The sequence below is a fragment of the Pseudomonas sp. LBUM1670 genome (genome assembly GCF_059695695.1).
In genome coordinates, this window is the sequence record NZ_CP166783.1 from 5202312 (window position 1) to 5432997 (window position 230686).

203 protein-coding genes, 1 tRNA gene, 1 pseudogene and 1 riboswitch (1 of these 206 running past the window's edge) are annotated in these 230686 nt (G+C 60.0%); of the genes and pseudogenes, 105 read left to right on the plus strand and 100 right to left on the minus strand.

Annotated elements, in window-relative coordinates; genetic code table 11:
* Nucleotides 1–353: 353 nt before the first annotated feature.
* Both ACA073_RS23855 and ACA073_RS23860 read right to left on the minus strand, forming a co-directional pair.
* Complete coding sequence (locus ACA073_RS23855; RefSeq protein ID WP_497399921.1) at nt 354–1007, minus strand: response regulator; 654 nt, start codon at nt 1005–1007, stop codon at nt 354–356.
* A 114-nt stretch (nt 1008–1121) separates the two neighbouring features.
* Nucleotides 1122–3518 (minus strand): PAS domain-containing sensor histidine kinase, encoded by a 2397-nt coding sequence (locus tag ACA073_RS23860; RefSeq protein ID WP_497399923.1) that lies wholly within the window; start codon nt 3516–3518, stop codon nt 1122–1124.
* Nucleotides 3519–3591: 73 nt separating this feature from the next.
* Between ACA073_RS23860 and ACA073_RS23865 the strand changes: the two genes are divergently transcribed.
* The gene (locus ACA073_RS23865; RefSeq protein ID WP_497399925.1) at nt 3592–4584 is read left to right on the plus strand and encodes an alpha/beta hydrolase family protein; all 993 of its coding nucleotides are present in this window, start codon (nt 3592–3594) and stop codon (nt 4582–4584) included.
* Between the two features lie 141 nt (nt 4585–4725).
* Here the strand turns inward: ACA073_RS23865 and ACA073_RS23870 are convergent, their stop codons facing one another.
* From ACA073_RS23870 to ACA073_RS23880, 3 genes are read right to left on the minus strand one after another with little or no spacing between them, the layout of a single operon-like run.
* The gene (locus tag ACA073_RS23870; RefSeq protein ID WP_497399927.1) at nt 4726–5493 is read right to left on the minus strand and encodes a DnaJ domain-containing protein; all 768 of its coding nucleotides are present in this window, start codon (nt 5491–5493) and stop codon (nt 4726–4728) included.
* A 1-nt stretch (nt 5494) separates the two neighbouring features.
* Nucleotides 5495–6166 (minus strand): N-acetylmuramate alpha-1-phosphate uridylyltransferase MurU, encoded by a 672-nt coding sequence (gene murU / locus ACA073_RS23875; RefSeq protein ID WP_497399929.1) that lies wholly within the window; start codon nt 6164–6166, stop codon nt 5495–5497.
* Complete coding sequence (locus ACA073_RS23880) at nt 6163–7182, minus strand: aminoglycoside phosphotransferase family protein (protein ID WP_497399931.1); 1020 nt, start codon at nt 7180–7182, stop codon at nt 6163–6165. Before ACA073_RS23880 ends, murU begins: the two co-directional genes overlap by 4 nt.
* A gap of 130 nt (nt 7183–7312) precedes the next feature.
* Between ACA073_RS23880 and ACA073_RS23885 the strand changes: the two genes are divergently transcribed.
* The 11 genes from ACA073_RS23885 to ACA073_RS23935 all read left to right on the plus strand — a co-directional run bounded on the left by ACA073_RS23885 (nt 7313) and on the right by ACA073_RS23935 (nt 21504).
* The gene (locus tag ACA073_RS23885) at nt 7313–10111 is read left to right on the plus strand and encodes an LPS-assembly protein LptD (protein WP_497399933.1); all 2799 of its coding nucleotides are present in this window, start codon (nt 7313–7315) and stop codon (nt 10109–10111) included.
* Nucleotides 10092–11408, plus strand: coding sequence for a peptidylprolyl isomerase SurA (gene surA, locus ACA073_RS23890; protein ID WP_497399935.1), 1317 nt, complete (start codon nt 10092–10094; stop codon nt 11406–11408). The genes ACA073_RS23885 and surA overlap by 20 nt, the downstream gene beginning before the upstream one ends.
* Nucleotides 11405–12394, plus strand: a complete 990-nt coding sequence (pdxA, locus tag ACA073_RS23895) for a 4-hydroxythreonine-4-phosphate dehydrogenase PdxA (protein ID WP_497399937.1) — start codon at nt 11405–11407, stop codon at nt 12392–12394. The genes surA and pdxA overlap by 4 nt, the downstream gene beginning before the upstream one ends.
* The gene (gene rsmA, locus ACA073_RS23900; RefSeq protein WP_008027060.1) at nt 12391–13209 is read left to right on the plus strand and encodes a 16S rRNA (adenine(1518)-N(6)/adenine(1519)-N(6))-dimethyltransferase RsmA; all 819 of its coding nucleotides are present in this window, start codon (nt 12391–12393) and stop codon (nt 13207–13209) included. The genes pdxA and rsmA overlap by 4 nt, the downstream gene beginning before the upstream one ends.
* Before the next feature lie 123 nt (nt 13210–13332).
* The gene (gene apaG, locus ACA073_RS23905) at nt 13333–13713 is read left to right on the plus strand and encodes a Co2+/Mg2+ efflux facilitator ApaG/CorD (protein WP_461952962.1); all 381 of its coding nucleotides are present in this window, start codon (nt 13333–13335) and stop codon (nt 13711–13713) included.
* The gene (locus ACA073_RS23910) at nt 13713–14594 is read left to right on the plus strand and encodes a symmetrical bis(5'-nucleosyl)-tetraphosphatase (RefSeq protein WP_497399939.1); all 882 of its coding nucleotides are present in this window, start codon (nt 13713–13715) and stop codon (nt 14592–14594) included. Before apaG ends, ACA073_RS23910 begins: the two co-directional genes overlap by 1 nt.
* A gap of 33 nt (nt 14595–14627) precedes the next feature.
* A complete protein-coding gene (gene glpE / locus ACA073_RS23915) occupies nt 14628–14957 on the plus strand; it encodes a thiosulfate sulfurtransferase GlpE (protein WP_008027054.1) in 330 nt (109 codons plus the stop codon).
* Nucleotides 14958–15253: 296 nt separating this feature from the next.
* Nucleotides 15254–17176, plus strand: coding sequence for a PrkA family serine protein kinase (locus ACA073_RS23920; RefSeq protein ID WP_214379233.1), 1923 nt, complete (start codon nt 15254–15256; stop codon nt 17174–17176).
* A gap of 204 nt (nt 17177–17380) precedes the next feature.
* Entirely contained in the window at nt 17381–18652 is a 1272-nt protein-coding gene (locus tag ACA073_RS23925) for a YeaH/YhbH family protein (RefSeq protein WP_084318393.1), read from the plus strand.
* Entirely contained in the window at nt 18649–20211 is a 1563-nt protein-coding gene (locus ACA073_RS23930) for a SpoVR family protein (RefSeq protein ID WP_497399942.1), read from the plus strand. The genes ACA073_RS23925 and ACA073_RS23930 overlap by 4 nt, the downstream gene beginning before the upstream one ends.
* A gap of 63 nt (nt 20212–20274) precedes the next feature.
* Nucleotides 20275–21504, plus strand: coding sequence for a multifunctional CCA addition/repair protein (locus tag ACA073_RS23935; RefSeq protein ID WP_497399944.1), 1230 nt, complete (start codon nt 20275–20277; stop codon nt 21502–21504).
* 94 nt (nt 21505–21598) lie between these two features.
* Here the strand turns inward: ACA073_RS23935 and folK are convergent, their stop codons facing one another.
* Both folK and folB read right to left on the minus strand, forming a co-directional pair.
* On the minus strand, nt 21599–22117 hold the full coding sequence (gene folK, locus ACA073_RS23940) for a 2-amino-4-hydroxy-6-hydroxymethyldihydropteridine diphosphokinase (protein ID WP_497399946.1): 519 nt from the start codon (nt 22115–22117) through the stop codon (nt 21599–21601).
* Entirely contained in the window at nt 22108–22464 is a 357-nt protein-coding gene (folB, locus tag ACA073_RS23945; RefSeq protein ID WP_008027044.1) for a dihydroneopterin aldolase, read from the minus strand. Before folB ends, folK begins: the two co-directional genes overlap by 10 nt.
* Before the next feature lie 74 nt (nt 22465–22538).
* On the opposite strand from folB, the gene plsY reads away from it, so the two are divergent.
* Complete coding sequence (plsY, locus tag ACA073_RS23950) at nt 22539–23108, plus strand: glycerol-3-phosphate 1-O-acyltransferase PlsY (protein ID WP_497399948.1); 570 nt, start codon at nt 22539–22541, stop codon at nt 23106–23108.
* Between the two features lie 23 nt (nt 23109–23131).
* Here the strand turns inward: plsY and tsaD are convergent, their stop codons facing one another.
* Nucleotides 23132–24157, minus strand: a complete 1026-nt coding sequence (gene tsaD / locus ACA073_RS23955; protein WP_497399950.1) for a tRNA (adenosine(37)-N6)-threonylcarbamoyltransferase complex transferase subunit TsaD — start codon at nt 24155–24157, stop codon at nt 23132–23134.
* A gap of 199 nt (nt 24158–24356) precedes the next feature.
* On the opposite strand from tsaD, the gene rpsU reads away from it, so the two are divergent.
* From rpsU to ACA073_RS23980, 5 genes are all read left to right on the plus strand, one after another.
* Nucleotides 24357–24572 (plus strand): 30S ribosomal protein S21, encoded by a 216-nt coding sequence (gene rpsU / locus ACA073_RS23960; RefSeq protein WP_002551877.1) that lies wholly within the window; start codon nt 24357–24359, stop codon nt 24570–24572.
* Between the two features lie 481 nt (nt 24573–25053).
* Entirely contained in the window at nt 25054–27033 is a 1980-nt protein-coding gene (gene dnaG / locus ACA073_RS23965) for a DNA primase (RefSeq protein WP_497399952.1), read from the plus strand.
* Nucleotides 27034–27100: 67 nt separating this feature from the next.
* Nucleotides 27101–28948, plus strand: a complete 1848-nt coding sequence (gene rpoD, locus ACA073_RS23970) for an RNA polymerase sigma factor RpoD (RefSeq protein WP_497399954.1) — start codon at nt 27101–27103, stop codon at nt 28946–28948.
* A gap of 121 nt (nt 28949–29069) precedes the next feature.
* Nucleotides 29070–32816, plus strand: coding sequence for a bifunctional diguanylate cyclase/phosphodiesterase (locus ACA073_RS23975; protein ID WP_497399956.1), 3747 nt, complete (start codon nt 29070–29072; stop codon nt 32814–32816).
* A gap of 15 nt (nt 32817–32831) precedes the next feature.
* Nucleotides 32832–32908: transfer RNA gene (locus ACA073_RS23980), tRNA-Ile, on the plus strand.
* Nucleotides 32909–32986: 78 nt separating this feature from the next.
* Here the strand turns inward: ACA073_RS23980 and ACA073_RS23985 are convergent.
* The gene (locus tag ACA073_RS23985; RefSeq protein ID WP_497399958.1) at nt 32987–33292 is read right to left on the minus strand and encodes a helix-turn-helix domain-containing protein; all 306 of its coding nucleotides are present in this window, start codon (nt 33290–33292) and stop codon (nt 32987–32989) included.
* Complete coding sequence (locus ACA073_RS23990; RefSeq protein WP_497399960.1) at nt 33285–33650, minus strand: type II toxin-antitoxin system RelE/ParE family toxin; 366 nt, start codon at nt 33648–33650, stop codon at nt 33285–33287. The genes ACA073_RS23985 and ACA073_RS23990 overlap by 8 nt, the downstream gene beginning before the upstream one ends.
* A gap of 491 nt (nt 33651–34141) precedes the next feature.
* Between ACA073_RS23990 and ACA073_RS23995 the strand changes: the two genes are divergently transcribed.
* Entirely contained in the window at nt 34142–34450 is a 309-nt protein-coding gene (locus ACA073_RS23995) for a DUF3077 domain-containing protein (protein WP_497399962.1), read from the plus strand.
* A 75-nt stretch (nt 34451–34525) separates the two neighbouring features.
* Here ACA073_RS23995 and ACA073_RS24000 read toward each other — a convergent pair whose 3' ends face one another.
* Complete coding sequence (locus ACA073_RS24000) at nt 34526–35167, minus strand: peptidase M41 (protein WP_497399964.1); 642 nt, start codon at nt 35165–35167, stop codon at nt 34526–34528.
* Between the two features lie 141 nt (nt 35168–35308).
* Here ACA073_RS24000 and ACA073_RS24005 point away from each other — a divergent pair, with 141 nt between their 5' ends.
* The 10 genes from ACA073_RS24005 (at nt 35309) to ACA073_RS24050 (ending at nt 46313) form a co-directional block, all read left to right on the plus strand.
* Entirely contained in the window at nt 35309–35770 is a 462-nt protein-coding gene (locus tag ACA073_RS24005) for an Lrp/AsnC family transcriptional regulator (protein WP_109635345.1), read from the plus strand.
* A gap of 260 nt (nt 35771–36030) precedes the next feature.
* A complete protein-coding gene (locus ACA073_RS24010) occupies nt 36031–37713 on the plus strand; it encodes a flavin monoamine oxidase family protein (protein WP_461988861.1) in 1683 nt (560 codons plus the stop codon).
* A gap of 12 nt (nt 37714–37725) precedes the next feature.
* Nucleotides 37726–38520 (plus strand): carbon-nitrogen hydrolase family protein, encoded by a 795-nt coding sequence (locus ACA073_RS24015; protein WP_497399966.1) that lies wholly within the window; start codon nt 37726–37728, stop codon nt 38518–38520.
* A 48-nt stretch (nt 38521–38568) separates the two neighbouring features.
* Complete coding sequence (pqqF, locus tag ACA073_RS24020; RefSeq protein WP_497399968.1) at nt 38569–40995, plus strand: pyrroloquinoline quinone biosynthesis protein PqqF; 2427 nt, start codon at nt 38569–38571, stop codon at nt 40993–40995.
* A 155-nt stretch (nt 40996–41150) separates the two neighbouring features.
* Complete coding sequence (gene pqqA, locus ACA073_RS24025; RefSeq protein WP_009045898.1) at nt 41151–41225, plus strand: pyrroloquinoline quinone precursor peptide PqqA; 75 nt, start codon at nt 41151–41153, stop codon at nt 41223–41225.
* A 72-nt stretch (nt 41226–41297) separates the two neighbouring features.
* Nucleotides 41298–42209, plus strand: a complete 912-nt coding sequence (gene pqqB, locus ACA073_RS24030) for a pyrroloquinoline quinone biosynthesis protein PqqB (RefSeq protein ID WP_497399970.1) — start codon at nt 41298–41300, stop codon at nt 42207–42209.
* Nucleotides 42210–42361: 152 nt separating this feature from the next.
* Nucleotides 42362–43114, plus strand: a complete 753-nt coding sequence (gene pqqC / locus ACA073_RS24035; protein WP_497399972.1) for a pyrroloquinoline-quinone synthase PqqC — start codon at nt 42362–42364, stop codon at nt 43112–43114.
* Nucleotides 43111–43386: a pyrroloquinoline quinone biosynthesis peptide chaperone PqqD gene (gene pqqD / locus ACA073_RS24040; RefSeq protein WP_497399974.1), complete on the plus strand. Its 276-nt coding sequence runs from the start codon at nt 43111–43113 to the stop codon at nt 43384–43386. Before pqqC ends, pqqD begins: the two co-directional genes overlap by 4 nt.
* Nucleotides 43358–44533: a pyrroloquinoline quinone biosynthesis protein PqqE gene (gene pqqE / locus ACA073_RS24045; RefSeq protein ID WP_497399976.1), complete on the plus strand. Its 1176-nt coding sequence runs from the start codon at nt 43358–43360 to the stop codon at nt 44531–44533. The genes pqqD and pqqE overlap by 29 nt, the downstream gene beginning before the upstream one ends.
* Entirely contained in the window at nt 44499–46313 is a 1815-nt protein-coding gene (locus ACA073_RS24050) for a S9 family peptidase (RefSeq protein ID WP_497399978.1), read from the plus strand. The genes pqqE and ACA073_RS24050 overlap by 35 nt, the downstream gene beginning before the upstream one ends.
* A gap of 115 nt (nt 46314–46428) precedes the next feature.
* On the opposite strand, the gene ACA073_RS24055 is transcribed toward ACA073_RS24050, so the two are convergent.
* The 4 genes and pseudogenes from ACA073_RS24055 to ACA073_RS24070 form a co-directional block, all read right to left on the minus strand.
* Nucleotides 46429–46587, minus strand: coding sequence for a YqaE/Pmp3 family membrane protein (locus tag ACA073_RS24055; protein WP_007904205.1), 159 nt, complete (start codon nt 46585–46587; stop codon nt 46429–46431).
* 84 nt (nt 46588–46671) lie between these two features.
* Nucleotides 46672–46992, minus strand: coding sequence for a helix-turn-helix domain-containing protein (locus ACA073_RS24060; RefSeq protein ID WP_461952941.1), 321 nt, complete (start codon nt 46990–46992; stop codon nt 46672–46674).
* Nucleotides 46976–47340, minus strand: a pseudogene (locus ACA073_RS24065) (type II toxin-antitoxin system RelE/ParE family toxin). The gene ACA073_RS24060 and the pseudogene ACA073_RS24065 overlap by 17 nt, the downstream one beginning before the upstream one ends.
* 254 nt (nt 47341–47594) lie before the next feature.
* The gene (locus ACA073_RS24070) at nt 47595–48878 is read right to left on the minus strand and encodes an aspartate aminotransferase family protein (RefSeq protein ID WP_497399980.1); all 1284 of its coding nucleotides are present in this window, start codon (nt 48876–48878) and stop codon (nt 47595–47597) included.
* 169 nt (nt 48879–49047) lie between these two features.
* On the opposite strand from ACA073_RS24070, the gene ACA073_RS24075 reads away from it, so the two are divergent.
* Nucleotides 49048–49968: a LysR family transcriptional regulator gene (locus ACA073_RS24075; protein WP_497399982.1), complete on the plus strand. Its 921-nt coding sequence runs from the start codon at nt 49048–49050 to the stop codon at nt 49966–49968.
* A 226-nt stretch (nt 49969–50194) separates the two neighbouring features.
* On the opposite strand, the gene ACA073_RS24080 is transcribed toward ACA073_RS24075, so the two are convergent.
* From ACA073_RS24080 to bioB, 10 genes are all read right to left on the minus strand, one after another.
* Nucleotides 50195–51973: an acyl-CoA dehydrogenase C-terminal domain-containing protein gene (locus ACA073_RS24080; protein WP_461952938.1), complete on the minus strand. Its 1779-nt coding sequence runs from the start codon at nt 51971–51973 to the stop codon at nt 50195–50197.
* A gap of 256 nt (nt 51974–52229) precedes the next feature.
* Nucleotides 52230–54026, minus strand: a complete 1797-nt coding sequence (locus ACA073_RS24085; RefSeq protein WP_497399984.1) for an acyl-CoA dehydrogenase C-terminal domain-containing protein — start codon at nt 54024–54026, stop codon at nt 52230–52232.
* Between the two features lie 90 nt (nt 54027–54116).
* Nucleotides 54117–55406: a GGDEF domain-containing protein gene (locus ACA073_RS24090; RefSeq protein WP_497399986.1), complete on the minus strand. Its 1290-nt coding sequence runs from the start codon at nt 55404–55406 to the stop codon at nt 54117–54119.
* A 199-nt stretch (nt 55407–55605) separates the two neighbouring features.
* On the minus strand, nt 55606–57411 hold the full coding sequence (locus ACA073_RS24095) for a phenylacyl-CoA dehydrogenase (protein WP_497399988.1): 1806 nt from the start codon (nt 57409–57411) through the stop codon (nt 55606–55608).
* A 277-nt stretch (nt 57412–57688) separates the two neighbouring features.
* A complete protein-coding gene (locus tag ACA073_RS24100) occupies nt 57689–57985 on the minus strand; it encodes a pyrroloquinoline quinone biosynthesis protein PqqE (protein WP_497399990.1) in 297 nt (98 codons plus the stop codon).
* Between the two features lie 121 nt (nt 57986–58106).
* Complete coding sequence (gene bioD, locus ACA073_RS24105) at nt 58107–58787, minus strand: dethiobiotin synthase (protein WP_497399992.1); 681 nt, start codon at nt 58785–58787, stop codon at nt 58107–58109.
* Nucleotides 58784–59608 (minus strand): malonyl-ACP O-methyltransferase BioC, encoded by an 825-nt coding sequence (gene bioC / locus ACA073_RS24110; RefSeq protein ID WP_497399994.1) that lies wholly within the window; start codon nt 59606–59608, stop codon nt 58784–58786. The genes bioD and bioC overlap by 4 nt, the downstream gene beginning before the upstream one ends.
* Nucleotides 59601–60332: an alpha/beta fold hydrolase gene (locus ACA073_RS24115; RefSeq protein WP_497399996.1), complete on the minus strand. Its 732-nt coding sequence runs from the start codon at nt 60330–60332 to the stop codon at nt 59601–59603. Before ACA073_RS24115 ends, bioC begins: the two co-directional genes overlap by 8 nt.
* Nucleotides 60325–61503 carry an 8-amino-7-oxononanoate synthase gene (gene bioF / locus ACA073_RS24120; RefSeq protein WP_497399998.1) on the minus strand — a complete coding sequence of 393 codons (1179 nt, stop codon included), beginning with the start codon at nt 61501–61503 and terminating at the stop codon, nt 60325–60327. Before bioF ends, ACA073_RS24115 begins: the two co-directional genes overlap by 8 nt.
* A 152-nt stretch (nt 61504–61655) precedes the next feature.
* The gene (gene bioB / locus ACA073_RS24125) at nt 61656–62711 is read right to left on the minus strand and encodes a biotin synthase BioB (protein ID WP_497400000.1); all 1056 of its coding nucleotides are present in this window, start codon (nt 62709–62711) and stop codon (nt 61656–61658) included.
* A gap of 90 nt (nt 62712–62801) precedes the next feature.
* On the opposite strand from bioB, the gene ACA073_RS24130 reads away from it, so the two are divergent.
* From ACA073_RS24130 to rarD, 5 genes are all read left to right on the plus strand, one after another.
* A complete protein-coding gene (locus tag ACA073_RS24130) occupies nt 62802–63542 on the plus strand; it encodes a ComF family protein (RefSeq protein ID WP_497400002.1) in 741 nt (246 codons plus the stop codon).
* A gap of 187 nt (nt 63543–63729) precedes the next feature.
* A complete protein-coding gene (locus ACA073_RS24135; protein WP_497400004.1) occupies nt 63730–64494 on the plus strand; it encodes a TOBE domain-containing protein in 765 nt (254 codons plus the stop codon).
* Nucleotides 64495–64551: 57 nt separating this feature from the next.
* Entirely contained in the window at nt 64552–66453 is a 1902-nt protein-coding gene (locus ACA073_RS24140; RefSeq protein ID WP_497400006.1) for a PhoX family protein, read from the plus strand.
* Between the two features lie 180 nt (nt 66454–66633).
* Nucleotides 66634–67608, plus strand: a complete 975-nt coding sequence (locus ACA073_RS24145; RefSeq protein ID WP_497400008.1) for a serine/threonine protein kinase — start codon at nt 66634–66636, stop codon at nt 67606–67608.
* Between the two features lie 176 nt (nt 67609–67784).
* Entirely contained in the window at nt 67785–68672 is an 888-nt protein-coding gene (gene rarD / locus ACA073_RS24150) for an EamA family transporter RarD (protein ID WP_497400010.1), read from the plus strand.
* A 215-nt stretch (nt 68673–68887) separates the two neighbouring features.
* On the opposite strand, the gene ACA073_RS24155 is transcribed toward rarD, so the two are convergent.
* Nucleotides 68888–69406 carry a glycine cleavage system transcriptional repressor gene (locus ACA073_RS24155; RefSeq protein ID WP_064680143.1) on the minus strand — a complete coding sequence of 173 codons (519 nt, stop codon included), beginning with the start codon at nt 69404–69406 and terminating at the stop codon, nt 68888–68890.
* A gap of 570 nt (nt 69407–69976) precedes the next feature.
* Here ACA073_RS24155 and ACA073_RS24160 point away from each other — a divergent pair.
* Nucleotides 69977–72154, plus strand: coding sequence for a malate synthase G (locus tag ACA073_RS24160; protein WP_497400012.1), 2178 nt, complete (start codon nt 69977–69979; stop codon nt 72152–72154).
* A 229-nt stretch (nt 72155–72383) separates the two neighbouring features.
* Here ACA073_RS24160 and ACA073_RS24165 read toward each other — a convergent pair whose 3' ends face one another.
* Entirely contained in the window at nt 72384–72830 is a 447-nt protein-coding gene (locus ACA073_RS24165) for a response regulator (RefSeq protein ID WP_497400014.1), read from the minus strand.
* A 253-nt stretch (nt 72831–73083) separates the two neighbouring features.
* Here ACA073_RS24165 and ACA073_RS24170 point away from each other — a divergent pair, with 253 nt between their 5' ends.
* The 8 genes from ACA073_RS24170 (at nt 73084) to ACA073_RS24205 (ending at nt 82297) form a co-directional block, all read left to right on the plus strand.
* A complete protein-coding gene (locus ACA073_RS24170; RefSeq protein ID WP_497400016.1) occupies nt 73084–75024 on the plus strand; it encodes a putative nucleotidyltransferase substrate binding domain-containing protein in 1941 nt (646 codons plus the stop codon).
* Nucleotides 75021–75728 carry a 3'-5' exonuclease gene (locus ACA073_RS24175; protein WP_497400018.1) on the plus strand — a complete coding sequence of 236 codons (708 nt, stop codon included), beginning with the start codon at nt 75021–75023 and terminating at the stop codon, nt 75726–75728. Before ACA073_RS24170 ends, ACA073_RS24175 begins: the two co-directional genes overlap by 4 nt.
* A 247-nt stretch (nt 75729–75975) precedes the next feature.
* Nucleotides 75976–76494: an RNA polymerase sigma factor gene (locus ACA073_RS24180; protein ID WP_032829214.1), complete on the plus strand. Its 519-nt coding sequence runs from the start codon at nt 75976–75978 to the stop codon at nt 76492–76494.
* Nucleotides 76491–77462, plus strand: coding sequence for a FecR domain-containing protein (locus ACA073_RS24185; RefSeq protein WP_497400020.1), 972 nt, complete (start codon nt 76491–76493; stop codon nt 77460–77462). Before ACA073_RS24180 ends, ACA073_RS24185 begins: the two co-directional genes overlap by 4 nt.
* A 216-nt stretch (nt 77463–77678) precedes the next feature.
* A complete protein-coding gene (locus ACA073_RS24190; RefSeq protein WP_497400022.1) occupies nt 77679–80123 on the plus strand; it encodes a TonB-dependent siderophore receptor in 2445 nt (814 codons plus the stop codon).
* 72 nt (nt 80124–80195) lie between these two features.
* Nucleotides 80196–81326 (plus strand): PepSY-associated TM helix domain-containing protein, encoded by a 1131-nt coding sequence (locus ACA073_RS24195; protein WP_497400024.1) that lies wholly within the window; start codon nt 80196–80198, stop codon nt 81324–81326.
* Nucleotides 81323–81502 carry a hypothetical protein gene (locus tag ACA073_RS24200; protein WP_497400026.1) on the plus strand — a complete coding sequence of 60 codons (180 nt, stop codon included), beginning with the start codon at nt 81323–81325 and terminating at the stop codon, nt 81500–81502. Before ACA073_RS24195 ends, ACA073_RS24200 begins: the two co-directional genes overlap by 4 nt.
* A gap of 165 nt (nt 81503–81667) precedes the next feature.
* A complete protein-coding gene (locus tag ACA073_RS24205; protein WP_497400028.1) occupies nt 81668–82297 on the plus strand; it encodes a glutathione S-transferase in 630 nt (209 codons plus the stop codon).
* 225 nt (nt 82298–82522) lie between these two features.
* Here the strand turns inward: ACA073_RS24205 and creD are convergent, their stop codons facing one another.
* Nucleotides 82523–83893: a cell envelope integrity protein CreD gene (creD, locus tag ACA073_RS24210; RefSeq protein ID WP_497400030.1), complete on the minus strand. Its 1371-nt coding sequence runs from the start codon at nt 83891–83893 to the stop codon at nt 82523–82525.
* Between the two features lie 179 nt (nt 83894–84072).
* Here creD and ACA073_RS24215 point away from each other — a divergent pair, with 179 nt between their 5' ends.
* The gene (locus ACA073_RS24215) at nt 84073–84375 is read left to right on the plus strand and encodes a transposase (protein ID WP_497397533.1); all 303 of its coding nucleotides are present in this window, start codon (nt 84073–84075) and stop codon (nt 84373–84375) included.
* The gene (locus ACA073_RS24220) at nt 84372–85208 is read left to right on the plus strand and encodes an IS3 family transposase (protein ID WP_497397024.1); all 837 of its coding nucleotides are present in this window, start codon (nt 84372–84374) and stop codon (nt 85206–85208) included. The genes ACA073_RS24215 and ACA073_RS24220 overlap by 4 nt, the downstream gene beginning before the upstream one ends.
* Before the next feature lie 107 nt (nt 85209–85315).
* Here ACA073_RS24220 and creC read toward each other — a convergent pair whose 3' ends face one another.
* From creC to rloA2, 3 genes are all read right to left on the minus strand, one after another.
* On the minus strand, nt 85316–86734 hold the full coding sequence (gene creC, locus ACA073_RS24225) for a two-component system sensor histidine kinase CreC (RefSeq protein ID WP_497400032.1): 1419 nt from the start codon (nt 86732–86734) through the stop codon (nt 85316–85318).
* Entirely contained in the window at nt 86734–87414 is a 681-nt protein-coding gene (gene creB, locus ACA073_RS24230) for a two-component system response regulator CreB (protein WP_497400034.1), read from the minus strand. The genes creC and creB overlap by 1 nt, the downstream gene beginning before the upstream one ends.
* A gap of 74 nt (nt 87415–87488) precedes the next feature.
* Nucleotides 87489–87995 carry a retropepsin-like aspartic peptidase RloA2 gene (gene rloA2, locus ACA073_RS24235; protein WP_497400036.1) on the minus strand — a complete coding sequence of 169 codons (507 nt, stop codon included), beginning with the start codon at nt 87993–87995 and terminating at the stop codon, nt 87489–87491.
* Between the two features lie 302 nt (nt 87996–88297).
* Here rloA2 and yihG point away from each other — a divergent pair, with 302 nt between their 5' ends.
* Complete coding sequence (yihG, locus tag ACA073_RS24240) at nt 88298–89185, plus strand: 1-acylglycerol-3-phosphate O-acyltransferase, YihG family (protein WP_497400038.1); 888 nt, start codon at nt 88298–88300, stop codon at nt 89183–89185.
* On the opposite strand, the gene ACA073_RS24245 is transcribed toward yihG, so the two are convergent.
* The 9 genes from ACA073_RS24245 to ACA073_RS24285 all read right to left on the minus strand — a co-directional run bounded on the left by ACA073_RS24245 (nt 89186) and on the right by ACA073_RS24285 (nt 100069).
* Nucleotides 89186–89734: a DUF2780 domain-containing protein gene (locus tag ACA073_RS24245; RefSeq protein ID WP_497400040.1), complete on the minus strand. Its 549-nt coding sequence runs from the start codon at nt 89732–89734 to the stop codon at nt 89186–89188.
* A 184-nt stretch (nt 89735–89918) separates the two neighbouring features.
* A complete protein-coding gene (gene fdhA, locus ACA073_RS24250; RefSeq protein WP_007947729.1) occupies nt 89919–91118 on the minus strand; it encodes a formaldehyde dehydrogenase, glutathione-independent in 1200 nt (399 codons plus the stop codon).
* Between the two features lie 205 nt (nt 91119–91323).
* The gene (purU, locus tag ACA073_RS24255) at nt 91324–92181 is read right to left on the minus strand and encodes a formyltetrahydrofolate deformylase (RefSeq protein ID WP_497400042.1); all 858 of its coding nucleotides are present in this window, start codon (nt 92179–92181) and stop codon (nt 91324–91326) included.
* Between the two features lie 209 nt (nt 92182–92390).
* Nucleotides 92391–93023, minus strand: coding sequence for a sarcosine oxidase subunit gamma (locus tag ACA073_RS24260; protein WP_497400044.1), 633 nt, complete (start codon nt 93021–93023; stop codon nt 92391–92393).
* A 165-nt stretch (nt 93024–93188) separates the two neighbouring features.
* Entirely contained in the window at nt 93189–96206 is a 3018-nt protein-coding gene (locus ACA073_RS24265) for a sarcosine oxidase subunit alpha (RefSeq protein ID WP_497400046.1), read from the minus strand.
* A complete protein-coding gene (locus ACA073_RS24270) occupies nt 96203–96532 on the minus strand; it encodes a sarcosine oxidase subunit delta (protein ID WP_017341182.1) in 330 nt (109 codons plus the stop codon). The genes ACA073_RS24265 and ACA073_RS24270 overlap by 4 nt, the downstream gene beginning before the upstream one ends.
* A gap of 14 nt (nt 96533–96546) precedes the next feature.
* Nucleotides 96547–97797, minus strand: a complete 1251-nt coding sequence (locus ACA073_RS24275) for a sarcosine oxidase subunit beta (protein WP_007947735.1) — start codon at nt 97795–97797, stop codon at nt 96547–96549.
* A 23-nt stretch (nt 97798–97820) separates the two neighbouring features.
* Nucleotides 97821–99074: a serine hydroxymethyltransferase gene (glyA, locus tag ACA073_RS24280; protein WP_497400048.1), complete on the minus strand. Its 1254-nt coding sequence runs from the start codon at nt 99072–99074 to the stop codon at nt 97821–97823.
* Between the two features lie 284 nt (nt 99075–99358).
* Nucleotides 99359–100069, minus strand: coding sequence for a TraX family protein (locus ACA073_RS24285; RefSeq protein ID WP_497400050.1), 711 nt, complete (start codon nt 100067–100069; stop codon nt 99359–99361).
* Between the two features lie 133 nt (nt 100070–100202).
* Here ACA073_RS24285 and ACA073_RS24290 point away from each other — a divergent pair, with 133 nt between their 5' ends.
* Complete coding sequence (locus tag ACA073_RS24290; RefSeq protein ID WP_497400052.1) at nt 100203–101243, plus strand: threonine aldolase family protein; 1041 nt, start codon at nt 100203–100205, stop codon at nt 101241–101243.
* Nucleotides 101244–101566: 323 nt separating this feature from the next.
* Entirely contained in the window at nt 101567–102391 is an 825-nt protein-coding gene (locus ACA073_RS24295; protein ID WP_497400054.1) for an SDR family oxidoreductase, read from the plus strand.
* Between the two features lie 118 nt (nt 102392–102509).
* Here the strand turns inward: ACA073_RS24295 and gbcB are convergent, their stop codons facing one another.
* Nucleotides 102510–103610, minus strand: a complete 1101-nt coding sequence (gene gbcB / locus ACA073_RS24300; protein ID WP_497400056.1) for a glycine betaine monooxygenase reductase subunit — start codon at nt 103608–103610, stop codon at nt 102510–102512.
* Between the two features lie 281 nt (nt 103611–103891).
* On the opposite strand from gbcB, the gene gbca reads away from it, so the two are divergent.
* Nucleotides 103892–105187, plus strand: a complete 1296-nt coding sequence (gene gbca / locus ACA073_RS24305; RefSeq protein ID WP_497404212.1) for a glycine betaine monooxygenase oxygenase subunit — start codon at nt 103892–103894, stop codon at nt 105185–105187.
* Nucleotides 105188–105998: 811 nt separating this feature from the next.
* Here the strand turns inward: gbca and ACA073_RS24310 are convergent.
* The 8 genes from ACA073_RS24310 to ACA073_RS24345 all read right to left on the minus strand — a co-directional run bounded on the left by ACA073_RS24310 (nt 105999) and on the right by ACA073_RS24345 (nt 115722).
* Entirely contained in the window at nt 105999–107162 is a 1164-nt protein-coding gene (locus ACA073_RS24310; protein ID WP_497400058.1) for a retropepsin-like aspartic protease, read from the minus strand.
* A gap of 79 nt (nt 107163–107241) precedes the next feature.
* Complete coding sequence (locus ACA073_RS24315) at nt 107242–107808, minus strand: GNAT family N-acetyltransferase (RefSeq protein ID WP_497400060.1); 567 nt, start codon at nt 107806–107808, stop codon at nt 107242–107244.
* Between the two features lie 124 nt (nt 107809–107932).
* Nucleotides 107933–108703: an electron transfer flavoprotein subunit beta gene (gene etfB / locus ACA073_RS24320; RefSeq protein WP_497400062.1), complete on the minus strand. Its 771-nt coding sequence runs from the start codon at nt 108701–108703 to the stop codon at nt 107933–107935.
* Nucleotides 108704–108718: 15 nt separating this feature from the next.
* The gene (etfA, locus tag ACA073_RS24325) at nt 108719–109939 is read right to left on the minus strand and encodes an electron transfer flavoprotein subunit alpha (protein WP_497400064.1); all 1221 of its coding nucleotides are present in this window, start codon (nt 109937–109939) and stop codon (nt 108719–108721) included.
* Nucleotides 109939–111888, minus strand: coding sequence for a dimethylglycine demethylation protein DgcB (gene dgcB / locus ACA073_RS24330; protein WP_497400066.1), 1950 nt, complete (start codon nt 111886–111888; stop codon nt 109939–109941). Before dgcB ends, etfA begins: the two co-directional genes overlap by 1 nt.
* 170 nt (nt 111889–112058) lie before the next feature.
* Nucleotides 112059–114119, minus strand: a complete 2061-nt coding sequence (gene dgcA / locus ACA073_RS24335) for a dimethylglycine demethylation protein DgcA (RefSeq protein ID WP_008151900.1) — start codon at nt 114117–114119, stop codon at nt 112059–112061.
* A gap of 15 nt (nt 114120–114134) precedes the next feature.
* Complete coding sequence (locus tag ACA073_RS24340; protein WP_010565965.1) at nt 114135–114665, minus strand: DUF5943 domain-containing protein; 531 nt, start codon at nt 114663–114665, stop codon at nt 114135–114137.
* 79 nt (nt 114666–114744) lie between these two features.
* Nucleotides 114745–115722 (minus strand): dipeptidase, encoded by a 978-nt coding sequence (locus ACA073_RS24345; RefSeq protein ID WP_008033250.1) that lies wholly within the window; start codon nt 115720–115722, stop codon nt 114745–114747.
* Between the two features lie 220 nt (nt 115723–115942).
* On the opposite strand from ACA073_RS24345, the gene ACA073_RS24350 reads away from it, so the two are divergent.
* The gene (locus tag ACA073_RS24350) at nt 115943–116344 is read left to right on the plus strand and encodes a lysozyme inhibitor LprI family protein (RefSeq protein ID WP_497404214.1); all 402 of its coding nucleotides are present in this window, start codon (nt 115943–115945) and stop codon (nt 116342–116344) included.
* Nucleotides 116345–116405: 61 nt separating this feature from the next.
* Entirely contained in the window at nt 116406–116822 is a 417-nt protein-coding gene (locus ACA073_RS24355; RefSeq protein ID WP_497400069.1) for a DUF3010 family protein, read from the plus strand.
* A 60-nt stretch (nt 116823–116882) separates the two neighbouring features.
* On the opposite strand, the gene ACA073_RS24360 is transcribed toward ACA073_RS24355, so the two are convergent.
* A complete protein-coding gene (locus ACA073_RS24360) occupies nt 116883–117842 on the minus strand; it encodes a GlxA family transcriptional regulator (RefSeq protein WP_497400071.1) in 960 nt (319 codons plus the stop codon).
* A 192-nt stretch (nt 117843–118034) separates the two neighbouring features.
* Between ACA073_RS24360 and choX the strand changes: the two genes are divergently transcribed.
* From choX to ACA073_RS24390, 6 genes are all read left to right on the plus strand, one after another.
* On the plus strand, nt 118035–118979 hold the full coding sequence (gene choX, locus ACA073_RS24365) for a choline ABC transporter substrate-binding protein (RefSeq protein WP_497400073.1): 945 nt from the start codon (nt 118035–118037) through the stop codon (nt 118977–118979).
* 89 nt (nt 118980–119068) lie between these two features.
* Entirely contained in the window at nt 119069–119956 is an 888-nt protein-coding gene (gene cdhC / locus ACA073_RS24370) for a 3-dehydrocarnitine:acetyl-CoA trimethylamine transferase CdhC (protein ID WP_497400075.1), read from the plus strand.
* Nucleotides 119957–120097: 141 nt separating this feature from the next.
* Entirely contained in the window at nt 120098–121063 is a 966-nt protein-coding gene (locus ACA073_RS24375) for an L-carnitine dehydrogenase (RefSeq protein WP_497400077.1), read from the plus strand.
* A 134-nt stretch (nt 121064–121197) separates the two neighbouring features.
* Nucleotides 121198–121674 (plus strand): thioesterase family protein, encoded by a 477-nt coding sequence (locus tag ACA073_RS24380; protein WP_497400079.1) that lies wholly within the window; start codon nt 121198–121200, stop codon nt 121672–121674.
* Nucleotides 121675–121687: 13 nt separating this feature from the next.
* Complete coding sequence (locus tag ACA073_RS24385; protein WP_497400081.1) at nt 121688–122851, plus strand: gamma-butyrobetaine dioxygenase; 1164 nt, start codon at nt 121688–121690, stop codon at nt 122849–122851.
* 370 nt (nt 122852–123221) lie between these two features.
* Nucleotides 123222–123485 carry a hypothetical protein gene (locus tag ACA073_RS24390; RefSeq protein ID WP_007937979.1) on the plus strand — a complete coding sequence of 88 codons (264 nt, stop codon included), beginning with the start codon at nt 123222–123224 and terminating at the stop codon, nt 123483–123485.
* A 99-nt stretch (nt 123486–123584) separates the two neighbouring features.
* On the opposite strand, the gene gbdR is transcribed toward ACA073_RS24390, so the two are convergent.
* On the minus strand, nt 123585–124688 hold the full coding sequence (gene gbdR / locus ACA073_RS24395; RefSeq protein WP_008033265.1) for a choline metabolism transcriptional regulator GbdR: 1104 nt from the start codon (nt 124686–124688) through the stop codon (nt 123585–123587).
* A 570-nt stretch (nt 124689–125258) separates the two neighbouring features.
* Nucleotides 125259–126635, minus strand: coding sequence for an L-serine ammonia-lyase (locus ACA073_RS24400; RefSeq protein ID WP_497400084.1), 1377 nt, complete (start codon nt 126633–126635; stop codon nt 125259–125261).
* Nucleotides 126636–127070: 435 nt separating this feature from the next.
* Here ACA073_RS24400 and ACA073_RS24405 point away from each other — a divergent pair, with 435 nt between their 5' ends.
* The 3 genes from ACA073_RS24405 to choV all read left to right on the plus strand — a co-directional run bounded on the left by ACA073_RS24405 (nt 127071) and on the right by choV (nt 130119).
* Nucleotides 127071–128021 carry a choline ABC transporter substrate-binding protein gene (locus ACA073_RS24405; protein ID WP_461952877.1) on the plus strand — a complete coding sequence of 317 codons (951 nt, stop codon included), beginning with the start codon at nt 127071–127073 and terminating at the stop codon, nt 128019–128021.
* A 77-nt stretch (nt 128022–128098) separates the two neighbouring features.
* Entirely contained in the window at nt 128099–128944 is an 846-nt protein-coding gene (gene choW / locus ACA073_RS24410) for a choline ABC transporter permease subunit (RefSeq protein WP_133835662.1), read from the plus strand.
* A complete protein-coding gene (choV, locus tag ACA073_RS24415) occupies nt 128941–130119 on the plus strand; it encodes a choline ABC transporter ATP-binding protein (RefSeq protein WP_497400086.1) in 1179 nt (392 codons plus the stop codon). Before choW ends, choV begins: the two co-directional genes overlap by 4 nt.
* A 198-nt stretch (nt 130120–130317) precedes the next feature.
* Here choV and ACA073_RS24420 read toward each other — a convergent pair whose 3' ends face one another.
* Nucleotides 130318–132267 carry a BCCT family transporter gene (locus tag ACA073_RS24420; protein ID WP_497404216.1) on the minus strand — a complete coding sequence of 650 codons (1950 nt, stop codon included), beginning with the start codon at nt 132265–132267 and terminating at the stop codon, nt 130318–130320.
* A 378-nt stretch (nt 132268–132645) separates the two neighbouring features.
* Here ACA073_RS24420 and betI point away from each other — a divergent pair, with 378 nt between their 5' ends.
* From betI to yccS, 9 genes are all read left to right on the plus strand, one after another.
* Nucleotides 132646–133239, plus strand: a complete 594-nt coding sequence (gene betI, locus ACA073_RS24425) for a transcriptional regulator BetI (RefSeq protein ID WP_497400087.1) — start codon at nt 132646–132648, stop codon at nt 133237–133239.
* A gap of 107 nt (nt 133240–133346) precedes the next feature.
* Entirely contained in the window at nt 133347–134819 is a 1473-nt protein-coding gene (betB, locus tag ACA073_RS24430) for a betaine-aldehyde dehydrogenase (RefSeq protein WP_497400089.1), read from the plus strand.
* A gap of 153 nt (nt 134820–134972) precedes the next feature.
* Entirely contained in the window at nt 134973–136676 is a 1704-nt protein-coding gene (betA, locus tag ACA073_RS24435) for a choline dehydrogenase (RefSeq protein WP_497400090.1), read from the plus strand.
* 263 nt (nt 136677–136939) lie between these two features.
* Nucleotides 136940–138382: a TldD/PmbA family protein gene (locus ACA073_RS24440; protein ID WP_497400091.1), complete on the plus strand. Its 1443-nt coding sequence runs from the start codon at nt 136940–136942 to the stop codon at nt 138380–138382.
* Nucleotides 138382–139719: a TldD/PmbA family protein gene (locus tag ACA073_RS24445; RefSeq protein ID WP_497400093.1), complete on the plus strand. Its 1338-nt coding sequence runs from the start codon at nt 138382–138384 to the stop codon at nt 139717–139719. Before ACA073_RS24440 ends, ACA073_RS24445 begins: the two co-directional genes overlap by 1 nt.
* A 171-nt stretch (nt 139720–139890) precedes the next feature.
* Complete coding sequence (gene mdtD / locus ACA073_RS24450) at nt 139891–141318, plus strand: multidrug transporter subunit MdtD (RefSeq protein WP_497400094.1); 1428 nt, start codon at nt 139891–139893, stop codon at nt 141316–141318.
* Between the two features lie 149 nt (nt 141319–141467).
* Complete coding sequence (gene dbpA, locus ACA073_RS24455; RefSeq protein WP_497404218.1) at nt 141468–142805, plus strand: ATP-dependent RNA helicase DbpA; 1338 nt, start codon at nt 141468–141470, stop codon at nt 142803–142805.
* A gap of 159 nt (nt 142806–142964) precedes the next feature.
* The gene (locus tag ACA073_RS24460) at nt 142965–144143 is read left to right on the plus strand and encodes a BaiN/RdsA family NAD(P)/FAD-dependent oxidoreductase (RefSeq protein ID WP_497400095.1); all 1179 of its coding nucleotides are present in this window, start codon (nt 142965–142967) and stop codon (nt 144141–144143) included.
* A gap of 231 nt (nt 144144–144374) precedes the next feature.
* A complete protein-coding gene (gene yccS, locus ACA073_RS24465) occupies nt 144375–146558 on the plus strand; it encodes a YccS family putative transporter (RefSeq protein ID WP_497400097.1) in 2184 nt (727 codons plus the stop codon).
* A gap of 143 nt (nt 146559–146701) precedes the next feature.
* Here the strand turns inward: yccS and ACA073_RS24470 are convergent, their stop codons facing one another.
* Nucleotides 146702–147439, minus strand: a complete 738-nt coding sequence (locus tag ACA073_RS24470; protein WP_497400099.1) for a substrate-binding periplasmic protein — start codon at nt 147437–147439, stop codon at nt 146702–146704.
* A 254-nt stretch (nt 147440–147693) separates the two neighbouring features.
* Between ACA073_RS24470 and ACA073_RS24475 the strand changes: the two genes are divergently transcribed.
* Nucleotides 147694–148146, plus strand: a complete 453-nt coding sequence (locus ACA073_RS24475) for a GNAT family N-acetyltransferase (protein ID WP_497400101.1) — start codon at nt 147694–147696, stop codon at nt 148144–148146.
* A 34-nt stretch (nt 148147–148180) separates the two neighbouring features.
* Here the strand turns inward: ACA073_RS24475 and ACA073_RS24480 are convergent, their stop codons facing one another.
* From ACA073_RS24480 to ACA073_RS24490, 3 genes are all read right to left on the minus strand, one after another.
* The gene (locus ACA073_RS24480; protein WP_497400103.1) at nt 148181–148477 is read right to left on the minus strand and encodes a winged helix-turn-helix domain-containing protein; all 297 of its coding nucleotides are present in this window, start codon (nt 148475–148477) and stop codon (nt 148181–148183) included.
* An 80-nt stretch (nt 148478–148557) separates the two neighbouring features.
* Nucleotides 148558–149049 carry a M48 metallopeptidase family protein gene (locus tag ACA073_RS24485; RefSeq protein WP_461952861.1) on the minus strand — a complete coding sequence of 164 codons (492 nt, stop codon included), beginning with the start codon at nt 149047–149049 and terminating at the stop codon, nt 148558–148560.
* Nucleotides 149050–149094: 45 nt separating this feature from the next.
* Nucleotides 149095–151218: a putative bifunctional diguanylate cyclase/phosphodiesterase gene (locus ACA073_RS24490; RefSeq protein ID WP_497400105.1), complete on the minus strand. Its 2124-nt coding sequence runs from the start codon at nt 151216–151218 to the stop codon at nt 149095–149097.
* Nucleotides 151219–151540: 322 nt separating this feature from the next.
* On the opposite strand from ACA073_RS24490, the gene ACA073_RS24495 reads away from it, so the two are divergent.
* Complete coding sequence (locus tag ACA073_RS24495) at nt 151541–152209, plus strand: polysaccharide lyase family 7 protein (protein ID WP_497400107.1); 669 nt, start codon at nt 151541–151543, stop codon at nt 152207–152209.
* 103 nt (nt 152210–152312) lie between these two features.
* Here ACA073_RS24495 and ACA073_RS24500 read toward each other — a convergent pair whose 3' ends face one another.
* The 7 genes from ACA073_RS24500 to tkt form a co-directional block, all read right to left on the minus strand.
* On the minus strand, nt 152313–152678 hold the full coding sequence (locus tag ACA073_RS24500) for a hypothetical protein (protein WP_497400109.1): 366 nt from the start codon (nt 152676–152678) through the stop codon (nt 152313–152315).
* Nucleotides 152679–152962: 284 nt separating this feature from the next.
* On the minus strand, nt 152963–154027 hold the full coding sequence (gene fba / locus ACA073_RS24505) for a class II fructose-bisphosphate aldolase (RefSeq protein ID WP_053163154.1): 1065 nt from the start codon (nt 154025–154027) through the stop codon (nt 152963–152965).
* A gap of 282 nt (nt 154028–154309) precedes the next feature.
* Complete coding sequence (locus tag ACA073_RS24510) at nt 154310–154642, minus strand: MliC family protein (protein WP_497400111.1); 333 nt, start codon at nt 154640–154642, stop codon at nt 154310–154312.
* 56 nt (nt 154643–154698) lie between these two features.
* A complete protein-coding gene (locus ACA073_RS24515; protein ID WP_497400113.1) occupies nt 154699–154920 on the minus strand; it encodes a hypothetical protein in 222 nt (73 codons plus the stop codon).
* A gap of 34 nt (nt 154921–154954) precedes the next feature.
* On the minus strand, nt 154955–156118 hold the full coding sequence (locus ACA073_RS24520) for a phosphoglycerate kinase (protein WP_497400115.1): 1164 nt from the start codon (nt 156116–156118) through the stop codon (nt 154955–154957).
* A gap of 26 nt (nt 156119–156144) precedes the next feature.
* Entirely contained in the window at nt 156145–157203 is a 1059-nt protein-coding gene (gene epd, locus ACA073_RS24525; RefSeq protein ID WP_497400117.1) for an erythrose-4-phosphate dehydrogenase, read from the minus strand.
* Nucleotides 157204–157354: 151 nt separating this feature from the next.
* A complete protein-coding gene (tkt, locus tag ACA073_RS24530) occupies nt 157355–159352 on the minus strand; it encodes a transketolase (protein WP_497400119.1) in 1998 nt (665 codons plus the stop codon).
* A 273-nt stretch (nt 159353–159625) separates the two neighbouring features.
* On the opposite strand from tkt, the gene ACA073_RS24535 reads away from it, so the two are divergent.
* The 4 genes from ACA073_RS24535 (at nt 159626) to ACA073_RS24550 (ending at nt 164245) form a co-directional block, all read left to right on the plus strand.
* Nucleotides 159626–160621: an ArsR/SmtB family transcription factor gene (locus tag ACA073_RS24535; RefSeq protein WP_497400121.1), complete on the plus strand. Its 996-nt coding sequence runs from the start codon at nt 159626–159628 to the stop codon at nt 160619–160621.
* A gap of 18 nt (nt 160622–160639) precedes the next feature.
* Nucleotides 160640–161830, plus strand: a complete 1191-nt coding sequence (gene metK, locus ACA073_RS24540) for a methionine adenosyltransferase (RefSeq protein WP_461952852.1) — start codon at nt 160640–160642, stop codon at nt 161828–161830.
* 270 nt (nt 161831–162100) lie between these two features.
* Nucleotides 162101–163774 (plus strand): NAD-dependent DNA ligase LigB, encoded by a 1674-nt coding sequence (gene ligB, locus ACA073_RS24545; protein ID WP_497400123.1) that lies wholly within the window; start codon nt 162101–162103, stop codon nt 163772–163774.
* A gap of 90 nt (nt 163775–163864) precedes the next feature.
* Complete coding sequence (locus tag ACA073_RS24550; protein WP_497400125.1) at nt 163865–164245, plus strand: DUF1090 domain-containing protein; 381 nt, start codon at nt 163865–163867, stop codon at nt 164243–164245.
* Nucleotides 164246–164362: 117 nt separating this feature from the next.
* Here ACA073_RS24550 and ACA073_RS24555 read toward each other — a convergent pair whose 3' ends face one another.
* Nucleotides 164363–164812 carry a c-type cytochrome gene (locus tag ACA073_RS24555; RefSeq protein WP_497400127.1) on the minus strand — a complete coding sequence of 150 codons (450 nt, stop codon included), beginning with the start codon at nt 164810–164812 and terminating at the stop codon, nt 164363–164365.
* A gap of 128 nt (nt 164813–164940) precedes the next feature.
* On the opposite strand from ACA073_RS24555, the gene mltA reads away from it, so the two are divergent.
* Nucleotides 164941–166125 (plus strand): murein transglycosylase A, encoded by a 1185-nt coding sequence (gene mltA / locus ACA073_RS24560; protein ID WP_497400129.1) that lies wholly within the window; start codon nt 164941–164943, stop codon nt 166123–166125.
* Between the two features lie 127 nt (nt 166126–166252).
* Here mltA and ACA073_RS24565 read toward each other — a convergent pair whose 3' ends face one another.
* Both ACA073_RS24565 and ACA073_RS24570 read right to left on the minus strand, forming a co-directional pair.
* Nucleotides 166253–166636, minus strand: coding sequence for an MAPEG family protein (locus ACA073_RS24565; RefSeq protein WP_461952847.1), 384 nt, complete (start codon nt 166634–166636; stop codon nt 166253–166255).
* Between the two features lie 55 nt (nt 166637–166691).
* Nucleotides 166692–167525: an EamA family transporter gene (locus ACA073_RS24570; RefSeq protein ID WP_497400131.1), complete on the minus strand. Its 834-nt coding sequence runs from the start codon at nt 167523–167525 to the stop codon at nt 166692–166694.
* 317 nt (nt 167526–167842) lie between these two features.
* Between ACA073_RS24570 and ACA073_RS24575 the strand changes: the two genes are divergently transcribed.
* A complete protein-coding gene (locus ACA073_RS24575; protein WP_497400133.1) occupies nt 167843–169012 on the plus strand; it encodes an MFS transporter in 1170 nt (389 codons plus the stop codon).
* 286 nt (nt 169013–169298) lie between these two features.
* Nucleotides 169299–171344 carry a patatin-like phospholipase family protein gene (locus ACA073_RS24580; protein WP_497400135.1) on the plus strand — a complete coding sequence of 682 codons (2046 nt, stop codon included), beginning with the start codon at nt 169299–169301 and terminating at the stop codon, nt 171342–171344.
* A 48-nt stretch (nt 171345–171392) separates the two neighbouring features.
* Here ACA073_RS24580 and ACA073_RS24585 read toward each other — a convergent pair whose 3' ends face one another.
* Nucleotides 171393–172277 (minus strand): formate/nitrite transporter family protein, encoded by an 885-nt coding sequence (locus ACA073_RS24585; RefSeq protein ID WP_497400137.1) that lies wholly within the window; start codon nt 172275–172277, stop codon nt 171393–171395.
* Nucleotides 172278–172483: 206 nt separating this feature from the next.
* The gene (locus ACA073_RS24590; protein ID WP_497400139.1) at nt 172484–172888 is read right to left on the minus strand and encodes an acyl-CoA thioesterase; all 405 of its coding nucleotides are present in this window, start codon (nt 172886–172888) and stop codon (nt 172484–172486) included.
* A gap of 198 nt (nt 172889–173086) precedes the next feature.
* Nucleotides 173087–173185, plus strand: a riboswitch (S-adenosyl-L-homocysteine riboswitch).
* A 23-nt stretch (nt 173186–173208) separates the two neighbouring features.
* Between ACA073_RS24590 and ahcY the strand changes: the two genes are divergently transcribed.
* The 4 genes from ahcY to rhlE2 all read left to right on the plus strand — a co-directional run bounded on the left by ahcY (nt 173209) and on the right by rhlE2 (nt 178737).
* The gene (ahcY, locus tag ACA073_RS24595; protein ID WP_462007842.1) at nt 173209–174618 is read left to right on the plus strand and encodes an adenosylhomocysteinase; all 1410 of its coding nucleotides are present in this window, start codon (nt 173209–173211) and stop codon (nt 174616–174618) included.
* A gap of 159 nt (nt 174619–174777) precedes the next feature.
* Nucleotides 174778–175623 carry a methylenetetrahydrofolate reductase [NAD(P)H] gene (metF, locus tag ACA073_RS24600; protein WP_497400141.1) on the plus strand — a complete coding sequence of 282 codons (846 nt, stop codon included), beginning with the start codon at nt 174778–174780 and terminating at the stop codon, nt 175621–175623.
* 194 nt (nt 175624–175817) lie between these two features.
* Nucleotides 175818–176633: a substrate-binding periplasmic protein gene (locus ACA073_RS24605; RefSeq protein ID WP_497400143.1), complete on the plus strand. Its 816-nt coding sequence runs from the start codon at nt 175818–175820 to the stop codon at nt 176631–176633.
* A gap of 223 nt (nt 176634–176856) precedes the next feature.
* Nucleotides 176857–178737: an RNA helicase RhlE2 gene (gene rhlE2 / locus ACA073_RS24610; RefSeq protein ID WP_497400145.1), complete on the plus strand. Its 1881-nt coding sequence runs from the start codon at nt 176857–176859 to the stop codon at nt 178735–178737.
* Nucleotides 178738–178972: 235 nt separating this feature from the next.
* Here the strand turns inward: rhlE2 and ACA073_RS24615 are convergent, their stop codons facing one another.
* The 3 genes from ACA073_RS24615 to ACA073_RS24625 form a co-directional block, all read right to left on the minus strand.
* Nucleotides 178973–179569: a YceI family protein gene (locus tag ACA073_RS24615; protein ID WP_497400147.1), complete on the minus strand. Its 597-nt coding sequence runs from the start codon at nt 179567–179569 to the stop codon at nt 178973–178975.
* A 32-nt stretch (nt 179570–179601) separates the two neighbouring features.
* Nucleotides 179602–180153, minus strand: coding sequence for a cytochrome b (locus ACA073_RS24620; protein WP_497400149.1), 552 nt, complete (start codon nt 180151–180153; stop codon nt 179602–179604).
* 345 nt (nt 180154–180498) lie between these two features.
* Nucleotides 180499–182271: a flavin monoamine oxidase family protein gene (locus tag ACA073_RS24625; protein ID WP_497400151.1), complete on the minus strand. Its 1773-nt coding sequence runs from the start codon at nt 182269–182271 to the stop codon at nt 180499–180501.
* A gap of 222 nt (nt 182272–182493) precedes the next feature.
* On the opposite strand from ACA073_RS24625, the gene ACA073_RS24630 reads away from it, so the two are divergent.
* Both ACA073_RS24630 and ACA073_RS24635 read left to right on the plus strand, forming a co-directional pair.
* Nucleotides 182494–183900 (plus strand): adenosylmethionine--8-amino-7-oxononanoate transaminase, encoded by a 1407-nt coding sequence (locus ACA073_RS24630; protein WP_497400153.1) that lies wholly within the window; start codon nt 182494–182496, stop codon nt 183898–183900.
* Between the two features lie 151 nt (nt 183901–184051).
* Complete coding sequence (locus ACA073_RS24635) at nt 184052–184771, plus strand: 16S rRNA (uracil(1498)-N(3))-methyltransferase (protein ID WP_497400155.1); 720 nt, start codon at nt 184052–184054, stop codon at nt 184769–184771.
* A gap of 114 nt (nt 184772–184885) precedes the next feature.
* Here ACA073_RS24635 and trhA read toward each other — a convergent pair whose 3' ends face one another.
* Entirely contained in the window at nt 184886–185503 is a 618-nt protein-coding gene (gene trhA / locus ACA073_RS24640; RefSeq protein ID WP_497400157.1) for a PAQR family membrane homeostasis protein TrhA, read from the minus strand.
* A 259-nt stretch (nt 185504–185762) separates the two neighbouring features.
* On the opposite strand from trhA, the gene ACA073_RS24645 reads away from it, so the two are divergent.
* A complete protein-coding gene (locus ACA073_RS24645) occupies nt 185763–186677 on the plus strand; it encodes a LysR family transcriptional regulator (RefSeq protein WP_497400159.1) in 915 nt (304 codons plus the stop codon).
* Nucleotides 186678–186789: 112 nt separating this feature from the next.
* On the opposite strand, the gene madM is transcribed toward ACA073_RS24645, so the two are convergent.
* The 17 genes from madM to pilG form a co-directional block, all read right to left on the minus strand.
* On the minus strand, nt 186790–187554 hold the full coding sequence (madM, locus tag ACA073_RS24650) for a malonate transporter subunit MadM (RefSeq protein ID WP_497400161.1): 765 nt from the start codon (nt 187552–187554) through the stop codon (nt 186790–186792).
* A 1-nt stretch (nt 187555) separates the two neighbouring features.
* Nucleotides 187556–187972, minus strand: a complete 417-nt coding sequence (madL, locus tag ACA073_RS24655; RefSeq protein WP_497400163.1) for a malonate transporter subunit MadL — start codon at nt 187970–187972, stop codon at nt 187556–187558.
* A 65-nt stretch (nt 187973–188037) separates the two neighbouring features.
* Nucleotides 188038–188949, minus strand: coding sequence for a malonate decarboxylase subunit epsilon (gene mdcH / locus ACA073_RS24660; protein WP_497400165.1), 912 nt, complete (start codon nt 188947–188949; stop codon nt 188038–188040).
* On the minus strand, nt 188946–189566 hold the full coding sequence (locus ACA073_RS24665; RefSeq protein ID WP_497400167.1) for a malonate decarboxylase holo-ACP synthase: 621 nt from the start codon (nt 189564–189566) through the stop codon (nt 188946–188948). Before ACA073_RS24665 ends, mdcH begins: the two co-directional genes overlap by 4 nt.
* Nucleotides 189560–190363 carry a biotin-independent malonate decarboxylase subunit gamma gene (gene mdcE / locus ACA073_RS24670; protein WP_497400169.1) on the minus strand — a complete coding sequence of 268 codons (804 nt, stop codon included), beginning with the start codon at nt 190361–190363 and terminating at the stop codon, nt 189560–189562. The genes ACA073_RS24665 and mdcE overlap by 7 nt, the downstream gene beginning before the upstream one ends.
* Entirely contained in the window at nt 190360–191211 is an 852-nt protein-coding gene (locus tag ACA073_RS24675; protein WP_497400171.1) for a biotin-independent malonate decarboxylase subunit beta, read from the minus strand. The genes mdcE and ACA073_RS24675 overlap by 4 nt, the downstream gene beginning before the upstream one ends.
* On the minus strand, nt 191204–191503 hold the full coding sequence (locus ACA073_RS24680) for a malonate decarboxylase subunit delta (RefSeq protein ID WP_497400173.1): 300 nt from the start codon (nt 191501–191503) through the stop codon (nt 191204–191206). The genes ACA073_RS24675 and ACA073_RS24680 overlap by 8 nt, the downstream gene beginning before the upstream one ends.
* Nucleotides 191503–192378, minus strand: coding sequence for a triphosphoribosyl-dephospho-CoA synthase (locus ACA073_RS24685; protein ID WP_497400175.1), 876 nt, complete (start codon nt 192376–192378; stop codon nt 191503–191505). Before ACA073_RS24685 ends, ACA073_RS24680 begins: the two co-directional genes overlap by 1 nt.
* A complete protein-coding gene (gene mdcA, locus ACA073_RS24690) occupies nt 192378–194048 on the minus strand; it encodes a malonate decarboxylase subunit alpha (protein WP_497400177.1) in 1671 nt (556 codons plus the stop codon). The genes ACA073_RS24685 and mdcA overlap by 1 nt, the downstream gene beginning before the upstream one ends.
* A gap of 262 nt (nt 194049–194310) precedes the next feature.
* Entirely contained in the window at nt 194311–194736 is a 426-nt protein-coding gene (locus ACA073_RS24695) for a hypothetical protein (RefSeq protein ID WP_497400179.1), read from the minus strand.
* Nucleotides 194699–195328: a transcriptional regulator gene (locus tag ACA073_RS24700; RefSeq protein ID WP_497400181.1), complete on the minus strand. Its 630-nt coding sequence runs from the start codon at nt 195326–195328 to the stop codon at nt 194699–194701. Before ACA073_RS24700 ends, ACA073_RS24695 begins: the two co-directional genes overlap by 38 nt.
* 71 nt (nt 195329–195399) lie before the next feature.
* Nucleotides 195400–195855: a chemotaxis protein CheW gene (locus ACA073_RS24705; protein WP_497400183.1), complete on the minus strand. Its 456-nt coding sequence runs from the start codon at nt 195853–195855 to the stop codon at nt 195400–195402.
* Nucleotides 195848–201868: an Hpt domain-containing protein gene (locus tag ACA073_RS24710; RefSeq protein WP_497400185.1), complete on the minus strand. Its 6021-nt coding sequence runs from the start codon at nt 201866–201868 to the stop codon at nt 195848–195850. Before ACA073_RS24710 ends, ACA073_RS24705 begins: the two co-directional genes overlap by 8 nt.
* 37 nt (nt 201869–201905) lie before the next feature.
* On the minus strand, nt 201906–203963 hold the full coding sequence (locus ACA073_RS24715) for a methyl-accepting chemotaxis protein (protein WP_497400187.1): 2058 nt from the start codon (nt 203961–203963) through the stop codon (nt 201906–201908).
* Between the two features lie 155 nt (nt 203964–204118).
* A complete protein-coding gene (locus ACA073_RS24720; RefSeq protein ID WP_497400189.1) occupies nt 204119–204667 on the minus strand; it encodes a chemotaxis protein CheW in 549 nt (182 codons plus the stop codon).
* A 10-nt stretch (nt 204668–204677) separates the two neighbouring features.
* Nucleotides 204678–205043 carry a twitching motility response regulator PilH gene (gene pilH / locus ACA073_RS24725; protein ID WP_007897961.1) on the minus strand — a complete coding sequence of 122 codons (366 nt, stop codon included), beginning with the start codon at nt 205041–205043 and terminating at the stop codon, nt 204678–204680.
* A 60-nt stretch (nt 205044–205103) separates the two neighbouring features.
* Entirely contained in the window at nt 205104–205508 is a 405-nt protein-coding gene (gene pilG / locus ACA073_RS24730; RefSeq protein WP_027926573.1) for a twitching motility response regulator PilG, read from the minus strand.
* A 343-nt stretch (nt 205509–205851) separates the two neighbouring features.
* On the opposite strand from pilG, the gene gshB reads away from it, so the two are divergent.
* From gshB to ACA073_RS24765, 7 genes are all read left to right on the plus strand, one after another.
* Nucleotides 205852–206805, plus strand: a complete 954-nt coding sequence (gshB, locus tag ACA073_RS24735) for a glutathione synthase (RefSeq protein WP_017341266.1) — start codon at nt 205852–205854, stop codon at nt 206803–206805.
* A 77-nt stretch (nt 206806–206882) separates the two neighbouring features.
* A complete protein-coding gene (locus tag ACA073_RS24740; protein ID WP_497400192.1) occupies nt 206883–207782 on the plus strand; it encodes an energy transducer TonB in 900 nt (299 codons plus the stop codon).
* Nucleotides 207783–207974: 192 nt separating this feature from the next.
* A complete protein-coding gene (locus ACA073_RS24745) occupies nt 207975–208547 on the plus strand; it encodes a YqgE/AlgH family protein (RefSeq protein ID WP_497400194.1) in 573 nt (190 codons plus the stop codon).
* On the plus strand, nt 208547–208984 hold the full coding sequence (ruvX, locus tag ACA073_RS24750) for a Holliday junction resolvase RuvX (RefSeq protein ID WP_003195067.1): 438 nt from the start codon (nt 208547–208549) through the stop codon (nt 208982–208984). Before ACA073_RS24745 ends, ruvX begins: the two co-directional genes overlap by 1 nt.
* A gap of 81 nt (nt 208985–209065) precedes the next feature.
* Nucleotides 209066–209569 (plus strand): bifunctional pyr operon transcriptional regulator/uracil phosphoribosyltransferase PyrR, encoded by a 504-nt coding sequence (gene pyrR / locus ACA073_RS24755; RefSeq protein ID WP_008026190.1) that lies wholly within the window; start codon nt 209066–209068, stop codon nt 209567–209569.
* 27 nt (nt 209570–209596) lie between these two features.
* Nucleotides 209597–210601: an aspartate carbamoyltransferase catalytic subunit gene (locus ACA073_RS24760; protein WP_123357320.1), complete on the plus strand. Its 1005-nt coding sequence runs from the start codon at nt 209597–209599 to the stop codon at nt 210599–210601.
* Nucleotides 210598–211869, plus strand: coding sequence for a dihydroorotase (locus ACA073_RS24765; RefSeq protein WP_497400196.1), 1272 nt, complete (start codon nt 210598–210600; stop codon nt 211867–211869). Before ACA073_RS24760 ends, ACA073_RS24765 begins: the two co-directional genes overlap by 4 nt.
* A 96-nt stretch (nt 211870–211965) precedes the next feature.
* Here the strand turns inward: ACA073_RS24765 and ACA073_RS24770 are convergent, their stop codons facing one another.
* A complete protein-coding gene (locus ACA073_RS24770) occupies nt 211966–212397 on the minus strand; it encodes an NINE protein (protein WP_497400198.1) in 432 nt (143 codons plus the stop codon).
* A 249-nt stretch (nt 212398–212646) separates the two neighbouring features.
* Here ACA073_RS24770 and ACA073_RS24775 point away from each other — a divergent pair, with 249 nt between their 5' ends.
* On the plus strand, nt 212647–213264 hold the full coding sequence (locus tag ACA073_RS24775; protein ID WP_497400200.1) for a C40 family peptidase: 618 nt from the start codon (nt 212647–212649) through the stop codon (nt 213262–213264).
* A 142-nt stretch (nt 213265–213406) separates the two neighbouring features.
* Here ACA073_RS24775 and ACA073_RS24780 read toward each other — a convergent pair whose 3' ends face one another.
* A complete protein-coding gene (locus ACA073_RS24780) occupies nt 213407–214441 on the minus strand; it encodes a type IV pilus twitching motility protein PilT (RefSeq protein WP_497400202.1) in 1035 nt (344 codons plus the stop codon).
* Nucleotides 214442–214498: 57 nt separating this feature from the next.
* Here ACA073_RS24780 and ACA073_RS24785 point away from each other — a divergent pair, with 57 nt between their 5' ends.
* The 9 genes from ACA073_RS24785 to ACA073_RS24825 all read left to right on the plus strand — a co-directional run bounded on the left by ACA073_RS24785 (nt 214499) and on the right by ACA073_RS24825 (nt 221206).
* Entirely contained in the window at nt 214499–215185 is a 687-nt protein-coding gene (locus ACA073_RS24785; protein ID WP_497400203.1) for a YggS family pyridoxal phosphate-dependent enzyme, read from the plus strand.
* Nucleotides 215186–215220: 35 nt separating this feature from the next.
* A complete protein-coding gene (gene proC / locus ACA073_RS24790; RefSeq protein ID WP_497400205.1) occupies nt 215221–216039 on the plus strand; it encodes a pyrroline-5-carboxylate reductase in 819 nt (272 codons plus the stop codon).
* A 10-nt stretch (nt 216040–216049) separates the two neighbouring features.
* Complete coding sequence (locus ACA073_RS24795; RefSeq protein ID WP_497400207.1) at nt 216050–216640, plus strand: YggT family protein; 591 nt, start codon at nt 216050–216052, stop codon at nt 216638–216640.
* A gap of 195 nt (nt 216641–216835) precedes the next feature.
* A complete protein-coding gene (gene metX, locus ACA073_RS24800; RefSeq protein WP_497400209.1) occupies nt 216836–217975 on the plus strand; it encodes a homoserine O-succinyltransferase MetX in 1140 nt (379 codons plus the stop codon).
* Between the two features lie 7 nt (nt 217976–217982).
* Complete coding sequence (metW, locus tag ACA073_RS24805) at nt 217983–218603, plus strand: methionine biosynthesis protein MetW (protein WP_027926558.1); 621 nt, start codon at nt 217983–217985, stop codon at nt 218601–218603.
* 26 nt (nt 218604–218629) lie between these two features.
* Nucleotides 218630–219064 carry a DUF4426 domain-containing protein gene (locus ACA073_RS24810; RefSeq protein WP_497400211.1) on the plus strand — a complete coding sequence of 145 codons (435 nt, stop codon included), beginning with the start codon at nt 218630–218632 and terminating at the stop codon, nt 219062–219064.
* The gene (gene rdgB, locus ACA073_RS24815) at nt 219061–219657 is read left to right on the plus strand and encodes an RdgB/HAM1 family non-canonical purine NTP pyrophosphatase (protein ID WP_497400213.1); all 597 of its coding nucleotides are present in this window, start codon (nt 219061–219063) and stop codon (nt 219655–219657) included. The genes ACA073_RS24810 and rdgB overlap by 4 nt, the downstream gene beginning before the upstream one ends.
* Entirely contained in the window at nt 219654–220859 is a 1206-nt protein-coding gene (gene hemW, locus ACA073_RS24820) for a radical SAM family heme chaperone HemW (RefSeq protein ID WP_497400215.1), read from the plus strand. Before rdgB ends, hemW begins: the two co-directional genes overlap by 4 nt.
* A 23-nt stretch (nt 220860–220882) precedes the next feature.
* On the plus strand, nt 220883–221206 hold the full coding sequence (locus ACA073_RS24825) for a DUF3392 domain-containing protein (protein ID WP_497400217.1): 324 nt from the start codon (nt 220883–220885) through the stop codon (nt 221204–221206).
* Nucleotides 221207–221339: 133 nt separating this feature from the next.
* On the opposite strand, the gene trmB is transcribed toward ACA073_RS24825, so the two are convergent.
* The 4 genes from trmB to ACA073_RS24845 form a co-directional block, all read right to left on the minus strand.
* The gene (gene trmB, locus ACA073_RS24830; RefSeq protein WP_224538969.1) at nt 221340–222065 is read right to left on the minus strand and encodes a tRNA (guanosine(46)-N7)-methyltransferase TrmB; all 726 of its coding nucleotides are present in this window, start codon (nt 222063–222065) and stop codon (nt 221340–221342) included.
* 9 nt (nt 222066–222074) lie between these two features.
* Nucleotides 222075–222869, minus strand: a complete 795-nt coding sequence (locus ACA073_RS24835; RefSeq protein WP_497400219.1) for a thiazole synthase — start codon at nt 222867–222869, stop codon at nt 222075–222077.
* 60 nt (nt 222870–222929) lie between these two features.
* Entirely contained in the window at nt 222930–223130 is a 201-nt protein-coding gene (thiS, locus tag ACA073_RS24840) for a sulfur carrier protein ThiS (RefSeq protein ID WP_007897898.1), read from the minus strand.
* Nucleotides 223131–223312: 182 nt separating this feature from the next.
* Nucleotides 223313–223684 carry a DUF423 domain-containing protein gene (locus ACA073_RS24845; protein WP_497400221.1) on the minus strand — a complete coding sequence of 124 codons (372 nt, stop codon included), beginning with the start codon at nt 223682–223684 and terminating at the stop codon, nt 223313–223315.
* Nucleotides 223685–223758: 74 nt separating this feature from the next.
* On the opposite strand from ACA073_RS24845, the gene mtgA reads away from it, so the two are divergent.
* Nucleotides 223759–224481, plus strand: coding sequence for a monofunctional biosynthetic peptidoglycan transglycosylase (gene mtgA, locus ACA073_RS24850; RefSeq protein ID WP_497400223.1), 723 nt, complete (start codon nt 223759–223761; stop codon nt 224479–224481).
* A 193-nt stretch (nt 224482–224674) separates the two neighbouring features.
* Here mtgA and rpoH read toward each other — a convergent pair whose 3' ends face one another.
* From rpoH to ftsY, 4 genes are all read right to left on the minus strand, one after another.
* Nucleotides 224675–225529 (minus strand): RNA polymerase sigma factor RpoH, encoded by an 855-nt coding sequence (gene rpoH / locus ACA073_RS24855; protein WP_007897890.1) that lies wholly within the window; start codon nt 225527–225529, stop codon nt 224675–224677.
* A 112-nt stretch (nt 225530–225641) separates the two neighbouring features.
* A complete protein-coding gene (ftsX, locus tag ACA073_RS24860) occupies nt 225642–226664 on the minus strand; it encodes a permease-like cell division protein FtsX (protein ID WP_497400225.1) in 1023 nt (340 codons plus the stop codon).
* A complete protein-coding gene (ftsE, locus tag ACA073_RS24865) occupies nt 226661–227332 on the minus strand; it encodes a cell division ATP-binding protein FtsE (RefSeq protein ID WP_010466809.1) in 672 nt (223 codons plus the stop codon). The genes ftsX and ftsE overlap by 4 nt, the downstream gene beginning before the upstream one ends.
* The gene (gene ftsY / locus ACA073_RS24870; RefSeq protein ID WP_497400226.1) at nt 227329–229095 is read right to left on the minus strand and encodes a signal recognition particle-docking protein FtsY; all 1767 of its coding nucleotides are present in this window, start codon (nt 229093–229095) and stop codon (nt 227329–227331) included. The genes ftsE and ftsY overlap by 4 nt, the downstream gene beginning before the upstream one ends.
* Before the next feature lie 343 nt (nt 229096–229438).
* On the opposite strand from ftsY, the gene ACA073_RS24875 reads away from it, so the two are divergent.
* Nucleotides 229439–230686 carry the 5' portion of a M16 family metallopeptidase gene (locus tag ACA073_RS24875; protein ID WP_497400228.1) on the plus strand. It continues 108 nt past the right edge of the window, so only the first 1248 of its 1356 coding nucleotides appear in the window; its start codon is at nt 229439–229441; its stop codon lies beyond the right edge, outside the window.

The following is a 230686-nucleotide window of genomic DNA, read 5'->3' on the forward strand; positions in this document are numbered from 1 at the left end:
ACCCGCACCTTTGTTGTTGATGACTGCTGTGGACTAAGCCTAGTGGACGCTGGGGAGCACGCAAATCGGGGCGCAGGAGAGAATCGCCTCAGCCGGATGGAAGGTTGGGGGTAGGGATTGCCCTACAAGGATGGCGGGGATGGGTATGTTGATGGGGGATAGCGACGGGCGGTGAGCTATGCACCGCAGGAATGGGCGAACACGGCTGGAAATGCGTGTCGTAATTGGATATGTCCACTATCTACTGTGGGAGCGGGCTTGCTCGCGAAAGCGGGGTGTCATTCGACACATTTATCGACTGGCAGTCAGCTTTCGCGAGCAAGCCCGCTCCCACATTGGGCCTGCGGTGGACCTTAGAGGAGTTTGTGCTCCATGGCGTACTTCACCAGTTCGGCCAGGGAGGTGATGTTGAGTTTCTGCATCAGCCGCGCCTTGTGGGTGCTGATGGTCTTGCTGCTCAGGGCCAGTTGCTGGGCGATGTCGTTGACATTGGCGCCCTGAGCCAGGCGTTCGAACACCGAGAATTCACGCTCTGACAACAATGAATGCAGCGGCCGCGAATCGGTCAGGCCGACTTCGAAGACCATGCGGTCGGCCAGCTCCGGGTCGATGTAACGCCCGCCCGCCGCGACTTTGCGGATCGCCGTCAGCAGCAGCGCGGGGTCGCTGTCCTTGGTCGCGTATCCCGCCGCGCCAACCTTCAACGCTCGGGCGGCCATTTGCGCTTCGTCGTGCATCGACAACACCAGAATGGCCGGCGGATTGTTGAGTGCACGAATCCGCGGTATCGCCTCCAGACCATTGACCCCTGGCATGGAGATGTCCAGCAACACCACTTCGCAGGGAATGTGACGCAAGGTCTCGAGCAACTGCTCGCCATTGCTCGCCTCCCCCACCACCAGCAGATCCTTGGCCAGGCCGATCAATTGTTTAATGCCTTCGCGAACGATGGTGTGGTCTTCGGCTACCAGTACACGGATCACGTTTTTCTCCAGATTCAAGATCATTCGTCGGAACGCCGCCCGGAGCAAGCCCGCTCCCACAGTGGATATGCGGCGCTCACAAAATCCCTGTGGGAGCGGGCTTGCTCGCAAAGGCGTCAGTACAAACAACAAAATTCTTCAGGCCTCATCCAACGGCACGCGCACACTCAAGGTCGTCCCCTCCCCCGGCTCACTCTCCAGCGACAACTGCCCGCCCATGATCAACACCCGCTCGCGCATGCCCACGACCCCGAAGGATGTCGGCCTACCTGTAGCGGCGACAAATCCTACGCCATCATCGCTGACCGTCAGACACAACTCGTCGCCTTCCCGCACCAACGTCAGTTCGACAGTATGCGCCTGGGCATGCCGCATGACATTGGTCAGCGCCTCCTGAAGGATCCGGAACAAGCCAATTGCCTTGGCATCACTGAGCACCGGCAAGTTGTCCGGCACCTGCACAAGGCATGGAATCTGCGTGCGCGCCTCGAAACGCCGGGCCTGCCATTCAATGGCCGAAGCGATACCGGCATCGAGAATCGGTGGGCGCAGAGCCGTAGCAACATCGCGAACCAGCTGGAACAGCTGAGCGATCAAGCGCTTCATGCTGTTCAAACGTTCATTCAGACCAGGATCGAGCTGGGCGTAGGCCAATTCGCACATCGACGTTTCCAGCTTCAACACAGTCAGCATCTGCCCCAGCTCGTCGTGAACTTCCCGGGCGATACGGGCCTTTTCCTCTTCCCGCACGCTCTCCAGGTGCGCGGACAACTCACGCAACTGCTCACGGGAGCTGGCCAGTTCCAGCTCGATGCGCTTGCTCTCGCTGATGTCCCAGACAATGCCGTCCCAGACATAGGCGCCGTCTTCGAGACGTCGAGTGATGGCTTTGATCTCGGCCCAGCGCTGCTCGCCCTGACGCGTGAGAATCCGCCCCTGCCATGACCAGTCACTGTCGGTGTCCAGCGCATGATCCTGCGTCCGGTGATAACTGGCCTTGTCGTCCGGGTGCACCAGACTGCGCAGACCTTTGTCGCGATGGGCCAGGGTCGCCGGCGCGTAACCCACCAGGCTCTCACTGCCCTCACTGATGTAGGCAAAGTCGATCTGCCCCGTCACCGGCGCCCGTTCCAGGCGAAAGACCAATCCCGGCACGTTGGCGGCAATCCCTTGCAGGCGCGCCTCGCTTTCCTGCAACGCGGCCAGCGCGCGACGGCGTTCGGTGACGTCATTGAGGTAGACCACCAGGTACTCGCCATCACGGAACCGCAGGAAGCTCAACGAAACATCCGCTGGCAAAATGCTGCCATCGGCCCGCAGGCAATTGGCTTCGAAACTTTGCGGCCCTTCTTCGCTGGCGCGGGCGCGTTTCCACAGGTTCAGCCAGCGGTCCATGTGCAGACCGGGCTCGAAGTCGATCAGCGGCCGGTCGATGATGGCGCCCGCCGGATAACCGAGCATGGTTTCGGCGGCGCGGTTGGCGTAGCGCACATGGCTGTCCCAGTTGACCCAGAGAATGCCGACGGTGCTCTGGTCGATGGAAAACTGCGTGAGGCGCAACGCTTCTTCACTGGCGGCTCGCAAGGCAATGTCTTCCCGTGCCGCTAACAGACGATGCTCCAGACTGTGTTGCTGGCGACGCTGCCAGAACACGATCGCCATGCTGCTCAGCATTAACATCGCCAACAGCAGACTGAGGTTTTGCCAGAAACCCGGGGACTCCGTCAGTCGCGGGTACTTGGGTTGCAGCCATTGATTGTGCAGTTGCTCCAGGTCCTTGGCCGGGATCGCTCGCAGCGCGTTTTCGACAATGCCGGCGAGTTCCGGCCAGTCCCGCCGTGTGGCCACACGCAGCAGTTGCGGCAGACCGATGTCACCGACCACCACCAACCCGGCAAACTCCGGCTCGACAGACAGACGCCCCAACTGCGCTTCGTCGACCACGGCGTAACTGGCCTGCTGACTCAACAACAGTTGCAAGGCCTGACGTTCGATGGGTACGCCCTGGAGGTTCAGGTGCGGATAATTACTGCGCAGGTAATCCGCGGTGGCGCTGGGCATGCGCACGGCAACGCGGGTCTGGCTGTCGAGTTTTTCCAGCTCCACCACGCCGGCAGTCTTCTGGTCGCTGACCACCAGTTGCGGCACCCGCATGTACGGATCGGAAAACTGCCACAGGCGCAGGCCACCGGGGGTTTGCGCCAGCCCCGGCGCGAGGTCGATTTCACCTTCGCGCACGGCGGCTTCCAGTTGTTCGAGGTCGGGAAAGTTGCGCCAGCTCAGCTCGACCTTGAGCGACTTCGCCAGCCATTTCATCAGCTCGACGTTGACCCCGGACAGCCGTTGCAAGCGGCGATCGTATTGCGCATAGGGCACTTGCAACACCAGTCCGACGCGCAATTCATCATGCCGCGCCAGCCATTCCTGCTGACTGGCGGACAATTGTGCGACGTGCGCCGGTGGCGCAGACGCCGCCCAGCCCATCAAGGGAAACCACAAACAGCCGATAACCCACAGGCAGCGAAAACGCTTCATCGAAGTCTCACACACTGACAAATACTGACCAACCCATTAGGCTGCCGGAATAACTTCTGGCCTGGAATATCCGATGCCCCCTGTCTACCGCCTGGCACTGCCAGCATTGTGCCTGTCGCTGATCCTGCCTTGCGCTTTTTCCGTCCAGGCCGCTGACCCGGCACCCGCTGCCGCGGAAAAATCCGCAGACGAAAAACCGGTCGAACGTCAGCCGCTGCTTGAGCGTAGTCAGGAAGAAGCGACAGCACTTGAGCGAAAAATTCCTGCTCAGGAACAGCAACAACTGCAAGCGGGCAGCGATACGTTTCTGGCCTTGTGGAAACCGGCCAATACCGCGGACCCTAAAGGTGCGGTGATTATCATCCCGGGCGCCGGTGAAACCGTTGACTGGCCGCAAGCAATCGGCCCACTGCGCCGCAAACTGCCGGACGCCAAGTGGAGCAGCCTGAGTATCACCTTGCCCGACCTGCAAAGCGATGCCATTGCGCCACGTACCGTCGAAGTAGCGCCAATGCCCAAAGCCCCTGACGCCGGCAGCAAGGACTCGACCACTGCCGCGCCCATCGAGCAAGCAGCTGGCGGTGAAGCGGAAGTCGCCGACAAGATCATCGCCGAAACCAGCGACGAGCAGGCCAAAGCCGATGCCGAGCGAATTTTCGCACGCATCGATGCGGCCATTGCCTACGCCGAACAACAGAGCGCACGCCGCATCGTGGTACTCGGTCATGGCACCGGTGCGTACTGGGCCGCGCGTTATCTGAGTGAGAAGCAGCCCTCGCAAGTCGAGAAATTCGCGATGGTCGCCGCCCGTTCGCCCGCCGCGACGACACCTGAACTGGCCGAACTGACACCGACATTGATACTGCCGACGGCCGATATCTTCTACATGGACAAGCCGCTGGACCGCAAAGCGGCGCTGGAACGCTTGCAGGCCAGCAAGCGTTTGAAGGCTTCGGTGTTCAGTCAGGTATCGCTCAAGGCATTGCCGGGGGATAGCAAGGCTGAGCAGGAGCAGTTGGTGCGCCGGGTGCGCGGTTGGTTGAACCCGCAGCCTGCAGCGAACTGATAGACCGAAGCGCGCCCTTCGCGAGCAAGCCCGCTCCCACATGTGATCTCGGTCGTATACAAATTCTGTGTCCACTGAAGATCTAATGTGGGAGCGGCTTGCTCGCGAAGGGGGCATCACTGGCGAAACAATCCTTCCCTGCTACCTGAAATCCCTCCGCTGACGAATCAACGTATAGGCGCTATGCAATTCGCGCGTCTTCTCAGTCGCTTCACGAACCTGCAACGCCGTCGCCCCACTACCGGCAACCTTGTCCGGATGATGACGGCTCAACAGGCGCCGATAGGCACGCTTGATCTGCGCCGGCTCGGTGGTGGCATTCACCCCCAAAAGCAGCAATGCCTCCTGATAAGTGATGACACTGCTGACAGACGTTTGCTTGTGTGGCTCATAGTCAGCGGCCAATGCCTGCACCTGATACGACCTCCAGCCCAACCACTTGCCCCATTGAGCAATCAGCTCGCGCTCGGCATGACCGGCGCGACCATCGGCCCAGATCATTCGCCAGCAGGCGCGCAACACGCCCTCCGCCGCATAGGGTTGAGCACTCAAGCGTCGCAGATAACCGCGCAACCGGACGTGCCCCGACTTCCCGCGGTTGAACGCCGCGATCGCCCGGCGTTTTGCCGCATCAGTCATTTCCAGCGCCTGCATTTCCTGACGCGCCTGCTGGATGTGGCCATCCACCACTTGCCCGTTACACTTGGCCAGCCGCCCCAGCAACACGAACAGCAGTTCATCGTTGCGCAACATTGGACGACCACCGAGCGCTTCACGCAAATGCCCCCAGCTCTGCAGTTGCAAGCGCCGATCCAGCGCCTGCCCCAACAACGCGCCGAGCATGGCCCCCGGAATGCTGGCGATGGCAAAACCCGCTCCGGCTCCAATCAGAGTCCCTGGCCACAGCATGTCAGCGACTCGCTTCAATCAGCGCTTCGACTTCAGCCAGACGCTCGTGAGTGCCGACATCCACCCAACGACCGTGCAACTGCTCACCCGTCACCTGTCCGTCAGCCATGGCTTTGCGCAGCAGCGGTGCCAGCTTGAAAGCTCCGGCCGAGCAACCGTCGAACAACTGTGGATGCAACACTGCGATGCCGCTGTAAGTCAGGGTCGGTGTATCAGGCTGGCCATCGTGCACTTGCCCGTCGGCCAGCGTGAAATCGCCCGCCGGATGGTGATTCGGGTTATCCGCCAGCACCAGATGAGCCAGACCGTTGATGGGCTGATGCAAGACGCTGAAGTCGTAGTCGGTCCAGATATCACCGTTGACCACCACAAACGTCTCATCACCCAACAATGGCAATGCGCGGAAAATCCCGCCACCGGTCTCCAGCGGCTCACCTTCCGGCGAGTACCGAATGCTCACGCCATACTGCGAGCCATCACCCAGATAGTCTTCGATCTGCTGGCCCAGCCACGCATGGTTGATCACGATGTCGGTAAACCCGGCGGCGGCCAGCGCCCGCAGGTGATACTCGATCAACGGCACGCCGCCGGCACGAACCAGCGGTTTGGGCGTCGTCAGGGTCAGCGGGCGCATGCGCTCGCCCTTGCCCGCCGCCAGAATCATTGCCTTCATGCCGTCGCTCCAGCACGCAGACTGAGGAGCAACACATCCAGCTCGGCCAGTTCAGGGCGGCGGGCGATCACGGCGTCTATATAGGCAAAGAAGCGCGGCACGTCGGCCAGGTAACGCGGCTTGCCGTCGCGGTGACAGATGCGCGCGAAGATGCCGATGACTTTCAGGTGACGCTGCACGCCCATCAGGTCGCTGGCGCGCAGGAAGTCTTCGAAGTCCGGCTGAACCGGAATATCCAGGGCGCCCGCTTGCTGCCAGTAATCTTCCAGCCAGCCGCGCACACGCTCCTCGGGCCAGCTCAGGAAAGCATCCTTGAACAGACAGGTCACGTCGTAGGTCACCGGGCCGTAGACCGCGTCCTGGAAATCCAGCACACCGGGATTCGGTTCGCTGAGCATCAGGTTGCGCGGCATGTAGTCGCGATGCACCAGCACTTTCGGCTGCGCCAGCGCGCTGTCGATCAACAGCTCCGTCACGTTCTGCCAGAGCATTTGCTGCGCAGCGTCGAACTCGATGCCCAACTCACGCTTCACGTACCACTCAGGGAACAATTCCAGCTCGCGACGCAACAGCGCCACGTCGTAACTCGGCAGCGGCGCAACCATCGGCAATTGCTGAAAAGCGAGCAGTGCCTGCAGGGCATCCTTGAACAAATCGTCGGCATTTTCGCTGTCGATGACGTCCAGATACGTCTTGTTGCCCAGGTCATTCAGCAAAAGAAAACCACGTTCGAGATCTTCGGCATAAATTTTCGGCACATTTATTCCGGATTTCGCCAGCAAAAAAGCGATGTCCACGAAGGGTTTGCAGTTTTCCTGGGGCGGTGGCGCGTCCATTACCACGAAACTTCTGCCTGCGCCTTCCCAGCGGAAATAGCGCCGAAAACTCGCATCACTACTGGCCGCGGTCAACGTGGCCGGGGGTACGGCGCCCCAACCTTGCTCTGTAAAGAGGACGGCCAACTGCTCATCGAGCCAAACTTTCAGGTGTTGCAAACGTACATCTTGGTCAGGCATTGCAAGGGTCTCCGACGGCGCTAGCCGTCAAGCGGGTCATGCTTTATTATCCAGCATCTTTTTCAGACCATCGAGAGGCGTGCGGCCCACACCGCGGGCAGATGGCACGCAGGAAGCCCGGACTAATAAGATGGCATTGAAATCCCCCGCGTTTCGTAAAAAATTTCCGTTGTTGGTCACCGGCAGTCTGCTGGCCCTGCAACCTCTAGCCACTTCGTTCGTGGTCGCCGCGGAACAGTATGACTGCTCAGTCTCTGCTTCGGGTGCCTGGAACTGTGCGCCAAAGTCGCCGGCGGCTGCATTGCCTCCGCGTCCCGTCCATGACGGCAGCGCAGTCTCCGCAACCGGCGAAACACCGGCCGAGAGTGCCACAAGCGAAGACGCCGGCGCCAAGACTGTGTTGGTCACCGAGTCCAAAGGCCGCGGCCTCAAGTCACGTAGCGAAGACTACAGTCACCTCGACTGGGTTCCGCGCGAGAAGCTCACTGCAGCGCAATTGGCCGAAACCGGTCCTTATTGCTCTGGTTCCTATATCGAACCGATTCGTCCTGGCATGAATGACAAGACGAATAAAAGTGACGCCCCGACCTTTGTCGGCGCCAAGGCCTCCCGCTATAAGCAGGACGAACAGATTGCGACCTTGGCGGGCGACGTGGTCTTGCGTCAGGGCAGCATGCAGGCTGAAGCCGACGAAGCGAACCTCTACCAGGCCGAGAGCCGTGGCGAACTGGACGGCAACGTGCGCATTCGCGACAACGGCGCGCTGATCGTCGGCGACCACGCCGAAGTGCAGCTCGACACCGGTGAAGCCAAAGTCGACAACGCCGAATACGTGATGCACAAATCCCGTATCCGCGGTAACGCGCTGTACGCCAAACGCGCCGAGAACGCGATCATCCGCCTCAAGGATGGTACGTACACTACGTGCGAACCGAACAGCAACGCCTGGCAGCTCAAGGGCAACAACATCACCTTGAACCCGGCCACCGGTTTCGGTACCGCGACCAACGTGACGCTGCGGGTCAAGGACATTCCGGTTCTGTACACGCCTTACATCTATTTCCCGATCGACGACCGTCGTCAGTCCGGCTTCCTGCCGCCGACCATCGGCACCGGCAGCGATACCGGCTTCCTGCTGGTGACTCCGTACTACTTCAACCTGGCGCCGAACTACGATGCCACGTTGTACCCACGCTACATGAGCAAGCGTGGCCTGTTGATGGAAGGCGAATTCCGTTACCTGACCAAGTCCAGCGAAGGTCAGTTCGGCGCCGCGTACCTCAACGATGACAATACAGACCGCAGCCAGCAGAGCGACTACGAAAAAACCCGCTACATGTACAACTGGCAACACAAGGGTGGTCTTGACTCGCGCGTTCTCACTCAAGTCGATTACACCAAGATCAGCGATCCGTATTACTTCCAGGATCTGCAGACCGATCAGATCGGCGTGAAAAGCACCGATTACGTCAATCAGCAGGGTTCCGTCACCTACCGTGGCGACAGCTACACCGCCCGCGTGAACGCCCAGGCGTATCAGCTCGCAACCGTTTCGGACATCACGCCGTACGATCGCCTGCCGCAGATCACGTTCGATGGCCAGCTGCCAGTGCATCCGAGCGGACTGGATTTCGACTACGAAACAGAAATCGTACGGTTTGATCGGGACCTCCAAACGGGTCAGTTCTCCGATGAAGACGGTACCCTCTCGCCTCGTCTGGACACTAACGTGTTCGGTCTTGCTCGCGCGAACGGCGACCGCCTGAACGTCAAGCCAGGCGTCAGTCTGCCGCTGAACTGGACGTATGGTTTCCTGAAGCCATCGCTCAAGTATCAGTACACTCAGTACCAGCTGGATCTCGATGGTGAGGGCAAAGCCGACATTGCGAGTCAAGGCGCTGAAGGTGACCGGCTCAACGGTACGTTCAGCAGCAACCAGAACCGTGGTGTGCCGATTGCAAGCATCGACAGCGGTCTGTATTTCGACCGCAACACCACATGGTTTGGCAAAAACTATCGTCAAACCCTGGAACCACGCCTCTTCTACCTGTATGTCCCGGAAGAAGACCAGAAGGACATCCCGGTCTTCGACACCGGCGAATACACCTTCAACTACGCTTCACTGTTCCGCGAAAATCGCTTCTCCGGTTCCGATCGTGTTGGCGACGAGAACAAACTGTCGCTGGGCGTGACCAATCGCTGGATCGAAGACGACGGTTTCGAGCGTCAACGCATCAGCGTCGGCCAGGCCTTGTACTTCAAGGACCGCAAAGTCCAGTTGCCGGGTATCGATGCCAGAACCCGCGAAGACGCACAGACCGACGTTTCGCCGTACGCGCTGGAATACGAATACCGCTGGAACCGCGATTGGCGCACGACCGCCGATTACAACTGGGACCCGGAAAGTCGCAGCCCTCGCTCGGGCAGCGCGATGTTCCACTACCAGCCTGAAGACAACCCGAACAAGGTCATCAACGCCGGCTATCGCTATCGGAATGACCAGATCCGTTACGACCAGAACACCGGTCAATGGGCGGTGGGCGGTGGTGACTACGGCACTCCGGGCACCCCGGGCTACGTGAAGGACTACTACAAGATCCAGCAGCACGACTTCTCGGTGATCTGGCCGATCGTGCCGCAATGGAACGCCATCAGCCGCTGGCAGTATGACTACAACCGTAACCGTACCCTGGAAGCCTTCGGTGGTTTCGAGTACGACAACTGCTGCTGGAAACTGCGCCTGATCAATCGGTACTGGGTGTCGTATGACGAATTCAGTCAGAACGCCCCGGAAAACGAAAAAGGCGACCATGGCATCTTCCTACAAATCGTTCTGAAAGGTCTCGGCGGCCTCACCGGCGCCAAAGTAGAGAGCTTCCTCGACAAAGGCATCCAAGGTTATCGTGAACGTGAAGACCAAGCTTTCTGATTGTCTGCGCCCGCTAGTGCTGGGCGCGCTGTTTCTGGGTACTGCGGCGAATGCCGCGGTACAGTCCATCGATAAAGTGGTGGCCATTGTCGATAACGATGTGGTCATGCAGAGCCAACTGGACCAGCGTGTTCATGAAGTTCAGCAAACCATCGCCAAACGCGGTGCCGCCGTGCCGCCGGCCGGCGTGCTTGATCAGCAGGTGCTCGAGCGCCTGATCGTCGAGAACCTGCAACTGCAGATCGGCGAACGTTCCGGCATCCGCATTACCGATGAAGAGTTGAATCAGGCTGTCGGCACCATTGCCCAGCGCAATAACATGTCGATTGAACAATTCCGCGCCGCACTGACTCGCGATGGTCTGTCTTACGACGACGCCCGTGAACAGATTCGCCGCGAAATGATCATCAGCCGTGTGCGCCAGCGTCGTGTGGCCGAGCGCATTCAGGTGTCCGAACAGGAAGTGAAGAACTTCCTCGCCTCCGACCTTGGCAAAATGCAGTTGTCCGAAGAATTCCGTCTGGCCAACATCCTGATCCCTACGCCGGAAAGCGCTAACTCCGACGCCATTCAGAATGCAGCCAAACAGGCAGACGCGGTTTACCAGCAACTCAAGCAAGGCGCTGACTTCGGTCAACTGGCAATCGCCAAATCCGCCAGCGAAACCGCACTGGAAGGTGGCGACATGGGCTGGCGTAAAGCCGGTCAGCTGCCACCTCCGTTCGATCGCATGCTGAGCACCATGGCTGTCGGCGACGTTACCCAGCCAATGCGCACGCCGGGCGGCTTCATCATCCTGAAGATCCTCGACAAGCGTGGCGGCGAGACACAGACGCGTGACGAAGTGCACGTGCGTCATATCCTGGTCAAGCCTAGCCCGATCCGCGACGAAGCGAAAACCAAAGCCCTGGCTGAGTCGCTCTACACCCGAATCGAATCGGGCGAAGATTTCGGCGAGCTGGCGAAAAGCTTCTCGGAAGACCCGGGTTCCGCCCTCAACGGCGGCGATCTGAACTGGATCGACCCGAATGCATTGGTGCCTGAATTCCGCGAAGTGATGGCCAAGACCCCGCAAGGTCAGCTGTCCAAGCCGTTCCAGACCCAGTATGGCTGGCACGTTCTGGAAGTCCTTGGCCGTCGCGCCACTGACAGCACCACCCAGGCCCGTGAGCAGCAAGCGATGACCGTACTGCGTAACCGCAAATACGACGAAGAGTTGCAAACCTGGCTGCGTCAGATCCGTGATGAAGCGTACGTAGAGATCAAACTCCCTGGTGCAGACCAGGCAGCGCAGTGAAACCCAAGCGATTCGCGCTGACACCCGGCGAACCGGCCGGCATAGGTCCTGACCTGTGCCTGCTGCTTGCCTCGCAAGTCCAGCCACACCCCCTGATTGCCATTACCAGCCACGACCTGCTCATTGAGCGGGCCGTGCAGCTGGGTGTGGTGGTCAATTTACTACCCGTCACGCCTGATGCCTGGCCGGACGTACCCGCGCCCGCCAACAGCCTGTACGTCTGGGATACGCCACTCAGTGCGCCGGTGATTGCCGGTCAACTCGACAAAGCCAATGCCGCTTTCGTTCTGGAGACCTTGACCCGAGCGGGTCAGGGCTGCCTCGACGGGCACTTCGCCGGGATGATTACGGCCCCTGTGCACAAGGGTGTGATCAATGAATCGGGCATCGCCTTTTCCGGGCATACCGAATTTCTCGCCGACCTGACGAACACCGCGCAAGTCGTGATGATGCTCGCCACCCGCGGGTTGCGCGTGGCGCTGGTCACCACTCACCTGCCCCTTCGCGAGATTGCCGATGCAATCACACCGGAGCGTCTGGAGCGAGTCACACGGATTCTGCACGCGGACCTGCAACAAAAATTCGGCATCGCCCGGCCACGCATCCTGGTTTGCGGGCTCAACCCCCATGCCGGTGAAGGCGGACACCTGGGCCATGAAGAAATCGACGTTATCGAACCTACATTAGAGCGCCTGCGCGACGAGGGCATGGACCTTCGCGGTCCCCTGCCCGCCGACACTCTGTTTACCCCTAAATATCTGGAGCACTGCGACGCGGTGCTGGCGATGTACCACGACCAGGGCCTGCCCGTGCTGAAGTACAAAGGCTTCGGCGCGGCAGTCAACGTGACCCTCGGCTTGCCGATCATCCGCACTTCGGTCGACCACGGCACTGCCCTGGACCTGGCCGGCAGCGGCAAAATCGACACCGGCAGCCTGCAAGTCGCCCTGGAAACCGCCTACCAGATGGCCGAGACCCGTTTATGACCGAGCATTACCAACACAAGGCGCGCAAACGCTTTGGCCAGAACTTCCTGCACGATGCCGGCGTTATCGACCGCATCCTGCGCTCCATCCATGCCAAACCCGAAGACCGCCTGCTGGAAATCGGTCCGGGCCAGGGTGCGTTGACCCAAGGCCTGCTGAACAGCGGTGCCCAGCTGGATGTGGTGGAGCTGGACAAGGACCTGATCCCGATCCTCAATCAGCAGTTCGCCGGCAAGAGCAACTTCAACCTGCATCAGGGTGATGCGCTGAAGTTCGACTTCAACAGCCTGAACGCCGCGCCGAACAGCCTGCGAGTGGTCGGCAACCTGCCGTACAACATCTCTACGCCGCTGATTTTCCACCTGCTGCATAACGCCGGCATCATTCGCGACATGCACTTCATGCTGCAGAAGGAAGTGGTCGAGCGTCTGGCGGCAGGGCCTGGCGGTGGTGACTGGGGTCGCCTGTCGATCATGGTTCAGTACCACTGTCGTGTAGAGCACCTGTTCAACGTTGGCCCGGGCGCGTTCAACCCGCCGCCGAAAGTCGACTCGGCCATCGTGCGCCTGGTGCCACACGCCGTACTGCCACACCCGGCCAAGGATCACCGCTTGCTGGAGCGCGTCGTGCGCGAAGCCTTCAACCAGCGTCGCAAGACCCTGCGCAACACCCTCAAACTGCTGCTGAGCAACGACGAAATCACCGCCGCCGGTGTTGACGGTAGCCTGCGTCCAGAGCAGCTCGATCTGGCCGCCTTTGTGCGCCTGGCCGACAAGCTCAGCGAACAAGTCCTACAGAAACCCGCCGCCGACTGACAGGCAACAAGCGTTATCGGGTAGGACACCAGCCCCCATGTCTGGTTTACTACCCGATACTTGGCCTAGACTGAGCTCCATCAGCTACGCCCCGCGTCCCGCTTCGTTTTTAAGGCCTCTTGCATGTCCGATCCTCGTTATCAGGTCGACGTCAGCGTCGTCACCCGCTATCTGGCAGAACAATCGCAACCCGAGCAAAACCGCTTTGCCTTTGCTTACACCATCACCGTGCACAACAATGGCGAATTACCGGCCAAGTTGTTGTCGCGGCACTGGGTGATCACCGACGGTGACGGGCATGTCGAAGAGGTGCGCGGTGCCGGCGTCGTGGGTTTGCAGCCGTTGATCCAGGCCGGCGACATCCACACCTACAGCAGTGGCACGGTGATGACGACCAAGGTCGGCACCATGCAAGGCACCTATCAAATGATTGCCGATGACGGTAAGCACTTCGACGCCATCATCGCCCCATTCCGCCTGGCGGTGCCCGGAGCCCTGCACTGATGGCGACGTACGCCGTCGGTGACCTGCAAGGTTGCCTGGAACCGCTGAAATGCCTGCTCGAGCAAGTCGCCTTCGACCCTGCCCGGGACAAATTGTGGCTGGTCGGCGATCTGGTCAACCGTGGCCCTCAGTCGCTGGAAACCTTGCGCTTCCTCTATAGCCTCCGCGAATCACTGGTGTGCGTACTCGGCAACCACGACCTGCACCTGCTGGCCGCCGGGCGTGACATCGAACGCCTGAAGAAAGCCGACACCCTGCGCGAGATTCTCGAAGCACCGGACCGCGCGGAACTGCTGGAGTGGGTGCGTCAGCAAAAGCTCATGCATTACGACGAGCAGCGCAACATCGCCCTGGTCCACGCCGGCATACCGCCCCAATGGTCGCTGCGCAAAGCCTTGAAGTGCGCCGCCGAAGTCGAAGAAGCCCTGCGCGACGACAACCGTTTCGCGCCCTACCTCGACGGGATGTACGGCAACGAACCGTTGAAGTGGGACAATGACCTCAAAGGCGTGACCCGCCTGCGCGTGATCACCAACTATTTCACCCGCATGCGTTTCTGCACCAGCGAAGGCAAACTCGACCTCAAGGGCAAGGAAGGCGTCGACACCGCACCGCCAGGTTATGCGCCGTGGTTCACCCACAAGGAGCGCAAGACCAAGGGCGTGAAGATCATCTTCGGCCACTGGGCTGCGCTCGAAGGCCAGTGCGACGAGCCAGGCATTTTCGCCCTCGACACCGGTTGCGTCTGGGGCGGAGCGATGACCCTGATGAACGTCGATACCCTTGAACGACTGCAGTGCAAATGCGACGACCATGGCCGCACCTTGCCGCCAGTCGCCCCTTCTATTTCCGAACAAACGTCAGCCGGCGCCCAGCGCTAGACTGCGCTTTCAGCCGAGCCACAGGAGCCCGCCATGAGCGAATTCAAACGCATCCCCCCAGAACAGGCCCAGGCCCTGCGCGAGCAAGGCGCGGTGGTCGTCGATGTTCGAGACCCTGCAACGTTCGCCGCGCTGCACATCAGTGGCTCGAAGCATCTGGACAATCATTCCCTGCATGCTTTCATTCAGGGCGCTGATCTGGACGCACCGACAGTCGTGGTCTGCTATCACGGCAATTCCAGCCAGGGCGCGGCGGCCTACCTGATCAGCCAGGGCTTTTCCGACGTCTACAGCATGGATGGCGGTTTTGAGCTGTGGCGTACGACTTATCCTTCGGAAACGGCGCAAGGCACTTCCGAATAATTTTTTTGTAACGCACAAGCCCCGGCTCCCGCGGGCTAGCGCGGTGGCAGACGAACGGTCTGCCACACATAATTACGTATCTCGCCTTTAACTCCCGAATTAGCAACTATCCTTAAGCGCAGGCCATCCAAAACAGGGGAGAGCCGGTACACCGGCGCGCGGATCATCGGGAGTAGCTTTCGGAGTCGTCAGCTCCGAAAGAGTTCTGGGGGGTAAACAGCGACTGCCTGTTCGGTTGCTGCCAGCATCGACTGAGTGATCCGGCGTCGGCTCCACGTATCGAGCGAGGTGACGTCATGAGTATCTTTAGCCACTTCCAACAACGCTTCGAGTCCACACGCCAGGAAGAACTCTCGCTACAAGAGTACCTGGAGCTGTGCAAAAAGGACCGCAGCGCCTACGTTTCCGCCGCCGAGCGTCTCTTGCTGGCCATCGGAGAACCGGAGCTGCTCGACACCTCGACCAACTCGAGGCTTTCGCGAATCTTTTCCAACAAGGTGATCCGCCGCTATCCGGCCTTTGAAGACTTCCACGGGATGGAAGAATGCATCGACCAGATCGTGTCGTATTTCCGCCATGCCGCTCAGGGCCTGGAAGAAAAGAAACAGATCCTCTACCTGCTCGGCCCTGTCGGTGGCGGTAAATCGTCCCTGGCCGAAAAGCTGAAACAGCTTATCGAGAAGGTGCCTTTCTACGCGATCAAAGGCTCGCCGGTTTTCGAATCGCCCCTGGGTCTGTTCAACGCCACTGAAGATGGCGCGATCCTCGAGGAAGACTTCGGCATTCCGCGGCGCTATCTCAATACCATCATGTCGCCATGGGCCACCAAACGCCTGGCCGAATTCGGCGGCGACATCAGCCAGTTCCGCGTGGTGAAACTCTACCCGTCGATTCTCAATCAGATCGCCGTGGCCAAAACCGAGCCGGGAGATGAAAACAACCAGGACATCTCGGCACTGGTGGGCAAGGTCGATATCCGCAAACTGGAAGAGTTCCCGCAAAACGACGCCGACGCCTACAGCTATTCGGGCGCACTGTGCCGGTCCAACCAGGGCCTGATGGAATTCGTCGAAATGTTCAAGGCGCCGATCAAGGTGCTGCACCCATTGCTGACCGCCACTCAGGAAGGCAACTACAACAGTACCGAAGGTCTGGGGGCGATTCCGTTTACCGGGATCCTGCTGGCCCACTCCAACGAATCGGAATGGCACACCTTCCGCAACAACAAGAACAACGAAGCCTTCATCGACCGGATCTACATCGTCAAAGTCCCGTACTGCTTGCGGGTCAGCGATGAAGTGAAGATCTACGACAAGCTCTTGTTCAACAGTTCGCTGGCCAAGGCCCATTGCGCGCCCGACACCCTGAAGATGCTCGCCCAGTTCACCGTGCTTTCACGCCTCAAGGAGCCGGAAAACTCCAACATCTACTCCAAGATGCGCGTGTATGACGGCGAGAACCTCAAGGACACCGATCCGAAAGCCAAGTCGATCCAGGAATACCGCGACAACGCCGGTGTCGACGAAGGCATGAACGGCCTCTCGACCCGCTTCGCGTTCAAGATTCTGTCGAAGGTCTTCAACTTCGATCCGCACGAAATCGCCGCCAACCCGGTGCACTTGCTGTACGTGCTGGAACAACAGATCGAGCAGGAACAATTCCAGGCCGAAACCCGTGAACGCTATCTGCGCTTCCTGAAGGAGTACCTGGCGCCGCGTTATATCGAGTTCATCGGCAAGGAAATCCAGACGGCCTACCTCGAGTCCTACAGCGAGTACGGCCAGAACATCTTCGATCGCTACGTGCTGTACGCCGACTTCTGGATCCAGGACCAGGAATACCGCGACCCCGAAACCGGCGAGATTCTCAACCGCGTAGCGTTGAACGAGGAATTGGAAAAAATCGAAAAACCGGCCGGCATCAGCAATCCGAAGGATTTCCGCAACGAAATCGTCAACTTCGTGCTGCGCGCCCGAGCCAACAACAACGGCAAGAACCCGACCTGGCTCAGCTACGAAAAACTGCGGGTGGTCATCGAGAAGAAAATGTTCTCCAACACCGAGGACCTCCTGCCGGTCATCAGCTTCAACGCCAAGGCCAGCAAAGAGGACCAGCAGAAGCACAACGACTTCGTCACACGGATGGTCGAGCGGGGTTACACCGACAAACAGGTACGACTGCTGTCCGAGTGGTACCTGCGGGTCAGAAAATCACAATAACCCGCTGCCGGTCAGACCGGTTGTCGTCAGCCAGAGACCTGTGTGCGCATTTTCTGTTACACAGGCCTCTGGAAGGTGTTCGAAAGTCGGTAGCGAGTTCAGGCAGCATCCAAAGCGCTTGGGGGAGCGTTGAACATCCCTTGGCCCCCGGTCCGATGCTGCATCACCGCTCGCCCCTTTCAGGACAGCTTCTAAGGAGCAGTCATGAGCTATGTGATCGACCGACGTCTCAATGGCAAGAACAAGAGCACGGTAAACCGTCAGCGGTTTCTGCGGCGTTACCGTGATCACATCAAAAAGGCGGTAGAAGAGGCGGTCAGCCGACGCTCCATTACCGACATGGAACACGGCGAACAGATCAGTATTCCCGGCCGCGACATCGACGAGCCGGTGCTTCACCACGGTCGCGGTGGCAAGCAGACCGTCGTGCACCCCGGCAACAAGGAATTTACCAGCGGCGAGCACATTGCCCGTCCGCCAGGAGGTGGTGGTGGCAGAGGCCCGGGCAAGGCCGGCAACTCAGGCGAAGGGATGGACGAGTTCGTCTTCCAGATCACCCAGGAAGAATTCCTCGAGTTCATGTTCGAGGACCTTGAGCTGCCGAACCTGGTCAAGCGTAACCTGACCGGCACCGACACCTTCAAGACCGTTCGTGCGGGCATCAGCAACGAGGGCAATCCGTCGCGGATCAACATCATCCGCACCTTGCGTTCGGCCCATGCGCGGCGCATCGCCCTGTCCGGCAGCAGCCGGGCGAAATTGCGCGAAGCCAAAGAAGAACTGCTGCGACTCAAGCGGGATGAACCGGACAACTTCGGCGATATTCAGGAAATCGAGGCCGAAATCGAAAAACTCAGCGCGCGCATCCACCGCGTTCCGTTCCTCGACACCTTCGACCTCAAGTACAACCTGCTGATCAAGCAACCCAACCCCAGCTCCAAGGCCGTGATGTTCTGCCTGATGGACGTGTCCGGCTCCATGACCCAGGCGACCAAGGACATCGCCAAGCGCTTCTTTATCCTGCTGTACCTGTTCCTCAAGCGTAACTACGAAAAGATCGATGTCGTGTTCATCCGCCACCACACCAGCGCCCGGGAAGTGGATGAGGAAGAGTTTTTCTACTCCCGCGAAACCGGCGGCACCATCGTTTCCAGCGCCTTGAAACTGATGCAGGAGATCATGGCCGAACGCTATCCGAGCAACGAGTGGAACATCTATGCCGCCCAGGCCTCCGACGGCGACAACTGGAATGATGACTCGCCGATCTGCCGCGATATCCTGATCAACCAGATCATGCCGTTCGTGCAGTACTACACTTACGTTGAGATCACCCCGCGCGAACACCAGGCCTTATGGTTCGAATACGAACGCATTGCCGAAGCCTTTTCTGACACTTTTGCCCAGCAACAACTGGTCTCGGCCGGGGATATCTATCCGGTCTTCCGTGAACTCTTCCAGCGCAGGTTAGTAACATGACCGCCAAAGAGCAGAAGCGCCAACCCATTTCCACCGGCTCCGAATGGACGTTCGAGCTGATCCAGGCCTACGACCGCGAAATCAGCCGTATCGCGGCTCGCTATGCACTCGATACCTACCCCAACCAGATCGAAGTGATCACCGCAGAGCAGATGATGGACGCCTACGCCTCCGTCGGCATGCCGCTGGGGTATCACCATTGGTCCTACGGCAAACACTTCCTCAGCACCGAGAAATCCTACTCTCGCGGCCAGATGGGACTGGCCTACGAGATCGTGATCAATTCGGACCCCTGCATCGCCTATCTGATGGAAGAAAACACCATCTGCATGCAGGCCCTGGTGGTGGCTCACGCCTGCTACGGGCACAACAGCTTCTTCAAAGGCAATTACCTGTTCCGCACCTGGACCGACGCGAGTTCGATCATCGATTATCTGGTGTTCGCCAAGCAGTACATCATGCAGTGCGAAGAACGCCACGGCATCGATGCGGTCGAGGACCTGCTGGATTCCTGCCATGCGCTGATGAACTACGGAGTTGACCGCTACAAACGCCCTTATCCGATTTCCGCCGAAGAGGAACGTCGTCGGCAAAAGGATCGGGAAGAGCATCTGCAGAAGCAGATCAACGATCTGTGGCGCACCATTCCCAAAGGCGCTGACAAATACAGCGACAAGGACAATGCGCGCTTCCCCGCCGAACCTCAGGAAAACATCCTGTACTTCATCGAAAAACATGCGCCTCTGTTGGAACCTTGGCAGCGCGAGATCGTGCGCATCGTGCGCAAGATCGCGCAGTACTTCTATCCACAACGCCAGACCCAGGTGATGAACGAAGGCTGGGCGACGTTCTGGCATTACACCCTGATGAACGACCTGTACGACGAAGGCCTGGTCACCGACGGCTTCATGATTGAATTCCTGACGTCCCACACCAGCGTGGTCTTTCAGCCAGGCTTCGACAGCCCGTACTACAACGGAATCAACCCCTACACCTTGGGGTTTGCGATGTACCGGGACATCCGGCGCATGTGTGAAGCACCCACCGAGGAGGATTACCGCTGGTTCCCGGAAATCGCGGGTACTGACTGGCTGTCGACCATCAAGTTCGCCATGAGCAGCTTCAAGGATGAGAGTTTCATTCTGCAGTACCTGTCACCGAAGGTGATCCGCGACCTGAAACTGTTCAGCATCCTCGATGACGACCAGAAGGACGACCTGCTGGTGCCGGCCATTCATGATGAAGATGGCTACCGCACCATCCGTGAAACCCTGGCAGCGCAGTACAACCTGGGCAATCGTGAACCCAACATCCAGATCTACAGCATCGATCGCCGGGGCGACCGCTCCCTGACCCTTCGTCACCAGCAACACGACCGCAAGCCACTGGGAGAATCCACCGAGGAAGTGCTCAAACACCTGCACCGTCTCTGGGGCTTCGACATTCACCTGGAAACCCTGCAAGGGGATCAGGTGATGAAAACCCACCATGTTCCGCCCAGAAGCGAGCACAGCGAAGGCGATTACGGCCGGCTGGACCTGGCTGTCATCCATCTTTGATCCTGTTTCGGCCTCCGGAAGTTCGACGCAACGGTTATTCTGTCGAGCTAACGGAGGTTTTTTATGCAGATTTATAAAGTTGGCGGCGCGATTCGTGATCGCCTGCTGGGCAAACCTGTCACCGATATCGACTGGGTGGTTGTCGGGGCCACCACCGAAGAAATGCTCGCCAAGGGCTTTCGCCCGGTGGGTGCGGACTTCCCGGTGTTTCTTCATCCCAAAAGCGGTGAGGAATACGCACTTGCCCGGACCGAACGCAAAAGTGGACGTGGCTATGGCGGCTTCACCTTTCACGCAAGCCCTGAAGTCACCCTTGAAGAAGACTTGATCCGGCGCGACCTGACAATCAACGCCATGGCCGAAGACGATCAGCAAAATCTGACCGACCCCTACCATGGCCAACGTGATCTTGAGGCACGTTTGCTTCGTCACGTTTCCCCTGCGTTCGCCGAAGATCCTCTCCGTGTTCTGCGTGTTGCGCGCTTTGCAGCGCGTTATGCGGAACTGGGTTTTACCGTCGCACCGGAAACCCTGGAACTGATGCGCGAGCTCAGCGAGTCAGGAGAACTCGAAGCGTTGACGGCAGAACGCAGCTGGAAGGAAATTTCCCGCGCACTGATGGAAGATCAACCACAAGTGTTCATCCAGGTGCTGCGCGACTGCGCCGCGCTGAAGGTGTTGATGCCGGAGGTCGACGCACTGTTCGGTGTCCCGCAACCTGAAGCTCACCATCCGGAAATCGACACGGGCGTGCACACCTTGAGCGTGCTCGAACAAGCCGCACTGCACAAACAACCGCTGACTGTGCGCTGGGCCTGCCTGCTGCACGACTTGGGCAAAGGACTGACGCCAGAAGAAGAATGGCCGCGGCACATTGCCCACGAACACAAGGGTCTCAAGCTGATCAAAGCGGTCAATGAACGCTTCAAGGCGCCGAAGGACTGCCAGGAATTGGCGCTGTTGGTGGGCCAGTATCACACCCATGGTCATCGCGCCCTGGAGCTCAAGCCTTCGACCTTGCTGGAGTTGCTGCAGAGTTTCGATGTTTACCGTCGACCGCAGCGATTCGAGGAGTTTATTGCGGCGTGTGAAATGGATGCTCGGGGGCGTAAAGGGCTGGAGCAGAGAAGTTATCCACAGGCGGATTATTTGCGCGGGGCGGCGAATGCGGCGCGGGGGGTGGCGGTTCAGCCGTTGCTGGAGAAGGGATTCAAGGGGCCGGAGTTGGGTGAGGCGATCAAGCGTGAGCGGCTAAAAGCGTTGAAGGCCTACAAAGAGGCGGCGCCGGCCTAAAAGCTTCGCGAGCAAGCCCGCTCCCACAGTTTGATTTGTGTACGACGCGGATCAAAATGTGGGAGCGGGCTTGCTCGCGAAGGCGTCATCCGCCTCACAGCAAATACGAGGGAGTCAGCGGCTCCCCGCGCCACTCAAATGCCACCGGCGCCAACACCTGATCAATCTGCGCTTCACCCCACAACGTTGCGAAGCTTTTGCCCACACCCGGATGCACGCGATCCGGCGCAATCAGCGCCAACGGCCACAACACAAAGGCATTTTTCAGAATCTCTGCCCTCGGCAAAATCAGGCCATCGAAGTTGCCCACGAGGTCGCCGAACAGCAAAACGTCGATATCCAGCGGCAAACCCTTTCGGTCCGGCGCATAGCGGCCATTGTCCGCCTCAATGAATTTCAACCGGCGGTCCAACTCCATCAGTGGCAGATCGGTGTAAGCCGACACCACGAAATTGAAGAACGGCCCGCTCTTGATCCCCACAGGCTGACTTTCGAACACCGCCGAGCAGTGAATATCCACGAGAAAACCCGCCAGGGCTTCCAGGCCGGCCTGCAAATGGGTTTCGCGCTCGATATTGCTACCGAGCCCGAGATACACCTGAGTCAGCGACATCCGCGCTCGATCTCCACGCCCACACCACCGGTGGCCGCCGGGACGGCACCTGGCTTGGTCAGTTTGAGGCGCATCCAGGTGATGTTGAATTCGCTCATCAGCACTTCCACAAGACGCTCTGCAAAGGTTTCGACCAGCTGGAACTGCGCCTGCTCGGCAAAGGCCTGGATGCGTGACGAAACGCTCGCATAATCGAGCGCCAGGGTCAGGTCGTCACCGGCGGCGGCCGGGCGATTATCCCAGGCGAAGCTCAGATCAAGCCGCAGGCACTGTCGGATGCCTCGCTCCCAGTCGTAGGCACCGATAACAGTGTCGACTTCCAGGCCCTCGATAAACACTCTGTCCAAGCACTCTTCTCCGCTGCACGACAAGGGCGCAATGCGCCGTTAGAATCAGGGCGTCCTCGCCCGGAATAGTTAGCATGTTTTGGTTACTGGCGACCTTCGCCTACCTGCTCGGCTCTCTGTCCTTCGCCATTTTGCTCAGCCGCCTGACCGGTAACCCCGATCCGCGAATGAGTGGCTCGGGCAATGCCGGTGCCACCAACATGTTACGCCTGGCCGGCAGGAAGCTCGCCATCCTGACCTTGGTCGGCGACCTCTGCAAAGGCCTGCTGCCGGTATTGATCGCAGGCGTTGCGGGCCTTTCGCTGCAAGAACAGGCCTGGATCGGCGTTTGCGCCGTCATCGGTCACCTGTTCCCGCTGTACTTTCGCTTTCGCGGCGGCAAGGGTGTCGCCACCGCCGCGGGAATGTTACTGGGCCTTTACCCGCCTGCGGCCCTGCTGGCGGTCTGTGCGTGGCTGCTGACGTTCTCCCTGACCCGCACCAGCTCACTCGCCGCCCTGATCGCCACACCGCTGACCCTGCCGTTGCTGGCTTGGCAAGAACCGGCGGCATTGCTGCCCATGAGCGCGCTCACGGGCCTGATCGTCTGGCGCCATCGTGGCAATCTACGCGACCTGTTTGCCGGGCGCGAACGGCATTTTTAACTGCCGGACGTGAACGCCGCTCATCACAGGCCCGACAATTGCTCCATCGGCCAGCGCGCCTGCACGCTGATCGCCAGGCTTTCGTGCTGACCGGCCTGCAAGCGCTGGCAGCCGGCGAACGCGATCATCGCGCCATTGTCGGTGCAGAACTCCGGACGGGCGTAAAACACATCGCCCTTCAGGTCGCCGAGCATTTTCTCCAAAGAAGATCGCAACGCCTTGTTCGCGCTGACGCCGCCAGCGATCACCAGACGCTTCATGCCCGCCTGTTTCAGGGCACGCTTGCACTTGATGGTCAAAGTCTCCACCACGGCCTGCTGGAACGCCAGCGCGATGTCGCAACGGGCTTGCTCGCTGTCGTCCCCGGCGCTGACGCTCTGCTGCCAGGTGTTCAAGGCAAATGTCTTCAGGCCGCTGAAACTGAAAGCCAGGCCCGGGCGGTCGCACATCGGACGCGGGAAGGTGAAACGTCCTGCAACGCCCTGCTCCGCCAGACGAGCGATTTCCGGACCGCCCGGATAATTCAGCCCCATCATCTTCGCCGTCTTGTCGAACGCTTCACCGGCGGCATCATCAAGGGTCTCGCCCAAGAGCGTGTATTGACCGATCCCGTCGACCTGAACCAGCTGCGTATGACCGCCGGACACCAACAAAGCGACGAACGGGAATTCTGGCGGTTTCGACTCCAGCATCGGCGCCAGCAAATGACCTTCCATGTGATGCACGCCAAGGGCCGGAATACCCCAGGCAAAGGCCAGCGCCTGAGCACAGGAAGCCCCTACCAGCAAAGCACCGACCAGCCCGGGACCCGCGGTGTAGGCGATCGCATCGATCTCGGTCGGCACGCAGCCGGCCTCGGCCAGCACCTGACGAATCAAGGGCAGCATGCGTTTCACGTGATCGCGCGAGGCCAGCTCCGGCACCACACCGCCATAGGCGCGGTGCAGGTCGATCTGACTGAACAGCGCGTCGGCCAGCAGGCCGCGTTCACTGTCATATAATGCGACGCCGGTTTCGTCGCAGGAAGTTTCTAATCCCAGTACTAGCATGGGTTTGCGCCTTGTTTAGGCTGAATTCGAAGGCGCGCATAATAGTCGCCATGGGATGCCCCGACTAGCGGTTTTCGATCAGAGGCTTTGCATTCCGAGCGATGAGGGGTTAACATCCGCAACCCTTAAAAACCGACGTCTTCAAGTGCTCTTTTGCCGCGAGGATGTTGACCCCGGTAATGAATGAAGGTAGCTCTGGATGCCAGCCGTCAAAGTAAAAGAGAACGAACCCTTCGACGTAGCTCTGCGTCGTTTCAAGCGCTCCTGCGAAAAAGCCGGTGTACTGGCTGAAGTTCGTAGCCGCGAATTTTACGAGAAGCCAACTTCTGAGCGTAAGCGCAAAGCAGCAGCCGCTGTTAAGCGTCACGCCAAGAAAGTTCAGCGCGAACAGCGCCGCGCCGTTCGTCTGTACTAATACACAGACGATCGTAGCAAGCTTCTGCCAAGCCCGGCCCTCAGCCGGGCTAATGGCATTTGCGGAAAACGCTTGATGCTTCACCGTCAAAGCCGCACACGCGACCGAGACAAACCTGCTTCACAGCGTCAGACCTGGCTCTTTTGCCAGCGGTGCACGTCTTTTCTGACGAGCCTTCCAAGGCTACTGACGAGCACACCCACTGATTCCTCTCACGACGATCAGCCCAAGGCACCTTCTTGCGTGCCCGCTTATGAGCTATCCGGGGCCATCGACTGGCCGCAGCGGATTCAGCGAAACACTTTCAAATAGTCGAATACTGATTGGTATTAACGTCAGTTGATTTTCGGCAGATACACTTCCCGACAGCGATTACGCAGACGACACTGGTCGAGCCGCACATTTTGCGTGCCTCAAATTACGACCCGTATTCGGCCGCCCTTCGTTTCGGGTCCATTTCAGCGCAGATGACGAGAACGCCATGGCCGGGCTAATTCCCCAGAGCTTCATTGACGACCTTCTGAACCGCACCGACATCGTCGATGTGGTCAGCTCGCGCCTGCAACTGAAAAAGGCCGGCAAGAATCACACCGCCTGCTGCCCGTTTCACAAAGAGAAAACCCCCTCCTTCAGCGTCAGCCCCGACAAGCAGTTCTATTACTGCTTCGGCTGCGGCGCTGGCGGTAACGCTCTCGGCTTCATGATGGACCACGACAACCTGGACTTCATCCAGGCTGTCGAAGAACTCGCCAAAGCCGCCGGCATGGAAATCCCCCGCGAAGAAAGCGGCCGGCCGCACAAACCGCGGCAGCCGACTGATTCGCCGCTGTACCCGCTACTTACCGCCGCCGCCGATTTCTACCGCCAGGCACTGAAAAGCCATCCATCGCGCAAAGCCGCTGTGGATTATTTGAAGGGTCGCGGGTTGACCGGCGAAATCGCCCGGGACTTCGGCCTCGGCTTCGCTCCGCCCGGCTGGGACAATCTGTTCAAGCATTTGAGCAGCGACACCCTGCAACAAAAAGCCATGGTCGATGCCGGCCTGCTGATCGAGAACGCCGAAACCGGCAAACGCTATGACCGCTTCCGCGATCGCGTGATGTTTCCGATCCGAGACAGCCGCGGGCGAATCATTGCTTTCGGTGGCCGCGTTTTGGGTGATGACAAACCGAAATACCTGAACTCACCGGAAACTCCGGTATTCCATAAGGGCCAGGAACTCTACGGTCTTTATGAAGCGCGTAAAAATAACCGCAACCTCGACGAAATCATCGTCGTCGAAGGCTACATGGACGTCATCGCCCTCGCCCAGCAAGGTCTGCGCAACGCCGTCGCCACGCTAGGCACCGCCACCAGCGAAGAGCACTTGAAGCGACTGTTTCGTGTCGTGCCCAACGTACTGTTCTGCTTCGACGGCGACCAGGCTGGCCGTAACGCCGCGTGGCGGGCGCTGGAAGCCACACTGCCCTGCCTGCAAGACGGGCGACGGGCGCGCTTCCTGTTTCTGCCCGAGGGCGAAGACCCGGATACGCTGGTCCGCTCCGAGGGCACCGACGCGTTCCGCGCGCGAATCAATCAGCACGCACAGCCACTGGCGGATTATTTCTTCCAGCAACTGACCGAGGAATCCGATCCGCGCTCGCTCGAAGGTAAGGCCCACATGGCCACCCTCGCCGCACCACTGATCGACAAGGTTCCGGGTGCGAACCTGCGCATTCTGATGCGCCAGCGCCTGACCGAAATCACCGGACTGAGCGGTGAAGCCGTGAGCCAACTGGTGCAAAGCGCACCGCAGGAAGCGCCACCGGCCTACGATCCGGGCATCGATTACGACGCCATGCCGGACTACAGCGACTACCATCAGCCCCAGGCACAAGAGATGTATGTGCCGCAGCAGGAATGGACGCCGAAGAAATCCGGCGCCGGCGGCAAGAAATGGGACAAGAAACCCTGGGACAAGAACGGCAAACGCGGCGGTGATCGTGATAAACAGAGCGCCCCCCGCACACCGATTGCCGTGGAAGCCCCGACTCTGATCGCGCTTCGCACGCTCATTCATCACCCGGAACTGGCTGGCAAGGTGGAAACCGCCGATCACTTCGCGAATGAGAGCAACACCTACGCGCAACTGCTGGTGGCCCTGATCGAGGCCGTGCAAAAAAATCCTAAGCTAAACTCAATTCAGTTAATGGCCCGCTGGCACGGGACCGAGCAGGGACGTCTTCTCAAAGCTTTGGCGGAAAAGGAGTGGCTGATTGAAGGCGACAACCTTGAACAACAGTTTTTAGACACCATTACTAGGCTATCAGCAGGTCAACACACGGATAGCCTTGAAGCACTTATCAGAAAAGCAAGGCAACCGGGATTGACCGCAGAGGAAGCAAATCAGATAGCAAATCAGATGCGCGACCTATTAAAACGCAATAAGGCTGAACCAAACCCGACCTCAACTGGCGCGTGAGGTCATAGCTCAGGTATAATCCTCGGCTTGTTTTTTGCCCGCCAAGACCTTCAGTGGATAGGGTGTTATGTCCGGAAAAGCGCAACAGCAGTCTCGTATCAAAGAGTTGATCACACTTGGTCGTGAGCAGGGCTACCTGACTTACGCGGAGGTCAACGACCACCTGCCGGAGGATATTTCAGATCCGGAACAGGTGGAAGACATCATCCGCATGATCAATGACATGGGGATCAACGTATTCGAGGTTGCGCCAGATAAGGATTCCCTTATGCTGGCCGACGCCGATACCGACGAAGCCGCGGCCGAAGAGGCAGCAGCAGCGTTGGCAGCGGTCGAGACCGACATTGGTCGCACCACCGACCCGGTGCGCATGTACATGCGCGAAATGGGTACGGTAGAGCTCCTCACACGTGAAGGCGAAATCGAAATCGCCAAACGTATTGAAGAGGGCATCCGCGAAGTGATGGGCGCAATCGCGCACTTCCCTGGCACGGTTGACCATATTCTCTCCGAGTACACTCGCGTCACCACCGAAGGTGGCCGCCTGTCCGACGTCCTGAGCGGTTATATCGACCCGGACGACGGCATTGCGCCGCCTGCTGCAGAAGTGCCGCCGCCAGTCGATCCGAAAGCCGCTCCAGCTGCCGACGACACCGACGACGATGACGCCGAAGCAACGGATGACGAAGAAGAAGCCGAAAGCGGTCCGGATCCGATCATCGCGGCACAGCGCTTTGGCGCTGTCTCCGATCAGATGGAAATCACCCGCAAGGCGCTGAAAAAGCACGGTCGCAACAACAAGGCTGCTATCGCCGAACTGTTGGCGCTGGCCGAGCTGTTCATGCCGATCAAACTGGTGCCGAAGCAATTCGAAGGCCTGGTCGAGCGTGTTCGCAGTGCCCTGGATCGTCTGCGTCAGCAAGAGCGCGCGATCATGCAACTGTGCGTTCGTGATGCCCGCATGCCGCGTGCCGATTTCCTGCGCCAGTTCCCGGGCAATGAAGTCGACGAAAGCTGGACCGATGCGCTGGCCAAAGGCAAAAGCAAATACGCTGAAGCCATTGGTCGCCTGCAGCCGGACATCATTCGTTGCCAGCAGAAGCTGACCGCGCTGGAAACCGAAACCGGTTTGACGATCGCCGAGATCAAGGACATCAACCGTCGCATGTCGATCGGTGAGGCCAAGGCCCGCCGCGCGAAGAAAGAGATGGTTGAAGCGAACTTGCGTCTGGTGATCTCCATCGCCAAGAAGTACACCAACCGTGGCCTGCAATTCCTCGATCTGATCCAGGAAGGCAACATCGGTCTGATGAAAGCGGTAGACAAGTTCGAATACCGCCGCGGCTACAAATTCTCGACTTATGCCACCTGGTGGATCCGTCAGGCGATCACTCGCTCGATCGCCGACCAGGCCCGCACCATCCGTATTCCGGTGCACATGATCGAGACGATCAACAAGCTCAACCGTATTTCCCGGCAGATGTTGCAGGAAATGGGTCGCGAACCGACCCCGGAAGAGCTGGGCGAACGCATGGAAATGCCTGAGGACAAGATCCGCAAGGTATTGAAGATCGCTAAAGAGCCGATCTCCATGGAAACCCCGATCGGTGATGACGAAGACTCCCATCTGGGTGACTTCATCGAAGACTCGACCATGCAGTCGCCAATCGATGTTGCTACCGTTGAGAGCCTTAAAGAAGCGACTCGCGAAGTCCTGTCCGGCCTCACTGCCCGTGAAGCCAAGGTTCTGCGCATGCGCTTCGGTATCGACATGAATACCGACCACACCCTCGAGGAGGTTGGTAAGCAGTTCGACGTGACCCGTGAACGGATTCGTCAGATCGAAGCCAAGGCGTTGCGCAAGCTGCGCCACCCGACGAGAAGCGAGCATTTGCGCTCCTTCCTCGACGAGTGATCACAAAACCCCCGGCCCAGGCCGGGGGTTTTGCTTTGTACAGATAAAATCCCCCGCACTTCCCTCCCGCCGAATAGCCCGTCTACACTCGAAGCATTCCCCGAGCCATAACGAGACCGTTATGCCCAGACTGCCGACCGTGCTTTTTTTGCTGTCGCTGATGACCTGGACCGCAACGGCTGGCGCGCTGACTCTGACCGACGAAGAACGTAGCTGGCTGGCGGCCCACCCGGACTTGCGCCTGGGTGTCGATGCGTCATGGCCCCCCTTTGAGTTTCGCGATGAGCAGGGCCGCTACCAAGGCCTGGCGGCAGACTACATCGACCTGATCCGCCAACGCCTGGCCATCAAGCTCACGCCCATCGAACCCGTGAGCTGGACGGCTGTTCTCGAACAGGCCAAACAGGCCAAACTAGACTTGTTACCGGGCATCATGTCGACCCCGGAACGCCAGACATACCTGTCTTTTACTCGTCCTTACCTGGACTTTCCGATTGTCATCCTTGCCCACGTCGGTGGCCCTCAGCCGCGCAAACTCGAAGAGCTGTACGGCCTGAAAATCGCCGTGGTGGAAAACTACGCGCCCCATGAATTGCTGCGCACCCACCATCCCGATCTGAACCTGGTGGGCATGCCCAACGTCAGCTCAGCCTTGCAGGCACTGGCGACCGATGAAGTGGACGCGGTGGTCGGCGATCTCGCCTCCAGCGTCTGGAGTCTGCGTCAGCTCAAGCTCGACGGGCTCTATGTCAGCGGCGAGACGCCCTATCGCTATCAACTGGCCATGGGCGTGCCCCGGGACAACAAGATCCTGGTCGGCATTCTGGACAAAGTCCTGGCGGACATGACCCCGGACGAAATCAACACCATCCAGGAGCACTGGGTCGGCAACGTTCTCGATCATCGAACATTCTGGTCCGATCTGCTGGTGTATGGCCTGCCGGGTTTGCTGATACTCGTCACAGTGCTGGCGGTGGTCATTCGGATCAACCGCCGCCTGAGTTCGGAAATCGCTCGCCGCGTCGATCTGGAACAGGAACTGCGCAGCAGCGAGTACCATTATCGCGGGCTGGTGGAGAGCCTTTCGGCCATTGCCTGGGAAGCGCGGATCACCGATTTCACCTACAGCTATGTGTCGCCCCACGCCGAAGAATTGCTCGGCTACCCCCTGGCCCATTGGCTGATTCCAGGCTTCTGGCGCAACATCATCCACCCCGCCGACCTGACCCGTGCCCAGACCTTCTGCGATCACGAAGTTTTGGCGGGACGCGATCACAGCCTCGATTACCGGGTCATCACTGCCGATGGCCGCTGCATATGGGTGCGCGACATCGTCAGCCTGATCGAGCACGGCCATGAACCGGTGATGCGTGGCCTGATGATCGACATCAGCGAGGCCAAGCGCACCGAAGAGGCGTTGCGCCTGTCGGAACAGAAGTTTGCCTCGGTATTCCAGCAATGCCCGGACATCCTGGTCATCGCGCGACTCTCTGACGGTTGCCTGCTGGAGGTCAACGAAGCATTCGAAGAACAGATCGGGCTCAAGGCAGAAGACGTCTTAGGCCAGACGGCCACCGACCTGAACATCTGGGGCATTCCTGGCGTCGGGCCGGGTTTGCTACAGCGCTTGCAGGCCGGCAGCATCCGTAACCTGGAGATGCCCTTTCGCCGCAATAATGGCCAGGTGTTTACCGGCCTGATCTCCGCCGAGCCTTTCGACCTCGACACGACGCCCGCGCTGGTAGTGGTTGTGCGGGATATCAGCCAGCTCAAGGAAACCCAGCAACAGCTGCAAACCTCCGAAGAAAAATTCGCCAAGGCCTTCCACGCCTCCCCCGACGGGTTGCTGATATCCCGGCAGAGCGACGGTTTGCTGCTGGAGGTCAACGAGGGTTTCAGCCGCATTACCGGTTTCAACAGCGCGATGTCCGTGGACCGCTCGGCATTGGAGCTGGGGATCTGGGTCAATCTCAACGAACGCAAACAGATGCTCGACCTGCTGCATCGGGACGGTTTCGTCCGCGACTTCAGTTGCCATATTCGCCGCAGCGACGGGCAGATCCGCCTTTGTGAGGTGTCCAGCCGTCCGCTGCCGATCGGCGATGAAGATTGCATGCTGACCATCGCCCGGGACATCACCGAGCGGCACTTGATGCAGGAAAAACTGCAACAGGCGGCGACTGTGTTCGAGAGCACTGCCGAGGGCGTGTTGATCACTGACACCCAGCAACACATCAGCGCGGTCAATCGCGCCTTTACCGAAATCACCGGCTACAGCGAAAGTGAGGCACTGGGCCACACCCCTCGCCTGCTCGCCTCGGGCCTGCATGACAGTGCTTTCTATGCGGCCATGTGGCATCAACTGACGGCCGAAGGTCATTGGCAAGGCGAGATTTCCAACCGACGCAAAAACGGCGAGTTGTACCCGAGCTGGCTGACCATCAGCGCCGTGCGCAACCGCGAAAAGTTCATCACCCACTTTGTCGCCGTGTTCGCGGACATTTCCAGCCTCAAGCACGCGCAGGCCAAACTCGATTACCAGGCGCACCACGACCCGCTGACGGGCTTGCCGAACCGCACGCTGTTCGAGAGCCGATTGCTGACCGCACTCAACAACCAGCAGGAAAACGGTGGCCAGGGCGCCGTGCTATTCCTCGATCTGGACCGCTTCAAACACATCAACGACAGCCTCGGCCACCCGGTCGGCGACCTGCTGCTCAAGGGCATCGCCGTGCGCCTCAAGGACCAGTTGCGCGACATCGACACCGTGGCACGCCTCGGTGGCGACGAATTCATCATCCTGTTGCCCGGCCTGCAACAGTCCAGCGATGCCGACAACATTGCCACCAAACTGCTCAACTGCTTCTCTGCACCGTTCCAGGCCGGCGAGCATGAGTTCTTCATCAGTGCCAGCATTGGCACCAGCCTGTATCCCAAGGACGGCTGTGACGTCGCCACACTGGTCAAGAACGCCGACGCGGCGATGTACCGCTCCAAGGCCAAGGGCCGCAACCGGGTCGAAAGCTATACCCGCGATCTGACCGCTCAGGCCAGCGAGCGGGTCGCACTGGAACATGAACTGCGCCGCGCCATCGAGCGCAATGAACTGTTGCTCCACTACCAGCCGAAAATCAGCCTGGAAGACAATCGCCTGGTGGGTGCTGAAGCCCTCATCCGCTGGCACCACCCGACCTTCGGTGCCGTGCCGCCAGAGCATTTCATTCCCTTGGCCGAAGAGAACGGGATGATTCTGCAAATCGGCGACTGGGTGCTCGAGACTGCTTGCCGACAGATGTACGAATGGAACCTGACTTACGAATGCCTCGGCCCGTTGTCGGTCAACCTCGCCGGCGCGCAACTGCGCCAGCCCAACCTGCTCGGCCGGATCGAGCAACTGCTCAAGGACAACGCTCTTCAGCCCGGATTATTGCAACTGGAAATTACCGAAAACTTCATCATGAGCCAGGCCGAGGAAGCGCTGGCGGTACTGCATCAACTCAAACACCTGGGCGTGCAACTGGCCATCGATGACTTCGGCACTGGTTATTCATCCCTGAGTTACCTCAAGCGCCTGCCGCTGGACATCCTCAAGATCGACCAGTCGTTCGTCCGCGGCCTGCCGGATGATCCCCATGACGCGGCGATTGTTCGCGCGATCATCGCGCTGGGCCGCAGCATGCAATTTACTGTCATTGCCGAGGGTGTCGAGACCTTCGCGCAGCAGCAATTCCTCGCGCAGGAAGGCTGCGAACAGATCCAGGGTTACATCGTCAGCCTGCCCTTGCCGCCGGACGAATTCGCCGCGACGTTTCTTCGTATAGCCGTATCGGATTTTTCGGATAGCACAGCCGAGAAACCGTCGCTATAATCCGCGGCCTACTGAGGGCCTATAGCTCAGTTGGTTAGAGCAGAGGACTCATAATCCTTTGGTCCACGGTTCAAGTCCGTGTGGGCCCACCAAACAAAAAAGCCGCGCTCAATGCGCGGCTTTTTCGTGTCTGAGTGGCTGGTTTTTTGTAGCACTGATTTTTGAGTCGCTCAGTTCGCAAAGTTTTCGATCTTTACCTGTCCCTCAGGAAAGGTCGCGATGATTTCCAGCTCACCACCCATCGCGCGTATGTAGTTGCGCAAAGTGCTGATGTACATGTCAGTGCGTCGCTCCATCCTGGAAATCGCCGCCTGATTGACATGCAGTGTCTTGGCCAGCGTTTCCTGGCTCAGCTCTTGGGCCTTACGCAGCTCATGCAGGGGCATTTCTTTCAGGTGCTGGTGGAACAGCCGCTCTGCGTTAGCGCGGGACTCTGGCGTCATACGAGCTTGAAGTTCAGCAAATTTTTTAGCCATCGTTACGGCCCTCTTTACTCAATATTTCCAAATGTTCGTCATACAATTTTTCCGCAAGCGGGACATGCACTTCATACCAACGGTTCTGACCGGTTTTGTTGCCTCCGATTAAAAGCAACGCGCATCGCCGTGGATCAAACGCATAGAGCACGCGGTAGGGTCGACCCGCATGCTGGACCCGCAGCTCTCGGAGATGCCCCAATCGCGAGCCCTTAATGTCGCTGCTATGGGGATAACCCAAACCCGGCCCGAAGAACCCCAGTAAATCAACGCAGGCCGACACCGAGGCTTGCTCCTTCGCATCCAACCCTTCCCACCACCCTTCAAACTCATCGGTGTATTCAATCTCCCAGCCCATACCAATATGCCACCCAAGGAATATGATCTCAAGGGAATAACTCTAGGCTTTAGCGGCCATGCGACCACCTTGGTTGCCAATGAAATTGTTAACGGTGGTTTCTGTTTGGATCTGGGTGTTCGGCGCGTGGCGTTTAGCGGTGTTTACTTAAAGTGTCGGAATATCGGATGACGCCCGCAGACCTTGTAGGCAAACTCCGAATCGTGTTTTGTGGGCACTTTGATGCCTTGTTGCGCCTTTCTTCGACGGGATAGGCTCCAGACGTCGCTGACCATTCAGCGATCGGGCTTGGAAACCTGTCGAAATTCATCGCAACAGCACCGCTTCAGGAATGACAACTTTAAAGCTTGCGCTCTTGATTTATGGCGGCTGTGCGCGGGACGTCTTCGGACGTGCCGGTTTCCTAATTTCCCGGTTTTCCAACCTGCGCATAGCCGTCACCCATTCGCTTGGAAACGAATGCGACGGCACTTCAAATTAGGAGTTTCAACATGACAAAAACAAACCCGCTCCACCCCTCAGAACTACAAACCATCGGCCTCACCCCCTTCATCTACTGCTCAAACCAGGCGCTGTTCCGTGTCGGTCGCGGCGTCCCCCTTGCCGATGCTCTGGCCCAAGCCTCCAATCTATTGTTTCTCGCCAAGGAACTGACCATGGACGCTGCTTACGCCAAAGACACCGACCGCCACGCCTGGGCGGCGCATTACCTGACGTCGATGAGCAAAGCCGTGGTCGATGATGTAATGAAGGTGCTGGAGCGCGGACCTGATCGAGCCGAGTCGAAGTCCACAAAATAGCGGCAGATTGCCCGTGGAATGAGCCCCGAAATTTCGGGGCTTTCACAGGATGACCGGTGATGCGCTGTCTTACGCCTACACACCCAACGCGGGAATACCCCGCACTAGCGGCAACCGCTCTAGCATCTCACGCGTAAAAACCACCTCATACGTATCCGCCGCCTGCCCCCACTGCTCCACGATGAACATGCGGTCGACCAGCAGCAATGCCAGTTCGGTGATCGTAACCGCCAGATCCTCGACGATGGTTTGAGTCCGAGCCCACAAAGGGTCGGTAATCGCTTTCAGCTCAGCAGTAATACGCTCGGACGACGCGGGGTCCGTAGCGGGATAAGTGATGTTGCGCAGCAGGTTCTGTAACTCTTTGACTTTCGCGTAATCCTGCTCGGCCCCTAAGGCGCCTTTCAAGATGGCAATGGCTTTCGACCTATCGACGCGTTTGCCGGAGGAAAGTGTTGGAGGTAATGTCTGCGCCATAGCGCCAGCCAGGAGGACTATCATCCGATTCTCCAGGTGTGTCTTCATCGCTTCCAACGTATGAATGGGCCGCGCCAATGTGATGGAAGCCCCTCCTTGATGCCGCAAGTCCATGGTCACGGACAAGGTGACGCCACCGGTTTCGAACCCCAACGCGCGAGCCGTTACGTAGTGACCCATTTCGTGATGGGCAATCTGCACCGCACGATCGCGCACAAGGGTCGGCATGTTCGTCGTCATTTCATCGCCCCCCCGATTCCTCGACTTTGCCTGCCAGTTCCCAGCCCCACATTAACGGTACTGAGCCTAGATCAAGCATCCACTGTGCAGGATGTGCCTGTAACATATTGAACCATTGATCTGTCCCGCTGGAGCCAACCCTTGCCTGACACCCGCCCGCCCGTTCTTGACGAAATCGACCGCCAATTGATCGCGGCCCTGCAGATCAATGCCCGCGAAAGCGTGGCCATGCTCGCCCGGCAACTGGGCATCGCTCGCACCACTGTGACTTCGCGGTTGGCGCGACTGGAAAAGGCCAAGGTCATCACCGGTTATGGCGTGCGTTTGGGGCAACGGGTGGTGGATGGCGGGTTGCAGGCGTATGTGGGGATTACTGTCCAGCCGCGTTCCGGCAAGGAAGTGTTACGGCGGTTAAGTGCGATGGCACAGGTGCAGCAGTTGTGTGCGGTGAGTGGCGAATTTGATTATGTGGCGTGGTTAAGAACTGAATCGCCGGAGCAGCTGGATCAGTTGCTGGATCAGATCGGGAGTGTGGATGGGGTGGAGAAGACGACCACGTCGATCATTCTCAGCAGCAAGATCGATCGCGGCCAACCGGTTTAAACACAATTTTCATGTGGGAGCGGGCTTGCTCGCGAAAGCGGTGTGCCATTGAAAACTGAAGTAACTGACACACCGCTTTCGCGAGCAAGCCCGCTCCCACAGTGAACAGTGTGTATCGATAGATCGTCACTCTGATCAATTAATTAGCAAAACGACGACACATTGCGTCTTATTAACGTGTTCTACGCTCTCTAGAATGGCTGCCATCTTTTCCTATACTCAGACGCGCATCCCGCGTCCGGTCGCCAGCAAGGTCAGCCATGAACAAGAACAATCGCCATCCTGCAGACGGTAAAAAACCAGTCACCATTTTCGGCCCGGACTTTCCATTCGGCTTTGACGACTGGATCGAGCACCCGGCCGGCCTGGGCAGTATTCCTGCGCATAACCATGGCGCCGAAGTGGCGATCGTCGGCGCGGGGATTGCCGGTTTGGTGGCCGCGTATGAGTTGATGAAACTGGGCCTCAAGCCCGTCGTCTACGAAGCCTCGAAAATGGGCGGCCGTCTGCGCTCCCAGGCTTTCAACGGGACCGATGGCATTGTCGCCGAACTGGGCGGCATGCGCTTTCCGGTGTCGTCCACGGCGTTTTACCACTATGTCGACAAGCTCGGTCTCGAGACCAAACCCTTTCCCAATCCGCTGACGCCTGCCTCTGGCAGCACCGTGATCGACCTGGAAGGCAAAACCCACTACGCGCAGAAGCTGGCCGATCTCCCAGCACTGTTCCAGGAAGTGGCTGACGCCTGGGCCGACGCACTGGAGGCCGGCTCGCAGTTCTCCGATATCCAGCAAGCGATCCGCGACCGTGACGTACCGCGCCTCAAAGAGCTCTGGAACACTCTGGTTCCGCTGTGGGACGACCGCACCTTCTACGACTTTGTCGCCACCTCCAAAGCATTCGCCAAGCTCTCGTTCCATCACCGCGAAGTGTTCGGCCAGGTCGGTTTCGGCACCGGCGGCTGGGACTCGGACTTCCCGAACTCGATGCTGGAAATCTTCCGCGTAGTGATGACCAACTGCGACGATCACCAACATCTGGTCGTCGGCGGCGTCGAACAAGTGCCACAAGGCATCTGGCGCCATGTGCCGGAACGTTGCGTGCACTGGCCCGAAGGCACCAGCCTCAAGTCGCTGCACAGAGGCGCGCCACGTTCCGGGGTCAAAAAAATCGCTCACGCCCCGGACGGCCGTTTTGCGGTCACCGATAACAACGGCGACACCCGCGAATACGCGGCAGTACTGACCACCTGCCAGAGCTGGCTGCTGACCACCCAGATCGAATGCGACGAAACCCTGTTCTCGCAAAAGATGTGGATGGCCCTCGACCGCACCCGCTACATGCAATCGTCGAAAACCTTCGTGATGGTCGACCGGCCGTTCTGGAAGGACAAGGACCCGGAAACCGGTCGCGACCTGATGAGCATGACCCTCACTGATCGCCTGACCCGTGGCACGTATCTGTTCGACAACGGTGACGACAAACCCGGTGTGATTTGCCTGTCGTACTCGTGGATGAGCGATGCGCTGAAAATGCTTCCGCACCCGGTAGAAAAACGCGTGGAACTCGCGTTGAACGCGCTGAAAAAGATCTACCCGAAAGTCGACATTGCCGCACGGATCATCGGCGACCCGATCACCGTGTCCTGGGAAGCCGACCCGCATTTCCTCGGTGCGTTCAAAGGCGCCCTGCCCGGTCACTATCGCTACAACCAACGCATGTACGCGCATTTCATGCAGGACGACATGCCGGCCGAACAACGCGGGATTTTCATCGCGGGCGACGATGTTTCGTGGACGCCGGCGTGGGTCGAAGGCGCAGTACAGACCTCGCTCAATGCGGTGTGGGGCATCATGAAACACTTCGGCGGTGAAACTCACGCCGAAAACCCGGGTCCAGGAGATGTGTTCAACGAGATCGGTCCGATCGCCCTGCCCGAGTAAGAGGAATTCTAAATGCGCGTAGCCCTTTACCAATGTCCGCCGCTGCCGCTGGACGTCGCCGGCAATCTGCAACGCCTGCATCAACTGGCGCTGGAAGCGAAAGGCGCCGATTTGCTGGTGCTGCCGGAGATGTTCCTGACCGGCTACAACATCGGCGTCGATGCCGTCAGCGTACTGGCGGAGGTGCACAACGGTGAATCGGCGCAGCAGATCGCGCGCATTGCCAAGACTGCGGGGATCGCCATTTTGTATGGCTACCCCGAGCGCACGGAAGACGGGCAGATTTACAACGCCGTGCAACTGATCGACGCCAATGGCGAGCGCCTGTGCAACTACCGCAAGACTCACCTGTACGGCGACCTCGATCACTCGATGTTCAGCGCCGGGCAGGGTGATTTTCCGCTGGTGGAGCTTAACGGCTGGAAGCTCGGGTTCCTGATCTGCTACGACGTTGAGTTTCCGGAAAACGCGCGGCGTCTGGCGTTGGCCGGCGCCGAGCTGATTCTGGTACCGACGGCGAACATGATTCCTTACGACTTCGTCGCCGATGTCACCGTTCGCGCCCGCGCATTCGAAAACCAGTGTTATGTGGCGTACGCCAACTATTGCGGCAGCGAAGGTGAAATCCACTACTGTGGCCAGAGCAGCATCGCCGCGCCGGATGGCAGCCGCATCGCCCAGGCAGGCCTGGATGAAGCATTGATTGTCGGTGAGCTGGATCGTCAGTTGATGGTCAACTCCCGCGCCGCCAATCGCTATTTCCTCGATCGCCGCCCGGAGCTTTACGGCGAGCTGAACAAGCGCTGATCCATCGTTATCCGCTAGCATTAGCGCTTCTCTGTACTGGAAGTGCTCATGCCTGCGTTGAATCACCCTCGCCCCCACACTGAAACCCTGGCCAACGGCCTGCGGGTGACGCTGCGTCATGCCCCGAATCTGAAGCGCTGCGCGGCGGCGTTGCGGGTTGCTGCGGGCAGTCACGATGTGCCGCTGGCATGGCCCGGCCTGGCGCATTTTCTTGAGCACCTTTTGTTTCTGGGTACGGAGCGCTTTCCCGCGGAACAAGGGTTGATGGCGTACGTTCAAGGTCATGGCGGGCAGGTGAATGCGCAGACCAGCGAACGCACCACGGACTTCTTTTTCGAACTGCCACCTCAGGCGTTCAGCGGTGGGCTGGAGCGTCTGTCAGACATGCTCGCTCATCCGCGTATGAATCCGGACGAACAGCAGCGGGAACGGGAAGTGTTGCAGGCGGAGTTTGTCGCCTGGTCGCAGGACGCGACAGCGCAACAGCAACTGGCGCTGTTCGATGGACTTTCGCCGACTCATCCGCTGCGCGGGTTTCATGCCGGCAACCGTGACAGCCTGCCGGTGCCGCAGCCGGACTTTCAGCAAGCGCTGAAGGATTTCCATCAGCGGTTTTATCAGACCGGGCAGATGACGCTGAGCCTGGCCGGCCCGCAAAGCATCGAAGAGCTGAAGCAAATGGCGCTGAGTTTCGGCGCGGTGATTCCCATGGGAGAAAACGTCCCGCAACAGGCGTCTGTGCCGCTGATGGAATCTTCGGACGCCAATTATCAACAGGTGAGCGAGCGTCGGCTTGATCTGCTGTTTACCTTCGAATCGCTGCCCCCTTCGTCGACCGAAGCATTGACGTTTCTGTGCCATTGGTTGAACGTCGCGAAACCCGGCGGGCTGTTGGCTGATTTGCGCGCGTGCGCTTTGACTAAGCATTTGAAAGCCGAAACGCAGTATCAGTTTGCCGGACAAGCGATGCTGCACATCGAATTCACAACGACCGCACCGGCGAGCGTCCTGCGCGAGAAGCTGCTGGATTGGCTGGGCTTTTTTAACGCCCAGCAAGACTGGGCCAGTCTGCGTGACGAATACGCTGCCCTGCTTCAGCGCCAGCAACAAGTCAGCAGTGCGCTGAAACTGGCCCGACTCGACAGCGAACAGCTTGAAACCGGCTTATCCGAGCAAGGCGTTGTAGCGCTCAAAGACATCCTGAAGAAAATCGGCGCTGTGGATAACTTCAGCGGTGAATGGCAACTGCCGGCACCGAATCCGTTCTTGCGCGACGAAGCGCCGCTCCAAAATGCCGGGCTGATACGCGGGCAAACCAGCAAACACCGCGGTCTGCGAACATTTGCCCAGGATCGTTCGCGCAGCCGTCGCGAAAATTCTCCAATGCAATTCAGCCAGGCCTTGCCGGATAACACCGCTGAAGGCGCAATTTATTTGCGCTGGCGGCTCGAGGCCGAACCTCATCCCCGCCTTCAACAGCGCCTGGAAAACAGCCTGCAGCCACTGCGCGAGGATGCGCGTCAGGCGGGCGTCGACTTTTCCTTCAGCGCATCGGGCAATGAATGGTTGCTGAAAATGACGGGGCTGCAAGAACCGATGCCGACCGTCCTTGAGCATGCACTGAAAGAACTGACAAAACCTGACGGCGGTTTCTCACAGGAAGAACCGAAAAGCACTGCGCTGATCCCGATTAAACAACTGCTCAAGGCGCTGCCCGATCATTGCCTTGAGCACACCGGTGCCTCTGAAGACCTGCAGCAGCTATGGTCGAGTGCGCGCTGGGAAGGCCTGGCCACCGGCCTGTCGGCACAGACTCAAGCGGCGATGGGTTTGGCCCTGAGCCGCGTGCCCGGCGTGGCGGACACCCAACTGTCCCCGCCGTCCCCGATCAACTCACAGCGCCTGTGGACAACGCTCGACACCGAATCCAGCGAACATGCGTTGTTGCTGTTCTGTCCGACAGCCACCCAAGACATCTCCGACGAAGCCGCCTGGCGCCTGCTGGCACACGTCTGTCAGACGCCGTTCTATCAACGCCTGCGGGTTGAGCTGCAACTGGGCTATGCGGTGTTCAGCGCGCTGCGCCAGAGCCATGGGCAGACCGGGATGTTATTCGGCGTGCAATCTCCAAGCACCGCCCCCTTGAGTTTGCTGGAGCACATCGAACGCTTCCTGAGCGACCTGCCCGAGATGATCGACGGTATCGACGAAACGACGTTTATCGCCCAGCGCCAAGCGTTGGCGGATCAATTCGAAATGGCTGCATTACCTTTCGCTCAGGCTGCCGAACTGCTCTGGCAGGGCAAATTGACTGGCCGCTCGTCGGATTATCTGACGCAGCTGACCTTGTCGATTCTGGCCATCGACCGCTCCGCCCTGATCGCCGCCGCCCATCGACTGAACAACGCCGACGGTGGCTGGCGCTGCCTGGTCAGCAGTTCAGTACCGGAAGCGCCTTGGCAAGTGACAAAATGATCATTACCGATGGTGCAATTAGCTTTTTTCGAGAATGCAGGCCTCTCGCTCTGTAATTTTGAGTAACATAGCCACCTAACTATCTGAACATCTCCGGCTGGAGGTGGACTATATGTATAGGTCTCAACTATCTCATCACCCGAAGGAGCGCTCCCATGTCCTGGTCCAAACCTGCTTACACCGACCTGCGTATCGGCTTTGAAGTCACCATGTACTTCGCGAGCCGCTAAGTTCGTCCTGCCGTTCAGCGCCTCGGTTTGCCGAGGCGTTTTTATTTTCAGCGTTGAAATGATGGAGCACCCATGTTTGTCCAGATTTTAGGTTCCGCCGCCGGCGGCGGTTTCCCCCAGTGGAACTGCAACTGCGTGAACTGCGCAGGTTTTCGCGACGGGAGCCTGAATGCCGAGGCCCGTACCCAGTCATCCATCGCGATTTCCGATGACGGCGTGAACTGGGTGCTGTGCAACGCCTCGCCGGACATCCGTGCCCAGCTCCAGAGTTTTACCCCGATGCAACCGGGCCGCGCCCTGCGTGATACCGGCATCAGCGCGATCATCCTGATGGACAGCCAGATCGACCACACCACCGGCCTGCTCAGCCTGCGCGAAGGTTGCCCGCACAATGTCTGGTGCACCGACATGGTCCATGAAGACCTGAGCACCGGTTTCCCGTTGTTCAGCATGCTGTCCCACTGGAACGACGGGCTGAACTGGAACCGCATCGAACTTGACCGCAGCTTCACCATCCCGGCATGTCCGAGTCTGCGTTTCACCCCGTTGCCGCTGCGCAGCGCGGCGCCGCCTTACTCGCCGCACCGCTTCGACCCGCATCCGGGCGACAATATCGGGCTGATCGTCGAAGACCTGAACACCGGCGGCAAGCTGTTCTACGCGCCGGGCCTGGGCAAGGTCGACGCGCCGTTGCTGGAAATCATGGCCAGCAGCGACTGCCTGCTGGTGGACGGCACGATGTGGGACGACGACGAAATGCAGCGCCGTGGCGTCGGCACCCGCACCGGCCGGGAAATGGGTCACCTGGCGCAAAACGGCCCCGGCGGCATGCTGGAAGTGCTGGAGCAACTGCCAAAACAGCGCAAGGTGCTTATCCATATCAACAACACCAACCCGATTCTTGATGAAGATTCGCCGGAGCGTGCCGAGCTGGTTCGGCGTGATGTTGAAGTGGCGTATGACGGCATGAGTATTGTGCTGTAGCGGATGGCCCTTTCGCGAGCAAGCCCGCTCCCACAGGGACCGAGTCGTGTCGGATTTCCTGTACGCCACCGTCAACTGTGGGAGCGGGCTTGCTCGCGAAGGCGTCCGAACAGACAGCAACGAATCCACCGGTTTTTCCCCGGAGAACCGAAATGACTGACACACCGCTGTCCCCCGCCGAATTCGAAGCCGCCCTGCGCGCCAAGGGCGCCTACTACCACATCCATCACCCGTACCACGTGGCGATGTATGAAGGCCGGGCGACCCGCGAGCAGATCCAGGGCTGGGTCGCCAACCGTTTCTACTACCAGGTGAACATCCCCCTGAAGGACGCTGCAATCCTGGCCAATTGCCCGGACCGCGAGATCCGTCGCGAGTGGATTCAACGTCTGTTGGACCATGACGGCGCCCCCGGTGAAGACGGCGGCATCGAAGCCTGGCTGCGTCTCGGTCAAGCCGTCGGCCTCGACCCGGACCAACTGCGCTCACAGGAACTGGTGCTGCCCGGCGTACGATTCGCCGTGGACGCCTACGTCAACTTCGCCCGCCGGGCCAGTTGGCAGGAAGCCGCCAGCAGCTCGCTGACCGAGCTGTTCGCGCCGCAGATCCATCAATCGCGCCTCGACAGCTGGCCGCAGCATTACCCGTGGATCGACCCGGCCGGTTATGGGTATTTCCGCACCCGTCTGGGCCAGGCGCGCCGCGATGTCGAGCACGGTCTGGCGATCACGTTGCAGCACTACACGACGCGAGAAGGCCAGGAGCGCATGCTGGAAATTCTCCAGTTCAAACTGGACATTCTTTGGAGCATGCTCGATGCCATGAGCATGGCCTACGAACTGAAACGCCCGCCGTATCACAGCGTGACCGAACAACGGGTCTGGCACAAAGGAATCACCTTATGATTTTCGATCGCAGCAAGACCCCGACCTGGCGTCCCGGCTACCGCTTTCAGTACGAACCGGCGCAGAAAGGCCATGTGCTGCTCTACCCGGAAGGCATGATCAAACTCAACGAAAGCGCCGCGCTGATCGGCGGTTTGATCGACGGTGAGCGGGATGTCGCGGCAATCATCGCCGAACTGGACGCGCAGTTCCCCGGCGTGCCGGAGCTCGGTGATGACATCGAGCAATTCATGGAGGTCGCCCGTGCTCAGCACTGGATCGAACTTGCCTGATTCCGTGTCAGACACGTTACCGCCCAAACCGGAAATCGGCCTGCCACTGTGGCTGCTGGCCGAGCTGACCTACCGTTGCCCGCTGCAATGCCCCTACTGTTCCAATCCGCTGGACTTCGCCGAGCAGGGCAAAGAGCTGAGCACCGAGCAGTGGATCAAGGTGTTCCGCGAAGCGCGGGAAATGGGCGCGGCGCAATTGGGTTTTTCCGGCGGTGAACCGCTGGTGCGCCAAGACCTCGTCGAACTGATTGCCGAGGCGCGCAAGTTGGGTTTCTACACCAACCTGATCACCTCTGGCATCGGCCTCACCGAGCAGAAAATCAGTGATTTCAAGAAGGCCGGTCTGGACCACATCCAGATCAGCTTCCAGGCCAGCGACGAGCAGGTGAATAACTTGTTGGCCGGCTCGAAAAAGGCCTTCGCGCAGAAGCTGGAAATGGCTCGCGCGGTAAAGGCTCATGGCTATCCGATGGTGCTGAATTTCGTCACCCACCGGCACAACATCGACAAGATCGACCGGATCATCGAGTTGTGCATTGCCCTTGAGGCGGACTTCGTCGAGCTCGCCACCTGCCAGTTTTACGGCTGGGCGCAGTTCAATCGGGTCGGTCTGTTGCCGACCAGGGAACAACTGGTCCGCGCCGAACGCATCACCAATGAATACCGCGCCAAACTTGCCGCCGAAGGGCATCCGTGCAAGCTGATTTTCGTCACCCCGGACTACTACGAAGAACGCCCGAAAGCCTGCATGAATGGCTGGGGCAGTATTTTTCTTACAGTGACCCCGGACGGAACCGCCCTGCCCTGTCACGGCGCCCGACAGCTGCCAGTGCAGTTTCCCAATGTGCGTGACCACAGCATGCAGCACATCTGGTACGACTCATTTGGCTTCAACCGCTTTCGCGGTTACGACTGGATGCCCGAGCCGTGCCGCTCCTGCGACGAGAAAGAAAAGGACTTCGGCGGTTGCCGCTGCCAGGCGTTCATGCTCACGGGTGACGCCAGCAACGCCGACCCGGTGTGCAGTAAATCGGAACATCACGGCGTGATTCTGAAGGCCCGCGAAGAAGCCGGGCACGCGACCCAGACCATCCAACAACTGGCCTTTCGCAATGAACGAAACTCACGACTCATCGCCAAAAGCTGACCTCTTCAGCGCCGCCAAGGCCGTCGCTGCCGGTGTCGACTTCGCCGAATTGCAGGTCTGCCAGCATGGCTTGTTCTGGAACGAATACCGCCCCGAGGACGCCGCTTGCCGCATCTGGCATTGGCGTGACGGCCAAGCCCGTTGCCTGACGCCGATGGGTTTCAGCGTGCGCAGTCGGGTGTACGAATATGGCGGTGGAGCGTTTTGTCTGACAGATGACGGGGTGGTTTTCGTCAACGAGGCGGATCAGCAGCTGTATCGCCAATCGCTGAAGGGCGAAACGCCAGAAGTGCTGACATCCGGCGAATGCCGCTATGGCGACCTGCAATTTGCCAACGGGCAGATTCTGGCGGTTGAAGAGCATCGAGACCGGCATCGTCTGGTGGCCATCGATCTGGCGGACGGCGCGCGTCATCTTCTGGCCGAAGGAGCGGACTTTTATGCCGCGCCGACGTTGAGCCCTGACGCTCAACGGTTAGCCTGGATCGAGTGGAGCCGCCCGGACCAGCCATGGACCGCGACTCGCCTGATGGTCGCAAACCGCCAGGGCGCTCAAGCACGCTGTGTGGCCGGTGATGGTGTTCAGGAATCGCTGCAGCAGCCGCGATTCGATGACAGTGGTCGCCTGTATTGTCTGACGGATCGTGGCGGCTACTGGCAGCCGTGGGTGGAATCATCAGAAGGGCTGAGTCCTTTACCCAGCGCCGCGGCGGACCATGGGCCAGCACCCTGGCAGTTGGGTGGTTGCACCTGGCTACCCCTCAGTGAGAACACCTGCCTGGCGAGTTGGACGGAACGCGGATTCGGCCGACTGGGACTTTGCGGTGACACCCCTGAAGATTTCACCGGGGACTACAGCCGCTTCCGACATCTCGCACTGGATGAACGATTCATCTACTGCATCGCCGCTTCGCCGGTCAGTTCGTCCGCCGTGATCGCCATCGACCGCAAAACCCGACAGGTCAAGGTGTTGGCCGGGGGAATGGCACCGTTGCCCGCCGAGCAAATCAGCGTCCCGCAAACCCTGCGCTACCCGAGCGGTGCAGGCGAGGCTCACGGTTTCTTCTATCCGGCGATGACTGGAGACGCGAAACCGCCACTGGTGGTATTCATCCACGGCGGCCCGACATCTGCGTGCTACCCGATGCTCGATCCGCGCATCCAGTACTGGGCGCAGCGCGGCTTTGCCGTGGCCGACCTCAACTACCGTGGCAGCAGCGGCTACGGTCGGGCCTATCGCCAGGCGCTGCATTTGAGCTGGGGGGAAGTGGATGTGGAAGATGCCTGCGCGGTGGTCACCCACCTCGCCGAACGCGGGTTGATCGATGGCGACAAGGCGTTTATTCGCGGTGGCAGCGCCGGCGGCTACACCACGCTGTGCGCGTTGGCGTTCAAGAAGGTTTTCCGCGCCGGCGCCAGCCTTTACGGCGTCAGCGATCCCGTTGCCCTGGGCCGCGCGACACACAAGTTCGAAGGCGATTATCTGGATTGGCTGATTGGCGATCCTGTCAAAGACGCCGAGCGCTACGCCGCACGTACTCCACTGCTGCATGCGAGCAACATCAGTGTGCCGGTGATTTTCTTTCAGGGTGAACTCGACGCCGTGGTCGTGCCGCAGCAGACCCGCGACATGGTCGAAGCGCTGCACAAAAACGGCATTCTGGTTGAAGCGCATTATTACGCGGACGAACGCCACGGCTTTCGCAAGGCCGGGAATCAGGCTCATGCGCTGGAGCAGGAGTGGTTGTTTTATCGGCGGGTGATGGATCAGGTGGACTGAACAGAGATTGCGGCGCGGCCTTCGCGAGCAAGCCCGCTCCCACAGGATCTACAGCGCACGCACCCCTGTGGGAGCGGGCTTGCTCGCGAAGGCGATCTATCTTGCGACGCGAAACTCAGCGCTTGGCAATGATGTACACCGCATGCACGATCCCCGGGATGTAGCCGCACAGCGTCAGCAGAATATTCAGCCAGAACGCGCCGGCGAAACCGACTTGCAGAAACACACCCAGTGGCGGCAACAGAATGGCGATGATGATGCGAATGAAGTCCATGGGTCAGCTCCTGATGTGAAGTGGGCTCGTGTGAGCCTTACTGCTAATCGACCAACACCGTTCGTCAGGGTTCAGTGCGGTTTTTCAGGCCAGTATCTCTAGACCGTGTTTCTGCACGATGCTCAGCAACTTCAGCGCCATGCCACTGGGATGCTTGTCCCCTGCTTCCCACTGTTTGACCGTTGACGCGCTGGTGTTCAGATAACGTGCAAATACCGGCTGACTCACGTTATTGCGCTCGCGCAGCGCTTTGATTTGCTCTGCGGGGATCGCGTCCGGCACCGTCGCAAGACATGATTCATCGAACTCGCGCATGGTTGCCTTGCTGATGGCACCGATGGCATACAAAGCACTGGCGGATTCGTGTACCGATTCCAAGGCTTCACTTTTAAATTTCTTGCTCATGAATATCTCCAAAAACTCCCCCGTATCCAGTAGGTGCTGGACTTCCAAATCTGTCAGCCTTTCGTAGGTCTTCGCCACTTTCCGAAAACCGATCAGATCTGCCGGACTGATATTGCTTTGATCTTTCTTGGCGTACAGAAACTGATAAACCCAGTATCGACCGCCTTTGGCTACGACAATCGAGCGGTGTCGATTGGCATTCAGACGCTTCTTCCAGACCCCGCCGCCCAGACTTTCAGCCTGGCCATTGAGCATTTCGCTGAACGCCTCACGAAGCTCATCATCACAAATCCAGGCCTTGCCAGCCTGCACCGCAAAGCGCTTTGTCTTGAACAACCTCGGAGGCATCGGCATCCCTTCCAAAAAAAATACCACTCAGTGGTATAGAAATCAAAACCAGCTCCACGACCAAATCTGGTTTCGCTGGCATCGGCACTCCTTGCCGACGACCTCAAAAAACCACTGATTCTGCAAACGCTCAAGCTCCGATTGGCATCTGGCAAAACGCAGAGACAAAAAAACACCCCACGCCAAAAGAATCAAACGTGGGGCGATGCGTTATACCGCGAGACGGTTCGGGAATTCGTGCAGGGCGGGTCTGATCAGACGGCAATCCCTTTGCGGCATTGCAGCTGTGCGGTGCGTACGCGGGAAAAGGCGCGGGCGAGGCGCAGGAGCATTTCGTCGATGTTGGCCTTGCTGACGGTGAGCGCCGGGGTGAAACGCAGGCAATCGGCTTGCGGGGCGTCGAGCAGCAGCCCTTCGTACATCGCCTCTTTGACGACGGCGTCAGCCGAATCGTCGGACAGGGTAAGACCCCAGAGCAGCCCCTTCCCGCGCAATTCGCCATGAGCATAGCGATGAGCCAGACGCGCCAAGCCTTCGCGAAGATGCTGACCGGTTTCCCGGACATGCTCAAGGAAACCCTTGTCCTGCACGCTATCGAACACCGCAAGGCCGGCAGCGGTCATCAGCGCATTGCCATGGTGGGTGCCCGTCAGTTCACCGAGGTCGAAACAGCAGGCCTTGCCCCGCGCCAGTAACGCCGCCAATGGCACACCACCGCCCAGCCCTTTGCCGAGGACGACGATATCGGCTCGCACGCCGTAGGATTGTTCCGCGAGCAATGTCCCGAGGCGACCGACACCGGTCTGCACTTCGTCGAAGATCAACAAAATGCCGAGCTCTCGACACAGGTGTTCAACGCCCTTGAGGTAATGCTCGGTGGCGGGGATCACCCCGGCTTCGTTCTGGATCGGTTCGAGCATGATTGCCACGGTCCGGGCATCAACGGCGGCGTGTAATGCTGCCAGATCATTAAACGGCACGTGACTGAAGCCCGGAAGTTGAGGTTCGAAGCGGTTGGTCAGCGTGGAACTGTCCGACGCCGAAATCGTCCCGAGACTACGACCATGACAACCCTTCTTGGCCACGATGATCCGCGAAGCACCGCCGCGATGCCGCTGACCCCACTTGCGCGCCAGTTTGATCGCCGCCTCACAGGCTTCGCTGCCACTGTTCAGCAGGTACGCCTGATCGCTGCCGGTGCTGACGCAGAGCCGCTCGGCGAGGTTGAGCAGGCCACGGTTATGCAGGCCGAAACCGGGGTTGATCAGCGATTGAGCCTGCGCCGTAATCGCATTGACCAGTACAGAAGGGCTATGTCCGAGGCTATTGGCCCCGCCACCTTGGGAAAAATCCAGATAGGCACGGTCGTCGCTGTCCCACAACCAGGAGCCTTGGCCGCGCACAAAAATCTGTTTCGGCCGCTCGACACTGGGCATCAGGCACTCGCTGGAAAGATTGTCACTTCTGGACGGCAGGAAATTGTCCGCGGCCAAGTCATCAAGGCTGGGAGCGCTACGCCGTAAATTGAACAGATTCATCCGAAAAAACCTCGCTTGAGGTTTTTTGGCTTACCTATGTAAGCAACCTCAGCATAAACAGTATTCATCGCGCTCTATGGCCCTGTAAGCCTTGTGAATGCAGTTAGACTAGGCCCAGACAGGGCCTCGGGCCATTTCGATTTCCCAGCATTTTCGATAAGCAAATCTTATGGATTTCAAACAACTGCGTTATTTCGTCGCGGTCTACGAAGAGGGCCATGTGGGCCGGGCTGCCGAGCGACTGTCGATCTCTCAGCCGGCATTGTCCCAACAGATCCGCCAGCTCGAACAAAACCTCGATGTCAGCCTGTTCGAGCGCAGCAGCAAACGCCTGCTGCCCACCCTGGCTGCCCATACGCTGTACAACCACGCCCTGCCCTTGCTCGATGGCCTGCAACGGGCGCGTGAAGCACTGGGTAATTTCAAGGGGCAAGCGCTGCGCACCCTGGCCATTGGCGTGTTGCAAACCGTCCACACCAGCCTCGTGCCACAAATGCTCGAACGCGTGCGCAAGGCGCAGCCGCACTTGGTGGTGCAGATCTATGAGCTGACCGGGTTGGAGATCGAGCGGCGGCTGCTCAACGGCTCTCTGGACATCGGCATCAGTTACCTGCCGCCCCGCCAGCCGGGGTTGCACGGCGTGATGCTGTACGAAGATGAACTGACGCTCGTCATCCCGGCGGATCACCCGTTGCGCGAATTCAAGAAAGTCTCCATGAGTCAGGCTGCCGAGTTGCCAATGTTGCTGCTGGGTGAGGAATTTCAGGTGCGGCAGATCTGGCAGACGCATCTGGCCAACCTGGGGCGGCGACCGCAGGTGCAGGCGGAACTGAACAATATGGCGGGGATTCTCGACAGTCTGCCCCACACCCGGCTGGCGACCGTGCTTCCGGGCCGCTCGCAAAAAGCGCTCGGCAACCGTGAACTGCTCTGGAAACCGCTGACCGAACCGCGGGTGCCGCTGAAAGTCGGGTTGGTGTGTCGGGATGTGCAGCGGCAACAAGCCTCGCTGGCCTTATTGCGAACCTTGCTGGAAGAAGTGATGAACGGACCGGAGGAGCGCTCGACGCCCCTGAATGGGCTGAGCTGATTACTTTTCTGCGGACAAAGAAAACCCCGCCGAAGCGGGGCTTTGCAGACTGTTTCCCTGACATCCATTTCACTCCGCCGTCCTGGCAGAATCCTACGTGTCCGTGTTGTTGCTTTGCGCTTCCTGCGCGACGTCCATGAGAAGTAGATTAGCTGTGGATCCAATCTTCATCTATGGGAGAAATGCAGCACGTCATGTAGGAGAATGCTTACATGACGTTACATTGTCAGAACTGCGCTGCGTCCAGCAGGAACAGCGATTCGCTACCGGCCTTCACCGACGCGCTCAACGAATGAATACGCGGCAGCAGGCGTGCGAAATAGAAACGCGCGGTACCCAGCTTGCTTGCGTAGAAATCGTCCTGCGCTTCTTTGCCCAATGCCGCCTTGGCCATCAATGCCCACATATAAGCGTAAGCCACATAACCGAAGGTTTGCAGGTACTCGACCGAGGCCGCGCCGATTTCGCTCGGGTTGTTTTTCGCCCGGTCCAGCAACCATGCGGTCAATTCGTCGAGGGTGGTCACGGCATCATTCAGCGGCTTGGTGAACTCGGCCAGGTCAGCGCTGGCAGTTGCGGTGAAGTGACGAATCTCGTCGGCGAACAGGTTGTAGAACGCCCCGCCGCTGCCGACGATCTTGCGTCCTACAAGGTCCAGCGCCTGAATGCCGTTGGTGCCTTCGTAGATCTGGGTGATGCGCACGTCGCGAACCAGTTGTTCCTGGCCCCATTCACGGATGTAACCGTGGCCGCCGAAAACCTGCTGGCCATGAATGGTGGTTTCCAGACCGAGGTCGGTGAGGAATGCCTTGGCTACCGGGGTCAGCAGCGCCACCAGGTCTTCCGCACGCTTGCGGGTAGCCGCGTCTTCGCTGAACTTGGCGGTATCCAGTTGCATGGCCACGTACGTCGAGAACGCACGACCGCCTTCGTTCGAGGCTTTCATGGTCAGCAGCATGCGACGCACGTCCGGGTGGACAATGATCGGGTCAGCCACTTTGTCCTTGTTCTGCGCGCCAGTCGGCGAACGGCTTTGCAGACGGTCGCGGGCGTACTCGACGGCGTTCTGGTAGGAGCGCTCGCCGGAGGCCAGGCCCTGGATGCCGACGCCCAGACGTTCGTAGTTCATCATCGTGAACATCGCCGCCAGGCCTTTGTTCGGCTCGCCGACCAGGTAACCCACGGCTTCGTCGAAGTTCATCACGCAGGTCGCGGACGCCTTGATGCCCATCTTGTGCTCGATCGAACCGCAGGTTGCCGGGTTGCGCGCGCCCAGGCTGCCATCGGCATTGACCATGAACTTCGGCACCAGGAACAACGAAATGCCTTTCGGCCCCGCCGGCGCGTCCGGCAGTTTTGCCAGCACCAGGTGGATGATGTTCTCGGTCAGGTCGTGTTCACCGCCGGTGATGAAAATCTTGGTGCCGCTGACTTTGTAGGAACCGTCGGCCTGTGGTTCGGCCTTGGTGCGGATGATCCCCAGGTCGGTGCCGGCGTGCGGCTCGGTCAGGCACATCGAACCGGCCCAGACGCCTGCGTACATGTTTGGCAGGTAGGCCGCTTTCAGCTCGTCGCTGGCGTGGGCGTTGATCGACAGGCAAGCACCGGCGGTGAGCATCGGGTACAGGCCGAACGACAGGTTCGCGGAGTTGACCATTTCTTCGACCTGGGCCGAAACTGCCTTGGGCATGCCCATGCCGCCGTAGGTCGGATCGCCACCGACGCCGACCCAACCGCCTTCGGCATAAGTCTGATAAGCCTGTGGGAAACCTGCCGGCGTGGTGACAGCACCGTCCGCCCAATGGCAACCTTCTTCGTCAGCTGCACGGTTCAGGGGTGCGATGCTTTTGCCGGTGACCTTGCCGGCTTCTTCGAGAATGGCTTCAACGGTTTCCGCATCGACAGTCTCGGCCAGTGCAGGCAACTCGGCCCAGAGTTTAGCGACTTCGAACACTTCATTAAGGACGAAGCGCATATCGCGCAGGGGCGCTTTGTAGTCAGCCATGGCAAACCTCGCAGGATCTTTACAGGTGAATCGTAGGAAGAAAGTTTCGTAGGGGCCGAGTGTAACCCAAGAACTTTTGTGACACATAGGGTCAGGCCGTGACCGTTTTGTAATTTTTGGTCATTGAGTTTTTATATCGGTGGGAACGCCTTCGCGGGCAAGCCTCGCTCCTACAGGGTTTGTGTCGTCACACAACGTGTATACGACGACGGCCCAGTAGGAGCGAGGCTTGCCCGCGAAGCTTTTCCGCTATTGGTCAGAGGGCAAACAACTCCGCCGGCAGCTTCATCAGGCAATCGCTACCCGCTTCGATGGCCGCACGATGAGCGGCGGTGCGCGGCAGCAAGCGCTTGAAGTAAAACTCGCTGGTCGCCAGTTTACCCCGGCAGTAATCAGCATCGCCGCTGCCTGCATCCAGCTGCGCCTGAGCCACCAAAGCCATGCGCAGCCACAGATAGCCCAGAATGATGTAACCGCTATACATCAGGTAGTCCACCGACGCGGCGCCGACTTCGTCCGGATTCTTCATCGCGGCCATGCCGACCTGAGTGGTCAATTCGCCCCACTGCTGATTCAACCCATTGAGTTGCGCCACATAACTGGCGAGTTGCGGATGCCCGGCGTTCGCCGCGCAAAACTTGTGAACGATTTTGGTGAAGCCGCGCAGCAGCTTGCCCTGACTGCCGAGCACTTTGCGTCCCAGCAAATCCAGCGCCTGAATGCCGTTGGTGCCTTCGTAGATCGGTGCGATCCGGCAATCGCGAACCAGTTGCTCCATGCCCCACTCACGAATGAAACCGTGGCCACCAAACACCTGCATGCCGTGGTTGGTCACTTCCAGTCCGGTGTCGGTCATGAAGGCTTTGCAGATCGGCGTCAGGAAGGCCAACAGGTCTTCGGCGTCCTGCCGCGCGGTTTCATCCGGGCTCAGGTGCGCAACGTCCAGCAATTGCGCGGTGAAGTACGTCAGCGCGCGGTTGCCTTCGTTGAAGGCTTTCATGGTCAGCAACATCCGGCGCACATCAGGGTGAACGATGATCGGGTCGGCGGCTTTTTCCGGCGCTTTCGGGCCGGTCAGCGAGCGCATCTGCAAACGGTCGTTGGCGTATTTGATCGCACCCTGAAAGCTCGCTTCTCCCAGACACAAACCCTGCATCCCGGTGCCAAGACGAGCATGGTTCATCATGGTGAACATGCAGTTCAGGCCCTTGTTCGGCTCACCGATCAGAAAGCCCTTGGCCTCGTCGAAGTTCAGCACGCAGGTGGCCGAAGCCTTGATGCCCATTTTGTGTTCGATCGAGCCGCAGGAAACGCCGTTGCGCTCTCCCGCTTCACCGTCGGCATCCGGCAGGAATTTGGGAACGATAAACAGCGAAATGCCCCGGGTTCCTGCAGGCGCATCCGGCAGTTTCGCCAGCACGAGGTGAATGATGTTGTCACTCATGTCGTGTTCGCCGGCGGAGATGAAAATCTTGCTGCCGGAGATCGCGTAACTGCTGTCCGCTGCAGGCACGGCGCGGGTCTTGATGATGCCCAGATCGGTGCCGCAATGGGCTTCGGTCAGGCACATGGTGCCGGTCCATTGGCCCGCGGTGAGTTTGCTCAGGTAGGTGTTTTTCTGTTCTTCGGTGCCGTGAGCGTGGATCGCCGACATCGCGCCGTGGGTCAGGCCGGGGTACATGCCCCAGGAGGTGTTGCTGGAACCGACCATTTCGCTGATGACCAGCCCCAGCGAACTGGGCAAACCCTGGCCGCCATAGGCCGGATCGGCCGCCAGACCATGCCAGCCGCCTTCAACGTATTGTGCGAAAGCCTGCTTGAAGCCTGCAGGTGTCGTCACCACGCCATTGTCGAAATGGCAGCCTTCTTCGTCGCCGCTGCGATTGAGCGGTGCGAGAACGTTCTCGCAGAATTTCGCACCTTCTTCGAGGATCGCATTGACCATGTCCGGGCTGGCTTCGGCGGCACCCAGCGCCGCGTAGTTGCTGTGAAAATCGAAGACGTGGTCGATCAGAAAGCGCATGTCGCGCAGGGGAGCTTTGTACTCGGGCATGGTCATTTCTCCGGCAGCAGATGCCTTAAACCTACTGCCGTCGTCCACGCCTCACAATCACAGTCCAGACGCTGAATGCGCCATCATCACTCAACCCGCAGCGGCTTCCCTGCGCACCGCACCACGACGGTTCTGACCGTAAGCCACCACGCAGTTTCGTCCGGCGCCCTTGGCGGCGTAGAGGGCTTCGTCGGCGGACTTGAGCACTTTCTCGGGGTTGCGTTGCTCCACCCGTTCGGCGACGCCGATGCTGACGGTGACCGATACACTCGAGGCCGCGGAACCGGAACGACGCTGACGACCCTGCTGATCGTCCTGAGGACGGTTGTCCTGATTACGCAGATGAATGTTGTAGGTCGCAATGGATTCACGGATCACTTCCAGGTGCGGCATGCACTCTTCGAGAGTCTTGCCCGCGAACACCAGTGCAAATTCCTCACCGCCATAACGATAAGCCCTACCGCCACCGCCGATTTTCGACAGTTTGCTGGCGACCAGTCGCAGCACCTGATCGCCGACATCGTGACCGTGTGTGTCGTTGAATTTCTTGAAGTGGTCGACGTCGCTCATGGCCAACACGTAATTGCGCCCCAGGCGCTGCATGCGCTCGTTCAAGGCGCGGCGTCCCGGCAGACCGGTGAGTTCATCACGGAAGGCCATTTGATAGGCTTCATGGGCAACCGCCGCGGCGATCATCAACATCACCTGACTGCACATGATGTTGAGGGTAAACGGCAGGATGAAAGTCTTCGGCAACGCCCAAAACAAACCAAGCAAACCCACCAGTTGGGCGGCGTGCAACGGTCTCGGGTTACGCCAGTATTGCCAGCTCAGCAGCAGGAACGAAGAGATGAACACCGGATAGGACAGCTGGATCAGACTCATCCAGGCGCCATGCAGGGCGGGCCAGCGGATTTGCGACAGCCACATCAGCAACGCCTGTGGGTAACTTTGTTCCAACCCCAACGCCACACTGCCGACAGCCAGCAACACCGCGAAGCGCGCGACCATGTCCTGGAACAGATGGGTGCGTTCCTGCCATGCCGCGAACACCCCGAACAGCAGCGGCAGCAACAGACAGCACAGGTGAAAGACCACGGCAGCGTCTTCGCGCACTTTGCCGTTATCGCGGTAATAATCGGTCTGGGTGTCGAGCAGGTAGTAGGCGATATATACCGTGACCATCAGAAACAGCTCGCGCTGACGTCGGTAAACCGCGCAGTAAGCGCCGCCGAGCAACAAAACGAGGGTCGGCAACACATTGAACAGCGACGTGAAGAAGACGTTCAGATCCTTGACGTAGGCAGCCGACAGCCCCGCAATCAACAGCAGAAGTGACGGTAGGAAATGACTGAAACGCACAGCGGAAGAACGCGGCAAGGGTAAAACTCCGACCCGGCAAACTGAGATGGCATTGTGCCCGCTCATTGAGCGGCATGTCACATCGCCATCTTCTTTAACGGCAGCAAAGTCGTTCTTCTTAGCGTTTTAGTCAGGAATATTTATGCGCGGAAATCGCGCACAAAAAAGCCGCTGTTCCTGAAGGGAACAGCGGCTTCATGAAGCGACAGCTCGGGACTTAGTAGCCCAGTGCGAAGTCTTCTTCTTTCATGTCCATCAGGTTGTTGGCGCCCGACAGCATGGTTGCAACGTGAGTGCGGGTACGCGGCAGGATGCGCTGGAAGTAGAAGCGCGCCGTCTGCAGCTTGGCGGTGTAGAACGCCGTTTCGGTAGTGCCGGCAGCCAGTTTCTCGGCAGCCAGACGCGCCATGTCAGCCCAGAAGTAGGCCAGGCAGGCGTAACCGGAATACATCAGGTAATCCACGGAGGCCGCGCCGACTTCTTCGCGGTCTTTCATGGCGGCCATACCGACCTTCATGGTCAGCTCGCCCCACTCTTTGTTCAGTGCAGCCAGCGGTGCGACGAATTCCTGAACGGCTTCGTTGCCTTCGTTGGTCTGGCAGAACTTGTGGACGATCTTGGTGAAGCCTTTCAGGGCCTCGCCTTGAGTCATCAGCACTTTACGGCCCAGCAGGTCGAGTGCCTGGATGCCGGTGGTGCCTTCGTACAGCATCGAAATGCGGCTGTCGCGAACGTTCTGCTCCATGCCCCACTCGGCGATGAAGCCGTGGCCGCCGTAGATTTGCACGCCGTGGTTAGCGGATTCGAAACCGACTTCGGTCATGAAGGCTTTGGCGATTGGCGTCATGAACGCCAGCAGCGCGTCGGCTTTCTTCTTCTCTTCTTCGTCCACGCCGTACTTGACGATGTCGACTTGCTTGGCGGTGAAGTAAACCATCGCGCGGTTGCCTTCGGCGAACGCTTTCATGGTCAACAGCATGCGACGAACGTCAGGGTGCACGATGATCGGGTCAGCGGCTTTTTCCGGCGCTTTCGGGCCAGTCAGGGAACGCATTTGCAGACGATCGCGAGCGTATTTCAGGCCGCCCTGGAAGCCGATCTCGGCGTGAGCCAGACCTTGCAGCGCGGTGCCCAGGCGTGCGGTGTTCATGAAGGTGAACATACAGTTCAGGCCTTTGTTCGCCTGGCCGATCAGGAAACCAGTGGCCGCGTCGAAGTTCATCACGCAGGTGGCGTTACCGTGGATGCCCATTTTGTGTTCCAGGGAACCACAGGACACGGCGTTACGTGCACCGATCGAACCATCTTCGTTCGGCATGAATTTCGGAACGATGAACAGCGAGATGCCTTTGGTGCCAGCCGGTGCATCCGGCAGGCGGGCCAGCACGATGTGGACGATGTTGTCGGCCATGTCGTGTTCGCCGGCCGAGATGAAGATCTTGGTGCCGGAGACTTTGTAGGAACCGTCAGCCTGAGGTTCGGCCTTGGTGCGCAGCATGCCCAGGTCGGTGCCGCAGTGCGGTTCGGTCAGGCACATGGTGCCGGTCCATTCGCCGGAGACCAGTTTGGTCAGGTAGGCGTGTTGCTGCTCCGGCGTACCGTGCTCGGAGATGGTGTTCATCGCACCATGGGACAGGCCCGGGTACATGCCCCACGACCAGTTGGCTTCGCCGACCATTTCGCTGACCGCCAGACCCAGAGACTCTGGCAGGCCCTGGCCGCCGTGTTCCACGTCGTGGGCCAGGCTTGGCCAGCCGCCTTCAACGAATTGCTTGTAGGCTTCTTTGAAACCGGTCGGGGTTTTAACGCCGGACTCGCTCCAGGTGCAGCCTTCGATGTCACCCACGCGGTTCAGCGGAGCCAGCACCTGCTCACAAAACTTGGCGCCTTCTTCGAGAATGGCGTCAACCATGTCCGGAGTTGCGTCGGAGCAAGCCGGAAGGCTCTGATAATGCGCTTCGTAGCCGAGCAGTTCGTCACGAACGAAGCGAATATCACGCAAGGGGGCCTTGTAGTCAGGCATAGCGATAAACCTCTGCTGATGTAACCGGGAATGAACGACCGCATTGATTTGTTGTGACGGTCAAACAGTTGTTTGAAACATACGTTTACGACCAAACCTTGTCAAGCGTCGATCTTTTGCGGTCCGTCATCGCTGCGCAAAAATGGCAGACACACGGCAACACTACGCCGTTGCCCAGGCAACACGCCGTATAAAAAAGTTTAGTTGGGGAAGAAGGACTTACACACAAAAACGCCGCGAAAGGTCGCGGCGTTGGAAGTGCTGATTCAGCGGATGATCAGGCGAAAGTATCGATCAGCGTACCGAGCATTTTATCGGAAGCCTTGGCGACTGCTACGCCCGCCTCGACCTGAAACTTGCCCTGCGCCATCTCGACCATGTTGCTGCTCAGGTCCGACTGCTGACTGCGATCGACCGAACGCAGGCGATCAACCTGAGCCTCGGAAGACTGGCTGGTAACCGAGCGTTCGATTGTAGTGTTGGCGATCTGGCCAGAAGCCTGATCGACACGGTTCTGCCCTGTCTGAATAGTGCTCAGACCGGCGTAAAAAGCGGTGCTTCCTGAGATTTCCATTGGGGAACTCGTCCTACGAAGGATCAACAGCGGCCATTGAAGCAGACGCACGGGCAAAACACCCGACAAAAACACTAATGGCACAATGCCTTGTCATAGTTAAAACCACTGCCTGAACACTTCAGTCCAGCAAATCCAGTTGAAGATGTTCTGCGACCGCCTCCGCCGTCACCACCTTGAGTTTCGGCACTCGCCCCAGACACGGCGCGGGGATGCGCTCGGCCAGCGTGGCAAGATTCTCTTCAAGACGAGCAGTCTTGGCATCGATGATGTTGGCCACCCAACCCGCCAGCTGCAAACCGTCCTGCGCAATCGCCTCGGCTGTCAGCAACGCATGGTTAATGCAACCCAACCGCACGCCGACCACCAGAATCACCGGCAGATCCAGCGCCATGGCCAGGTCCGACAGATTGTCCTGATCCGCCAACGGCACGCGCCAACCGCCAGCACCTTCGATCAGGGTGAAATCCGCCTGCATCTCCAGAATCTGCCGCATCGGCGTCAACAAGGATTGCACCGTCAACGCCACGCCAGCCTCCCGCGCCGCCAGATGCGGAGCGATGGCTGGCTCAAAGGCGACCGGATTGACCTGTGCATACGTCAGCGGCACCGAGCATTCCGCCAGCAACGCCAACGCATCGGCGTTGCGCAAGCCCTTGGGCGTCACGTCGCAACCCGAAGCAACCGGTTTCCCCGCCGCCGTACTCAGGCCCGCCGACCGTGCGGCATGCAGCAAACCCGCAGCCACGGTGGTCTTGCCGACATCGGTGTCAGTACCGGTGATGAAATACGCTGCGCTCATAAGGGTTTCTCCAAAACGGCATACACCACTTGATAAGTCGCCGGCAGGCCTTCCGCCTGACGAAACTGCTCATACGCCTCGACCAGGCCGAGAATCCTCGCCCTACCAGTCAAACCACCCGGTCGCCCGGGGTTCAGGTTGTGCGCACCCAGTGCCTTGAGTTCGTGGGTCAGGCTGCGCACATCCGGGTAATGCAGCACATGAGGACGGGTTTGCAGACTCACGACCTTCAAGCCGCTGGCCGCGCACAGCTGTTGATAAACCCCGAACTCGCGGAAGCGGTTGACGTGTACCATGCCATCCACCTCACGCCAACTGTCTCGCAGCTCTGACAGTGTGCCCACGCACAGACTAGCAAATGCGAAGATTCCGCCAGGTTTCAGCACGCGATTGGCTTCGCTGAGCACCGAAGCGAAGTCCGCGCACCACTGCACCGCCAGGCTGGAGAAGATCAGATCACAGGTCGATTCCTGCAATGGCAGCCGCTCCGCATCCCCGGCGATGAAGTGCGTGGCCCCACCCAGCGGGCGCGCGTGATTGAGCATGCCCTCAGCGATGTCCAGCGCCACGCCGTGACCAGCGGGAAAACGCTCACCCAGCACACGACTGAAATGCCCGGTGCCACACCCAAGATCGAGCCATCGACCCGGCACGAAATCGCCCGGCAAACGGCTTAACAACTGACTGCCGACGTCACGCTGCAATTCGGCGACGCTGTCATAGCTGGCCGCCGCGCGGGAAAAGGACGCCGCCACCTGGCGCTTGTCCGGCAAGCCGCCGGGCTGCTTTGGAAGGGGAAGCGGAAGGGATAAATCAGTCATCACCGCACTCATGCAAAAAGGCCTGAATCGCCCCCGCCACACCGTGAGGGTCTTCCAGAAGAAACGTGTGGCTGGCCTGTTCAATCAGACCGATTTCGACGTCCGGCAGCAACGCCAGCAAATCCCCCGCCGCTTCGGCCGGCACCAGCCCGTCGAGACCCGCGAACAAATGCAGTTGCGGGCCGCGGAACGCTTGCAACGCCTGACGGGTATCCAGTTGTGCAAGCAGCTCCAGGCCTTTCATCAATACCGAAGCAGAGGTGTGGGGCGCGCCACCGAGCAATAACCGCGACAATCCGCGCGGGTCTTCGGCGCCTTGAGCGCAGAGCAGCGAAAAGCGTTTCAACGTCATGCGCGGATCGGCATTGCATCCGGCCAGAAACGCGTCGAAGGTCTCGCCGGGCATCGCGCTCGGCCACTGTTCATGGGCGACAAAAGAAGGGTTGCTCGCCAGGGTCAGCAAGCCACAGCAGCGATCACCGCGCCGGGCCGCCAACTCGGAAGCAAGCATGCCGCCCAGGGACCAGCCGCCGAGCCAGGCGTCCTGGGGCACGGTCGAGTCGAGTTCGTCGAGCCACTCTTCAAGGTCGCTGGACGCCATTTCCGGCAGCGGCTCGATCTCGACGCGCAGGTGTTCATCCAGCCCCTGCAGCGCCGCCGCCAATGGCTCCAGGGGTGAAATCCCGAGGCCCCAGCCGGGTAGCAAAATCAGGCGATCACGCATGGCTTGGCTCCGGTCCCAGTTGTTGAAAACAATCGGCCAGTCCATTTAACAATAGCTGCACCTGTGCCTCGCTATGCGCGGCGGTCAGGGTCACGCGCAGACGGGCGCTGCCGGCGGGAACGGTCGGCGGGCGGATCGCGGTCACCATCAATCCACGCTCACGCAGCATTTGCGACAGTCGAACTGCACGCCCGGCATCGCCGATCATGATCGGCTGGATCGGCGTGAAGCTGTCCATCAGCGCCAGGCCGATCTGCTCGGCGCCTTGTCGGAACTGACGAATCAGGGTCTTCAGATGTTCACGCCGCCAATGCTCGGTGCGCAGCAGTTCCAGGCTTTTCAGCGTCGCGCAGGCCAGCGCGGGCGGTTGGCTGGTGGTGTAAATGTAGGGGCGGGCGAACTGGATCAGGCTCTCGATCAGCTCCTCGCTGCCGGCAACAAAGGCGCCAGCAGTGCCAAACGCTTTGCCGAGGGTGCCGACCAGCACCGGCACGTCTTCCTGACTCAGGCCGAAATGCTCGACGATCCCGCCACCGTTGGCGCCCAGCGGACCAAAACCGTGCGCGTCATCGACCATCAGCCACGCGCCTTTGGCCTTGGCTTCCCGGGCCAGCGCTGGCAGGTCGGCGATATCGCCGTCCATGCTGAACACGCCGTCAGTGACCACCAACGTATTGCCGGTGGCTTTCTCGAGACGATTGGCCAGACTCGCCGCGTCGTTGTGCAGGTAACGATTGAAACGCGCGCCGGACAACAGGCCGGCATCGAGCAACGAGGCGTGATTGAGGCGGTCTTCCAGCACCGTATCGCCCTGCCCCACCAACGCGGTCACGGCGCCGAGGTTGGCCATGTAACCGGTGGTGAACAGCAATGCACGCGGGCGGCCAGTCAAGTCAGCCAATGCTTCTTCCAGCTCATGATGTGGCGTGCTGTGGCCAATGACCAAGTGTGACGCCCCGCCGCCGACACCCCAACGGGACGCCCCGGCGCGCCAGGCTTCGATTACTTGCGGGTGATTGGCCAGGCCCAGGTAGTCGTTGTTGCAGAACGCCAGCAATGGCTGGCCATCGACCACCACTTCCGGGCCTTGGGGGCTTTCGAGCAATGGGCGTTGGCGGTAGAGATTTTCGGCACGACGGGCAGCAAGGCGTGCGGCGAGATCGAAAGACATGCAGGCCTCGTGGATCAGATCACAAAGTCAAAGTGGGCACTGTCAATGTGGGAGCGGGCTTGCTCGCGAAGACGGACTGACATTCAACATTGATATCGACTGTACTGACGCTTTCGCGAGCAAGCCCGCTCCCACAGTGGATTTGTGTCGGATCAGATAGCGGCGTTGTAGAACATCTCGCTGCTCTTCTGCTCCACCAGCGCCTGTTCGATGGCCGCCTGATGCACTTCATCGGCGTGCTCTTCACGCGCTTCCGGCAGAATCCCCAAGCGCCCGAACAGCTGCATGTCCTTGTCAGCCTGCGGGTTGGCGGTGGTCAGCAGTTTGTCGCCGTAGAAAATCGAGTTCGCGCCGGCGAAGAACGCCAGGGCCTGCATTTGCTCGTTCATCGCTTCGCGGCCGGCGGACAGGCGCACGTGGGATTGCGGCATCAGGATGCGCGCGACGGCGAGCATGCGGATGAAGTCGAACGGGTCGATTTCCTCAGCGTTTTCCAGCGGTGTACCGGCGACTTTCACCAGCATGTTGATCGGCACCGATTCCGGATGCTCCGGCAGGTTGGCCAGCTGGATCAGCAGGTTGGCACGGTCATCGAGGGACTCGCCCATGCCGAGAATGCCACCGGAGCAGATCTTCATCCCCGAATCACGTACATAGGCCAGGGTTTGCAGGCGCTCGCTGTACGTGCGGGTGGTGATGATGCTGGTGTAGAAATCCGGCGAGGTATCAAGGTTATGGTTGTAGTAATCGAGGCCGGCCTTGGCCAGCGCTTCGGTCTGGTCCTGATCGAGACGGCCGAGGGTCATGCAGGTTTCCAGGCCCATGGCTTTCACGCCCTTGACCATTTCCAGCACGTACGGCATGTCTTTGGCCGACGGGTGTTTCCACGCCGCGCCCATGCAGAAACGGGTCGAACCAATGGCCTTGGCGCGAGCGGCCTCTTCGAGGACCTTCTGCACTTCCATCAGCTTTTCTTTTTCCAGGCCGGTGTTGTAGTGACCGGACTGCGGACAATATTTGCAATCTTCCGGGCAGGCGCCGGTCTTGATCGAAAGCAGCGTGGAAACCTGGACGCGGTTGGCGTCGAAATGCGCGCGATGCACCGTTTGCGCCTGGAACAGCAGGTCGTTGAATGGCTGAACGAAGAGTGCTTTGACTTCGGCCAAAGACCAGTCATGACGCAGGGTTGCAGAGGTGCTGGCGCTCATGGGCGTTTCCTTGATTATGCTTGGCAAGCGACTGGGGAACGGAATACCCACAGACGCGACACGGATGTTCGGCATATTTAAGGAAGAGCGATGCGCTGTCAACCACGATACAAAGGACCGGTTTACATCTGGTTAAAAAACAAACAATCCTGTTTGCTTTGCGGCGAGACGGCGGATGAGGCTCTGCCCATCTGCATGGCTTGTGAAACCGATCTGCCCTGGCTCGGCGATCACTGTCAGACCTGCGCCCTGCCCTTGCCTGCGGCGGGCATGACGTGCGGCCAATGTTTGAAACAGCCTCCGCACTTTGAACAGGTGATTGCCCCGTGGACCTACGGTTTTCCGGTCGACAGTCTGATCACCCGTTTCAAGTACAACGCGAAGTGGCCCTTTGGCCGCCTGCTTGCAGAACTTCTCGCTCAATCCCTGCAACATCGCTTCGATGAAGGGCTGAAGCGGCCGGACGCGCTGGTCCCGGTTCCGCTGGCGACCAAGCGTCTGCGTCAACGGGGGTTCAACCAGGCCGCGATGCTGGCCCGCTGGTTGAGCGCGAGCCTGGATATCCCTTGTGAGGAACAGTTGCTCAAGCGGATTCAGGACACCAGCGCGCAGCAAGAACTGAAGGCCGAGGCTCGTAGAAAGAACCTGCGCAATGCGTTCGCCCTGATGCCCGATGCAGCGATCAAGGGTCGTCATCTGGCATTGGTGGACGACGTGCTGACCACCGGCGCCACGGCCCAAGCCCTGACTCGTCTATTAATGGACGCCGGTGCCGCGCAGGTTGACGTCTACTGCCTGGCCCGCACGCCCAAACCCGGTGACATCGCCTGACTTAAGCCAAACACAAAACCTGTGGGAGCGGGCTTGCTCGCGAATGCGGTATGTCATTCAGCATTTGTGTGACTGACACACCGCTTTCGCGAGCAAGCCCGCTCCCACAAGGAATGTGGCCTGACTTGACTCCCACGCGCCAAGCCGCCAACGTCTTCACCATCGTCACCCGCCAAAGCCTCTCGCCATGACCCTGCCTACATTGTTGTCCCAGCACATTGTTCGTCGCCCGCAGCGCATCGCGTTGCTGCAACACATCGCCGAACAGGGCTCGATCACCCGCGCCGCGAAAAGTGCGGGCCTGAGTTACAAAGCCGCGTGGGACGCCATCGACGAGCTGAACAACCTCGCGCAGAAACCGCTGGTGGAGCGCAGTGTCGGCGGCAAGGGCGGTGGCGGCGCCAAACTGTCGAGCGAAGGCGAACGCGTATTGCGCCTGTATCAAAAGTTGCAAACGCTGCAGGCTCAGGTGCTGGAAGCCGCCGAAGACGCCCGCGACCTGGACCTGCTTGGCCGCCTGATGCTCAGAACCAGCGCGCGCAATCAATTGCACGGCAAGGTCGTGGCGATTGAAGCTCAGGGGCGCAACGACCTGATTCGTCTTGAACTGGCCAAAGGCCTGGCCCTCGATGCGCAGATCACCCACGACAGCACCATGCGCCTGGAGCTGGTGCCCGGCACCGAAGTCGTCGCCCTGATCAAAGCCGGCTGGCTTGACCTGCTGGCCATCGAAGACACTGCAACACCAGGACACAATGATATGACCGGCACCATCGAAGAAATCCTCGACGCCGAAGACGGCCCCTGCGAAGTGCGCATCGGCCTGCCCAATGGCCAGACGCTTTGCGCGCTGGCCGACCCGCTGCACCTGAAAAGCCTTGGCCTCGCCACCGCTAAACCGGTGCGGGTGCAATTTGCGCCATCCAACGTTTTGCTGGGTACACCGCTCTGACACATAAGCTTCACTAACGCTCTTTAAGGTGACTCAAAAACCTGCAGGGAGCCTGACGTGAGCCTATTAGAAGACAACCAATCCACCGACCTCGAGCAAATGGTCGGCCTCAGCCGTCGTGGTTTCATCAGCGCGGGCGCCCTGTGCGGTGCCGCGATGTTCCTCGGCGGCAACCTGCTGAGCCGCAGCGTGCTCGCGGCCAGTGTCAGCGCAGGCACCAGCAACCTGTTGGGTTTTGACAGCATTCCCGCCGCCACCAGCGACGCCATTACCCTGCCGCCGGGCTACAAGTCTTCGGTGCTGATCAGCTGGGGCCAGCCGCTGCAAAAGAACGGTCCGGCGTTCGACCCGAGCGGTAACGGCAGCGCCGAGCATCAGGAAATCCAGTTCGGCGACAACAACGACGGCATGAGCCTGTTTGAATTTCCGGGTGAGAAAGACCGGGCGCTGATGGCGATCAACAACGAATACACCAACTACCGCTACCTCTACCCGCACGGCGGCATGCCGCAATCGAAGGAAGAAGTGCGTAAGGCGCTGGCCTGCGAAGGTGTGTCGGTGATCGAGGTGCAGCGCAAGAGCGGCCAATGGCAATTCGTTGAGGGTTCGCGCTACAACCGGCGCATTCACGGTAACGCGCCGATCAGCCTCAGCGGGCCCGCTGCCGGCCATGACCTGTTGAAAACCAGCGCCGACCCGCACGGCAAGAACGTCCTCGGTACCTTCCAGAACTGCGCCAACGGCAAGACGCCGTGGGGCACGTACCTGACCTGCGAAGAGAACTTCACCGACTGCTTCGGCAGCAGCAATGCCGAGCAAAAATTCGACGCCGCGCAGAAACGCTACGGCGCGGTGGCAGCCAGTAAAGAGATCAACTGGCATCAACACGACGAGCGTTTCGACCTGGCAAAAAACCCCAACGAACTCAACCGTCACGGCTGGGTGGTGGAAATCGACCCGTTCGATCCGCAATCGACACCCGTCAAGCGCACCGCACTGGGCCGTTTCAAACATGAAAACGCGGCCCTGGCCGAAACCCATGACGGCCACGCTGTGGTGTACATGGGCGACGATGAGCGCGGTGAATTCATCTACAAGTTCGTCAGCCGCGACAAGATCAACCACAAAAACCCGAAAGCCAACCGCGACCTGCTGGACCACGGCACCTTGTACGTGGCGCGCTTCGACGCGGGTGATGGCAACGCCGATCACCCGAAAGGCCAGGGCGAGTGGATCGAACTGACCCACGGCAAAAACGGCATCGACGCCAGCAGCGGTTTCGCCAGTCAGGCCGAAGTGCTGATTCACGCGCGACTCGCGGCAACCGTGGTGAAAGCCACGCGCATGGACCGTCCGGAGTGGATCGTCGTCAGCCCCAAGGACGGCCAGGTCTATTGCACGCTGACCAACAACGCCAAGCGCGGTGAAGACGGTCAACCGGTGGGCGGGCCGAACCCTCGGGAGAAAAACGTCTACGGGCAGATTCTGCGCTGGCGCACCGACCGTGATGATCACGGCTCGAAAAACTTTGCCTGGGATCTGTTTGTGGTCGCCGGCAACCCGGGTGTCTACGCCGGCACGCCGAAGGGCGGTTCGTCGAACATCACGCCACAGAACATGTTCACCAGCCCCGATGGCCTGGCGTTCGATGACGCCGGTCGGTTGTGGATACAAACCGATGGCGACTCGAGCAATGCCGGTGATTTTGCCGGCATGGGCAATAACCAGATGCTGTGCGCCGACCCGGTGACCGGGGAAATCCGCCGCTTCATGGTCGGGCCGGTTGGTTGTGAGGTAACGGGGATCAGTTTTTCGCCGGATCAGAAGACCTTGTTTGTCGGGATTCAGCATCCGGGGGAAAACGGTGGGTCGACGTTCCCTGAGCATTTGCCGAATGGCAAGCCGCGGTCTTCGGTGATGGCCATCTCGCGTGAGGATGGCGGGATCGTCGGCGCCTGATTAACCGCCTTCGCGAGCAAGCCCGCTCCCACATTTGGAATGCATTCCCTTGTGGGAGCGGGCTTGCTCGCGAAGGCGTCAGCCCAAACAACACTCATCTCAACCCCAACCACTAAAGACAGCCCGTCTGCGCTACCATGCTTGGCCGGACGCGGCAGCCTGCTGCGCGCAGGAGTCAGCATGGCCCACCCGTTTGCAACCCTCACCCCAGACCTCGTGCTCGATGCCGTCGAAAGCATCGGCTTTCTCAGCGACGCGCGCATTCTGGCGCTCAACAGCTACGAAAACCGCGTCTATCAGGTCGGCATCGAAGACTCCGAGCCGCTGATCGCCAAGTTCTACCGCCCGCAACGCTGGACCAACGAAGCGATTCTCGAAGAGCACCAGTTCACCTTCGAACTCGCCGAGTGCGACGTGCCGGTGGTGGCGCCGATGATTCACAACGGTGCGAGCCTGCACGAACACAACGGTTTCCGTTTCACCCTGTTTCCCCGCCGTGGCGGACGCGCACCAGAGCCGGGCAATCTCGATCAGTTGTATCGCCTCGGCCAGTTGCTCGGGCGTCTGCATGCCGTGGGCTCGACAAAACCCTTCGATCACCGTGAAGCGCTGGGCGTGAAGAACTTCGGTCACGATTCGCTGACGACCTTGCTCGAAGGCAACTTCATCCCTAAAAGCCTGCTGCCGGCCTACGAGTCCGTGGCCCGCGACCTGCTCAAGCGTGTGGAAGACGTCTACAACGTCACGCCGCACCAGAACATCCGCATGCACGGTGATTGCCACCCCGGCAACATGATGTGCCGTGACGAGATGTTCCACATCGTCGACCTCGACGACTGCCGCATGGGCCCGGCGGTGCAGGACATCTGGATGATGCTCGCCGGCGACCGTCAGGAATGCCTGGGCCAGTTATCGGAATTGATGGACGGCTACAACGAATTTCACGACTTCGACCCGCGGGAACTGGCGCTGATCGAGCCGCTGCGCGCGTTGCGCCTGATGCACTACAGCGCCTGGCTGGCACGTCGCTGGGACGACCCGGCGTTCCCGCACAGCTTTCCGTGGTTCGGAACCGAGCGGTATTGGGGGGATCAGGTGTTGGCGTTGCGTGAGCAATTGGCTGCGCTCAACGAAGAGCCTCTGAAGCTCTTTTGAACACGGCAGATCCCATGTGGGAGCGGGCTTGCTCGCGAAGGCGGTAGATCATTCAACAATGATGTTGACTGTCACACCGCCTTCGCGAGCAAGCCCGCTCCCACAAGGTCCGCGACAGACTCCGAGGAATCTCCTTACAATCCCCTCTTTGTTAGCTGCCTAAGCAAGGATTCTGCATGCAAGCTGCCAACCCGCGTCGCGGGTACATCCTGGGTCTGAGTGCCTACATCATCTGGGGCCTGTTCCCGCTCTACTTCAAAGCCATCGCCAGCGTGCCCGCCGTGGAGATCATCATCCACCGCGTGCTCTGGTCGGCACTGTTCGGCGCCTTGTTGCTGATGGTGTGGAAGCATCCGGGCTGGTGGCGCGAGCTGCGTGACAACCCGAAACGGCTGGCGATCCTCGCGCTGAGCGGCACGCTGATCGCGGCCAACTGGCTGACGTATGTCTGGTCGGTAAACAATTGGCGGATGCTCGAAGCCAGTCTCGGTTACTACATCAATCCGCTGGTGAATGTGCTGCTGGGCATGCTGATCCTCGGCGAACGATTGCGACGCATGCAATGGATCGCGGTAGGTCTGGCCGCGGTCGGCGTTGCGCAACAGGTGTGGCAGGTCGGCAGTCTGCCGTGGGTGTCGCTGGTGCTGGCGCTGACGTTTGGTTTCTACGGTTTGATCCGCAAGCAGGCGCCGGTCAAAGCCCTGCCCGGTCTGGTGGTGGAAACCTGGATGCTGGTGCCGATCGCCATTGCCTGGCTGCTCTTCAATCAGACGGCCACAAGTGCTCAGCCCGAGTTCTGGACGACCTCCGAAGCCTGGTGGCTGGTCGCTGCGGGGCCCGTGACGTTGGTGCCACTGGTGTGTTTCAACGCTGCAGCACGGCATTTGCCCTACACGACCCTGGGATTTCTCCAGTACCTGGCACCGACATTGGTTTTACTGCAAGCCGTGCTGCTATTTGGCGAACACTTGTCGTCCAGCACACTGGTGGCGTTTATCTTTATCTGGGCAGGACTGGCGGTTTACAGCGTCGATGCGTGGATAAGTTTGCGCCGTCGCAGCTGATCAAAAATCGTACGAACTTCTGCAGGCCACGTCCCTCGTGGCCTGCAAGCATCCTTCCCAAGGTTATCCACAGCGTGATCCCCGGCGTTTGTGCGCAACTTGTTGAATCTGATGGTTTTTTGACCAGTTACTGAAGAAGCCCGGCCGGCGTGGGCTGGCGGGCTGTCTCTACAGGTTATCCACAGGCAGGTGCACGTATAAACTGGATAACCCTGTCAGGGATCGCTGCGCAGGACCAATTCCACCATCAAATCGTCCGCCAGGGTCTCCAGGCGAGATTGCAACACATCCAGAGACAGGGTCAGCGGCACGGCGAGAATCGCTTCGGCGTGGAACAGCGGCTCGCTGCTCATCGGCGCCGGGCGCACTTCGGTGACCAGTCGTTCCAGATTGACCCCCTGCTCACTCAATAGACGCGTGATGTCGCGCACGATCCCGGGGCGATCGTTGCCCACCAGTTCCATGGCAATCGGTTTCCAGGTGCAAGATTGTTCGATGCCGCTTTCGGCGATCAGCACACGAATGCCATGGGCCGACAACGCCTGTAGGGCATCGACCAGTTCGTCGTAGGCCTCGGCCGGCACACCCACTCGAAGAATCCCGGCGAACTGCCCGGCCATGCGTGACATGCGGCTTTCCAGCCAGTTGCCGCCGTGCTCGGCAATGCACTGGGCGATGCGCTCGACCTGCCCAGGTTTGTCCGGCGCGAAAACAGTGAGTACGAGGTGGTCCATGGCGCAGCCCTCTGGTCATGACTTTTGTTATAGAAAGGCAAGTATAGGCAAGGGTTGACTGGTGCTTTGGGCGGATCCGGAATCGATGGTGTTTTGACTGGCCTCTTCGCGAGCAAGCCCGCTCCCACAGGGATTGCGCATAACCCTGTGGGAGCGGGCTTGCTCGCGAATGGGGACACCGCCGATCTAACTGAAAAAACAAATCGTGTACAACTTCTTATATTTAACTGGAACAATCTCATGCTTTTTTGAGAACATCCCCATCCCCGACGTGACTGCAATGCGTCATGGGGTCGCAGAACGACGTAATTAGTCTGATTTTCACAACCGCAATTCATCATGTAGTATGCCGCAGCGCGCACTACATAACGTTGGATCGATGTCTGCCACAGGCGCGGTCGCAGCCCTGTAAGCCCTATCAGCAAGGCCTCAACGCCGTTGATCGGTTCCATCCCAGCCGCCCGAAATGGCATGTACTGGTGGAAGGGGTTTGTGGTTTAAATAGCCAGAGGCTTCATTGTTAATTTGAAGAGCTGAAAAGCGAAATAGCTGAGCAGAGTGAGGCAAGCAATGACTGAACACGTTCAAGTCGGTGGCCTGCAGGTCGCCAAAGTCCTGTTCGACTTCGTGAACAACGAAGCCATTCCCGGAACCGGCCTCACCGCCGACAAATTCTGGGCCGGTGCCGACAAGGTCATTCACGACCTGGCACCGAAGAACAAAGCCCTACTCGCCAAACGCGATGATTTCCAGGCTCGTATCGACGGCTGGCACCAGTCCCGTGCCGGTCAGGCGCACGACGCCGTGGCTTATAAAGCCTTCCTGCAAGACATCGGTTATCTGCTGCCAGAAGCGGCCGATTTCCAGGCAACGACGCAAAACGTCGATGACGAAATCGCCCGCATGGCCGGCCCGCAGCTCGTGGTGCCGGTGATGAACGCCCGCTTCGCGCTGAACGCCTCGAATGCCCGCTGGGGCTCGCTGTACGACGCGCTCTACGGCACCGACGCCATCAGCGAAGCTGACGGCGCGGAAAAAGGCAAAGGCTACAACAAGGTTCGCGGCGACAAGGTCATCGCCTTCGCCCGCGCCTTCCTCGACGAAGCCGCGCCATTGGCCGCCGGCTCCCACGTCGATTCCACCGGCTACAAGATCGTTGACGGCAAACTGGTGATCGCCCTGAAAGGCGGCAGCAACAGCGGCCTGCGCAACGACGCGCAACTGATCGGTTTCCACGGCGATGCAGCGGCACCGACCGCGATCCTTTTGAAAAACAATGGCCTGCACTTCGAAATCCAGATCGACGCCAGCACCCCGGTCGGCCAGACCGACGCTGCCGGCGTCAAAGACATCCTGATGGAAGCTGCGCTGACCACCATCATGGACTGCGAAGACTCCGTCGCCGCTGTCGATGCCGATGACAAAGTGGTGATCTACCGCAACTGGCTCGGCCTGATGAAGGGCGATCTGTCGGAAGAAGTCTCCAAGGGCGGTCAGACCTTTACCCGCACCATGAACGCCGACCGCACCTACACCGGCGTCGACGGCAAGGAATTGAGCCTGCACGGTCGCTCGCTGTTGTTCGTGCGCAACGTCGGTCACCTGATGACCATCGACGCGATCCTCGATAAAGACGGCAACGAAGTGCCGGAAGGCATTCTCGACGGTCTGGTGACTTGCCTGGCGGCGATCCACAGCCTCAACGGCAACAGCTCGCGCAAGAACAGCCGCACCGGTTCGGTCTACATCGTGAAACCGAAGATGCACGGCCCGGAAGAAGCCGCGTTCACCAACGAGCTGTTCGGCCGTATCGAAGACGTGCTCGACCTGCCGCGCAACACGCTGAAAGTCGGGATCATGGACGAGGAGCGCCGCACCACGGTCAACCTCAAGGCCTGCATCAAGGCGGCCAGTGAGCGTGTGGTGTTCATCAACACCGGTTTCCTCGACCGCACGGGCGATGAAATCCACACCTCCATGGAAGCCGGCCCGATGGTGCGCAAGGCGGACATGAAGGCTGAAAAGTGGATCGGCGCTTACGAGAACTGGAACGTCGATATCGGTTTGAGCACCGGCCTGCAAGGTCGCGCGCAGATCGGTAAAGGCATGTGGGCCATGCCCGACCTGATGGCGGCGATGCTGGAACAGAAAATCGCGCACCCGCTGGCCGGCGCCAACACCGCCTGGGTTCCATCGCCGACGGCTGCTGCGCTGCACGCGTTGCACTACCACAAGGTCGATGTGTTTGCCCGTCAAGCCGAACTGGCCAACCGTGCACGCGCTTCGGTGGACGACATCCTGACCATCCCGCTGGCCGTTAACCCGAGCTGGACCACGGAACAGATCAAGAACGAACTGGATAACAACGCCCAGGGCATTCTCGGTTATGTAGTGCGCTGGATCGACCAGGGCGTTGGCTGTTCGAAAGTGCCGGACATCAACGACGTCGGCCTGATGGAAGACCGTGCCACGCTGCGGATTTCCAGCCAGCACATCGCCAACTGGCTGCGCCACGGCATCGTCACCCAAGAGCAAGTGATGGAAGCCCTCAAGCGCATGGCGCCGGTGGTTGACCGTCAGAACGCCAATGACGCACTGTACCGCCCACTGGCACCGAACTTCGACAGCAACATCGCCTTCCAGGCGGCGGTCGAACTGGTGGTTGAAGGCACCAAACAGCCGAACGGCTACACCGAGCCGGTCCTGCACCGTCGTCGTCGCGAGTTCAAGGCTGCGAATGGCCTGTAACTGAGCGGTTACGCTGGACAAAAAAAGGCCCTGTTCTTCGGATCAGGGCCTTTTTTGTTTGCGAATGCGGTCATTTGTGGCGAGGGGATTTATCCCCGTTGGGTCGCGAAGCGGCCCCCTTCTCCAGACCAATCGCATCCGCCAATTCACGACTGCTTCGCAGCCGAACGGGGCGGTGCGACGTTTCGCTAAATCCCCTCACCACAAAAGCCCTCAGCAGCCCTCAGCGCTACGGCTCCATCCCCAGCTCATGCTTGACCAACTCCAGCAGCTTGTCGGTATCGATTGGCTTCAGCAGGAAATCCACCACGCTCAAATGCATGGCGGCAATCGCGTCCTTCACGTCGGCATCGCCCGAAACGATGATGATCGGCATGGCGGCCCGAACGGATTCACGGACTTTGCGGATCAAATCCAGGCCGTCAATGTGTCCCATCCGCAGATCGGTGATCACCAAGCCGATCGACGGCCTCTCGTCCAGCATCTTGAGGGCTGTTTCACCGCTGGCCGCGGTCATGCAACGAATGCCATCCAGACCCAGAATTTCCGACAGCAGCTCACGCGCATCTTTATCGTCATCGACGATCAGCACCCGTTGCGGCGGCAGATCGGGTTTCAGCATGACGGCACTGAGCGCCTCGCGCTCGGCGTCACTTAAAATATCGTGGTCGGACATAGCGTTCTCTAAGTGTTCAATTTCATTCCCTAGCACAGTGGAGACATCGCTAAGCAGACCTTGAATGTGCACTTCATCGAATTTATTTCCTATAGGACAAAGGATAGGTTCTTCCCAAGATTGCGTAAGGTATTTCCGAAATTTCATCACCGAAAGGCCCGACCTAGACTTACGTCCAATGGGAAACCTGCGTTCCGGGGCCGACCATGGCTGAGTCATCCGACAACAACAACTCGAAAAAAAGACTGCGGTAATGGTTATGAGTAAAGCGGACGCCTTCACACAGGCAGGGAAAACCGCGGTGTTGCAGAACATCCAGGGCACTTTGCGATTCCTTCAGCGTTTCCCGCCCTTCAATCAAATGGAACACGCTCACCTGGCGTACCTGGTGGAACAGTGTCAGCTGCGTTTTTATGCGCCCGGCGAAAGCATCATCAAGCCCGCCGATGGCCCGGTTGAGCATTTCTACATCGTCAAACAGGGCCGCGTCGTGGGTGAACGCCCCCACACGGCCAAGGGTGGCACCGAAACCACCTTCGAAATCACCACCGGCGAGTGCTTTCCCCTCGCCGCGTTGCTGGGTGAACGCGCGACGCGCACCGAACATCTGGCCGCCGAAGACACCTTTTGCCTACAGCTGAACAAGCTGGCGTTCATCAAATTGTTCGCACTTTCCAACGCGTTTCGCGACTTTGCCCTACGCGGCGTCAGCAGTTTGCTGGATCAGGTCAATCAGCAAGTCCAGCAAAAAGCCGTGGAAACGCTTGGCACCCAGTATTCACTCAACACCCGGTTGGGCGAGTTGGCCATGCGCCATCCGGTGACGTGCAGCCCGATCACGCCGCTGCGAGAAGCCGTGACCCTGATGCACGAGCAGCAGGTCGGCAGCATTGTGGTGGTCGATGAACACAAGGCGCCACTGGGGATTTTCACCCTGCGCGACCTGCGCCACGTGGTGGCCGAAGGCACCAACGACTTCAACGAAGCCATCGAACGGCACATGACCCAGGCGCCATTTTTCCTGACGCCGGACCACAGCGCCTTCGATGCAGCGATTGCCATGACCGAGCGCCATATCGCCCACGTTTGTCTGGTCAAGGATCAGCGCCTTTGCGGCGTGGTCTCGGAGCGTGACCTGTTTTCCCTGCAACGGGTCGATCTGGTGCATCTGGCGCGTACCATCCGCAGCGCCCAGCGCGTGGAAAACCTGGTGGCGATGCGCGGCGAAATCGGTCAACTGGTTGAGCGCATGTTGGCCCACGGCGCGTCATCGACCCAGATCACCCACATCATCACCCTGCTCAACGACCACACCGTGTGCCGGGTGATCGAACTGACTCTCGCCGAGAAAGGGGATCCCGGTGTGCCATTCAGTTGGCTGTGTTTCGGCAGCGAGGGCCGCCGCGAGCAGACGCTGCACACCGATCAGGACAACGGCATTCTGTTCGAAGCGCGGGACGCGGCGCACGCCGCCGAGATTCGCGGCAAGTTGCTGCCCATCGCGCAACACATCAACCAGAGCCTGGCGCTCTGCGGCTTCACCCTGTGCAAGGGCAACATCATGGCCGGCAACCCCGAGCTGTGTTTGTCCCGGGCCGAATGGGCGCGGCGTTTTGCGACGTTTATCCGCGAGGCAACGCCAGAAAACCTGCTGAGTTCGAGCATTTATTTCGACCTGCGCGTGGTCTGGGGCGATGAGCAAAGCTGCGATCAACTGCGTCGGGGGATTCTCGATCAGGTCGCTGATAACCGACTGTTCCAGCGAATGATGGCCGACAACGCCCTGCGCAACCGCCCTCCCGTAGGACGTTTCCGAGAGTTTGTGCTGGCGCGCAAGAATGGCGAAAAAGCTACCCTGGACCTGAAAGTCCAGGGCCTGACCCCGTTTGTCGACGGCGCCCGATTGCTCGCGCTGGCCCACGGCATTGAGGCCAACAATACGCTGGAGCGCTTTCGCCAACTGGTCGAAAAAGAGGTCATCGAACGGCTGGACGGTGCGGCGTATGAAGAGGCGTATCACTTCATTCAGCAAACCCGCATGCAGCAACATCAGCTACAGACCCGGGAGAACTTGCCCTACTCCAACCGGGTCGATCCTGACAGCCTCAATCATTTGGATCGACGCATCCTGCGTGAATCCCTGCGCCAGGCCCAACGCCTGCAGAGCAGCCTGACGCTGCGGTATCAGCTATGAGCCTGTTTTCATGGCTGCGCCCGGCAGGTCCGATGCTGTCCGGCGAATTGCAGCAACGTCTGAAAGCCTTGCCCGCGACAGCCGAGCTGAACGAATGCAGCCTGCGCGAACAGCGCTGGGTGGTGCTGGACCTGGAAACCACCGGGTTGAATCTGAACAAGGATCGGGTGCTGTCCATCGGCGCGGTGGTCATAGAAGACGGTGCGATCGACTTCAGTCAGCAGTTCGAACGCACCCTGCAATGCAGCGAACTCAAGCTCGGTCCCAGCGTCCTGATTCATGGCTTGGGCCCGAGCGCGATTGCTGCCGGCAGTGATCCTGCGCAGGCCCTGGTCGAATTCATGGAGTTTCTGGGCGACAGCCCGGTGCTGGCGTTTCATGCGCCGTTCGATCAGCACATGCTCGGGCGCGCGTTGAAAGATCATCTGGGCTACAAGCTGCAGCATCTGTTTCTGGATGTGGCGGACATTGCGCCACTGTTGTGCCCGCAGGCGCATATCCGCGAGGCGGGGCTGGATGAGTGGATTGACTGGTTCAAGCTCGAAGTGTTCGAACGTCATAACGCCAGTGCCGATGCGCTGGCGACCGCGGAACTGGCGTTGATCCTGTTCAGCCGGGCGCGGCAGCAGCAGATTCATAGTCCGTTGAATCTGCAGCAGCGGGTGAGTCAGTGGAAACGCAGACAGCGCGCGCCTTCCTTCTGAATTTACGGTGTCTGTTCGGACGCCTTCGCGAGCAAGCCCGCTCCCACAGGGTTTGGTGTCGTTCACCCATTTTGTGTTCGACACAAAACCCTGTGGGAGCGGGCTTGCTCGCGAAGAACGATAACGCGGTCCAACTGACCCCCCCCGTCAAAACCACCTGACCAGTGGCCAATTGCTTACCTCCCCCGCCTCTGCCACAATCGCGAACAATTCTCGTTACTTAACACTTCCCAATCGGTGATGCTGCGTGTCGTCAGTCCAAAGCCCCCACAGTGAGCTCGTCGGTGCGTTATATCGCGACCACCGCAGTTGGCTATTGGCCTGGCTTCGACGCAATGTCGCCTGTCCGCAACGGGCCGAAGACCTGAGTCAGGACACCTTCGTGCGGTTGCTGGGCCGTGATCAACTCAACGAACCGCGCGAACCGCGGGCGTTTCTGGTGGCGATCGCCAAGGGCCTGTTGTTCGACTATTTCCGCCGCGCCGCGCTGGAACAGGCTTACCTCACCGAACTGATGCTGATCCCCGAAGGCGAACAACCGTCGGTGGAAGAACAGCAAATGATCCTCGAAGACCTGAAAAACATCGATCGCCTGCTCGGCAAACTGTCGAGCAAGGCTCGCGCGGCGTTTCTCTACAACCGTCTCGACGGCCTCGGCCACGCGGAAATCGCCCAGCGCCTGGGCGTGTCGGTGCCGCGGGTGCGTCAATACCTGGCGCAGGGTATTCGTCAGTGCTACATCGCGTTGTACGGTGAGCCGGTATGAGCCCGATCAGTTCCAAACCGGTCTCGGCACGGGTGCTGGACGCGGCGATTGCCTGGCAATTGTCGCTGGATTCCGGCAGCTCGGTTGAGCGCGAAGAGTTCGCCAAATGGCACGCCGCCCACGAAGAGCACGCCCGCGCCTGGCGCCAGTTGGGCATGCTCGACCAGCGTTTCAGCGTGGCCAGCGGTCCGGCCCGCACCGCATTGCTGCAATCGCGCGAAAGCATTCGCCGGCGCGTGCGCAAACTGGGCAGCGGCGTGGCGAGCATCGTGGCGGTGATCGGCCTGGCGCTGTTCGCCGGTGACCGCTATCTGCCAGTCGACTATTGGCTGGCCGATCAGCGCACCGCCACCGGCGAGCAACGCACCTTGCGTCTGAGCGACGGCACCGTGATCAACCTCAACACCCACAGTGCCGTGGACGTGCGCTTTGATGAGAAGCAGCGCCGGGTGATTCTTCAGGACGGGGAAATCCTCGTCGAGACCGGTCATGGCGATGCCAGGCCGTTTATCGTCGAAACCCGCGAAGGCAGCCTGCGTGCACTGGGCACGCGATTCCTGGTCAAGCGCGAGGAAGACGGCACGCGCCTGAGCGTGCTGCAGTCCGCCGTGGCTGCTCATCCCGAGTCGAGCGCTGAAGAACAGATTCTGCGCGAAGGCCAGCAAGTGCTGATGCGCAACAATGGCCTCGGGCCAATCGTTGCGACCCACCTCGGCGCCGATGCCTGGACCCGCGGCATGCTTGTGGTGGACAACACGCGGCTGGAAGACCTGATCCACGAACTCGGTCGTTATCGCCGCGGGCATCTGGGCGTTGCGCCAGAGATCGCCGACCTGCGGATCACCGGCAGTTTTCCGTTGCACGATATCGACCTGGCGTTGAGTGCCCTGTTGCCGACCCTGCCGGTGCAGATCGAGCGGCACACGGCGTGGTGGGTGACGGTGGCGAAGGCTGAAGCCAAGCCCTGATATTTTCTGTGACTGACCCGACGCTTTCGCGAGCAAGCCCGCTCCCACAAGGTTTTGTGTCGATCACAGAACCTGTGGGAGCGGGCTTGCTCGCGAAGAGGCCCTCAGCCTCACCACAATTGCTGAATCGAAATTATTTTCATCCAGCCCTATCACTTTTGGTTTTTCGTTCGGCACTTGGGTAATTGAGAAGTATTCCCTTTCAGGAGCCGCTGTATGTCCCGTTCGCTAGACACCTTGTTGCGCCCCGGTTTGCTGGCGGTCGCCATTGCCCTTTGCACCCCGCTGGCCAGCAGCCAACTGATCGCTGCAGAACAGGCATCCAGCGTTCGCGCCTACAACCTGCCGGCCGCGCCATTGGCCAGCACGTTGAACCAGATCGCCAGCCAGTCCGGCCTGGCGTTGTCGCTGAACCCGGCACTGGCGGCGGGCAAGACGTCGGCACCGGTCAACGGCCAATACGATGCAGCAGGCGCCTTGCGGGCCGCGTTACTCGGCACCGGTCTGCAACTGGAACAAAGCAGCACCGGCACCTACAGCCTGGTCGCCGCGCCTGAAGGTGTGATGGCTCTGCCGGAAACCGCCATCATCGGCGTTGAAAACACTGAAAGTGCCTGGGGCCCGGTGGAAGGCTACCTGGCCAAGCGCACCGCCGCCGGCACCAAGACCGACACCGCGCTGGTCGAAGCACCGCGTTCGATTTCGATCGCCACCCGCGAACAAATGGACGACCGCAGCGTGCACAGCCTCGATGACGCCGTGCGCTACATGCCCGGCATCACCGCCAGCAGTTTCGGCAGCGACACCCGCACCGACTGGCTGCGAGTACGTGGTTTTGAGCCCACCCAGTTCCTCGACGGCTTGCCGCTGCCCAAAGGCGTGTACGCCAACCCGAAACCGGAAACCTGGAACCTCGACCGCCTCGCCCTGCTGCGCGGCCCGGCTTCGTCGGTGTACGGCCAGACCCCGCCGGGCGGTTTGCTGGACATGGTCAGCCGTCGTCCCAGCGCCGAGTCGAGCAATGAAATCCAGGTGCAGTACGGCAGTGACAATCACCGTCAGATCAACTTCGCCAGCACCGGCAAGATCGACGATGAAGGCCAGTTCCTCTACGGCGTGAGCGGCGTGGTACGCGACAGCGGCACGCAGATCGACCACATCGACAACAAGCGCTACAACATTGCGCCGAGCCTGACGTGGAACATCGACGATGACACCAGGTTCACCCTGCTTACTCAGTTCACCCGTGACGATACCGGCATCACCAGCCAGTTCCACTCGATTCAAGGCACCAGGATCGACATGCCGTTCGGCGATATTTCCCACCACAAGAATCTGGGAGATCCGAACTACGAGTACTACGACCGCACTTACTACGCTCTGGGCTACGCCTTCGAACATCGCCTGAACGATGTCTGGCAGTTCCGGCAAAACCTGCGCTACACCAAGTCCGACCTGTCGTTCCAGGCCATTACCGTCAACGCCTACAACCCGGCGTTTGCAGCGTTCGGATTCGTCGTCGATGATCAGGGCAATACCGGGCGCGGTACCACCAATGTGGAAGAAGACATCAGCCAGTTCGCGGTGGACAACAACTTCCAGGGCGACTTTTCCACCGGCGATGTCCGCCACACCCTGCTGATCGGGCTGGACCATCAGCGCAGTAACACCAACTACCTCTCGATCTTCGGTTTCGCACCGGGCATCAACGTCAATACACCCCAATACGGCTTGCCGATCACTCGCCCGCCACGCTCCGATGCCTTCTATGACTACGACCAGAAGACCTATCAGACCGGTCTGTACGTTCAGGACCAGATGGCCCTCGACCAATGGCGCCTGACCCTGGGCGGCCGCGAGGATTGGGTCCACACCGGCACCAAATTCTTCAATGAAGACGATGCCACCAACACCGAGCGCGACAAGAAATTCAGCGGCAACGCGGCGATCAGCTATGTGTTCGACAACGGCATCGTGCCTTACCTGTCTTACGCCGAGTCGTTCCAGCCCACCAGCAACGCCGTCGCCTCCGCGACTCAGTCCTTCAAGCCGACCGAAGGCAAACAATGGGAGTTGGGCATCAAGTACCAGCCACCGGGCAGCAATACATTGCTGAGCGCCGCGGTATATGAGCTGACCCAGAAAAACGTCAACGTCACCGACACCGTGGGTAACGTGACGATCACCAGCCAGACCGGTGAAGTGAAGGTCAAAGGCCTGGAGCTGGAAGCGGTCTCCGACGTCACCGACAACCTGAAGATCATCGCCGCCTACACCCTGGCGAAATCCGAAGTGCAGAAAGGCGACTTCAAAGGCAACCGCCTGCAACTGATGCCCAACCAGCAGGCTTCGCTGTGGACCGATTACACCTGGCACAACGGCGTGCTGGATGGCTTCGGCATCGGCGCCGGCGCGCGTTACACCGGCAATACCTACGGCGACCAGGGCAACACCACGCTGGGCAAGGCTGACGCCTACACCGTGTTCGACGCGGCGGTTCATTACGACCTGGGCCGTCTGGACAACAGCTTGAAAGGTGCCTCGCTGGCCGTGAACGCGACCAACCTGCTGAACAAGGATTACATCTCTACCTGTGACGGCTTTTACTGCTACTACGGCGACCTGCGCAGCGTCGTCGCCAGTGCCACGTACAAGTGGTAAACGCTTGATCTGATACGCGCTGCAACCAGGCCGTCCTTCATGGACGGCTTTGGTATTTCTGAAGGCTATGAAATGAAAAGCAAAACAATTCGCCGCTGGTCCTTCGTCCACACCTGGACCAGCCTGATCTGCACGGTCTTCCTGCTGATGCTGGCGCTGACCGGCTTGCCGCTGATCTTCCATCACGAGATCGACCACCTGCTGGGCGATGCCGCCGAGTTGCAGCAGATGCAGGCCGATACCCCGCAGCTGAATTTGCAGCAGTTGGTGCAGGCGGCGGAAAAGCATCGTCCCGGCGAAGTCATGCAGTACTTCGGCTTCGACGAAGACCAACCCAACGCCGCGATCGCGATCATGGCGGCCACGGCCGGCACCGAACCGAATTCGTCCCACACCTTCATGCTCGACGCTCGCACCGGCGAAGCGCTGGAGATGCCGTCGGCCAACGGCGGCTTCATGATGGTCATGCTGCGCCTGCACGTGGACATGTTTGCCGGTCTGCCGGGCAAGTTGTTGCTGGCGTTCATGGGGCTGATGTTTGTCGTGGCCATTATTTCCGGAACAGTGCTGTACCTGCCGTTCATGCGCAGGCTGAAATTCGCCACCGTGCGTCAGGACAAATCCACTCGTCTGCGCTGGCTCGATTTGCACAACCTGATCGGTGTGGTCACCCTGACCTGGGCGCTGGTGGTCGGCGTCACCGGCGTCATCAGTGCTTGCGCCGACCTGCTGATCGCCGCGTGGCGCAACGACAGCCTGAGTGCGATGGTCGAGCCGTATCGCGATGCGCCACCGCTGACGCAACTGGCACCGGCCACCCGTTTGCTCGACATCGCCAAAGACGTTGCGCCCGACATGCAGCCGGACTTCATCGCCTTCCCCGGCACGCGGTTTTCCAGCGAACACCATTACGCGGTGTTCATGAAGGGCAGCACGCACCTGACCTCGCACTTGCTGACCCCGGTGCTGATCGACGCCAGCACCCTGCAAGTTACCGCCGTGGCTGAAAGGCCGTGGTACATGGACGCCATGGGCATGTCGCAGCCGCTGCACTTCGGCGATTACGGCGGCATGCCGATGAAAATTCTCTGGGCGACGCTGGATGTACTGACCATCATCGTGCTCGGCAGCGGGGTTTACCTGTGGGTGGTTCGGCGCAAAGCGGCAAAACCCGTACTGGAGAAAGCGGAGAGCGTGGCATGAAACCCCGACAGTCAAACTTCTGGAAGGTCTTCTCCACGCCAACCGTTATCGCCCTGTTCAGTGCCGCCGGGTTGTTCGCTGCGCTATTGGGCGATGGCGTGTGGGATGCCTTGAGCTGGCTGGGCTTGGGCGTTCCCGCCGTCCTCGCCCTGCGCGGCCTCCTGCAACGCCGCTGACACCTCACCTTGTAGGAGCGAGCTTGCTCGCGAAAAACCCGAGGACGCCGCTGGGCATCTGGTTTTACGCGTTATCGTTCACCTCCATCGCGAGCAAGCTCGCTCCTACAGAAGGCGGACCAACGCGCTATGCTCCCGACACTGTCCACCGACCGAGACGCTGCCATGTCCGCCCCGAGCATGACCCTCTACCACAACCCGTTGTCGCCCTTCGTTCGCAAAGTCATGGTGCTGCTGCACGAAACCGGTCAGCAAGACCGCGTCGCCCTGCAAAACTGCGTGCTGACCCCGCTCGCCCCGGACTTGCCCCTTATCGACGACAACCCGCTGAGCAAGATCCCGGCCCTGCGTCTGGCCGACGGCAATGTCATCCATGACAGTCGGGTGATCCTCGAGTACCTCGACCACCAGCACGTCGGCAACCCGTTGATCCCCCGCGAAGGCTCGGCCCGCTGGCGTCGATTGACCCTGGCCTCGATGGCCGACGGGATCATGGACGCGGCGGTGCTGGTTCGTTATGAAGTCGCCCTGCGCGCTCCGGAAAAACACTGGGACGAATGGCTCGATGGCCAGCGCGACAAGATTCGCCGCGCCTTGGCGCTGCTGGAAAAAGACGCGATTGCCGAGCTGACCAGCCATTTCGATGTGGCGGCGATCAGTGTCGCGTGTGCGTTGGGTTACCTGGATTTGCGCCATCCGGATCTGGAATGGCGCGAGGTGAATCCGCAGTTGGCCGCGTGGTATTTCGAGGTGAGTCAGCGGCCTTCGATGGTGGCGACGATGCCTAAGGTCTAGATTTTCGCTGACTGGGCTGGCCTCTTCGTCGGAACGCCGCCCGGAGCAAGCCCGCTCCCACATTTTGATCTGTGGTTTTCACATATTTTGTGTTCACTGAAGATCCCTTGTGGGAGCGGGCTTGCTCGCGAATGCACCACACCGGATCTAACGGAAACAACCCAAAAATCAGCGTCGCCAACACCTCCCCTTCCCGCTGATCCTCGCGCAACCCCAACGACCGACTCATTCAACCACCCCGATATCAAACTCCAGCGGCTTGGCTGCCTTCTGCCCAATCCCGTACCAATCCAGTTTGCGGGTCAGCACCATGAATACCCCGAGCAAGCCGAACAGCAGCAACGATCCCATCAATAGCGCGTAATCCTCAGCACTCAACAAGCCATAAAGCAGGCCATACAACGCCGCCAATCCCGCCGAAAAACTCAAGCCGTGGCGCACGCTGCGCAGCACGTGGCAGACATAGAAACCGATCAACAACACACAACCGCTCGCCGACAACAGATACGCCAGGGCGAAACCGATGTGCTCGGACAACGACAACAACAGCAAGTAGAAAAACGCCAGGGCCACGCCCACCAGTGCGTATTGCACCGGGTGCACCGCCAGGCTTTTCAGCACTTCGAAGAGGAAGAAACCGGCGAAGGTCAGAACGATGAACAACAACGCGTATTTGATTGCCCGGTCGCTTTTCAAATACTGGTCCACGGGATCGATGAAGCTCACGCCGAAGCTGCGGCCATTGAACGCTTCACAGTCGTTGCCGGTTACGCAACGGCTCAGGGCTTCTTGCAGGTTGGTGGAGAAAAACGTCGTCTGCCAGTTGGCCGTGAAACCCTGATCGGAGACTTCGCGCTGGGCCGGCAGGTAGTTGCCGATGAAGCTCGGATGCGGCCAGTTGGCGACCAGCGAGACTTTGCTGGCCTTGCCCACCGGAAGAACCTGTAACTGCCCTGTGCCCTGCAGCCGCAGATCGAAACCGAAAGCCAGTTCCGTGGCTTGATTGGGGTTGAGCGCCGGCAACGTCACATGCACGCCCTCGCCCAACCAGCCCACCTGGCTGCCCGGCACGAAGTCCAGGCGCAGGTCATGGAGCTCCAGTTTCAACGCATTCTCGATGCCGCGAATGTCGCTGATCCCGACCGCGAGGAACGGCTGATCGAACTGGTAATCGGCGAAGTCTTCCTTGATGCCCAGTTGCGCCGGCACCGAGAAGTGTCCGCTGATGCGGTTATCCGCGTGGAACAACCGCGCTTCGTAAATGCCCCGGGAACGCAGTTCCGTCTTGACCTCGCCGTCGAGCTCGAAACGTTCTGGCAGGAAATACAAACGGCCGCGTTCTTCCCCGACTTCCTGGTAACGCTCATTGGTTTTTTCGTTGAGTTTCCAGGTGCGCACCACTTTGCGATAGGGCACCACCATCAAGGGTCCGCTCAGTCGCTGGCTGTAGCTGGAACTGCGCGCGATGTCTTCGAGCACACCGTCGCGCAGTTGCTGGCGGTCCTCGATCACGCCGTTGATCATCAACAGCGGGATCAGCAATAACAGGATCAGAAGGGCAATGGCCCCGAGTTTTAGGGTCAGATTTCGGTTCATGGGACTCTCCCTGTTTGGATGGGGAGAGTCTGGGATCGGAGTGTGTGGGGTTTATGGAGGGAATATGGAGAGTGTGTGGAGACTGGGGCGGCCCCTTCGCGAGCAAGCTGAACTGGCCTAATGATTTTGGACACTTCAATCGGGCGCTATGATGGCGCCCAAATCTGAGGTGTTTGGATATGCGTAAATCTTATTCCAGTGAGTTCAAGCTCAAGGCTGCCAGCATGGTGCTGGACGAGGGCCGGTCAGTTCCAGAAGTCTGTACCAGTCTGGATATTGGCCCTACCGCCTTGCGCCGTTGGGTCGATCAGGTTCGCAAGGAGCGCTTGGGTTCTCCCCCTGAGGGGGCCAAGGCGATTACCGCCGATCAGCGAGAGATTCAGCAGCTCAAAGCGTTGCTCAGGCAAAAAGACCTGGACATTGAAATCCTAAAAAAGGCCAGTGCTCTCCTGCTTTTGGACTCCAAAGATCATTCTCGTTGATCAATGAGCTGGACGAGCAGTACGGCGTTAACAATTGCTGTCGGGCGTTTGGAGTCAACCGCAGCAGCTTTTACGCCTGGCGTCAGCGCCAAGGCAAGGTGAAGCCTGAGCGGGAGAAACTTAAAGCCGTGCTGGTCGAGCATCACAAGGAATCCAGAGCGTCCGCAGGGTCTCGCACCCTTTCCAGGGAGCTGCAAGCCAAGGGGCATCGTGTCGGGCGACATATGGCTCGCAGCTTGATGCGCGAAGCCGGTGTCGCCAGTCATCAGCGCAGGCGACATAAGTACAAATCTTCCGGCGTGGAAGCGCTGGTGGCGCCACATGTGCTCAAGCGCAAGTTTGATGTCACGGCGATCAACCAGGTGTGGTGTGGCGATGTGACGTACATCAAGGTCGGCAAGCGCTGGATGTATTTTGCGGCGGTGCTGGATCTGTTCGCTCGCCGGATCGTGGGTTGGTCGTTTTCAATGATTTCCGATGCCACGCTGACCTGCGAAGCATTGCGAATGGCAGTCGAGTTGCGAGGCCGTCCCAAAGAAGTGCTGTTTCACTCTGATCAAGGCTGCCAATACACCAGCCATAAATTCAGGAATGAGATGCGCAAGCATGGACTCCTGCAAAGCATGAGTCGCAAAGGTGAGTGCTGGGACAACGCCCCGATGGAGCGTTTCTTTGGGAGCCTGAAATCAGAGTGGGTGCCAGAAGACGGCTACCGTTCAGAGCATGAAGCCCGCGTGGATGTGCAGCGTTATGTGATGCGTTACAACAACGTCAGACTCCATAGCTACAACGACTACCGGTCGCCGGTAGCTATGGAGAAACTGGCGGCGTGAAAACCTTAACTGGTGTCCAAAATTACTTGACCAGTTCAAGCCCGCTCCCACAGGGGTATGCATTCCAATGTGGGAGCGGGCTTGCTCGCGAAGGCCGCGACTCGGTCCTAAGCCAGGCGCAACGTCACTTCAACCCCGCCCTCGACATTGCCAATGCTCAATGTCCCACCATGCAACTTCACCACTTCCTCAACAAAGTTAAGCCCCAACCCCGTGCTCTTGCGCCCACTGTCCGGACGCGGCAAGGAATAGAAGCGCTCACTCAATCGTGGCAACGCATAGTCGGGAATGGCCTCGGCCTGGTTGAACAGTTTGAATTCAATCTGCTCTCCGACCTTCTTGGCGCTGAATCGCAGGGCGCCTTTGGACGGGGTGAAATCCAGCGCATTTTCCAGCAAATTACCCAGCGCCTGACGCAACAGAAACGGCTCGCCAGTGATCGCCAGATCCGCTGGAATCGCCTGATCCACGCGTAACTGTTTGCCTTCGATTCGCGCGGCTTGAGCGTTCAGCAGTTCATCCACCAAACCCGCCAATGGCACAGACACCCGCTCTTCCAGCCCCTGACGCTGTTCAACCTGAGCCAGATTCAGCAGTCGCTCGATCAACTGCTGCATCCGCACGCTTTCGCTGTCGATGTTGCTGACGAAACGCTGCTGTTGAGCCAACGGCATCTCCCCCTGCAGCAACTCCGCCGCGCCGCGAATCGCCGCCAGCGGGCTTTTCAGTTCATGGGTCAGCGTGTGCACATAACGCTCGACGTAGGCTTTGCCTTCGAGCTGCGTGCGCATCTGCTCCACGGCGGTCGCCAGTTGCTCCAGTTCGCCGCCGCGATAATGCGGAACCTCGACGCGCCGGCCTTCACTCACGGCTTTCGCATACGCGGTCAAGCGCCGCAGCGCCGCGCTCAGCCACCACGACAGCAGCGCGCCGAACAGCAAACCGAGGCCGATCAGCCCGGCGCCATACGCGAGCAATCGACGCTCGGTGCGATCGACGTAAGGCTGCAACGAGCTGTTGGGTTTGGCCACTGTGACCACGCCAATGATCCGGCCGTTATCGCGAATCGGCGCGCCAACGTGCATCACCGAAGAGTTGGCATCGTTCGGATCGCTGCGACTGGAGCGGGCACCGTATTCGCCACGCAGGGTCAGCAGAACGTCGTTCCAGCGCGAGTAATCCTGCCCCACCGCCACACCGCTGGAATCCAGCACCACGATGCCTTTCGCGTCGGTGACGTAGATACGGTGATTGACCTGATTCTTTGGCAGACCCCAGATGTTCGCCTTCGGTTGCCGTTCGCCATAAGCCCTGAGCAATTCCGGCCAGCGGTTCTGGTTGAGGGTGCCGGCCTTGAAGTCGTCGCGCAGGATTTCGGCCATCAGGTTGGCGGTGTCGACCAGGGTTTCTTCGGTGGACTGACGCACGCCGGGGCGGATTTCTTCCATTACGGTGCTGAGCACGAAGTAGCCCGTCAGGCCGATGAACAGCACATAGACCAGGAAAATCCGAATCCCCAATGGCATCAGCTGTGCCCCGGACTGTAGCTGTAACCGAGGCCGCGATGGGTCTGGATCGGCTCGGCGTCGGCCTTTACCAGACGCAACTTGGCGCGCACGCTCTTGATGTGGCTGTCGATACTGCGCTCGTAACCGGCGTCGGCGGCGACGCCCAGCGCATCGAGCAATTGCTCGCGGCTGAACACGCGTTCAGGTTGTTCGAGCAAGCATTGCAGCAAACGGAATTCGTGGCGCGTCAGGGTCAGCAACTGGCCACGATAGCTGATCTGCACTCGCTCGCTGTCGATGCGAAACAGCGCCGAACCCGTCTCGACCGCTGCGCGCGGCACCATGCGTTTGAGAATGGCCCGGACCCGCGCGGCCACTTCCCGTGGGCTGAACGGCTTGACCACGTAATCGTCGGCGCCGATCTCCAGGCCCACAACGCGGTCGATTTCCGCATCGCGGGCACTGAGGAAAATCACCGGCACGTCGCTGAAACGCCGCAGTTGCTTGCAAGTTTCGAAGCCGCTGATGTCCGGCAGGCCGATGTCGAGAATGATCAGATCGGCCGGTGTCTGCCGCTGATGGTCCAGCGCGGCGGCGCCGAGGCTCAGCCACGTCGTGGTGAACCCTTCGCCCTGCAAGGCGAAAATCAGGGTGTCGGCAATCGCCGCTTCGTCTTCGACAATCAGGATATGAGGCATGGCGTCCGAGCCCGGCAGTTGAGTGGGCGAACGGTGACCCAAGCCTCACCTCACGTCAATGAGACCACTTGAAATCAGCAGTCGGGCTTGTCAGCCGTAAAACGCCGCGCCGGGTTCACCGCCGCGCCGAATTCACGCAGGGCTTTGGCGCCTATCAGCAGCGGGTAGTTGAAGCTGCTGCGGTCGGTGAGGTTGACCTCGACCGTGCGTTTGACGTTGCCCAGGCACAGTTCCAGATCGACCACCGGGCGCTTGGTGGGCTCGATCGACTCCTTTTCATCCTCGTCTTCTTCGGAGCGGGTCTTGATCTTGCTGATCCGCGCGACCTTGTGCTCGTAGACCTTGTTGCTGGCGTCTTTGGTGGCGAGGCGGAAACGCACCCACTCATCGCCGTCGCGGGTGAAGGTTTCAATATCCTTGGCCGACAACGACGCGGTCAGGGCGCCGGTGTCCATTTTGGCCTTGAGGACTTCGCCGCCGATTTCCGGCAGCGCGATGTATTCGTAGCGCCCGTACAGGGTCGGCTCGGCGGCCAGGACCGGCAGGGCCACGAGAGTAAGCAGTGCGAGGAGGGATTTCACGTGATGGGCATCCTTGGAAAGTGGGCAGCGGAATTTTAGACCGTCAGTGAGCAATTCGTTCGTTCCCGAGACCGATTCGCGGGCAAGCCTCGCTCCTACAGGGATAGCGACAAACCCGTAGGAGCGAGTGGTGCGGCATCCCGACTTGCCCGCGAAGAGGCCAGATCAATTACCATAAAAGCCTGAGTCTTCGAGTTGGCTCAAGCATATCGCCGCCGAGGTGAAACATTCGTCACCACCGATTTGGCCTGTCGCCCGAAGCTGCTTATCATGGCGCGCCCAAACGCTTTCAAGAGTTATTTATGCGCCGCCTGCTCACCGGCTGTTTCGTTACCCTGCTGCTGTTGCTCAACACCCTGGTCCTGTTCGGACCGCTGATGGTGTTTGCCCTGCTCAAACTGGTCCTGCCTGGCCGCTTGCGTGATTACGCATCAAAGGCGGTGATGTGGATCGCCGAGACCTGGGCCGAGATCGACAAGCTGATCTTCCGCCTGTGCATCCCCACGCAATGGGACATTCGCGGCGGCGATGACCTGCGCAGCGACACGTCTTATCTGGTGATCAGCAACCATCAATCCTGGGTCGATATCCCGGCGCTGATCCAGACGCTCAACCGGCGCACGCCGTTTTTCAAGTTCTTCCTCAAGAAAGAACTGATCTGGGTGCCGTTCCTGGGCCTGGCGTGGTGGGCGCTGGATTACCCGTTCATGAAGCGCTACACCAAGGCCTTTCTGGCGAAAAACCCTGAGCTGGCGGGCAAGGATCTGGACATCACCAAAGCGGCGTGCGAGCTGTTCAAGCGCCAGCCGGTGACGGTGGTCAATTATCTGGAAGGCACCCGCTACACCTCGGCGAAAAGCACTCAGCAGCAGTCACCGTTCGCTCATCTGCTTAAACCGAAGGCTGGCGGCGTGGCGTTTGTACTGGCGGCGATGGGTGAACAGCTGGACGCGATTCTCGATGTGACGGTGGTGTATCCGCAGCATAAGATTCCGGGGTTCTGGGATTTGATCAGCGGTAACGTGCCGAGGGTCATCATCGACATCAACACCCGCGAACTAGACCCCGCGCTGTGGCAGGGCGATTACGAGAATGATGCGGCGTTTCGCGAGACGGTCCAGAACTGGGTCAACCAGCTCTGGATCGAGAAGGACCGGCGCATCGACGCCTTGCGCGCCGAGCGCCGCTAATCAGCTGCCAGTGCCCCAGATCCCGCCCAGGTTCTGCAACAGCGAACCGGCGACGCCCTGCTGACCGAGGTATTGCAGAATCACCGGGGCAAACTGACCGATCATGCCGCTGTCCATGCCCAATGCGCTGAACGCATTGTTCAGGTCGTTGGTGTCCTTGACGGCACCCAAGGCATTGTCCAGACCGGCCGCCTTGCCATTCGAACCCAGCAAACCGGCGAGCGCACCCAGTTCACCGCCGCCGGACAGCTTGTCGATGCCCGGTACGCTTTTGGCCAGTTCCGAATAGTCGGTCGAACTCAACTGGTTCTTCGCCAACCCCAACATTGCCCCGGTGCCACCGACGGCTTGTTGCGGTGTCACGTTCAATTGGCTGAGCGCGCCGAGCAGACCGGCTGTTTCAGACGTCGGCGCTGCCTCTGTGGCGGCGTTATCGCCTTTCATGCCGGAAATGGCATTGGCTGCATCGCTCAGGCTGAACTGAGCAAAGACCGGGCTGGCCGCCAGAGTCATGAGCGATGCCAGTGCAAAACCACGTGAAATCTTCATCCAGACATCCTCTTGTGCCATGAAAACCGCTCGGTAACGGGCGGAAAAGCTGCCGTTTTGACCGGGCTTCCGTCGGCATGTTCCTCAGCGCTGCGCCCATTTTTAACCCGCTCGTCAGCGGATTGATGTATGACTCCAACAAAAACGGCGACCCGAGGGTCGCCGTTTGGTATTGCGTGGAGCCTTATGCCGCGCTGAACAGCTTGTGCGGATCAATCACAAACTTCTTCGGCACGCCCGCATCGAACTCGCCATAACCACGTGGCGCGTCATCCAGACTGATGACTTCCACACCGACGATGTCAGCAATATGGATGCGGTCCCACATGATCGCCTGCATCAGCTGGCGGTTGTATTTCATCACCGGGGTCTGGCCAGTGTGGAAGCTGTGGGATTTGGCCCAGCCCAGACCGAAGCGAATGCTCAGGCTGCCCATTTTCGCGGCGGCGTCCACGGCACCCGGATCTTCGGTCACGTACAGGCCAGGGATACCGATTTTGCCGGCGACCCGAACCACGCCCATCAGCGAGTTGAGCACGGTGGCCGGGGCCTCGTGTTTCACACCGTCATGGCCGTGACCGCGCGCTTCGAAGCCCACGGCATCGACGGCGCAATCCACTTCTGGCTCGCCCAGCAGGGCAGCGATTTGTTCGTGCAGCGGGGTGTCCAAAGACAGGTCGGCGATTTCGAAACCCTGGGCCTTGGCGTGTGCCAGGCGGACGGTGTTTACGTCACCGATGATCACCACCGCCGCGCCCAGCAGGCGAGCGGAAGCGGCAGCCGCCAGACCGACCGGACCGGCACCGGCGATGTACACCGTGCTGCCCGGACCCACGCCAGCGGTCACTGCGCCGTGGTAACCGGTTGGCAGGATGTCGGAGAGGCAGGTCAGGTCGCGAATCTTTTCCATCGCGCGATCGCGATCTGGCAGTTTCAGCAGGTTGAAGTCGGCGTACGGCACCATCGCGTACTCAGCCTGGCCGCCGGTCCAGTCGCCCATGTCGACGTAACCGTAAGCACCGCCCGGACGCGCCGGGTTAACGCTGAGGCAAACGCCGGTGTGCATTTCCTTGCAGGAACGGCAGCGCCCGCAAGCCACGTTGAACGGTACGGACACCAGGTCGCCGATCTGCAGGTTCTCGACGTCGCTGCCCTTCTCGATCACTTCACCGGTGATTTCGTGGCCTAGTACCAGGCCGGTCTGAGCGGTGGTACGACCGCGCACCATGTGCTGGTCCGAACCACAGATGTTGGTGGAAACCACACGCAGGATAACAGCGTGGTTAATCTTCCTGCCGCGCGGGTCCTGCATTTTCGGATAGTCGATTTTCTGTATTTCGACTTTGCCATTGCCGAGATACACCACACCACGATTGCCAGACATGCTTTCACCTCGTTGTTGTTTTTATGTAGCGGTCGCGTCGCCATGGATCGGCGGCGCGTTGATTGCTCGGGTTATTGCCTGTGTGTCTTGTGTTGTTTGTTCGGGCCTCTTCGCGAGCAAGCCCGCTCCCACAGTGGATCGGGTTAGCCCACGTTTCGTGAACAACACGAAACCCTGTGGGAGCGGGCTTGCTCGCGAAGGCGATCTAAAGAACGACGGTGCGATTGGCGTTGAGAAACACCCGTCGCTCAATGTGATAACCCACGGCCCGCGCCAGGGTCAGCCCCTCGATATCCCGCCCCTTGGCGATCAGGTCTTCCGGATAATGGCTGTGATCCACCACCTCCACGCCCTGAGCGATGATCGGGCCTTCGTCCAGGTCGTTGTTGATGTAATGCGCCGTGGCGCCGACCAGCTTCACGCCTTTGTTATAGGCCTGGTGATACGGCTTGGCGCCTTTGAAACCGGGCAGCAGGGAGTGATGGATATTGATCGCCTTGCCATCAAGTTTGCGGCACAGCTCCGGCGACAGAACCTGCATGTAGCGCGCAAGGATCACCAGTTCAGCGCCAGACGCCTCGATGACCTGCAACACCTGACGCTCCTGCGATGGCTTGTCGTTCGGGTCGAGCGGGAAGTGGTAATACGGAATCTGGTGCCAGTCGGCCAGCGGCTTGAGGTCCGGGTGGTTGGAGACCACGGCGGCGACGTCCATCGACAACTGACCGATGCGTTGGCGGTAGAGCAAATCGTTGAGGCAGTGATCGGCCTTGGAAACCATGATCACCACTTTTGGCCGATGGTGCGGCGGGGTCAGTTCGAAGATCATGCCGAAGGCCTGGCCACGTTCTTCAAGGCCTGCTCGGAAGGCTTGTTCGTCAAAGCCGTCGGGCTGACGGAATTCCACGCGAATGAAGAAACGGCCCGAAAGCCGGTCATCGAAGGAATGGTGCTCGGTGACGTAGCAGCCCTGCTCGAACAGAAAGCGGGTCACCGCGTCCACGGTGCCGAGAACGCTTGGGCAGTCGGCGGTCAGAATCCATGTGTCTGGGGCGCGGCTCATAGTGCGGTGACTCCTGTTCGAAAATACCTGCACAACTTCAAGGCTGCGCAGGATCTTGTGGCGAGGGGATTTATCCCCGTTGGGTTGCGAAGCAGCCCCAAAATTTGCAACTAAGGTGTATCAGGCACACCGCAGGCAATGGCTTTGGGGCGGCTACGCCGCCCAACGGGGATAAATCCCCTCGCCACAAGAGCCCTCTCACTTGCAAATCAGGCCTGAACGCTAAGGCCGTACTCAGCCGCCGCATCCTGCAACCACAACCACCAGTAATCCGAGAAGCTGCGGCGGATCAGCAGTTCCCAGGTGTCTTCGGCGGTGTGGCGGATCACCAGTTGCGATTTGGCAAACACGGTTCCCACTGCCTTGCCCACCGGGAAGCTGTTCGGGTGCACGTCGTAGCTGGTGGATTTCATCAGCACCTGACGCACGTTCGGGCCGCTCAGTTCGAGGATCTGCTGGCCACCGCTGACGTTGACGATCTGGATGTGCAGGTCGCCCAGTGCTTCACGCAGTTTTTGCTCGGCGGCGAACTCTTCGCCGCTTGGCACGATCAGCAGCCATTCATCCGGCCCCATCCATTGCAGGCTGGTTTCGCCTTTGACGATGACGGCCAACGCGCCGGGCAATTCAATGCCCAGAGCCTTGTGTACGCCAGCGGCAAACGCGGCATCGTGGCCATCACCACGAATGGTCAGATGGCCGAGGAGTTTTTTCTCACGCACGATCACGCCGGCGCTTTTACGGCCCTTGCCCACCAGGCTGGCGAGGTCGGCATGATGCAGCGACGACTCGGCCTTGGCCCCGGTGGTTGGGCGTTGTTGGTAAACATTGGCTGCGGTCATAAAGCACCTTTCCTGAATTCTGTTGGTTCCTGTGGAGGCTGTTCTGCCGCCTTCGCGAGCAAGCCCGCTCCCACATTCGACCGCGTACCCATTGTGGGAGCGGGCTTGCTCGCGAATCGCTCAGACGACTCGGTGCAACTGCCCGCCCACAGGACCCGAGGCCACTTAAACGTTCTGGCGATCACCTTTCGGATCGAAGAACACCGAAGAAACGATTTCCGCCTCGATCACGCTGCCATCCGCCAACGGTGCGAACACCCGCTCACCGATGCGCTTCAAACCGCCTTTCACCACGCCCATGGCAAACGAATAGCCGAGGGAGTTGTGCAGGTAGCTGGAGGTGACGTGACCGACCATGGTCATCGGGATCGTCTGCTTGGTGTTGAACACCAGTTGCGCCCCTTCCGGCAGCCATTTGGTCGGATCGATCGGTTTCAGGCCGACCAGTTGTTTGCGCTGATCACGTACGCAGTCTTCGCGGTTCATGCCACGCCAGCCGATCCACGAGAACGGTTTGGTGCGACCGACACACCAGCCCATGTTCAGGTCGTCCGGGGTCATCGAGCCGTCGGTATCCTGACCGACGATGATGAAGCCCTTCTCGGCCCGCAGGATGTGCATGGTTTCGGTGCCGTACGGCGTCAGGTTGTACTGCTTGCCGGCCTCGACGATTTTCTCGAGCACGCCCATCGCATAGTCGGCTTGCACGTTGACTTCGTACGACAGCTCACCGGTAAACGAGATCCGGAACACCCGCGCCGGCACACCGCCGACCAGGCCTTCTTTCCAGGTCATGAACGGGAACGCTTCGTTGCTCAGGTCGATGTCGGTGACTTCGCTGAGCAGCTTGCGGCTGTTCGGCCCGGACAGGGTCATGGTTGCCCAGTGATCCGTCACAGAGGTGAAGTACACCTTCAGGTCTGGCCATTCGGTCTGTTGGTAGATTTCCAGCCATTGCAGCACGCGTGCGGCGCCGCCAGTGGTGGTGGTCATCACAAAATGGTTGTCGGCGAGACAGGCGGTGACGCCGTCGTCGAACACCATGCCGTCTTCTTTGCACATCAGGCCGTAACGGGCCTTGCCCACATCGAGCTTGGTCCAGGCGTTGGTGTAGATGCGGTTGAGGAACTCACGCGCATCCGGGCCCTGAATGTCGATCTTGCCGAGGGTCGAAGCGTCCAGCAGGCCGACGCTGTCGCGCACGGCTTTGCATTCGCGTTTCACGGCGGCGTGAATGTCTTCACCGTTTTTCGGGAAGTACCACGGACGTTTCCACTGACCGACGTCTTCGAACTCGGCACCATTCTTCACGTGCCAGTGATGCAGCGCAGTGAAGCGGACGGGTTCGAAGATATGCCCACAGTGACGGCCGGCCACGGCGCCGAAGGTCACCGGCGTGTAGTTCGGACGGAACATGGTGGTGCCCATCTGCGGGATGGTCACGTTCAGCGAACGGGCGGCGATGGCCAGACCGTTGACGTTGCCGAGCTTGCCCTGATCGGTGCCGAAGCCCAGTGCGGTGTAGCGTTTGACGTGCTCGACCGACTCGAAGCCTTCGCGGGTTGCCAGCTCGATGGCGGCGGCGGTGACGTCGTTTTGCAGGTCGACGAATTGCTTCGGCGCCCGTGCGGTGTTCTTTTCGTGCGGCACCTGGAACAGCGCCAGTGTTGGCTCTTCCAGACGGCTCAAGGCCTTCGGCAAGGTGCCTTCGACCACGCTGAAACCGGCTTCGCTGGCTGCGCGAGCGCCGCCTTCAAAACCATCGGCCAAGGAATCACCGAGACCATAGACGCCGTTGATGCCACCGACGCACACGCGTTTCTGCGGTGCTTCGCCCGGTACGAAACCGAGGATGTCTTCACGCCAGATCGGCTTGCCGCCCAAGTGCGAAGCCAGGTGAACCACCGGGCTGTAACCGCCGGAACTGGCGATCAAATCGCAATCGAGCCACTCACCAGGACTGGTCACGGTGTGTGCTTTGACATCGATCGCGGCAACGCGAGCGGCGGTCACGTGCTTGCTGCCACGGGCCTCGATCACGGCGCTGCCGGTCAGGATGCGAATGCCTTTGGCGCGGGCTTCTTCCACCAGCGCACCACGCGGATTGCTGCGAGCATCGGCGATGGCCACCACTTGCAGGCTGGCGTCGAGCCAATCCAGCGCAACGCGGTAGGCGTGATCGTTGTTGGTCGACAGCACCAGTTTTTTGCCCGGTGCCACGCCGTAACGACGTACGTAAGTCGATACAGCGCCGGCGAGCATGTTGCCCGGTACGTCGTTGTTGCCGTAAACCAGTGGACGTTCGTGAGCGCCAGTCGCCAGCACCACGCGCTTGGCGCGAACCCGGTGAATGCGCTGACGCACCTGGCCAATCGGTGCGCGGTCGCCGAGGTGATCGGTCAGGCGCTCGTGAATGGTCAGGAAGTTATGGTCGTGGTAACCGTTGACCGTGGCGCGCGGCAACAGCAGCACGTCCGGGGTGTCTTTCAGTTCGGCGATGACATTGGCGACCCACTCGCTGGCAGGCTTGCCGTCGAGGCTTTCGCGGGAATCGAGCAGGCTGCCGCCAAACTCTTCCTGTTCATCGGCGAGGATCACGCGGGCACCACTGCGCGCAGCGGCCAAGGCAGCGGCCAGGCCAGCAGGGCCACCGCCGACGATCAGCACGTCGCAGTGCTGGTTCATGTAGTCGTAGGTGTCCGGATCGTTCTCGGTCGGCGAACGGCCAAGACCGGCAGCCTTACGGATGTACTTCTCGTAAGTCATCCAGAACGATTGCGGGTACATGAAGGTTTTGTAGTAGAAGCCCGGCGGCATCAGCTTGCCGCCGACCTTGCCGAGAATTCCCATCATGTCGTTGTTCACGCTCGGCCAGCCGTTGGTGCTGGTTGCGACCAAACCTTGATACAGCGCTTGTTGCGTGGCGCGTACGTTCGGGATCTGCGTGGCTTCGGTCGCGCCGATCTGCAGCACCGCGTTCGGCTCTTCAGCGCCAGCAGCGAAGATGCCGCGCGGACGGGAATACTTGAAGCTGCGACCAATGATGTCGACACCGTTGGCCAGCAGTGCAGCGGCCAGCGAATCGCCTTCAAAGCCTTTGTAGACCTGGCCGTTGAAGGTAAAGCTCAGCACTTTGTTGCGGTCGATCCGTCCGCCGTTGGACAGGCGATTGATCTGGCTCATACCTTCTCTCCCAGAGCCGTGGTGGCCGCTTTCGGGCTATCGGTCTTGTCGGTGAATTGTGGCTTGGTGCCGATCTTGTAGGTCTCGAGAATCTCGTAGGTCACGGTGTCGCGGGTGGCGTTGAAGTACTGGCGGCAACCGGCAGCGTGAATCCACAGTTCGTGGTGCAGTCCGCGAGGGTTATCGCGGAAGAACATGTAGTCGCCCCACTCCTCGTCGGTGCAGGTGTTCGGGTCCAGTGGGCGCGGGATGTGCGCCTGGCCGGATGCGTGGAATTCCTCTTCGGAGCGCAGCTCGCCGCAGTGAGGACAGAAGATATGCAACATGGGGATTTCTCCTGTTAGTGGGCAACCGCAGCAGCGCCGTGTTCGTCGATCAACGCACCGTTGTGGAAACGGTCGATGGAGAATGGTGCGGCCAATGGGTGCATTTCACCCTTGGCCAGGCTCGCGGCAAACACGTTGCCCGAGCCAGGTGTGGCCTTGAAGCCACCGGTGCCCCAACCGCAGTTGAAGAACATGTTCGGCACCGGGGTTTTGGAGATGATCGGGCAGGCATCCGGGGTGGTGTCGACGATGCCGCCCCACTGCCGGTTCATGCGTACGCGGGACAGTACCGGGAACATCTCGACGATGGCCTGGATGGTGTGTTCGATCACCGGGTACGAACCGCGCTGGCCGTAGCCGTTGTAGCCGTCGATACCGGCGCCGATCACCAGGTCGCCCTTGTCGGACTGGCTGATGTAACCGTGCACGGCGTTGGACATGATCACGCTGTCGATAATCGGCTTGATCGGCTCGGACACCAGCGCTTGCAGCGGGTGGGATTCGATCGGCAGACGGAAACCGGCGAGTTTGGCCATGTGCCCGGAGTTACCGGCGGTCACTACGCCGACGCGCTTGGCGCCGATGAAGCCCTTGTTGGTTTCAACACCGATGCACACGCCGTTTTCCTTGCGGAAACCGATCACTTCGGTTTGCTGGATCAGGTCGACACCGAGTGCGTCAGCAGCACGGGCAAAGCCCCACGCCACGGCATCGTGACGGGCCACGCCGCCGCGACGCTGAACGGTGGCGCCCATGACTGGGTAGCGGGTGTTTTTTGAGCAGTCGAGGTACGGAATCTCGTCGGCAACCTGTTTGGCATCGAGCAGTTCGCCGTCCACGCCGTTAAGGCGGTTGGCGCTGACCCGACGCTCGGAATCACGAATGTCTTGCAGGGTGTGGCACAGGTTGTAGACGCCGCGCTGAGAGAACATCACGTTGTAGTTCAGGTCCTGGGACAGGCCTTCCCACAATTTCATCGCGTGTTCGTACAGGTGCGCCGATTCGTCCCACAGGTAGTTGGAGCGAACGATGGTGGTGTTGCGCGCGGTGTTACCGCCGCCCAGCCAGCCTTTCTCGACCACGGCCACGTTGGTGATGCCGTGTTCCTTGGCCAGGTAGTAGGCCGTGGCGAGACCATGCCCGCCACCGCCGACGATGACCACGTCATAGACCTTTTTAGGGGTCGGCGTGCGCCACATTTTCTGCCAGTTTTCGTGATGGCTGAGGGAGTGTTTGAAGAGGCCGAAGCCCGAGTAGCGTTGCATAGTCATTTACTCCAAAACCGCGCTCAGCGATAAACCGGGAAATCCGCGCACAGGGCCGACACTTGCTGCGCGACATTGGCCTCGACATCGGCGTCGCCGAGGTTGTCGAGGATGTCGCAAATCCAGCCGGCCAGCGTGACGCACTGGGTCACCTTGAAGCCGCGCGTGGTCACCGCCGGGGTGCCGATGCGCAGGCCGGAAGTGACGAACGGCGACTGTGGATCGTTCGGGACGGCGTTCTTGTTCACGGTGATGTGGGCGCGACCGAGTGCTGCGTCCGCCTCTTTGCCTGTGAGGCCCTGGCGGATCAGGCTGACCAGGAACAGGTGGTTGTCGGTGCCGCCGGACACTACATCGTAGCCGCGTTTGATAAATACGCCGGCCATGGCCTGGGCGTTGTCGATCACTTGTTGTTGGTAAGCCTTGAAACCAGGCTCCAGCGCTTCCTTGAAGCACACTGCTTTACCGGCGATGACATGCATCAGCGGGCCGCCCTGGGCACCCGGGAACACTGCCGCGTTGAGCTTTTTCTCGATCTCTTCGTTGGACTTGGCCAGGATCAGGCCGCCACGCGGACCGCGCAGGGTCTTGTGGGTGGTGGTGGTGACCACGTCGGCGTACGGCAGCGGGTTCGGGTACAGACCGGCAGCGACCAGACCGGCGACGTGAGCCATGTCGACGAACAACAGCGCACCGACCTTGTCGGCGATCTGGCGGAAGCGCGGGAAGTCGAGGGTCTTGGAGTAGGCCGAGAAACCGGCGACGATCATCTTCGGCTTGCATTCGACGGCCAGGCGCTCGACTTCGTCGTAGTCGATCAGCCCGGTTTTGGTGTCGATACCGTACTGCACGGCGTTGTACAGCTTGCCCGAGGACGACACCTTGGCGCCGTGGGTCAGGTGACCGCCATGGGCCAGGCTCATGCCAAGAATGGTGTCGCCGGCTTGCAGCAGGGCCAGGTACACCGCGCTGTTGGCCGAGGAGCCGGAGTGCGGCTGCACGTTGGCGAAATCGGCGCCGAACAGTTGCTTGGCGCGTTCGATGGCCAGGGCTTCCACCTTGTCGACGTGCTCGCAGCCACCGTAGTAGCGCTTGCCCGGATAGCCTTCGGCGTATTTGTTGGTCAGGCCACTGCCTTGCGCTTCCATGACGCGTTTGCTGGTGTAGTTTTCGGACGCGATCAGCTCGATGTGATCTTCCTGGCGTTGCTCCTCGGCATTCATCGCCGCCAGCAGTGCATCGTCGTAGCCTTTGATCTGGTCTTGCTTGCTGAACATCGCGTCTCTCCCAGCGGCGGCGGTGCGCCATTCGTCTCGGTGAGGCACGTACCTGTCGGCAGTGCCCTTTGACGTGATGGTATGACCGGCGCAGACAGGTCAAATGCCTACGGACGCCACGCAAAGGTGCGTTTACGACATGGCGGGAAATGGCATGCCGAACACACTCCTCAAATCAGCAAAGAACCCCTGTGGGAGCGGGCTTGCTCGCGAAGGCAGTGTGCCAGTCGACAACAATGCTGAATGACACACCGCATTCGCGAGCAAGCCCGCTCCCACAGGGGTTATGCGGCGATTTCGCGGACGAGTAGCAGAAGTAGAAAATGCAGCGGATACAAGGCATACGCCCAACGCCGCATTGGCGGCGGCTTGAAACGGCTGGCATGTCGCAACAAGACCAGCCCCAGCAATGGCGCAATCAGACAAGTGGCGATGCCAAGGATGGCTGCACTGTTACCGAGCCGAGCAGAGTAAAACAGCACCTCCCATTGATTGGACGCCAGGCACACCAGCCCCGGCAACAGGCTGAAATACCAGCGCCGCTTGATCACCAGCAACATCGCCAGCGGCAGCAGGACGCCGAAGAAACCAAACATCAGCCACTCCGGGAACAGCGCCGCCAGCGTCAGGGCGCTGACCGCGAGCACTCGCGATTGCAGCGTCTTGAGCTGCCAGCCCCGCGCGACCAACAGACCAAGCGCCAGCGTGGGCAACACGTTCAACGTGTCGGGATCAGGAATGAACATCCGGTAAGGGATTTCACTTAACGCACTGAACAGCAACAACCAACCCAAATACCGCCATTGATGCGTTATTTCCCGTGCCCGCGAAACATTCGCCGCCATCGCCAGACAGAACCAGGGAAACGCCAGTCGGCCTGGAACATAGAGGATATCGACGGAATAACCGACATATCGCAGGTGATCGAGCACCATGCTCAGCAGCGCCAGCCACTTCAGCAGATCCAGTGCCCCATCCCTTTGCCTCATGTGCATAATTGCCCGTCGTCTTTGTAATTTTTTGTCAGACGCATCCCGTGCGCTTCCCGGATGATCTTCGGTACAGTGCGCACCATCATTGACCACGAGGCGCTTCACCATAAGCGTCTCGATCACGGAAAGCAGGGCCATGACCGATAAGAGCCAACAATTCGCCAGCGACAACTATTCCGGTATCTGCCCTGAAGCCTGGGCGGCGATGGAACAGGCCAACCACGGCCACCAGCGCGCTTACGGCGATGATGAATGGACCGCCCGCGCGTCCGATCAATTCCGCAAATTGTTCGAAACCGACTGCGAAGTGTTCTTCGCGTTCAACGGCACTGCGGCCAACTCGCTGGCCCTTTCGTCGTTGTGCCAGAGTTACCACAGCGTGATCTGCTCGGAAACCGCCCACGTCGAAACCGACGAATGCGGCGCGCCGGAGTTCTTTTCCAACGGCTCCAAACTGCTGGTCGCCCGCACCGAAAACGGCAAGCTGACCCCGGAATCGATCCGCGAAGTGGCCCTCAAGCGCCAGGACATCCACTACCCGAAACCGCGCGTCGTGACCCTGACCCAGGCCACCGAAGTCGGCAGCATCTACACCCCGGAAGAAATCCGCGCCATCAGCGCCACCTGCAAAGAGCTGGGCCTGAACCTGCACATGGACGGCGCGCGCTTCTCCAACGCCTGCGCGTACCTCGGCTGCTCGCCAGCGGACCTGACCTGGAAGGCCGGCGTCGACGTGTTGTGCTTCGGCGGCACGAAAAACGGCATGGCGGTGGGTGAGGCGATTCTGTTCTTCAACCACAAACTGGCCGAAGATTTCGACTATCGCTGCAAACAGGCCGGGCAACTGGCGTCCAAGATGCGCTTCCTCTCGGCGCCGTGGGTCGGGATTCTGGAAAACGACGCCTGGCTCAAATACGCCCGCCACGCCAACCACTGCGCGCAGTTGCTGGCTGAACTGGTCAGCGACATTCAGGGCGTGGAACTGATGTTCCCGGTGCAGGCCAACGGCGTGTTCCTGCAACTCTCGGAACCGGCCATCGCCGCGCTGACCGCCAAGGGCTGGCGCTTCTACACCTTCATCGGCAACGGTGGCGCACGTTTCATGTGCTCATGGGACACCGAAGAAGAGCGTGTGCGGGAATTGGCGGCGGATATTCGCGAAGTCATGTCCCGCTGATCACCGACATGAAATGAAACCCTGTGGGAGCGGGCTTGCTCGCGAATGCGTCATATCAGTCAGCATCAATGGCGGATGACAAACCGCATTCGCGAGCAAGCCCGCTCCCACAGGATCGTCGCAAACCAGCCAACGCGGTCTGCCTGACAGACTGCATCCTCAGTATTTGGGGCCGCTTTGCAGCCCAGCGGGAGCAAGCTCCCTCGCCACAAAAGCTCATTAGCCACTCACCACTTACCACTTACCACTTACCACAGCGTCTTGGTCTACATTGTCCTGCGAGCCGTTCCAGCACTCAGACAATAACAATCAGGAGCCTACGCATGTCATTACAAGGCAAAACCCTGTTCATTACCGGCGCCAGCCGCGGGATTGGTCGTGAGATCGCGCTGCGCGCCGCACGGGATGGGGCCAACATTGTGATTGCGGCCAAAAGTGCCGAGCCGCATCCGAAGCTGCCGGGTACGATTTTCAGCGTGGCGAGGGAAGTTGAGGCCGTAGGCGGCAAGGCGCTGGCCTTGCAGGTTGATGTACGCGATGAGGTCGCGGTGCGTGAAGCACTGGCCCGGGCCAACGAGCATTTCGGTGGCATCGATGCGCTGATCAACAACGCCGGCGCAATCAAGCTGACCGGCGTTCAACACATCGAGCTCAAGCGCTTTGACCTGATGCACCAGATCAACACCCGCGCCGTGTTGCTGTGCAGCCAGGCCGCCCTGCCCTACCTGAAGAAGAGCAGGGGCCATATCCTCAACCTGTCGCCGCCGCTGAACCTGGCGACCAAGTGGTTCGCCCAATACAGCCCGTACACCGTGACCAAATACGGCATGAGCATGCTCACTTTGGGCATGAGCGAGGAATTCAAGAACTACGGCATCAGCGTCAACTCGCTGTGGCCGCAGACCATGATCGCCACCGCCGCCATCGAGTTTCAGCTGGGCTCTCGCGAGTCCTTCAAACATGCGCGCACGCCCGCGATCATGGCGGACGCCGCCCACGTGATTCTGGACAGCAGCGGTCGCAGCATCACCGGTCGGTTGCTGATTGATGAGGAAATACTTCGGGAGAACGGCATAACCGGGTTCGAACACTATCGGTTCGACCCCGACAGCAGCGACAAGCTGATGCCGGACCTGTTTGTGGATTGAAACACGAACCATTGTGGGAGCGGGCTTGCTCGCGAAAGCGTCGGATCAGTCAATATTGATTTGAATGACACACCGCATTCGCGAGCAAGCCCGCTCCCACCCGGTTCCATAGTGTGTATCAAAACTCGATGCGCACGTCGCCCTTGGGCACGCTGCAGCACGACAGGATGAACCCTTCGGCTTCGTCTTCTTCGGTGATCCCGCCGTTGTGTTCCATTTCGACTTCGCCACCCAGCTTCATCACCTTGCACGTCCCGCAGATCCCCATCCCGCAAGCCTTAGGAATCAACAGACCCAGCTTGGCAGCAGCGGCGTGGACCGTTTCCCCCGGTGCAACGCGAATGCTCTTGCCGGACGCGGTGAATTCCACTTGATGCAGATCCGCCACGTCGATGTCCGGTGCATCTGCTGCAATTTCGGCTTGCTCCACCGCATCGGCACGGGCTTCCGCAGGCGTGGCCCCGAAGGATTCCTCGTGATAACGCGACATGTCAAAACCAGCGGCTTCGAGCATGCGTTTGACCGCGTTCATGTAAGGCGTCGGCCCGCAGCAGAACACTTCGCGCTCAAGGAAGTCCGGCGCCATCAGCTCCAGCATCTTGTGATTCAGATAGCCGCGATAACCGGCCCACGGCTCGCCCAGACCATGTTTCTCGCAGATCAGGTGCAGGCTGAAGTTGTCGATCCGCGACGCCATGTGTTCCAGCTCGCGGTGGTAAATGATGTCCTTGGGCGAACGGGCGCTGTGGATAAACACCATGTCGACGTTGCCGTTGGTGTCGTAGAACCAGCGCGTCATCGACATCACCGGCGTAATGCCGACGCCACCGCTGAGGTAGAGCACCTTCGGCGCGGTGAAGTCCATGGCGTTGAACAGCCCGACCGGCCCGTGCACCGCCAGCTCCTGACCTTCATGCAGGGTGTCGTGCAGCCAGTTCGACACCTTGCCGCCCGGCACCCGCTTGATCGTTACCGAAAAGCTGTACGGCACCGACGGCGAGCTGGAAATGGTGTATGAACGCATGATCGGCTGGCCTTCGATCTCCAGCTCCAGGGTGACAAACTGCCCCGGTTTGAAGAAGAACAGGATCGGCTGGTCGGCCATGAAGCAGAAGGTGCGCACGTCCCAGGTTTCCTGGATGACTTTGACGCAACGGACGATGTGTCGACCATTGGCCCAGGTCTGGGTGGTTACCGGATTCAGGAAGCTGTTGGACATGCTGTTCTCCACCGCCGATGGTCGGCCTTATGTTGACGATTTTGCGTATAGCGCGAACCACCCATTTACCTATCTGCGACATTCACATACTTATCGCGACCAGCCCCCAACTACCGGGGGTTGCGCGTCGGGAACAGAGTGGGCCATGTCGCTCGTGGATAAGGTTCTGGCGTGCGCCGGCCCCACACTCGCTCCACACAAAGACGAATTCTTTACACCTTGCGTTGCAAACCTGATCAGCCACTTTCGCGGCCATGCAGATGGCCTTGAGGAAACACATGATGGACGTCACCGCAAAAATCAGCCTGGGCGATCCGCTGGAACCCGCACGCAAGGCCACCGCGCAGATGCTGCAAGAGCGCGAGCGTACGTTCTCGCTGCCGCAGCCGTTTTACTCTGACGAGCGGCTGTTTGATATCGACATGCAGGAAATCTTCCAGAAAGAGTGGTTGATCGCCGGCATGACCTGCGAGATCCCGACCAAGGGCAACTACCTGACCCTGCAAGTCGGCAAGAACCCGATCATCGTGATTCGCGGCGCCGAGGGCGTGGTGCATGCGTTCCACAACGTCTGCCGTCACCGCGGTTCGCGGCTGTGCACCAGTGAAAAAGGCAAGGTCGCCAAGCTGGTCTGCCACTACCACCAGTGGACGTATGAGCTGGACGGTCGCCTGCTGTTCGCCGGCACCGAAATGGGCGCCGACTTCGACATGAAGGAATACGGCCTCAAACCGGTGAACGTGAAGACCGCCGGCGGCTACATCTTCATCAGCCTGTCGGAGAACCCGCCGGCCATTGATGACTTCCTGTCGACGCTGAACCATTACATGGAACCGTACGACATGGAGAACACCAAGGTGGCGATTACCACCACCTTGATGGAAAAGGCCAACTGGAAGCTGGTGCTGGAAAACAACCGCGAGTGCTACCACTGCAACGCGTCGCACCCGGAACTGCTGAAAACCCTGCTGGAATGGGACGACGTCACCGACCCGCGCGCCGACCAGGCCTTCAAGGATCACGTCGCCGCTTCCGCCGCCTCCTGGGAAGCCGAAAAGATTCCTTACGCCCACGCCAGTTTCGGCCTGCGTAACCGTATCGTGCGCATGCCGCTGCTCAAGGGCACCGTGTCGATGACCATCGACGGCAAACAGGGTTGCGCCAAACTCATGGGCCGCATCAAGAACCCGGATCTGGGTTCGATGCGCATCCTGCACCTGCCGCACTCGTGGAACCACTGCATGGGCGACCACATCATCGTCTTCACCGTGTGGCCGATCAGTGCGCAGGAGACGATGGTCACCACCAAGTGGATCGTGCACAAGGACGCGGTGGAAGGCGTGGACTACGACGTGGAGCGCATGCGCCAGGTCTGGGACGCGACCAACGACCAGGACCGTCGCCTGGCGGAAGAGAACCAGCGCGGGATCAACTCCAGCGCGTACCAGCCGGGGCCTTATTCCAAGACCTATGAGTTTGGTGTGGTGAATTTTGTGGACTGGTACAGCGAGCGGTTGTTGAACAATCTTGGGGCTGAACCGGCTCCTTACCTCAAAGGGGTTCCAGTTCAGGGCTAAGAGCACAAAGCAAAAGCTTCGTCGGAACGCCGCCCGGAGCAAGCCCGCTCCCACATTGGATCCAAGTCGTGCACAAATTTTTGTGAACAACACGGTCAAGTGTGGGAGCGGGCTTGCTCGCGAAGGCGCCCTCTTGATCACCGCACTTCTTCCTCCAATACACTCCGCTCTTTAGAACTGTACGAAATATGATCTATTTCGTTCAGCGCTATGCCGTTCGTGGCTTCCAGCCTTCAGCAAACAAGTTATCCACACTTCCACCCACAGCTAATGGGGACAAGTGTGCGATGCCCAATAACTTTCTCCACATAAACCGAAGAAAATCCGTGACTTATCCAGAAGCAATGTTTTGAACAGCGATTGGTTGTTTTTTGACCTAACGCCTGAAAGCCACGCAATACGTGACCTGTAGCGGATGGCGAACACCTTATCCACAGAAGCGCCAACAGACTTTGGGGGCAACTTCGGCGCCTCTGTGGAAAACCGCCGAAAGCTGCGATAAATCAGGGTTTGCACGAGGTTTATCCCTCTAAATCGGCAAGTTGATCATTTTTTAATCATGTAGCTGACAGGCCCGGGTTATATGGCCTGTAGCGGACAGCGAACATCTTATCCACAGAAGCGCCAACAGAGATTGGGGGCAAGTACGGGTGCGCCAGCAACGTTATGCTGGGGAAAAAGCTAAAAAAAACCGCGACTTAGGCTGGTTGTTTTTTGTACGAAGGCTGGCAGGGCTTGATTTGTATGGTGTGTAGCGAGGGGCGAACACGTTATCCACAGAAGCGCTAACAGGGATTGTGGGTAACCGTCATCAAATCCTGTTGAAACAGGACAGGCCCGAGGCGATGTCCAGATTCAACTCATAGTCATTGAACGCGCCCCACCCGAGCAGGATCGAAGGCACGTACTGCCCGAGCAGCATGGACGGCGGAATCGTATAGTCCGGGTAGTATTTATAGGTGATCGATCGGATGCGTCCGGACAGGCTCAACTCGCCCCTGTAGGTCCAGTGGCTCGGCGTGACGGTGACGTTGTCGGGTGAATGACCCGGCGAGGACGATGTCAGGTAATCCACATTGCCGGTGTCGATAATCGCCAGCGTCGCCCGACGATCCAGGCGCGCGGCGATGGTCAGTCTTTGATTGATGTCCATACTCACGTAGGTGATTGGCGAATCACATCGTGTGGGCGGTGCAGCGTTAACTTCCAGCGTCTTTTTCGTGACCTTCAAGCGCCCTGTTTTACCAATCAGATCAAGCCCCAACAAGTTATCCCGGTCACTGACAAATACCAGGACATTCCTGAATTCGCTTGCGCCTATCTTCAGGGATTTCAGGATTCCGAGTTTGGCAGCCAGGTCTCGCTCACCGTAAAAAGTGTTGTAGCCATAATGAGAGTCGGCTAACAAGGTGATGCCCATCAGCTTCGCGGTTTCGGTGTTGACCCGGGTTTGAGGGGATCCCGTGTCAAGAATGAACCGCGCCGAAACACCATTGGCCGCTTTGACATCGATGTAGGGCAGCGCTTCGTCCGTCACGTTGCCGCCACTGGGGTAAGGATGGATCGGCAGTACTTCGTGGCGCGTCGTTCTTCTCACCGAAAAATCGGCGACCTGGCGCAAGGTCGCGATTGATTCGCTGCCGAACGTGGAGAACAGCGCATTCAGTTCAGGGTCATTGGCGATGGCCAGAGCATGACGGCGCTTGATTGCCAGGTAGTAATCGGGAAGCTGGTTGGCGGCTTTGGCCTCGAACATTCTGGCGAGAACGGTCACGGAACAACTGAGGTTTTTATCAGCAGCCAACACCTGATCACAGTGTTGCTTCATTTGCGCCAAGGTCGCTTGCTGACCCTGCTCAGAGTCGATCCATTGATAAAAATCCGGATCCCCCTTGCGGATATCAGCGGCCGAGCCGAGTACAACAAGCATCACGCCGCAGATCAGACATGTCTCTCGCCGGCTGACCGCGTTCATCTGCAACCCATTCCTGAAAACGAGTTTTATGAATCAGCGCTGCTGCCCTCTCGGGCAGCTCATAGAGAAATGTAGCTCACTAGGGCCACTGCATGAGGTAGGCATCACCGGTCACCCGAATCATCGGGTGGGGCGTGATCTGGCAGGTATCGACGATTCGAAAGCCATGGCGTTCGTAGAACCGACGGGCGCCGGTGTTGACGGCGTAGTCGATCAGGCTCAAACCCTTGAGGCCCAACTGGTTGGCGCGCTCGTGAGCGTGCGCCAGGAACTGTTTGCCGAGGCCCTGATTGCGCCAGCCATCGTGCAGCGCCAGGCTGGAGATGTAGAGCGTGTCGGGGATTTCCATGTCGGCATAGGGTGCCAGCACCGGGTCGGTCGTGGGTTCGGCCAACGGATCGTAGCGCATTGTGTAACTGTGCATCATGCCAATGACGTGACCATCGGCTTCGGCAATCAGGCAGTTCTGGTAGGAGAAATCCACGTCGTCACGGGCGTAGCGGGCAGCCCCCACGTCCAGCAGATCCTGACCGTGCTCTGCCAGTTGGCTCCAGATGTAATCCGAAGCGCCTTCTGAGGAAATCTGGAACAGACGAGCAATATCCCGCGCATCCGCGCGCAGGGCCGAACGAAACTTAACGGTCATTATTTTTCCCTTGTGGGAGCGGGCTTGCTCGCGAAAGCGGTGTGTCAGGCAATATTAATGTCGACTGACACACCGCCTTCGCGAGCAAGCCCGCTCCCACATTTAGATCTGTGCTGATTGTCTGTTAGCGGACGACGCCTTCTTCGATCAGCAACTTGAGAATCACCTCGGCACCCGCTTGCGCGGTCACGCCTTTAAGCACTTGTCCGCCGCCGCCACTGGCTTTGGCCGTCGCGGCTTTCATCCGGTCCGCGCCGCTTTTCGCCTTGATCACTTTCAAGCGTTTAGGCCGGGGTTTGGCGGGTTGCAAGGTGGCGACCGTCAGCAATTCATCGTCGATCACTTCGACTTCATCCGCCTGCAATACCCCGCGCCGCGCCGGGCCGTAGGCGCTCTGCCGAGGCTTCGGCGCGGCGTTATCCACCGTCGCGAGAAATGGCAGCCGCACCTTCAAACGACGACGCTGACCACGGGGCAAGGCTTGCAGCACCAGCGCCGTACTGCCGTCGATGGATTCCACCTGAGCCAGCCCGACCACCAGCGGCCAGCCGAGGCTTTCGGCCAGCAGAAACGGCAGCATGCCTGAGCCTTCACCAGTTTCTGCCTGGCTGCCGGTCAGCACGACTTGCGCACCGGCATCGCGCAGATAGGCGGTCAACGCCGGCAATGCATCGGCGCCCTGGGGTTGTTCCAGTACATGTAGTTGCTCCAGGCCCATGCCCAGATAGGCGCGCAGCGCCGGCTCCGCGACATCGCCGGCATGCAGCACTTGCAGGTTGTCCCCCGCCAGTTGCAGACCCAGTTCCACCGCCCGCGCATCCTGCTCCGCGCGACGTGGCCGGCCGGAGGTCGGGTGGGCGCCGATGGACACCAGGCTGATGATTTTCGTGCTCATAACCCTTTCCTTCCCTTAAGCCGCATCGCGCTTGGCTTCGTTGCGGTATTCCTCTACCGCCGCGATCAAGGCTTGAAGAATCTCGGCGCTCTCGCCGATCACCGCCAGGTCGGCCCGTTTGATCATGTCGCAGCCAGGGTCGAGGTTGATCGCCACCACCTTGTCGCAGGCACCGATGCCTTGCAGGTGCTGGATCGCCCCGGAGATCCCCACCGCTACGTAAACGCGCGCGGTGACCCAGGTGCCGGACGCGCCGACCTGACGGTCGCGGGCCATGAAGCCATCGTCCACCGCCACACGAGAGGCGCCTTCGGTGGCGCCGAGTGCTTCGGCAGTCCTGTGGAAAAGTCCCCAGTCCTTGACCCCGTTGCCGCCGGAGAAGATGAACTCGGCTTCGGCCATCGGAATCGCTGCCGGGTCCACTGCCACGGCACCCAGATCTTCGATGCGCGAGAGGCTGCGCGCGACCGCTGTGGATAACTCCACTTGCATGGCTTCGTGACGGGTTTCGCTGACCGGTTCGGCGCATTCGGCAGCGGCCAGAATCAGGCGTGCAACTGGACGCGCAAGGTCTTGCAACCCCGCACCGGCGCGGCCGATGCATTCCTGATCCTTGACCTGCCAGACCCGTGTGGCCGGGCGTTCGCCCAGTGCAGCGGCAAAGCGTCGACCGAGTTCGCCGCCACCGCTGCGGCTGTCCGGCAGCAGCCAGTGACGCGGGCTGAACTGGTTATCCACAGCCCGCAGGCCCTGGACCCGTTGCTCCGGTGCATAACCGCTGAATTCGTCGCCTTCGAGTACCAGCAAGCGATCGACGCCAGCAGTGGCGAAGGCGTTTTCCTTGTGTTCGCCGAAGACCACGGCCAGTACCGCGCCGTCCTTGCCGGCCAACTGATGCGCCAGGCCGAGCAAGTCGCGGTCGTGGCTGCTCAAGCGGCCACCGACCATGTCCGGCACGACGCTGATGTAGAACGCCGGTTGCGGCACTTGATGTAGCGGCAATTGCACTTCAACGGCGGCCGAACGTTTGCTCGCCCCGCCCTGTTGCGCGCCGCTGCGGTCAATCCGTTTGATGCCGTTCGGGCCGATGAAACCGATGCCATGGAGATTTTTGCGGATGACGCCGTTCGGCCCCATCCAGCTGTGCTGCGCCGGTTGCATCGCCGCGTGCAGCGGGTGCAAGCGGTTACGGGCAATCCATTCGGCGCGGGGGTCGCGGCGGATAATGTCGCTCATCAGTGGGCCTCCGCAGGTTCACGTTGGGCCGGCGTGGTTGGTTTGCTCGGGGCTGCGTCTTCAAGCAATGCGTCCGCCACCAGTTCGGCGATGTCCTTGATCAGCGGCCGGGGTTCGACCACGCCTTCGAGCATCGCGGTGCACTGTGGACAACCCACGGCCACCAGTTCGGCGCCGGTTTCGCGGATGTCTTCCATGCGCATGTCGGGAATCCGTTGTTTGCCCGGAATGTCGGTGATCGGCGCGCCGCCACCGCCGCCGCAGCAGCGGGAACGGAAACCGGAGCGTTGCATCTCTTTCACTTCAATCCCGAGGGCGCGCAGCACTTCCCGCGGCGCCTCGTATTCGCCGTTGTAGCGACCGAGGTAGCACGGGTCGTGATAGGTCACGCTGCTGCCTTTGTGCTGGCCGAGATTGAGCGCGCCAGCGCTGATGATTTCGGCCATGTAAGTGCTGTGGTGCTGCACCAGGTAATTGCCGTCGAAAGCGCCGTACTCGTTTTTCAGCACATGAAAGCTGTGCGGATCGCAGGTGACGATGCGGTTGAAGCTGTATTTGGCCAGGGTCTGGATGTTGCGTTTGGCCAAGAGTTGGAAGGTCGCTTCGTCGCCCAGACGTCGGGCCACGTCGCCGCTGTCGCGTTCTTCGAGACCGAGTACCGCGAAGTCGACCTTGGCCGCTTTCAGCACTTTGACGAAGGCACGCAGGGTGCGCTGGTTGCGCATGTCAAAAGCACCGTCACCCACCCAGAACAGCACGTCGACCGACTTCTTCTCGCTGAGCAGAGTGAGGCTCAAATCCGCCGCCCAGTTCATCCGCCCGCCCGGCGCGAAACCGCCCGGGTTGTCGGTGGCGATCAGGTTTTCGAGGACTTCGGCGCCCTTGTTCGGGGTCGCGCCTTTTTCCAGGGTCAGATGGCGGCGCATGTCGACGATGGCATCGACGTGCTCGATCATCATCGGGCATTCCTCGACGCAGGCACGGCAGGTGGTGCAGGACCACAGGGTTTCCGCGTCCACCAGACCGTTGACGATCGGTTGATGCGGATTGCCGGCGTGTAAACCGACTTCTTTGCCAGGGTACGGACTGCCAGCGAATTTGGCATCGGTGCCGCCAGCCAGGCCAACGACCATGTCCTGAATCAGTTTTTTCGGGTTCAGTGGTTGGCCGGCGGCGAATGCCGGGCAGGCTGCTTCACATTTACCGCACTGCACGCAGGCGTCGAAACCGAGCAGCTGGTTCCAGGTGAAATCCTTGGGTTTTTCCACGCCCAGCGGTGCGGTTGGATCGTTGAGGTCCAGCGGTTTCAAACCGGTGGAACGACCACCGCCAAAACGTTCGGCGCGACGGTGCCAGGCCAGGTGCAACGCACCGGCGAAGGCGTGCTTCATCGGCCCGCCCCAGGTCATGCCGAAGAACAATTCCGAGACGCCCCACAGCACGCCAACCCCGAGAATCGCTGCCACCAGCCAACCGCCGAAGTTTTCCGGAAGGATGCCTGCCACCGGCAGGGTGACCAGGAAGAACGACGCCGAGAACGCCAACAGGCTTTTCGGCAAACGCATCCACGGGCCTTTGGACAAACGGGCCGGTGGGTTACGCCGACGCAGGTACACAAAGATCGCCCCGACGAACATCACCGCCGTCATCAGCAACAGTGCATAGCCGAGAAAGCGGTTATGCAGGCCGAAACCGTGAACCAGGATCGCCAGCACCGCAGACGCCACCGCACCACCGGCCGTGGCGACGTGGGTGTTGGCGATGTATTTGTCCCGCGCGACGACGTGGTGCAAGTCGACCATGTAGCGCTTGGGCATGGCGAACAGGCCGCCGATCAGGTCGACTTTCGAAGCTCGACCTCGACGCCACATAGCCACCCGCCGCAACGCGCCCAGAACCGCAAGGCCCAGGGCAGCGAACAACAGGATTGGAAGAAGGGTGTTCAACATGTGGAGCTCCCAAAGACCGCAGGGTCTTGCAGGCCAAACTACCTGGATGCCTTGCCCGATTCCTGTGGGAGCGGGCTTGCTCGCGAAAGCGGTGGGTCAGTCGACATCAATGTTGAATGTCAGTCCGCCTTCGCGAGCAAGCCCGCTCCCACAGGGTGATCCACAAGCTCTTAGAAATCCTTGCACAACCGCAGCGCGTCATAGATCGCCGCGTGGGTGTTGCGTTGCGCCACGCAGTCACCGATGCGGAACAGCAAGTAGCCGTCGCCCGCCTGACTCAACGAAGGTTGCGGCTTGATCGCGAACAGGGCTTCGATGTCCATCTGGCCTTTGTTGCGCGAGCCTTCCTTCATGGCGTAGTAGATTTCTTCGTCCGGACGCACGCCGTTTTCGACGACGACCTGGTCCACCACCCGCTCCTCTTTGGCGCCGGTGTATTCGTTTTCCAGCACCGCCACCAGCTTGTCGCCTTCGCGGTAGACCTTCTCCAGCATCATGTCGCCGGTCATGATCACTTCTTTCGGGTACATGCTGCGGTAGTACGTCGGGAACGATGTACCGCCAATCGCCACGCCCGGCTTGATGTCGTCGGTGACGATCTCGACCTGGCTGCCCTTGTCGGCAAGGAAGTCGGCGGTCGACATCCCGGTGAACTCGCAAATGGTGTCGTAGACCAGCACGTTCTTGCCCGGTGCAACCTTGCCATCAAGGATGTCCCAGCTGCTGACCACCAGGCCTTCCGCAGCGCCCCAATGTTCGTTCTGCTCCAGGAATGGATGACCGCCAACGGCGAGCACTACTACGTCCGGACGCAGGTCGAGAATGGTCGCCGCATCGGCTGCCACGCCCAGGCGCAGGTCGACTTTCAGACGCGCCAGTTCCAGTTGGAACCAGCGCGTGATACCGGCGATCTGGTCCCGTTGCGGGGCTTTCGAAGCGGTAGTGATCTGCCCGCCGATGAATTCTTTCTTCTCGAACAGGGTCACGTCGTGGCCACGTTCGGCGGACACGCGAGCCGCTTCCATCCCGGCAGGACCGGCACCGACCACCACGACTTTGCGTTTCACACCGGTCGATTTCTCGATGATGTGCGGCACGCCCATGTATTCACGGGAGGTGGCAGCGTTCTGGATGCACAACACGTCCAGACCCTGGTACTGACGGTCGATGCAGTAGTTGGCGCCGACGCATTGCTTGATCTGGTCAACCTGGCCCATCTTGATCTTGGCGATCAGGTGCGGGTCGGCGATGTGGGCGCGGGTCATGCCGACCATGTCCACGTAGCCGCCTTCCAGAATACGGGTCGCCTGGTTCGGGTCCTTGATGTTCTGCGCGTGCAGCACCGGGGCCTTGACCACTTCCTTGATACCGGCGGCCAAATGCAGGAACGGCTCCGGTGGATAACTCATGTTGGGGATAACGTTGGCCAGGGTGTTGTGGGTGTCGCAACCCGAACCGACCACGCCGATGAAGTCGATCATGCCGGTGTCGTCGTAATACTTGGCGATCTGCTTCATGTCCTCGTGTGACAAGCCATCCGGGTGGAACTCGTCACCGCACAGACGGATGCCGACGCAGAAATCCGGGCCGACCTCGGCCCGCACAGCCTTGATCACTTCCAGGCCGAAGCGCATGCGGTTTTCGAAGCTGCCGCCCCATTCGTCGGTACGCTTGTTGACTCGTGGGCTCCAGAACTGGTCGATCATGTGCTGGTGCACGGCGGACAGTTCGACGCCGTCGAGGCCACCGGCCTTGGCCCGCGCGGCGGCGCTGGCGTAGTTGCCGATCACCCGCCAGATTTCTTCCGGCTCGATGGTTTTGCAGGTCGCACGGTGCACCGGTTCACGGATGCCCGACGGCGACAGCAGGGTCGGCCAATGCTCGCCGTCCCAACGGGAACGACGGCCCATGTGGGTAATCTGGATCATGATCTTGGCGCCATGCTTGTGCATGGCATCGGCCAGGTTCTGGAAGTGCGGAATGATCCGGTCGTCGGCCAGGTTGACCGATTTCCACCAGCCTTGCGGGCTGTCGATGGCCACGCTGGAGGAACCGCCGCAAATCGCCAGGCCGATCCCGCCCTTGGCTTTCTCTTCGTAATACTTGACGTACCGGTCGGTGGTCATGCCGCCGTCGGTCGCGTAGACCTCGGCGTGCGCGGTGCTGAGCACGCGGTTGCGGATGGTCAGTTTGCCGATCTGGATCGGCTGGAACATTGCTTCGAAAGCCATGGCGGGTTCCTCGACTTACAACGGCTTGACGGTGAACAAACCGTCGTCGTGGCCTTCTTCGGAGCCACCGTAAACCTGTTCGGCAACGGTGCGAATGTTGCTGCCGCGGGCCTGCAGAATCTGGTCCATGGCGCCGGCAAACCAGCCGGTGAACATGTAGTCGACCTTGCGCCCGACCTTGCCGTACACATAGACGAACGCCGAGTGTTCGAGCTTGACGCTGGCGGTGCCTTTGTCGAGGTCGATGTCCTGGATCTTGAACAGACCCCAGCCGCGTTGCGACAGGCGCTTCATGTAATGTTCGAACACCGCGACGCCTTCCAGGCCGTGGCATTCGGCTTCTTTTTCACACCAGTGCCAGGCGGATTTGTAGCCGGCCTTGTAGAGGATCTCGGCGTAGGCTTCGGCGCCCAGAACCTCTTCGATGCCCATGTGGTTGTTGACGAAGAAATGACGCGGCACGTACAGCATCGGCAGGGCGTCGGAGGTCCAGACACCGGTTTCGCTGTCGACTTCGATTGGCAATTGCGGGGCGATCTTGGCCATGGAAACTTAACTCCAGAAAAATTTTGGTGTTGCCCCCGGCACGGACGGCCGGGGGAAAGGATTCAGAGGTTGCTGCGGCTTACTCGCCCCAAACGTCTTTCAAGACGTTGACCCAGTTCTCGCCCATGATCTTGCGGACCACGCGCTCGGAATGGCCGCGCTTGAGCAGGGTTTCGGTCAGGTTCGGGAACTCGCCGACGGTGCGGATGCCCAGCGGGTTGATGATCTTGCCGAAGCTGGTCAGACGGCGGGCGTAGCCCTTGTCATGGGTCAGGTATTCGAAGAAGTCCTGGCCATGGCCCTGGGTGAAGTCGGTGCCGATGCCGATGGCGTCTTCGCCGACGATGTTCATGGTGTATTCGATGGCTTCGGCGTAGTCGTCGATGGTCGAATCGATGCCCTTGGCCAGGAACGGCGCGAACATGGTCACGCCGACGAAACCGCCGTGATCGGCGATGAACTTCAGTTCTTCATCGGACTTGTTGCGCGGGTGAATTTTCAGACCCGACGGCAGACAGTGGGAGTAGCAGACCGGCTTCTTGGATTCGAGAATGACTTCTTCGGACGTTTTCGAGCCGACGTGGGACAGGTCACACATGACGCCAACGCGGTTCATCTCGGCGACGATTTCGCGACCGAAGCCCGACAGGCCGCCATCGCGCTCGTAGCAGCCGGTGCCCACCAGGTTCTGGGTGTTGTAGCACATCTGCACGATACCGACCCCGAGCTGCTTGAACACCTCGACGTAGCCGATCTGGTCTTCAAAGGCATGAGCATTCTGGAAGCCGAAGAGGATGCCGGTCTTGCCCTGTTCCTTGGCCTTGCGGATATCGGCGGTGGTGCGCACCGGAATCACCAGGTCGCTGTTCTCGCGGATCAGCTTCTGGCTGGCGGCGATGTTGTTGACAGTGGCCTGAAAGCCCTCCCACACCGACACGGTGCAGTTGGCCGCGGTCAGACCGCCCTTGCGCATGTCTTCAAACAGCTCGCGGTTCCACTTGGCGATAATCAGCCCGTCGATAACGATGCTGTCGGCGTGCAATTCGGCTGGGCTCATCAGGCTGTCCCCTATTAGCGATTCATGCGCCGAATCGTGTGCCGACGCTTTGGGGCCAGCATATGCCTGAGGACCGGTACAACCGGGTGCAAAAACGACAGAGGGTTTGCCGAAAGCGTCAATCCGCGACAAAGGGTCGTCGCCGGACGTCATGGGCCACCTGTTCAAGGGCTTCCGCATGGGCCAGAATTCGCGGCATTACGGAATTTGGGGTGAGGCAATGAAATCGATATTCCTGGCTTTGGCACTGATAGCGACCGGCGTACAGGCGGCTGAAGAGTCCGACAACAACCCCTGCGATGCGGTCGAAAACGACGTCCAGACCCTGGAATGCTCGGTCTACAGCCGAACCACCGCCGAAGACCTGCTCAAGGACAACTATCAAAGCCTGACCGAACGCATGCAAACGGCCCACGGCAAGAACCCGACGCAACTGGCCGACATCACCGCCAAAATCAAGGCTGCCCAACAGCAATGGCTAAAGACCCGGGACGCGGATTGCGCGGTTGAAGCATTTCCGGCGACCAGTGGCAGCAAGGCATTCACCATTGCGCAGAATGATTGCGTAGCGCGGATGAGTGATGAGCGGTCGGAGTTTTTGGAGTCGATTGGGCAGGAGTGATGCAAATTACCGATCAACTGGAGCTGTAAGATGCAGGCTTCAGCCAGCAAAGGGATTCAGCATGAAAATCTGCGGCATCGAAATCAAAGGCAGCGAAGCGATCATCGCCGTGGCCTCTCTCGACGGTCAGGCCTTGAGCCACGTCGCGCTGAACACCAAGAAAATCGCCCTCGACGATGATGACGAAGCCGCGAACGTCAAAGTCTTTGCCGCTCAGGTGGCGTCGTTCGTGCGTGAGAACTCCATCGACCGGATCGCGATCAAGAAGCGCAGCAAGAAAGGCGAGTTCGCCGGTGGGCCGACGACGTTCAAGATCGAGGGCGTTTTTCAGTTGCTGGAGAGTTGCGAGGTGACATTGCTGTCGCCGCAGACGATCAATGCGCAGAACAAGAAGTTTGATTTTGAGCTGCCGGCGACGCTGAACAAGTATCAGCATGAGGCTTACAAAGCAGCATGTTCGGCGCTGATGAAGAAGTAAATGCTAACGCAAAACACAATGTGGGAGCGGGCTTGCTCGCGAAGGCGGTGTGTGTTTAGCTCAAACCAGTTCGCGCCCATCCCCCAACCGCCGCCGATCTTCCCGCGGACACCGCTCAAACTTCGCCCGATAACTCCGGGTGAAATACGACGGCGATTCAAACCCGCACGCGATACTCACCTCCAGCACACTCATGTCCGTCTGCCGCAGCAACTGCCGCGCCTTCTCTAGTCTTAACCGCAGGTAGAAATTGCTCGGCGTGTCGTTCAAATGCAGCCGAAACAAACGCTCCAGCTGCCGTCGCGTCACCTTGATCGATTCCGCCAACTCCAGCGTGGTCAGCGGCGGTTCGCTGTGTTGTTCCATCTCACCAATAACGTGAACGAGCTTCTTGTTGCTGATGCCATACCGCGTGGCGACTTCCATGCGCTGGTGGTCTTTGCGCGGGCGGATGCGGCCGAGCACGAATTGTTCGCTGACCTGGATCGCCAGTTCAGGGCCGTGGGCCTGGGCGATGAGATCGAGCATCAGGTCGATGGAAGCGGTGCCGCCAGCGGAGGTGATGCGCCGACGGTCGATCTCGAACAGTTCCTGGGTGACGCTGAGCTGTGGAAAGGACTCCTTGAACGCGTCGATGGCTTCCCAGTGCAAGGTCAGCCGATGGCCGTCGAGCAGGCCGGCTTCGGCGAGGATGAAGCTGCCGGTGTCGATAGCGCCGAGGGTCACGCCTTCGTTGTCCAGTCGGCGCAACCAGTGTTCCAGCGCCGGGGTGGCGAATTTCAACGGTTCAAAGCCGGCGACCACCAATAAGGTCGCGCCTTTCTTCAAGGGTTCCAGCGCCGCGTCGGCGTTGACCGACATGCCGTTGCTGGCCAGCACCGCGCCGCCGTCAGCGCTGAGCACATGCCAGCGATACAGCTCGCCGCGAAAGCGATTGGCGACCCGCAACGGCTCGATCGCCGAGATGAAACCGATGGCCGAGAAACCCGGCATCAACATGAAGTAGAAATCCTGGGACATGGAGCGCACTCGGTGGGCGGGTAGCGTGTGATGTTGATACGCCACTTGCGAGCGGCATTCAAGAGGACAGGTCGCTGCAGTGCAAGAGCTGGTCGCCGCAGTGCGCTTTCATGGGCGCCTAGCTGCGTAACTTGACATCACCGGCGCACAGACACCGGGATCCACAATAACGAACTGCCGAGGAAACCTGAGATGAAACGACTGATCAGCAGCTGTGTTCTTGCACTCAGCGGTACCGCTTTGCTGAGCGCCAGTGTCATGGCCGCCGAACCCGCGTCCTGCCAGAACGTGCGCATGGGCGTCGTGAACTGGACCGACGTGATCGCCACCAGCGCCATGACCCAGGTCCTGCTCGACGGCCTCGGCTACAACACCAAACAAACCAGCGCGTCCCAGCAAATCATCTTCGCCGGGATCCGCGACCAGCGCCTGGACCTGTTTCTGGGCTACTGGAACCCGCTGATGACCCAGACCATCACGCCGTTCGTCGATGGCAATCAGGTCAAGGTCCTTGAAGCGCCAAGCCTGAAAGACGCCCGCGCCACCCTCGCCGTACCGACTTATCTCGCCGACAAGGGCCTGAAAACCTTCGCTGACATCGCCAGGTTCGAAAAAGAACTGGGCGGCAAGATTTACGGCATCGAACCAGGCTCGGGCGCCAATACCCAGATCAAGGCGATGATCGCCAAGAACCAGTTTGGCCTTGGTAAATTCCAGCTCGTCGAGTCCAGTGAGGCCGGCATGCTCGCGGCGGTGGATCGCGCCGTGCGCCGCAAGGAAGCCGTGGTGTTCTTCGGCTGGGCGCCGCACCCGATGAACGTCAACGTGCAGATGACGTACCTGACCGGCAGCGAAGACGCATTGGGCCCGAACGAAGGCATGGCCACCGTCTGGACCGTCACCGCCCCGACATACGCCGAGCAATGCCCGAACATCGGTCGTTTGCTGAGCAACCTGACCTACACCGCCGAAGACGAGAGCCGGATGATGCAGCCGCTGCTGGATCACAAGGACGCCTTCGAATCGGCCAGGCAGTGGCTGAAAGATCACCCGCAAGACAAACAACGCTGGCTCGAAGGCGTCACCACCTTCGATGGCAAACCGGCGGCTGACAATCTGAAACTCACCAGCAAATAACTCTTCAGCAAACAGACTCGAACCGAACCACCGATTCGCAGCCCGACCGGGCTGCGAACGGCACCACCACGCCTGCAAGGAACCCCTTCATGAACCACGACGTCATCATCACCTGCGCACTCACCGGTGCTGGCGACACGACCAGCAAAAGCCCACACGTGCCGGTCACCCCGAAACAAATCGCCGCTGCCGCCGTGGAAGCCGCCAGGGCCGGCGCCACCGTGGTCCACTGCCACGTGCGCAACCCCGACACCGGCAAGTTCAGCCGTGACGTCGCGCTATACCGCGAAGTGATGGAGCGCATCCGCGAGGCCGACGTCGACATCATCGTCAATCTCACCGCCGGTATGGGCGGCGATCTGGAAATCGGCGCGGGCGAGAACCCGATGGAGTTCGGCCCGAACACCGATCTGGTCGGCCCGCTGACCCGCCTGGCCCACGTCGAAGAACTGCTGCCGGAAATCTGCACCCTCGATTGCGGCACCCTGAATTTCGGCGACGGCGACACCATTTACGTGTCCACCCCGGCGCAGCTGCGTGCTGGCGCCAAACGCATTCAAGAGCTGGGCGTGAAGGCCGAGCTGGAAATTTTCGACACCGGTCACCTGTGGTTCGCCAAACAGATGATCAAGGAAGGCCTGCTCGACGACCCGCTGTTCCAGCTCTGCCTGGGCATCCCGTGGGGCGCGCCGGCTGATACCACCACCATGAAAGCCATGGTCGACAACCTTCCGGCTAACGCCGTGTGGGCAGGTTTTGGCATCGGTCGCATGCAGATGCCGATGGCGGCGCAAGCGGTGCTGCTCGGCGGCAACGTGCGGGTGGGTCTGGAAGACAACATCTGGCTGGACAAGGGCGTACTGGCGACCAACGGCCAACTGGTTGAACGCGCCTCGGAAATCCTCAGCCGCCTCGGCGCCCGTGTTCTGACGCCGGCCGAAGGCCGGGCAAAAATGGGCCTGACCAAGCGCGGCTAACCACTAATCACACTTCACCTGTGGGAGCGGGCTTGCTCGCGAAGAGGCCGTCACATCCGGCCTATCTGTCGACTGACACACGGCTTTCGCGAGCAAGCCCGCTCCCACACGGGGATCACCGAATTCTTTCAGGACGTCGCCATGAGCTTTATCACTGATATCAAAACCTTCGCCGCCCTGGGCAGCGGTGTCATCGGCAGCGGCTGGGTGTCCCGCGCCCTCGCCCACGGCCTCGATGTAGTGGCCTGGGACCCGGCGCCCGGCGCCGAAGCAGCCCTGCGCAAGCGCGTCGCCAATGCCTGGGGCGCGCTGGAAAAACAAGGTTTGGCACCCGGCGCTTCGCAGGATCGGCTGCGCTTTGTCGCAACCATCGAAGAGTGTGTTCGCGACGCTGATTTCATTCAGGAAAGCGCCCCGGAACGCCTTGATCTGAAACTGGAACTGCACAGCAAAATCAGCGCGGCGGCCAAGCCCGATGCACTGATCGGCTCCAGCACTTCAGGCCTGTTGCCGAGCGAGTTCTACGAGAGCTCGACCCACCCGGAACGCTGCGTGGTCGGCCACCCGTTCAACCCGGTTTATCTGCTGCCCCTGGTGGAAGTGGTCGGCGGTAAAAATACCGCCCCGGAAGCCGTTCAAGCCGCCATGAAAGTCTATGAGTCCCTGGGCATGCGTCCACTGCATGTGCGCAAGGAAGTGCCGGGGTTCATCGCCGACCGTTTGCTTGAGGCACTGTGGCGCGAGGCGCTGCACCTGGTGAACGACGGTGTGGCGACGACCGGTGAAATCGACGACGCGATCCGTTTTGGCGCCGGTCTGCGCTGGTCGTTCATGGGCACCTTTTTGACCTACACCCTGGCCGGTGGCGATGCGGGCATGCGGCACTTCATGGCGCAATTCGGGCCGGCGTTGCAGTTGCCGTGGACCTATCTGCCGGCACCGGAGCTGACCGACAAACTGATTGATGATGTGGTGGACGGGACCAGTGATCAGCTGGGCAAACACAGCATTTCGGCGCTGGAACGCTATCGTGATGATTGCCTGCTGGCGGTGCTGGAGGCGGTGAAAACCACCAAAGAGAAGCATGGGATGGCGTTCAGCGAATAGCCTTCAAGCTTATAGGCCGGCAGGTCTGCCGCTTTCGCGAGCAAGCCCGCTCCCACATTGGAACTCGGTCACCTGTGGGAGCGGGCTTGCTCGCGAAAGCGGCAGACCAGTCACCACCAATACAGGAACTAACCATGCCCACCCTCACCACCTACCAAACCCGCATCATCCCCGACTGGGTCGACTACAACGGCCACCTGCGCGACGCCTTCTACCTGCTGATTTTCAGCTACGCCACCGACGCACTGATGGACCGTCTGGGCATGGACAGCAACAACCGCGAAGCCAGCGGCAACTCGCTGTTCACCCTCGAATTGCACCTCAATTACCTGCACGAAGTGAAGCTCGACGCCGACGTTGAAGTGCACACCCAAATCATCGCCCACGACAGCAAACGCCTGCACCTCTATCACAGCCTGCACCTGGTCGGCGATGACAAAGAACTGGCGGGCAACGAGCAAATGTTGCTCCACGTCGACCTCGCCGGACCGCGTTCCGCGCCGTTCAGCGAGACGACGCTGGGCAAGCTGCAAGCCATCGTTGCCGAGCAAACCGACCTGCCTGTCCCCGCCTGCATTGGCCGAGTGATCGCTCTACCGGCAAAAAAATAACAAGGAGATCGCCATGAACACCGCCGCTGCGTTTGCCGACTTTCGTACTTATCCGTTGATCAGCGCGCTGAGTGGCGTGCAGGCCCTGGCGGATCGTGTTCTCGTGACATGGGCTGATACCCGTGTCAGCCCCTTTCATCATCAATGGCTGCGGGACAACTGTCCGTGCCCGCAATGCGTCTACACCGTGACCCGTGAGCAGGTGCTGGAAATCGTCGATGTCGCAGACAACCTTACGGCGGCAAATGCGGGTGTCGATGCTGAAGGTTGCCTGTGTGTCGATTGGCGGGATGGCCACCAGAGTCGCTTTGATCCGGGCTGGTTGCGGGCCCACGCCTATGACGACGCGTCCCGCGCCGAACGCCGGGCCGGCAAGCCGAAATCCAGGCTGTGGAAAAGCGATTTGCAGCTGCCGGTGTTCGACTATCAGGCGCTGATGAACGACAACGACGCCTTGCTGCAGTGGCTGCTGGCCGTGCGTGATATCGGCCTCACCCAGGTCCGCGGCGTGCCCACCGAGCCCGGTTCGCTGAAGTTGATTGCCCAACGGATTTCCTTCATCCGCGAGAGCAATTTCGGCGTGCTGTTCAACGTGCAATCCAAGGCCGATGCCGACAGCAATGCCTACACCGCTTTCAACCTGCCGTTGCACAGCGACCTGCCGACCCGGGAGTTGCAACCGGGCCTGCAATTCCTGCATTGCCTGGTCAATGACGCGGACGGTGGCGAGAGCATTTTCGTCGACGGTTTTGCGATCGCCCAAGCGTTGCGCGAGGAAGATGCCGAGTCGTTCAAAGCTTTGTGTGAAATCCCTGTGGAGTTTCGCAATAAAGACCGTCATAGCGACTATCGCTGCCTCGCGCCGATCATCGCGCTGGATGCGTTGGGGCAGGTCTCGGAAATCCGCATGGCGAACTTTCTGCGTGGGCCGTTTGATGCCTCGATCGAGGACATGCCCAAGCTATACCGCGCTTATCGGCGGTTTATCGCCATGACTCGCGAGGCGCGGTTTCGGGTGATGACGCGGCTTAATCCCGGCGAATTGTGGTGCTTCGATAATCGCCGCACCCTTCATGCGCGCAATGCGTTTGATCCCGCCAGCGGTGCCCGGCATTTTCAGGGGTGCTATGTCGATCGGGATGAGTTGTTGTCGCGGATTCTCGTGTTGCAACGCTAGACCGCGTCATCGTTCTTCGCGAGCAAGCCCGCTCCCACAGGGGATCGCATGCCCCCTGTGGGAGCGGGCTTGCTCGCGAAGGCGGTCTATCAATCAACCCAAAATCATCGGATTCACAGGCCCAAAAAAAACCCCGATCAAGCCGTGACAGGATCGGGGCAGAAGGTACTGTTGAGGAGCCGTTGCGCGAGGGTGACCAAACCTTCGTGAAGCCAGCTGAATCCAGTGTGCCTACTCTCTCCTCTCGCAAGTTAGCCGAAAACGACCTGTTCATAGGTATGGCGGCCATTGCGACAAATCGTCCTTGCCGCCACCCCGTCCCCCTACGAGAATCGAACCACGACACCGTTCCCTGAAGAAGGATTGCGTCATGATGCACGCCGATTTGATTGACCAGGAAGACCTGTTGGGCCAACTGAAGTCGTTGGGTTTTCAAGTCCCGAGCGGCTCCACCGCCGAGCAGGCGTGCGAGTGTGCGGTGCGAGGTTTGAATGATGAACGGGCGATGACGCTGCGGACCATGGTCAAGCAGATGTACACCAGCAGTGCGACCATTTTGCCGGCTGTGCGCCAGGCGATTGATAAGCAATTGTTGCCGGCATTGGCGGAGTATCAGCAGAGCCGTAGCGCCTGATAAAACGCCTTCGCGGGCAAGCCCGCTCCCACATTGGATCTGTGAGCGACACAGATCCAATGTGGGAGCGGGCTTGCTCGCGAATGTAGGCGCCTCGGTCTAGAGCCTTACGCTGGCGAAAGTCGACTCATTACGCGCCTGACTCAACGCCGACAACGGCCCGGACAACGGTGACAGCACCAGCGCTTGCGGCAGCGGCATCATCGCCACTTGCTGCGTGGTATTGGAACCGACGCGCTCGTCACGCGGTGGAATACCGAAGTATTCGCGATAGCACTTGGAGAAGTGCGGCGTGGACACAAAGCCGCACACCGACGCCACTTCGATGATCGACATCGGCGTTTGCTTGAGCAACTGCCGGGCACGGATCAGGCGCAGTTTCAGGTAGTAACGCGATGGCGAGCAGTGCAGGTATTTCTGGAACAGCCGCTCGAGCTGACGACGGGACACGGCGACGTACACCGCGAGTTCGTCGAGGTCGATCGGCTCCTCAAGATTGGCTTCCATCAGCGCGACGATTTCCTGCAACTTCGGCTGATTGGTGCCCAGCATGTGCTTGAGTGGCACGCGCTGGTGATCCTGTTCGTTACGGATGCGCTCGTAGACGAACATTTCCGAGATCGCGGCCGACAGTTCACGACCGTGATCGCGGCTGATCAGGTGCAGCATCATGTCCAGCGGCGCGGTGCCGCCGGAGCTGGTGAAACGGTTACGGTCGAGGGTGAACAAACGGGTGCTCATGGCCACGCGCGGGAAGGCTTCCTGCATCGAGGCCAGACATTCCCAGTGCACGCTGCAATCGAAACCGTCCAGCAGGCCGGCGCAGGCCAGGGCCCAGCTACCGGTGCAGACCGCACCGAGGCGCTTGGATTGACGCGCCTGGCTTTGCAGCCACGACACGTGCTCACGGGTAACAGTGCGCTGAATGCCGATACCGCCGCAGACAATGATGGTGTCCATGGAGGGTGCTTTGTGCATGGAGGCGTCGGGGGTGATCTGCAGACCGTCACTTGCCCAGACCTGACCGCCATCGACGGTGAGTGTGGTCCAGCGATACAGCTCGCGACCGGACAATTGGTTGGCCATGCGCAGGGGTTCTACGGCGGAGGCCAGAGAAATAAGCGTGAAATTGTCCAGCAGCAGAAAGCCAATGGATTGAGGCGCACGGTTCTGGGGTTGAGCCCCGGAGTTGAACGTCGTCATCGCGGTATCTCCTCACACAAAGCGGGTGATGGCCTCAGGCGGAGGCTCTTGTTATTGCCATCGTTCTCGCGTGGGAGACGGGCTTTGTAATGACAGAGCAATTGCCATGCCTAAAATTGAATGCGCGTTCAATAACTCCTGAAAACGACGTCGCGGTGCGTCTATATAAGCCGCGTCGCGAGTGGGGGTTATAAGTGGCAGGAAGGGCAGCAAGCGCTGTGGTCCGAAGCGTGTGAGCAAATCGGTAGCACTTGTGGGAACAGGGCTGCGGCGCCCCTGAAAAGAGTGTCACCGCTGGCACAGGGGATGGACGGTCAGGGTCGGGTTGGATCCCTGACTTGCTGCAAGTGGCTTATCTGTAAGCGACGCGCCAAAACGTGGCGCGTTTTGAATCGGGTGTTCACTTAGCGCGCAGTTTTGACTGGTCTGGTCGGGCTTAGCGAGGTCTGTTGTGGCGAGGGGATTTATCCCCGTTCGGCTGCGAAGCAGTCGCCGAGACTCTGGGGCCGCTTCGCGACCCAACGGGGATAAATCCCCTCGCCACAACAGCCCACCACAAGTGCTAGCCACTCAACACTCAACCGCACTCACCGCCAACCCACCCCGCGATGTCTCTTTATATTTGTCATGCATATCCGCCCCGGTATCACGCATGGTGCGGATCACCCGGTCCAGGGAAATAAAGTGCTGACCATCCCCGCGCAATGCCATCTGCGCGGCGTTGATCGCCTTCACCGCGGCAATCGCATTACGCTCGATGCACGGCACCTGAACCAGCCCGCCGACCGGGTCACAGGTCAGACCGAGGTTGTGTTCCAGACCAATTTCCGCCGCATTGCACAGTTGCTCCGGCGTGGCGCCGAGAATCTCCGCCAACCCCGCCGCCGCCATGGCGCACGCCGAACCGACTTCGCCCTGGCAACCGACTTCCGCGCCGGAAATCGACGCGTTCTTCTTGCACAGAATCCCCACCGCTGCGGCACTGAGGAAATAGTCGACCACGTTGGCGTCAGTCACCACTTCGCTGAACTTCATGAAGTAGTGCAATACCGCCGGAATGATCCCCGCCGCGCCGTTGGTCGGCGCCGTGACCATGCGCCCGCCAGCGGCGTTTTCTTCATTGACCGCCAGGGCGAACAGGTTGACCCATTCCATCGCGCTCAGCGTTGAGCCGATCACGTTGGGTTTGTTCAATTCCTGCAGGCTACGGTGCAATTTAGCCGCACGACGACGCACGTTCAGGCCACCGGGCAGGATGCCTTCGTGCTTGAGGCCTTGCTCGACGCAATCCTGCATGGCCCGCCAGAGTTTCATCAGGCCGGCGCGGATTTCGTCTTCGCTGCGCCAGACCTTCTCGTTGGCCATCATCAGCTCGGCGACGCGCAGGTTGTGGTGTTTGCAGAGGCTAAGCAGCTCGACGGCACTGGAGAAATCGTACGGCAACTCGGTGCGATCCAGATCCACAACGCCGCTGGAGGCTTGCGCTTCATCGACGACAAATCCGCCGCCGATGGAATAGTAGGTGTCGCGATGCAGCTCGCCGTCATCACCTGATGCAATCAGGGTCATGGCATTGGGATGGAACGGCAGGTTTTCGTCGATCAGGCGCATGTCCCGGGCCCAGATGAACGGCACTGGAAAACGGCCGTCGAGCAGCAGCGTATGGGTTTCGCGCAGGGTTTCAATGCGGATGCCGATTTGCGACGGATCGATCGCGTCCGGCCATTCACCCATCAGGCCCATGATCACCGCGTTGTCGCTGCCGTGACCGATGCCGGTGGCCGACAACGAACCATAAAGCTGAACTTCAACGCGCCGCACTTGCTCCAAAAGATCCTGCTCACGCAAACCTTGCACGAACAGCGCGGCGGCGCGCATTGGCCCCACGGTGTGCGAACTGGAAGGGCCGATGCCGATTTTGAACAGGTCGAAAACGCTGATAGCCATTACTGCCGAACTCCTGGATGTGCCAACTCCAGGCACAGAAGCGCCCGGTGACGGAGCTGCTACGCTCAAGCTGCAATCCGCCGGGATGGCCGCATCATCAGGCTTTTGCCGTGTCGTTCGACGTCTCACACCGACGCACTCATGCCCACCAACGCCTCAGGTCTTTTACGTAGCGTTTTCGCCGTTTTTTTGCGGTTCAGGTGGGCAAACGGGGCTGAAAAAATCTGTAAACGACGTCACCGACACTGGATGCGACCATCCCTGTACTGGTTACGACGCACCCTGTAGGCGTCAGATTTTCACTGGTACATGATCGTATCGACTCGATTGCAAGGCGCCGTGGTAGAGCTGTCTCCAAAACGCCATCCAACCGCAACCTATAAGTGCGGTGGTCCAGTCGGAACACTGCCAAAAAAAACACCAAGGAGTCCATCCATGAAAGGTTCCCCGTCGTTGTTGTTGGCCGCCATGCTGAGTCTGCCGTTACTGGCTCAAGCCGCAGAACCCGCTCAGTGCAGTACCGTAAACTTCTCAGATGTCGGCTGGACCGACATTACCGCGACAACCGCCACCACCAGCGTCGTTCTCGATGCCTTGGGCTACAAGACCAAAACCACCATGATTTCCGTGCCGGTGACCTACAAGTCCCTGGCCGACGGCAAGAACATGGACATTTTCCTCGGTAACTGGATGCCGACCATGGAAAACGACATCAAGGCCTACCGCGATGCCGGTACCGTGGATGTCGTGCGCACCAACCTCACCGGCGCCAAGTACACCCTCGCCGTACCGCAGGCGCTGTACGACAAAGGGCTGCATGACTTCGCCGACATCGCCAAATTCAAGAAAGAACTCGACGGCAAGATCTACGGCATCGAACCGGGTAACGACGGCAACCGTCTGATCCAGAGTATGATCGACAAGAACGCCTTCGGCTTGAAGGACGCCGGTTTCAAGATGGTCGAATCCAGTGAAGCCGGCATGCTGTCGCAGGTCGACCGCGCCCAGAAACGCGACACCGCCGTCGTATTCCTCGGCTGGGCGCCGCATCCGATGAACAAGCGTTTCAAGATTCAGTACCTGACCGGTGGTGACGACTTCTTCGGCCCGGACTTCGGTGCCGCCACCGTGGCAACCAATACCCGCAAGGGGTACGTCCAGGAATGCAGCAACGTCGGCACCTTGCTGAAAAACCTGGAATTCACCGTCGACATGGAAAGCGCACTGATGGGCAACATCCTGGACGACAAGATGAAGCCTGACGCGGCCGCCAAGGCCTGGCTCAAAAAGAATCCACAGGTCCTTGATACCTGGCTCGCTGGCGTGACCACCATTGACGGTAAACCAGGCCTGGAGGCCGTGAAAGCCAAGCTCGCGCAGCCTTGAATTAAGGAAGCGTCGCTTACGCCGGGCGAGCTCGCTCGCCCGGGCTGTTTATTCCTTGCATGCGGACGTTCACTACCATGCTGATTGATCAGAAAATCCCTTTAGGCCAGTACATTGCGGGCTTCGTTGAATGGTTGACGCAACACGGCGCCAACACCTTCGACGCGATCGCCGTGACACTGGAAACGATGATCCACGGCGTGACTTTTGCGCTGACCTGGTTCAACCCGCTGGCATTGATCGGCCTCATCGCGCTACTGGCTCACTTCATTCAACGAAAGTGGGGGCTGACCGTTTTCGTTATCGCCTCCTTCCTGCTGATCCTCAACCTGGGGTACTGGCAGGAAACCATGGAAACCCTCGCCCAGGTGTTGTTCGCCACCCTGGTCTGCGTGGTCATCGGCGTGCCGCTGGGCATCGTCGCTGCACACAAACCGATGTTCTACACACTGATGCGTCCGGTGCTCGATCTGATGCAGACCGTACCGACCTTCGTTTACCTCATTCCTACCCTGACCCTCTTCGGTCTGGGTGTGGTCCCGGGTCTGATCTCCACGGTGGTGTTTGCGATTGCCGCGCCCATCCGCCTGACCTACCTGGGTATCCGTGACGTTCCCGCAGAATTGATGGACGCCGGCAAAGCCTTCGGCTGCTCGCGCCGTCAACTGCTCGCACGCATCGAACTGCCCTACGCCATGCCAAGCATCGCGGCCGGTATTACCCAGTGCATCATGCTGTCATTGTCGATGGTGGTGATCGCGGCACTGGTGGGCGCCGACGGCCTGGGCAAACCCGTGGTCAACGCACTGAACACTGCTGATATCGCCCTGGGCTTCGAAGCCGGCCTGGCGATCGTATTGCTGGCGATCATGCTCGACCGTATCTGCAAACAACCCGACGCTAAAGTAGGGGGTGACGCATGAGCATTATTCGCTTCGAAGACGTCGACGTAATCTTCTCCAAAGACCCGCGCGAGGCGCTCAAACTCCTCGATCAGGGCATGACCCGCGACCAGATCCTGAAAAAAACCGGGCAGATTGTCGGCGTTGAAAAGGCCAGCCTGGATGTCGAGAAAGGTGAAATCTGTGTGCTGATGGGCCTGTCCGGCTCCGGCAAATCCAGCCTGCTGCGCTGCATCAACGGCCTCAACACCGTCAGCCGCGGCAAGTTGTTTGTCGAGCACGAAGGCAAGCAAATCGACATCGCGTCCTGTACCCCGGCAGAACTGAAAATGATGCGCACCAAGCGCATCGCGATGGTGTTCCAGAAGTTCGCCCTGATGCCTTGGCTGACGGTGCGCGAGAACATCAGTTTCGGCCTGGAAATGCAGGGTCGGCCGGAGAAGGAACGGAAAAAACTGGTGGACGAAAAGCTTGAGCTGGTGGGCCTGACCCAGTGGCGCAACAAGAAGCCCGACGAACTCTCCGGCGGCATGCAGCAGCGTGTCGGCCTGGCCCGCGCCCTGGCGATGGACGCCGACATTCTGCTGATGGACGAACCGTTTTCGGCCCTCGACCCGCTGATCCGCCAGGGCCTGCAGGACGAACTGCTGGAGCTGCAAAGCAAGCTGAACAAAACCATCGTCTTCGTGAGTCACGACCTCGATGAAGCACTGAAGCTCGGCAGCCGTATCGCGATCATGAAAGACGGTCGCATCGTCCAGTACAGCAAGCCGGAAGAAATCGTTCTCAACCCGGCGGACGACTACGTGCGGACCTTCGTCGCGCACACCAACCCGCTGAATGTGTTGTGCGGTCGCAGCCTGATGCGCACCCTCGACAACTGCAAACGCATCAACGGTTCGGTTTGCCTCGATCCGGGCGGCGATTCGTGGCTGGACCTGGCCGAAGGCAACACCATCAAAGGTGCACGCCAGAATGGTTCGGCCCTGGATCTGCAGAACTGGGTGCCAGGTCAGGCCGTAGAAGGCCTGGGTCGTCGACCTACCCTGGTGGATTCGAACATCGGCATGCGCGATGCGCTGCAGATTCGTTATCAGACCGGCAACAAACTGGTGCTGCACGACAACAACCATGTGGTCGGGATTCTCGGCGACAGCGAGCTCTATCACGCACTGCTCGGCAAGAACCTGGGCTAAGACCGCAGACACAAAAACGCCGCGAGAGGATCGCGGCGTTTTTGTTTATTGGGGTATCAGGTAAAGGAGCTTTGCTGCTGATGGCCCCTTCGCGAGCAAGCCCGCTCCCACATTGGAACGCGGTCACCTGTGGGAGCGGGCTTGCTCGCGAAGAACACGACGCGGTGCTTCAGACAGAACCACCGCGTCACTTACAACTCAGCTATAAACCCGGCCAAGGAGCTGCCGATGGCTTTCAAACTGATCGAGCACGTCACGGGTGATCTGATCCTGAGTGAAGCCCATCAGGTCATAATCCTGGCTGCCGTTGTGCAGGTATACCTCGGCGCGGTAGTAGCGTGCGCGCGGCTCGTCAGCGCTTTCAGCCGACACCGTGTCGCTCGCCGCAGCCAGATAGCCATCCAGGCTCACTTCGTAGACAAAAGGGTTGCCCTCTTCCATCTCGATCCGCAGGCCCATGCAGCGCTTGGCTTTGCCCAGCAACGTTTGCACGTCCAGACCTTTACCACGCAATTGCACCACGGCCTCTTCCAGCGCAGGGCTGACTTGCTTGTCCATGAAACGCTGAACGATCGACTGATTCGGTTGCAGGTCCAGTTGGGTCAGACGCTCGCTGAAACCACGACGACCGCGTGCAGCCAGCTCCGCTTGCTCCTGTTCGATCTGCACGTCCTGGCGCATGGCCTTGTGCAAGCCGAACATGAAGAACACCAGCACCACCGAGAACGGCAGACCGGCCAGCACCACCATGGTTTGCATGGCTTCGAAGTTACCGGCGAACAGCAGGCCGATGGTCACCAGCGTGATCACCAGCGACCAGAAGATCCGCAGCCAGTGCGGCGCATCTTCGTCGACGTTGCCACCCTTGCACGAAAGATTGGCCATCATTACCGCGCCAGAGTCCGCCGGGGTCAGGAACAGCACGAAACCAACGAAGATCGACACGCCGATCACCACTTTCGACGCCGGGTAATGCTCCAGCAACTGGTAAATCGCCATGGACGGCTGCTCCAGCGCCGTCTTCCCGAGCTCCACCGCCCCATGGTTCATCACCAGGTCCAGGGCCGAGTTACCGAAGATCGACAGCCACGCCAGGGTGAAGCCCAGCGGGATCAGCAGCACGCCGGCCACCAGTTCACGCACCGTGCGACCACGGGAAATACGCGCAATGAACATGCCTACGAATGGCGCCCAGGAAATCCACCAGGCCCAGTAGAACAGGGTCCACAGGCCCAACCAGCGGCCGGACTTCTCACTGTCGGCTTCGTACACATAAAGGTCGAAGGTCTTCATCACCACGCCGTTCAGGTAGTCACCGACGTTTTGCACGAAACCGTTGAGCAGGTGCAACGTCGGGCCGAACAGCAGCACGAAAATCAGCAGACCGCTGAACAGCACGATGTTCAGGTTGGACAGACGACGAATGCCGTTTTCCACACCCGACACGGCCGCAATGGTCGCCACGGTGCTCATCACGATGATCACGATCAGCAGGTTGGTGTTGCTGTGTTCCATGCCGAACAGGTTTTCAAGGCCCGACGACACTTGCAGCGAACCAATCCCCAGGTTCGTCACCAGCCCCAGCAGGGTCACGAACATGCCGAAGCCGTCCACCGCATGACCGGCCGCGCCTTTGACCCAACGCTCACCGACCAGCGGATACAGCGCCGAACGCAACGCCAGCGGCTGATTGTGGCGGTAGGCAAAGTACGCCACGGCCAGGCCGACCAGAGCGTAGATCGCCCAGCCATGCAGGCCCCAGTGCAGGAAGGTCAACTGCACCGCCTGACGTGCGGCCATGTTGCTGGCCGAAACGCCTTCCGGCGGGTTGAAGTAGTGGTCCAGCGGCTCGGAAGCACCGAAATACAACAGCGAGATGCCGATACCCGAGGAGAACAGCATCCCCGCCCAGGCGCCATAACTGAAGTCCGGGGTGTCGTCCTTGCTGCCCAGTTTGAGCTTGCCGTAGGACGAAAACGCCAGGCCGATCACGAAAACCAGGTAAGCGGCGATCACCACCATGTAGTACCAGCCGAAGCTGCGGGACAACCAGGCCTGAGCCACTCCGAGCATTCTGCCGGCCTCTTGCGGGGCAATGATCAGAATGGCGGTCAACAGCAGGATCAGCGCGGTAGAGGTGTAGAACACCCAACCGTTGACCGTCACCTTCTCGGGCGGGGTCTTTATTAGAGAGGCAGAACTCATGGCACAGAGGCTCCGGCAGTGCGAGAGAAGAACACAAGGCAACGCGATACCCGACCAATCGGTTAGTTGGCAGCCGACCGACGGGTGATATAAAGACACCCCGAAAAAAGCCCGAAGCCTGTAGACGCTGTCGCGTATAGGTTTCGAGCCATTTCGGATGTCGGTTTATCGTCGTTTACACGTAGGAAAAATCTGTAAGCAGCGACGATTTGTCGCAGATCTTATTCTTTGTTGATTGAACGTTCAATCAAAACAAAATAGACTGGCCTTCAATCCGATAGACGTTTTGCGTCTGCCGGAAGGCCTAAGGAGATGTGCAAGATGCCCAAGGTCGGTATGCAACCCATCCGCCGCCAGCAATTGATCGAAGCCACATTGCAGGCCGTCGATCAGGTCGGGATGGGGGACGCCAGCATTGCGCTGATCGCCCGTTTGGCCGGTGTCTCGAATGGCATCATCAGTCATTACTTTCAGGACAAGAACGGCCTGATCGCTGCCACGGCGCAGTATCTGATGACTGTCCTCAGCGAGAACGTCACCGCGCGCCGTCAGGCGCTGACAGATGACAGCCCGCGGGCGCATCTGCAGGTGATCATCGAAGGCAACTTCGACGCCAGCCAGGTCAATGGCCCGGCAATGAAAACCTGGCTGGCCTTCTGGGCCACCAGCATGCACCACCCGTCTTTGCACAGGTTGCAGCGGATCAACGATCACCGTCTGTATTCCAACCTGTGCTGCCAGTTCCGCCGCGTATTGCCGCGCGATGATGCGCGCAGTGCAGCCCGGGGCCTGGCAGCCCTCATTGACGGTTTGTGGTTGCGCGGCGCGCTGTCGGGAGATGCTTTCGACACCGAGCAGGCGCACCGGATCGCTTACGAATACATGGATTTCCAACTGGCCAAGCAGGTGAGTTAGAGCACACATAAAACGCTCAACCCCTGAACGCTACCGACGGCGATGCCAACTGCTTCACGGCACGCCCGGTGGTTAACGCCAACCACTTATGCACTTGCGAGGACTTTATGGCCCGTTTCGAACTGCAAAAACTCTACATCGATGGCGGCTACAGTGACGCCAGCAGCGACGCCACTTTCGAAGCCATCAACCCGGCTAACGGTGAAGTCCTCGCAAACGTACAGCGTGCTACCAAGGAAGACGTCGAGCGCGCCGTGGTCAGCGCCGAAAAGGGCCAGAAAATCTGGGCCGCGATGACCGCCATGGAGCGTTCGCGCATCCTGCGTCGTGCCGTCGACATCCTGCGCGAGCGCAACGATGAACTGGCCGCCCTGGAAACCCTGGACACCGGCAAGTCGTACTCCGAAACCAAGTATGTCGACATCGTCACCGGTGCTGACGTACTGGAATACTACGCAGGCCTGGTGCCGGCCATCGAAGGCGAGCAGATCCCTCTGCGCACCACGTCGTTCGTCTACACCCGTCGCGAGCCGCTGGGCGTCGTGGCCGGTATCGGCGCGTGGAACTACCCGATCCAGATCGCCCTGTGGAAATCCGCCCCTGCCTTGGCGGCCGGCAACGCGATGATCTTCAAGCCAAGCGAAGTCACTTCCCTGACCACGCTGAAACTGGCCGAGATCTACACCGAAGCTGGCGTTCCGGCTGGCGTGTTCAACGTATTGACTGGCAGCGGCCGTGAAGTCGGCACCTGGCTGACCGAGCACCCGCGCATCGAAAAAATCTCCTTCACCGGCGGCACCGACACCGGCAAGAAGGTCATGGCCAGCGCTTCCGGCTCGTCCTTGAAAGACGTGACCATGGAACTGGGCGGCAAGTCCCCGCTGATCATTTTCGACGACGCCGACCTCGATCGCGCCGCCGACACCGCGATGATGGCCAACTTCTACAGCTCCGGCCAGGTCTGCACCAACGGCACTCGCGTGTTCGTACCGACTCATCTGAAAGCCGCTTTCGAAGCCAAGATCGCTGAGCGCGTTGCGCGCATCCGCATCGGCAACCCGGAAGACGAAAACACCAACTTCGGCCCGCTGGTCAGCTTTGCCCACATGGAAAGCGTGCTGGGTTACATCGCCAAAGGTAAGGAAGAAGGCGCTCGCGTGCTGTGCGGCGGTAGCCGTCTGACCGAAGGCGAGTTCGCCAAAGGCGCATTCGTGGCACCGACCGTGTTCACCGATTGCACCGACGACATGACCATCGTCCGCGAAGAAATTTTCGGCCCGGTCATGGCGATCCTCACCTACGAAACCGAAGAAGAAGTGATCCGTCGCGCCAACGACACCGACTTCGGCCTGGCCGCTGGCGTCGTCACCAAGGACTTGAACCGCGCTCACCGCGTGATTCATCAACTGGAAGCCGGTATCTGCTGGATCAACGCCTGGGGCGAGTCCGACGCCAAGATGCCGGTCGGCGGCTACAAGCAGTCGGGTGTGGGTCGTGAGAACGGCATCAGCTCGCTGAACAACTTCACCCGCATCAAATCGGTACAGGTCGAACTGGGCGATTACGCCTCGGTGTTCTAAGCCCCGAGTCTTGTATTGCCCGCGAGGACGCCTTCGCGGGCAAGCCCGCTCCCACAGGAGTTCCCATTCCAATGTGGGAGCGGGCTTGCTCGCGAATGAGTGCGCAGCACTCACCTTGGCCCGACCTGACCACTTTCAAAGAGGGTGCATTCAATGTCCCAAGAATTCGATTACATCATCATCGGTGCCGGCTCGGCCGGTAACACCCTGGCGACCCGTCTGACTGAAGACGCAGGCGTCACCGTCCTGCTGCTCGAAGCCGGCGGCCCGGATTACCGCCTGGATTTCCGCACGCAAATGCCAGCCGCTTTGGCGTTCCCGCTGCAAGGCCGTCGCTACAACTGGGCCTACGAAACCGATCCGGAACCACACATGGACGGTCGCCGGATGGAATGCGGTCGCGGCAAGGGCCTGGGCGGTTCTTCGCTGATCAACGGCATGTGCTACATCCGCGGCAACGCCATGGACTACGACAACTGGGCCAAGCTGCCAGGTCTTGAAGACTGGGATTACCTGAACTGCCTGCCGTATTTCCGCAAGGCTGAAACCCGCGACATCGGCCCGAACGACTACCACGGTGGCGACGGCCCGGTCAGCGTGACCACGCCGAAAGCCGGCAACAACCCGCTGTTCCACGCCATGGTCGAAGCCGGCGTGCAAGCCGGTTACCCGCGCACCGAAGACTTGAACGGTTACCAGCAAGAAGGTTTCGGCCCGATGGACCGTACCGTGACGTCGAACGGCCGTCGCGCCAGCACCGCGCGCGGTTACCTGGACGTCGCCAAGAAGCGTTCGACCCTGACCATCGTCACTCACGCGCTGACCGACAAGATCCTGTTCGAAGGCAAGCGTGCCGTCGGCGTGCGTTACCTGATCGGCGCCGCTGAAGAGCGCGTTGAAGTCCGCGCCCGCAAAGAAGTGTTGTTGTGCTCCGGCGCCATCGCTTCGCCGCAGATTCTGCAACGCTCCGGCGTCGGCCCGGCCGAACTGCTGAACAAGCTCGACATCCCGGTGGTCCACGACCTGCCAGGCGTCGGCGAAAACCTGCAGGATCACCTCGAGTTGTACCTGCAATACGCCTGCACCCAACCGGTCTCGCTGTACCCGTCGCTGCTCTGGTACAACCAGCCGGCCATCGGTGCCGAATGGCTGTTCAACGGCACCGGCATCGGCGCCAGCAACCAGTTCGAAGCCGGCGGTTTCATTCGTACCCGTCCAGAATTCGATTGGCCGAACATCCAGTACCACTTCTTGCCGGTGGCGATTAACTACAACGGCAGCAACGGTGTGAAAGAGCACGGCTTCCAGGCGCACATGGGTTCCATGCGTTCGCCGAGCCGCGGTCGCATCCAGGCCAAGTCGAAGGATCCGCGCGAGTACCCGAGCATCCTGTTCAACTACATGGCCACCGAGCAGGACTGGCAGGAGTTCCGCGATGGCATCCGCCTGACCCGCGAAATCATGCAGCAGCCGGCACTGGACGCTTTCCGCGGCCGCGAAATCAGCCCGGGCATCGACGTGCAAACCGATGAGCAACTCGACAAGTTCATCCGCGAACACGCCGAAACCGCGTTCCACCCGTCCTGCTCGTGCAAGATGGGCACCGACGAAATGGCCGTGGTCGATGCCGAAGGTCGCGTGCATGGCCTGCATGGCCTGCGCGTGGTCGATGCCTCGATCATGCCGATCATCACCACCGGCAACCTGAACGCGCCAACGATCATGATCGCCGAGAAAATCGCCGACAAGATCCGTGGTCGTCAGCCGTTGCCGCGTAGCACAGCGGATTACTTCGTAGCGGGCGATGCGCCAGTGCGTGGCAAGCCGTTGCGGGATGTGAGCCTGACTGCTCAGTAAGGCATAACACCGCGGTGCTGCCTTCGCGAGCAAGCCCGCTCCCACATTGGATCTGTGTCGTTCCCAAATCCAATGTGGGAGCGGGCTTGCTCGCGAAGGAGCCCGACTAAACAACAAACAAACTCCAGACGCACCCCGGCAATCCTTTCCCACACCGCCCCACTCTTGATCTACCCCCCGCCCAGGCCTAATCTAGCGCCACGCAAACGTTTCACCCCCCTCGCAACACCGATGCATCGCAACCCCACCAGGGAGGTTCCCGAATGTTCGATTTCCACCCCCAGCTCAAGCAGCGCTTCGCTGCCTTGCGCACGGGCGCTGAATTCTTTTCGCTGCGTTATGTGCGCGAGTCCGGCCAGTACCTGTCGGTGCGCAAGAACGTCGCCGAACCTCCAAGCCTGAGCCGTGACGAAGGCGCGATGTTGACCGTTCGCGTCAACGGCGTTGAAGCCTACGCCGCGACCAACGACCTGTCGCAATCCGGCCTGCAAGCCGCGCTGGAAAAAGCCGAGCAACAAGCCCGGCGGCTCAAGCCCCACGCCCTGCTCGACCTACGCGAGCAAGCTGTCTCCAGCGACCGCGCCGATTATTTTTCGCCGAACTTCGACCAGCCCTTCCCGTCCCTGAGCGATTGCTACCAACTGCTCGGCGCCGAATCTGCCGCCGTGCCCAAGGACGAGCGCCTGGTGAACTGGCAGGTGAGCATCGGCATCACCAACGTCGAACAGATCTACCTCAGCAGCGCCGGCGCTGAACTGCGCCAGGCCCAGCGCTTTGTCTACCCGAGCCTGGAAGTCACCGCCTACGACGGCAGCGACAGCCAGACCCGCACCCTCGGCCGCGAAAACTTCGGCCAACAGGGCGGCTTTGATGTGATCAGTCGCTGCGGCCTGGTGGGCGCAGGCCCGAAAGTCGCCGATCAGGCGCTGCAATTGCTGCTGGCACCCAACACCCCGCAAGGCCCGCGCGATCTGCTGTTGATGCCCGACCAGATGATGCTGCAAATCCACGAATCCATCGGTCACCCGCTGGAACTGGACCGCATCCTCGGTGACGAGCGCAATTACGCCGGCACCAGTTTCGTCAAGGCAGAAGACTTCGGCCATCTGCAATACGGTTCGAAACTGCTCAACGTGACCTTCGACCCGGACATCCCCGAGCAGCTCGCCAGCTACGGCCATGACGACGACGGTACCGCCGCCAGCAAACAGTTTCTGATCAAGGAAGGTTTGCTGCTGCGTCCATTGGGCGGTGCGCTGTCGCAATTCCGTGCCGGCATGGACGGCGTCGCCAACAGCCGCGCCTGTGGCTGGAATCGCCCGCCGATCGACCGCATGGCCAACCTCAATATCGAGCCCGGCGATCAGCCGCTTGAGCAACTGATCGGCAACATCGAGCACGGCATTCTGATGAGCACCAACCGTTCCTGGTCGATCGACGATGCGCGCAACAAATTCCAGTTCGGTTGCGAATGGGCGCAGTTGATTGAAAACGGCGAGCTCAAAGGCGTGGTGAAAAACCCGAACTACCGGGCGATTTCCGCACAGTTCTGGAAAAGCCTCAGCGCCGTCGGCGACGCCAGCACCTTCAAGGTCCTTGGCACACCGAACTGCGGCAAGGGCGAGCCGAATCAGGTGATCCGTGTCGGCCATGCGTCCCCGGCCTGTGTATTCAGCAATGTGGATGTGTTTGGGGGAGACGCCTGATGAGTACGTCAAACAATCAGGCCAGTGGGTTCAAGGCCTTGGTCAACTGGCTGCGCGACGCGATTCGCGAACCGGAGCAATTCACCCTCAGCTACGCCGCCGAGTCATCGGCCTTCGTGCGTTTCAACCATGCCAAGGTGCGTCAGGCCGGTCAGGTGCAACAGGCGAGCGTCGGCTTCAAACTGATCAACGAGGGCCGGCATGCCGACCTCGACATCACGCTGTCGGGCGATGTGGAAGTCGACACCCAGCGCCTGGCGGAAGGGCTGCAACAGCTGCGCGAAACCTTGCCGCTGCTGCCGCAGGATCCGTACCTGCTGCTTAACCACAACGGCTGGCAGAGCAAGCACGTGCAAGAGCATCCGCTGCCGGACACCGAGCAGGTGGTTGCCGAAATCACTCAGGCTGCCGAGGGTCTGGACCTGGTGGGCTTTTATGCGGCCGGCCCGATCAGTCGCGGTTTCGCCAGTTCCTCGGGCGCGTTCGGCTGGCATCAGGCCAACAGCTTTAACTTCGACTTCAGCCTGTTTCATGACAACGGGCAGGCGGTGAAAGCCAGTTACGCCGGGCACGACTGGAACAGCGAAGGGTTTGCCCGACGCTTCCAGCAGGCTCGTGAGCAGCTTGAGTTCCTGGGTCGGCCGTTGCGTACTTTGCCACCGGGTCAGTACCGCGCTTACCTGGCGCCGGCAGCGCTGGAAGAAATCATGGGCATGTTGTCCTGGGGCGGCTTTTCGGCGCAGTCGGTGGCCAGCAAGAGCAGTCCGTTGCAGAAACTCTACGCGGGCGACCATTCGTTCAGTCCGCTGGTGTCCCTCGATGAAAAAGTCAGCGGTTCGTTGAGCCCGGCGTTTTCCGGCGAAGGTTATCCGCGCAGTGATCTGAAACTGATCGTCGAGGGCAAGGCCGGCGCGCAACTGGTCGGCTCACGCAGTGCCGCCGAATACGGCCTGACGGCCAACGGCGCCAGCGGTGGTGAATCGCCGACAGCGCTGAACATGGCGCCCGGCGCGCTGCCGGATGCAGAGATCCTCAAGCAACTGGGCACAGGTTTGTACATCAGCAATCTTTGGTACCTGAACTACTCGGACCAACCGATGGCACGCATGACGGGCATGACGCGGTTTGCGACTTTCTGGGTCGAGAATGGCGAGATCCAGGCGCCGGTCAGCACCATGCGCTTTGATGACAGTGCTTACAGTTTGCTCGGTTCACAGCTGGAGGCGTTGACCGAAGAGCGCGAGTTGTTGCTGTCGGCGAGCACCTACAGTCAGCGCGCGACGGCTTCGGCGTTGTTGCCGGGGGCGCTGATCACCCGACTAACTCTTACGTTGTAAACACAAAACCCCAGCACACAGGGGACCCTGTGGGAGCGGGCTTGCTCGCGAAAGCGGTGGGTCAGTCAACATTGATGTTGAATGTGATGGCCTCTTCGCGAGCAAGCCCGCTCCCACATAGACTGCGACCCACCATGACATTGCTTTAGCACTTCTCCCGCAAGAGGTCCCATGCTCAACCGCCTGCCTCTCGACGCTGTCACCGCCCGTTGGGTGCCGTGGGTCGTCGCCATTGCCTTCTTCATGCAGTCCCTCGACGGGACCATCCTCAACACCGCCCTGCCCGCCATGGCCCGCGACCTCGCGGAAGATCCATTGCGCATGCAAGGCGTGATCATTGCCTACATGCTCACCGTCGCCTTGCTGATCCCTGCCTCGGGCTGGATCGCCGACCGCTTCGGCACCAAGAAAATTTTCTTCGGCGCGATCCTGTTGTTCAGCCTCGGCTCTTTGCTCTGCGCTCTGTCGAGCAGCCTGAGCATGCTGATCGGTGCCCGGGTGATTCAGGGCCTGGGCGGTGCGCTGATGTTGCCGGTCGGGCGGCTTGTAGTACTGCGCGCTTACCCGCGCTCGGAACTGGTGCGGATCATGGGTTTCATCACCATTCCCGGCCTTCTTGGCCCGTTGATCGGCCCGACCATGGGTGGCTGGATGGTCGAATACCTGACTTGGCACTGGATCTTCCTGATCAACCTGCCGGTCGGCGCCGTCGGTTGCTACGCGGTGTGGAAATTCATCCCCGACCTGCGCGGCACTGAGCGCACGCGTTTCGACAGCCTCGGCTTCTTGCTGTTTGGCGCGGCGATGATCCTGATCACCATCGCCATGGAAGGCCTTGGCGAACTGCACCTGCCGCATTTGCGCGTGATGTTGCTGCTGTTCGGCGGCATGGCGTGTCTGGCGGCGTACTGGTTGCGGGCCGGACACATCGAAAATCCGCTGTTCGCGCCGTCGCTGTTCAAGACCCGGACGTTTGCCGTGGGTATTCTCGGCAACCTGTTCGCCCGCTTGGGCAGTGGCGCGCTGCCGTTCCTTGTACCGTTATTGCTGCAAGTGGCGCTGGGATACTCACCGTCTCAGGCCGGGATGAGCATGTTGCCGCTGGCTCTGGCGGCGATGGTCGCCAAGTCGGTGGCTCGGACGCTGATCGAACGCCTGGGCTATCGCATCGTGCTCACCGGCAACACGTTGGCGCTGGGGCTGATGCTGGCGAGCATGGGTCTGGTCAGCGAGCAGACACCGTACTGGTTGCTGCTGGGCATGCTGGCGATCCTCGGCGCGATCAACTCTTTGCAGTTCACCGCGATGAACACCGTGACCCTGATCGACCTCGACGACGCCAACGCCAGCAGCGGCAACAGTCTGCTGTCGGTGGTCGCGCAATTGTCCCTGAGCCTCGGCGTTGCCTGCGCCGGCGCCCTGCTCGGCGGTTTTACGGCAGAAATCGGCAACGACGGCGTGGACACGGTTCTGGGCGCGTTTCAACTGACCTTTGTGACGGTCGGAATCATGGCGATGCTGGCTGCAACAATCTTTTCGCAGCTTTCAAAGGAAGACGGACGGCGCGTCAGAAGTCCGGAACAACACATCGAACATTGAACAGAGCACTTGTGGCGAGGGGATTGCGTTCGTCCAGAATTTGCAGGTGGAGCGCGCGGGGCTGGTACACTGCGCGACATTTTGTTTTGCAGGCCAGTCCCGTGACCACCATCGCCACCGCTTTTAACACTTTGCCGCTGTCCGCCGCCATGCTGGCTAACCTCGACTCCCTCGGTTATGCCCAGATGACGCCGATCCAGGCGCAAAGCTTGCCGGTGATCCTCAAGGGGATGGACCTGATCGCCCAGGCCAAGACCGGCAGCGGCAAGACCGCCGCCTTCGGTATCGGCCTGCTGAACCCGATCAATCCGCGCTTCTTCGGTTGCCAGGCGCTGGTCATTTGCCCGACGCGCGAGCTGGCTGACCAGGTTGCCAAGGAAATCCGTCGCCTGGCCCGCTCCGAAGACAACATCAAGGTCCTGACCCTGTGTGGCGGCGTGTCCTTCGGCCCGCAGATCGGTTCGCTGGAGCATGGCGCGCACATCATCGTCGGAACCCCGGGCCGCCTTCAGCAACATTTGCGCAAAGGTTCGCTGGTGCTCCATGGCCTGAACACGCTGATCCTCGACGAAGCCGACCGCATGCTCGACATGGGTTTCTACGATTCCATCGAAGAAATCATTGCCCAGACCCCGGAACGCCGCCAGACCCTGCTGTTCTCCGCCACGTACCCGACGGGTATCAAGCAACTGGCGGCGAAATTCATGCGCACCCCTCAGATCGTGAAGGCCGAGGCGTTCCACGACGACACGCAGATCGAGCAGCGTTTCTACGAGATTTCCCCGGAAGAGCGCATGGACGCCGTGGTCAAGGTCCTCGCGCATCACCGTCCGGCCTCTTGCGTGGCCTTCTGCTTCACCAAGCAGCAGGTTCAGGAAACCGTTGATCACCTGACTGCCAAAGGCATCTCCGCCGTCGGCCTGCACGGCGATCTGGAACAACGTGATCGTGACCAGGTGCTGGCGATGTTCGCCAACCGCAGTACTTCGGTACTGGTTGCCACCGACGTCGCCGCGCGCGGTCTGGACATCGATGCGCTGGACATGGTGATCAACGTCGAACTGGCCCGTGATTCGGAAATCCACATTCACCGCGTTGGCCGTACCGGTCGTGCTGGCGAGAAAGGCATTGCGATCAGCCTGGTCGCCCCGTCCGAAGCGCACCGCGCCCAGGCCATCGAGCAACTGCAGAAGTCGCCGTTGAGCTGGGATCAACTGGACAGCCTCAAGTCCCAGGGCGGCGGACCGTTGCTGCCGCAAATGAGCACGCTGGTCATCGGCGCGGGCCGTAAAGACAAGGTTCGTCCGGGTGACATCCTGGGTGCATTGACCGGCGATGCCGGCATTCCGGGCGCCCAGGTCGGCAAGATTGCAATTTTCGACTTCCAGGCCTACGTGGCCGTGGAACGCGGAATCGCCAAGCAAGCCTTGCAGCGCCTGAATGACGGCAAGATCAAAGGCCGTTCGTTGCGCGTTCGCATTTTGTAAGAGATCTTCGCCCCAACGGAGATCCCCTGTGGGAGCGGGCTTGCTCGCGAATGCAATCTGTCAGTTGGCATATAGGCTGACTGACACACCGCTTTCGCGAGCAAGCCCGCTCCCACATTGGTTTCCCGGTGAATTTAATATTTGTGTGAGGACACCGTTTTGCGCTCTACCGAAGTCGTGATCATTGGCGCTGGCGCCGCAGGGTTGATGTGTGCACTGACCGCCGCCGGGCGCGGGCGCAAGGTGATGTTGCTCGACCACGCGAACAAGGCCGGCAAGAAAATCCTGATGTCGGGCGGTGGACGCTGCAACTTCACCAATATGTACTCCGAACCTGGCAATTTCCTTTCGCAAAACGAACACTTCTGCAAATCCGCACTGGCGCGCTACACCCAGTGGGATTTCATCGGGATGGTCGCCAAACACGGCGTGCCGTACCACGAGAAAAAACTCGGCCAGCTGTTCTGCGATAACAAATCCAGCGACATCCTCGAGATGCTGCTCAACGAGTGCGATCAGGTCGGCGTCAGCCTGCACCTGGACACCTCGATCCAGACCATCGAGAAGCTTGAAAGCGGTTACTTGTTGGACACAACGCTGGACCAGATCACCTGCGAATCGTTGGTGATCGCCACGGGCGGCCTGTCGATTCCGACCTTGGGCGCCACCGGTTTCGGCTATCAGGTCGCTAAACAGTTCGGCCACGACTTGCTGCCGACCCGCGCCGGGCTTGTGCCATTCACCATCACCGATCAGCTCAAGGAGCTTTGCACCGAGCTGTCCGGTACTTCTGTGGACTGTCTGGTGAGCTGCAACGACCAGAGTTTCCGCGAGAACATCCTGTTCACTCACCGTGGTCTCAGTGGCCCGGCGATTTTGCAGATTTCTTCGTTCTGGGAATCCGGCGACACGGTTGAAATCAACCTGATGCCGGACCACGACGTGCCGACCTGGCTGCAACAGCAGCAAGCCGAACGTCCGAACAGCGAACTGAAAACCCTGTTGGGGGAAATCTTCACCAAGAAGATGGCCAATTTGCTGGCGGACAACTGGTTCGTCTCCAAACCGATGAAGCAGTACACCCACGCGGAAATTGCCGACATCGCCGAGAAACTGGCGAGCTGGAAAGTCGTGCCGGCCGGCACTGAAGGTTATCGCACGGCCGAAGTGACGCTGGGTGGCGTCGATACCCACGAGGTGTCGTCCAAGACCATGGAGTCACTGAAAAGCCCTGGTTTGTATTTCATCGGTGAAGTGCTTGATGTCACCGGGCACCTGGGCGGCTTCAATTTCCAGTGGGCCTGGGCCTCCGGTTACGCCGCCGCACAATTCGTCTGATTGAAGGATGTACACAAATCAAATGTGGGAGCGGGCTTGCTCGCGAAGGCGGTATATCAGTCAACGTAAATGTTGAATGTACCGACGCCTTCGCGAGCAAGCCCGCTCCCACATTGGTTAAGTGTTGGACTTGAATGAACAGATTTTGCCGCCAGATGTGATCGGCGGCATTGCGTCGGCGTCATTACTGGCTCAATTTAGCGTCATTGCCTCGGAAGGCCTTCGCACTTCATGCCATCGACCCCTTTTCGTCAGTCTCTGCGTCGCCTCTGGGCGCTGGATAAATTCAGTTACAGCGTGCGGGTGTTCATCGCCCTGACCGGCAGCATGGCGCTGTGTTGGTATCAGGATGAAATGGGGCTGCTGATCCCGCTGTTCCTGGGGATCATCGCCAGCGCCCTGGCCGAGACCGACGACAGTTGGCAGGGCCGCCTCAATTCGCTGGCCGTGACGCTGGTGTGCTTCATCGTCGCGGCCCTGTCCGTCGAACTGCTCTTCCCCTACCCCATCCTCTTCATCATCGCCTTCGCGCTGGCAAGCTTCTGCCTGACCATGCTCGGCGCCCTGGGCGAACGCTATGGGGCGATTGCCTCGGCGACATTGATTCTGTCGGTCTACACCATGATCGGCGTGGACCAGCGCGGCGGCGCGGTGACAGATTTCTGGCACGAGCCGGTGCTGCTGGTGGCCGGTGCGGCGTGGTACGGCTTGCTCTCGGTGTTGTGGCAGGCGATGTTTTCCAATCAGCCGGTGCAGCAGAGCCTGGCGCGGTTGTTCCGCGAATTGGGCTTTTACCTGAAGCTGAAATCGTCGCTGTTCGAGCCGATCCGGCAGATGGACGTGGAAGCACGCCGGCTGGAACTGGCCCAGCAGAACGGCCGGGTCGTCGCGGCACTGAACGCCGCCAAGGAAATCATTCTGCACCGGGTCGGCAATGGCCGACCGGGCTCGAAAGTCAGCCGCTACCTGAAACTCTACTTCCTCGCCCAGGACATCCACGAGCGCGCCAGTTCCTCGCACTATCCGTATAACGCGCTGGCCGATGCGTTCTTTCACAGCGACGTGCTGTTCCGCTGTCAGCGCCTGCTGCGCCAGCAAGGCAAAGCCTGCCGGGCGCTGGCGGAATCGATCCAGATGCGCCAGCCGTTCATCTACGACGCCAGTTTTGCCGAAGCCCTCAGCGACCTGCACGCCTCCCTCGAACACCTGCGCATCCAAAGCAACCCGGCCTGGCGCGGACTGCTGCGATCCTTGCGCGCACTGGCGGCTAACCTCGGCACCCTCGACCGTTTGCTCAGTGACGCGAGCAACCCCGACGCCCTTGCCGACGCCACTGACAGCAGCCTGCTCGACCGCTCGCCACGCAGCCTCAAGGATGTGTGGATGCGCTTGCGCACACAGCTGACGCCGACCTCGCTGCTGTTCCGCCACGCCCTGCGTTTGCCGCTGGCGTTGAGCATCGGCTACGGCATGGTGCATCTGATTCACCCGTCCCAGGGTTACTGGATCATCCTCACCACGCTGTTCGTCTGCCAACCGAACTACGGCGCGACCCGGCGCAAGCTCGGCCAGCGGATCATCGGCACCGCCATCGGCCTGACCCTGGCCTGGGCGCTGTTTGATCTGTTCCCGAATCCACTGATCCAGTCGTGCTTCGCGATTGCCGCCGGGGTGGTGTTCTTTACCAACCGCACCACGCGCTACACCCTGGCGACGGCGGCGATCACCTTGATGGTGCTGTTCTGCTTCAATCAGGTCGGGGATGGTTACGGGCTGTTCCTGCCGCGACTGTTGGATACCTTGCTGGGTAGCCTGATCGCCGGGCTCGCGGTGTTCCTGTTCCTGCCCGACTGGCAGGGCCGACGCTTGAACAAAGTGCTGGCCAATACCCTGACCTGCAACAGCATTTACCTGCGCCAGATCATGCAGCAATACGCCGCCGGCAAGAGCGACGACCTGGCTTATCGCCTGGCGCGGCGCAACGCGCACAACGCCGATGCGGCGCTGTCGACGACGCTGGCCAACATGCTGATGGAGCCGGGGCATTTCCGTAAGGAAGCGGATGTCGGGTTCCGCTTCCTGGTGTTGTCGCACACCTTGCTCAGCTATTTGTCAGGATTGGGCGCACACCGTGAAACCCAGCTGCCGGCGGAGGTGCGCGAACACTTGATCGAAGGTGCCGGGGTGAAACTGGCGGCGAGCATTGATGAGATCGCTCAAGGCCTGGCGAGCAAACTGCCGATTGCGATTCAGAGCGATGAGGAAGAGGCGCTGGCCAATGCGCTGGAACAGATGCCCGATGAAATCGACGAAGGCCAGCGGTTGGTGCAGACGCAGTTGGCGTTGATATGCCGGCAGTTGGGGCCGTTGCGGACGCTGGCGGCGCATCTCATCAAGGATACAGGCGAGGATTGAGAGGTGTGGTGACTGGGCCGGCCTCTTCGCGAGCAAGCCCGCTCCCACACTGGATCTCCGGCGGATACAAATAATGTGTATGACACAGATCAAGTGTGGGAGCGGGCTTGCTCGCGAAGGGGCCATCAGCAACACCACAAAAACTACATGCCATGCGCCTTCATCAACCGCTCATAACTCCCATCCGCCTTCATCCCGGCAATCTCCCGATCAAAACCCGCCACGATCTCTTCATGCTGCGGATTTTTCAGGCTGACCAGAATATGCAGGCTGTTCTCGCTCAACGGCTTGGGCAAAAACTCCACGGCATTGCGCACTTTGGCTGATTCCCGCGCAAGGTAGTAACGCGCGACGTATTCATCCTCCAGGGTCAGTTTGACGCGGTCGGCGGCGACCATGCGCACGGCCATGGCGAAGCTGTGCACCGGGATTTTCTGCAGCGAGGCGTCTTCATCGAACGCGGGTGAATAGGCATAACCGCGCACCACCGCCATCGGATAAGTGTGCAGTTGCTGCAAGTTGTTGAATTCGATCGGCGCGTCCTTGCGCTTGAGAAAGCGCACGCGGTTGAGCAGGTACTCGCCGGAAAACTGGCCGAGCCTGGTGCGCTCATCGGCGTACCAAGCGTTCACCAACACGTCGTAACGCCCTTCCCCCAATCCAAGCAGCGCACGCGCCCAGGGCACCTGTTCGAAATCGCTGGCATAGCCGGCCCGGGCCAGCGCGGTGCTGACGATATCGGTGGCCAACCCGCCGTTGATCAGCGTGGCGTCGGTAAAGGGTGGCCATAAATCGGCGACCAGCCGCAGCTTTTCCGCTGCCGCGCTCTGAGTCAGCAACAGCAATCCAATCAAAGCCAAAGCTCGATGCAATCGCGGCATGCTCGAAAATCCTTAGCGGGCGACTGCCCGACGTTTTCTGCCATAACTCCAAGGCCCCGTACCGGCGAAACCCAGGTACTGACATTAGCTCATCGAAGCCACTGCACAGCGCCTCATCTCAGATTACACAAAGAAGACAACGCCGCACGAAATGAATGATGGCATTTTGGCCTTTGTCACAGATTCCTCTGCCATACAGACAACTTTCGTCCGGGCGCTTAGTATCGGAGCGACTGAGTCAAAGGAATGTGAAGATGGCAATCGATTGGATCTGCAAACACCACAGCGATCTGGGCAAAGAGCAGCTGTACGCCGTTCTGCAGCTGCGCGCAGAGGTGTTCGTTGTGGAGCAGAAATGCGTGTATCAAGACGTTGATGGCCAGGATCTGGAAGGTGACACCTGCCATCTGATGGCCTGGGACGGGGATCGACTGGTGGCGTACCTGCGGTTGCTCGATCCTGAATTACAGGGCGGCGATGTGGTGATCGGGCGGGTGATTACCGCGCCGGATCATCGCGGCAAAGGGTTGGGTCATGAGCTGATCGCCCAGGCGTTGAAGCAGGCGGAAAAGCGCTGGCCGGAAGTGCCGGTTTATCTGTCGGCGCAGGCGCATTTGCAGGGGTATTACGGGCGGTACGGGTTTGTCGTGGCGGGTGAGGAATACCTGGAAGATGGTATTCCGCATATCGGGATGCGTCGTTCTTAAGGCCCTTTCGCGAGCAAGTCAAACACCGCAGAAGCTAGGGATACTCCAACACCGCTTTAATCTGCCGCAGATTACGCTCGATCCACCCCCGATCAATCGCTCCCCACTGGCGAATCCGATAACGCCCGGCGTGATTGCGCGCACCCTCTTCCTGCTCGAACTCGCAAATGATGTCCAGATCCGCCAACGCCGCAATGGTGTCCTGGGCCGTGCGCCGGGGCATGCCGGTCACATCGGTCAGTGCCGGGACGCTGATGGCCAGCCCGCTGTCGATCAGGTACGCCACGTACAAGCGGCGATAGAAGCTGCTCTTGGTCTTGCTCACGTCCATCTGCGCGTTCCGTATTAATTTGAAGATCAAAAGATCGCAGCCTTCGGCAGCTCCTACGGGTGTCCGCAGGCTGCGATCTTTTATTGCATTTCCCGCCACGTCAGGTACACCCGCAAATCGAACTCGACCTGGTGATACCCCGGCAACATGTGTTCGCACAGCTTGTAGAACGCCTTGTTGTGATCCGACTCCTTGAAGTGCGCCAGTTCGTGCACCACGATCATTTTCAAAAATTCAGCGGGGGCTTCCTTGAACAACGAAGCCACCCGGATTTCTTTCTTGGCCTTGAGCTTGCCGCCCTGCACCCGAGAGATCGTGGTATGTAGGCCGAGGGCGCGGTGGGTCAGGTCCAGACGGTTGTCGAACAACACCTTGTCGATGGCCGGGGCGTTACGCAGGTATTCCTGTTTCAGGTCCAGCGCATAGGTGTACAACGCCTTGTCGCTCTGCACGTCGTGCTTTTGCGGGTAACGCTGGCTCAGGTAATCGCCCAGCCGACCTTCGGTGATCAGCCGGCGCACCTGGTCCTGCAATGCAGCGGGATAGGCCTGGAGGAATTTCAAGGCAATCATCGGGGCGGCAACATCAATGATGAAAAGGTCGCCAGTGTAGCGAATTCAGTCCGTCAGCGCGCTCCAGTCGAACGGCTGCACAAAGGTTGGGACTTCTTCGGCCTCCATCGGGTGCGCAACCAGGAAACCTTGCACGTACTCGCAACCATTGGCTTGCAGCCACTCATATTGCGCGACGGTTTCCACCCCTTCGGCAATCACCAGCATTCCGTATTGTTTGCACAGGTCGATCACATTGCGCACCAGCGCAGCGTCCCGTGAGGATTCAGGTAACCGGGAGATCATTTGGCGGTCGAACTTGAGCGTGTCCAGCTCCAGGTCGCGCAGATGGGACAGCGAGCACGGCCCGGAACCGAAGTCATCCAGCGCCACGCGCACGCCCAGGTTGTGCAGCAGACGCAGCTGCTTACGAGTTTCCTCGGGGTTGTGCATCAAGGCCTCTTCAGTGACCTCGACTTCCAGATGACGCGCCTGCAAGCCATGACGTTCCAGCACCTGGCGCAACTCGGTGACCAGGTTGGGCATGCCGAATTGCGTGCTGCTCAAACTGACGCCCAGCACCAGATCTTCGGCAAACAGGGTTTCCCAGGCTTTGCGTTGCCCGGCGCCTTGGTGGTAAATCCAGCTGCTCAGTCGGCTGATCAACCGCGCTTCTTCCAACAACGGTAAAAACAGCCCGGGCGGTACGTCGCCGACACTCGGGTGCTGCCAGCGCAAGAGCGCTTCGAACCCGCGAATCTGCCCGCCGTCGATGGCCACCTGCGGCTGATACACCAGATTGAAATCACGGTTTTCGATGGCGCTGCGCACACTTTCTTCGAGCATCAGCCGCGAGCGCGCCCGGCCATTCATGTCATGGTCATAGAAGCGATATTGCTGACGGCCGGCGCGCTTGGCCTCGTACATGGCGATGTCGGACGCGCGCATCAATCCATCGAGATTGGCCCCACAATCCGGGTACGTGGCAATGCCGATGCTGGCGCCCAGGGCGATATCCAGACCATCGATCTGCTGACAGATCGACACCCGCTCGATGAGCTTCTCGGCAATTTTCGCCGCTTGCTCGGGGAACTCCAGGTCGAGCAGCGCCGTGAACTCATCGCCGCCCATGCGCGCCAGAATGTCGAACGGCCGCAAGCACGCCTTCAACTGTTCGGAGACCCAGCGCAGCACGCGGTCGCCGGCATCATGGCCAAGAGAATCGTTGACCCGTTTGAAACCGTCGAGGTCGAGGTACAGCAACACCCACGCGCTGTCAGAGCGCTCGCCGCGCAGCAGCAGGTTTTCCACCGTCTGATAAAAGCCCCGGCGATTGAGCAGCCCGGTCAACGGGTCGGTCACCGCCTGGAATTCCAGTTGCTGATGCAGGTGGCGCACCACCGACATGTCCAGCACCGTCACTACCATCGCATGTTGTTCGGTGGGCAGTGGCGCGCAAGACAGCGCCACAGGCACCTGCTGGCCGGGGGCCGTACGCAGCATCGCGTCATGCAGGCGCAAGGTTTCGCCGCACTTGTAACCGGCGAGCAACTCGGAATCGGCCCAGACCGGGATATGCGGCTTTTGCAGGTAATCCAGAAACTCTTTGCCTTGCAGGTCTTGCACCGTGGCACTGAGCAGTCGCGACATCGCCGGGTTGGCAAAGCGAATCAAACCGTCCTCGCCGACCACCAGAATGCCTTCGGCGGCGTTGTCCAGCACCGAGGCATTAAAGGCGCGCGCGACCTCCAGATCGTGGCTCAGGCGCTGCAACGTCCGGCGATTGCGCTGATGCTCAAGCAATGCCTGGACTTTGGGCTTGAGGATTTGCGGATCGAACGGCTTGAACAGGTAATCCACCGCACCGCTGGCGTAGCCCTTGATCACGGCGTCCTGGGACTGTTCATTGGCGGTCAGGAAAATGATCGGCGTCAGGCGGGTGCGCTGGCTGCCGCGCATCAGGCGCGCCACTTCAAAACCGTCCATGCCCGGCATCTGCACATCCAGCAGTACCAGGTCGATATCGTGTTCGAGTAGAAGACTCAGGGCTTCAAAACCGGACGCAGCCGTCATGACCCGCCAATCCTGACGCTGCAGCAACGCGCGCATGCTGATCAGGTTTTCAGGGTAATCATCAACGATTAATAGGGTTGAGCTGTCTTCGCTTGGCGTGGCTTGAGCGCATTCCATGCTGCTTCTCTTTTCGGGGCGTCAGGCCGGCTTCTCGTGAAAACCGGACAAATAACAAGCCTTCACTCTAGACCGGGATTCGGGAAAGCAGAAGATATCAGTACGCCATCATTTAACTAATGAGTTCATTTGCCGACTAACGGTCACCTCTACAGCCCTCTAAAAACGGGAGAGATGGCCTTTTAACAGGATTTTGACGTCATCCATTTGTCAGACAGGCGTTAACAAAATAGCCTTCTACGCTTATAAAGACCGCCTCCAAGGCGCGTGCTAGAGCTTTTGGTACGTCCGTGCTGCAAAAATCCGTGGAAGCTTTTGCCTTATGATCGATCTCGCATCCTGGAACCTCAGTGTTCCCGTCGGCAACCCGCCGTACACCGTTGAAACAGCCAAACTGGTGAAAGGCTTCAAGGATCAATACTTCCATTCCGACACCGGCACGCTGTTTTTCTGGTCCCCGGTGACCGGCACGAAAACCGAAAACGCGAAATATCCACGCACCGAACTGCGGGAAACCTACAGCAACGGCACCCTGAAAAACTGGTACTACCCGGACGCCGACAACTCCCTGCGCGCCACCCTGGCGGTGAACCAGGTGCCGAGCTCAGGCAAAATCGTCATCGGCCAGATCCACGCCTATGAAAGCCAGAAGCCCATGGTCAAGGTCGAGTATCAGTACAAGACCGACACCAAGACCGGCAACATCGTCGCCAAAGTGCGCATGCACCCTGATGATGGCGAAGGGCGGGTGATCACCATCGCTACCGGCGTGAAACTGGATCAGGAGTTTTCCTACCTCATCCACCTCAGTCCTGGTGGTGCGCTGGGTATCAGTGCGGCGGGTTATCAGTGGGACAGCAACATCAGCGCTACATGGCGCGTCAAGCCGCTGTACTTCAAGGCCGGGGTTTATGTGCAGGACAATACCGGGTACACCAGTGAAGGCGGGAAAGTGACGTTCAGCAAGCTGGATATTGATCACGATAAGTAGTGCCTCTTATACCTATCGTTGCGTTTTTATCGCAGAACTTGGGGCGCACGCCCCAAGTTTCTTGGTCACTGCGCAAACTTGGAAGCCAGGTCCTTTGTTTTTTTTACAGAAATTTGACAGTAGGTGGAGTGAATAAAAAGGCTTGTTTTACATTGGTCGGAGACTCCACCGTGTACTTCATGGCTATGGCACTTGCATTACGAAAACCAAGCACGTGATTGACCATCTTCGTTTCTCCAGGACCGATTGGAAAAACACTCATCTTTTGTTGTGGCGCTTGAACATAAACGTATGATTGCGACACCCCTTTGTTCGTAATGTTAAATTGGACCTGTACCGAGGCAGGCCCAAGTGAAGTGAAACCTTTGGTAAGGGTCTTCTGGTCGCTGTCGTAAATCCAGCTGGTTTCTAACGGGGAAGATTCATCGTTAGCACCAAGCCCAGTCTCGTCATTTGTATTGGCTGTCATTTTTCAATATCCCTATGTAAAAACAGAAAACCGAGCAAAGCGACAGGGCATTTTCAATCACTCTGCCAACTTTTTAATCGGACTGCGTCAAAATAGGTGGTTTGTCGATCAAAGTCGCCTGTCACAAATGACAGTTTTTTATAAAAAATAGCTATAACAGCAGTAACGGGAACACGTTTCGCGACCTCATCTTCAGAACGAAACCGGAGGTGGTAACATCGTTTTTTGGGACAAAAAAAACCCGCATCTCTGCGGGTTTTTTGTATTACTTACACGCTCGGCTATCAATTAACCTTAGCGTTCAACTCACCTTTCAGATAACGCTGATACATCCCTTCCAACGAAATCGCCTTGATCTTCGAAGCATTGCCGGCAGTACCGAAAGCTTCGTAGCGAGCGATACACACATCACGCATCGCAGTCACAGTCGCGCCGAAGAACTTACGCGGATCAAACTCGCTCGGATTGGTGGCCATCAGGCGACGCATTGCGCCGGTGGATGCCAGGCGCAGGTCGGTGTCGATGTTGACCTTGCGCACGCCGTGCTTGATGCCTTCGACGATTTCTTCAACCGGTACGCCGTAGGTTTCTTTGATGTCGCCGCCGTACTGGTTGATGATCGCCAGCCATTCTTGCGGAACCGAAGACGAACCGTGCATCACCAGGTGGGTGTTCGGGATGCGTTTGTGGATCTCTTTGATGCGGTCGATGGCCAGCACGTCGCCGGTAGGCGGCTTGGTGAACTTGTACGCGCCGTGGCTGGTGCCGATGGCGATGGCCAGGGCGTCGACCTGGGTGCGCTTGACGAAGTCAGCGGCTTCTTCCGGGTCGGTCAGCATCTGGCTGTGATCCAGAACGCCTTCGGCGCCGATGCCGTCTTCTTCACCGGCCATGCCGGTTTCCAGCGAACCCAGGCAGCCCAGCTCGCCTTCTACCGAAACGCCGCAGGCGTGAGCCAGGGCTACGGTTTGTTGGGTGACGCGCACGTTGTAGTCGTAGTCGGTCGGGGTCTTGCCGTCTTCGCCCAGGGAACCGTCCATCATCACCGAGCTGAAGCCCAGTTGGATGGAGCGCTGGCAGACGTCAGGGCTGGTGCCGTGGTCCTGGTGCATGCACACCGGGATGTGCGGGAATTCTTCGATTGCCGCCAGGATCAGGTGACGCAGGAACGGCGCGCCGGCGTATTTGCGAGCACCGGCCGAGGCCTGGACGATCACCGGGGAGTCAGTCTTGTCAGCGGCTTCCATGATGGCGCGCATCTGCTCAAGGTTGTTGACGTTGAAAGCTGGAACGCCGTAGCCGAACTCGGCTGCGTGGTCCAGCATCTGGCGCATGCTGATAAGTGCCATTGTGTGTGTCTCTCCCGGTTTGGGTCGTTAATCGTGCCAGCCTGCCGGAGCGGCGGCGGCTATTCAAGTTTTTGCAGATCGGGGGTTGGGCCCTGTCCGCTCATTCGGTACTACAAAAATCTTCAGAACTGCACAGAACCACTGTGGGAGCGGGCTTGCTCGCGAATGCGGTTTCACATTCAACATTGATGCCGGCTGACCAACGCTTTCGCGAGCAAGCCCGCTCCCACATTTGGATCTGCTTCCACATTAGGTCTGTGGTGTTGCAAAAATTCTGTGGCCTTACTGCGCTTTACAACCGCGGCCGATCAAATCGTTGGTGGCGACCCAGTACACCAGGCCTTCCTCACCTTTTACGTGAAACGCCAACATGTCGTTGCTGTACAGCGAACCTTCCGCGCCCGGCTCAAGCTTCAGGCGGTAGACCTGATCGGCCCCGCCGAGGCGCACGTCGACGGCCTTGTGGCTGTCGTCAGTGTAGCGCCAGAGCACTTTGGCCCGGCTGTCGCAGGTCCAGGCGGTCCAGTTGTCCGTCGATTCGGCCGGCTTGAACAGGTTGAAATTCGAGCAACCTGCCAGCAGTGCCAGCGCCGTAATGGCGATAAAACCTTTCATCCGTGTTCCTCGGCTGACAGCGCACGCCACCAGCCCTGAGTAAGGAGTCAGACCCGTCAAGGGCAACCATGTTCCTTGGCAGGTGTCTGTGTTTCGTATTTGTCCAGGCCATCAGGCCCGGAACGCTTGTTGATCACCGGGTTGGTTTCCGCTTGCCAGTCAGCCTGGTAGCAGCCTTTTTCAACCGATTGCGGCGCAGGTTCCGGCTTGGCTTTCGGGTTACTCCCGCAAGCCGCCAGCGAACCCGCAACGATCAACAGCGCCAGCGTCTTGACCATCTGAACACTCCCTTTCCCGGTCAAATCAGCGACCTCAGGCCTTGGCCCGGCTTTCCAGGACTTCCACCGCCGGCAACACTTTGCCTTCGACGAATTCAAGGAACGCGCCGCCGCCGGTAGAAATGTAGGAAATCTGCTCGGCGACGCCATATTTGTCGATGGCCGCCAGGGTGTCGCCGCCGCCCGCGATGGAGAACGCCGAGCTTTCCGCGATGGCCTGGGCCAGCACTTTGGTGCCGTTACCGAACTGGTCGAATTCGAACACGCCGACCGGGCCGTTCCACAGGATGGTCTTGGACGACTTCAGCAGCTCGGCGAAATTCGCCGCGGTCTGTGGGCCGATGTCCAGAATCATGTCGTCTGCCGCCACGTCGGCGATCAGCTTGACGGTCGCGGTGGCGCTTTCAGCGAATTCCTTGGCGACGACAACGTCGACCGGCAGCGGCACGCTGACTTTCGCGGCGATTTCGCGAGCGGTGTCCAGCAGGTCCGGTTCGTACAGGGACTTGCCGACCGGATGACCGGCAGCGGCCAGGAAGGTGTTGGCAATGCCGCCGCCGACGATCAGCTGGTTGCAGATCTGGCTCAGGCTGTTCAGTACGTCGAGCTTGGTCGAGACCTTGGAGCCGGCAACGATGGCGGCCATTGGTTGAGCCGGGGCGCCCAGGGCTTTGCCCAGTGCGTCCAGTTCAGCGGCCAGCAGCGGGCCAGCGGCAGCGACTTTGGCGAACTTGGCCACGCCATGGGTCGAACCCTCGGCACGGTGAGCGGTGCCGAAGGCGTCCATCACGAACACGTCGCACAGGGCGGCGTACTGCTGGGCCAGTTCGTCAGCGTTCTTTTTCTCGCCTTTGTTGAAGCGCACGTTTTCGAACAGGACGATGTCGCCAGCCTTCACGTCAACGCCGCCCAGGTAATCGGCGACCAGCGGCACTTCACGGCCCAGGGCCTTGCTCAGGTAGTCGGCGACAGGTTTGAGGCTGTTTTCGGCCGAGAACTCGCCTTCAGTCGGACGGCCAAGGTGCGAGCAGACCATCACGGCCGCGCCTTTTTCCAGGGCCAGCTTGATGGTCGGCAGCGAGGCCAGGATACGCGCATCGCTGGTGACAACACCGTCCTTGACTGGGACGTTGAGGTCTTCGCGGATCAGTACGCGCTTACCTTGCAGATCGAGGTCGGTCATCTTCAACACGGTCATGGGTCGCAATTCCTGAATAGCTGTTCTTAGAGAGCAGGTTTTTTTGAAGTAGCTGATTGCAGATAGTGATCCGCAACGTCCAGCATTCGGTTGGCAAAACCCCATTCGTTATCGAACCAGGCCAGAATGTTCACCAGCCGCGGGCCGGAAACTCGGGTCTGACTGGCATCGACGATCGCCGAATGTGGGTCATGGTTGAAATCACAGCTTGCATGGGGTAGCTCGGTGTAAGCCAGAAGGCCTTTGAGCGGGCCGCTGGTGGCAGCCTCGCGCAGAATCCGGTTGACCTCGGTGGCGTCGGTATCGCTCACGGTCTGCATCGTAATGTCGAGGCAAGACACGTTCACCGTCGGCACCCGCACGGCTTTGGCCTGAATTCGCCCGGCAAGTTCCGGCATCAGGCGTTCAATGCCGCGCGCCAGACCAGTGGACACCGGAATCACCGACTGGAACGCCGAACGGGTGCGGCGCAGGTCTTCGTGATGATAGGCGTCAATGACGGGCTGATCGTTCATCGCCGAGTGGATGGTGGTGATCGACACGTATTCCAGACCAATGGCCTGATCCAGCAAGCGCAACAACGGCACGCCGCAGTTGGTGGTGCAGGAAGCGTTGGACACCAGCAGTTCTTCGCCGGTCAGGCAATCCTGGTTCACGCCATAGACGATGGTGGCGTCGACATCCGCCTCGCTGGCCATCGGCTGGGAAAACAGTACGCGCGGTGCACCGGCGTCGAGGAAGCGCTGGCCATCTTCACGGGTGTGGTAAGCGCCGGAGCACTCCAGCACCAGATCGACGCCGAGCGACGCCCAATCGATGCCTTCGGGGGTGGCACTGCGCAGGACCTTCACGCAGTCGCCATTAATATGCAGACAATCGCCGTCGACCTTCACCTCGCCGGGAAAACGCCCGTGCGTGGAGTCGAAGCGTGTCAGGTATTCGATGCTGGCCATGTCCGCCAGATCGTTGATCGCGACAATCTCAAACCCAGCCGTCGAGCCTCGCTCGAACAACGCACGCAAGACGCAACGACCAATCCGGCCGTAGCCGTTGAGTGCAACTTTGTAGGGACGCGGTTGAGGCATGGGGTTCTCGATTACCGTGGTGAATCCGTCATTGCAGCGTTGGCCGGACCGGCGCCTTCGCGAGCAAGCCCGCTCCCACATGGACGGGGTACATCCCTGTGGGAGCGGGCTTGCTCGCGAAGGCGGCAGTCCGGACGACGCAACTTCTGGATCAGTCTTCCAGCAGCTCTTCAGCCTGACCCAGGATGTTTTCCAGGGTGAAGCCGAACTCTTCGAACAAGGCTGGCGCAGGCGCCGACTCGCCGTAGGTGGTCATGCCGATGACGCGGCCTTCCAGGCCCACGTACTTGTACCAGTAGTCCGCGTGAGCGGCTTCGATGGCGATACGGGCGCTGACCTGCAACGGCAGAACCGATTGCTTGTAGCCGGCGTCCTGGGCATCGAACACGCTGGTGCAAGGCATCGAAACAACGCGCACTTTGCGACCCTGCTCGGTCAGTTTGTCGTAAGCCTGAACCGCCAGGCCCACTTCCGAACCGGTGGAGATCAGGATCAGCTCAGGCTCGCCTGCGCAGTCCTTCAGCACGTAACCGCCACGGGAGATCTCTTCGATCTGGATCGCGTTGCGGGTTTGGTGCTGCAGGTTCTGACGCGAGAAGATCAAGGCCGAAGGACCGTCGTTGCGCTCCAGGGCGAACTTCCAGGCCACTGCCGATTCAACGGCATCGGCTGGACGCCAGGTGTCGAGGTTCGGCGTGCTGCGCAGGCTGGTCAGTTGCTCGATTGGCTGGTGAGTCGGGCCGTCTTCGCCCAGACCGATAGAGTCGTGGGTGTAAACGAACAGCACGCGCTGCTTCATCAGCGAAGCCATGCGCACGGCGTTGCGCGCGTATTCCATGAACATCAGGAAGGTCGCGCCGTAAGGCACCAGACCGCCGTGCAAAGCCACGCCGTTCATGATCGCGCTCATGCCGAACTCGCGAACGCCGTAGTACACGTAGTTGCCGCTGGCGTCGTCGGCAGTGACGCCTTTGCAACCTTTCCACAGGGTCAGGTTGGAACCGGCCAGGTCAGCGGAGCCGCCGAGGAATTCCGGCAGCATCGGGCCGTAGGCGTTCAGTGCGTTCTGGCTGGCTTTACGGCTGGCGATGGTTTCGCCCTTGGCCGCGACTTCAGCAATATAAGCAGAAGCTTTTTCAGCGAAGTCAGCCGGCAGTTCGCCGCTCAGACGACGGATCAGCTCGTTGGCCAGCTCAGGGAAAGCCGCGGAGTAGGCAGCGAAACGCTGATCCCACTCGGCTTCAACTGCGCGGCCGGCTTCCTTGGCGTCCCACTCGGCATAGATGTTGGCCGGGATTTCAAATGGACCGTGGTTCCATTTCAGCGCCGCACGGGTCAGAGCGATTTCCGCGTCGCCCAATGGGGCACCGTGGCAGTCTTCTTTACCTTGCTTGTTCGGCGAACCGAAACCGATGGTGGTCTTGCAGCAGATCAGGGTTGGCTGCGCGCTTTTGCGAGCAGTCTCGATGGCGATCTTGATCTCTTCAGGGTCATGACCGTCGACGTTGCGAATGACCTGCCAGTTGTAGGCTTCGAAACGCTTTGGCGTGTCATCGGTGAACCAGCCTTCGACTTCGCCGTCGATGGAGATGCCGTTGTCATCGTAGAAGGCGATCAGTTTGCCCAGACCCAAAGTACCGGCGAGCGAGCCGACTTCGTGGGAAATGCCTTCCATCATGCAGCCATCACCCAGGAACACGTAGGTGTGGTGATCGACAACGTTATGGCCCGGACGGTTGAACTGCGCCGCCAGGACTTTTTCTGCCAGGGCGAAACCCACGGCGTTGGCCAGGCCCTGACCCAGTGGACCGGTGGTGGTTTCAACGCCAGGGGTGTAGCCGAGTTCCGGGTGACCCGGGGTGCGGCTGTGCAGCTGGCGGAAGTTTTTCAGGTCATCGATCGACAGGTCGTAGCCGGTCAGGTGCAGCAGCGAGTAGATCAGCATCGAGCCGTGACCGTTGGACAGCACGAAGCGGTCACGGTCGGCGAACGATGGATTGCTCGGGTTGTGCTTCAGGTAGTCACGCCAAAGTACTTCGGCGATATCCGCCATACCCATAGGGGCACCGGGATGGCCGCTGTTGGCTTTTTGCACGGCATCCATGCTGAGGGCACGAATGGCGTTGGCACGCTCACGACGGCTGGGCATCGCTGTTCTCCTGCGGATATTGAATCGAGAGTGAATAAAACGAAACGGAAAAAAGGCGAGCATTTTCCCTCACCGACCTGCCTCGGGGCAATGACAGATAGTCATCTGAAGGCGTTTTTCCGGTGGATAAAGTCGCATTCGCCTGGTGAAACCTTTCCGCTGACGATTTGTAGAGTGACCCTTTCCCCGAGAAGTGCCATCTATCGAGCAATATCAAAACTTTTTGATATTGCTCTTGCGGGGATTTCTGACCATCACTAGACTGCTGGCCCTATGAATTTACGCGTGCCTTCCATTCAACATGACGAGTGCGATGAGCTGGCGGCCCTGTGCAAGGCCGGCGGCGATCCTCTGCGGCTGAATGTATTGCGCGCGCTGGCCAACGATTCGTTCGGCGTACTGGAACTGGCGCAGATCTTTGGCATCGGCCAGTCGGGCATGAGTCATCACCTCAAGGTGCTGGCCCAGGCCGACCTGGTGGCGACGCGTCGCGAAGGCAATGCGATTTTTTACCGTCGCGCCCTGCCCCACACTGATCTGCTGGGCGGCAAGTTGCACGCCGCGCTGCTCGAAGAAGTGGACAACCTGACCCTGCCGGCCGATGTGCGGTCGCGGATCGGTCAGGTCCACGGGCAACGGGCGGCGGCCAGCCAAGACTTTTTCTCACGGGTGGCGGAGAAGTTTCGCGCCCAGCAAGACTTGATTGCCGGCCTGCCGCAGTACCGCGAAAGCGTGGTGGCCTTGCTCGACAAACTGAGCTTCAGTGAAGGGGCCACGGCCATTGAAGTCGGCCCTGGCGACGGCGCTTTTCTGCCGGAACTGGCGCGCCGCTTCACCCACGTCACGGCGCTGGACAACAGCACGGCGATGCTCGAACTGGCGCGCCAGGTCTGCGAACGTGAAACGCTGGCTAACGTCAGCCTGCAACTGGCCGATGCATTGAATGGTGTGAAGCTCAAGGCCGATTGCGTTGTACTGAACATGGTGCTGCACCACTTTGCCGCGCCGGCCGATGCGCTCAAGCACATGGCCGATTTGCTGCAACCGGGCGGTAGCCTGCTCGTGACAGAGTTATGTAGCCACAACCAGAGTTGGGCCAGGGAGGCCTGCGGTGATCTCTGGTTGGGGTTTGAACAGGACGATTTGGCCCGTTGGGCCACCGCTGCGGGACTCGTGCCCGGGGAAAGCCTCTATGTAGGCTTACGTAATGGTTTCCAGATCCAGGTCCGCCATTTTCAGCGACCGGCTGGCGACACTCACCATCGGTAAATTCAGGAAAAAATCGAGATGAGCGAATACTCCCTCTTCACCTCCGAGTCCGTGTCCGAAGGGCATCCGGACAAAATCGCCGACCAGATTTCCGATGCGGTGCTGGACGCCATCATTGCTGAAGACAAGTTCGCCCGTGTGGCGTGCGAGACGCTGGTAAAAACCGGCGTGGCAATCATTGCAGGTGAAGTCACCACGTCGGCCTGGGTCGACCTGGAAGACATCGTCCGTAACGTGATTCTCGACATCGGCTACAACAGTTCCAATGTCGGCTTCGACGGCGCGACTTGCGGCGTGATGAACATCATCGGCAAGCAGTCCCCTGACATCAACCAGGGTGTTGACCGCGCCAAGCCTGAAGATCAGGGCGCCGGCGACCAGGGCTTGATGTTCGGCTACGCCAGCAACGAAACCGACGTGCTGATGCCAGCACCGATCACTTTCTCGCACCAACTGGTGCAGCGCCAGGCCGAAGCCCGTAAATCCGGCCTGCTGCCTTGGTTGCGCCCTGACGCCAAGTCGCAAGTGACCTGCCGTTACGAAGGCGGCAAGGTTGTCGGTATCGACGCCGTTGTACTGTCGACCCAGCACAACCCTGACGTGTCGTACAAAGACCTGCGCGAAGGCGTGATGGAGCTGATCGTCAAGCACGTACTGCCTGCCGACCTGCTGACCAAAGACACCCAGTTCCACATCAACCCGACTGGCCAGTTCATCATCGGTGGCCCGGTGGGTGACTGCGGTCTGACCGGTCGCAAGATCATCGTCGACAGCTACGGCGGCATGGCCCGTCACGGCGGCGGCGCGTTCTCCGGTAAGGATCCATCGAAGGTTGACCGTTCGGCTGCCTACGCCGGTCGTTATGTGGCCAAGAACATCGTCGCTGCCGGCCTGGCCGAGCGTTGCGAGATTCAGGTTTCCTACGCGATCGGTGTTGCTCAACCGACTTCGATCTCGTTGAACACCTTCGGCACCGGCAAAATCAGCGACGACAAAATCGTCAAACTGGTTCGCGAAGTGTTCGACCTGCGTCCATACGCAATCACCACCATGCTCGACCTGCTGCACCCGATGTACCAGGAAACCGCTGCGTACGGCCACTTCGGTCGCACCCCGGGCACCAAGACCGTGGGCGAAGACACCTTCACCACGTTCACCTGGGAAAAAACCGACCGCGCTGACGATCTGCGTCTGGCTGCCGGTCTGTAAGATCTCCCTGGCGGTACCAAAAGCCCTGCACGGTTCGCCGTGCGGGGTTTTTTATTGTCTTTCGCCTGGGACCGTGTCGCCTCTTTCGCGAGCAAGCCCGCTCCCACAATAAACCGCGTTCGTCCAGGCAACTCGGTCAAATGTGGGAGCGGGCTTGCTCGCGAAGAGGCCAGCCCAGTCACCGCCAGAAACACCAGGAAAAACACCCACCCTTCTTGCCCGAAAATACTGACTAGCCTTCAAGCATCCCCTTGAGCAAGGACGCTCACCATGCTTCTGCGCCTGTTTTCTGTTTTCTTCCTGACCTTGATCTACTCAATCTCAAACGCTGCCGATTGTCCCGACTGGCCACCCGCCCGGGCTCTTGACGAAATCACAGCCCTGCAAAAACAAATCGACATTTGGGACGACAGTTATCACCGCCATGGCCGCTCATTGGTCGCCGACGAACTCTACGATCAATCCCGTTCGCGACTGACCGATTGGCGTAAGTGTTTTGACTTGGGCCCGACGCCCGAGCCCTTGCGCACCGCTGGCGGCAAGATCGCCCACCCCATCGCCCACACGGGCCTGGAAAAACTGCGTGATGGCCGTGCAGTCGAAACCTGGCTGCGCGATCGCGAAGACATCTGGATACAACCGAAAGTCGACGGCGTGGCCGTGACGCTGATCTATCGCAACGGCGTGCTGCACCAGGCAATCAGTCGCGGTGACGGTTTACATGGGCAGGACTGGACTGCCTCGGCACAACTTATCCCCGCCATCCCGCGGCAATTGTCACAACCGCGAGACTTGCTGGTTCAAGGCGAACTCTATTGGCGCCTGACCGATCATGTACAAGCCACAGCCGGCAGTCTCAATGCCCGATCCATCGTGGCGGGTCTGATGGCCCGCAAGGAACTCACCCCCGGGCAAGCCGCTGGCATCGGGCTGTTTATCTGGGATTGGCCACAAGGCCCGGTTAGCTTGCCCGCTCGCATCGCCGTTCTGAATGAACTGGGTTTGCCGGGCACGGCGCCTTACAGTCAGCCGGTCCAGACATTTGCCGATGCCGAACGCTGGCGCGATCACTGGTACCGCTCGTCATTACCCTTTGCCAGCGACGGTGTAGTCCTGCGCCAGAGCCAGCGCCCCTCGGCCGAGCGCTGGCAGGCAAAAACACCTTACTGGACCGTCGCCTGGAAATACCCTTTCGCCCAAGCGCTGGCCGAGGTGCGAAAAGTCGAGTTCAAGGTCGGTCGGACCGGACGGATCACACCGGTGCTGGAGCTGAAACCGGTGACGCTCGATGACCGGCAGATAAAACGCGTGAGCGTCAGCTCCCTGCGACGCTGGGAGACACTGGATATTCGCCCCGGAGATCAGGTGTCCATCAGCCTGGCGGGGCTGACCATTCCCAGGCTTGACGGCATCGTCCTTCGAGCCGCTGAACGCGCCGAATTAAACATACCGTTGGCAGCCGACTTTCATCCGTTGAGTTGCTGGCAGCCGACGCCAGGTTGCGAAAGCCAATTCCTCGCACGGCTGGCCTGGCTCAGTGGCAAGCAGGGGCTGGCCTTACCTCATGTCGGTCCCGGCACCTGGGAGAAACTTCTCGAAACAGGCCGCCTGAACGGCCTGCTGGATTGGTTGACCCTCGATGCTCAAGAGCTTGCTAACATTGACGGCTTCGGCGAGCGCAGCACGACTCGTCTTTTAAACAGTTTCAACAGCGCCCGCCAACGTCCTTTTGCTCACTGGCTCAAAGCCCTGGGATTACCGCCGACCGGCCAGGCGCAGCTTGCCGATTCATGGCAGGCACTGGCACAACGAAACACCGAACAATGGCAGGCCGAAGCCGGCATCGGCCCGGGACGCGCGGCGCAATTGAGTGCATTCTTCCGCGACCCGCAGGTCCTGGCCTTGAGTGACACATTACGCGCGGCGGGAATCGACGGGTTCTAGCGACCGCGATTGCTCGCCCGCCTGGGAACCCAAAGGTGCCGACGGGCTCAAACGCCCATCGCCACGATTGCACTTGCACATGGAGCTTTTATGAAACTTCTTTCACCACTCGCCCTGCTGGCTTTTTGCGGTGTGATGGCCGCCGAAGAGGCCCCGGGCCTGACCGGTTGCGCCGCCAAGAAACAGGGCATCATCAACCAGATCGAACTGGCCAAATCCCACGGCAACGCCGATCAGCAGGCGGGCCTGGAAACAGCCCTGAGCGAAGTCACCGCTCATTGCACCGATGCTTCGTTGAAGAAGGAGCGGGAAAACAAGGTCCTCGACGCCAAGCATGAAGTCAGTCAGCGTCAGGCCGACCTGGACAAAGCCATGAAGAAAGGCGACCCCGAGAGGATCAACAAGCGCAAAGACAAACTCGCCGAGTCCCGCAAGGAATTGCAGGACGCGCTGGACGAGTTGGATAAGTAAGAAGAGGACTGTGGCGATCTTCAGGCGGCCTTCGCGAGCAAGCCCGCTCCCACAAGGATTGCGCCGCACCTGTGGGAGCGGGCTTGCCCGCGAAGACGTCAGCAAAAGCACCGCAATTTAATGATCCCGAAACTCTTTATGGCACGCACTGCAGGCATCTTCGACTTTCTGCACCGCCGGCCCGAGGTTACTGGCCTTGTAAGGCTGAACCTTGCTGGCAATCACCAATTCACCGGTGGTGGCTTCAAGGGTGCGGGCCATTTCCTGAAAGCGTGCCTGTTTCTGCCAGACATCACTTTTGGCGCTGGTGTGTTCTTCTTCGCGCACTTGCGGGAAATGTTTCCACGGCTCATGGGACAGTGCATCGAGCTTCACCGCGCCGTCAGCGAACTTCGGACCGTCGAATGGAATGCGGCCGCGCAACATGCCGCCCAGGTCTTCGCCGGTCTTGAGCATTTGCTTGAAGATCGCCTTGCGCTGACCCAGCGGCGAATTCGGATCGACACCGCCGCATGCGGACAAGGTCAGGCAGGCCAGCAATACAACGGAAAGTCTTTTAAATGTCATGGTGGCTTCAGGTCACGGGAAACGGCGGCCAGTATCCTCGCGTCACCGACAAAGACCAATAGCCCTATTATCAATACGGGTTGTTCGAGCGCTGGGAGCACTCGCGCAACCGGCAAAGGAATTACTCCATGAACAGCCGTTTCAAGGCATGGCGTCATCGCCTCGCCTGGACCCTTCCGCTAGTGGCCGTGCTCGCAGGCTGCACCGGTGGTGACAACAACAAACCGAAAACCCACGCACTGGCGACATATTCCAGCGCCACCTGGGAAGCACTGCCGGCAGTGTCCGATAACGATCTGGTCGCCGGTTTCGGTTCGTGGCGCAGCGCCTGCACCCGACTCAAGGCCGATCCGGTCTGGGGCTCGACCTGCGCCGCTGCCGCCAATGTGCCGCAAACCGCCAACGACATTCGCGGCTTCCTCAAAAAGAACCTCGACGTCTACGGCCTGCGCGCCGCCAACGACAATCCCAACGGCTTGATCACCGGTTACTACGAACCGGTCTACCCCGGCAGCCTGACCCAGACTGCGGTCGCGAACATCCCGGTGTATGGCGTGCCCGAGGACATGATCATCGTCTCCCTGGACAGCATTTACCCGGAGCTCAAAGGCAAACGCCTGCGCGGACGACTTGAAGGTCGCGTGCTCAAGCCTTACGACGATGCGGCAACGATTGAAACCAAAGGGGTCAAGGCGCCGGTGGTGGCGTGGCTGACCGACCCCATGAATCTGCAATTCCTGCAAATCCAGGGCTCCGGTCGCATCCAGCTCAATGACGGCCGCCAATTGCGCATCGCTTATGCCGACCAGAATGGCCATCCCTATCGACCGATCGGCCGCTGGTTGGTGGAACAAGGCGAGCTGAAGAAAGAAGACGTGACCATGGGTGCGATCAGCAACTGGGCCAAGGCCAATCCGACGCGCATTCCGGAGCTGCTCGGCAGCAACCCCAGCTATGTGTTCTTCACCCGCAACCCGGACAGCAACGAAGGCCCTCGCGGCTCGCTGAATGTTCCGTTGACCGCAGGTTATAGCGCCGCAGTGGACCGCAAAGTGATTCCGCTGGGCAGTCTGATGTGGTTATCCACAACACGGCCCGACGGCACGGCGCTGGTTCGCCCGGTGGCAGCCCAGGACACCGGCGGCGCGATTGCCGGTGAGGTTCGGGCGGATCTGTTCTGGGGCACCGGGGAAGCGGCCGGGCAATTGGCCGGAGACATGAAACAGCAGGGTCAGATCTGGATGTTATGGCCCAAAGGCGCGGCGCTGCCGCAAGTGCCGCAGGTGGCTGATGCAGATAAAGGCAATCCTTGAAATCTGCAGCGGCTGATAGATAGCTTTCGCGAGCAAGCCCGCTCCCACATTGGATTTGCGTCGTTCACAAATTCCATGTGGGAGCGGGCTTGCTGGCGAAGGGGTCAATACAAACACCGCAGATCCGTCAGACAGAAACCACAAAGAAACTGACAATCAACCCCAGCCCCACAAACCACACCAACGACCGCAAAATATGCCAGTCCGCCAGGTAGCAAATGATGTACAGCAACCGGCTGGTGATAAACAGAACCGACAGCACATTGATCGTCACCAGCTCGGCATTGCCAGCCAGATGCGCCACGATCACCGCCGCAGCGAACGCCGGGGTGATTTCAAAACTGTTCAGTTGCGCCGCATGCGCGCGCCTGCCCAAACCTTCCAGCGAATCGAGAAAGTCCCGGGGATCATGGTTGTCTTTCAGCCTGTAACCGCCACTGATCTTGGCCACGCCCGTGCACAGGTAAGGCAGGAAAATCGCGATCAAAATGCACCACAGAGCAACCGTCATAAAGTCATCCCTTCTTCAAGTTTCATGCGTCGAGCTTTCGTCGACAGTGAGCCCGTCAAAACTTCATCACCAACATACCGATCAACACCAGCCCACAGGCCAGGAGCCGTGGCCGGCCGAAAGGTTCTTTCAGGTAGCGCATGCCAAACAGCACCACCAGAATCACGCTGATCTCGCGCAAGGCCGCCGCTTCGGCAATCGAACCCAACTGCATCGCCCACAGCACCAGAGCGTAGCTGAACAACACGCAAAACCCGACCGCCAATCCAAGCCGCCACTGTTCACGCCAGAACAGCATGAACGCCGGTCGCTTGCGCACCAGCGCCAGTAAGGGAAACGGCCAGGCGCTGAGCAACGTCACCCAGACCAGGTAATCCAGCGGATGCGACCAGCGCCGCAACGCCTGGCCGTCGATAAAGGTGTAGCAGCCAATGCACAGACCGATCAGCGCTACCACCGGCAGCATCGACCACGGCAAACGTGCGCCGCCACCGCCCTGCCACAGCAAGCACAGCATGCCGAACGGGATCAGCAGGATTCCGAAGATCTGCTGATGGGTCAGCACTTCCCCGGCAAAAACCAGCGTCAGAGCCAGCACCACCAGCGGCGACAGTCCGCGCATCAATGGATAGACCAGCCCCAGATCACCGACCCGATAGGCCTGAATCAGCAAATAGCGATAGAGCAACTCGAACGCCGCCGACGCCAGGATCCACGGCCAGATTTCAATCGGCGGCAACGCCACGAAAGGCAGCATCAGGGCGACGAACAACATCGCCACGCTGTCCATGCAGGCCACGACCAACAACCGTTCCGCACTGAATTTAATCAGCGTATTCCACGCCGCATGCAACAGCGCCGCCGCCAACACCAAAGCAGTCGCAAGCACGGCACACTCCTTTTGTAATCGCCGCGATCCCTTGTAGGAGCGAGCTTGCTCGCGATGGACGTCAACGATAACGCGTGTCTGCTGCTTGATCGCGTTGCCCTGACGTTTTTCGCGAGCAAGCTCGCTCCTACAGGATCCGGGGGGAGAATTGATTCGCCATAGGTCAGCAGCTGTTTATACTGCAAGCGACCACGCCGCACTCAGTTGCGCTCAGACTAATTCCAATAATTTCTGCCCCGGCCCGCTCTCGTCGAGAACGGTCTTCGGCATGCGTATGCCTGATCACAGCGTCAAGACTACCGACAGAGACCTTGCGCATGCCACTCGCTTTGCTTGCCCTCGCTGTTGCCGCGTTCGGCATCGGCACCACTGAATTCGTCATCATGGGCTTGCTGCCCGACGTCGCTCGCGACCTCGCCGTGAGCATTCCCCACGCTGGCCTGCTGATCACCGGCTACGCCCTGGGCGTAGTGTTCGGCGCGCCGATCCTCGCGGTCGGCACCGCCAACATGCCGCGCAAAGCCACACTGTTGGGCATGACGCTGATGTTTATCCTCGGCAACATCCTCTGCGCCCTGGCGCCGAACTACGCCACGCTGATGGCCGCGCGAGTGATTACTGCGCTGTGCCACGGTGCATTTTTCGGCATTGGTTCGGTGGTTGCCGCCGGCTTGGTGGCACCAAACAAACGGGCGCAGGCGATTGCCATGATGTTCACCGGTCTCACGCTGGCCAACGTGCTCGGCGTGCCATTGGGCACCGCGCTCGGACAATACGCCGGCTGGCGCTCGACGTTCTGGGCGGTGTCGGTGATCGGTGTGATTGCCGCGATCGCGCAGTGGGTCTGGCTGCCAAAGGACATCGCCATGGACAAAGCCAACCTGGCCAGCGAGTTCAAAGTGCTGGGCAAGGTCAATGTGCTGCTGGCCCTGGGCATGAGCGTGCTGGCATCGACCAGTCTGTTCAGCGTGTTCACCTACATCGCGCCGATCCTGCAGGACATCACCGGCGTCAGCCCCCATGGCGTGACCATCATGTTGCTGTTGTTCGGCGTGGGTCTGACAGCGGGCAGCATGCTCGGTGGTCGATTGGCGGACAGTCGCTTGCTGCCTTCGCTGGTGGGCATGGCGCTGGCGGTGGTGGTGGTGCTGGCCGCTTTCAGCCAAACCAGTCACTCGGTGATTCCGGCGGCGATCACGCTGGTGCTGTGGGGGATTTTTGCCTTCGCGCTGTGCCCGATTCTGCAACTGCTGATTATCGATCAGGCCCATGAAGCGCCGAACCTTGGTTCAACGTTGAATCAAAGCGCATTCAATCTCGGTAACGCGGCGGGCGCGTGGATTGGCGGACTGGTGGTTGCCAGTGGCGCAGACTTGGCGGACTTGCCGTGGACCGGCGCATTGGTCAGCGGCCTGACGGTGCTGACAGCGCTGTTTTTCATCTATCTGCAACGGCGCAGTACCGCTACGGTCAATGTGTCGGGCTAACAAGGCAGGTCATGAAATCATCGGACAGACTTCATGATGTCCGTCAGAACATCGACCGTGAACTTCGAGGCATTCAGGACGCACTCCGTACGAATTTTCTTCAGGCCACTTGACCGACCGTCTAAAGCAAACCTGAAAGGCCCGAACCAGAGCTTTTCAGGTCAAGATCGCAGCCTGCGGCAATCGACTTCGCGTTTGTATTCCCAATTGATACACAGTGCTCTCGCAAGCACTCGACTCTCCTAAAGTGCAGCTTCCGCAACTGCTCTCAAAGGAAGAGAAACTCATGATGAATATCAGCCAAGGTCGTACCTCCTCAATACTTCCGTCGACCAGCCCTAACAACGCAGCTCACGCTTCACCGACTAGTCCCTCAGACGAAGATTGGGGCGACTTCATGCAAGGCACCAACTGCGTAGGTCAAGGCCCGTGCGAAATGCTGGCAAGCTCGCTGACCAAGCGAGAACTTTCGATCAGCCGTTATGAAAACGGCGTGGTGGAAATAAAACTCAAGCGCCCTGATATCACAGACCTCGTGCTAAGCGGCGGTGGAGCTAAGGGCGTCGCCTACTCCGGAGCTGTGAAAGCGCTGGAAGAAAGTGGTTCTCTGGCCAAGATCCAGAATATCTACGGCGCCTCGGCAGGCGCCATTACTGCGGCTGTGATCGCCAGCGGTATGCCATGCGCGGAAATCGACAAGCTGTTGGACGATATCAACCTTGTGGCGCAGCTCGACAGTCCCAACAAGGTGCTTGGAGCGATACAGCACGTCAGCTCCTTCATTGGTAAAGGCGTCGGGAAGATTCCGGGCAAGACCGGCGACATCGGACGGTTGCTGTTCGATCTGCTGCCTCGCCTTCAAACCAAAGCCATGCCGCTGGAGGCACTGATCCAGAAGCTAATGGTTGAGTCAGTCGTGTCGTGCGTCAAACACGCAATCAACGATCCAGGGCGACAGGTTTCAAAAGAGAGTAAAGAATGCTTAGAAGAAATAGAAAAGAAAACAAAACGTTGCGTGACCTTTGGGGAGTTGGCGACGCTGAGCAAGGACATCCCTGAAATCAAGCAACTGCACATCACCGGCACCGCCATGTTCAACGGACGACCGCAGATGGTGGTGTTCAATGCCAGCCTGACCCCCGAGCGGGATGTGGCTCGCGCAGCCCTTATTTCAGGTTCATTGCCCGTCGTTTTCCAATCACCTTCGGTACAAGGTGAGGAGTTTCAGGTTGAGGGAGAGCGAACTTCCTTTCAAGATGGCGGGATCATGCTCAACACTCCGGTCCTGGATCTATACGAAGTTCAAATCCCCACGAGCGCAATTTCCTACGAAAATAAGTTGATTCTAAAATTCGAGAGCGAGAATCAAGGTAATAAAAACGAGAAAGGCACATTTATCTCGAACTTGGTAGACAGGGTCATCCATGTGGGCCACGCGGCCCGAGACGCACAAGAAGACAAAGGCCTCGAAGCGTTTAAAGAACAAACGGTCATCGTTCCTCTGAAGACCGATCAGGGTGACTTCACTACCATGCTGGGAGGCACGGTCAACTTCAGCATGTCGAAAGAGCACAGAAACCTTCTGCAGGAAAAACTGCGTTCTGAAGTTAAAGAACACCTGAGCAGCCGTAACAGCAGCGAAACGTACACCTTCAATTCCATGGGTGGAGCATTACTGGCTCTTGATGATTCATTGTTCGACGAGGCGGCGGGTGAACTGGACAGCGATCCATCATGTAAAGAGGTCATCGAATTCCGGACGGACTCCCAAAAGACGCTGACAGCCTTGAAGAGAGAACTGGAGGCCATCTCCAGCGACAAAATGCTGCCAGCAAACGAAACCACAACAAGGAACACCCCCCTAGAGCTGACCGAAACAATCTACAACGCGATCCGCAAACTGGATGAGTTCGCCAACACTCCAGCGAAAACCGATTGGCTGGCGAAAAAACTCAATCACGGAAACGATCGGGTTTACATGGAATTGCTTCTAACTGTTGAACGCTTGGATGCCGGGACAACAGAACAAAAATCTGTGGTCTTGACCGCGGCGATTCAGGAAATGCACGTCCGTGACATCATGACCAAAAGCGAAAACTTCATTCGTGAGGTGATTTATCCGTCCCTGTATCGTCTTGGCCAGCCTGACTCGAACGTCAAGCTGCTCTCAGAGGCGATCAGTGATCTGCGGGAAGCCAGGACCCCCGAGGATTACAACAATACACTCAAGCGAATTGTCGAAAAGTACGTCGCGCGCAACTCTCCACTCTCAAGCTATGTCAGCGCGACGACAGTCAAAGATGCCCAGGATTGGATGATCCCTGACCGATAACCGCGCGGAGTCAAGCAGGCCGAGCGAGCTGATGCCTCGCCCGGCCTATTACCTGGCGTCCTCGTCAGCGGTCGGCCTGGTTTCGCTTCCCTTGTCTTTAGGCGCGCCCGACTCACTGCGAATCTGCGCATGGCTGATCAGCGCAAAAATAAAGCTGCCACCGATGATGTTGCCCACCAGCGTCGGACCAGCGAACACCAGCCAGAAATCCTTCCACGGCAGTTCCCCGGCAAACACCAGATACGAAACCTCGGCCGAGCCGACCACGATGTGGGTGAAATCCCCCAGCGCCATGAAGTAGGTGATGAGGATGATGATCCACATCTTGGCGCTTTCCATGGACGGGATCATCCAGACCATGGTGGCGATCATCCAACCGGAAACAATACCCTTGGCGAACATCTGGCTGGCATCGTTTTCCATGACCTTGCGGCCGATGTCGAGGAAGGCCAGGTCGGTCTTGCTGTCGAAAATCGGCAGATGCAGCATCACATACGCCACCAGCAAGGTGCCGCAGAGGTTGCCCACCAACACCACCGACCACAATCGCAATAAGCGGCCGAAGTTACCCAGTGTGGGCTTGCTCATGATCGGCAGCACGGCCGTCAGGGTGTTTTCGGTGAACAATTGCTGGCGGGCGAGGATCACGGCGAGAAAACCCGCGCAGTAGCCGAAGCTGGCGATGACCTTGAAGCCTTCGGCATCCGGCAGACGGGAATTGAGCAACCCCATGGCCATCAGCGAAAGGCCCATGGTCAGGCCAGCGGCCAACGCCGACCACCACAATGCGGCGACGCTGCGTTCAAGCTCCTGATCGCCCTGGGTACGGATGATTTCGTGCAGCACCGCCGCGCGTGGAGGCTGGTTCTTTTCGACCTCGTGCTGTTCTTTCGCCGAGAGGTCGGGGGTCTTGCCTTCTTTGTGCGTGTCCATTGAAGCTCCTGAACCTGTGGCGTGTCATGTAGGTACGACACGTGGGGTTCGGGGCTGTTCAGTGGTCCGCTGAATCATCGTTGGCGGGTAAACCGCTTTCGCGAGCAAGCCCGCTCCCACATTTGATCTTCAGCGGCCACAAAATTTGTGAACGACACAGATCAAGTGTGGGAGCGGGCTTGCTCGCGAAGGGCGCGCCGCCGATTTCACTCGGTGATGACGTCATCCTGAAACTGGTCCTTCACGTACTTGATCTCGGTCCGGCCATGCGGCGCAGGCAGGCCGTCTTCACCGAGGTTGACGAAGACCATCTTCTCCACCGTCAGGATGCTTTTGCGGGTGATCTTGTTGCGCACTTCGCAGGTCAGGGTGATCGACGTACGGCCAAACCCGGTGGCGGTGATGCCCAGTTCGATGATGTCGCCCTGGCGCGAGGCGCTGACGAAGTTGATTTCGGAAATGTACTTGGTCACCACGCGCTGATTGCCCAACTGGACGATGGCGTAGATCGCCGCTTCTTCGTCGATCCAGCGCAACAGGCTGCCGCCGAACAGCGTGCCGTTGGGGTTGAGGTCTTCGGGTTTTACCCATTTGCGGGTGTGGAAATTCATATTCACTCCTGAGCGTCTTGCCGAATGATGGGCGCCATCTTGGCAGAGCCCGGACTAGAGCTCTATTGAGCATCGCCTATGGTCTCGATTACCGTTCGGACATTGACCTGCAGAAAGGCTTTGGAAGATCAGCATAGCCCGCTATAATCGCCACCGTTTCAAAACGGTCATCTCCGATTGATACCGTTTTCCCGCCACCTGTCCGAGGGGCGCTGCAGCAGGTTCGACCTGTCAGGCTCGGATGGGGCGTTGTCTGGCCACGGCCAGACACTAAACGCACAACGGCGCCCATTCGCATACATTACGAATGGAGGCTCATCATGAGCGCTGTTATCACGCCTGCAGATTTTAACGATTACAAAGTCGCCGACATGTCCCTGGCTGCCTGGGGCCGTCGCGAGACCATCATCGCTGAATCCGAAATGCCAGCCCTGATGGGTCTGCGCCGCAAGTACTCCGCCGAGCAACCGCTCAAAGGCGCGAAAATCCTCGGCTGCATCCACATGACCATTCAGACTGCCGTGCTGATCGAAACCCTGGTTGCCCTGGGTGCCGAAGTGCGTTGGTCGTCCTGCAACATTTTCTCGACTCAGGACCAGGCCGCTGCCGCTATCGCTGCTGCCGGTATCCCGGTTTTCGCCTGGAAAGGCGAGACTGAAGAAGAGTACGAGTGGTGCCTGGAGCAAACCATCCTGAAAGATGGCGCGCCTTGGGATGCCAACATGATCCTCGACGACGGCGGCGACCTGACCGAGCTGCTGCACAAGAAATACCCGGCGATCCTCGACCGCGTCCACGGCGTGACCGAAGAAACCACCACCGGCGTTCACCGCCTGCTGGACATGCTGGCCAAGGGCGAGCTGAAAATCCCGGCCATCAACGTCAACGACTCGGTGACCAAGAGCAAGAACGACAACAAGTACGGCTGCCGTCACAGCCTGAACGACGCGATCAAGCGCGGTACTGACCACCTGCTGTCCGGCAAGCAAGCGCTGGTCATCGGTTACGGTGACGTGGGCAAGGGCTCCGCTCAGTCCCTGCGTCAGGAAGGCATGATCGTTAAAGTTTCCGAAGTCGACCCGATCTGCGCCATGCAAGCCTGCATGGACGGTTTCGAACTGGTTTCGCCGTTCATCGACGGTATCAACACCGGCACCGAAGAAAGCATCGACAAGGCTCTGCTGGGCAAGATCGACCTGATCGTGACCACCACCGGCAACGTCAATGTTTGCGACGCGAACATGCTCAAAGCCCTGAAGAAGCGCGCTGTTGTCTGCAACATCGGTCACTTCGACAACGAAATCGACACCGCTTTCATGCGCAAAAACTGGGCGTGGGAAGAAGTGAAGCCACAGGTTCACAAGATCCACCGCACCGGTCCTGGCGCATTCGATGCCCAGAACGACGACTACCTGATCCTGCTGGCCGAAGGCCGTCTGGTTAACCTGGGCAACGCCACTGGCCACCCAAGCCGCATCATGGACGGTTCGTTCGCCAACCAGGTTCTGGCGCAGATCTTCCTGTTCGGCCAGAAGTACGCCGACCTGTCGCCAGCCCAGAAAGCCGAGCGCCTGACCGTTGAAGTACTGCCGAAGAAACTCGACGAAGAAGTGGCCCTGGAAATGGTTCGCGGTTTCGGCGGCGTCGTGACTCAACTGACCAAGACCCAGGCCGACTACATCGGCGTGACCGTCGAAGGTCCGTTCAAGCCGCACGCTTACCGTTACTGATTCGACCTGCCGTCCGCTCCCCTTGTGGGAGCGGGCTTGCTCGCGAAAGCGGTTTATCATTCAACATTAATGTTGTCTGACCCACCGCCTTCGCGAGCAAGCCCGCTCCCACATTGGGATGTGCAAGTCTCTGGCTTACGCGTTTTCAAGGGTATTCCCATGTCCCAAGACCGTCGCTACAGCTTCGAGTTCTTCCCTACGAAGACCGACGCTGGGCATGAAAAGCTGCTCGCCACTGCTCGTCAGCTGGCCACGTACAACCCCGATTTCTTCTCCTGCACCTATGGCGCTGGCGGTTCGACCCGTGATCGAACCCTCAACACCGTGTTGCAGCTCGAAAGCGAAGTCAAAGTCCCTGCCGCACCGCATCTGTCCTGCGTGGGCGACAGCAAGGACGACTTGCGCGGCCTGCTGGCGCAATACAAGGCTGCTGGTATCAAACGTATCGTTGCCCTGCGCGGTGACCTGCCTTCGGGCATGGGCATGGCCAGCGGTGAAATGCGCCACGCCAATGATCTGGTTGAATTCATTCGTGAAGAGACCGGCGATCATTTCCACATCGAAGTCGCCGCTTACCCGGAAATGCATCCGCAAGCGCGCAATTTCGAAGACGATTTGAACAACTTCGTGCGCAAGGCAAACGCCGGCGCCGACAGTGCGATCACCCAGTACTTCTTCAACGCCGACAGCTATTTCTACTTCGTCGAGCGTGTACGGGCGATGGGCGTGGACATCCCGATCGTGCCGGGGATCATGCCGATCACCAACTACAGCAAGCTGGCGCGCTTCTCCGATGCCTGCGGTGCGGAAATCCCGCGCTGGATCCGCAAGCAACTGGAAGCCTACGGCGATGACACCCAGAGCATTCAAGGCTTTGGTGAGCACGTCATCACCGAGATGTGCGAACGCCTGCTCCAAGGTGGAGCTCCGGGGCTGCACTTCTACACACTGAATCAGGCTGAAGCGAGTCTGGCGGTGTGGAACAACCTGAAGCTTCCGCGTTAAGAAAAAAGCAGAAACAAATACAAAGGCAAGATCAAAAGATCGCAGCCTTCGGCAGCTCCTACGCGCCTGTGGGCGCTGCCGAAGGCTGCGATCTTTTGCTTTCAACGCGCTTTTATTGTGATGTAACTCACGGAGATAGAGCATCTGCAGCCAGTTTCTGGCTCTTTCCCGTTTCTCGTCGTAATCTCAAGCCCATGCCTTTAATCACCCAGTTACTGACCGTGGTTCTTTTCACTTGCCTGAGCTTCGCCGCTCGGGGCGAGAAGCTGCGCATTGTCACTGAACCATGGGCGCCCTACGTCTACGAGGAAAACGGCAAATCCCTGGGCCTGGACTACGAAACCACGGCCATCGTCTTCAAACGCCTGGGGATCGAAGTCGAGTGGCAGTTCCTGCCGTGGAAACGCTGTCTGTCGATGCTCGAAACCGGTCAGGCCGATGGCGTGCTGGACATTTTTCACAGCGAAGAGCGTGACGCCACCCTGCTCTACCCCAGCGAACCGCTCTCGGAAGTCGAGTTCGTGATGTTCTACGCCAATGAGCGCCCCTTTCCGTTTCGCACTCTGGACGAGCTGAAAGGCCTGACGATCGGCACCTCGCCGGGCTATCTGTACAGCCCGGACTTCCGTGAATCGAACCTGTTCACTCGCGAACCGGCGCCTACCCATGAAGCCAACTTCGGCAAACTGGTGCGTGGGCGGATCGATCTGCTGATCACCGATCGCCGTGTCGGCCAGCATTTGCTCAACGAGTTGAACATCCGCGACCAGATCAGCGAAAACCCGACCGTCATCAGCCAACAGAGCCAGTTTCTGGCGGTGCGTCGCAATGCGGGCATGGACTTGCTGGTGCAACGCTTCGGTGCCGAACTCAAACGCTTCAAGCGCGAACCCGCCTACGCCGAACTGAGTGCCCGTTATGGCGCGGCTCCGACGGCCAGCACGAAAGACGCCGGGGCCACCGCCGCCCGCGGAAAAACCGTTGAGCAGCAGGAAAGCGGCGCGCAGTGATTGCTCTGTTATACTCCGGCCTTCCCGCCAGGCTCACGCCCGGACGCTCGGACTTGTTCAAGGCATCTCGATCCCGCTACAGCGCAGCTTTTCAGCCCGCGCGAGCGCTCCAGACGAGCTTTCAAGGCCCAGCAGGACCGGACGGGATTGCGTTCCTCTTAAACGCCATTCGCGCCAGGCAAGACTCCCATTGGGCCAAGCCCTAACTAAAACAGGATTACTCATGTCCTTTGCTTCCCTCGGTCTCTCCGAGGCTTTAGTCCGCGCCATCGAGGCAGCGGGCTATACCGAGCCTACTCCGGTGCAACAGCGGGCCATTCCCGCCGTGTTGCAAGGTCGCGACCTGATGGTTGCGGCTCAGACAGGTACTGGTAAAACCGGCGGCTTCGCCCTTCCGATTCTGGAGCGGTTGTTCCCCAACGGTCACCCGGACAAATCCCAGCGTCACGGCCCGCGTCAACCACGCGTGCTGGTCCTGACCCCAACCCGCGAACTCGCGGCTCAGGTCCACGAGAGCTTCAAGGTCTATGCCCGTGACCTGAAGTTCGTCAGCGCCTGCATCTTCGGCGGCGTCGGCATGAACCCTCAGGTTCAGGCCATGTCCCGCGGTGTTGACGTGCTGGTGGCCTGCCCTGGCCGCCTGCTCGACCTCGCCGGTCAAGGCAGCGTCGACTTGTCCCACGTGGAAATCCTCGTGCTGGACGAAGCCGACCGCATGCTCGACATGGGCTTTGTCCATGACGTGAAGAAGGTCCTGGCCCGCCTCCCGGCCAAGCGTCAGAACCTGCTGTTCTCGGCGACGTTCTCCAAGGACATCACCGACCTCGCCGGCAAGCTGCTGCACAACCCGGAACGCATCGAAGTCACGCCGCCGAACACCACGGTCGAGCGCATCGAACAGCGTGTGTTCCGTCTGGCCGCCAGCCACAAGCGTTCGCTGTTGGCGCACCTGATCACCGCGGGCGCCTGGGAACAGGTGCTGGTGTTCACCCGCACCAAGCACGGCGCCAACCGTCTGGCCGAGTACCTGGACAAACACGGCCTGAGCGCCGTCGCGATCCACGGCAACAAGAGCCAGAACGCGCGCACCAAAGCCTTGGCCGACTTCAAGGCCGGTGAAGTGCGCATCCTGGTTGCCACCGACATCGCCGCTCGCGGCCTCGACATCGACCAGTTGCCGCACGTGGTCAACTTCGAACTGCCGAACGTCGACGAAGATTACGTTCACCGTATCGGCCGTACCGGCCGTGCCGGTCGTTCGGGCGAGGCGATCTCGCTGGTCGCTCCGGACGAAGAAAAGCTGCTGAAAAGCATCGAGCGCATGACCAAGCAGAAGATTGCCGACGGCAACCTGATGGGCTTCGATTCCAGCGCTGTAGAAGCCGAGAAACCTGAAGTCCGCGAGCGTCCGGATGTGCGTAACCCGCGCAACCCACGTGGCCCGCGCGGCGACGGTCCGAACGGCAGCGGCGGTGGCGGCGGTCGTAAAGACAAGGGCAAGGACAAGGGCGGCAAGGAAAAACCGGCGGCCAGCGGCCGTGGCGAGCGCCCGGCACGTGAGCAGAAACCACGCGAAGGCACCCCGGCGCGTGAGCAACAGCGTCCGGCGCCACGCGCTTCCGCTGATCGCGCTCCGGACGAGTTCCTCGACGACGATATCGATAACTTCGGTAACCGCGTCGACTACGTACCTCAAGCCAAACCGGCTCAGGGCCGTGGCCGCCGTCCGGGTGCTCCGGCACAAGGCACGGCAGCTGGCGCTGGCGCTGGTGCTCCGCGCACTGGCGGCAAGCCTCAGGGTCGTCAAAGCGGCCCGCGTAGCAGCGATGGCGCCACCACCGGCACGCCGCCGGCCAAGCGCAGCGGCCCACGCAATGGTGCGCCACGTGACGGTCAGGCCCGTCGCGAAGAAGGCCGCAACCGTCGCCCGGCGCGTGACGACCAGCCGCGCTCCGAACCCGCCGTGCAAAACCCGCGCGGTCCGGCACCGAAGATCATTCACAAGGAGTCGAAAACAGATCGTTTCCCGACTCCCGAGCAACTTGATCAACTGCCAGGCCGTCCGCGTGGTGAGAAGCCAGCATTGCTGACTCGCAATCGCTGATTTGAAGCCGCAATAAAAAATGCCCCGAATCTCACGATCCGGGGCATTTTTTATTGTGGGAGCGGGCTTGCTCGCGAATGCGGTGTGTCAGTCGACATCAATGTTGACTGACAGACCGCATTCGCGAGCAAGCCCGCTCCCACAGGGGATTCGCAGTGGCGGTGCGAGTTTTGGCAGGCCATAAAAAACGCCCCCGATCGCGAGATCGGGGGCGTTTTTGTTGAAGCGGCGAAAGTTACTTCGCTTTGACACCTTCAAACGTCACGTACAGTTCGACCGCGTCGGACGCTGGGCCCAGGTCTTTCTGCTTGCCGAAATCGGAACGTTTGAGGTTGGTGGTCCCTTCGAAGCCGGCACGGTAACCGCCCCATGGATCCTTGCCTTCACCCAGGAAGGTCGCCTTGACCACGATTGGCTTGGTCACGCCTGCGATGGTCAGATCGCCCGCCACGTCGGCAGTGTCTTTGCCAGCGGCGTTTTTACCGGTTGGTTTGACGCTGGTGGACACGAAGGTGGCTTTAGCGAACTTGCCCGCGTTCAGGAAATCACCGCTGGCGATGTGCTTGTCGCGCTCGGCGTTGTTGGTGAACACGCTGGCGGTGTTCACATTGAACTCGATCTTGCTGTCTTCAGGCTTGGCAGCGTCGAAGCTGAACTTGCCGTCGATGTCCTTGAACGTACCGGTGATGTAGCTGTAGCCCAGGTGGCTGATCTTGAAGTCAACGAAGGCGTGCTGGCCTTCCTTGTCGACGACATAGTCAGCGGCCATTACGTTACCGGCGGACAGCAGAGCGGAACCGATTGCCAGAGCGGCGAGGGTCTTTTTCAACATGCTTTCTATTCCTTTCGAGTCGAGGTTGAACTTCAGGCTTTGCGGCCCAGCATTCGCTTCAGGGTCGCATCACGATCGATAAAGTGGTGCTTCAATGCTGCCAACGCATGGAGACCGGAAAAAATTACCAGTGCCCACGCCAGATACAGATGAATCACACCGGCGGTGTCTGCCTGATCCGGTAGTCCGGACACCAGTGCAGGAACTTCAAACAGGCCAAACACCGGAATCCCGACACCGTCTGCGGTGGAAATCAGGTAACCGGCAATCATCACAGCAAACAGGCCCAGGTACAGGAACGAATGGCCGAACTTCGCGCCAAGACGCGTCATGCGGCTATACGTTTCCAGTGTCGGCGGTGGCGGGCTGACATAGCGCCACAACACCCGCAGGACCATGACGGCCAATAACACCAGGCCAATGCTCTTGTGCAATTCCGGCGCGTCTTTGCGCCAGACGCTGTAGTAGTCGAGACCGACCATCCACAAGCCCAACGCGAACAGACCGAAGACCGCAAGCGCCACGCCCCAGTGCATGAAGATGCTGACCCAACCGTAGCGGGAAGAAGAGTTACATAGCTGCATGCCCAAATCCTGTGAGAATTGCGACCAAGACTATCGAGTTATCTATCGAATTAAAGCGGAAAATTTCGCTTTGAAATATCGAGAAATACGATCAAGAGTCTGAAATAGGTGAGTTAAGGAAAGATTAAAGAAGAATTTGTGGCGGGATGTTAGTGGCAGGGAGGGAGATTTGTAGTGACTATCACGGCCTCTTCGCGAGCAAGCCCGCTCCCACAGGGGGCGGAGGTGCTCACAAAATTCATGGTCGACGCAGAACCTTGTGGGAGCGGGCTTGCCCGCGAAAGCGATAGTGCAGGCAATAAAAAAGCGCGGCATGGAAGCCGCGCTTTCGTTCACCACAAAACCTTACAGCGCTTTGGTATCAGTCGTCGCAGCAGACTTGGCCGCTGGCTTTTTCGCCGTTTCAGCTTTCTTCGCCGGGGCTTTTGCCGGAGCTTTTTTAGCCTCGGTTTTCGCTGCTGGCTTCTTCACCGGTGCCTTGGCCGGAGCCTTTTTGGCCGGTTCTGCTTTCACTGGTGCAGCTGGTTTTGGTGCTACAACCGCAGCAGGCGCAGGGGCCGGGGTTGGCACTGGAGCCGGCGTCGGTGCAGGCGGAGCGACAGGCTCTGGTGCCTTGACCGGCTCCGGCTTCTTGTCCTCATCCGAGGAACCCCCAAACAGATTGCTGAAGAAGTTGCCTTTCTTCGCCGCCACCGCGCCGGCCGCCGCAGCGGCTGCTACCGGAACAACCTTCGCCGGTTCAAACGACTTGCCTGCCGCCAGGTCTTCAACCTGACTGGCCGCCCGCTGGCCAGTGCGCAACGCGCCTTCCAGCGTGCCCGGGTACAACGTGTCAGTGTGTTCGCCAGCGAACGCTACGCGCTGCAGCGGACGCTCCCACAGACGCCAGTACTTGCTGATCTGGCCCGGGCCGAAGGCCAGGTAAGCGCCGCCCATCGATGGGTCGGTGCTGTAGCGGCGGATTTCATAACCGGTGAACGAACCGCGTGCCTGTGGATAAAACGCATGCAGACGAATCAGTACCTGATCGACCATCTGCTTGTCGCCGAAGGCCTGCATCACCCGTGCGTTGTCGCCGGACAGGTTGATCACCACGTTGGCACCGCCCTTCAGGGCTGGCTCGACCCACATCATGCCCAGCCCGGTGTTGCTGTAGATTTCGCCGGACATGCGCGCCTTGCTTTCCCATACCGGCGTCTTGAACTTGAGCATGATCTGGTCGCGCCAACCGTAGTTGGTGCCTTTGATCGCGCCCATATGCTGGGCATCCAGCGCCGGGGTCATCTGGATCTTGTTCAGGGCGCGCAATGGCACGGCGACCACAACGTAGTCAGCCTGATAGCCAACGCTGCCGACTTTGACGGTCACGCCGTCCTTGTCCTGGGTGATGGACGAGACCGGGGAGCTGGTCTTGATGGTTTTCAGTTGTTTGACGAAGGCTTGTGCCAGCACCGGGCTGCCGCCGAGCAGGCGTGAAGCACGCAGGTCTCGATCGGACACGCCGCGGTAAACCCGACTCTGTTGTGCGTAGTACAGCAGCGACAGGCGCGAAGGCTCGTCATAACGGGTACGAATTTGCTGATTGATCAATTGACGGGCCGTGGCTGGCAGCGACAGGCGATCAAGCCAGTTGGAGACGTTGATCTGATCGAGAGCATGCAGCGTGCTGGTCGCCGCCGGATTCTGCGGGTCTTCGATCGAACGCGCGAGGTCGTCCAGGGTCTTTTCGTAGCGCTTGAGCGCGTCAGCGGTGGCAGGCTCTTTTGTGGCCAGGTCAGCGGCGGTGTAATACACGCCGTCGATCAGGTAGCTCGGCGTACGCACGAATTCCGGCGCCGGCGTGGTGCTCAGCTTGAAGTTCGAGACGTACTTGTTCAGCACCGGCTGAGTCTTGTCGTTGCCGATCCACTCACTGGTGGCCATGCCGGATCGGCCGCCCAGGCTCGGTTTGGCTTCCAGCAGGGTGACCTGCCAGCCTTTGTTCTGCAGTTCGTACGCCGCCGTCAGGCCCGAAAGCCCGCCGCCAATCACGATCGCCGTTTTATCCTTGGCCAGCGCAGACACGCTGAACAGCCCCAACATCACCAGCGCACAGGCGCGCAGCCAACCAGCAGACATTCAGCGAACTCCGGAAATACACGAGAAAACAGCAGTTTTACGAGTCAGACGACTCAAAGAACCGCGAAGAATACGTTAGCCATCAATAGGCCGCCAGCGACGTCTACCACCCCATACAAAGTAGCTCAAACGACACAATAGGTTGTTCCCGCGCGACGCATTGCATAGGCTTGCGCGATTGTATGTCCGCGCCTGTCCCGGACCGCCTCGAGGAGACTGAACATGGGCCTGAATAATCAGTGGATGCAGCGCGATCTCGCGGTGTTGTGGCATCCCTGCACCCAGATGAAAGACCACGAACAGCTGCCGCTGATCCCGATCAAGCGCGGTGAAGGCGTGTGGCTGGAAGACTTCGAAGGCAAACGTTACCTCGATGCGGTCAGCTCCTGGTGGGTCAACGTGTTTGGCCACGCCAACCCGCGCATCAACCAGCGCATCAAGGATCAGGTCGATCAGCTGGAGCACGTGATTCTGGCCGGTTTCAGTCATCAGCCGGTGATCGAGCTGTCCGAGCGTCTGGTGAAGATGACGCCGGAAGGCCTGACCCGATGCTTCTACGCCGATAACGGTTCGTCCTGCATCGAAGTCGCGCTGAAAATGAGCTTTCACTACTGGCTCAACCGTGGCCAGCCGAACAAAAAGCGCTTCGTCACCCTGACCAACAGCTACCACGGCGAAACCATGGCGGCGATGTCGGTGGGCGACGTGCCGCTGTTCACCGAGACCTACAAGGCGCTGCTGCTCGACACCATCAAGGTGCCGAGCCCCGATTGCTACCTGCGCCCCGACGGCATGAGCTGGGAAGAGCATTCACGGAATATGTTTGCCGCGATGGAGCAGACGCTCGCGGAGAACCACGACACCGTCGCGGCGGTGATCGTCGAGCCGCTGATTCAGGGCGCCGGCGGCATGCGCATGTATCACCCGGTTTATTTGAAGCTGCTGCGTGAAGCTTGCGACCGCTATGGCGTGCACTTGATCCACGACGAAATCGCCGTCGGCTTCGGCCGCACCGGGACCATGTTCGCCTGTGAACAGGCCGGCATCCGCCCGGACTTCCTTTGCCTGTCCAAGGCCCTGACCGGCGGATACTTGCCGTTGGCGGCATGCATCACCACTGAAGACGTCTACAGCGCGTTCTACGATGACTACCCGACCCTGCGCGCGTTCCTGCATTCGCACAGCTACACCGGCAATCCGCTGGCGTGCGCGGCGGCATTGGCGACGCTGGACATCTTCGAAGAAGACAACGTGATCGAGAACAACAAGACTTTGGCGCAGCGCATGGCTTCGTCTACCGCACATTTGGCCGATCACCCGAACGTCTCGGAAGTGCGTCAGACCGGCATGGTGCTGGCCATTGAGATGGTCAAGGACAAGGCGACCAAGGAAGCCTGGCCGTGGCAGGAACGTCGTGGCTTGAAGGTGTTCCAGCATGCGTTGGAGCGAGGTGCTTTACTTCGACCGTTGGGCAACGTGGTGTATTTCCTGCCGCCTTACGTGATCACGCCGGAGCAGATCGATTTTCTGGCGGAAGTGGCCAGTGAAGGGATCGACATTGCGACCCGCAATAGCGTCAGCGTCTCAGTGCCGAAAGACTTCCACCCCGGTTTCCGCGATCCTGGTTGATTGAGTTCACCGGAGCTTCTGCGGAGCCTGTACCGCCGCCTTCGCGAGCAAGCCCGCTCCCACAGGGGAATGCATTCCAAGGTGGGAGCGGGCTTGCTCGCGAATGAAGTCGCCACCGATTCAGATGATTAACACTTTCCAGAGAACCCGCATGAGACTGTCCCGCTTCTTTATCGACGCCCCCCTGAGCACCGGCGAGCACGAGTTGCCCGAGGCCCAGGCCCATTACATCAGCCGCGTACTGCGCATGGCCGAGGGTGATGCGTTGCAACTGTTCGACGGCTCGGGACATGAGTTTCGCGCAACGCTGGTGGAGGTCGGCAAGAAACGCGTCGTGGTGCAGATCGATGAAAGTTTCGCCGGTCAGGTTGAATCGCCGCTGCAGATTCATCTCGGCCAGGGCTTGTCCCGTGGCGAGCGGATGGATTGGGCGATTCAGAAAGCCACAGAATTGGGCGTGACTGAAATCACCCCGATCTTCAGCGACCGCTGCGAAGTCCGGCTGAAGGACGAGCGCGCCGACAAACGCCTGCTGCATTGGCGCCAAGTGGCGATCAGCGCGTGCGAGCAATGCGGGCGGTCGCGGGTGCCGGTGATTCATCCGCCGGTGTTGTTGGCGGACTGGTTGAAGCAGACCGAGGCGGAGTTGAAGCTGGTGCTGCATCCAGTAGCGGAGCCGTTGGTGAGTCATGCGAAGCCGGCAACGTTGGCGTTTCTGATCGGGCCGGAGGGTGGGTTGTCGGAGGCTGAGGTTGATCAGGCCAAGGGCGCTGGTTTCCATGCTGCTCGCCTTGGACCGCGGGTGCTGCGGACTGAGACCGCGCCGGTTGTTGCGCTTGCGGTTGCCCAACAGCTTTGGGGTGACTTCTAGTACGCCTTCGCGAGCAAGCCCGCTCCCACAGGGGATTTGTGTTGTTAACAAATCTCCAGCAACATGCCGATCCAATGTGGGAGCGGGCTTGCTCGCGAATGGCCGCGACGCGGTCTACAAGACATAAACCAGAATCGCCACAAAGTGCAGCAAACTCCCCGCAATCACGAACAAATGCCAGATCCCGTGCGCATGCCGCAACCGATGATCCAGGGCAAAGAAAATAATCCCCACGGTGTACAAAATCCCGCCCGACGCCAGCCAGGCAAACCCGGCCGTGCCCAGCGCCGCCAGCAACGGCTTGACCGCGACCAGCACGATCCAGCCCATCACCGCGTAAATCACGATCGACAGAATCCGCGCTTCCGAACGCGGTTTGATCTCCTGAAGGATGCCGATCAACGCCAGCCCCCAGACAATCCCGAACAACGTCCACCCCCACGGCCCGCGCAGGGTCACCAGACAAAACGGCGTGTAACTGCCAGCGATCAACAGGTAGATCGAAAAGTGATCGACCTTCTGCATGATCGCTTTTTTGCGCCCCTGCACACTGTGATAAACGGTCGATGCGCTGTAGAGCACCATCAACGTAAAACCGTAAATCGCCACGCTGACGATCTTCCACGGGCTGCCGTCCATGCCGGCGATCACCAGCATCCACACCACCCCGACCGTCGCCGCCACCGCCCCGATCAAATGCGTCCAGGCGTTCAATCTTTCCCCGTGATACATGTATTGCTCACCTCGAAATCCCATACAACATCGCGCAAGGCTCAGGCCTCAAGCGTAAAAGCGCAATGTTTCAGATCACAAATTCCCCTGGAGCTGTGTAGGAGCTGCCAAGTGAAATGAGGCTGCGATCTTTTGATCTTGATTTTCGCTGCCCTTGATAATGCCGAAGATCAAAAGATCGCAGCCTCGTTTCACTCGGCAGCGCCTACAAGAACCCACATACGTGCACAATCAAGCCATTCGAATAAGAGTCACGCCCATGCTGATCGACGAAGAGTTGACCCTGAAAAAACTCGAGGTGTTCCTCGCCTTCATGCGTTCCGGCAACCTGGCCCGGGCCGCCGCCGAGTTGGAGACCAGCAACGTCAGCGTGCACCGGGCGATCCACTCCCTGGAAAGCGCCCTGCGCTGTCCGTTGTTCAAACATGAAGGTCGCAACCTGACGCCGCTGGAAAGCGCGTATGTGCTGGAGGAACGGGCGCAGAAACTGATTCAGGACGTGGTCGAAACCGTGCGCCTGACCCGCGAGGCCGCCGGTTTCTCCGCTGAGCGCTTCAAGCTCGGCTCGTTGTATTCGCTGACGGTGAAGACCGTGCCGCAACTGATCATGGGCCTGAAGATCCGCCGCAGCGAGCTCAACATCGACCTGATCCTCGGTTCGAATTTCGACCTGTTCTACAAGCTCAAGAACATGGAAGTCGATGCGATCCTGGTGTCTCTGGACGACAGCGTGAACGACCCGGATTGCGAGCATATTCAACTGTTTTCCGATGACATATTCCTGGCCACCCCGGCGGATTCGAAGTTCGCCCAACGGACGGAAGTTGATCTGGCCGAAGTGCGCGACGAGACGTTCATCACCCTGACCCAAGGCTTCGCCACGCATCAGGACGGCAATCGGGTGTTCAGGCAGGCGGGGTTCGAGCCGAAGGTGGCGATGCAGGTCAACGACATCTTCACCCTGCTGAGCATGGTCAGTTCGGGGGTGGGTTATGCGTTGCTGCCGGGGAGAATTGCGGCGGTGTATGAGAACCGGGTGAAGCTGATTCCGTTGCAGGAAAAGTATCGGTTGCAGCAGCACATTGGCGTGGTGTTCCTGAAGGCCAAGGAGCGGGATCCGAATTTGCTGGCGTTGCTGGCAGAGTGTCGGATGTATGCCAATCGCCAGGCTTGAAACCGCATCGAGCCCTTCGCGGGCAAGCCTCGCTCCTACAGGGGTATGCGGTCCCTGTAGGAGCGAGGCTTGCCCGCGAAGGCGTCGGAACAGTCAGCGATGAATCATCGGTCTAGCCAACTATCCCGCGAACAATGAAGTACAGCAACGAAGGCCCGAGCAAGCACCCAAGCCCGGTATGAAACGTCGCCGTCAACGCCCCATAAGGCACCAACCGCCGATCCGTCGCCGCCAACCCCGCCGTCACACCGCTCACCGTCCCGGCCAAGCCGCCAAACACCATCGCCGAACGCGGGTTATCCAGCCCCATCCAGCGCGCCGCCATCGGCGTGCCGACCATGACCAGAATCGCCTTGATCAACCCGGTGGCAATCGACAACGCCATGACATCGGACGTGGCACCAATCGCCGCGCCGGTCACCGGTCCGACGATGTACGTCACCGCACCCGCGCCAATGGTGGTCATGCTCACCGCATCGCGATAACCAAACGCCCAGGCAATGCTCGCCCCGACAATGAACGGCAGCACCGTGCCCAGCAGCAGCGCGATCACGCCGATCAACCCGGCCTTCTTCGCTTCAGTGGCCTGCACTTCGAACGCCGTGGCGACGATGGCGAAGTCCCGCAACATCGCGCCGCCCATCAATCCGATACCGGAAAACAGCGTCAGGTCCGCCAGGCCTTTTTGCCCTCCGGTAATGGTGCCGCCGACCCAGGCCAGTACCAGGCCGATGACGATGGCAATTGCCGAGCCATGAATCCGTCCGAACGTCAGTCGTTTGGACAACACCACCGACACCCACATGATCACGCCGACAAACGCGAACGCCGTGACCAGACCGTTATTTGCCAAACCCTTCTCAATGACTTCCAACATATCAGCGGCCTCCTACTGGAGTGCCGACGGGGGAGATTTCCGCCGGTTCATCGGGCAACGGTTCACCTTTGTGGGTCCGGCTGATCAGGGCAATGGTGCAACCGCAGATCACCACCGAACCGATCGCTGCGAGCACCGCCACCGGGCCGCCGTGCAAGGCGGTGACGACGTTCTGTTGCGCCGCCATCGCCACCACCACCGGAATGTACATGGCGCCCCAGAAGCCGACGCCCATCTCGCAATCCTTGGTCATGCCGCCGCGCTTTTGCATCCACAGCCGCGCGCAGATCAACAGGATCATCGCGATCCCGACCCCGCCCACATTGGATTTAACGCCCAGCAATACGCCAAGTGCATCGCCCAGGATCACCCCTGCCAGCGTACAGATCGCCAACAGCGCCACACCGTAAATAATCATTGTTGTCGTCCTCAAAGTGCATCGTCGAATGTTGTTTTTGTTGTTCGAAGGCCTGAGTCGGTGATTTAGAGTTGGCGGCTTCCCTCCTCACGCAACAGCGCTTGCAGGGTATCGAGCCGGGCACCGTCGAAGGCAATCACGGTGCCCTGCTCGAACACCCGGCGCGCCAGCCCGGTCAGCACCGCACCGGGCGGCAGTTCGATCTGTAGACGTACGCCGCGCTCGTAGGCGCTTTGCACCGTGCCGCGCCAATCGACGATGCGGCACATATTGAAGGCCAGGTCGTCGCGCAAGGCTTCGGTGTTGATAACTGGCCGGGCGCGACTGCCGCTGAGGTAACCCAATGTCGGCGTTTTCAGCGGCACCTTGGCGAATGCATCGGCCAGCGTTTTCGCGGGCGCATTCAGCAGCGGGCAATGCGACGGCACACTGACGGCAAGTCGCTTGGCCAGGCCTGCACCGCGAGCTTTCGCCAACTCGGCGACGGCTTGCATCGCGCCGTCGCTGCCGGCAATCACCACCTGGTTTTCGGCGTTGATGTTGGCCAGGTAAACCGGCGTGTCGACGCTGTGAACCTGCGCCAGCAAGCCTTCCACTGTGGATAAATCGAGACCGATGATCGCGGTCATGCCGTAGCCCTGTGGATAAGCCTGCTGCATCAGTTCACCGCGCAGGCTGACCAGATGCAGCGCATCGCCGAAGCTCAAGGCGCCCGCAACCACCGCCGCCGGGTAAGCACCGATGGACAATCCAGCCACGTAATCCGGTGTCATGAATAACTGGCGTGAAGCCGCCACACCGGCGATCAGCAGGCAGAGTTGAACAGCTCTCGTCGACTTGAGCGCTTCGGCAGAATCCAGCAGCAACACCTCTTCGCCAAGCACGTCACTCGCCTCGATCAGCGTTTCGCGCGGCAAACGATGGAGCATGCCCGGCTGCTGCGCGCCCTGGCCGGGGAACACCAGCAAACTGCTCACGCGGCTTGCTCCAGCGGGTTCCACGGATCAGCCACCAGACAGGCTTCGCTGGCACTTTTGAGCAAAACCAGGCGTGCAGGGCTGGCCCATTCACGCAGGGCGACGGCGCCAAAAGGTGTCTGCAACTGCATGTCCACCTGGCACGCGGCGCTGTCCAGAATCTTCAGCAGTTCCTGCGCCTGAGCACGTTCCAGCGGTTGCGGCGTGCGCAGGATCAAATCCAGATCGCTGCCCTCGTGCAAGGCAACAAAGCCACTGGCCAATTCAAACCCGGCACTGCCGCTGACGCCCCACACCCGACCGCAGCCATCAAGCAGCGGCCGCAGTTGGTTGAGGGCATGCACTGCCGGCAGATCCCGATTGATCGAGACATGACAAAGTGCTTCCGGTGTAACGCAACGCTGAACGGCATCGACCGGCATCACCGTTGCGAAACGCTGCTCACGCAAGCGTCCACGCACGCCGACCGCGATGAGATCCGGCGCACTCAGCGCACGCCGAACCACCACTGGCTGCCCCACGCTGATCGACTCGATCACCCACGCGGGCGCATCCGCAGGCAAGTGCGCCGGGGTCATGCCCCAGAGCAGGTCGTGGGCCAGATACGTGTTCACCACTGTTCTCTCAGCAGTTGGCGAACGTTCTTCGAGGCGGCACGGTTGCTTGCGCCCAGTCGGCTGCTCAGGTCGCGCCCTGTCGCGGCGACATCGCCAATCGCCAGGTTCAGGCATTCAGTTACCCGCGCCAGATCCGCTGCCGTCGGCTGCTCGATCCGCTCCACCGACAAGGTTTCCCAAAGCAAACCCAGACTGGCGTAGCTGTCGATGTCATACGCCATCGGCGGCACGCTGGCGGCCAGCGCTTCCAGCTCTTCGACGCTGCGCAAGGTCACTCGCGCCGCTGAAGCCTTGCCCATCGCATGCACCATCACGCCCGGATCACGCAGTGCGATCAACCGATTGGCCTGATACCCGTGAGCCAGAAACGCCCCGGACATCGCCTTGCCCACCAGCAAACCGATCACCGCATGCCCGGCCAGTCGCGCGCGGGCGTAACTGTCCGCAGCGCCCGCCAAGGCCTGATGAATGCCGAGTGCTTCTTCGCGTCGACCATAGGCCTGGCTCGGCACGTCGACGATGGCGATCAAGGCGCGCTTGTGCGGTTTATCAGCGTCCGCCGCGATGACCTCATCCACCGCTTTGGCCAACCCCCAACCTTCCAGCAAACCCACTTCGCCATTGCGAGCGCGGACAAAGCGGTTGTCGGGATCAGCCACCACGGCGATAAACCGCACAGGCTGATCGCCCAACACACCGTCGGCCACCTTCAACGAAGCCGGCAAACCCTCCACCGGTTTCGCGCCCGCACTCAAGGCGTTGAACCAGCTCAAACCTCTCAGGGAATACGAACTCATGAGCGCTCTCCTCGATACAGATCGCGAACCGTCGCTGGCTCGATTTGCGGTTCGGCGTCCAGGCGGGCCAGCCGTTGCAGAAACAGGTCGGCCTGACGGCTGCGCTGTTTTTCCGGCAAACCTTGCTTGAGCAATTCACTGACCTGCTGCTGAATTTGCGCTACATCATCGGCGACATAACGATCCACCAGGCCACTGGCAAAACGTTGCTCGCCACCGGTCAGGCTCCAGATGAAGGGACGGTCACGGGAGTCGTATTCCTCAAGCCCCGCTTCCTGTTCGATCACCTGCGGACCGTTCAAACCGAGTCGCGCTTCCTGGGTCACCAACAGATAGCTACATAACCCGGCGGCAATCGACATCCCGCCAAAGCAACCAACGCTGCCGGCGACGACGCCGACCACGGGTTGGTGCTGGCGCAGATCGACAATCGCCGCATGAATATCGGCAATCGCCGCCAGCCCAAGGTTGGCTTCCTGAAGCCGCACACCGCCGGTCTCCAACAGCAACACGGCGCGGGTGGGAGTGCCGTTGCGGTTGTCTTCGGCGGCCAGTTCCAGTGCGCCAGCGATCTTCGCCCCGCCGACTTCACCGAGGCTGCCGCCCTGAAACGCGCCTTCGATGGCAGCGATGACCACCGGCAGACCGCCAATACTGCCCTTGGCAATCACCACGCCGTCATCGGCTTGCGGGACCACGCCCTGGCGCGACAACCACGGCGACATGATCCGTTGAAAGGGGTCGAGCAGTTCGCGGAAGGTGCCAGCGTCGAGCAAGGCTTTCGCCCGTTGCCGCGCACCCAGTTCGACGAAGCTGTGTTTGTGGAGGAGCGCTGCGCTGTCAGTCATGGCCGATCTCCTCAAAGCCTTGTTCCAGACGCAAGCGAACCACGCCGGGCGTGGCGCCGAAGTCGTGGATATCGATGGCCATCGCCGGCGGGGTCTGGCCGTCGAACATCCGCGCAAAAAGATGCTGCCAGCGTTGTTCGGCGCCATTGACCGAGGTCTGCACCTTGATGGTCAGCCTGCCGGCCTGACCTGGTTCGATCAGCACTTCCAGATCGCCCGAGCCGACACAGCCGACCAGCGTGCGACCGCGTGGCGGCTGCCCGGCGGGGAATTCAAAGGATAAGGTTTCCATCAAAACGCTCCCTGGTTGATGCCGTCAGCCGACTCGATGCGGTCGATGAACAGACAGGCTGCTAGCAAATCCGCAGCGCCGCCGGGCGAGGCATTCAAACCGATTAATTGTTCGTCCAGCTCATGCAAACGGCGGCGACCGGCGAGGCTGGCGCTGCCGCCGGCGTCGAGTACCGCTTGGGCGCCGAGTTGCATCGTTTGCAGGCCTTGTTCGCCGGCGCGGTAGAGCACGCAGGTGTCGGCCAGATTTGTCATGATTGCCAGCAGTGCATCGAGCCGGGCGTTCTGCTCGCCATGCCCGGTCGCGCGACTGCGCTGGAGTTGCGGCAAGGCGCGCTGGATCACCGAAGGAAAGCCAAGCTGCGCTTCTTCACGGGCACCGCGCGCGCCGTAGCGCAGGGCGACTTGCGCGCCGTGGCTCAGAGGACGTGGGGCGTAACGGTCGTCGAGTATCGCCAATCGGGCTGCCCGCATCGTCACAGCGCTTGCTTGGGTATTCGTGCACTCCAGCGCGGCGGCAGTGACCAAAAGACCCAAAGCCCAGATCGCCCCACGGTGAGTATTCACACCGTTCGTGGTGGCGAGCATCGTTTGCTCCCCTTCCCGGCCAATCCGCCCAAGGGCTTCACGCAGCGGCAAACCCACTTCGCCAAATTCGATAGCGGCTTGCGCCATTTCCGTGAACGCCGGCCACAACGACATCGCCGAAGCGTGCATCAGCCCAAGGTGCAAATCGGTATGCGCGCCATTGCCACGACGATCGACCAGCGCCGGTTTCGGCGACAAATCCGCTTCGTCGATCAGCGCGTCCACCGCCAGGTCCGCCAGCCGTTCGGCCAGGGATAACGTTTTCGGTTGCAGGATGAATGCGTGCATCACCAGCTCCTGAATTTGGCGGGCGGGTTGTAGAGGCCACCGGACCACTCGACCAGATCAGCCACGCTTTTGGCGGCGAGCCATTCACGGGTGGCGTCGGTGCGACGGATGCCGAGGTCTTCGGGCAACGCGATCAAGCCTTCGCGGCGCATGCGTGCGGTGTCTTTCGGGTTGTGGCGCAAGCCGATGACAGTCACGCCGGCGACGGCAGCGATCATCGCCTGGCGTTCTTCCAGCGAACGCGCCTTGTACAGATAGGCGATGCCTTCTTCGGTCAGCAGGTGGGTGACGTCGTCGCCGTAGATCATGATCGGCGCCAGCGGCATGCCGCTGTTCTTCGCCACTTCAATCGCATCGAGGGTTTCGACGAAGGTCGGTTTGCCACCCTCCTGGAAGGTCTCGACCATTTGCACCACAAGTTTTTTGCCGCGTTCAAGCAAGGGTTCCGGCGCGTCACCGTGGCGCATGTCGAGCCAGGCTGGCGTGCCGTGGCGCCGACCGCGCGGATCGTGGCCCATGTTCGGCGCGCCACCGAAACCGGCCAGACGACCGCGGGTCACGGTGGAGGAATGGCCGTCGCCATCGACTTGCAGGGTCGCACCGATGAACAGGTCTACCGCGTATTGCCCGGCCAGTTGGCTGAACATTCGGTTGGAACGCAGCGAGCCGTCGCGCCCGGTGAAGAACACGTCCGGCCGCGCGGCGATGTAGTTTTCCATGCCCAGTTCCGTGCCGAAGCAATGCACGCTTTCGACCCAGCCGCTTTCGATGGCAGGAATCAAGGTCGGGTGCGGATTGAGCGTCCAGTTGCGGCAGATCTTGCCTTTGAGGCCGAGGGATTCGCCGTAGGTCGGCAGGATCAGTTCGATGGCGGCGGTGTTGAAACCGATGCCGTGGTTCAGGGACTGGACGTTGTGTTTTTCGTAGATCCCGCGGATCGCCATCATCGCCATCAGCACGTGCACAGGCTTGATGTGGCGCGGGTCGCGGGTGAACAGCGGCTCGATGTAGAACGGCTTGTCGGCCACCACCACGAAATCGACCCAGGAGGCCGGGATGTCGACGCGTGGCAGGTCTGTGACGTCGTCGACCAATTGATTGACCTGAACGATGACGATGCCGTCGCTGAAGGCCGCCGGTTCGATCAGCGCTGGCGTGTCTTCAGTGCTGGGGCCGGTGTAGATGTTGCCGGCGCGGTCGGCCATGAAACCGGCCGAAAGCACGACGTTGGGAATCAGGTCCACCACCAGTCGCGCGTAGAGCTCGATGTAGGTGTGGATCGCGCCGATTTCCAGCAGGCCGTCTTCCAGCAACTGGCTGATGCGCAGGCTCTGGGTGCCGGCGAAGGAGAAATCGAGCTTGCGGGCAATGCCGCGTTCAAACAGGTCCAGGTGCTCGGAGCGGCCGACGCTGGGCATGATCATGTGCAGGTCGTGGAGCCTGGCGGGATCGGCTTTTGCCAGTGAGCGGGAAAGGAAGTCCGCCTGCTTCTGATTGTTGCCCTCCAGCACCACACGGTCGCCGGGCAGGATCAACGCTTCGAGCGCCGCAATGATGTTGTCGGTGGGCAGGACCACACCGTCGGCCAGGCCCTTGACCAGTTCGAGACGCCGCTGCTTTTCGCTGCGCCGCCGCGTCCATCGCGAGTCGGGGGATATTGTTGTTGTCATGACCACTCCACGGGTTCGCTGTCGTGAGGGTCACCTTAGGAGTGTGGAGGCGGGGCATCAATCAAGCACAGAGACGGATCGTTACGGTCAGGGTAATGGTTGGAGAAGTGTGCTGGCTGTTCAGGCCCCTTTCGCGAGCAAGCCCGCTCCCACACTGGATCTGTGTCGTACCCAAAACCTGAGTGCGCCAGAGATCTAATGTGGGAGCGGGCTTGCTCGCGAAGGGGCCAGAACAATCCCCGTATTCTTCAGTGTAGAAACACTACAGTCCGGTCATCTGCTGCTGCACGCGACCCTGAAGCTGCGCAGTGCTTTCCAACAGCTGCGCCAACAACGCCTGATCCTCATCCATATAGCCTTCATACTCCGCCAGGTTCCGTCGCTCATGACACAGGGCGAATAGTCGAACCTGCACTTTGCCAATATCAGCGGTATGTACCAGGCACTGAAACACCAGATATCGCTTGTCTGAACGGTAGCCACACAAGCGAAGAGCCGTCAGCGCAAGGGCGTGGGCAGCGTTGTAAGCCAGATCGAACCGGCTTGCGAACGAAAGTGAAGTGGCTTGTGCATCCTTCAAGCGATCCACAGCCGAACGCAGCAACCCTTCACACTCCTTGCGATCCGGCGGCTCGGCTTTCAGTCCACCGCTACGTAACAGATTTTCCAGATTCTCGTTGCTGCCCATCCTTGGACTCCAAAGGGTTTCCCCCCATCAGATTGATCTTTTCCTGCTGCGCTACCCGCACGACAAAGCTGTTTTCAGCCTCCAGTTTTGCTGCCCAGTCGTCAGGGGTGTAGAGCGTCGGGTTGAGAACGCGGCCCATCTGTTCCTCCAGAGGCATAAGCCGCTCCATCACTTCACTGTAGTGCAGGCCTTCGCCGATCAGCATGAGATCAATGTCACTGGATGCGTTCGCCTGATCCTTGGCGATAGAGCCATACACAAATGCCCAAGTGATCTGTTCGGCAAAGGGGTGGAGCGCCTGGCGCAGAGGCTCGGCAATACCAAAGGTTTTACGGGCGATGCCCAACAGTTCGGCATAGATCGGGCATTCGGGATTGGCTTGATAGTGGGTCTGGTTGCCCTGACGGATCAGAGTCAGCACGCCTGCCCGCTGCAACCGGTCCAACTCGCGCATGAGGCTGCCTTTACCCACTTGAGCCCAGCGGGCGATCTCGTTGGCGTAAAAACTTTGATCGGGCTTGCCGAACAATAAGCCCAGCACTTTTTGCTGGGTAGTGGTGAACAAGGCTTCACTCAATGACAGGTTTTTCACGGCAACGACCGACAAGTCCCAAAAAAGGAACGATAGGTCCCTTTTTGGGAATCTTCAACCCTGGGAAGTCTTCAGGTGAGTCCGGCACTCACCAGCAACTCCTCCAGCGCCATCAAGTCAGGCACTTTGGCCACTTGCTCCCCCACCTGCACCGCTGCCTTTTCCAGCGGACACAACGGCACATCCATATAACTCAACTGGCTGTCGAGCTTGTACGACCGAGGAATCCCCTGCACCAGCAACGCGATGAATTTCAGTTCAGGTCGTCCACCGATGGCGTTGAGGATAACGATGCGGGCTCGCTCGCCAATCACGATCTTGTTGCCACACGCCGACTCAAAACTGAGCAATGGAATCTGCCGGTTCCGCCACGTTACCCGCCCCAGATACCACGGCGGCGTATCCAGATCGAACGCCCCCGGCTGATAGTCGATCAGCTCCGCCACCGCCACGTTGGGCAAAATCAGGTTGCGGTCGGCCAGGGGCAGCAGCAGCCCGGTGAGGTTGCTGGTGCGGTGTTCAAGCATGGGTTTTGCTCCACAGCGCGATGCTTTCAAGCAGCACCGATTCCTGGTACGGCTTGCCGAGGTAGTCGTTGACGCCGATGGCCATGGCGCGATCGCGGTGTTTCTGGCCGGTGCGCGAGGTGATCATGATGATCGGCAGATGCTGCAAACGCTCATCCGCGCGCACTTGGGTCGCCACTTCGAAACCGTCCATGCGCGGCATTTCGATGTCCAGCAGCATCAGGTCCGGCATGTGTTCTTCCAGCAGCAACATGGCATCGACGCCATCCTTGGCCGTCAGCACGTTCATGCCGTGGCGTTCGAGCAAACGGCTGGTGACCTTGCGCACGGTGACCGAGTCGTCGACCACCATCACCAGCAAGGGCTTGTGCGGCTCGGGCTCGGCGTCTTGAACCAGCGGTCGTTGCGGCGCCTGCATCGCACGGATTGGCGCCAGCAAATCGAGAATCAGCACCACCCGGCCATCGCCCAGTATCGTCGCCCCGGACAAACCCTGCACCGCCGCAAATTGCGGACCGAGGCTTTTCACCACGATCTCCCGGTTGCCGGCCATCGAATCGACCTGCACCGCGATGTGGCGGTCATTGCATTGCACCAGCAACACCGGCAGCGGCAGGCTCTGACCCAGCAATTTCGGGCGGGTGCTGGTTTTCAGCAGTTCGCCGAGGTAGCACAGTTCATAGTGCTGCCCGGCGTATTTGTAGGTCGGCGGATCGAGCCGGTAATGCCCTTCAAGTTCGTTGGGCAGCACACGCACGATGCCGTCGATGGTGTTGAGCGGAATCGCATATTGATCATCAAAGCACTGCACCATCAGCGCCTGATTGACCGACACGGTGAACGGCAGGCGAATGCGGAAATGCACGCCCTGCCCCGGCACAGAGTCGATGCTCATGCTGCCGCCCAGTTGCCGAACCTCTTCGTGGACCACATCCATGCCGACGCCACGCCCGGAAATCTGGGTGATTTTCTCGGCCGTGGAGAACCCCGGTTGCAGGATGAATTGCAGCACGTCGCGGTCGCTGATGTCGCTGTCCGGCGCGAGCAGTCCGCGCTTGATTGCCTTGCGCCGCACCGCTTCCAGCGGCACGCCTGCACCGTCGTCGCGGAGGTCGAAAATGATGTCGCCGCCTTCGCGGGACAGGTCGAGGGTGATCCGGCCCTGCGCCGGCTTTCCGGCTGCGATGCGCACGTCTGTGGGTTCCAGACCATGGTCGACGGCGTTGCGCAGCATGTGTTCCAGCGGTGCCGCCATGCGTTCAAGGACATTGCGGTCCATCTCGCCTTCCGCGTTGCCGACCACGAATTCCACGTCCTTGCCCAGTTCACTGGAGATCTGGCGGACGATGCGTTTCAGGCGCGGCAGCATTCGCTCGAACGGCACCATGCGCGTACGCATCAGGCCTTCCTGCAATTCGGTGTTGATGCGGCCCTGTTGCTGCAGCAGGTTCTCCGCGTCCTGGTTGCGCCGGTCGAGGGTTTCCTTGAGGTCGAGCAGGTCGGAGGCGGACTCGAACAGCGCCCGTGACAATTGCTGCAACTGCGAGTGGCGATCCATCTCCAGCGGGTCAAAGTCTTCGTAACCCGAGCGCTCTGCGTCGATTTGCTGGCGGCTGAGAATCCGTCCCTGGGTTTCGGTATCGAGCCGGCGCAATTGATCGCGCATGCGCTCGATGGTGGTTTCCATCTCGTTCAACGCCACGCGCGCGTCGTTGACCTGCTGTTCGATGCGGCCACGGAAGATCGAGGTTTCCCCGGCCAGGTTGACCAGGTCGTCGAGCAGTTCCGCCGAGACCTTGACCATGTCGGCACCGACATCGACTTGAGGCGCAAGCGGCTCGACCTTGGGTGCAACCGGAACGGCAACCGGTGCTTCCTGCACCTCCGGATGGCTGAAATTGCGGATCGTGTCGATGAGTCGATCGGCCGGTGGCAACGGTTGACCGGCGCGGGTGGCGTCGAGCATTTGCGCCAGTCGGTCATGGCTGCTTTGCAACAGCCCGAACAGCGCGGCCGTCGGTTTCAGCACACCGGCGGACAAGCCTTCGTAAAGAAATTCCAGTTCATGGGCGAGGTCGCCGATCGGGCCGATTTCCACCATCCGCGCACCACCCTTGAGGGTGTGCAGGTCACGCAGCAGGGTTTCCATTTCCTGACGATTGGAAGGTTCGGCCTGCCAGCGCACCAGCGCCGCGCCGGAGTTTTCGATGATGTCGAAACCTTCCTCGAGGAAGATTTCCAGCAGCTCGGGATCATGCCCCGGCGAATCCTCGGCCTCCACAGATTCGACTGTTTCAGGCGCGTTGGCGTTGCCTTGGCGGAACTCGCGAATGGCTTCGATCAGCTCACCCGGATCACCCAGCGGTTTCTGGTTCTGCAACTGCTCAAGCAGTTGAGCCAGCCGGTCATGACTCTGTTGCAGCAGGTGCGCCAACGCTTCGCTGTGGCTGTAACGGCGATCGACAAGACCTTCGTAAAGGCTTTCCAGCTCATGGGCGAGGTCACCGACCGGCTCGACCTCGGCCATCCGCGCACCGCCCTTGAGCGTATGCAAATCCCGCTGCAACGACAGCAGCGGCGCGGCGTTTTCCGGGTCATTCAGCCAGCGCTGCAAGGCCTGGCCGGCGCTTTCGAGGATGTCCACCGCCTCTTCGAGGAAGATCGACACGATCTCATCGTCGAGCTCTGCCACGCGGTCCCCTGTAGGAGCGAGCTCGTCTCCGGGCGGCGTTCCGACGATGGGCTCACAGGCGCCGCGTTTATCCAATGACAACGCGTCATCGTTAACGTCCATCGCGAGCGAGCTCGCTCCTACAGGGGGTAGCGTGCGCTCCAGTTCGGCCGTGGCTTCGCTGAGGTCACGGATGCTCAGGGTGCGGCTGCCGTCACTGCGAATCAGGCCCATGGCCGTCGGGTCGAGGCTCTCGTCGAGCAAGCCGCGCAAGGCCCGGATGCGCTCCGGCTGCGGGCTGACTTCCTGGCCGGCAGCCAGTTCGTCGAGCATGTTGATCAGTGCTTCGTGAGCACTTTGCGCCTCGTGGAAAAACCGGTCGCTGACGGCGAGACTGCTTTCTTCCACCGCGCCATAAAGATCCAGCAAGGCTTCGCAGAGCTCGTCCACCGGATGCAGATCGGCCAGGTGCGCACCTTCGCCGAGGGTGGTCAATTCGTCCAGCAGTGCACTGAGTTCCTGACGTTCGCCGGGATGCTGCTGCCAGCGCTGCAACAGGCTTTCGGCATCCAGCAGGATGTCCATGCCCTGAGCCAGAAAGTTGTTGATCAACTGCGGATCGCGCTTGGTTCTGAGCGCCGTGCTCGGTGTGCTCAACAGCGCTTCCAGCCGCTCGGCCAGCAGCGCCTGTGTTCTTTCGATCAATGAACGGGCGCCGGGAATCTCGGCCAGCGGATCGACCTTGAGCTGACGCAACCCGAGACGGAACACGCCTTCGGCTTCCAGCAGCAGTTCGATTTCGTCCAGGTCCAGGGCCATCAGGTGCGCCTTGTACTCACGGGCCAGGTGATCCAGCGGTGTCGCCAGCTCGGCAATCGGCAAGACGCCGGCCATCGAAGCGCTGCCTTTGAGGGTGTGCAGCGCCCGTTGCAACTCGTCGCTGGCCTGCAACGGCACATGTTCGGCGGCCTGCTCAAGGAAGCGGTTGAGGCTGGCCAGATGGGTTTCCGCCTCGTTGCGGAAAATCTCCAGCAACAACGGATCGAGGGCCGCAACGTCCTGCACGTCCTCATCGGACAGAGGTTCGTCACCCTTGGCGAGGGCATGGGCGCGGGCGGCCAATTGGTCGACATCGTTGCGCTGACGCTGGGCATTGTCGGCAAATTCAGCCACCAGTTCCGGCAGCAGGTTCAGTACATCGTCGAGCAGTTGCTGTACGGCCTGGCCCGGTTCAACGCTGTGCTCCAGCACGCGATTGAGCAGGTTTTCCACGGCCCACGCCAGCTCACCCAGCACCAGCGCGCGAACCATCCGGCCACTGCCTTTGAGCGTGTGGAAGGCCCGGCGCAATTCGCTTAATACCGACGTATTGTCGGGAGAGGCCGACCAGCGCGGCAGGTATTCGCGAAGGATGTCCACGACTTCATCGGTTTCTTCGAGGAAGACTTCGCGCAGTTCGTCATCCACCGGCGCCTCGCCCAGCGGCGGGGGTAACAGGCTGCCCGGCGTATTCAGCGCGGGCGGGTTAACGGCAGATACCGGGTTGGCCAGTACATCGGCCAGGGTCTGGACGACCTCTGGATCGTCCAGTTCCTGCTGGTCCTGCATGACCTGGGCTTCGCTCGGGCTGAGCACATCCTCCAGCATCGGTACAGAGTGCTCGCTGGGAAAAAAGCCGAGTGACGCCAGGCTTTTTTCCGCAACATCGAGCAACTGTTCACCGGCAGCCTCGGGATCGTCGCTGAGGCGCTCAAGGTAATACTCGATGCTGGTGATGACGTCGGCCAGGCTGTCCAGTTCTTTCCAGCCAGGCTGGTCCGGGTCCAGCAGCAAATGCTCGCGGATGAAGTGGTTGCAGGCGTCGATCAGGCTCGCTGCACGGCTCAGCGGAATCATCGCCAGCGCACCGCGCACCTGGGTCAGCAAGGCCGGCAACGGTTGCAAATGCTGGCGGTCCCAGTCGGCGTCGATGTAATCGACGATCATGTCCTTGGCCTGTTGCAGGCAGATGCGCGCTTCCTTGATCACGATCTGGTGGATCTGCGTCAGGTCGGTGGTCGGCGGGCGGCTGTCTTCCTGGCTTTCCGGTTCGACGGTGCCGACCATCCCGGCCAGCGTCGCCTCGACGTAGAGCAAGGCCCCGGCGACGTCCATGAGGATCGCATCGTTGGGTTCGCGCTGACCCTGGGCGAGACTCAGCACCACCGCCAGTTGATCGATGATGACCTTGCGCGGCTGGCCGAAACCGAGCACCGCCAGGGTGTCGGCGATCTGTCGCAACGGTGCGAGCAGGCTTTCGAGGTCCGAGGTGTGCTGGCGGTCGCTGCGCACGAACAGGTCCAGGCGTTCTTTGACCCGTACCAGCTCTTCGCACAGCGCCGCCAGCACCGAGCGCATGGCATCGCGATCAGGGCCGGCCAGCCGCGCCCGTTCTTCGTCGACCATCGCGCTGTCAGGCAGCGCGTCGTCCAATCCGTAGCGATCTTTCATGGTCAGCATCTGCCCGGTGGGGTGTTCGGCCTTGGCAATGTAGAACAGCAAACTCTTGAGCAACTCCGGCGGTGCCGGCTGATTGATCGCGGGCATGCCCTGTTCGAGCAGGCGTTTGAGCTCTGTGTCGGCGTCCTTGAACAGGCTGCGCAGGGCCGGGCTGTTGGCGATCGAACCGCCACGCATGCCTTCGACCAGCGCTGAAGCGACTTGCCACAACGGGCTCAGGGGCGCATTGCCACACAGCCCTTCAAGACGTGAAAACACCTTGGTCAGGTAACCGAGGTGGGTGTCGTCATCCTGCTCGCGCATCAACCCGACCAGGGCCATCTGCAACATCTGGCGCAATTTGCGCAGCACGTTCGGCAGGTCCGCCGGCTCCAGCAGCGCCAGTGATTCTTCATTCAGCGCTGGCAGGTCCGGCAATTGCGGGGTGAACAGGCTGGTTTCCGACAACAGGCTTTCGCCACGGGCGCTGCGCAGATCGTTGATCAGCGGTAGCACCACCAGCGGCAGGTCGCGGCGTGCGCCTTGTACGCGGTCGAGGTAGACAGGCAACTGACCGATCGCTTGCAGCAACAGATGAATGGCCTCGTCGCGATGGCTGACGCGGTTCTGCTGCAAGGCAGCGATCAGTTGCTCCATCTCTTCGGCGAGCAGCGCCGCGCCGTAGAACTCGACCATCTGCAAACTGCCGTGAACCTGATGGATGCACGCCAGGCATTCACTGAGGGCGTGCGTCGCCTGGGGGTCATCAAGCAATGTTTCAATCGCCTGGTGAGCCACTTTCAGCGTTTCGGCAATCTCGCCTTTGACCCACTCGAGGGCCACATAGTCGTGCCGATCACCCATAACTGCTCCGTTCATCGTTCGAACGCCCGTGGACGCTTCACACTTTATCCACAGTCTGCGCCTTGGCGGCCGGCAAGGTGAAACCGGACACCGAGCGCCGCAACTGGCTGGCCATTTTCGCCAGGTTACCGATGCTCTCGGCAGTGGCCGTGGAGCCGGACGACGTCTGCGAGGTGATCTGCTGGATCACGTTCATCGTCAGGGAAATCTGCCCGGCCGAAGACGTCTGTTGCTGGGCGGCGTTGGAGATGCTCTGGATCAGCGCCGCGAGCGTCTTCGACACGCCTTCGATTTCTTCCAGGGCCACACCGGCATCCTGCGCCAGACGTGCGCCGCGCACCACTTCGGTGGTGGTCTGTTCCATGGAAATGACCGCTTCGTTGGTATCGGCTTGAATCGCCCGCACCAGGGTTTCGATCTGCCGGGTCGCGGCGGAAGAGCGTTCGGCCAGCCGTTGGACTTCGTCGGCCACCACCGCAAAACCGCGCCCGGCGTCACCGGCCATGGAGGCCTGAATCGCAGCGTTAAGCGCAAGGATGTTGGTCTGGTCGGCAATGTCATCAATCAGGCTGACAATATCACCAATCTCCTGAGAGGACTCGCCGAGGCGCTTGATGCGCTTGGCGGTGTCCTGAATCTGTTCGCGAATGTTGTCCATGCCGTGGATGGTGTTGTGCACCACCTCGTTGCCCTTGTTGGCAATTTCCACCGAGCGCTCGGCCACCGCCGAGGACTCGGCGGCATTGGCCGAGACCTGATCGATGGACTGCGCCATGTCGTTGATCGCAGTGGAGGCTTCGCTGATCTGTTGCGCCTGATGTTCCGAGGCTTGCGCCAGGTGCATGGCGGTGGCCTGGGTTTCCTGCACGGCGGCAGCGACCTGGCCGGCGGTGAGGTTGATCGTTGCCACCAGATCACGCAGCTGATCCACGGAATAGTTGATCGAATCGGCGATGGTCCCGGTGAAGTCTTCGGTCACCGACGCCGTCACGGTCAGGTCGCCGTCGGCCAGGTCTTCGATTTCGTCGAGCAGGCGCATGATCGCGTTCTGGTTGCGTTCGTTCTTTTCAGCGGTTTCGCGCAACTGGCGATTGGTTTCGCGAACCATCACCAGGCCAATGAGAATGATCGACATCAGCGCCAGCAGGCCCAGCACGTAGCCGCCAATGGTGTCTATATCGCGCCCGCCGGCGAGGTTTTCGAACCCGATTGCCAGGTGCGAGGCTTCGTCGAGCAGGGTTTGCGAGAGGGTGAAAATGTTGCTTGCCGATTCGCGGACCTTGAACAGTTCCGGTGAGGTTTCGAGGATTTCATCCACCGAACCCGAGACGAATTCAAACAGTTCGGAGATCTCGATCAACCGGGCGCGGGCATCGTGGTCTTCGACCTGGCTGACCTTCAGCGCCGGATTGCCCTGCAGCATGCCCGTGAGCACCTGGCCGAAACGCGCGGCGTCGCGACCAAAAGCGTCGGCGGCCTGTTGCGAACTTTCGTCGCCGGACAGCACGGTGTTGACTGCACCGAGAATCCGCTCGGCCAACAGCGACTGACGCTGGGCCATCGCGACCTGAGCGGCCGGCGCACCCCGTTGCAGGAGGATTTCGACGACTTTTTCGTACTCGACCTGCAATTGCGGCACGGTTTCAGCGAGGGTGGCGGCGACTTGATGCAGCGACAAAACCGTCTGTTCGCTGGACAGAATGGCGTCGGTGTTTTTCAGCAGGCGTTCCCAGTCCAATTGCACCGCGCGCATTTCCGGACGCACGGTGGACGGGGCTGGCGGCAGGCCGGTGGAAGGGTCGCCTTTCTTCAGATACCCCCAGCGCTGGGCAAAATCGTTGCGTGCATCGCTGAGCAACTTGAACGCGGCAGCCTTGCCGGCGGCGGCTTCGGTGGCGTTTTTGGCAATGCGCTGGGACAGCACGCGCAGCTCGCCGGCGTGGCCGATGTATTGTTTATCGTACGTGGCTTGAGTGTTGAGGCGAGCGAAGTTGGCGAACAGCAGCATGATGAAAACAATCAGCGCGATGAACAGCGCGATGATCTGCGACCGGCTGCGCGACCCTTCTGGCTTGCCTGTTTTTGCTTTTATCATCGGTCCTCGCCTGTTAACCAACCTTCAGAACCCACCATAACCCCCTGTGGGAGCGGGCTTGCTCGCGAATGCGGTGTGTCATTCAGCATGACTGTCGACTGATACACCGCATTCGCGAGCAAGCCCGCTCCCACATTGGGTTGGTGTCGAACCAGTTACAGCGCTACGTGCATAAAGCTTTGTGACTGCGCCAACGCGAACGGGCTGAACACCTGCCAATTCTGCTCGCGCTGAAACCGGCCCTTGATGAACGGTGCAATCGGGTCATTCAACGCATCTACCGGCTCCAGACTGTCCTGAGCAAAGTGCTGAAGGCCGAAAACTTCATCGACCATCAACCCGGCAAACACGTCCTTGTGCTCCACCACCAGCACCCGCCGCTGTTTGCGCACCGCCGACAACTCGTGGCCAAGCTCTTTATCCGAAAAGAAGGCACACAAATCCATCATCGGCAGCAAGCGCCCGCGCAGGTTGGCCACGCCCTTGACCCAGGGTTTGACCCCCGGCAGTTGCGTGAACCGTGGTTCGTGCAGGACTTCGCTGACTTCGCCCATGGGCGCGACATACCAGTGCTCGCCCAGGCGAAAACCGATACCGCTCCAGCTGTCCTGCCGGGTCGGCTGCGATGGCAGATCCGCCGCCAGCAGACGACAGCGCTGGTCAATCTGCAGCAGCAGTTCGAAAGCCGTCAGCGACTCGGTCATGGCCGCACGATCAACCGGCCAGCACGTTGTTCAGGGTCTTGATCAGGGTGTCTTCGTCGACCGGTTTGGTCAGGTAATCCTTGGCGCCCTGGCGCGTGCCCCAGACCTTGTCGGTTTCCTGATCCTTGGTGGTGATGATGATCACCGGGATATGTCCGGTTTCCGGATCTTTGGTCAGCTGACGGGTTGCCTGGAAACCGTTGAGGCCGGGCATGACGATGTCCATCAGCACCGCGTCGGGTTTTTCCTGACGGGCGAGCGCCACGCCGTCGGCGCCGTTTTCGGCTTTCAATACTTCATGACCGTGCTTTTCCAGCATGCCGGTCAGTTTGTACATTTCAGTCGGCGAATCATCGACGATCAGAATACGTGCCATGGTTTTCCCCATTCTTCTTGTCGACGCCGGGCCCGCTGGCCGAGCGTCTCTGTGCGTGTCCTACTGCGGCAAAACAGCGGCGAAGCCCGGTACGTGGGCCTGGATCGCGTTCAGCAGTTCTTCCTTGCTGAAAGGCTTGGTCAAAAACTGGTCGGAGCCGACGATGCGCCCCTTGGCCTTGTCGAACAACCCGTCCTTGGACGACAGCATGATCACTGGCGTGGACTTGAACGCACTGTTGTTCTTGATCAAGGCGCAGGTCTGATAGCCATCCAGACGCGGCATCATGATGTCGACAAAGATGATGCCGGGATGATTGTCGGCAATCTTGGCCAGGGCATCGAAGCCGTCGATGGCCGTGATGACCTCACACCCCACGTTTTTCAACAGCGTTTCGGCGGTGCGGCGAATCGTCTTCGAATCGTCGATCACCATGACCTTCAAGGCGCTGGAATGCTGGTCCATAAATGCTCCACCGTCGCCTTTGCGAATCAAATTGTCCGTTTCCGATAACCGGAGGCTCGAAACCCTTGATGTTCAAGGGCCAGCATGACATGGCAGCCTTTTTAGCACAGTCTCCAAATGCAATCTATCGGGGGACTGGCGCGGTGGTTTTTCCTTGACCGGGAACACACACGGCGCCACTCTGACGCCACTTTTTTACGGCTCTTTGTAGGAGCGAGCTTGCTCGCGATGAACGTCAACGATGACGCGTGCTGGCTGGATAAGCGCGGTGTTCTGAAGTCCATCGCGAGCAAGCTTGCTCCTACGGAGAATCGAAATCGCCCCCAAATTCGAGGAAAAACCCATGAGCGTTCGCGTCGGGATTGTCATGGACCCTATCGCCAGCATCTCCTATAAAAAGGATAGCTCGCTGGCCATGCTGCTGGCCGCACAGAAGCGCGGCTGGGAACTGTTCTATATGGAACAGGGCGATCTGTACCAGGCCGAAGGTGAAGCGCGGGCGCGGATGCGGCCGCTGAAAGTCTTCGCCAACCCGGAAAAATGGTTCGAACTGGAAGCCGAGACCGACGCGCTGCTGAGTGATCTGGACGTGATCCTGATGCGCAAGGATCCGCCGTTCGACATGGAGTTCGTTTACTCCACTTACCTGCTCGAACAAGCCGAGCGCGCTGGCGTACTGGTGGTCAACAAGCCGCAAAGCCTGCGTGACTGCAACGAGAAACTGTTCGCCACGCTGTTCCCGCAGTGCACGCCGCCGACCATCGTCAGCCGTCGCCCGGACGTGCTGCGCGAGTTCGCCGATCATCACGGCGACGTGATCCTCAAGCCGCTGGACGGCATGGGCGGTTCTTCGATCTTTCGTCACACCGCCGGCCACCCGAACCTGTCGGTGATTCTCGAAACCCTGACCTTGCACGGCAAGCAGCAGATCATGATCCAGGGTTACCTGCCGGCCATCGTCGATGGCGACAAACGCATCCTGATGATCGACGGCGAGCCGGTGGATTACTGCCTGGCGCGTATTCCCGCCGCGGGCGAAACCCGTGGCAACCTCGCGGCCGGTGGTCGTGGCGAAGCCCGTCCGCTGACCGAGAAAGACCGCTGGATCGCCGCGCAAGTCGGCCCGACCCTGCGCGAGAAAGGCCTGCTGTTCGTTGGCCTGGACGTGATTGGCGAGCACCTGACGGAAATCAACGTCACCAGCCCGACCTGCATTCGCGAGATTGATAATGCGTTCGGCACGGACATCGGCGGGATGCTGATGGATGCCATCGATCAGAAGCTCAAGGCCCGTTGATATAGAACACCCAAGATGAAACCAACATTGCGTTATCATGCGCGGCCTGTGAAAAACGCGATGTTGGTTTTCTCGTCATGACCCTCCCGTCCGATCTGCCCGCAGAACTCGCCCACCGTGGCGTGCGCCCGGCCGATCGCCTCGGATTTACCCTGTTTCTCGCGGCGTTGATTCACCTGGCCTTGCTGCTGGGCGTTGGGTTCACGATGGTTGAACCCAAGCAAATCAGCAAAACCCTGGAAATTACCCTCGCCACCTTCAAAAGCGAAAAGAAGCCGGCGAAGGCCGATTTCCTCGCCCAGGAAAATCAGGAAGGCAGCGGCACCCTGGATAAAAAGGCGATCCCCAAGACCACCGAGGTCGCGCCGTTCCAGGACAACAAGGTGCAGAAAGTCACGCCACCGCCGGCCGCCAAGCCTGAAGTGCAGGAAGCGCCGCCCAAGACTGCCGTGACCACCGTCGCACCTAAGCCTAAGAAAGCCGCGGCCAAGACCGAAGAACCCAAACCCGTCACCAAACCCGCTGTCGCCGCGCCGACGTTCGACAGTGAACAGCTGTCCAGCGACATCGCCAGCCTGGAAGCGGAACTGGCCAACGAACAACAGCTGTACGCCAAGCGCCCGCGCATCCACCGCCTGAGCGCCGCCTCGACCATGCGTGACAAAGGCGCCTGGTATAAGGACGAATGGCGCAAGAAGGTCGAGCGCATCGGCAACCTCAATTACCCCGACGAAGCGCGGCGTCAACAGATTTACGGCAACTTGCGGTTGATGGTCTCGATCAACCGCGATGGTTCACTGTATGAAGTGTTGGTACTGGAGTCGTCCGGGCAACCGCTGCTCGATCAGGCCGCCCAGCGGATCGTCAGGCTGGCGGCACCGTTTGCACCGTTTACCGGGGATCTGTCGGATATCGACCGACTGGAAATTATTCGGACGTGGAAATTTGCGCGCGGGGACAGACTCTCCAGCAACTGACCACCACAAATCCCCTGTGGGAGCGGGCTTGCTCGCGAAAGCGGTCTTTCAGTAGACACCTCCGTTGAATGACACATTGCTTTCGCGAGCAAGCCCGCTCCCACATTTAATCTATGTCGTTGCCGAGATTTGCGGCATTTCCTATACATCCCCAGCTTGTCAGTTCGCCCCTCCAACGCCACACTAGCGCTCATGAAGAACGTCAGCCCCAGCTACCTCAAGCATCACTTCCTGATCGCCATGCCTCACATGGCCGACCCGAACTTTGCGCACACCTTGACCTACATCATCGAGCACACGGCCAATGGTGCCATGGGGCTGGTGGTCAACCGTCCGCAAGACCTGAACCTGGCCGATATCCTCGAGCAACTGCGCCCCGATATCGAACCGCCGATCCTCTGCCAGCATGTGCCGATTTTCATCGGCGGCCCGGTGCAAACCGATCGTGGCTTTGTTTTACACCCGTCGGGCAAGACGTTTCAGGCGACCGTTGATCTGGAAGATAACCTGTCCCTGTCCACGTCCCAGGATGTGCTGTTTGCCATCGCCGATGGCGTCGGCCCCGCCAAGAGTGTGATCACCCTGGGTTATGCCGGCTGGGAAGCCGGGCAACTTGAGGCCGAGCTGGCGCAGAATGCCTGGCTCACCTGCCCGTTCGACGCCGACATCCTGTTCAACACCAGCAGCGAACTGCGTCTCGAAGCGGCGGCCAAACACCTCGGCGTCAACCTCAGCCTGCTCACCAGCCAGGCGGGGCACGCCTGATGGCTCTGCGCCTGATCCTGGGGTTTGACTACGGCACCAAACAGATCGGCGTGGCGGTCGGCCAGGTGATTACCGGCCAGGCCCGCGAGCTGTGCACCTTGAAGGCTCAAAACGGAGTTCCCGACTGGAATCAGGTCGAAGCCCTCATTAAAGAGTGGAAACCTGACGCTGTCGTCGTCGGCCTGCCGCTGAATATGGACGGCACGCCGAGCGACATGTGCCTGCGGGCCGAGAAGTTCGCCCGCCGCCTCAACGGCCGCTACAACCTGCCCTTCTATACCCACGATGAACGCCTGACCACCTTCGAAGCCAAGGGCGAGCGGCGTGATCGTGGCGGGCAGAAAGGCAGTTACCGCGACAACCCGGTCGACGCCATCGCCGCCGCCCTGCTGCTGCAAGGCTGGCTCGACGAAAACACCGCACTGTTCGAATCCTGAAGAGCCGTAACAAGCGACTCTCTATAGCGACAACCCGAGCCACTCCAGCACCACCCGGCTCGGGCCCAAGAAGGAGCAACCATGAGCCTGCCCAATCCCGCCGAACTGATCAGCCAGATGGCGATCCGTCTCAAGGCACATCTGGAACACCGTGGCATCAGCGAACCGCGTTACATCGGTATTCGTACCGGTGGCGTCTGGGTCGCCCAGGCGTTGCTCGAGGAACTGGGCAGCGATGCGCCGCTCGGCACGCTGGACGTGTCCTTCTACCGCGACGATTTCAGCCAGAACGGCCTGCACCCGCAAGTGCGCCCCTCGGCGCTGCCGTTCGAGATCGAAGGCCAGGACCTGGTGTTGATCGACGACGTGCTGATGAGCGGCCGCACCATCCGCGCCGCCATGAACGAACTCTTCGACTACGGCCGTCCGGCCAGCGTAACGCTGGTGTGCCTGCTGGACCTGGACGCCGGCGAACTGCCGATCCGCCCGAATGTGGTTGGCGCGACCCTGTCGCTGGCGGCCCATGAGCGCGTGAAGCTGTCCGGCCCGGAACTCAAGCTCGAACTGCAAGACCTCGCCCTTTAATTCGCCCTATTGAGAGTCCCCCTCGCGATGACGCCTCTAGAAACCAAGCGCCCGCTGCAGCTCAATGATCAGGGCCAGCTGCGCCACTTCCTCTCGCTCGACGGTTTGCGCCGCGAGCTGCTGACGGAAATCCTCGACACCGCTGACTCGTTCCTCGAAGTCGGCGCCCGGGCGGTGAAGAAAGTCCCGTTGCTGCGCGGCAAGACCGTGTGCAACGTGTTCTTCGAGAACTCCACCCGCACCCGCACCACCTTCGAACTGGCGGCCCAGCGGCTGTCGGCGGACGTGATTACTTTGAACGTGTCCACCTCGTCGGCGAGCAAGGGCGAAACCCTGCTCGACACCCTGCGCAATCTGGAAGCGATGGCCGCCGACATGTTCGTCGTGCGTCACGGTGATTCCGGCGCCGCGCACTTCATCGCCGAACACGTGTGCCCGCAAGTGGCGATCATCAACGGCGGCGACGGCCGTCACGCCCACCCGACCCAGGGCATGCTCGACATGCTGACGATCCGTCGGCACAAGGGCGGTTTCGAAAACCTTTCCGTGGCCATCGTCGGCGACATCCTGCACTCGCGGGTTGCGCGCTCGAACATGCTCGCGCTGAAAACCCTTGGCTGCCCGGACATTCGCGTGATCGCGCCGAAGACCCTGCTGCCGATCGGCATCGAGCAATACGGCGTGAAGGTCTACACCAACATGACCGAAGGCCTGAAAGACGTCGATGTGGTGATCATGCTGCGCCTGCAACGTGAACGCATGACCGGCGGCCTGCTGCCAAGCGAAGGCGAGTTCTACCGCCTGTTCGGCCTGACCACCGCGCGCCTGGCCGGCGCCAAACCGGATTGCATCGTCATGCACCCTGGGCCGATCAACCGTGGCGTGGAAATCGAGTCGGCGGTGGCCGACGGCCCGCACTCGGTGATCCTCAACCAAGTGACCTACGGCATCGCCATTCGTATGGCTGTGTTGTCCATGGCCATGAGCGGGCAAACTGCCCAGCGCCAATTCGAGCAGGAGAACGCCCAGTGAAGCTCAGCATTCTCGGCGCCCGCGTGATCGATCCAGCCAGCGGCCTGGATCAAGTGACTGACATCCACATCGAAGCCTGCAAAATCATCGCCCTTGGCGCCGCACCGGCCGGTTTCGTCGCCGTCGACACCATTGAAGCCCAAGGCCTGGTGGCCGCCCCTGGCCTGGTTGACCTGAACGTCGCCCTGCGCGAGCCGGGTTACAGCCGCAAAGGCTCGATCGTCAGCGAAACCCGCGCTGCCGCTGCCGGTGGCGTGACCAGCCTGTGCTGCCCGCCAAAAACCAAACCGGTGCTGGACACCTCGGCCGTGGCCGAACTGATCCTCGACCGCGCCCGCGAGGCCGGCAACACCAAGGTTTTCCCGATCGGCGCGCTGAGCAAAGGTCTGGACGGTGAGCAACTGGCAGAGCTCGTTGCCTTGCGCGATGCCGGTTGCGTGGCCTTCGGCAACGGTCTGGAAAACTTCCGCAACACCCGCACGCTGTGCCGTGCGCTGGAGTACGCGGCGACGTTCGACCTGACGGTGATTTTCAACTCCCAGGACCATGATTTGGCCGAAGGTGGTTTGGCCCATGAAGGCCCGACCGCCAGTTTCCTCGGTTTGCCGGGCATCCCGGAAACCGCTGAAACCGTGGCTCTGGCGCGGGATCTGCTGCTGGTCGAGCAAAGCGGTGTGCGCGCACACTTCAGCCAGCTGACCAGCGCGCGCGGCGTGGCCCTGATTGCTCAGGCTCAGGCCCGTGGATTGCCGGTGACGGCTGATGTCGCGTTGTATCAGCTGATCCTGACCGATGAAGCGCTGATCGATTTCAGCAGCCTTTATCACGTGCAGCCACCGCTGCGCACCCGCGCCGACCGCGACGGCCTGCGTGAGGCGGTGAAGTCGGGTGTGGTGTCGGCCATCTCCAGCCATCACCAGCCACACGAACGGGACGCCAAACTCGCACCGTTCGGTGCGACTGAGCCGGGGATCAGCAGTGTCGAACTGCTGCTGCCGTTGGCGATGACGTTGGTCGAAGATGGTTTGCTGGATCTGCCGACGTTGCTGGCCCGTTTGAGTGCCGGACCTGCTGAAGCCTTGCGCTTGCCGGCGGGGAAACTGGCAGTGGGTGGGGCGGCGGATATCGTGCTGTTCGACCCGGCGGCTTCGACTGTGGCCGGTGAGACGTGGCTGTCCAAGGGTGAGAATTGCCCGTTCATTGGGCATAGCCTGCCGGGTGTGGTGCGTTACACCCTGGTGGATGGGCGGATCAGCCACCAGGCGTAACACTGTGGCGAGGGAGCTTGCTCCCGCTGGGCTGCGCAGCAGACCTGTTTTGGGGTCGCTTCGCGACCCAGCGGGAGCAAGCTCCCTCGCCACAACTTACTGAAAGGTGCCTCTGTTCTGGGCATTACGCACCGAAACCTGGTCATTCAGCGTCCAGAAGTCATACAAAACCCCCAGAAAGAACAACCCACCCGTCACCAGGTACAGCAAGCCGCTGATCCACTTCCCCTGATACATCCGGTGTACGCCGAACACCCCGAGAAACGTCAGCAGAATCCACGCAACGTTGTATTCGATAGCCCCGGCGGTAAAACGCAGGTCCGCTTCACGGTCCATGGCCGGGATCAGAAACAGGTCGATCAGCCAGCCGATGCCCAACAAACCGAAGGTGAAAAACCAGATCGTCCCGGTCACCGGTTTGCCGTAATAAAAGCGGTGAGCCCCGGTAAAACCGAAAATCCACAGCAGGTAACCGATCACTTTGCTGTGGGTATCTTGATGTGGAACGGGGTGTTGATAGGTGTTCATGAAGGACCTCGAATCACACGATAGATAAATATTCTTGAATTCTTTGTGACTTTTTTACAGGTGGCCGACGTATGGCAAATGCTACCTTGTGTCCCGTCAAACCCTTGTAGCAACTGACTTCTGTCAGACAATCGCGTCCATTTAACGCTTATTTGGTTCCGTTGCCCTCCGTTTGAATCGACCAACGGCCTCGGAAGGGACAAAAAAGCTGTTATAAAGTTTCGCGCTAACCTATATGAGCCTTGCCTAATGCGTCCATTTTTCAAGACATGGCTAACCATTTGCCTTTTGATGCCACTGGCCGCCCACGCCACCAATCGTGAGCAACGTCTTCCTAACGTTAATGGTTACACCCCGAAATCCCATGTTTCTGCTCCCTCGAGCAAAAACAAGCAAATCAAGCAATCGACTTCGCTGAGCAAAGCCAACAGCAAGCTTGTCCCGCCGATGGCGACCAAGGAAAGCAGCAACGTGCTGAGCCGCGCCGTCAACGTCCTCGGTACACCTTACCGTTGGGGCGGCAGCAGCCCAAGTAAAGGGTTTGATTGCAGTGGCCTGGTGAAATACGCGTTCAACGACGCCACGTTCGACCTGCCGCGCACCTCGAATGCCATGGCCAGCGGTCATGGCGAGAAAGTCGATCGCAAGGATCTGAAGCCCGGCGACCTGATTTTCTTCAACATCAAGAGCCGCCGGGTCAATCACGTCGCCATCTACCTGGGCAACGACCGCTTCATCCACGCCCCACGCCGTGGCAAGTCGGTGACCATCGACACCTTGAAGAAACCGTACTGGGAAAGCCACTACGTGGTTGCCAAGCGGGTTATGCCGAAAGAGAAGAACACCTTGCAGGTCGTTCAGCGCTGATCCGACACGACCCTCCAGAAGGCGGGCACTTGTGGCGAGGGAGCTTGCTCCCGCTGGAGTGCGCAGCGCTCCCGATTTTTTAGGGCCGCTTCGCAGCCCAGCGGGAGCAAGCTCCCTCGCCACAGTCCAGCATTTCCAACCCTCAGAAGTTATCCGGCGACCGCGCCTTCTCCCGCGCATGCTCGCGGGTGATCAAGCCTTTGGTCACCAAATCCTTCAAGCACATATCCAGCGTCTGCATCCCCAGACTCCCGCCGGTCTGAATCGACGAGTACATCTGCGCGACCTTGTCTTCGCGGATCAGGTTACGGATCGCCGATGTCCCCAACATGATCTCGTGCGCTGCAATGCGCCCACCGCCGATCTTCTTCACCAGCGTCTGCGACACTACCGCCAGCAATGATTCGGACAGCATCGAACGCACCATCGACTTCTCATCCCCCGGAAACACATCCACCACCCGGTCGATGGTTTTCGCCGCCGACGTGGTGTGCAGCGTGCCGAACACCAGGTGACCGGTCTCGGCAGCGGTCAGCGCCAGACGAATGGTCTCCAGATCCCGCAACTCCCCCACCAGAATCACATCCGGGTCCTCCCGCAGGGCCGAGCGCAGGGCCGTGGCGAAGCTGCGGGTATCGCGATGGACTTCGCGCTGATTAATCAGGCATTTGCGTGATTCGTGGACGAACTCGATCGGGTCTTCGATGGTAAGAATGTGGTGATGGCGATTGCTGTTCAGGTGATCGATCATCGCCGCCAGGGTGGTGGACTTGCCGGAACCGGTCGGGCCGGTCACCAGCACCAGGCCTCGGGGCGACTCGGTAATCTTGCGAAACACTTCCCCCATGCCCAGGTCGTCCATGCTCAGGACCTTGGACGGAATGGTCCGGAATACGGCGCCTGCACCACGATTCTGGTTGAAGGCGTTAACCCGAAAACGCGCCACGCCGGGTACTTCGAAGGAAAAGTCGGTTTCAAGATGCTTCTCGAAGTCCACCCGCTGGAGGTCGTTCATGATGTCGTAGATCAGCTCATGCACCTCCTTGTGGTCCAGAGCCGGCAGGTTGATGCGCCGCACATCGCCATCGACGCGAATCATCGGTGGCAGGCCTGCCGACAGGTGCAGGTCGGACGCTCCTTGTTTGGCGCTGAACGCCAAGAGTTCAGTGATATCCATAGCACTCCTCAATTCCAGTAGAATGCCGCCAACCTCAGACCCGCTGGCGCCTCTTGAATGTCCACGATAGCAGACAACTTTGCACTGGTTAGTTCACGCATCCGGGCTGCCGCCCTTGCCGTCCACCGTGACGAACACAGCGTCCAGCTATTGGCCGTGAGCAAAACCAAGCCCGCCGACGCCGTGCGTGAGGCCCACGCCGCCGGCCTGCGCGACTTTGGCGAGAATTACTTGCAGGAAGCCCTGGGCAAACAGCTCGAATTGGCCGACCTGCCCTTGATCTGGCACTTCATCGGCCCCATTCAATCGAACAAGACTCGCGCTATCGCCGAGCACTTCGCTTGGGTGCATTCCGTGGATCGTTTGAAAATCGCACAACGCCTGTCCGAACAACGTCCTGCCGATCTGCCGCCACTGAACATCTGCATCCAGGTCAATGTCAGCGGGGAAGCCAGCAAATCCGGCTGCACCCCGGCCGATTTGCCCGCCCTGGCCCACGCCATCAACGAACTGCCGCGCCTCAAGCTGCGCGGGCTGATGGCGATTCCCGAGCCGACTGAAGATCGCGCCGCCCAGGACGCTGCTTTTGCTGCCGTGCAAAGCCTGCAAGCCAGCCTGAACCTGCCGCTCGACACACTTTCCATGGGCATGAGCCATGACCTTGAGTCGGCCATCGCCATGGGCGCCACCTGGGTCCGCATCGGTACGGCCCTGTTTGGTGCCCGCGACTACGGTCAGCCATGAACAATGGCTGACAACACTCTTTATAAGGACCTGACATGAGCAAGACTCGTATTGCCTTTATCGGTGCCGGCAACATGGCCGCCAGCCTGATCGGCGGCCTGCGCGCCAATGGTCTGGACGCCGCGCAGATCCGCGCCAGCGATCCGGGCGTTGAAACCCGCGCCAAAGTGAACGCTGAACACGGCATCGAAGTATTCGCCGACAACGCTGAGGCCATTCAAGGCGCGGACGTCGTCGTGCTGGCGGTCAAACCCCAGGCGATGAAAGCCGTGTGCGAAGCGATTCGCCCAAGCTTGAAGCCAAATCAACTGGTGGTGTCCATCGCTGCCGGCATCACCTGCGCCAGCATGAACAACTGGCTCGGCGCCCAACCGATCGTGCGCTGCATGCCCAACACCCCGGCGCTGCTGCGTCAGGGCGTGAGCGGTTTGTTCGCCACCGCCGAGGTGACCGCAGAGCAACGCCAACAGGCTGAAGAACTGCTGTCGGCCGTCGGCATCGCCCTATGGTTGAACGAAGAACAGCAACTGGACGCGGTCACCGCCGTTTCCGGCTCGGGCCCTGCGTACTTCTTCCTGCTGATCGAAGCCATGACCGCCGCGGGCGTGAAGCTCGGCCTGCCGGCAGACATTGCTGCCCAGCTGACCCTGCAAACCGCATTGGGCGCCGCGCACATGGCGGTTTCCAGCGATGTCGACGCCGCTGAACTGCGTCGCCGCGTGACCTCGCCTGCGGGCACCACAGAAGCTGCAATCAAATCGTTCCAGGCTGGTGGCTTCGAAGCCCTGGTAGAAAAAGCACTTGGCGCCGCTGCGCACCGCTCGGCCGAGATGGCCGAACAACTGGGTCAATAAGGAGCCTTACATGATTGGATTGAACACTGCAGCGGTCTACGTGCTGCAAACCCTCGGCAGCCTGTACCTGCTGATCGTGCTGCTGCGCTTCGTTCTGCAACTGGTGCGCGCGAACTTCTACAACCCGTTGTGCCAGTTCGCTGTCAAGGCCACTCAGCCGCTGCTCAAGCCGCTGCGCCGGGTCATCCCGAGCATGTTCGGCCTGGACATGTCCTCGCTGGTGCTGGCGATTCTCGTGCAACTGGCGCTGATGGCCCTCACCCTGCTGCTGACCTACGGCACCACCGGCAACCCGCTGCAATTGCTGATCTGGTCGCTGATTGGCGTGACCGCGCTGTTCATGAAGATTTTCTTCTTTGCCCTGATCATCAGCGTGATCCTGTCCTGGGTCGCACCGGGCAGCCATAACCCTGGCGCCGAGCTGGTGAACCAGATCTGCGAGCCGGCCCTGGCGCCGTTCCGCAAGATCGTGCCGAACCTCGGCGGCCTGGATATCTCGCCGATCCTCGCGTTCATGGCGCTGAAGCTGATCGACATGCTGGTGATCAACAACCTCGCCGCGATGACGATGATGCCGGAAATCCTGCGCCTGCTGATCTGATCGGCAGGCTCACCGTGTCATCGTTTTTCGCGAGCAAGCCCGCTCCCACATTTTGAAATGCATCCCCCTGTGGGAGCGGGCTTGCTCGCGAATGCCGCACCTCGGTCTGACTGAATGAAATCAGGCCCGGCCTTTGCTTGCCGCTAACCCCACCGGTCTTTAGACTTACGCCTCATTTCAACGAGAGCAGGGTCGATGCCAACTGCCTTTCCCCCCGATTCTGTTGGTCTGGTGACGCCGCAAGTGGCGCACTTCAGCGAACCCCTGGCTCTGGCCTGCGGCCGCTCGCTCCCGGCCTATGACCTGATTTACGAAACCTACGGCACGCTGAACGCCACGGCGAGCAACGCCGTGCTGATCTGCCACGCCTTGTCCGGTCACCACCACGCTGCCGGTTTCCACAGCCCCGACGACCGCAAGCCCGGTTGGTGGGACAGCTGCATCGGTCCCGGCAAGCCGATCGACACCAGCAAGTTCTTCGTGGTCAGCCTGAACAACCTCGGCGGTTGCAACGGCTCCACCGGCCCGAGCAGCGTCAACCCGGAGACCGGTAAACCGTTCGGCGCCGATTTCCCGGTGCTGACCGTGGAAGACTGGGTGCACAGCCAGGCACGTCTGGCCGACCGGATCGGCATCAGCCAATGGGCAGCGGTCATTGGCGGCAGCCTCGGCGGCATGCAGGCGATGCAGTGGAGCATCACCTACCCCGATCGCATTCGTCACTGCCTGGCCATCGCCTCGGCACCGAAACTGTCGGCACAGAACATCGCTTTCAACGAAGTGGCGCGTCAGGCGATCCTCACCGACCCCGAGTTCCACGGCGGTTCGTTCCAGGAAGCGGGCGTGATCCCCAAGCGCGGCTTGATGCTGGCGCGGATGGTCGGGCACATCACTTACCTGTCCGACGATTCCATGGGTGAGAAATTTGGCCGTGGCCTCAAGAGCGAAAAGCTCAATTACGACTTCCACAGCGTCGAGTTCCAGGTTGAAAGCTACCTGCGTTATCAGGGCGAAGAGTTCTCCGGTCGTTTCGACGCCAACACCTATCTGCTGATGACCAAGGCACTGGATTACTTCGACCCGGCGGCGAATTTCGACGATGACCTGGCGAAAACCTTCGCCGGCGCCTCGGCCAAGTTCTGCGTGATGTCCTTCACCACCGACTGGCGCTTCTCCCCTGCCCGCTCGCGGGAACTGGTGGACGCGCTGATGGCGGCCAAGAAAGACGTCTGCTACCTCGAGATCGACGCTCCGCAAGGCCACGACGCCTTCCTGATTCCGATCCCGCGCTATTTGCAGGCGTTCAGCAATTACATGAACCGCATTACGTTGTGAGAAAGCCATGAGAGCTGATCTGGAAATCATCCAGGAATGGATCCCCGCCGGCAGCCGCGTGCTCGACCTCGGTTGCGGTGACGGCGAGCTGCTGACGTGGCTGCGGGACAACAAGCAAGTCACCGGTTACGGCCTGGAAAACGACCCGGACAACATCGCCGAGTGTGTGGCCAAGGGCATCAACGTGATCGAGCAGGATCTGGACAAGGGCCTCGGCAACTTTGCCAGCAACAGTTTCGACATCGTGGTCATGACTCAGGCGCTGCAAGCCGTGCATTACCCGGACAAGATCCTCGACGAAATGCTGCGGGTCGGTCGCCAATGCATCATCACCTTCCCCAACTTCGGTCACTGGCGCTGCCGCTGGTACCTGGCGAGCAAGGGCCGGATGCCGGTGTCCGAGTTTCTGCCGTACACCTGGTACAACACGCCGAACATCCACTTCTGCACCTTCGAAGACTTTGAAGCACTTTGCCGCGAACGTGAAGCCAAGGTCATTGATCGGCTTGCCGTGGATCAACAGCATCGGCACGGGTGGGCCAGTAAGCTTTGGCCTAATCTGTTAGGTGAGATCGGTATCTACCGCGTCAGCAGCCCGGGGCTGCAAGACCACAAGGTCGCGGTCTGAACCACGATATTCCAAGGAGAACGATCATGGGTCGTCTAGCGCTGTTTTTACTCACTGCCTGCCTGAGCGTCACCGCCATGGCCGCCGATGCCATCAAAGGTGACCGTCAGGAAAAATTCGGCGATGTGACGGTGCATTACAACACCTTCAACTCCACGTTCCTGACACCCGACATCGCCAAAGCCGCGGAACTCACCCGCAGCAAGAATAAAGGCGTGATCAACATTTCGGTGCTCAAGGACGGCAAGCCGCAGATGGCTCAAGTGAGCGGCTCGGTCAAAGACCTGACCAGCCAGACCGTGCCACTGAAATTCAAACAGATCACCGAACAAGGCGCGATCTACTACATCGCCCAGTTCCCGGTCGATCAACAGGAAGTCCGCACCTTCGAGATCACGGTGCAGAACGGCGATAAAACCAACACCATCAATTTCAACCAAGAGCTTTTCCCCGGCGAATGATGAACTTCACGCAACTCGTACTGGCCAGCCACAACGCCGGCAAACTCAAGGAACTCCAGGCCATGCTCGGCGGCTCGGTGCAACTGCGCTCGATCGGCGAGTTCAGCAGCGTCGAGCCTGAAGAAACCGGCCTGTCATTCGTCGAGAACGCCATCCTCAAGGCCCGCAATGCCGCGCGCATTTCCGGCCTGCCGGCGCTGGCCGACGATTCCGGGCTAGCGGTTGATTTCCTCGGTGGTGCGCCGGGGATCTACTCGGCACGTTATGCCGATGGCCAGGGCGATGCGGCGAACAACGCCAAGCTGCTCGACGCCTTGAAAGACGTGCCGGAAGCCGAGCGCGGTGCGCAGTTCGTCTGCGTTCTGGCGCTGGTGCGTCACGCCGACGATCCATTGCCGATCCTCTGCGAAGGTCTTTGGCACGGGCGCATCCTGACCCAGGCCAGCGGTGAACACGGGTTTGGCTACGACCCGCTGTTCTGGGTGCCGTCGCGCGATTGCTCCAGCGCCGAGCTAAGCCCGAACGAAAAGAACCTCATCAGCCACCGCGCCCGTGCAATGGATCTGCTGCGCCAGCGTCTAGGCCTGATATGACCCATGAATCATCCGCGTCACCGCTGATCTTCGGCGGTGCCGCACAATCGCCTCGGGCCGCACTGCCAACGCTGCCGCCCCTGGCGCTGTACATCCACATCCCGTGGTGTGTGCGCAAATGCCCTTATTGCGACTTCAACTCCCACACGGCCAGCCCGGTGCTGCCGGAGCAGGAATACGTCGACGCCTTGCTGGCCGATCTCGATCAGGACCTGCACACGGTCTACGGTCGCGAGCTGAGCTCGATCTTCTTTGGTGGCGGCACGCCGAGCCTGTTCAGCGCCGAGGCCTTGGGCCGCTTGCTCAAAGGCGTTGAGCAGCGCATTCCGTTTGCCAGTGACATCGAAATCACCCTGGAAGCCAATCCGGGGACGTTCGAGCAAGAGAAGTTCGTCGCTTACCGCGCATTGGGCATCAATCGACTGTCGATCGGCATCCAGAGCTTTCAGGAAGAGAAACTCAAGGCGCTGGGGCGGATTCACAATGGCGATGAAGCGGTGCGAGCCGCCGGCATGGCGCGTCAGGCCGGGTTCGATAACTTCAACCTCGACTTGATGCATGGTTTGCCCGATCAGTCGCTGGACGATGCGTTGAGCGACCTGCGCCAGGCCATCGCCCTGAAACCGACCCACTTGTCCTGGTATCAGCTGACGCTGGAGCCGAACACGGTGTTCTGGAACCAGCCGCCGACGCTGCCGGAAGACGACACGCTGTGGGACATTCAGGAAGCCGGTCAGGCGCTGCTCGCCGAACACGGTTACGCGCAATACGAAGTCTCGGCCTATGCCCGGCCCGGTCGCCCGGCGCGGCATAACCTCAACTACTGGAGTTTTGGCGACTTCATCGGCATCGGCGCCGGCGCCCACGGCAAGCTCAGTCACCCGGACGGGCGCATCGTGCGCACCTGGAAGACACGCCTGCCGAAGGACTACCTCAACCCGGCGAAAAGCTTCAAGGCTGGCGAGAAGGCACTGACCAATGAAGAATTGCCGTTCGAATTCCTGATGAACGCTTTGCGCCTGACTGATGGCGTCGAATCGCGGCTGTACCCGGAGCGCACCGGGCTGAGCCTGGAAAGCCTCGCCGAAGGCCGCCTCGACGCCGAACAAAGCGGCCTGTTGCAGGTCGAACCGTCACGTCTGGCGGCCACCGAGCGCGGGCAACTGTTCCTCAATGACTTGCTGCAAAAATTTCTGAGCTGATTTTCAGCCTTAAGGGAAAACCAATGGATTTGATATTCGACCTGCTCGCCACCGCCTCCCGCTGGAGCCGCAGCAACCTGTCGGAAATCTCACTGGCACTGGTGGGCTGCCTGCTGGTGCTGTTCGGCGCGGACATCAAAGGCTGGGTCGACCAACGCCTGGGCAGCATCGCCGGCGCGTTGCGCGTCCCGCTGATGGCCCTGCTGTGCATGGTCGGCAGCGGCGTCGCGCTGATCTACGCCACACCGTGGATCGTTCGTGGTTTGAGCCAGTTCAACAACTACAGTTTGGCGCCGGTGTTGTTGGTGGTGTTGGTGTTGATTGGCGTCGTCGCCGACCGCCGTTAAATCTCGAAAACACCCCAAAACAAATGTGGGAGCGGGCTTGCTCGCGAAGGCGGTGTGTCAGGCAACATTAACGTCGACTGACACTCCCTCTTCGCGAGCAAGCCCGCTCCCACATTTTTGTATTGCGTAGGGTTTAGGACTGTTTCTCGAACTTCAGGTCCCAAACGCCATGCCCAAGACGTTCGCCACGGCGTTCGAACTTGGTGATCGGGCGCTCGGCCGGGCGCGGAACGCACTTGCCGTCTTCGGCCAGGTTGCGATAGCCCGGCGCAACGTTCATCACTTCCAGCATGTACTCGGCGTACGGTTCCCAGTCGGTGGCCATGTGCAGCACACCGCCGACCTTCAACTTGCTGCGCACCAGCTCAGCGAACGACGCCTGAACGATACGGCGCTTGTGATGACGGCTCTTGTGCCACGGGTCCGGGAAAAACAGCATCAGGCGATCGAGGCTGTTGTCGGCCACGCAACGGTTGAGCACTTCGATCGCGTCGCAATCGTAGACCCGCAGGTTGGTCAGGCCCTGAGTCAGCACGCCGTTAAGCAGCGCGCCAACACCCGGACGGTGAACTTCCACGCCAATGAAATCCTGTTCCGGCGAGGCCGCTGCCATTTCCAGCAGCGAATGGCCCATGCCGAAACCGATTTCCAGCGAGCGCGGTGCCGAGCGACCGAACACCTGGTCGTAATCCACCGGCGCATCGGCCAATGGCAGCACGAACAGCGGCGTGCCCTGGTCCAGGCCGCGTTGCTGACCTTCGGTCATGCGACCGGCGCGCATCACGAAACTCTTGATGCGGCGGTGTTGGCGCTCGTCGCCTTCTTCCGTCTGGATTGGCGTGTCGTTTGATTCAGTCATCAATGGCTCTTACTTGATCAGACCATCCAGCGGCGAAGAGGCGCTGGCATAGAGTTTTTTCGGCATGCGGCCGGCGAGGTAGGCCAGGCGGCCCGCAACGATGGCGTGTTTCATGGCTTCAGCCATCATGATCGGCCGCTGGGCATTGGCGATGGCCGAGTTCATCAGCACCGCTTCGCAACCCAGCTCCATGGCGATGGTGGCATCGGAAGCCGTACCAACCCCGGCATCCACCAGCACGGGAATCTTGGCTTCTTCGAGGATGATCTGCAGGTTGTACGGGTTGCAGATCCCCAGGCCCGTGCCGATCAGACCGGCCAGCGGCATGACCGCGATGCAGCCGATTTCCGCCAGTTGACGGGCAATGATCGGGTCATCGCTGGTGTAAACCATCACGTCGAAGCCTTCCTTGACCAGCACTTCGGCGGCCTTGAGGGTTTCGATGACGTTGGGGAACAGGGTTTTCTGGTCCGCCAGCACTTCCAGCTTCACCAGGTTGTGGCCATCGAGCAGCTCACGGGCCAGGCGGCAGGTGCGCACGGCTTCGATGGCGTCGTAGCAACCGGCGGTGTTCGGCAGGATGGTGTAGCGATCCGGCGGCAGGATATCGAGCAGGTTCGGTTCGCCCGGGTTCTGGCCGATGTTGGTCCGGCGCACGGCGACAGTGACGATCTCGGCGCCCGATGCTTCGATGGCCAGGCGGGTTTCTTCCATGTCGCGGTATTTGCCGGTGCCTACCAGCAAACGCGACTGGTAAGTACGACCGGCCAGGACGAAGGGCTTGTCGCTACGAACGATGCTCATGGGAAATCCTCTGTTGGGGTGAGGTTCTTGCAGAATTCTGTGCCCTTATGGGCCCGGCGACTAGCCGCCGCCGATGGCGTGAACCACTTCGACGGAATCGCCGTCGTTCAATGTGGTTTCCGCATGCTGACTGCGCGGGACGATATCCAGATTGAGTTCGACCGCCACCCGGCGTCCGGTCAGTTCCAGACGGGTCAGCAGGGCCGCAACGGTTTCACCGTCGGGCAGTTCAAGGGATTCGCCGTTCAACTGAATGCGCATGCCGAATGCCGCCATCATTTTTAGGGGCAGGCATTCTAGCCCGATCAGTCAGGCTGACCCAAGCCATTCGTCTTGAAACACAATCCCTGTAGGAGCGAGGCTTGCCCGCGAAAGCGTAGTGTCAGTCGATGATGATGGTGACTGACACTACGCCTTCGCGGGCAAGCCTCGCTCCTACAAGGTCAGTTCAGTCGCCAGGCAGCAAGGCCCAGGCAGAGCCAACCGACCAGGAATGCCAAGCCACCGAATGGCGTGATGATCCCGAGCTTGCTGACGCCGGTCAGGCTCAACACATACAGACTGCCGGAAAACAGCAGGATGCCGATGACAAACGAGGCGCCGGCCCAAGTGATCAGCCGACCCGGAATCTGTGTGGCCAGCAGCGCAACACCCAGCAATGCCAAGGTGTGAACCAATTGGTAGGTGACACCGGTGTGGAAGATCGCCAGGTATTCAGGCGTCAGCCGGTTTTTCAGGCCATGGGCGGCGAACGCGCCAAGGGCAACGCCGGTGAAACCGAAGAAAGCGGCCAGCATCAGAAAGCCACGCAGCATGAAGAACTCCAGTCAGACTCGATCAACAGGGTCTGTATAATGGCCCGCTCAACGGGTTCGGCCAAGCCATCTCTATGCTGCGTTTATTTTTGCGACGATTCACGAAGGCCCTGCTCTGGTTCGCGGGTGGCAGCGTATTGCTGGTGCTGATTTTTCGCGTGGTGCCGCCACCGGGCACGACGCTGATGGTCGAGCGCAAGGTCGAATCCTGGTTCGACGGTAAGCCGATTGACCTGCAACGCACCTGGAAACCCTGGGATGAAATCTCCGATGACCTGAAAGTCGCAGTGATTGCCGGCGAGGATCAGAAATTTCCGGAGCATTGGGGTTTTGACCTGGGTGCGATCCGCGCCGCACTGGCCCACAACGAGCTGGGTGGTTCGGTTCGCGGCGCCAGTACATTGAGCCAGCAAGTCTCGAAGAACCTGTTTTTGTGGTCGGGGCGCAGCTGGTTGCGCAAAGGGCTTGAAGCCTGGTTTACCGGGCTGATCGAGGTGCTTTGGCCCAAGCAGCGGATTCTTGAGGTTTACCTGAACAGCGTCGAGTGGGATGACGGGGTGTTTGGCGCGGAAGCGGCGGCCCGGCATCACTTTGGGGTAAGCGCTAAAGGCCTTAGTCGTCAGCAATCGAGCCTGCTTGCCGCCGTGTTGCCAAACCCGCGAGTGTGGAGTGCTAGCCATCCGACCAACTACGTTGCGCGACGAGCCGGGTGGATTCGGCAGCAGATGAGCCAATTGGGTGGCGACAGCTATCTGCTGGGGCTTAATGACTCACGCCGGGCGCCGTGGGCTCAATGAATTGAAGCGATCCCTGTAGGAGCGAGGCTTGCCCGCGAAGGCGATGTATCAGCCACCATCTTCATCGGCTGACACACCGCCTTCGCGGGCAAGCCTCGCTCCTACAGGGGGTCGATGTGATGCGGGAATAGCTCGCACACACAAAAACGCCCCGATCAATGATCGGGGCGTTTTTTTATTGCCTTCGCGCAGTTTAAGCGGCGATCGACAACTTGAGCTTGTTCATCGCACTCTTCTCGAGCTGACGAATACGCTCGGCCGACACGTTGTACTTCTGCGCCAGGTCGTGCAGCGTGGCTTTCTCTTCAGCCAACCAGCGCTGATAAAGGATGTCACGGCTGCGGTCGTCCAGCACTTCCAGCGCTTCGTGCAGGTTGTGATTGGAGTTGTCGCTCCAGTCGGCGTCTTCCAGTTGACGGGCCGGGTCGTACCGGTGGTCTTCCAGATAGTTGGCCGGCGACTGGAAAGCGCTGTCGTCGTCCGCTTCTGCGGCCGGGTCGAAGGCCATGTCATGGCCGGTCAGGCGACTTTCCATCTCGCGCACTTCCCGCGGCTCTACGCCGAGGCTTTCCGCCACACGGTGGACTTCCTCGTTGTTCAGCCACGCCAGACGCTTCTTCTGGCTGCGCAGGTTGAAGAACAGCTTGCGCTGGGCCTTGGTGGTCGCGACTTTCACGATGCGCCAGTTGCGCAGGATGAATTCGTGGATTTCCGCCTTGATCCAGTGCACAGCGAACGAAACCAGACGCACGCCCATTTCCGGGTTGAAGCGCTTCACGGCCTTCATCAGGCCGACGTTGCCTTCCTGGATCAGGTCAGCCTGAGCCAGACCGTAGCCGGAATAGCTACGGGCGATATGTACGACAAAACGCAGGTGGGCGAGCACCATCTGCCGAGCCGCCCCCAAATCCTGCTCATAATAGAGACTCTCGGCCAGTTCACGCTCCTGCTCCGGCGTCAGCAAAGGAATGCTGTTCACGGTGTGCACATAGGCCTCCAGGTTCGCACCCGGGACCAGAGCATATGCAGGTTGCAAAGAATTGGTCATACGAAAAAACCTCCCACTTACAAACTCGTGCAGTTCAGCACTGCGAAAATTGACCGGAAACCGAAAGACAAGTTCCCAAAAACGCTGAAAGGTCAATACGAGCAAAATGATACTACTTAGGCGCAAGCTCCCTCAGGTGGCGTGCGACTGCAATCCATGCACCGATATACCCCAACAGCACCGCGCCAAGCAAGAGCGACAGACCGTCGGCAACCGGCACTCCGGCCAGCGCAAAATCACTGCCGTACAAACCGGCCAGCCCGACTACTGCGTCGTTCAGCCAGTCCAGGCCGAACGCCAATACACCCCAGGAAAGCATCCCCGCACCGAAGCCATACAACGCGCCCATATACAGAAAGGGCCTGCGCACATAGCTGTCAGTGCCGCCGACGAGTTTAATCACTTCTATCTCTGTGCGGCGGTTTTCAATATGAAGACGAATGGTATTGCCTATCACCAAAAGTAATGCAGAAACCAGAAGCACGGTCAGACCGAAGACAAAACGGTCGCCCAGCTTGAGGATGGCTGCCAGACGCTCGACCCAGACTAGATCAAGTTGTGCCTGTTGTACCTTCGGCAGCTCGGAAAGTTTTTGTCGTAATGCTTCAAGCGCGGGCTTGTCGACTTCGTTCGGGGTCACCAGTACCACGCCTGGCAGCGGGTTTTCCGGCAGCTCCTTCAGCGCCTCGCCCAGACCGGACTGCTGCTGAAACTCTTCCAGCGCCTGATCGCGGCCGACATATTCAGCATCGGCCACGCCCGGAATGCCTTTGATCTGGTCGCGCAACGACTCGCCTTCAGTCGGGCTGGCCTCGAGTTGCAGGTACAGGGAAATCTGCGCCGCACGCTGCCAGGAACCGCCAAGACGCTCGACGTTACTTAGCAAAAGTGACAGGCCCATCGGCAAACTCAGGGCCACCGCCATCACCATGCAGGTGAAGAAACTGCCGATGGGCTGCTTGCCCAAGCGACGCAAACTGTCCAGCAGACTGGCGCGATGGCTTTCGACCCAGGCGCGAAACAGCGTGGCGAAGTCCGGACCGTCGTCATCGTCGTGCTTTTTCTTCTGCGGTTGCGGATCGGCGGCTTTCGGCGCCACGCGCTCGGAGACTTTAGGGCTGCGTGTCGCACTCATACGCCCGCCTCCCCGTCGCCGATCAGTCGGCCGCGTTGCAGGGTCAGCATGCGATGGCGCATGCGAGCGATCAGGGCCAGGTCGTGACTGGCGATCAGCACGCTGGTGCCCAGACGGTTGATGTCTTCGAAAACGCCCATGATCTCGGCGGCCAGACGCGGGTCGAGGTTACCGGTCGGCTCATCCGCCAGCAGCAAGGCCGGGCGGTGAACAATGGCGCGAGCGATGCCGACGCGCTGTTGCTGGCCGGTGGACAGGTCGCCGGGGTACAGATCGGTTTTATCCGACAGCGCCACGCGCTCAAGCGCAGAATCCACGCGCTTGACGATCTCGGCCTTCGACAGGCCAAGGATCTGCAACGGCAGCGCGACGTTGTTGAACACCGTGCGATCGAACAGCAACTGGTGATTCTGGAACACCACACCGATCTGCCGGCGCAGGTAAGGAATCTGCGCATTGCTGATGGTGGCCAGGTCCTGGCCGGCCAGCAGCAATTTGCCGGTGGTCGGACGCTCCATCGCCAGCAGCAGCCGCAACAAGGTGCTTTTACCGGCGCCAGAGTGGCCGGTGACAAACAAGAATTCGCCCCGACGGACTCGAAAGCTCAGCTCATGCAAGCCGACGTGACCGTTCGGGTAGCGTTTACCGACCTGTTCGAAACGAATCATGAACGCTCCCGCTCGGCAAACAATGCCTGGACAAAGGGTTCTGCCTCAAAAGTACGCAAGTCATCGATGCCTTCACCGACGCCGATGTAGCGAATCGGCAGGCCAAACTGCTTGGCCAGGGCGAAAATTACCCCGCCCTTGGCGGTGCCGTCGAGCTTGGTCAGCGCCAGACCGGTCAGTTCGACGGTCTGGTTGAATTGCTTGGCCTGGTTGATCGCGTTCTGACCGGTGCCGGCATCGAGCACCAACAGCACTTCATGCGGTGCGTCGGCGTCGAGTTTGCCGATCACCCGGCGAACCTTCTTCAACTCTTCCATCAGATTGTCTTTGGTGTGCAGACGACCGGCGGTGTCAGCGATCAACACGTCAATGCCGCGCGCCTTGGCGGCCTGCACGGCGTCGAAGATCACCGAAGCCGAGTCGGCGCCGGTGTGCTGGGCGATCACCGGAATCTTGTTGCGCTCGCCCCAGACCTGCAATTGCTCGACCGCCGCGGCACGGAAGGTGTCTCCCGCCGCGAGCATGACTTTCTTGCCTTCGAGTTGCAGTTTCTTCGCCAGTTTACCGATGGTGGTGGTCTTGCCGGCGCCATTGACGCCGACGACCAGAATCACGAACGGCTTGTTCTGCGAGGTGATTTTGAGCGGCTGCTCGACGGGTTTGAGCATTGCAGCCAGTTCAGCCTGCAAGGACTTGTACAGCGCGTCGGCGTCGGCCAGTTCCTTGCGGGCGACCTTTTGGGTCAGGCGCTGGACGATCACCGAAGTCGCTTCGACACCGACGTCGGCCGTCAGCAAACGGGTTTCGATGTCTTCAAGCAGCTCGTCATCAATGATTTTCTTGCCGAGAAACAGGCTGGCCATGCCTTCGCCGATGCTGGCGCTGGTCTTGGACAGGCCTTGCTTGAGGCGGGCGAAGAAACCGGCTTTGGATTCTTCAGTGCGCGCCGGTTCTGCGGGAGTTTCGACCGGCGCGACCGGCGCGGTGGCAACGGGAGCGACGACCGGCACGACCGGCGCGGCAGCAACAGGAGCGACGACCGGCACGACCGGCGCGGCAGCAACAGGAGCGACGACCGGCACGACCGGCGCGGCAGCAACAGGAGCGACGACCGGCACGACCGGCGCGGCAGCAACAGGAGCGACGACCGGCACGACCGGCGCGGCAGCAACAGGAGCGACGACCGGCACGACCGGCGCGGCAGCAACAGGAGCGACGACCGGCACGACCGGCGCGGCAGCAACAGGAGCGACGACCGGCGCAGGCTCTGGCGCATGAACAACCGGAGCAACCGGAGCAACCGGAGCAACCGGAGCAACGAATACAGGAATCACAGGTTCGGGAACAACCGGCGCAGGCTCGGCCATAACAACCGGCTCAACCACCGGAGCCGGAATCGGCTCAGGCGCAAACGCAGTCGGCGCCGGAATCGGCGGTGTAACGTGCGGCACCAGCTCGTCTTCGACCAGCGCCACCGGCTCTTCCGCCACCGGCAAGGTCAGCCACGGCTCAACGGCTGGCGTCAGTGGCTGTTCAACCACGACTTCGGGTTCAGCCTCAACCACGGGTTGCAGCACCGGTTCGGCAATCGGCAAGACAATCGGCGCCAGCGCTTCTTCTATTACAGGCGCCGGGGTTGGCTCAGGAAGTGGCTGTGGCTGTTCGACGACGGTTTCCTGCGGCTTTTTGCGCAGCCATCCGAACAGGCTTTTCTTCTCGCCAGCCGCAGCTGGGGCTTTCTTGTCGTCGTTGGAACCAAACATGGAGGACGGCTATCTCACAGTAGCGACGCGCCAAGGGCGCCCCGGCAAATAAATATTCGATGCAGAACAGACTGCGATTGACCCAGCTTGTTCACGCGCAACATTTTCTGGAGGTGCAAACGGCACCTTACAAAAACGATTTCACGAAGGACTGAAGCGGCAAAATCGGCGAAAAAGCAGAGTTTAGTTGATAAACCACAGCCTTCTGCCGCAAACCCATTCAACCTGATCAGACGCAAAGGCCTGATAGGCGTGGCCGCCAGTAAAACGGATCAGTATCCTAGCACCCTCTCGCCCGCCGACGCTAAGACCAAGCGGGCAGCTCAACAGGTTTAAAAAACGAATGAATGCTCTAGCCCGCCGCGCTGCAGGCCTGCTGCTCAGCACAGTTTGTCTGCCACTTTCAGCCCTCGCTGCCGACCCGCAACCCACCCATGAATTCACCCTCGACAACGGCCTGAAGGTCGTCGTGCGCGAAGACCATCGTGCGCCGGTGGTGGTTTCCCAGGTCTGGTACAAGGTCGGCTCCAGCTACGAGACGCCGGGACAGACCGGCTTGTCCCACGCCCTGGAACACATGATGTTCAAGGGTAGCGAGAAAGTCGGCCCCGGCGAAGCCTCGCTGATCCTGCGCGACCTCGGCGCCGAAGAGAACGCCTTCACCAGCGACGACTTCACCGCTTACTACCAAGTGCTGGCCCGCGACCGTCTGGGCGTGGCCTTCGAACTGGAAGCAGACCGCATGGCCAGCCTGCGCCTGCCGGCCGACGAGTTCGCCCGCGAGATCGAAGTCATTAAGGAAGAACGTCGTCTGCGCACTGACGACAAGCCGATGTCCAAGGCCTACGAGCGCTACAAGGCCATGGCCTACCCGGCCAGCGGTTACCACACGCCGACCATCGGCTGGATGGCTGACCTGGACCGCATGAAAGTCGAAGAACTGCGCCACTGGTACCAATCCTGGTACGTACCGAACAACGCCACGCTGGTGGTCGTCGGCGACGTAACACCGGACGAGGTCAAAACCCTGGCCCAGCGCTACTTCGGCCCGATCGCCAAGCGTGACGTGCCGCCGGCGAAAATCCCGATGGAACTGGCCGAACCCGGCGAGCGCCAGATCACGCTGCACGTTCAGACGCAATTGCCGAGCCTGATGCTGGGCTTCAACGTACCGAGCATCGCCACCGCCGAAGACAAGCGGTCGGTCCACGCTTTGCGCCTGATCTCGGCCCTGCTCGACGGCGGCTACAGCGGACGCATCCCGACACAACTGGAACGCGGTGAAGAACTGGTGTCCGGCGGCTCGTCGAGCTACGACGCCTACACCCGTGGCGACAGCCTGTTCACCCTGTCGGCAACGCCGAACACCCAGAAAAACAAAACCATGGCCCAGGCCGAAGCCGGTCTGTGGAAGCTGCTCGATCAGCTAAAAACCACTGCCCCGTCGACCGAAGAACTTGAACGCGTCCGCGCACAAGTCATCGCCGGTCTGGTTTACGAGCGTGACTCGATCACCAGCCAGGCGACCGCCATCGGCCAACTGGAAACCGTCGGCCTGTCGTGGAAACTGATGGACACCGAACTGGCCGAA

What these genes read in the sequence shown, in the direction of transcription:
- ACA073_RS24445 (WP_497400093.1), top strand. Translation starts at nt 138,382, where the DNA reads ATGAGTACGTCAAACAATCAGGCCAGTGGGTTCAAGGCCTTGGTCAAC.
- ACA073_RS24200 (WP_497400026.1), top strand. Translation starts at nt 81,323, where the DNA reads ATGAAACCCCGACAGTCAAACTTCTGGAAGGTCTTCTCCACGCCAACC.
- ACA073_RS24440 (WP_497400091.1), top strand. Translation starts at nt 136,940, where the DNA reads ATGTTCGATTTCCACCCCCAGCTCAAGCAGCGCTTCGCTGCCTTGCGC.
- trhA (WP_497400157.1), bottom strand. Translation starts at nt 185,503, where the DNA reads ATGTATCACGGGGAAAGATTGAACGCCTGGACGCATTTGATCGGGGCG.
- ACA073_RS24495 (WP_497400107.1), top strand. Translation starts at nt 151,541, where the DNA reads ATGATCGATCTCGCATCCTGGAACCTCAGTGTTCCCGTCGGCAACCCG.
- pqqC (WP_497399972.1), top strand. Translation starts at nt 42,362, where the DNA reads ATGACTGACACACCGCTGTCCCCCGCCGAATTCGAAGCCGCCCTGCGC.
- rpoH (WP_007897890.1), bottom strand. Translation starts at nt 225,529, where the DNA reads ATGACCAATTCTTTGCAACCTGCATATGCTCTGGTCCCGGGTGCGAAC.
- pilH (WP_007897961.1), bottom strand. Translation starts at nt 205,043, where the DNA reads ATGGCACGTATTCTGATCGTCGATGATTCGCCGACTGAAATGTACAAA.
- rdgB (WP_497400213.1), top strand. Translation starts at nt 219,061, where the DNA reads ATGATGAACTTCACGCAACTCGTACTGGCCAGCCACAACGCCGGCAAA.
- metF (WP_497400141.1), top strand. Translation starts at nt 174,778, where the DNA reads ATGTCCCAAGACCGTCGCTACAGCTTCGAGTTCTTCCCTACGAAGACC.
- ACA073_RS24500 (WP_497400109.1), bottom strand. Translation starts at nt 152,678, where the DNA reads ATGACAGCCAATACAAATGACGAGACTGGGCTTGGTGCTAACGATGAA.
- choW (WP_133835662.1), top strand. Translation starts at nt 128,099, where the DNA reads ATGCTGATTGATCAGAAAATCCCTTTAGGCCAGTACATTGCGGGCTTC.
- ACA073_RS24015 (WP_497399966.1), top strand. Translation starts at nt 37,726, where the DNA reads ATGCGCGTAGCCCTTTACCAATGTCCGCCGCTGCCGCTGGACGTCGCC.
- ACA073_RS23860 (WP_497399923.1), bottom strand. Translation starts at nt 3,518, where the DNA reads ATGAAGCGTTTTCGCTGCCTGTGGGTTATCGGCTGTTTGTGGTTTCCC.
- ACA073_RS24315 (WP_497400060.1), bottom strand. Translation starts at nt 107,808, where the DNA reads ATGACCGTTAAGTTTCGTTCGGCCCTGCGCGCGGATGCGCGGGATATT.
- ACA073_RS24010 (WP_461988861.1), top strand. Translation starts at nt 36,031, where the DNA reads ATGAACAAGAACAATCGCCATCCTGCAGACGGTAAAAAACCAGTCACC.
- ACA073_RS24050 (WP_497399978.1), top strand. Translation starts at nt 44,499, where the DNA reads ATGAACGAAACTCACGACTCATCGCCAAAAGCTGACCTCTTCAGCGCC.
- ACA073_RS24215 (WP_497397533.1), top strand. Translation starts at nt 84,073, where the DNA reads ATGCGTAAATCTTATTCCAGTGAGTTCAAGCTCAAGGCTGCCAGCATG.
- pqqD (WP_497399974.1), top strand. Translation starts at nt 43,111, where the DNA reads ATGATTTTCGATCGCAGCAAGACCCCGACCTGGCGTCCCGGCTACCGC.
- ACA073_RS24245 (WP_497400040.1), bottom strand. Translation starts at nt 89,734, where the DNA reads ATGAAGATTTCACGTGGTTTTGCACTGGCATCGCTCATGACTCTGGCG.
- ACA073_RS23855 (WP_497399921.1), bottom strand. Translation starts at nt 1,007, where the DNA reads ATGATCTTGAATCTGGAGAAAAACGTGATCCGTGTACTGGTAGCCGAA.
- ACA073_RS23910 (WP_497399939.1), top strand. Translation starts at nt 13,713, where the DNA reads ATGGCGACGTACGCCGTCGGTGACCTGCAAGGTTGCCTGGAACCGCTG.
- ACA073_RS24100 (WP_497399990.1), bottom strand. Translation starts at nt 57,985, where the DNA reads ATGGAAATCTCAGGAAGCACCGCTTTTTACGCCGGTCTGAGCACTATT.
- madL (WP_497400163.1), bottom strand. Translation starts at nt 187,972, where the DNA reads ATGATTATTTACGGTGTGGCGCTGTTGGCGATCTGTACGCTGGCAGGG.
- ACA073_RS24380 (WP_497400079.1), top strand. Translation starts at nt 121,198, where the DNA reads ATGCCCACCCTCACCACCTACCAAACCCGCATCATCCCCGACTGGGTC.
- yihG (WP_497400038.1), top strand. Translation starts at nt 88,298, where the DNA reads ATGCGCCGCCTGCTCACCGGCTGTTTCGTTACCCTGCTGCTGTTGCTC.
- dgcB (WP_497400066.1), bottom strand. Translation starts at nt 111,888, where the DNA reads ATGTTGAACACCCTTCTTCCAATCCTGTTGTTCGCTGCCCTGGGCCTT.
- pyrR (WP_008026190.1), top strand. Translation starts at nt 209,066, where the DNA reads ATGAGCCTGCCCAATCCCGCCGAACTGATCAGCCAGATGGCGATCCGT.
- etfB (WP_497400062.1), bottom strand. Translation starts at nt 108,703, where the DNA reads ATGAGCACGAAAATCATCAGCCTGGTGTCCATCGGCGCCCACCCGACC.
- ACA073_RS24535 (WP_497400121.1), top strand. Translation starts at nt 159,626, where the DNA reads ATGAATTTACGCGTGCCTTCCATTCAACATGACGAGTGCGATGAGCTG.
- ACA073_RS24575 (WP_497400133.1), top strand. Translation starts at nt 167,843, where the DNA reads ATGCCACTCGCTTTGCTTGCCCTCGCTGTTGCCGCGTTCGGCATCGGC.
- ACA073_RS24685 (WP_497400175.1), bottom strand. Translation starts at nt 192,378, where the DNA reads ATGCACGCATTCATCCTGCAACCGAAAACGTTATCCCTGGCCGAACGG.
- ACA073_RS24695 (WP_497400179.1), bottom strand. Translation starts at nt 194,736, where the DNA reads ATGGGCAGCAACGAGAATCTGGAAAATCTGTTACGTAGCGGTGGACTG.
- trmB (WP_224538969.1), bottom strand. Translation starts at nt 222,065, where the DNA reads ATGACTGAATCAAACGACACGCCAATCCAGACGGAAGAAGGCGACGAG.
- ACA073_RS24785 (WP_497400203.1), top strand. Translation starts at nt 214,499, where the DNA reads ATGTCCACGATAGCAGACAACTTTGCACTGGTTAGTTCACGCATCCGG.
- plsY (WP_497399948.1), top strand. Translation starts at nt 22,539, where the DNA reads ATGTTTTGGTTACTGGCGACCTTCGCCTACCTGCTCGGCTCTCTGTCC.
- rpsU (WP_002551877.1), top strand. Translation starts at nt 24,357, where the DNA reads ATGCCAGCCGTCAAAGTAAAAGAGAACGAACCCTTCGACGTAGCTCTG.
- ACA073_RS24375 (WP_497400077.1), top strand. Translation starts at nt 120,098, where the DNA reads ATGAGCTTTATCACTGATATCAAAACCTTCGCCGCCCTGGGCAGCGGT.
- ACA073_RS24810 (WP_497400211.1), top strand. Translation starts at nt 218,630, where the DNA reads ATGGGTCGTCTAGCGCTGTTTTTACTCACTGCCTGCCTGAGCGTCACC.
- ACA073_RS24080 (WP_461952938.1), bottom strand. Translation starts at nt 51,973, where the DNA reads ATGGCTGACTACAAAGCGCCCCTGCGCGATATGCGCTTCGTCCTTAAT.
- ACA073_RS24075 (WP_497399982.1), top strand. Translation starts at nt 49,048, where the DNA reads ATGGATTTCAAACAACTGCGTTATTTCGTCGCGGTCTACGAAGAGGGC.
- yccS (WP_497400097.1), top strand. Translation starts at nt 144,375, where the DNA reads ATGCCATCGACCCCTTTTCGTCAGTCTCTGCGTCGCCTCTGGGCGCTG.
- ACA073_RS23885 (WP_497399933.1), top strand. Translation starts at nt 7,313, where the DNA reads ATGGCATTGAAATCCCCCGCGTTTCGTAAAAAATTTCCGTTGTTGGTC.
- ACA073_RS24615 (WP_497400147.1), bottom strand. Translation starts at nt 179,569, where the DNA reads ATGTTGAAAAAGACCCTCGCCGCTCTGGCAATCGGTTCCGCTCTGCTG.
- ACA073_RS24160 (WP_497400012.1), top strand. Translation starts at nt 69,977, where the DNA reads ATGACTGAACACGTTCAAGTCGGTGGCCTGCAGGTCGCCAAAGTCCTG.
- fba (WP_053163154.1), bottom strand. Translation starts at nt 154,027, where the DNA reads ATGGCACTTATCAGCATGCGCCAGATGCTGGACCACGCAGCCGAGTTC.
- folK (WP_497399946.1), bottom strand. Translation starts at nt 22,117, where the DNA reads ATGTCGCTGACTCAGGTGTATCTCGGGCTCGGTAGCAATATCGAGCGC.
- ACA073_RS24720 (WP_497400189.1), bottom strand. Translation starts at nt 204,667, where the DNA reads ATGACCGAGTCGCTGACGGCTTTCGAACTGCTGCTGCAGATTGACCAG.
- tsaD (WP_497399950.1), bottom strand. Translation starts at nt 24,157, where the DNA reads ATGCTAGTACTGGGATTAGAAACTTCCTGCGACGAAACCGGCGTCGCA.
- ACA073_RS24355 (WP_497400069.1), top strand. Translation starts at nt 116,406, where the DNA reads ATGAAAATCTGCGGCATCGAAATCAAAGGCAGCGAAGCGATCATCGCC.
- dnaG (WP_497399952.1), top strand. Translation starts at nt 25,054, where the DNA reads ATGGCCGGGCTAATTCCCCAGAGCTTCATTGACGACCTTCTGAACCGC.
- fdhA (WP_007947729.1), bottom strand. Translation starts at nt 91,118, where the DNA reads ATGTCTGGCAATCGTGGTGTGGTGTATCTCGGCAATGGCAAAGTCGAA.
- creB (WP_497400034.1), bottom strand. Translation starts at nt 87,414, where the DNA reads ATGCCTCATATCCTGATTGTCGAAGACGAAGCGGCGATTGCCGACACC.
- ACA073_RS24055 (WP_007904205.1), bottom strand. Translation starts at nt 46,587, where the DNA reads ATGGACTTCATTCGCATCATCATCGCCATTCTGTTGCCGCCACTGGGT.
- tkt (WP_497400119.1), bottom strand. Translation starts at nt 159,352, where the DNA reads ATGCCCAGCCGTCGTGAGCGTGCCAACGCCATTCGTGCCCTCAGCATG.
- ACA073_RS24795 (WP_497400207.1), top strand. Translation starts at nt 216,050, where the DNA reads ATGATTGGATTGAACACTGCAGCGGTCTACGTGCTGCAAACCCTCGGC.
- betI (WP_497400087.1), top strand. Translation starts at nt 132,646, where the DNA reads ATGCCCAAGGTCGGTATGCAACCCATCCGCCGCCAGCAATTGATCGAA.
- ACA073_RS24405 (WP_461952877.1), top strand. Translation starts at nt 127,071, where the DNA reads ATGAAAGGTTCCCCGTCGTTGTTGTTGGCCGCCATGCTGAGTCTGCCG.
- rarD (WP_497400010.1), top strand. Translation starts at nt 67,785, where the DNA reads ATGCAAGCTGCCAACCCGCGTCGCGGGTACATCCTGGGTCTGAGTGCC.
- ACA073_RS24705 (WP_497400183.1), bottom strand. Translation starts at nt 195,855, where the DNA reads ATGCTTGAACACCGCACCAGCAACCTCACCGGGCTGCTGCTGCCCCTG.
- ACA073_RS24485 (WP_461952861.1), bottom strand. Translation starts at nt 149,049, where the DNA reads ATGATTGCCTTGAAATTCCTCCAGGCCTATCCCGCTGCATTGCAGGAC.
- ACA073_RS24520 (WP_497400115.1), bottom strand. Translation starts at nt 156,118, where the DNA reads ATGACCGTGTTGAAGATGACCGACCTCGATCTGCAAGGTAAGCGCGTA.
- ACA073_RS24195 (WP_497400024.1), top strand. Translation starts at nt 80,196, where the DNA reads ATGAAAAGCAAAACAATTCGCCGCTGGTCCTTCGTCCACACCTGGACC.
- ACA073_RS24710 (WP_497400185.1), bottom strand. Translation starts at nt 201,868, where the DNA reads ATGGGTGATCGGCACGACTATGTGGCCCTCGAGTGGGTCAAAGGCGAG.
- ACA073_RS24290 (WP_497400052.1), top strand. Translation starts at nt 100,203, where the DNA reads ATGACCGATAAGAGCCAACAATTCGCCAGCGACAACTATTCCGGTATC.
- bioF (WP_497399998.1), bottom strand. Translation starts at nt 61,503, where the DNA reads ATGTCTTTCGATCTCGCCGCACGCCTTGCTGCCCGTCGTGCCGAAAAT.
- ACA073_RS24130 (WP_497400002.1), top strand. Translation starts at nt 62,802, where the DNA reads ATGCGCTGTCAACCACGATACAAAGGACCGGTTTACATCTGGTTAAAA.
- mdcE (WP_497400169.1), bottom strand. Translation starts at nt 190,363, where the DNA reads ATGAGTTCGTATTCCCTGAGAGGTTTGAGCTGGTTCAACGCCTTGAGT.
- ACA073_RS24475 (WP_497400101.1), top strand. Translation starts at nt 147,694, where the DNA reads ATGGCAATCGATTGGATCTGCAAACACCACAGCGATCTGGGCAAAGAG.
- ACA073_RS24635 (WP_497400155.1), top strand. Translation starts at nt 184,052, where the DNA reads ATGAGACTGTCCCGCTTCTTTATCGACGCCCCCCTGAGCACCGGCGAG.
- ACA073_RS24780 (WP_497400202.1), bottom strand. Translation starts at nt 214,441, where the DNA reads ATGGATATCACTGAACTCTTGGCGTTCAGCGCCAAACAAGGAGCGTCC.
- ACA073_RS24515 (WP_497400113.1), bottom strand. Translation starts at nt 154,920, where the DNA reads ATGGTCAAGACGCTGGCGCTGTTGATCGTTGCGGGTTCGCTGGCGGCT.
- glpE (WP_008027054.1), top strand. Translation starts at nt 14,628, where the DNA reads ATGAGCGAATTCAAACGCATCCCCCCAGAACAGGCCCAGGCCCTGCGC.
- bioB (WP_497400000.1), bottom strand. Translation starts at nt 62,711, where the DNA reads ATGAGCGCCAGCACCTCTGCAACCCTGCGTCATGACTGGTCTTTGGCC.
- rpoD (WP_497399954.1), top strand. Translation starts at nt 27,101, where the DNA reads ATGTCCGGAAAAGCGCAACAGCAGTCTCGTATCAAAGAGTTGATCACA.
- ACA073_RS24675 (WP_497400171.1), bottom strand. Translation starts at nt 191,211, where the DNA reads ATGACTGACAGCGCAGCGCTCCTCCACAAACACAGCTTCGTCGAACTG.
- rhlE2 (WP_497400145.1), top strand. Translation starts at nt 176,857, where the DNA reads ATGTCCTTTGCTTCCCTCGGTCTCTCCGAGGCTTTAGTCCGCGCCATC.
- ACA073_RS24775 (WP_497400200.1), top strand. Translation starts at nt 212,647, where the DNA reads ATGCGTCCATTTTTCAAGACATGGCTAACCATTTGCCTTTTGATGCCA.
- ACA073_RS24205 (WP_497400028.1), top strand. Translation starts at nt 81,668, where the DNA reads ATGTCCGCCCCGAGCATGACCCTCTACCACAACCCGTTGTCGCCCTTC.
- betB (WP_497400089.1), top strand. Translation starts at nt 133,347, where the DNA reads ATGGCCCGTTTCGAACTGCAAAAACTCTACATCGATGGCGGCTACAGT.
- thiS (WP_007897898.1), bottom strand. Translation starts at nt 223,130, where the DNA reads ATGCGCATTCAGTTGAACGGCGAATCCCTTGAACTGCCCGACGGTGAA.
- gbca (WP_497404212.1), top strand. Translation starts at nt 103,892, where the DNA reads ATGGACGTCACCGCAAAAATCAGCCTGGGCGATCCGCTGGAACCCGCA.
- ACA073_RS24580 (WP_497400135.1), top strand. Translation starts at nt 169,299, where the DNA reads ATGATGAATATCAGCCAAGGTCGTACCTCCTCAATACTTCCGTCGACC.
- gshB (WP_017341266.1), top strand. Translation starts at nt 205,852, where the DNA reads ATGAGCGTTCGCGTCGGGATTGTCATGGACCCTATCGCCAGCATCTCC.
- ACA073_RS23930 (WP_497399942.1), top strand. Translation starts at nt 18,649, where the DNA reads ATGACCGCCAAAGAGCAGAAGCGCCAACCCATTTCCACCGGCTCCGAA.
- ACA073_RS24835 (WP_497400219.1), bottom strand. Translation starts at nt 222,869, where the DNA reads ATGAGCATCGTTCGTAGCGACAAGCCCTTCGTCCTGGCCGGTCGTACT.
- metW (WP_027926558.1), top strand. Translation starts at nt 217,983, where the DNA reads ATGAGAGCTGATCTGGAAATCATCCAGGAATGGATCCCCGCCGGCAGC.
- ACA073_RS24715 (WP_497400187.1), bottom strand. Translation starts at nt 203,963, where the DNA reads ATGATAAAAGCAAAAACAGGCAAGCCAGAAGGGTCGCGCAGCCGGTCG.
- rsmA (WP_008027060.1), top strand. Translation starts at nt 12,391, where the DNA reads ATGACCGAGCATTACCAACACAAGGCGCGCAAACGCTTTGGCCAGAAC.
- ACA073_RS24095 (WP_497399988.1), bottom strand. Translation starts at nt 57,411, where the DNA reads ATGCCTGACTACAAGGCCCCCTTGCGTGATATTCGCTTCGTTCGTGAC.
- betA (WP_497400090.1), top strand. Translation starts at nt 134,973, where the DNA reads ATGTCCCAAGAATTCGATTACATCATCATCGGTGCCGGCTCGGCCGGT.
- ahcY (WP_462007842.1), top strand. Translation starts at nt 173,209, where the DNA reads ATGAGCGCTGTTATCACGCCTGCAGATTTTAACGATTACAAAGTCGCC.
- ACA073_RS24155 (WP_064680143.1), bottom strand. Translation starts at nt 69,406, where the DNA reads ATGGACCACCTCGTACTCACTGTTTTCGCGCCGGACAAACCTGGGCAG.
- ACA073_RS24845 (WP_497400221.1), bottom strand. Translation starts at nt 223,684, where the DNA reads ATGCTGCGTGGCTTTCTGATGCTGGCCGCTTTCTTCGGTTTCACCGGC.
- bioC (WP_497399994.1), bottom strand. Translation starts at nt 59,608, where the DNA reads ATGACTGATTTATCCCTTCCGCTTCCCCTTCCAAAGCAGCCCGGCGGC.
- ACA073_RS24190 (WP_497400022.1), top strand. Translation starts at nt 77,679, where the DNA reads ATGTCCCGTTCGCTAGACACCTTGTTGCGCCCCGGTTTGCTGGCGGTC.
- ACA073_RS24310 (WP_497400058.1), bottom strand. Translation starts at nt 107,162, where the DNA reads ATGAACGCGGTCAGCCGGCGAGAGACATGTCTGATCTGCGGCGTGATG.
- choV (WP_497400086.1), top strand. Translation starts at nt 128,941, where the DNA reads ATGAGCATTATTCGCTTCGAAGACGTCGACGTAATCTTCTCCAAAGAC.
- ACA073_RS23985 (WP_497399958.1), bottom strand. Translation starts at nt 33,292, where the DNA reads ATGGCTAAAAAATTTGCTGAACTTCAAGCTCGTATGACGCCAGAGTCC.
- ACA073_RS24135 (WP_497400004.1), top strand. Translation starts at nt 63,730, where the DNA reads ATGACCCTGCCTACATTGTTGTCCCAGCACATTGTTCGTCGCCCGCAG.
- glyA (WP_497400048.1), bottom strand. Translation starts at nt 99,074, where the DNA reads ATGTTCAGCAAGCAAGACCAGATCAAAGGCTACGACGATGCACTGCTG.
- ACA073_RS24630 (WP_497400153.1), top strand. Translation starts at nt 182,494, where the DNA reads ATGGGCCTGAATAATCAGTGGATGCAGCGCGATCTCGCGGTGTTGTGG.
- ACA073_RS24000 (WP_497399964.1), bottom strand. Translation starts at nt 35,167, where the DNA reads ATGACGACGAACATGCCGACCCTTGTGCGCGATCGTGCGGTGCAGATT.
- ACA073_RS24165 (WP_497400014.1), bottom strand. Translation starts at nt 72,830, where the DNA reads ATGTCCGACCACGATATTTTAAGTGACGCCGAGCGCGAGGCGCTCAGT.
- ACA073_RS24620 (WP_497400149.1), bottom strand. Translation starts at nt 180,153, where the DNA reads ATGCAGCTATGTAACTCTTCTTCCCGCTACGGTTGGGTCAGCATCTTC.
- pilG (WP_027926573.1), bottom strand. Translation starts at nt 205,508, where the DNA reads ATGGACCAGCATTCCAGCGCCTTGAAGGTCATGGTGATCGACGATTCG.
- ACA073_RS24565 (WP_461952847.1), bottom strand. Translation starts at nt 166,636, where the DNA reads ATGACGGTTGCTCTGTGGTGCATTTTGATCGCGATTTTCCTGCCTTAC.
- etfA (WP_497400064.1), bottom strand. Translation starts at nt 109,939, where the DNA reads ATGAGCGACATTATCCGCCGCGACCCCCGCGCCGAATGGATTGCCCGT.
- ACA073_RS24260 (WP_497400044.1), bottom strand. Translation starts at nt 93,023, where the DNA reads ATGACCGCAGCCAATGTTTACCAACAACGCCCAACCACCGGGGCCAAG.
- dgcA (WP_008151900.1), bottom strand. Translation starts at nt 114,119, where the DNA reads ATGGCTTTCGAAGCAATGTTCCAGCCGATCCAGATCGGCAAACTGACC.
- ACA073_RS23975 (WP_497399956.1), top strand. Translation starts at nt 29,070, where the DNA reads ATGCCCAGACTGCCGACCGTGCTTTTTTTGCTGTCGCTGATGACCTGG.
- ACA073_RS24185 (WP_497400020.1), top strand. Translation starts at nt 76,491, where the DNA reads ATGAGCCCGATCAGTTCCAAACCGGTCTCGGCACGGGTGCTGGACGCG.
- creD (WP_497400030.1), bottom strand. Translation starts at nt 83,893, where the DNA reads ATGAACCGAAATCTGACCCTAAAACTCGGGGCCATTGCCCTTCTGATC.
- creC (WP_497400032.1), bottom strand. Translation starts at nt 86,734, where the DNA reads ATGCCATTGGGGATTCGGATTTTCCTGGTCTATGTGCTGTTCATCGGC.
- ACA073_RS24275 (WP_007947735.1), bottom strand. Translation starts at nt 97,797, where the DNA reads ATGCAACGCTACTCGGGCTTCGGCCTCTTCAAACACTCCCTCAGCCAT.
- epd (WP_497400117.1), bottom strand. Translation starts at nt 157,203, where the DNA reads ATGCCTCAACCGCGTCCCTACAAAGTTGCACTCAACGGCTACGGCCGG.
- pqqF (WP_497399968.1), top strand. Translation starts at nt 38,569, where the DNA reads ATGCCTGCGTTGAATCACCCTCGCCCCCACACTGAAACCCTGGCCAAC.
- ACA073_RS23880 (WP_497399931.1), bottom strand. Translation starts at nt 7,182, where the DNA reads ATGCCTGACCAAGATGTACGTTTGCAACACCTGAAAGTTTGGCTCGAT.
- gbcB (WP_497400056.1), bottom strand. Translation starts at nt 103,610, where the DNA reads ATGTCCAACAGCTTCCTGAATCCGGTAACCACCCAGACCTGGGCCAAT.
- ACA073_RS24350 (WP_497404214.1), top strand. Translation starts at nt 115,943, where the DNA reads ATGAAATCGATATTCCTGGCTTTGGCACTGATAGCGACCGGCGTACAG.
- ACA073_RS24360 (WP_497400071.1), bottom strand. Translation starts at nt 117,842, where the DNA reads ATGTCCCAGGATTTCTACTTCATGTTGATGCCGGGTTTCTCGGCCATC.
- ACA073_RS24470 (WP_497400099.1), bottom strand. Translation starts at nt 147,439, where the DNA reads ATGCCGCGATTGCATCGAGCTTTGGCTTTGATTGGATTGCTGTTGCTG.
- choX (WP_497400073.1), top strand. Translation starts at nt 118,035, where the DNA reads ATGAAACGACTGATCAGCAGCTGTGTTCTTGCACTCAGCGGTACCGCT.
- ligB (WP_497400123.1), top strand. Translation starts at nt 162,101, where the DNA reads ATGCTTCTGCGCCTGTTTTCTGTTTTCTTCCTGACCTTGATCTACTCA.
- ACA073_RS24340 (WP_010565965.1), bottom strand. Translation starts at nt 114,665, where the DNA reads ATGGCCAAGATCGCCCCGCAATTGCCAATCGAAGTCGACAGCGAAACC.
- dbpA (WP_497404218.1), top strand. Translation starts at nt 141,468, where the DNA reads ATGCTGGCTAACCTCGACTCCCTCGGTTATGCCCAGATGACGCCGATC.
- cdhC (WP_497400075.1), top strand. Translation starts at nt 119,069, where the DNA reads ATGAACCACGACGTCATCATCACCTGCGCACTCACCGGTGCTGGCGAC.
- ACA073_RS23920 (WP_214379233.1), top strand. Translation starts at nt 15,254, where the DNA reads ATGAGTATCTTTAGCCACTTCCAACAACGCTTCGAGTCCACACGCCAG.
- ACA073_RS24285 (WP_497400050.1), bottom strand. Translation starts at nt 100,069, where the DNA reads ATGCACATGAGGCAAAGGGATGGGGCACTGGATCTGCTGAAGTGGCTG.
- ACA073_RS24145 (WP_497400008.1), top strand. Translation starts at nt 66,634, where the DNA reads ATGGCCCACCCGTTTGCAACCCTCACCCCAGACCTCGTGCTCGATGCC.
- ACA073_RS24590 (WP_497400139.1), bottom strand. Translation starts at nt 172,888, where the DNA reads ATGAATTTCCACACCCGCAAATGGGTAAAACCCGAAGACCTCAACCCC.
- ACA073_RS24510 (WP_497400111.1), bottom strand. Translation starts at nt 154,642, where the DNA reads ATGAAAGGTTTTATCGCCATTACGGCGCTGGCACTGCTGGCAGGTTGC.
- ACA073_RS24490 (WP_497400105.1), bottom strand. Translation starts at nt 151,218, where the DNA reads ATGGAATGCGCTCAAGCCACGCCAAGCGAAGACAGCTCAACCCTATTA.
- murU (WP_497399929.1), bottom strand. Translation starts at nt 6,166, where the DNA reads ATGAAGGCAATGATTCTGGCGGCGGGCAAGGGCGAGCGCATGCGCCCG.
- gbdR (WP_008033265.1), bottom strand. Translation starts at nt 124,688, where the DNA reads ATGACGACGTTCAACTCCGGGGCTCAACCCCAGAACCGTGCGCCTCAA.
- ACA073_RS23995 (WP_497399962.1), top strand. Translation starts at nt 34,142, where the DNA reads ATGACAAAAACAAACCCGCTCCACCCCTCAGAACTACAAACCATCGGC.
- ACA073_RS24625 (WP_497400151.1), bottom strand. Translation starts at nt 182,271, where the DNA reads ATGTCTGCTGGTTGGCTGCGCGCCTGTGCGCTGGTGATGTTGGGGCTG.
- ftsY (WP_497400226.1), bottom strand. Translation starts at nt 229,095, where the DNA reads ATGTTTGGTTCCAACGACGACAAGAAAGCCCCAGCTGCGGCTGGCGAG.
- ACA073_RS24740 (WP_497400192.1), top strand. Translation starts at nt 206,883, where the DNA reads ATGACCCTCCCGTCCGATCTGCCCGCAGAACTCGCCCACCGTGGCGTG.
- ACA073_RS24480 (WP_497400103.1), bottom strand. Translation starts at nt 148,477, where the DNA reads ATGGACGTGAGCAAGACCAAGAGCAGCTTCTATCGCCGCTTGTACGTG.
- ACA073_RS24060 (WP_461952941.1), bottom strand. Translation starts at nt 46,992, where the DNA reads ATGAGCAAGAAATTTAAAAGTGAAGCCTTGGAATCGGTACACGAATCC.
- ACA073_RS24825 (WP_497400217.1), top strand. Translation starts at nt 220,883, where the DNA reads ATGGATTTGATATTCGACCTGCTCGCCACCGCCTCCCGCTGGAGCCGC.
- ACA073_RS24585 (WP_497400137.1), bottom strand. Translation starts at nt 172,277, where the DNA reads ATGGACACGCACAAAGAAGGCAAGACCCCCGACCTCTCGGCGAAAGAA.
- ACA073_RS24550 (WP_497400125.1), top strand. Translation starts at nt 163,865, where the DNA reads ATGAAACTTCTTTCACCACTCGCCCTGCTGGCTTTTTGCGGTGTGATG.
- ACA073_RS23990 (WP_497399960.1), bottom strand. Translation starts at nt 33,650, where the DNA reads ATGGGCTGGGAGATTGAATACACCGATGAGTTTGAAGGGTGGTGGGAA.
- ACA073_RS24605 (WP_497400143.1), top strand. Translation starts at nt 175,818, where the DNA reads ATGCCTTTAATCACCCAGTTACTGACCGTGGTTCTTTTCACTTGCCTG.
- purU (WP_497400042.1), bottom strand. Translation starts at nt 92,181, where the DNA reads ATGAGCCGCGCCCCAGACACATGGATTCTGACCGCCGACTGCCCAAGC.
- apaG (WP_461952962.1), top strand. Translation starts at nt 13,333, where the DNA reads ATGTCCGATCCTCGTTATCAGGTCGACGTCAGCGTCGTCACCCGCTAT.
- ftsX (WP_497400225.1), bottom strand. Translation starts at nt 226,664, where the DNA reads ATGAGTGCGACACGCAGCCCTAAAGTCTCCGAGCGCGTGGCGCCGAAA.
- ACA073_RS24345 (WP_008033250.1), bottom strand. Translation starts at nt 115,722, where the DNA reads ATGAGCCCAGCCGAATTGCACGCCGACAGCATCGTTATCGACGGGCTG.
- ACA073_RS24645 (WP_497400159.1), top strand. Translation starts at nt 185,763, where the DNA reads ATGCTGATCGACGAAGAGTTGACCCTGAAAAAACTCGAGGTGTTCCTC.
- ACA073_RS24115 (WP_497399996.1), bottom strand. Translation starts at nt 60,332, where the DNA reads ATGCGTGATCGCCTGATTTTGCTACCCGGCTGGGGCCTCGGGATTTCA.
- ACA073_RS24770 (WP_497400198.1), bottom strand. Translation starts at nt 212,397, where the DNA reads ATGAACACCTATCAACACCCCGTTCCACATCAAGATACCCACAGCAAA.
- ACA073_RS24070 (WP_497399980.1), bottom strand. Translation starts at nt 48,878, where the DNA reads ATGAATCTGTTCAATTTACGGCGTAGCGCTCCCAGCCTTGATGACTTG.
- madM (WP_497400161.1), bottom strand. Translation starts at nt 187,554, where the DNA reads ATGTTGGAAGTCATTGAGAAGGGTTTGGCAAATAACGGTCTGGTCACG.
- ACA073_RS23935 (WP_497399944.1), top strand. Translation starts at nt 20,275, where the DNA reads ATGCAGATTTATAAAGTTGGCGGCGCGATTCGTGATCGCCTGCTGGGC.
- ACA073_RS24085 (WP_497399984.1), bottom strand. Translation starts at nt 54,026, where the DNA reads ATGCCCGAGTACAAAGCTCCCCTGCGCGACATGCGCTTTCTGATCGAC.
- ACA073_RS24400 (WP_497400084.1), bottom strand. Translation starts at nt 126,635, where the DNA reads ATGGCTATCAGCGTTTTCGACCTGTTCAAAATCGGCATCGGCCCTTCC.
- ACA073_RS24265 (WP_497400046.1), bottom strand. Translation starts at nt 96,206, where the DNA reads ATGAGCCAGATCAATCGCCTGTCCAACGGCGGACGGATCGACCGCAAC.
- metK (WP_461952852.1), top strand. Translation starts at nt 160,640, where the DNA reads ATGAGCGAATACTCCCTCTTCACCTCCGAGTCCGTGTCCGAAGGGCAT.
- ACA073_RS23870 (WP_497399927.1), bottom strand. Translation starts at nt 5,493, where the DNA reads ATGCTGTGGCCAGGGACTCTGATTGGAGCCGGAGCGGGTTTTGCCATC.
- ACA073_RS24555 (WP_497400127.1), bottom strand. Translation starts at nt 164,812, where the DNA reads ATGACATTTAAAAGACTTTCCGTTGTATTGCTGGCCTGCCTGACCTTG.
- ftsE (WP_010466809.1), bottom strand. Translation starts at nt 227,332, where the DNA reads ATGATTCGTTTCGAACAGGTCGGTAAACGCTACCCGAACGGTCACGTC.
- ACA073_RS24385 (WP_497400081.1), top strand. Translation starts at nt 121,688, where the DNA reads ATGAACACCGCCGCTGCGTTTGCCGACTTTCGTACTTATCCGTTGATC.
- ACA073_RS24745 (WP_497400194.1), top strand. Translation starts at nt 207,975, where the DNA reads ATGAAGAACGTCAGCCCCAGCTACCTCAAGCATCACTTCCTGATCGCC.
- mdtD (WP_497400094.1), top strand. Translation starts at nt 139,891, where the DNA reads ATGCTCAACCGCCTGCCTCTCGACGCTGTCACCGCCCGTTGGGTGCCG.
- ACA073_RS24760 (WP_123357320.1), top strand. Translation starts at nt 209,597, where the DNA reads ATGACGCCTCTAGAAACCAAGCGCCCGCTGCAGCTCAATGATCAGGGC.
- metX (WP_497400209.1), top strand. Translation starts at nt 216,836, where the DNA reads ATGCCAACTGCCTTTCCCCCCGATTCTGTTGGTCTGGTGACGCCGCAA.
- ACA073_RS24295 (WP_497400054.1), top strand. Translation starts at nt 101,567, where the DNA reads ATGTCATTACAAGGCAAAACCCTGTTCATTACCGGCGCCAGCCGCGGG.
- ACA073_RS24390 (WP_007937979.1), top strand. Translation starts at nt 123,222, where the DNA reads ATGATGCACGCCGATTTGATTGACCAGGAAGACCTGTTGGGCCAACTG.
- proC (WP_497400205.1), top strand. Translation starts at nt 215,221, where the DNA reads ATGAGCAAGACTCGTATTGCCTTTATCGGTGCCGGCAACATGGCCGCC.
- mtgA (WP_497400223.1), top strand. Translation starts at nt 223,759, where the DNA reads ATGCTGCGTTTATTTTTGCGACGATTCACGAAGGCCCTGCTCTGGTTC.
- mltA (WP_497400129.1), top strand. Translation starts at nt 164,941, where the DNA reads ATGAACAGCCGTTTCAAGGCATGGCGTCATCGCCTCGCCTGGACCCTT.
- ACA073_RS24270 (WP_017341182.1), bottom strand. Translation starts at nt 96,532, where the DNA reads ATGTTGCATATCTTCTGTCCTCACTGCGGCGAGCTGCGCTCCGAAGAG.
- ACA073_RS23865 (WP_497399925.1), top strand. Translation starts at nt 3,592, where the DNA reads ATGCCCCCTGTCTACCGCCTGGCACTGCCAGCATTGTGCCTGTCGCTG.
- ACA073_RS24680 (WP_497400173.1), bottom strand. Translation starts at nt 191,503, where the DNA reads ATGGAAACCTTATCCTTTGAATTCCCCGCCGGGCAGCCGCCACGCGGT.
- bioD (WP_497399992.1), bottom strand. Translation starts at nt 58,787, where the DNA reads ATGAGCGCAGCGTATTTCATCACCGGTACTGACACCGATGTCGGCAAG.
- ruvX (WP_003195067.1), top strand. Translation starts at nt 208,547, where the DNA reads ATGGCTCTGCGCCTGATCCTGGGGTTTGACTACGGCACCAAACAGATC.
- mdcA (WP_497400177.1), bottom strand. Translation starts at nt 194,048, where the DNA reads ATGACAACAACAATATCCCCCGACTCGCGATGGACGCGGCGGCGCAGC.
- hemW (WP_497400215.1), top strand. Translation starts at nt 219,654, where the DNA reads ATGACCCATGAATCATCCGCGTCACCGCTGATCTTCGGCGGTGCCGCA.
- ACA073_RS24175 (WP_497400018.1), top strand. Translation starts at nt 75,021, where the DNA reads ATGAGCCTGTTTTCATGGCTGCGCCCGGCAGGTCCGATGCTGTCCGGC.
- pqqB (WP_497399970.1), top strand. Translation starts at nt 41,298, where the DNA reads ATGTTTGTCCAGATTTTAGGTTCCGCCGCCGGCGGCGGTTTCCCCCAG.
- ACA073_RS23925 (WP_084318393.1), top strand. Translation starts at nt 17,381, where the DNA reads ATGAGCTATGTGATCGACCGACGTCTCAATGGCAAGAACAAGAGCACG.
- ACA073_RS24170 (WP_497400016.1), top strand. Translation starts at nt 73,084, where the DNA reads ATGGTTATGAGTAAAGCGGACGCCTTCACACAGGCAGGGAAAACCGCG.